Below are 228,888 nucleotides of genomic sequence, written 5' to 3' on the forward strand. Positions count from 1 at the left end.
AAAGGCGCGAGCGAGAGTGCTCAGCGAAGAGTTGGGCAGCGACTTGATCGAGGCGTTGGCCGCCCAATTCGGACGGCACCTCTGCGCGAAGTTCAATTTTATCGGACATGCTCTGACTGTGCGTCGGCACAGCTTTTGGTTTCGGCTGCGCGCTTGTGGTTAAATACGGCGTCTTTTGCCCCGAGGCTTTTCAACGGGGCGCTCATCATAACAGGACGGCCCCGCCCAAGACAGCGGCCGTCATAGGGACGCAAGCCGCCATGCAAGTGAAACACCTGCTGCTGATCGCCATCCTCGCATTGACCGCTGCTTGCTCATCGAAGGAAGTCGTAGACGAAAACCTCAGCGAAGCCGAGCTGTATCAGCAGGCTCAGACTGACCTGGACAACAACAGCTACACCAGCGCCACAGCCAAGCTGAAGGCTCTGGAGTCGCGCTATCCGTTCGGTCGCTACGCCGATCAGGCACAGCTGGAGCTGATCTACGCCAACTACAAGAACGCCGAGCCGGAAGCTGCAAAGTCCGCTGCCGAGCGTTTCATTCGTTTGCATCCGCAGCATCCGAACGTGGATTACGCGTACTACTTGAAAGGTCTGACTTCTTTCGACCAGGACGTCGGCCTGTTGGCGCGCTTCCTGCCGCTGGACATGACCAAGCGTGACCCGGGCGCTGCCCGCGACTCGTACAACGAGTTCGCCCAGCTGACCAGCCGCTACCCGAACAGCCGCTACGCGCCGGACGCCAAGCAGCGCATGATTTATCTGCGCAACCTGCTGGCAGCCTACGAAATCCACGTGGCCGACTACTACCTGACCCGTCAGGCGTATGTAGCCGCTGCCAACCGTGGCCGGTACGTCGTGGAAAACTTCCAGGAAACCCCATCGGTCGGCGACGGCCTGGCGGTGATGACCGAGGCTTACCAGCGTCTGCACCTGGACGAACTGGCCAACACCAGCCTGGAAACCCTGAAGCTGAACTACCCGAACCACCCGAGCCTGCAAGACGGCCAGTTCGTGCCACGGGTTGCTGAAGCCGATAACCGTTCGTTCCTGAGCAAGGCAACACTCGGTCTGATCGAGTCGCGTCCGCCGCTGCCGCCGGGCGAAACCCGCGCCAACCAGGACGTGCAGAAACAGTACCAGGACGCGAAAGACGCGATCCCGAACGATCTGAAGCCTAAAGACGAAAACGGCGACGTGATCGAAGAACCAGAGCCTGAGTCGAGCAACACCGACCGCTCGTGGTTCAGCTACATGACCTTCGGCGTGTTCGACTGATCACACCGGATGGACAAGAAAGGGAGATCTGCGGATCTCCCTTTTTTATTGCCGCGCGTTAATAGGCTGTGCGCTTGTCGGGAGCTTGGCTAAACTGCCGGATCATCAGTCGAAAAGCCGCTCATCATGCTTCGTTTATTGTTCTGGATTGTCCTGATTTTTGCTGCGGTATGGCTGTGGCGAAAATTCAAGGCACCCGCTGCCAATCAGTCCGATCGCGCCCCCCGCGAGCAGGACGCCCCACCCATGGTCCGTTGCGCCCATTGCGGCGTGCACTTGCCGCGTGATCGCGCATTGAGCGTGCAACAACAGTGGTATTGCAGCCAGGCACACCTTGAGCAAGGCCCGGGTGCCAGTGATCGCTGAGGCCGCCAACGCCGACAGCAAACAGGCTCAGCGCCTGCTGCGCCTTTATCATCTCTACCGTTTAAGCGTCGGCATCACTTTGGTGCTGCTGATCTCCAGCAACATGGACAACCGCCTGCTGACGTCGGCCAACGACGATCTGCTGCGCGGCGGCAGCTGGTTATATCTGGTCATCAACATTTTGCTGGTGGTGTTTCTCGAGAACACCCGGCGACCGGCGCAACTGTTCAGCCTGGCCCTCGTCGATGTGCTGTTGCTGTGCGGCCTGTTCTATGCGGCGGGCGGCGTGGCCAGCGCCCTCGGCAATCTGCTGATTGTCTCGGTGGCGATCAGCAACACCCTGCTGCGCCGACGCATCGGCCTGCTGATCGCCGCCATCGGCGCTCTCGGCATCGTCGGCCTGAGTTTCCTGCTCAGTTTCAGCCATCCCCTGAGCGCCAACGAATACCTGCAAGCCGGCACGCTCGGCGCACTGTGCTTTGCCGCATCGCTGCTGGTGCAAGGGCTGATCCGCCGTCTTGAAGTCAGCGAAACACTGGCCGAGCAACGGGCCAGCGAGGTGGTCGGCCTGGAGGCGTTGAACGCACTGATTCTGCAGCGCATGCGCACCGGGATTCTCGTGCTCGACGAGGAACGTCGTGTGCAACTGGCCAACCAGAGTGCGCAGAACCTGCTCGCGCGCTCACACCTGCAAGGCCATCTGATCGACGCCTACTCGCCCGCACTGGTCGAACGCCTGCAACTGTGGATGAACAATCCGAGCCTGCGCCCGCAAAGCCTGAAGATTCCCGGCAATGGCCTTGAATTGCAGCCGAGCTTCATTGCTCTCGAACAAAGCCCGAATCAGCAAACCCTGGTATTTCTCGAAGACCTGGCGCAAATATCCCAGCAGGCCCAGCAACTGAAACTTGCCGCACTCGGGCGCCTGACCGCCGGCATCTCTCACGAAATTCGCAATCCACTCGGCGCCATCAGTCATGCCGCACAGCTATTGGGCGAATCCGAGGAACTCGACAGCGCCGATCGGCGTCTGACGCAGATCATTCAAGATCACTCCCAGCGCATGAACCGAGTCATCGAAAACGTCCTGCAACTTTCACGACGCCAGCAAAGTGCCCCGCAACGGCTGGATCTCAAGCCGTGGCTGGAAAACTTCGTCGCCGAGAGCCGCGAACAGGCCAGCGAGCGCCAGCACATTCATCTGCGGATCAACTCGGGTGACTTCGCCACACTGATGGATCCCAATCAGCTCACGCAAATTCTCGACAATCTGTTACGCAACGGCTGGCGCCACAGCGCGTTACTGCACGATCAGGCCGAGGTCTGGCTGGCATTGTTCGTCGACCCGGACAGCCAATTGGCGGTGCTTGAGGTGCAGGACAACGGCCCCGGCGTGCCAGTCGACGAACAGACGCATCTGTTCGAACCGTTCTTTACCACCAGCAGCCAGGGCACCGGCCTTGGGCTTTATCTGTCCCGTGAGCTGTGCGAAAGCAACCAAGCGCGCCTAGACTTCAAACCACGCCAAGGCGGCGGCTGCTTTCGCATCACCTTTGCTCACGGACGGAAACAAAGTTGACTAACAGCCCACGGCAAAAAATCCTCATCGTCGACGACGAGCCCGACATCCGCGAACTCCTGGAAATCACCCTGGGACGGATGAAGCTCGACACCTACAGCGCGCGTAATCTCGGCGAAGCCCAAGCGTTGTTGCACCGCGAGCGCTTTGACCTATGCCTGACCGACATGCGTCTACCCGACGGCACGGGGCTGGATCTGGTGCTGCACATCCAGCAGCGTTATCCACAACTGCCCGTGGCGATGATCACCGCCTATGGCAGCCTGGAAACCGCAATCAACGCACTGAAGGCCGGCGCCTTTGACTTTCTGACTAAACCGGTTGACCTCACCCGCCTGCGTGAACTGGTTGGCACGGCCCTGCGCATGCCGGCCGCGAGCGCTGCGAGCACTTCAATCGATCGACGCCTGCTCGGTGATTCGTTACCGATGCGCGACCTGCGCAAGCAGATCGACAAGCTCGCCCGCAGCCAGGCGCCGGTGTACATCAGTGGTGAATCCGGCAGCGGCAAGGAGCGGGTCGCGCGCCTGATTCATGAGCAAGGGCCGCGCGCCAGCCAGCCGTTCGTACCGGTGAACTGCGGGGCGATTCCGTCCGAGCTGATGGAAAGCGAATTCTTTGGCCATCGCAAAGGCAGTTTCACCGGCGCCGTCGAGGACAAGCCGGGGCTGTTCCAGGCGGCGAACGGCGGCACCTTGTTTCTCGACGAAGTGGCGGACTTGCCGCTGTCGATGCAGGTAAAACTGCTGCGGGCGATTCAGGAAAAAGCCGTGCGCAGCGTCGGTGGTCAGCAGGAAACCGTGGTCGATGTGCGCATTCTCTGCGCCACCCACAAGGATCTTGATGCCGAGGTGGCTGCCGAGCGTTTCCGCCAGGACCTTTATTACCGGCTCAACGTCATCGAACTGCGCGTGCCATCACTGCGCGAGCGGCGTGACGACATTGAAGTGCTCGCGGCGCACATGCTCAAGCGTTTGGCCAAAGACACCGGCCAACCGGTGGCGCGGTTGCATCCGCAGGCGCTGGAAGCACTGAAGAGCTACCGTTTTCCGGGCAATGTGCGGGAGCTGGAGAACGTGCTCGAACGCGCGCACACCTTGTGTGAGAACCGCGTGATCGAGTCTGCAGACTTGCGCTTGAGCGAAGGCAATTGCGCGGCTGAAGGAGGGATTGCCGACCTGACACAGATCGACAATCTGGAAGATTATCTGGAGAACGTCGAGCGCAAACTGATCTTGCAGGCGCTGGAGGAAACGCGCTGGAATCGTACGGCGGCGGCGCAGCGCTTGAGCCTGTCGTTTCGGTCGATGCGCTATCGGCTGAAGAAACTGGGCCTGGATTAGATCGCCAAAGATCGCAGCCTGCGGCAGCTCCTACATTGGAATACGTTCCCTGTAGGAGCTGCCGCAGGCTGCGATCTTTTGATTTTGCTTCAGATCCGACCAGCCGGTGCATACGGCGCCGGATCAATAATCGGCGCACGTCCGAGCATCACATCGGCAAACAACTGGCACGACGCCGGCGCCAGCACCAGCCCATTGCGGTAATGCCCGCAGTTCAGCCACAACCCCTCAAACCCCGGCACCCGGCCAATGTACGGAATCCCTTCCGGCGACCCCGGACGCAATCCCGCCCAGTGGCCCACCACCTCGGCATGCGCCAGCGCCGGCAGCAACTCCACTGCCGAAGCCTTGAGGCTTTCCAGCGCCACATCGGTCGGCGTCTTGTCGTAGCCTTCGTGCTCCAGCGTGCTGCCAATCAGGATATGGCCGTCGCGACGCGGAATCGCATAACGACCTTTGGCCAATACCATGCTCGGCAAAAAGTCCGCTGCACATTTGTAGAGAATCATCTGGCCTTTGACCGGTTCGACCGGCAACGTCAGGCTCAGGGTCTTGAGCAGGTCGCCGCTCCACGCACCCGCCGTCAGCACGATCTGATCGCCGTTGATCACGCCTTGAGACGTCTCGACGCCGACAATCCGCTCGTCCTCGCGAACAAATCCGCTGACTTCGCACTGTTCGTGAATCGTCACGTTCGGCAGTGCCTGCAACGCCGCTTTCAGCGATTTCACCAGACGCGGATTGCGCACGTTGGCCACATCAGCCATGTAGATCGCCCGTGAAAATCCACCACCTAGCACCGGCACCGCATCGTGCGCCGCCGAGATATCCACAGCCCGCAGCGGACGGCCTTCGCGCTCAGCCCAGGCCAACGCTTCGGCTTCATCATCCAGATCCAGCCAATACAGGCCAGTGGTGTGCACTTCAGGATCGACGCCGGTATCGGCGAACAGACGCTCGCCGAGCTGTGGATAAAAATCCTGCGACCAGTGCGCCAGTGCGGTGACCGCCGGGCTATAGCGCCACGGATACAACGGCGAAACGATACCGCCGCCCGCCCAGGAGGATTCCTGGCCGAGGTTCGCGCGATCCAGCAGCACCACGCTGCGCACTTCGGAGGCGAGGTTGTAAGCGGTCAGCAGGCCAATCACCCCGCCACCGACAATCACCACTTGCTGTTGCCTGGTCATGTTTGATCCAACCGTAAAAAAGACAGTGGGCGCAAAAGGCGCCCGAAGATATGCGCCTCAGCGGCCCCAGCAATCCTTGGTGGCAAGCCCGGTGGTCGCGTTGTTCATGCTCCTGACACCGGTATTGGTCAGGGTGAAATCCCCGCACTTGTCGGTGGCCATGGACGTACCCGCCTTGCGGGTGGCGGTCAGCAGGAAGGTCTGATCAGCGATGGTCGGAGTAATGGTGTAGAAATCATTGCCCGTACTCAGACCGGTGACGCCGGTGTAGACACTGTTCTTGGTATAGAAACGTTCAAGGGTCTGCGCCTGCTCGGACAGCAGCGACACCACTTCGGCACGGCGGCCCTTTTTCAGGTATTCGGTAAAGCTCGGGGCGGCGATGGTCATGACAATGCCGATGATCGCAATCACGATCATGATTTCGATCAGGGTAAAACCGCGGTTGCTTCTACGCATGCCTCAAACTCTCGCTTACTGTATTTGTCGCCACATGATACGACGGCTACCGCCGCCGCCCTTTTCCACCAAGGTGGTGATGTTGCCGCTGGAATCGTTGAAAATCTTGCGCGTCGCGCCGTTGACGACAGCGTTCAGGGTCGGGATGCCACCCGTGAATATCACACCACTGGAAATCGTGTCGTTGCTGTCGACCACGCCATCGCCGTTGGTATCGAGCACTGCATAGTTGAGCATCTTACCGCTGAATGCATCGGTTTCGACCAGTTTGCCCGTGCCAAAACTCGAACAGGGATCGGTGGTATCCACACTCGCCGTGGTGAAGAGGATACGTCCCAGAACCAGGCTGGCCTGATTGATCACCCGCTCACCGATCAACGCGTTGTTATACACCAACGGCAGGTACCAGCCCTTTTCTGCAGGGTACGTTGTGTCGTTTTGCGTGGTAGTGACGAACTGACCACCAGTCCCCGAGAACACGCCCGTGACCGCCTGCGCCTGCAAACTGCTGACGGTGAGTTGCCCCGAACCACCATCGGCATCCCACACCGAATAGAACGCCTGCAAATCCTTGTTGGTCTTGTCGGCCGTTTCGTTGAACTTGCCGGTTCCGACAAAGATCTGTTTGCCGCCCAATGAGTTATCCGCCAGCAACGGCTGCGTGGTGATCGGCTGAGTTGCGCCGCCCGCCGCGGTGAACAACGGCTTCCCGGAAAACGCTACGCCCCAGCTATCGGTGGACGTCGCGCTCAGATCGAACTTCCACAGCCGCCCTTTCAAGTCGCCGCCATAGGCGGCCTGGACCACGTTCGAGGAGTTGACCTTGAGCTTTACCGAGGACAAGCCGTTGGTGGTTTCCGTGCTGTCGATAACGATTTTCTTGATCAGCGAACCGTCGCGTACATCCAGGACATACAGCGCTGCCACTCCGGAGTTGCTGCCGTAACCGTTGGAAATGAACGCCGCCCAGCGACCATCGGCCAAGCGTGCCACTTCCGGGCGGGCATAGGCATAACCCAGATCATTAAACACATTGGCAGTGTTGGCGGTCGTGGGTGCACTGACCTCCCACAACGCGCGCAAAACGTTGCCCGCCGAGGCGTCGAACAATTGCAGTGCATAGAACGTCCTGCCCCCTGCCCCCGTACCGCCGATAGCAAGGGTTTTCCATGCGCTGTTGAGTTGGGCGTCATACACGGCGACCTGCCCATCTACCAGAAACTTGTGGCTGACACCGTTGATGTAAGTTGGATCGGCGATAAAACGCAACGACGGCAACACACTGGAAGGCATGTAGGCATAACGCCGGGTGCCGTTGGCCGAGTTGATGACGTTGACGAAGCCGTCGTTGGCGTTCGCCACCAGACTGGCATTCATGTTTGCCGCTTTGGTGCTCAGGTAGGAGGTGTAAGTCGTATCGCCCGACAGGTCAGAGGCGGTCTTGTCAGAAGGCGACGCCAGTACCAACGGCGAGTTGATGATGTCGCCGAGCAGCACGCTGCGCACCTTGAGCCCGGTCTTGTTGGTGCCTTTGCTCCACTCCACCAGATCATTGCCGCTGATGCCGGTGGGCAGACTCTGACCGAGCGTGGTCTGCTGAGTGGCGGAAAAGTTGCCGTAGGCCAGGGTTACTGCAGCGTTGCTGGTGGTGTTCCACGATTGATAGGTCGGTGCGGTGGCGCCCGGAACGATGGTCGTATCAGTGGTCCAGAGTGTCGTCGACGTATTCACCGCACCGGCCGCAGTGAAGCCGAATGACTTGATCGTGCCGCGCCAGTCCTTGGGGTCGTAGCTGGTCTGAAAATAGCTGGTGCCGCTGGCGAGCGTGGTGCCGCTGGTGACGCCACTGCCGCCGGAACCGGCCTTGGAGGTGATATCACTCAAGGCGGACGACAACGCGGCGTTGAGTCCAGTGCTGTCGGTCGCCTGGTAATACTTGCCCTGTCCGTAACTGGCGGCATCCGAGAGCATGTCATTGGCAGCGGTGAAGCCCACGGTGTAGGTGTTCATGTTCTGCTTGGGAAAATCCACTGCGTTCCAGCTCTTGCCGGCGGCATCGGTGCCGGTCCAACGCATGTCGATGTCGAACGCGAACTTGGCGATGTCGTCCAGATACAGCGTGTCGCCTTCGTTGTCGCCATTGAGGTTGTTGCCGTCATTGTTGATGCCATCCCAGTTCGGTAGACGACTGCCGCCCAGCGGATCGTTGGTCGGGAAGGTTCGGTCGAAGGTGGGTAAGCCGTCGGTGATCACCACGCCGTAGTTTTTCTGGCAGCGATACTGGATCGGGCTGGTGTAGGTTGTTGGCGTGCTGTTGTAGTACGGCGCCATGCCGCGCATGTAGCGGGTGATCTCGTAATAGGTTTCCGCCAACGGCGTGTTGGCCACGGCGCTCAACGCGTTGATCGATGAGATCAGCGCGTTGTAGTTGGTATCCGCCTGGGCCTGAGTGACGCTGCCGGATACCGGTGACAGATCGCTGATCGCCCGGGCGATGTAACCGCCATTGCCGGAGTTGTTGCTGGTGACCGGGTTGAACGTCGACAGGCCCATGCGCAATGTGCGGTTGCTGGTGACCAGTGCGGTGGAAACGTTACGCGCAACGTTGATCCGGTAATCGTTGGGGATCGCCCCCGTGGTGAAATCGCGCGTGCCATTGTTGATGGCGAGGCTGACCACATAGGAGATGTAATCGCCGGTATAGCGGGTGTTACCGCTGCCCACCGGGTCTGGCAGTTTCAGGCACAGGGGCGCGAGGCTGTTGTTGTAGAAGGCATAGGCGCCGCCGGAGCAGCCGGCAGTCGGCAGGCTGGAAAGGAATATCGGGTCGCCGGTAATCGTTGTCGAACTCAGGCATAACCCGAGCAACGCGTTGCATTGCCGGGCCGGCGTGCGATCGACCGTCGGATCAAAACCGGCCGCGTAGATAATGCTGTTCATGCTCCCTGAATCGTCGATCAGCAACATCACGTTCGGTGGTACCGCTGCTGCACTCAGCAACGGCGAATCGGACGGCGTGAACGCATAGGCCGGCGCTGCCAGATAAAAACTCAGCAGCATGCCGATCAGCAGTGACCGGCAGCGTTTAATACTTCGCATAAACACTCTCCACAACGCTACGCGAAGTGCCGGCGATGCCGACAGCGGTCACTCGATACAAGGTCGCCGAGGTATTGCTCGGCACGTTCACGGCGGTAAGGGTCGTGCCGATGTTCTGTACCCCGTAAAAGCCGTTGCCGGCAGCGATCCAGGTGACGCCGGACGTCGAGTTGAGCCCCGCAGCGCTGACCACTGACGATTCCGCCGGTGGCGCACATTGCGTGGTGCCGCTGCACACCGCCAGCGTGTAGTTGTCCAGTTGCACCGCACTTTCACCTACGCGCAACGCCGCCTCGGCGGTCTGGAACGATTGATTGCGCAGGCTCACGCTACCAGCCATCTTTTCCTGCAGATTGGCGCTTTGCATCGACGACAGGCCGATCACCGTGAGCAACAACAGGAACACCAGCGTGACCAGCAATATCATCCCGCGCTGCGCCTGACGCCTGTGCAGAGAGCGCCTCATCGTTACGCCCCTCATTGCAGACGGTTGCGCAAAGCGGCAACCACGTTGAAGGTTTGCGCGGCGACCCGGCTGTTGGGGTCGGTGAGGGTCAGGCTCAGGCGCACACTGCGAATGCGCGCCGGATCACTGGGGTTGGCGCTGTAGGTCGAAGCTGCCACATCGGTCGCCGAACTGGCCAGGCCGAAGGTCACGGTGAAAGCGCTGACGTTGTTGATCAGTACCTGCTGGGTCGGCGTGCCGCTGCCAGTGCCCATCAGGATCTGGTTGTTGCTGAAACTGTAGAGCAGACGCCGGATCGGGAAGGCGATTTGCCCGGTCGCCGGGCTGCGCAAACCGGTGTAAGCGGTCGAGGTGTTACGGCAATCGGAAACCACCGTCCAGGTCGGCGTGCCGCCGCTGCCACCGACATCCGCCGTCACCAGCGTCAGTTTAAGGTTGGCATTGTCCCAACTGATCGGGGTGATTTGCGCGGCGTTGAAATCCCCCGCCGTACTCGAATCGGTGATAGTGCCAAGGCAACCGAACATCCCCACCATGCGAATTTCCTGGATCATTTTACTCAGCAGGAAACGCGCGTCTTCCTGCATCGCAGCGGCGCTGTTCTGGCTGACATAGGTGTTTTTTGCAGCGATGAACGTCTGCACCACGCCGAGCACCACAATCAGCCCCAGCGCCAAAGCAATCAGCAACTCGATCAGGCCGAAACCACGCGCATGACGGTTCATGGCGTCGCCACCGGATCAACCGCGGCACGGCTGCTCAGCACGAAACTGCGCGGGGCACTGGCGGTGTTGGCTGCGCGCGCATCACTCCAGGTAATGGTGATGGTGTACACGCGTTGATTGAGGGTGATGCTGCCCGTGGCGGTCGGGCCACCGAAGTTGACGATGTTGCTGGTGAAGTCGTAGAGGTCCTGATCCCGCGCAACACTGAGGTTGCCCGAGGTCGGTGGCGTGACGGTGTAGTCGGCACCGGAGTTGGCACGGATGCGGTCCATCATGTCGTAGGCGATGAAACTGGCCTGACTGGTCATGCGCGAACTGTCGGTGTACTTCAGCGCATTCAGTTGCACCGCCGCCGCGCCCAACAGCCCTACCGTCAGGATCAACAACGCGACCAGCACCTCGATCAGCGTCATGCCCTCCTGTGCGTGCTTGCTCCCTGCCCTCATCCGCAACTTCCACCCAATTGAATTCGTCCGTTCAGACACACGTTCAGCGTCCTGCTTTGCGTTCCCAGCATGTAACTGATGACCACCGCCGTCGAAGGTGCCGCCAGACCGCCGAGGTTATTGAAATCCAGCGCAGTCACCCCAGAGGTTAGCGTCAGAGTGGCGCCGCTGCTCATCGCTGGAACAACCCGCAATACATTGGCCGGCGTGCCAGTACTGTCGTAGACCGACAATTCACCGGTCCAGACGCTGCCCCCCGCCGTCGGGCGCAGGCGCAAGGTGGTGCCGCGATCAATCGCTTCGAGCCTGGTGAAACTGATTGCGCGTTGCAGGTCGCCCACCTCGGTATCGGCCTTGCTGCGCTGAATGGAACTGGTGAACGCCGGCACCGCCAGGGTGACAAGGATCACGAAGATAGCAATCGCGGCCAGCAACTCGACCAGCGTGAAACCTTTTGTACGAAGATCCATCGATGCCCTCCGTTGCCGTCGGCTATACCTGCTTCTACACGCTAGAACATTCGACCGACCTGTGTCGGTTGATTTGTCCTGCCTGGCGCACGGATCGCGCCTTTCATCACGCTCCAGGGAGGGAGTTTTCATGTCGCAACAGGGTTTCAGCCTGATCGAACTGCTTATGGGACTGGCGATTGGCGCAATTGTTCTGCTGCTGGTCAGTCCGGCATTTGCCACGCTCAAGGCATCCAGCCATCGGGAGGTGGCTGCGCAGTCGTTGCTCGACGGTATTCGCAACGCCCGATCGATGGCGATCACACACAATCAGAGCGTGGTGATCCATGGCATCAACGGCGACTGGAGCCAAGGCTGGCGGATCATTCTGGATATCAGCGGCAAGGGGCCGCAAGACGCGAGCAATCCGTTATTGCGCGAGCACGCCAGTGATGCGCAGGTGCCAGTGGTGGGCAATTGGGCAGTGAGCCGATATGTGCGGTTCAGCAGTCTGGGGCAACCACTGATGCCCGAGCGGGCATTTCAGGCAGGGACGCTACATATTTGCTCGGCTCACGAGCCGGTCAGCCAGCTCCAGGTGGTGCTGGCTGCGACCGGTCGTGTGCGCCTGAGCAGTGTGAAAACCGTGCAGGCGCTGTGTCAGAAAGCCGAAAGGGTCAAATCGAACGGACGCGCAGCTCTTTAGGCATCGAGAAGGTGATGTTCTCTTCGCGACCCGCCAGCTCGTCGGCACCGGTCGCCCCCCAGGCTTGCAGTTGCTGGATCACGCCACGCACCAGTACTTCCGGCGCAGATGCACCCGCAGTGATGCCAATCCGTTCAACGCCATCGAACCAGCTTTTCTGCAGGTCTTCGGCACCGTCGATCAGATAGGCCGGCGTAGCCATGCGTTCGGCCAGTTCACGCAAGCGGTTGGAGTTGGAGCTGTTCGGACTGCCGACCACCAGCACTACGTCGCACTCGTCGGCCAATTGCTTGACCGCGTCCTGACGGTTTTGTGTGGCGTAGCAGATGTCGTCCTTGCGCGGGCCACCGATGGCCGGGAAGCGCGTGCGCAAGGCATCGATGACGCGACTGGTGTCGTCCATCGACAGCGTGGTCTGGGTCACGAAAGCCAGTTTTTCCGGGTTGTGCACCTGCAACGCGGCAACGTCTTTCTCGTCTTCGACGAGGTAGATCGCGCCGCCATTGCTGGCGTCGTATTGGCCCATGGTGCCTTCGACTTCCGGGTGACCGGCGTGGCCGATCAGGATGCACTCGCGACCGTCGCGGCTGTATTTCGCCACTTCGATGTGCACCTTGGTCACCAGCGGGCACGTTGCGTCGAACACTTTCAGGCCACGACCGGCGGCTTCGGTGCGTACGGCTTGGGAGACGCCATGGGCACTGAAGATGACGATGACGTCGTCCGGCACCTGATCCAGCTCTTCGACGAAGATCGCCCCGCGACTGCGCAGGTCTTCAACGACGAACTTGTTGTGCACCACTTCATGACGCACGTAGATCGGCGGCCCGAAGACTTCCAGGGCGCGGTTGACGATTTCGATCGCCCGGTCCACGCCGGCGCAGAAGCCACGGGGGTTGGCGAGTTTGATTTGCATGCTGTGCCTCGTGTCTTGCGCGCGAAAACAATGAAAAACCATTGTAGGGATCAGCTCTCTGTGGCGAGGGGATTTATCCCCGTTCGGCTGCGTAGCAGTCGTCGACCTTTCAGCGCATTCATTCAGAATTGCGGTGCCTGGTTAGGGGGCGCTTCGCACCCCAACGGGGATAAATCCCCTCGCCACAAAGGCTCATTCCTACATTTTTATAGCGCTTTGACGGAAATGATTTCCACGTCAAAGGTCAGCGTCTTGCCGGCCAGCGGGTGGTTGAAGTCGATGGTCACTTGCGTGTCATCGAATTCCTTCACCACACCCGGCAGCTCAGTATTGGCCGCATCGTTGAAGATCACCAGCAAACCCGCTGACAACTCCATATCGACGAACTGCGAGCGCGGGATGATCTGCACGTTTTGCGGGTTCGGCTGGCCGAAGGCGTTTTCCGGCTCGACGGTCAGCGTGCGCTTGTCGCCGGCCTTGAAGCCGAACAGCGCCGCCTCAAAACCCGGCAACAGGTTGCCGTCGCCGACCCTGAAGGTCGCCGGGGCTTTGTCGAACGTGCTGTCGACGGTGTCGCCGTTCTCCAGGCGCAATGCAAAGTGCAAGGTGACTTCCGTGTTCTGGCCAATGCGTTGCTCAGCCAATACCTGTTCAGTCATGAACGGCCTCTTCGGTTTTCTTGGTTTTGAACATATCCAGTGCCAGCATCACCGCGCCAACGGTAATCGCGCTGTCGGCGAAGTTGAACGCCGGGAAGTACCAACGGTTCTGCCAGTGCACCAGAATGAAATCGATCACATGGCCGAGGGCAATGCGGTCATACAGATTACCCAACGCGCCGCCCAGCACCAGCGCCAAAGCGACGGCCAGCCAGGTTTCGTTGCGGCCCAGACGCTTGAGCCAGACCACCAGCACCGCGCTGACCACGATCGCGATCAGGGCGAACAGCCAGCGCTGCCAGCCGGAGCTGTCAGCCAGGAAGCTGAACGCAGCGCCAGTGTTGTAGGCCAGGGTCCAGCTGAAGTAATCGGGAATGATCACGATCTGCTGGAACATTTCGAGCTTGCCTTCGAAGTAGAACTTGCTGGCCTGGTCAATGACCAGAACCAGCAAACTCAACCAGAGCCAGCTCAACCGTCCAAAACGGCCAACGGCATTAGGCATAGTGACGAACCTCGCCAGCGCCGCTGATGTTGTCGACGCAACGGCCGCAGATTTCCGGATGCTCCGGGTTCACGCCGACGTCTTCGCGGCAGTGCCAGCAACGGGCGCATTTCGGGAAGGCCGATTTGACGATCTTCAGTTTCAGGCCGCTGACTTCGGTGGTTACCGCATCTTCAGGTGCGCTAACAAAAGGCGCCACGCTGGCCGTCGAGGTGATCAAGACAAAGCGCAGCTCGTTGCTCAGCTTGGCCAGGTCAGCGCTCAGCGCGTCTTCGGCGTACAGCGTCACTTCGGCTTGCAGGTTGCCACCGACGGCTTTCGCCGCGCGCTGGATTTCCATCTCTTTGTTGACCGCTACTTTGACCGCCATCACGCGTTCCCAGTAGTCGCGGCCCAGCTCAACGTCGGCCGGCAGTTCGGTCAGACCTTCGTACCAGGTGTTGAGCATCACCGATTCGTTGCGCTCGCCCGGCAGGTATTCCCACAGTTCGTCGGCGGTGAAGGCGAGGATCGGCGCGATCCAGCGCACCAGCGCTTCGGAGATGTGGAACAGCGCGGTTTGCGCCGAACGGCGGGCCTTGCTGTTGGCGCCAGTGGTGTACTGACGGTCCTTGATGATGTCGAGGTAGAAACCGCCCAGCTCCTGCACGCAGAAGTTGTGGATCTTCGAGTAGACGTTCCAGAAACGGTATTCGCCGTAGTGCTCTTGCAGCTCGCGTTGCAGCAGCAAGGTGCGGTCGACCGCCCAACGATCCAGCGCGAGCATTTCTTCCGCCGGCAGGATGTCGCTGGCCGGGTTGAAACCGCTCAGGTTCGAGAGCAGGAATCGCGCGGTGTTGCGGATACGACGATAGGCGTCCGCACTGCGTTGCAGGATCTGGTCGGAAACCGCCATTTCACCTGAGTAGTCGGTCGAAGCAACCCACAGACGCATGATGTCGGCGCCCAGGGTGTCGTTGACTTTCTGCGGCGCGATCACGTTGCCCAGCGATTTGGACATCTTGCGGCCGGCTTCGTCGACGGTAAAACCGTGGGTCAGCAGTTCGCGGTACGGCGCGTGGTTGTCGATGGCGCAACCAGTCAGCAGCGACGAGTGGAACCAGCCACGGTGTTGGTCGGAACCTTCCAGGTACAGGTCGGCGCGCGGGCCGCTCTCGTGACCCATCGGGTGCGAACCGCGCAGGACGTGCCAGTGCGTGGTGCCCGAATCGAACCAGACGTCGAGGGTGTCGCTGATCTTGTCGTACAGCGGCGCTTCGTCGCCGAGCAGCTCGGCAGCGTCCATCTTGAACCAGGCTTCGATGCCTTCCACTTCAACGCGTTTGGCGACTTCTTCCATCAGTTCAACGGTACGTGGGTGCAGTTCGCCGCTTTCCTTGTTCAGGAAGAACGGGATCGGCACGCCCCAGTTACGTTGACGCGAGATGCACCAGTCAGGACGGTTGGCGATCATCGAGTGCAGACGCGCCTGGCCCCAGGTCGGGACGAACTTGGTGTCTTCGATGGCTTTGAGCGAGCGCACACGCAGGGTGTCGCCGCTGGTTGGCTCTTTGTCCATGCCGATGAACCACTGCGCGGTGGCGCGATAGATCAGCGGAGTCTTGTGGCGCCAGCAGTGCATGTAGCTGTGTTCGATGACGGTGGTGTGCATCAGCGCACCGACTTCGGTCAGCTTGTCGACGATGGCCGGGTTGGCCTTCCAGATGAACTGGCCGCCGAAGTATTCCAGCGATGGCACGTACACGCCGTTGCTCTGCACTGGATTGAGGATGTCATCGTTGACCATGCCGTACTTCTTGCAGGTCACGAAGTCGTCCACGCCGTAGGCCGGAGCGGAGTGAACCACGCCAGTGCCAGCGCCCAGTTCGACGTAGTCAGCCAGGTACACCGGCGACAGACGATCGTAGAACGGGTGACGGAAGTTGATCAGTTCCAGCTCTTTACCGGTGGTGGTGGCGATCACCGAACCTTCAACGCCGTAGCGCGCCAGGCAGGCTTCAACCAGCTCTTCAGCCAGCACCAGCAGCTTGTCGCCGATGTCGACGAGGGCGTAGTTGAACTCCGGGTGAACGTTCAGCGCCTGGTTGGCCGGAATGGTCCACGGGGTGGTGGTCCAGATCACGATCGACGCCGGTTTGCTCAACGATGGCAGACCGAACGCGGCAGCCAGTCTGGCTTCGTCAGCGATCGGGAACGCAACGTCGATGGTCGAGGACTTTTTGTTCTCGTACTCGACTTCCGCTTCAGCCAGGGCCGAACCGCAGTCGAAGCACCAGTTCACAGGCTTGAGGCCCTTGAACACGAAACCGCCCTTGACGATTTCGGCGAGGGCGCGGATTTCACCGGCCTCGTTCTTGAAATCCATGGTCTTGTACGGGTTGGCCCAGTCGCCCAGCACGCCGAGGCGGATGAATTCGGACTTCTGCCCTTCGATCTGCTCGGAGGCGTAGGCACGGCAAAGCTCGCGGGTCTTGTCCGCGCCGAGGTTCTTGCCGTGGGTCACTTCAACCTTGTGCTCGATCGGCAGGCCGTGGCAGTCCCAACCCGGAACATACGGCGCGTCGAAGCCCGACAGGGTCTTCGAGCGGATGATCATGTCCTTGAGAATCTTGTTCAGTGCGTGACCGATGTGGATCGTGCCGTTGGCATACGGAGGGCCGTCATGCAGAACGAACTTCGGACGATCCTTGCCAATCTCGCGCAACTTTCCGTACAGGCCAATACTGTCCCAGCGCTGCAGAATCTGCGGTTCGCGCTGTGGCAGGCCGGCCTTCATTGGGAAGGCGGTGTCCGGAAGGTTAAGCGTGGCTTTATAGTCGGTCATTTAAGGCTCTTCATTAGCGATGGGCGCTAGGTGCGGCTAGTGCACGGGCGGTGGCGACATCCGCATTGATCGCCGTTTTCAATGCCTCCAGAGAGGCGAAGCGCTGCTCTTCACGCAGCTTTTGGTGGAAAACCACCGTCAAACGCCGGTCATACAGATCGCCGGCAAAATCTAGAAGATGAACTTCAAGGTGGGCCTTGCCATCACCTTGTACCGTGGGCCGCACGCCGATATTGGCGACGCCGGGCCAGGTCTTGCCGTCGATATCGACATCCACCAGATACACCCCGGTGAACGGCACGCGACGACGCTTGAGTTGAATGTTGGCAGTGGGCGTACCCAGTTGCCGGGCCAGTTTCTGGCCGTGCAGCACGCGACCGGCGATCCGGTACGGGCGGCCGAGCAAGCGTTCGGCCAAGGCAAAATCGGCAGCGGCCAACGCGTTACGCACCTGCGTGCTGCTGACACGAATGCCGTCCAGCTCGACGGTTTGCGCGGCTTCGACGGTAAAACCGTGAACCTGCCCGGCCTGCATCAGGAAATCGAAATCGCCGAGGCGGTCGCAACCGAAACGGAAATCGTCACCGACCTCCAGGTGTTGCACACCGAGGCCATCCACCAGGATGGTATCGACGAACTCACTGGCGCTGAGCTTGCTCAAGCGCTGGTTGAAGGCCAGGCACAACACCCGGTCGACACCTTCGGCGGCCAGCAGTTGCAGCTTGTCGCGCAACCGCGCCAGACGCGCCGGGGCGGTCTCGGGGGCAAAGAATTCCCGTGGCTGCGGCTCGAAAATCACCACGCAGCTGGGTACGCCCAACTCGAGCGCACGCTCACGCAGTCGGGCCAGGATAGCCTGGTGACCACGGTGAACACCGTCAAAGTTGCCAATAGTGGCGACGCAGCCCCGATGCTGGGGGCGCAAGTTGTGGAGGCCTCGAACCAGCTGCATAACGCGCTTCTTGCTCATAAAGTGGTCGATTATAACCACACCCGACGGTCGACGACAGGCAACACCGTAACGCAAAGTGATCGAGCCGACAAAACTGCCGGCCCGCGCCCATCCATAAAGGGTAAAACCTCAGCTCAAGGCCTTGCGATTGAAGTCGCGCAAGCGGAAACCGAGCAGCAGCAACATACCGAAATAAGCGACTACGCCCGCCGCAACCAATGCGCCCAGACGCAGGAAGCGCTCAAGCATGTGCCCTTGATCCCATGGCGGCATGAAATGCATACCGATCAAAAGCACCACGGACATCACCGCCACCGCCACCACCAGTTTGAAACCAAACTTGGCCCAGCCCGGCTGCGGCTGGTACATCTGCTGCTTGCGCAGTTGATAGAACAGCAGTCCGGCGTTCAGACACGCACCCGCACTGATCGCCAAGGCCAGACCGGCATGCGCCAGCGGACCGATCAGCACCAGGTTGAACAACTGGGTAACCACCAGAGTGAATATTGCGATTTTCACCGGGGTACGGATGTTCTGTTGCGCGTAAAAGCCCGGCGCCAGCACTTTGATCACGATAATGCCGAGCAGACCGACAGAATAGGCAATCAGTGCGCGCTGCGTCATTTCGGCGTCGAAGCCACTGAACTGACCGTACTGGAACAGCGAAACGGTCAGCGGTTCGGCGAGAATCCCCAGCGCCAGCGAACACGGCAGCACCAGCACGAAGCACAGGCGCAGGCCCCAATCGAGAATCCGCGAATACTCGTGGCGATCCTTGCTGGCGTAAGTTTTGGCCAGTGTCGGCAGCAGAATCGTACCCAATGCCACCCCCAGCACACCGGATGGCAACTCCATCAGGCGATCGGCGTAATACATCCACGACACCGAGCCCGCCACCAGAAACGAGGCGAAGATGGTGTTGATGATCAGCGAAATCTGGCTGACCGACACGCCAAGAATCGCCGGCAGCATCTGTTTCATCACCCGCCATACGCCGGTATCGCGCAGATTCAGACGCGGCAGTACCAGCATGCCGATCTTTTTCAGGTGCGGCAGTTGATAGAGCAACTGCGCCAGACCACCGACCAACACCGCCCAGCCAAGGGCCATGACCGGTGGATCGAAGTACGGTGTAAGGAACAACGCAAAGACGATCATGCTGACGTTAAGCAGGGTCGGCACAAACGCCGGCACCGAGAAGCGGTTCCAGGTATTGAGAATCGCACCGGCCAGCGATGACAGCGAGATCAGCAATATATAGGGGAACGTCACCCGCAGCAGATCGGAGGTGAGCTGGAATTTTTCCGGCGTGTCGGTGAAACCGGGAGCCGTGGCCCAGATCACCCAGGGCGCGGCGATCATGCCCAGCGCAGTGACGATCGCCAGTACCAGTGTCAGCAAACCTGAAACGTAAGCAATGAACGTACGCGTCGCCTCTTCGCCCTGCTGGCTTTTGTATTCGGCCAGAATCGGCACGAATGCCTGCGAGAAAGCGCCCTCGGCAAAGATCCGCCGCAGCAGATTGGGCAATTTGAAGGCAATAAAGAAGGCGTCCGTCGCCATCCCGGCGCCGAATGTACGGGCAATGAGCGTGTCACGAACAAACCCTAAAACCCGGGAAAGCATCGTGATAGAGCTGACGGCGGCCAACGATTTGAGCAGATTCATTGAGGGAATTTGTGCCTGTCGATAAACAGCAGGCGAACAAAGCGCCTACTTGTGCGATACTCCGCGCCGCAGCAGCACAGAGCCAAAGCTCGCGAGTTTACAGGTCAAGCGCCGGAAATAAATATCCCGCCTCTTTATACCTACCACTTAGCGGAACGTTTCAAGTGCCCTTGACAAGACTTCAACTCATCGGCATGATTCGCGGCCTATTTTGTTTGCTATTTCCTAAAAAGTCTTTCGAGGAGCTCGACGGTGGCCAACTCACCTTCCGCCAAAAAACGTGCAAAACAGGCTGAGAAGCGTCGCAGCCACAACGCCAGCCTGCGTTCCATGGTTCGCACCTACATCAAGAATGTAGTTAAAGCCATCGACGCAAAAGACGCTGAAAAAGCTCAAGCTGCATACGTTCTGGCTGTGCCAGTAATCGACCGCATGGCCGATAAAGGCATCATCCACAAGAACAAGGCTGCTCGTCATAAGAGCCGTCTGAATGGCCACGTTAAAGCGCTGAAAGAAGCTGCTTAATCGACGTAGTCATTAAAAAACCGACCTTAGGGTCGGTTTTTTATTGCCTGTGATTTAACAAAATCCAGCGCAAAAAAATGTAGGAGTGTGCCCGGATCAGGCTCACTCCTACAGTTGGTTTCGCGAGGTTATTGCTGGACCGGCACCCATGGCAGGATCGGGATTGCAGTCACGGCATTCTGCGGACTGCCTTCGATCAAGCGGTCGCTGTAGACCAGATACACCAGCGTATTGCGCTTCTTGTCGAGAAAACGCACCACTTGCATGGTCTTGAACACCAGCGAGGTGCGCTCCTTGAACACCTCATCACCGTCCTTCAGATCACCCTTGAACCTGATCGGCCCAACCTGACGGCAAGCGATCGAAGCCTCTGCGCGATCTTCAGCCAGACCCAAACCACCCTTCACGCCGCCAGTCTTGGCGCGCGACAGGTAGCAGGTCACCCCTTCAACCTTCGGATCATCGAACGCTTCGACGACGATCCGGTCGTTCGGGCCGACAAACTTGAACACCGTCGACACCTGACCGATTTCTTCGGCCGAGGCCAGCAATGGCAGCGCCATCAGCAAGCCCAACAATCCTTTTGCTAAACGCATGGAGTTTTCCTTAGACCAGAATCAGGTTGTCACGGTGAACCAGTTCCGGCTCCGCCATGTAACCGAGCAAACCGACAATCGTATCCGACGACTGACCGATGATTTTTTGCGCTTCCAGCGCGCTGTAGTTGGCCAGGCCACGGGCAATCTCACGACCGTCCGGCGCCACGCAGACCACCATCTCACCGCGACGAAAGCTGCCCTGAACCAGTTTGACGCCCACCGGCAGCAGGCTTTTGTTGCCCTTGGACAACGCCGCCACCGCACCATCATCCAACACCAGGGTGCCGCGAGTCTGCAGATGCCCGGCCAGCCATTGCTTGCGCGCCGCGAGCATGCCGCGCTCAGGCGACAGCAACGTACCAATGCGCTCGCCTGCTTTCAGGCGGTCAAGCACGCGCTCAAGACGCCCGCCGACAATAATGGTGTGCGCACCGGAACGTGCCGCCAGTCGCGCCGCCCGCAGCTTGGTCTGCATGCCGCCGCGCCCCAGCGCCCCACCGGTACCGCCCGCCACCGCGTCCAGGCTCGGATCATCGGCGCGCGCTTCGTAAATCAGCTGCGCATCAGGGTTGTTGCGCGGATCGGCGTCGAACATGCCGTCGCGATCGGTAAGGATCACCAGCAGATCCGCCTCGACCAGGTTGGCCACCAGCGCGGCCAGCGTATCGTTATCGCCAAAGCGGATTTCGTCAGTGACCACGGTGTCGTTTTCGTTGATCACCGGGATCACTTTCAGTTCGACCAGCGCGCGCAAGGTGCTGCGGGCATTCAGGTAGCGCTTGCGATCAGACAGGTCGTCGTGAGTCAGGAGAATCTGCGCGGTGTGCCGGCCATGCTCGGCGAAGCTCGATTCCCATGCCTGCACCAGACCCATCTGGCCAATCGCTGCAGCCGCCTGGAGCTCGTGCATCGCACTGGGTCGTGCGGTCCAGCCCAAACGGCTCATGCCGGCTGCTACTGCCCCGGAGGACACCAACACCAGCTCGACGCCCGCTTCATGCAGCGCCACCATCTGCTCGACCCAGACACTCATTGCCGCGCGATCCAGCCCTTTGCCATCAGCTGTCAGCAAAGCGCTGCCGATCTTCACGACCCAACGCTGCGCACCTGTCACCTTGCTCCGCATCATCTTCAACCTTAGCTTGAGGGCAGCGCGACCCAGCGCCGCCCGTGACGTTATTCTTGGCCATTACCGACCAACAACCGATTTCCAGATACTAAAACGCCGCTCGATTGAGCGGCGTTCAAGTTTATCGCAACGAATCAGTCACGCACGTAAATGATTTCCGGACCGTCTTCGTCATCCACATCTTCTTCGTCCCAGTCATCGTCGCCGATGTCATGGACCGACTTCACGCCACTGCGACGCAGGGCACGCTTGTCGTCCAGCGCTTGCAGTTGCGCGCGCGCTTCGTCTTCGATGCGCTGATCGAGATCGGCCAGCTCTTCCTTGTAAGCCGGGTCGGCAGCAAGGCGATCGGCACGGTCTTCCATGTAACGCATGATGTCGTGGCACAGACGCTCGGTACCGATCTTGGCGATGGCCGAGATCACGTAGACCGGACCGGTCCACTCGAGGCGATCAACGATTTCCTTGACACGCTCATCGTGATCTTCTTCAAGGATCTGGTCGCACTTGTTCAGCACCAGCCAACGATCGCGCTCAGCCAGGGACGGGCTGAACTTGATCAACTCGTTGACGATGACTTCAGCAGCGTCCGGCGCACTGGTGTCATCCAGCGGCGCCATGTCGACGAGGTGCAGCAACAGACGCGTACGCGCCAGGTGCTTGAGGAAACGAATACCCAGGCCGGCACCGTCGGAAGCGCCTTCGATCAGACCCGGGATGTCGGCAATGACGAAGCTCTTCCAGCGATCGACGCTGACCACACCGAGGTTCGGCACCAGCGTGGTGAACGGATAGTCGGCAACTTTCGGCTTCGCGGCCGAAACCGAACGAATGAAGGTACTTTTACCGGCATTCGGCAAGCCCAGCAGACCGACGTCGGCCAGTACTTTCATTTCCAGTTTCAGGTCGCGCTGCTCACCCGGCTTGCCCGGAGTGGTCTGACGCGGAGCACGGTTGGTACTCGATTTGAAACGGGTGTTACCCAGACCGTGCCAGCCGCCCTGCACAACCATCAGTTTCTGACCAGCCTTGGTCAGGTCACCGATGACTTCCTGGGTGGCGGAGTCGATCACCGTGGTGCCGACCGGCACGCGCAGGATCAGGTCCTCGCCCTTCTTGCCGGTGCAGTCGGTGCTGCCACCGTTGGAACCACGCTCGGCATCGAAGTGCCGGGTGTAACGGTAGTCAACCAGGGTGTTGAGGTTTTCGTCAGCCATCATGTAGATGGAACCGCCGTCACCGCCATCACCACCGTTCGGGCCACCATTTTCGATGAATTTTTCCCGACGGAAACTCATGGCGCCATTGCCGCCATCACCAGCCTTTACGCGAATCGATACTTCATCAACAAACTTCATAACCAACGCCTCTCGCCGTACGGACGAGCCGAAAAACAATCAAGACATAAGACTCTTGCAAAAATGAGCGCAGCGACCCCAATCCACGACCTACATCGTACGCCGACAGCCCATACAAACAGTTTTGCAAGAGACTCACCCCACAAACGAAAAAGCCCCGTCGCGAGACAGGGCTTTTCCAGCGATTGCGCAATTAAGCTGCGACAACGCTCACGTAACGGCGGTTGAACGCGCCTTTTACTTCAAACTTGATCACGCCTTCGATTTTAGCGAAGAGGGTGTGATCTTTACCCATGCCTACACCGTAACCGGCGTGGAATTGGGTGCCGCGCTGACGCACGATGATGTTGCCCGGAATGATTTTCTGGCCGCCATACATCTTAACGCCAAGGCGTTTGGCTTCTGAGTCGCGACCGTTACGGGTACTACCACCAGCTTTTTTGTGTGCCATGAGTCAATTCTCCTAGTGAGGAATTAGGCTGAAATTAAGCCTGAATACCGGTGATTTTGATCTCGGTGTACCACTGGCGGTGGCCCATACGCTTCATGTGGTGCTTACGACGACGGAACTTGATGATGCGGACTTTATCGTGACGACCTTGGGAGATCACTTCAGCCACAACGGTAGCGCCAGCAACAACTGGAGCGCCGATGTTCACGTCGTCGCCATTGGCAACCAACAGAACGCGATCAAAGGTAACGGATTCGCCGGTAGCGATTTCCAGTTTTTCGATCTTCAGGTATTCACCTGGGGCGACTTTGTACTGCTTGCCGCCAGTAACGATTACTGCATAAGACATGGTATTTCTCCGATAATCCTGCTCACCCAGCTCTTTATAAGAAGAGGTATTGGCTGGCATGGCTGCATTGGGCTGGAAGGCCTGTTGCAATTGCGTAAGGCAGGTGCTGCCCAGGAAGTTCAGGGTGCGCGATTGTACGCAAGGCGCGACCGTCACGCAAGTAGCCTTCAGGCGCTGTGAAAGCGTCGCGAGCGAAGGGAAGACAAGGAAAAAACAGGCGAGGAAGCGGAGTTTACGGTTTGTAAATGAGCATTCCGAGCCTGTTTTTGACGCAGGATTACCGAGCGCAGCAGCTTTCACAGTGCCCGACCGCGCCTTGACAGGTCTGGACTGGGGTCCTAGCATGCCGCGCAACCCTTCTGGAGCGACTCTCGCTGATGCAACCCCAAGCTTTCTACCGCGCGGTGGCGGACGATTTTAGCGCCGTCGACGGCATCATCAAGAAGCAGCTGACTTCCCGAGTGCCGCTGGTATCGAAAATCGGCGATTACATCACGTCGGCCGGCGGCAAACGCCTGCGTCCTTTATTAGTGTTGCTGTGTGGCAAGGCACTGGGCCGTGAAGGCGACGATCTGCGCCTGCTCGCCGCCACCATCGAATTCCTGCACACCGCAACCCTGCTGCATGACGATGTCGTCGACATGTCCGGCATGCGCCGTGGCCGCTCGACCGCCAATGCCATGTGGGGCAACGCGCCAAGCGTGCTGGTCGGCGACTTCCTCTATTCGCGCTCATTCGAAATGATGGTCGAACTGGGTTCGATGCCGGTGATGAAGATCCTGTCCCAGGCCACGCGCATCATCGCCGAAGGCGAAGTGTTGCAGCTGTCCAAGGTACGTGACGCCAGCACCACCGAAGAAACCTACATGGAAGTCATCCGCGGCAAGACCGCAATGCTCTTCGAAGCGTCGACCCACAGCGCCGCGGCCCTGTGCGAAGCAACGCCTGAACAGTCTGAAGCGCTGCGCACCTTTGGTGATCACCTCGGCGTGGCGTTCCAGTTGGTAGACGACCTGCTCGACTACAAGGGCGACGCGGAAACCCTGGGCAAGAACGTCGGTGACGATCTGGCCGAAGGCAAGCCGACCCTGCCGCTGATCTACACCATGCGCGAAGGCACGCCGGAACAGGCTGCGCTGGTGCGTCAGGCGATCCAGAAAGGCGGGATCGAAGATCTCGAGAGCATTCGCATTGCCGTGGAAGCCTCTGGTTCGCTGGAGTACACCGCACAACTGGCGCGTGATTACGTGGCCCGTGCGATCAAGTGCCTTGAGGCGCTGCCGGCCAGCGAATACCGGGATGCGCTGGTTGAACTGAGCGAGTTTGCGGTCGCGCGTACGCACTGAAATCGCTGAAGCAAGATCAAGAGATCGCAGCCTTCGGCAGCTCCTACACGGGCTGTCGGGCTGCGTTTTTTTGCTTTTGGCGCCACGAACAGATAAACCCTATATAATGTGCGACTTTTAGCGATCCCTACCCAAGGAGCCTTAGTGAGCACGTTGCCACCCTGCCCGAAATGCAATTCCGAATTCACCTACGAAGACGGTACCCAACTGGTGTGCCCTGAGTGCGCCCACGAGTGGTCCGCCAGTGGCGAAGCCGAAGTGGCATCCGATGATGCCGTGAAGAAAGATTCGGTCGGTAATGTCCTGCAGGACGGCGACACCATCACCGTGATCAAGGATCTCAAGGTCAAGGGCACCTCGCTGGTGGTCAAGGTCGGCACCAAGGTCAAGAACATCCGCCTGTGCGATGGCGACCACGACATCGACTGCAAGATCGACGGCATCGGCCCGATGAAACTGAAATCCGAGTTCGTCAGAAAAGTCTGATTCTGCTGTGATCCATCCCGCGCCAGCCGTGGGATGGCGCTTCACCCTCCCCCCGTTTCAACCCGATAAAACCGTGCAATAGCCAAACGCCAGCCGTTTTGACCTTACGCAATCTTTACCCGGAAAAATTCACAATCTGCCAATAGGCGCTTGCTATTTAGATAATAAGAATTATTCTCATCAAACACCTTCAATGGAGATGAGAACCATGACTTATCTGATCGACGCCTGGCTGGATCGCCCACACCCTTACCTCAGAATCCTCCATCGGGAGACCGGTGAAGTCTGCGCGGTGCTTGAAGAAGAAGCCTTACATGAACTGCAGGATCAAGGGGATCTGGACGTCAGCAGCCTGAATTCCAGCGAACCGTTGGTGCTCAAGGAGCTGGTGCGCAATCTGTTCCTGTTCTGCTATGCCCGGGCCTTGCGCCCGACCAGTGAGCTACACCACAAGATCGAATTATGAAACCCGGTAAAAACTGCAGGAGTGAGCCTGCTCGCGAAGACTGATCAACATCCAACACATAGGTTGTCTGTCACACCGCCTTCGCGAGCAAGCCCGCTCCCACATTAGCCCGCCATCAAGGCAGGCCCGGGATTACAGAACGTCCAGCAGCTCGACGTCGAATACCAGAACGCTGTGCGGCGGAATGCTGCCAACGCCTTGTTCGCCGTAAGCCAGTTCGCTCGGCACGTACAGACGCCATTTGCTGCCGGCATTCATCAGTTGCAGGGCTTCGGTCCAGCCAGCGATCACGCCGCCAACCGGGAATTCTGCAGGCTGGCCGCGCTCGTAGGAGCTGTCGAACACAGTGCCGTCGATCAGTGTGCCGTGGTAGTGAGTACGCACTTGATCTTCACGGGTCGGCTTAGCACCTTCACCCTGAGTCAGCACTTCGAACTGCAGGCCGGAAGCCAGAGTGGTGATGCCATCACGCTTGGCGTTTTCAGCCAGGAAGGCCAGGCCTTCGCCAGCAGCGGCTTCAGCTTTGGCAGCTGCTTCGGCTTGCATGATTTCGCGGATAACCTTGAAGCTGGCGGACATCTCTTCCTGGCCAACACGGCTTTCCTTACCGGCGAAAGCGTCGGTCAGACCCGCCAGGATCGCGTCCAGGTTAACGCCAGGTGGCGGGTTGTCGCGCAGCTGATCACCCAGCTGACGGCCGATGCCGTAGCTGACGCGGGTTTCGTGGGTGGACAGATTTACTTCGGACATGACACTGCTCCGCTGTGCGGACGGCCACAAGACTTGCCGTGCGTGCACAGCGCGTCCCGGCGCGCCCGGAACCAAAAGGGCGAGCAGACTAGCACAGATGTTCCGGCGATGGCGCGCAAGGCCTATAGGGCCGAACGCCAGGCCAGCGGCACTTTCAGGCTTTCCTCGCTGCTAGGGCCCATGCCGCACATTTCATCATGTACCGAGGTGTGTACGAGGTTGAACGGCAGCACCGGAAAGGCATGCAGCAAATCCCGCGCATGCTCCACCGAACGCAGCGTCAGCATGTTGCCCTTGGGATCACTCAATGGATACGCGGCGCCATGCATGCGCGCTTCGAGCAGATAAATCCCGCCCTCCATGGAGATCAGGTTCAGCTCATCGACCTTCCTGGCAATGGCAAACGCATTCAACTCTTGCAGGTTCATCAGCGCACCTCACGCGGTGGCGAATCAGGACGTCTACAGGGATATGCCCGCGCGCCCCAAAGCACAAGCCACAAACGACACCGCCCGTCTGTTTCACAACAGACGGGCGGTGTTCATTGCCGTGATCAGAGGTTGATCAGTGCTTGGTGAGCTTGTCCAGGTAACCCATGGCAAATGCCGAGATCACGAAAGTCATGTGGATGATCACGTACCACATCAGATGCTCGGGATCGACGTTCTTGGCGTCCATGAAGATGCGCAGCAAGTGAATCGAGGAAATCGCCACGATCGAGGCGGCGACTTTCATCTTCAGCGATGAAGAGTCCATGGTGCCCAGCCAGCTGAGCTTTTCCTTGCCTTCATCGATGTTCAGTTCAGAGACGAAGTTCTCGTAGCCGGAAATCATCACCATGACCAGCAGGCCGCCGACCAGCGCCATATCGATCAGCGACAGCAGCACCAGAATCAGTTCCGACTCGGCCATCGAGAAGACGTTGGGCAGGATGTGAAAAACTTCCTGGAAAAATTTCAGTGCCAGCGCCAGCAGCCCGAGGGACAGCCCGATATAGATCGGCGCCAGCAGCCAGCGCGAGGCGTACATTGCGTTTTCGATAAAGCGTTCCATTGAATCTCACACAGGGGGCTGGAAATGGCGGCGAGTATACCAGCCACCGATGACAGCCAGAAACCGCCCGCAAATCCGTCACCTGCGTGTGTGTGTCATTTTTTTTCTGCTAGTGTCCAAACCATTGACAGCCCAGCGACAGTGGACAGGACGTGTGGAAATGGATGTGCGATTGCCGTTAACGACCGCCGGAATTTGCTTCGCCCTGCTGCTCGGCGGTTGCTCGCCGGGTGAAGAGAAGCACGCGCTGAGCCTTGAAGAAAAGACCGCACAGTTTGAACAGTCGCTCGACGCCATTACCGATCCGAAGCTCAAGGACGCCGTCAGCGAACTCGGCGGCTCGCTGCTGCTGCTCGAACGTGCACAGCAGAAACTCGACGGCATTCCAATGCGTATCGAGTACGGCGAAGACGCCCTTGGCGTACTCAAGCACTACCCTACCCCGCAGGCGCTGGTCGACACCTTTATCAACGGCCTGTTCGTCCTGCACAAGGACGCCAGCTCCGACTACCTCACCGATCTGCAACCGGTATTCCCGTTCATTCTCAACACCCCCGGCGGCTTCCTGTTCCCGCATGGCGTGGAATGGCAATCGGTGACCCTGAGCAACAAACGCGTGATTGCCTGGCAGCCGGAATGGTCGGAAACCGATCCCGGCATTCAGCTCAGCCCGTCCAGTTCCAACGTCACCAACCCCGATGACCTGACTGTGACGTACCCGTTCATCGAGGGCCTGGATGTCGACAAGAAGACCCAGCCGCAACCGGTGAGCCTGCAAGGCCAGGTCGAAGTCATCGCACCGCGTCGCCTGTACACTTTCGATCTGACGAAAAAAGACCTCGGCCAGACCCGCACCAATGACAATCTCAGCGTCAAACTGCTCAAGCTTGAAAAGAACTACGCCGAAGTCGAAGTCAGCAACAGCCTGCCCCTCGCCGCGCAAGTCGCTGGCACCCCGCTCAATCCACTGATCGTGCAGGCGCGCGACAACACCGGGCAATACCTGGTGCGCGCCGGTTCGATCAACGAGAGCCCGGAACAAGTGGCCTTCTACGAGAAACAACTGGTGCACCTGCAACAGCAGAAGAGCTGGAGCGATAGCCTGGAAACACAGCTGACCAACGATCAGCAAACTTTCGAACAGCAACACCCGCGACGCTACAACAAGGTCTACTTCAACGGCCCGATCGAGACTCTGGAAGTCAGCGTGCTGGATTTCTCGTCTGCCACGGTGACCCGCAAGGCGCTGGATCTGCCGATCCGCGCGTTCAGCCAGCACACCACGGAAAAAGCCATACAGCCGCTGGATCTGCCGGTGGTGGTTTACGACGACCAGGCCGTGAGCTGGCTCAAAGGCGCGAGCCTGACGGAAGAACAGCTGAAAGCCGGGATCCGTATTCATCAGTCGGTCGAAGACCCGAGCGCTGCCCGTATCGAGTTTTCCCATCGCCGCACGTTCAACGATGAATTGCTCGGCGATGACTTCAGCCCCGGTGAAAGCCCGGTGACGTTCTTCACGGAAAAACACAACGGCAAACTCGACGAGCCCATCGAATTACCGCCCGAGGCGTATCAGGTCGATCCGCTGCAAGCGACGATTACCTACGATTTGAATCTGTTTCCGGAAACCCCGGCGATCGCGGTCGGTTCGATGCCGCTGTTTCTCGCCACCGTGGCCCAGCAAGCATACGACGCCAATTCCCTGCCCAAAGGCCTGGAGATCAAGAACAACACACTGGTGGTGGATCTGAAATTGTTTCCGGCCAACGAATGGCGTTTCTTCGTCAAGGACGACAGCGGCAATTACCTGAAGCAGATTCTTTCGGTCAGCCACGATGCGAAGGCAGAAGGCCCGGCACTGTTCGGCGTGCACTATTTCTACGGCCATCCGACACGCGTGGAAACCTATCAGCGGACCGACCTCGCCACCGTGCAATACGGCTTTGAGGTCAAACTCGACAAGGCGCAGGCGGGCAACTCGGCGCCGTAAAAAACAAGATCAACAGATCGCAGCCTGCGGCAGCTCCTACAGGGTAGGTGTTAATTGAGGCTGCGGCTGCGGCCACCGTTGATCTGCCGCAGCTGGGCTTGCAGGTGCAGGCTCCAGATCTGCGGATCATCGGCCAGTTCGTAGCCGTGCAGGGTCAGACTTTCAACGATGGTGTCGAGAATCGACTCGGCGGCGATCGGTCCGTGAAACGGGCCCTGGGCTTTGATCGCGGATGGTTGTTCGCCGGCCATGCCGGCCGCGAAGAGCAGCGTCCACATGCCGTTATCGCCGGCCAACGGCTTGATGGCGCATTCGATTCGGGTCACCAGACCCAGGCACTGACGGGTGAGACAGAGGTTGCGCGACATGGCGGCGACCCTCGGTGAAGCCGGTATTCAGCCCCCACGGGAGGACTGGCTCGATCCAGTGATACTGTCGATATCCTTGAGCTGAGAATAGAAGAAAAGCGCGCCGCACAAACCGAATCAGACCAGAAGGCGCCGAATGGTCATTGTGTGAAGTTTGACGTCAGAGTAGTGACGAATTTCCGATGGATTAACACCAAACAAATGTGGGAGCGAGCCTGCTCGCGAATGCGGAGTGCCAGGCAACTTATTCGTCGTCTGATGCACCGCTTTCGCGAGCAGGCTCGCTCCCACAGTTTTGACCGCGTTAAGGCTTAAGCCGGTTTGGCTTCGGCCAGAGCCTCCTGGGCCAGTTCCTTTTCCGCTTCCTTGAGGTCTTCCTCGCTGATCATCTCGGCGATGTCGCGCAAGCGCTCCACTACCCGCGCGTTGATGCTGCCTTCCGGGAATTCACCGTCGGCATTCGGCTCACCCGCCGGCTCGCCAACCAGCAAGCTCAACGCCTCATCAGCCTGACGCACCGCGTAAACGTGGAACTGCCCGGCACGCACCGCCGCCAGGACCTTCTCATCCAGCATCAACGTGGCAACGTTGGCCTGCGGAATGATCGCGCCCTGCTCACCGGTCAGTCCGCGCGCTTCACAGAGACGGAAGAAGCCTTCGATCTTCTCGTTGACCCCGCCCACCGCCTGCACTTCGCCGAACTGGTTGATCGAACCGGTGATCGCAAAGCACTGCTTCAATGGCGTTTTCGACAGCGCCGAAATCAGCGTGCACGCCTCACCCAGCGACGCACTGTCGCCATCGACGTAACCGTAGGATTGCTCCAGCGCAATGCTCGCGGAAATCGCCAGCGGGAATTCCTGAGCGTAACGGCTGCCCAGATACCCGGTGAGGATCATCACGCCTTTGGAGTGGATCGGCTGGCCGAGGTTGACCTCACGCTCGATGTCGACGATACCGCTGCCGCCCGGGTACACCGTGGCGGAAATCCGCGCCGGCACACCGAACGCCGAGTCGCCGACTTCGAGCACGGTCAGGCCGTTGCACTTGCCGACTGCGGCGCCATCGGTATCGATCAGGATGATCCCGGCGAGCATGTCGTCGAGAATCCGCGCCGAGACACGCCCGGTGCGGGTGGCTTTGGCTTTCAATGCACGTTCAATGTGCCCGGCGTCGGTTCTTTCATCGCCGGCCAGATGCCGGATGAAGTCCGCTTCGCTGACCAACTGGAACAGATCGCCGATACGCGCCGACAGACGTCCCTGATGCTCGGCCAGTCGTGCACTGTAAGTGGCCAGACGCGCCACCGCATCGGCGGTCAGCGGTGCCATGCCTTCTTCCGAGGTACGGGTTTTCAGCAATTGGGCGAACTGCTCGAGACTCTCGTCGACCATCGGGATGTCTTCGTCGAAGTCGACCAGCACGCGGAACATTTCCTGGAAGTCCGGATCGAGGTCTTGCAGCGTGTAATACAGCTGCCGCGCACCGATGATGATGACTTTGACCTGCAACGGAATGTGCTGCGGGTTGAGCGTTACAGTGGCGAAACGGCCCATCTCGCCCAGCGGCGATTCCATTTTCAGCTTGCGCGATTGCAGGGCGCGCTTGAGCGCATCCCACACGAACGGCTCGCTGAGCATTTTTTCCGCTTCAAGAATCAGGAAACCGCCGTTGGCGCGGTGCAAGGCGCCCGGACGCAACTGACGATAAGTGGTGTAGAGCGCGCCCTGATCGGTGGTGTATTCGATACGGCCGAAGAGGTTTTCGTAAGTCGGGTGCGGTTCGAACACCACCGGCGCACCACCGCTGGCCGGATGACCGACGACCAGGCTTGGCGCGTATTGCTCTTCGAGCAGTTTGCGCGCGACAGCGTCGGTCTTGCTGTCGTCGACCAGTTGCTCGACCACGGTTTTCAGCAGGTACACCTGCATCGCTTGCAGATAACCGCAGACCGCAGCGTTTTCCGCGTACTTCTCGGATAACGGCGACAGCAGCGGCTGCAGGGCCAGCGTAATGGTTTCTTCGTTGAGCGAACGCAGCTGATTGTTCGATTCGCGCTTCCACTGCGGCAGGCTGGCGAGTTCTTCGTTCAAGCGCTCTTCGAGACCGGAGATGTCCTCGTGGAAACGCTCACGATCGGCTTCCGGCAGTTGGGCGAATTCGGCTTCGTCCAGCGCCTTGCCATCGAGCATCGGCGTGAAGGCAATGTTGCTGCTGTCGCGGTACAGGGCGACGTCTTTTTCCAGCGCCAGGCGTTCGATGATGTCGAGGGCCTTGTCGTAGCGCTGGTTGAAGGCGCGGTCGATGGCGCTTTTCTTCTGCTGGTAGGACGGATGCTCGAACACCGCCGGAAACGTCGCCAGCAGGTTGTCGATCAAGCCGTTGATGTCAGCCGTGAACGAGGTGGCCGTGCCCGAAGGCAGTTCCAGCGCACGCGGCTCGCGCGGTTCATCGAAATTGTTGACGTAGACCCAGTCCGCCGGGGTCTGCAGGCGTTTGCCTTCGGCCTTCAGGTAGCGTTTGACGAACGAGAAGCGGCCGGTGCCGGGCTCGCCCATGACGAAGACGTTGTAACCGGGGCGTGGCATCGCCACACCGAACTGCAAGGCTTCGACCGCGCGTTCCTGGCCGAGCACACCGCGAAAGGGCTCCAGATCATTGGTGGTAGTGAAGCTGAACTGTTCAGCGGAAAACGGACGGGTCAGCGCTTCGGGCGCGAGACGCAAGCTGGCAGCAACAGGATCAGGCATCGGGCTTCCTTAACAATCAGGCGGGGCAGATAGCGGCATTCTGGCGCTGCCCGTGCCCCACTGGCAAGGCGCGCCATGTGACAAAGCATAGACAACCGCCCCGCTACGCAGCAGGCCCCCGGAAACCGGGGTCATGAGCGAATCTTTTGTAAAAAATCACGGAACCCCGGGAACGTGCCTAAACTCCAAACTGCGCGGCTGGAACTAATACCGGCCCACTGGCTTCGTTTGGGTCTGTCTCGTACAGAGCTTGGGGGGCCAGAACCCTGTCCATTGGTATGCACATAAAGAGAACAAAGCTATGAAACGGATTCTTCTCGGTACTCTCTTCACCGCTGTATCCATCAACGCAATGGCGCAAGCTCCAGGCGGCCCGGATTGCGGTTGGGGCAACATGCTGTTCGAAGGTCAGCGTGGCACCCCGGCGCACTTCCTCGCTTCCACCACCAACGGCACTTCCGGTAACGCTACGTTTGGTATGACTTCCGGCACCAACGGTTGCTCGACCAACGCGTCGCTGACCTACGGCGGCAAATCCTGGTTTGCCATGAATGGCATGATGAACGAGCTGTCCGAAGACATGGCCAAAGGCAACGGCGAAGCGCTGACGACTTATGCCGTGGTACTGGGCGTGGCGCCGGAAGATCGCGCGCATTTCGCTGCTGTGACTCACGAGCACTTCCAGCAAATCTTCAGCAAGGCTGACGTGACCGCTGAAGACGTGCATACCAACACCCTGGCCGTACTGAAATCGGATCCTCGTCTGGCCAAGTACGCTACTCAGGCTTAAGCTCGACTCCACCCGTTTCCTTCGGGAAGCGGGTTTTGTTTTGAATACCGTCAGTCCATCGTGACGCAGAACCTTGTGGCGAGGGGATTTATCCCCGTTCGGCTGCGAAGCAGTCGTGAACCTGTGCATACGGAGTATCTGATGCATTGGGGATACAGGTTTTGGGGCCGCTTCGCAGCCCAACGGGGATAAATCCCCTCGCCACAGGGTGGAGTGTTGACCCCCGATTCGGGTTTTATTTTCTTTCGACTTAAGTTGCCACTTATGCTCAAACGCCTTGCCTGGCTGGCGCTCTGTGTCTGCGCCCCGCTGTCCGCCGCGCCACATATCGACCCTCAACGTTTGCAGCAACTGGCCAACGACCGCTTCTGGATGTCCCTCGGTCACTACGAAACCGCCAAGCTCGGCGGCTGGCGCAGCTATGTCAGCGACAAGAAATTCTTTCTCGCCCCCGATGGCAATGAACATCCCGACCATGAACTGGCAGCCACCGTGCAAGCGCTGTACGCCCCGGCCAGTCTTGGCGAGCAACATGCACAGTGCGTTTATCCTGCACGCACCCGCTGGCTGAAAGCGCAGCTCAAGCTCAGCGATCTGCCGACACCCGAGTGCGCCGAGTACAAAAAGTGGTTCAAGGACGTCTCGCCGCACAGCGCGGTGATGATCTTCCCGGCAGCTTATTTGAACAGCCCGTCATCGATGTTCGGCCACACCCTGCTGCGCATCGATCAGGCCGACGTGCAGGCCGACAAGACTTCGCTGCTCAGTTACGCAATCAACTTCGGCGCCTACATCGAAGGTTCCGACAACAGCATTCTTTACGCCTGGAAAGGCTTGATGGGCGGCTATCCCGGCCTGTTCGCACTGGTGCCGTACCAAGAGAAACTCTCTGAGTACCGCAGCCTGGAAAACCGCGACCTTTGGGAATACCGACTCAATCTGACCCAGGAAGAAACCGCACGCATGGTCGAACATGTGTGGGAGCTGAAGCAGATCCAGTTCGACTATTTCTTCTTTGATGAAAACTGCTCTTACCGTTTGCTCGAGTTGCTGCAAGTGGCTCGGCCGAGCCTGCGCCTGACCGAACAATTCCCGCTGACCGCGATTCCCACCGACACCGTCAAAGCAGTGAAAGAAGCCGGGCTGGTGGAAAGTATCGAATACCGCCCGTCCCGCGAGCGTGAGCTGCTCAGCCGCGCCGAGCCGCTCAGCGATGAAGAACAACAATGGGTGCTGAAAGTCAGCGCCGATCAACAGCAATTGCAGGACCCGGCGTTCAAAGCCCTGCCGCGCGATCGCCAGGCGTTGATCATCGACGCTGCGTATCGTCTGGAGCGCTACCGCGCCAATGGTCAGGAGCGTGATCCGCAGCGGGCGCAGCGCAGTTTCGAACTGTTGCGGGCGATCAACAAGAACCCGGCACCCGAGCTGGCAATTCCGCAACCGGGCCTGCCCGAAGATGGCCACGAATCACGCACCTGGCAGGCCGGACTCGGCACCCGTGGCGATCGTGCGTTCGGTGAGTATGGTTTGCGCATGGCTTATCACGATCTCAACGACAACGCCGAAAGCTTCCCGCTCGGCGCGCAGATCGAAATCCTGCAGATGAAATTGCGTCAGTACGAAGGCAATCACTGGCAGTTCCAGCAACTGGACCTGGCGACGATTCGTTCGCTGACACCGCGCAATGAGCTGCTGCAGCCGTTGTCATGGCAGGTCACCGGTGGCCTGGAGCGGGTACCGGGCAAGCATGATGACGAAACACTGGTCAGCCACGTCAACGGTGGCGGCGGTGGTACGTGGGCGTTGGGCGACGATGTGCTGGGTTTTGCCCTCGGCACGGTGCGGGTCGAGCACAACAATGACTTCGCCGCGTTTGTGTCCCCGGCCGGCGGCTTCAATACCGGGGTGCTGTGGAAAAACCCGCTGGGCAATCTCAGCCTGGAAGCCAAGGGTGATTATTTCTTCAACGGCGAAGTGCGCCGTAGCCTGAGCCTGAATCAGCAGTGGGAATTGTCGCGCAATCTTGGCCTGCGCCTGAGTGCACAACGCGAGTTCAGCCACATCGCCACGCCGGAAACGGAAGTCATGCTCGAAGTGAAGTGGTATCACTATTAAAAGATCGCAGCCTGCGGCAGCTCCTACAGGGATCGCGCGCTCATGCAGGAGCTGCCGCAGGCTGCGATCTTTTGATCTTTCTTTCACACCCCACCAACGAATCCCCTTCTAGACTTTCCCCATAAGCCGAGAACCGGCGCGGGAGAGTGCGATGTGGCGGTGTGCGGGATTGCTGGGTGTTTTGTTGTTGCTGGGCGGTTGCCAGTCGACTCACGAAGACTTGATCGCCAAAGGTTATCCACCGGCGTTCGCCGACGGTTTCGATGATGGTTGCGTCAGCGGTCGTCAGGCCGCCGGGGCAATCAGCGGCGAGTTCCGCAAGAACGTGCCGCGTTATATCAAGGACAAGCAATACGCCGAAGGCTGGACCGACGGCTTTCGCCAGTGTCAGGCGATGCTCGAAAACAAGGATCGCGACGACTATCGCAACGAACACTGGGACGAACGCGAGCGCGCCTGGCAGCAACAGAAAGATCAGGACGCCGGGCGGGCTTATCGCTCGCCATAGGTCGCTTGCAGACATCCAGTGAAACCAAATGCCTGCGAACATGGCCCAAACCTCATACGAGGAGGACAGCATGAGCCGCGCATTCGTCAACGAAGACAACGCCGCCGCGCAAGCCGATCAGCCGGTCGAACGGCAGGTCAGCGCGCAGCCCAATTACGTCACGCCACAGGGGCTTGCGCAGTTGCAGGCGAAAGTCGCCGAACTGCAAACCCTGCATGCCGAGCAAACGGCCAAAGGTGAGCAGGCCGACAAGCAACGCCTGGCTGATCTGGAAAGGGATCTGCGTTATTTCAATCAGCGCCTGAGCAGTGCACAAGTGGCGGTGCCGGCAACGTCCACCGACAAAGTGCAGATCGGCAGCTGGGTCACCTACGCCGACGAACACGACACCGAGCGCCGCGTGCAACTGGTCGGCGAAGATCAGGCCGATGCGGGCAAGGGCCTGATCAATTGGGGCTCACCACTGGGCCGCGCCCTGCTCGGTGCCCAGCTCAATGATGAAGTGCTGTGGCAACGCCCCGCCGGTGATCAAGTCATCGAAGTGATCCGCATCCAGCCGGCTTAAACCACGCCTTGCGCCAACATGGCATCGGCGACTTTGACAAAGCCGGCGATGTTCGCGCCTTTGACGTAGTTGATCCGGCCGTTCTCTTCGCCGTAATGCACGCAAGCATGGTGGATCGACTGCATGATCGCGTGCAGCTTGCTGTCGACCTCGCCCGCGGTCCACAGCAGACGCATGGCGTTCTGCGACATTTCCAGACCGCTCACCGCGACGCCACCAGCGTTGGACGCTTTGCCCGGCGCGAAAAGAATGCCGGCCTCGATAAAGATATCCACAGCCGCCAGCGTGGTCGGCATGTTTGCGCCTTCAGCCACGCACACGCAGCCATTGCGCAGCAGCGCGTGCGCGGCTTCGGCGTCGAGTTCGTTCTGCGTGGCGCACGGCAGCGCGATGTCGCACGGCAGCGACCACGGCAACTGACCGGCGCGGAATTCCAGACCGAATGCGCTTGCCAGTTCACTGATGCGTCCACGCTTGACGTTTTTCAGCTCCAGCAGCGCCAGCCATTGCGCCTCGGTCAAACCCGCTTCGCAATACAAAGTGCCTTCGGAGTCGGACAGCGAGATCACCTTGCCGCCCAGATCCATGACCTTGCGCGCAGCGTATTGCGCAACGTTGCCGGAGCCGGAGATCGCTACGCGTTTGCCTTCAACAGTCTGCTCGCGACGCTTGAGCATTTCTTCAGCGAAATACACGCAGCCGAAACCGGTGGCTTCCGGGCGAATCAGGCTGCCGCCGTAGGTCATGCTTTTGCCGGTCAGCACGCTAGTGAACTGGTTGCTCAGGCGTTTGTACTGGCCGAAGAGGAAACCGATCTCGCGCGCACCGACGCCGATATCTCCGGCCGGGACGTCAACGTCCGCACCGATGTGGCGATACAACTCGCTCATGAACGCCTGGCAGAAACGCATGACTTCGGCGTCGCTCTTGCCCTTCGGATCGAAGTCCGAACCGCCCTTGCCACCGCCCATGGGCAACGAAGTCAGGGAGTTTTTGAAGGTCTGTTCGAAGGCGAGGAATTTCAGCACGCCCATGTTCACCGACGGATGGAAACGCAAGCCGCCCTTGTACGGGCCGATGGCGCTGTTCATCTGGATGCGGAAACCGCGATTGACCTGGACTTTGCCCTGATCGTCGACCCACGACACGCGAAACACCACCGCGCGTTCTGGTTCGCAAATGCGCTCCAGAATCCCCGAGGTCAGGTAGTGCGGATTGGCTTCGAGAAACGGCCACAGGCTGCGCAGGACTTCTTCGACGGCCTGATGAAATTCAGGCTGATCCGGGTCGCGTGTTTTCAGTCGGGCAAGGAAGGATTCGACGGATTCGATCATGGCAAAAGTCTCGGCAAATTTTTTGTCGTTGGAGGAGATTTGGCCGGACTGTAACAAACGAATTGCGCACAGGAACAGAGCAAAATGTCGCAGATATGAAATTAAATGGTGCACAAGATATAAATCCTGCCGGTTTTTGGCGCTGATTTGCACCTGAATGGGGAGATCAAATCTGATTGATGCACCAACAGTTATACCGCTATCGCGAGCAGGCTCACTCCTACAAGGGAACGCATTTCAAATGTAGGAGTGAGCCTGCTCGCGATGGTCATTCCACGGTCTCTCTGAAAAAACCCGGGCAAAAAAAACGGAGCCCGAAGGCTCCGCTCTTTCATGCAACCAACCCGATATCAGGCCAGTTTCTTGTGACGTACCCGGTGTGGCTGGGCAGCCGCTTCGCCGAGACGCTTTTTGCGATCCGCTTCGTACTCGGTGTAGTTACCTTCGAAGAAGATCGCTTGCGAGTCGTCTTCGTACGCGAGGATGTGTGTCGCCACGCGGTCAAGGAACCACCGATCGTGAGAGATCACAATCGCGGCGCCCGGGAAGTCCAGCAGGGCTTCTTCCAGCGAACGCAGGGTTTCAACGTCGAGGTCGTTGGACGGTTCGTCGAGCAGCAGGACGTTACCGCCCTCCTTCAGGGTCAGCGCGAGGTGCAGACGACCGCGCTCACCACCGGACAGATCCTTGACGAACTTCTGCTGATCGCCGCCCTTGAAGTTGAAGCGACCGACGTAGGTGCGCGACGGGATCTCGTAGTTGCCGATGCGGATCTGGTCGGAACCGTCGGAGATCTGCTGGAACACAGTCTTGCTGCCATCGAGGTCATCGCGGCTCTGATCGACGCAGGCCAGTTGCACGGTTTCGCCGACTTCGATGCTGCCCGAGTCCGGTTGTTCCTTGCCCATCAGCATGCGGAACAGGGTCGACTTACCGGCACCGTTACCGCCAATCACGCCGACGATGGCGCCCTTCGGCATCGAGAACGACAGGTTGTCGATCAGCACGCGATCGCCGTAGCCCTTGGTGACGTTCTTGAATTCGATGACCTTGTCGCCCAGACGTGGACCGGCCGGGATGTAGATCTCGTTGGTTTCGCTGCGCTTCTGGAATTCCTGCGATTGCATTTCTTCGAAGCGTTGCAGACGTGCCTTGGATTTCGACTGGCGGGCTTTCGCGCCTTTGCGCACCCACTCCAGTTCTTCCTTCATGGCTTTTTCGTGCGCCGACTGCTGCTTGGATTCAGCGGCCAGACGATCGGACTTGGCTTCGAGCCAACCCGAGTAGTTGCCTTCGTACGGAATGCCCGCGCCGCGGTCGAGTTCGAGAATCCAGCCGGCGACGTTGTCGAGGAAGTAACGGTCGTGCGTGATCGCTACCACAGTGCCCGGGAAGTCGTGCAGGAAGTGCTCCAGCCACGCAACGGAATCGGCGTCCAAGTGGTTGGTTGGTTCGTCGAGCAGCAGCATGTCCGGCGCGGACAGCAGCAGGCGGCACAGGGCCACACGACGCTTCTCACCACCGGAGAGGAATTCGACCTTGGCGTCCCACGCCGGCAGACGCAGGGCGTCGGCGGCGACTTCCAGTTGACGATCGAGGTTGTGACCGTCGCTGGCTTGCAGGATCGCTTCGAGCTTGGCCTGTTCAGCAGCCAGTTTGTCGAAGTCGGCATCTTCTTCAGCGTAAGCCGCGTAGACCTCGTCCAGGCGCGCCTGGGCGTTCTTGATCACGCTGACCGCTTCCTCGACCACTTCACGCACGGTCTTGGTCGGATCAAGTTGTGGCTCTTGCGGCAGATAACCGATGTTCAGTTCCGGCATCGGACGGGCTTCGCCCTCGAACTCGGTGTCGACGCCAGCCATGATTTTCAGCAGCGTGGACTTACCCGAACCGTTGAGGCCGAGTACGCCGATCTTGGCGCCGGGGAAGAAGGACAGCGAAATGTTTTTGAGAATTTCCCGCTTCGGCGGAACAACTTTGCCCAGCCGATGCATGGTGAAGACGTATTGAGCCATGGAGAACCTTGGGTCAGTGACAGATGAATGATTGCAGCGCGGGCGATGCCCGGCCAGACCATGCGCGTCGTTCACTTGATGGTTATCAATGCGTGCGCGCTGAAAAAGTCTGAGTCTAGGAGCTGGAACGCTCCCGCGTAACCGGCAAAGCTACCTTAATGACGGAAGGCAGTCCAGCCGAGCGGGGCTGGCACTTCGCCACAACTCAAGGCATGCTAGCCGCCCTTTGGGCGTCCGGCTTATAGTGCACGTCGCGCCAGTCCAGCCAGACCGCAGGATTACAGCTTGTCCAATGTCACTCCGCCAGCTTCTGTGAGCGCGTCCAATCCGGCGACCGGCTCGCCCCTGCGCGGAACATTAAAGGGTGCGCTGGCGACATTGGTGCTGTTGCTGCTGGCATTGCTGTTCTGGCAACTGCTCGATCAACTGCGCGAAACCCAGAAGAACCAGCGCCAGTACACCATCGACTACACCGCCGACCTCGCTTCGCAGGTCAGCCTGAACATGGCGCTGAACGCGCAAATCGCCCTCAATCTGCTACCGATCGTCGAGCAACCGCAAACCGCCGACGAACAGCAGGCGCTTCTGCGCAAACTTCAGCAGTCGCTGCCGGATCTGCGCAGCATGGCATTGCTCAGCCCTTCCGGGCGGATCCTCAGCGACAGCGCGGCCGACAGTGCCGACGCCGACTACCTGACCGAACTGGTCCGGCGCAGCCGCGCCCAAGCGCACTATTTCAGTAACGCCGACGATGGCTCGGTGGTGCATTTGCTGCTGCATCAGGCCAGCGGCAGCACGCGCGGTTATTGGGCCTTGCGCCTGACGCCAACGTTTTTCAACTCGCTGACCAAGCAGGGTGAAACCGGCGCCCGCCCGCTGTGGCTGGTGGAAAACCGCAACAATCACCAGATCATCAGCCGCGATGAGGCACTGCCTTCGGCCAAACCAGGCGTGCTCACCCCCGACGATCTCGCCAACACGGTGCTGACCGTGCCGCTGAGCAGCAGCGACTGGCAGTTGCGTGGCCTGTTCGACCGTCAACGCGTGCTCGAAGAGTTGCTCCCGGCGTTCATCGGCAAATGCCTGCTCGGCCTGGCGTTCTCGATGCTGCCGGTGATTGCCTTGCTGAACATGCGCCGCCGCCAGCGCCAGTTGCATGAAGGTCGTCGACGTTATCAGGATATTTTCGAAGGCACTGGCGTCGCCCTCTGCGTACTCGATCTTTCCGGTCTCAAGCAGGTTTTCGACAAGGCCCAGATCCAGACCAGCGATCAGCTCAAGGCCTGGCTAGACCAGCCGCAGCAGCGCCAGCAATTGCTCCAGGAACTGCGCGTCACCGAGGTCAATCAGGTGGCGTTGCAACTGCTCAACGTCAATTCCTGCGAGCATGCCTGGCAACTGCTGATCGACGGCCATCCACACCGCCAGTGCGCCATCGGCAATCAGGTCCTCGATGCCGTGTTGCAGCAACAGGATCAACTGGAACTGGAAATCAAACTGCCGGACATCAATGGCCGCGACCAGCACCTGTGGATGGTGCTGCGCCTGCCGACCGAGCAGCACGACTATAAAGCGGTGATCCTCAGCATCAACGACATCACCAGCCGCAAGCTGATCGAGTTGTCGCTGCTGGAGCGCGAAGGTTTCTGGTCGGACGTGGTGCGCACCGTGCCGGATCACCTCTACGTACAGGACGTGATCAGCCAGCGGATGATTTTCAGCAACCACCACCTCGGCCAGACGCTCGGTTACAACCGCACTGAACTGCATCAGATGGGCGAGTACTTCTGGGAAATCCTCCTGCACCCCGAAGACGCCGATTACTACCATCGCTCGCGGCAGATGCAGCGTCACGCCGGGTACAGTCAGTTGCTGCAATGCCAGCTGCGCTTCCGTCATCGCGACGGCAAGTGGCGGCGTTTCGATATCCGCGAACAGGCGCTGGCGCGGGACAAGCATGATCAGGTCACGCGGATTATCGGCGTGGCCAAGGACATCACCGAGCAGATCGAGGCCAGCGAATCCCTGCGTGACAGCGAGCAGCGCTACCGCATGCTCGCCGAAAGCATCAGCGACGTGATTTTCTCCACCGACAGCAAGCTTTCGCTGAACTACGTCAGCCCGTCGGTGCAAGCCGTGCTGGGTTACGACGCCGAGTGGATTTTCCAGAACGGCTGGCAGTCGACCATCGCCAACCCGCAGCAACTGAGCGGCATCTACACGCTGATGGATCGCGTCAGTAAAGCCCTCGATAAACCCGAACAACTGGCGCTGTTGCGCAGTCAGGTGCAGACGCAATTGTTCCTGTTCGACTGCCTGCGCGCCGACGGCCGCAAGATCCCGATCGAGCTGCGTCTGGTGCTGGTGTGGGACGAGCATGGCGGCTTTGAAGGCGTGCTCGGTGTCGGTCGCGATATCAGTCAGCAGCGCCGCGCCGAGAAAGACCTGCGCATGGCAGCGACAGTATTCGAACACTCGACCTCGGCGATCCTGATCACCGATCCGGCGGGTTACATCGTTCAGGCCAACGAAGCGTTCAGCCGGGTCAGCGGTTACGCCGTGGCCGAAGTACTCGACCAGTTGCCAAACATGCTCACCGTCGACGAGCAACAGGATGCGCACCTGCGTTACGTGCTCAAGCAACTGCACCAGCACAACACCTGGGAAGGCGAAGTCTGGCTCAAGCGCCGTAACGGCGAGCATTACCCGGCGTGGGTCGGCATCACCGCGGTGCTCGATGACGAGGGCGACCTGGCCAGCTACGTGTGCTTTTTCAGCGACATCAGCGAGCGCAAGGCCAGCGAGCAACGCATTCACCGCCTCGCCTACTACGACGCCCTGACGCACCTGCCGAACCGCACGCTGTTCCAGGATCGCCTGCACACCGCGCTGCAATCGGCCGAGCGGCAGAAGTCGTGGGTAGTGCTGATGTTCCTTGACCTCGACCGCTTCAAACCGATCAACGACTCCCTCGGCCACGCTGCCGGCGACCGCATGTTGAAAGACATGGCCACGCGCCTGCTGGCCTGCGTCGACGATGACGACACCGTGGCGCGCATGGGCGGCGACGAATTCACCCTGCTGCTGCAACACCGTTCCAGCCGCGAGCTGGCGCTGAACCGGGCGATTCATGTCGCCGAGCAGATCCTCGCCAGTCTGGTGCGACCGTTCGTGCTCGAAGGCCGCGAGTTTTTCGTCACCGCGAGTATCGGCATTGCCCTGAGCCCGCAGGACGGCAACGAACTCAGCCAGTTGATGAAGAACGCCGACACCGCGATGTACCACGCCAAAGAGCGCGGCAAGAACAATTTCCAGTTCTATCAGGCCGACATGAACGCCAGTGCGCTGGAACGCCTGGAGCTGGAAAGCGATTTGCGCCACGCCTTGGAACAAGACGAATTCGTCTTGTATTACCAACCGCAATTCAGTGGCGACGGCAAACGCCTGACCGGTGCCGAAGCGCTGTTGCGCTGGCGTCATCCGCGTCGCGGGCTGGTGCCGCCGGGGGATTTCATTCCGGTACTGGAAGAACTCGGGCTGGTGGTCGACGTCGGCGACTGGGTAATCAGCGAGGCGTGTCGCCAGTTGAAGACCTGGCACCAGAACCGCGTGCGCGTGCCGAAGGTGTCGGTGAACATTTCCGCCCGGCAGTTCTCCGATGGCCAGCTCGGCACGCGGATCGCCACGATCCTGCGCGAAACCGGCCTGCCGCCGGCGTGCCTGGAATTGGAGCTGACCGAAAGTATCCTGATGCGTGAAGTCAGCGAGGCGATGCAGATTCTCGCCGGCTTGAAAAACCTTGGCCTGAGCATTGCGGTCGATGACTTCGGCACCGGTTATTCATCGCTGAACTACCTCAAGCAATTCCCGATCGACGTGCTGAAGATCGACCGCACGTTTGTTGACGGTTTGCCGTCGGGTGAACAGGACGCGCAGATCGCCCGAGCGATCATCGCCATGGCGCACAGCCTGAATCTGGCGGTGATCGCCGAAGGTGTGGAAACCCATGAACAACTGGACTTCTTGCGTGAGCATGGGTGCGATGAGGTTCAGGGGTATCTGTTCGGGCGGCCGATGCCGGCGAGCCGGTTTGAGGCGCAGTTCAGCAATGACGCGCTGTTCATGTTCGACTGAAGAAAAGATCGCAGCCTTCGGCAGCTCCTACCGGGATTGATGTCGGTCACGGTATTTGTGTGCGCCTCGGATAATGTAGGAGCTGCCGAAGGCTGCGATCTTTTCAGGCCAGCAAAAGCACCGCACATCTGTCATGAACGCCACTTGTCTGCGACATGATGTCGTTTCATATGCCATCCAAAACCCGTTGGGTTAGAATGCCCCCCTTTTCTGCCCCCGATCCTTGAGGACCGCCATGTTCAGCCGTGATTTGACTATTGCCAAGTACGACGCCGACCTTTTTGCCGCCATGGAGCAAGAAGCTCAGCGCCAGGAAGAACACATTGAGCTGATCGCTTCGGAAAACTACACCAGCCCAGCGGTGATGGAAGCTCAAGGCTCGGTCCTGACCAACAAGTACGCTGAAGGCTACCCAGGCAAGCGTTACTACGGTGGTTGCGAGTACGTCGACATCGTTGAGCAACTGGCCATCGACCGCGCCAAAGAGCTGTTCGGCGCCGATTACGCCAACGTTCAGCCGCACGCCGGTTCGCAAGCCAACGCCGCTGTCTACCTGGCCCTGCTGCAAGGTGGCGACACCATTCTGGGCATGAGCCTGGCCCACGGCGGTCACCTGACCCACGGCGCCAGCGTTTCCTCCTCGGGCAAGCTGTACAACGCCGTGCAGTACGGTATCGACGCCAATGGCCTGATCGACTACGACGAAGTCGAGCGTCTGGCGGTTGAGCACAAGCCGAAAATGATCGTGGCCGGTTTCTCTGCCTACTCGCAGATTCTGGACTTCCCGCGTTTCCGCGAAATCGCTGACAAGGTTGGCGCTTACCTGTTCGTCGACATGGCTCACGTGGCCGGTCTGGTCGCCGCTGGCGTCTACCCGAACCCGGTGCCTTTCGCTGACGTCGTGACCACCACCACGCACAAGACCCTGCGCGGTCCACGTGGGGGCCTGATCCTGGCTCGCGCCAACGCCGACATCGAGAAGAAGCTCAACTCCGCAGTATTCCCGGGCGCCCAGGGTGGCCCGCTGGAGCACGTAATCGCCGCCAAGGCGATCTGCTTCAAGGAAGCGCTGCAGCCAGAGTTCAAGGCCTACCAGGAACAAGTGGTGCTGAACGCCCAGGCCATGGCCGAAGTGTTCATCGAACGCGGTTTCGACGTGGTCTCCGGCGGTACCAAGAACCACTTGTTCCTGCTGTCGCTGATCAAGCAGGACATCTCCGGTAAAGACGCCGACGCCGCTCTGGGCAAAGCTTTCATCACCGTGAACAAGAACTCCGTGCCAAACGATCCACGCTCGCCGTTCGTCACTTCCGGCCTGCGCTTCGGTACTCCGGCTGTGACCACTCGTGGTTTCAAGCAAGCCGAGTGCAAAGAGCTGGCCGGCTGGATCTGCGACATCCTGGCTGACCTGAACAACGAAGCGGTGATCGACGCCGTTCGTGAGAAAGTCAAAGCCATCTGCAAGAAACTGCCGGTGTACGGCGCTTAATAGCGACGTTTAATCCGCAGCATGAAAAACCGGCCAAGTGATTGGCCGGTTTTTTTTCGTCTGCAGGAAAGCGATATTGATCCCATCTTCTGGGCTGATCATTTTCTGCGTTTGAAAATTGAAACAATAACTTAAATAAAAACACCCCCACCCACAAAACTTAGCTGCTAGTGTTTGGCCGGTACAAACATACACCCCAACAACAACTAAAAATTCATAGACAAGACTTTTAACAAACTCTAAAAACCCTATCATTCAGAATTCAAGGAAGAGTTCATGAGCACCAACAGGCAGAAATCCTTTATAGCAACACTGGAACTTGACCGCCATTACCTTGATATTCTCGGGGAGCTATATGAAACACCGATCCTGCGCATTGATAGATCCTTTTCGGGGGGCTTTTTTACCGAAGCATCCATCAAAACAGCTACCTGGCCGGGACTGATAACGACGGCATCCCGTTCACACTGCGAATCATTGAGCGCAACGCATCGTTCCTCAGTGATCCAGATAAAATCTGACCACACAAGCATTTGAATGCTTGCGCCCACTTGTGGCCGAGCGATTTATCTATTCTCATTAAAAAAGAAAACACTCATGAGCACCGACCAGGAAAAATCCTTTACTGCAACCATGAGCACTCGCTTTGGTTATCCACACTTTCCAAAGTTGACCTATGGCAGAGCAATCAGCACACCACGTCCGGACTACGAGGCCTTTAACTTTTCGCATCAGATAGATGTTTCAAACTATCTTTTTCTAAAGCCCAATGTCGCTCCCGATGCCTTGACCTTTTATTTCCGGTGCCTCGACGACTATTACACCCTCTACATTTTCACGCCTGGCGAGTATTACTACAGAACCATCAGTCGTGAAGAAAAAGACTTCCTGAATTCTTATTCAACCGAAGATGGAGATCAGACCACGTTCAACTTGCTGAACGCCAAAGGCAACATCATCACCCTCGATGAGATCGACACGGATAACCCCACCGTCAGAATACAGACCCGAGGCGGTGCTCTGCTCTGTGCAGGGCAAAGTCGCAGTAAATACGATCCGAAAGTGGGCACGTTCGTGCGCACCAACTCGAATCGCAGTGCAGGTGTTCTGGACTTCAAGCTGAATATCCTGCAGCGCAACGTGCCCTACTGAGCAGATTCACACAAGGAGCCTCAGCACCAAAACAGCCCGGCGAGCATGGCCGGGCTTCTCTATTTGCGGACGTCGTTCCCGCAATCACTGAGCGCAGCACCACTGGTCTGACCGGTCATGCCAATTTTGTGTTTTCCTCTTGTATTCCGGAAAAACCCGAGCGTAGACTGCGCCTGCACTGGACATACCGGTAAGACCACAATAATTAAGTCCTGAATCTGATGCGCCACGCGCACGGCAGTCAGGACACCGACCAGGATTCCTCCCATGCTCAGATGGTGCTCGCGTTCAATCTTCCTCCAAGTGGTTCTCGGACTGATGCTCGGCATCGTCTGCGGGCTGACCCTTCCTGAATACTCCGCCCAGCTGAAACCGCTCGGCGACGGCTTCATCAAACTGATCAAGATGCTCATCGGCCTCATCGTGTTCTGCGTGGTGGTCAGCGGCATCAGCGGCGCGGGCGACCTGAAGAAGGTCGGGCGCATCGGCCTTAAATCAGTCATCTACTTTGAAGTGCTGACCACCATCGCCTTGGTCATCGGCCTCGTTTTTGCTTTCAGCACCGGCATCGGCAGCGGCGCGAATATTCATCTGGAGCAGCTGTCCACCGCCGACATGGGCGATCTCGCCGAACGCGGCCAGCACATGCACACCACCACGCAATTCCTCATGGACCTGATCCCGACCTCGGTGATCGGCGCCTTCGCCGACAACAACATCCTGCAAGTGCTGTTGTTCTCGGTGCTGTTCGGCAGCGCGTTGAATCTGGTCGGTGAAGCGGCTTCCGGGATCTCCCGACTGATCAACGAACTGAGCCACGTGATCTTCCGCATCATGGGCATGATCGTCCGCCTGGCGCCGATCGGCGTGTTCGGCGCCATCGCCTTCACCACCAGCAAATATGGCCTCGATTCGCTGCAGCACCTGGGCAGTCTGGTCGGTTTGTTCTACCTGACCTGTATGGCTTTCGTCGGCGTGATTCTCGGTCTGGTGATGCGTGCGTCCGGCCTGCGCCTATGGCCTCTGCTCAAGTACCTGCGGGAAGAATTGCTGATCGTCATGGGCACGGCATCGTCCGACGCGGTACTGCCGCAGATCATGCGCAAGCTTGAACACCTCGGTATCGGCAGCTCGACCGTGGGCCTGGTGATCCCCACCGGTTACTCGTTCAACCTCGACGGCTTTTCGATCTACCTGACCCTCGCCATCGTGTTCATCGCCAACGCCACCGGCACGCCGCTGGCGATGACCGATTTGCTGACGATTCTGCTGGTGTCGCTGATCACCTCCAAAGGCGCCCACGGCATTCCCGGCTCAGCGCTGGTGATCCTCGCGGCGACGCTGACCGCCATTCCGGCGATTCCGGTGGTCGGTCTGGTGTTGGTGCTGGCCGTGGACTGGTTCATGGGGATCGGTCGGGCACTGACCAACCTCATCGGCAACTGCGTCGCCACCGTCGCCATCGCCCGTTGGGAAAAAGACATCGACGTACAACGCGCCAACAAAGTACTCAGCGGTCAGCAGGGCTACACCTTTCAACCGCGTAAACCAGCAACTCCGGCGCACCAGCAGGAGTTCTGATTTCAACCCCGTAGGAGCTGCCGCAGGCTGCGATCTTTTGATCTTGCTTGCGGCGCACCCAACGGGCTCACGGAGCAAGACCAGTGATCACCACATCAACCGTCGTCAACTCAGTCGTAGAAAAACTCCGCGCCGCCCTCGCCCGTGGCCAATGGCGCTCCGGCGACATGTTACCGGGCCAGCGCGAGCTCGCCGAACAACTGGGCATCAGCCGCCCGAGCCTGCGTGAAGCCGTGATCGTCCTGGAAACCCTCGGCCTCGTCCGTTCGATGCCGGGCAAAGGCGTAGTCGTCCTCGATGCACAACTCAGCGACAGCCAAAGCCACGACAGCGCAGTCGCCGGTGCCAGCCTCGAGGACGTGCTGCAACTGCGTTACACCCTGGAGCCATTCATCGTCGGTCTGGTCGCGCAGTCGATCAGCAGCAAGGAAGTCGGCCAGTTGCGCCTGACCCTGATGGACATGCGCGAGGCCCTCGAAGCCGGCGACAGCGAAGCCGGGGTCAGTGCCTACATCGCGTTTCACGAGGAGCTGTTCACCCTCACCTCGAACCCGATCTTCCAGAGCGTCGTGCAGCAGACCAGCAACGCCCTCAAGCAAAGTGCCGAAGTATTGCGCAACTCGCCTGAGCACCTAGCCGAACGCCTCGAAGAAAACGAAGCCGTGGTGCGTGCAATTCGCAGCAAGAACAGCGCCCAGGCCAGCGCCGAAATGCGTCGACACATTTTGCGCGAAGGTCAGCGTATGGGCATCGAGCTGAATATTCCGGATGACAACCTGAGTCACTGATTCCTATTGGAGACAGGCCATGAACAGTTTTGCCGCAGCGTCGCACACTCGCCAGACCACGACGCCTCTGCCCTTCTCCCGTCCGCGCGCAGCGGTGGAGGATCTGTATCCGCGACTGTTCGATGCCATTCTCGAACAGCGCATCGATGCCGACAGCCGCTTCACCGAAGACAGTCTGAAAGACATGTTCAACGTCAGCCGCGCCGATGTGCGGCGGGTGCTGACGCAGTTATCCCATGAGCAAGTCATTGTGCTGCGCGCAAATCATCGTCCGCGCGTGGCGGCGCCGGATCGCGAGCAGACCCGGCAGACCTTGCATGCGCGGCGACTGACTGAAAGCACGTTGGTGCGCCTGGCTTGTCAGCGTCCGCAGGCTGATGGCTTGCAACGCTTGCGTGGGTTGATTGAGCGTGAGCGGCTGGCGGTTGAGCAGGATCGACGTGGGGCGGCGATTCGCTTGTCCGGGGAATTTCATCTGACGTTGGCGCAGATGGCGGGGAATTCACCGTTGGCGCATTTTCTCGGCAGTCTGGTCCCACTCACGTCGTTGGCGATTGCGCGGTGTGAGGGTTCTACGCACAGCTGTTGCGCTTGGCGGGAGCATTTGGCGTTGGTTGAAGCGGTGGAACAAGGCGATGCTTCCAGGGCCGGGATGCTGATGAATCGGCATTTGGATCATCTTGAGCAGACACTGCTGGGTTCAGACGTTGGGCATTGTGCTGTCGGTTAGATTGCTATCGCGAGCAGGCTCACTCCTACAGGGGGACGCATTTCAAATGTAGGAGTGAGCCTGCTCGCCATGGCGTCATCATTGACGCTACGGAAACGTCAACCCGCCGTCACCCGCGCAAACCCCGCCCGAATTTTCTCTTCCGGCAAATCATCGGCGATAAACACAATCACGCTTTCCCGCGCTTCACCCTCGGCCCATGCGGTGTCCCAGTCGAAACCATAGAGTTTCAGCACGCCCTGAAACACCAACCGCCGATCTTCGCCGGCAATGCTCAGCACGCCTTTGTAGCGCAGCAATTGTTTGCCGTGCTCTTCCAGCAGCTCGTTCATGAATTCACTGAGCTGATCGATATCCAGCGGCTGATCGGTGCGCAGCACCAGGCTGGAAATGCGATCAATCGATGGCGCCTTGGTCACCGGACGCAGACTCAAACCGCCGCCAAGATCCGCATTGAGATTGAAGCCGCGCACATCCAGCAGTTCAGCCAGATCGATGTTGCCGTGATCAACCACACGAATCGGCGCACGACGGTTGATTCGCGTCAGGCGTTCGCTCAGTGCATTGAAGGTGGCTTCGTCGACCAGATCGGTCTTGCTCACCAGCAAACGGTCGGCGAACCCGATCTGCGCCTGTGCGATAGTCTGGGTCAGATGCACATCCGCGTGCGCGGCATCGACCAGCGTGATGATGCCGTCGAGCAAGTAACGCTCGCGCAGCTCTTCGTCGATGAAAAAAGTCTGGGCAACAGGCGCAGGATCGGCCAGCCCGGTGCATTCGATCACCAGGCGATCGAAGGCGATTTCGCCGCTGTCCAAACGCTCGAGCAGCAGGTACAGGGCTTTGGTCAGATCGGTGTGAATGGTGCAGCAGACGCAGCCGTTGGCCAGCGTCATGACTTGCACGGGTTCGTCGCCGAGCAACTGAGTGTCGATGCCGGCATCGCTGAATTCGTTTTCGATCACGGCGATTTTCAGGCCGTGCTCGGCTTTCAGAATGTGGCGCAGCAAGGTGGTCTTGCCGGCACCGAGGAAACCGCTGAGTACCGTTACAGGTATGGGAGAAGACAAAACAGATCCCCTTCACAAAATGAATGAACAACACAAAAACAACTGTGGGAGCGAGCCTGCTCGCGAAGGGTCGTGTCAGTCGACATCATTGCTCGATGACACAGCGCTTTCGCGAGCAAGCCCGCTCCCACAGGGGGATTACCTCAACCTTTGCGCTGTCAGCTCAACAGCACTTCGGCCCACCCTTGCCACCGTAACGCGCTTCCTGACGTTCGCGGAAGAACATCTCGTAGCTCATCACCGGTTTGTCCGGGTGCTTGGTTTGCATATGCTCGACGTAGGTGTCGTAGTCGGGCATGCCGACCATCAGGCGCGCAGCCTGACCGAGGTATTTACCGAGGCGACTCAGGTCATTGAACATGGTGCAATCCTCTGGTTACGCGTCCGGCAGGGCCTGGAATGGCGATTCTTTATCCGTACGCTCTTTTTTGCCCCAGGCGGCGATGCCGACCTTGAGCGCATAGAACAGGATACTGAAGACCACGAACAGGAACAGCGCGGTGAGCGTTGCGTTGGTATAGGCGTTGAAGATCACGTGCTGCATCTGATCGATACTCTTCGCCGGGGCGAGAATCTGACCGTTGGCCAGCGCGTCGCTGTATTTCTTCGCCAGCGACAGGAAACCGATCGCCGGGTTGGCATCGAACAGCTTGATGAAGCCTGCAGTCGTGGTGCAGATCAGCAGCCAGGCCGCTGGCAACAGGGTGACCCAAATGTAGCGCTGGCGCTTCATTTTGATCAGGACCACAGTGCCGAGCATCAACGCGATACCAGCCAGCATCTGGTTGGAGATACCGAACAGTGGCCACAGGGTGTTGATGCCGCCCAGTGGATCGATCACGCCTTGGTAGAGCAACCAGCCCCACATCGCCACACAACCGGCTGTGGCGATCAGGTTGGCGGTCCACGATTCGGTACGTCGCAGTGCCGGGACGAAAGAGCCGAGCAGATCCTGCAGCATGAAACGACCGGCACGGGTACCGGCGTCGACTGCGGTCAGAATGAACAGCGCTTCGAACAGGATCGCGAAGTGGTACCAGAACGCCATGGTGTTTTCACCCGGCAGGACACTGTGCAGGATCTGCGCGATACCGACTGCCAGGGTCGGCGCACCGCCGGCACGGGCCAGGATGGTGGTTTCACCGATGTCGTGCGCGACGGCTTGCAGCGCTTCCGGCGTAATCGCAAAGCCCCAGCTGGAGACCACTTGCGCAACCGAAGCAACATCACTGCCGACCACGGCGGCCGGGCTATTCATGGCGAAGTACACGCCAGGCTCGATCACCGACGCGGCGACCATGGCCATGATGGCGACGAACGACTCCATCAGCATGCCGCCGTAACCGATGTAACGGGCGTTGGTTTCGTTATCCAGCAGCTTCGGCGTGGTGCCCGAAGAAATCAGCGCGTGGAAGCCGGACACCGCACCGCAAGCGATGGTGATGAACAGGAACGGGAACAGACCGCCTTTCCACACAGGGCCAGTGCCGTCGACGAACTGGGTCAGCGCGGGCATTTTCAGCTCGGGCATGGTCACCAGAATGCCGATCGCCAGAGCGATGATGGTGCCGATCTTGAGGAACGTGGAGAGGTAGTCACGCGGTGCGAGAATCAGCCAGACCGGCAACGATGCCGCGACGAAGCCGTAACCGACCAGCATCCAGGTAATCTGCACGCCGGTGAAGGTGAACGCTTTGGCCCATACCGGATCAGCGGCAATCTGCCCACCGAGCCAGATCGAACCGAGCAGCAGCAACACGCCGACCACGGAGATCTCGCCGATGCGGCCCGGGCGGATGTAGCGCATGTAGATGCCCATGAACATCGCGATCGGGATGGTCGCCATCACGGTGAAGATGCCCCACGGGCTCTCCGCCAGCGCCTTGACCACGATCAGCGCCAGCACCGCGAGGATGATGATCATGATCAGGAAGCAGCCGAACAGGGCGATGGTGCCGGGAATACGGCCCATTTCTTCTCGCACCATGTCACCCAGGGAACGGCCGTTGCGCCGGGTCGACATGAACAGCACCATGAAGTCCTGCACCGCGCCCGCCAGCACCACCCCGGCAATCAGCCACAGCGTGCCGGGCAAGTAGCCCATCTGCGCCGCCAGCACCGGGCCGACCAGAGGTCCTGCGCCGGCAATCGCTGCAAAGTGGTGACCGAAAAGAATGTGTTTGTTGGTCGGCACGTAGTCCAGACCATCGTTGTTGATCACGGCGGGGGTGGCCCGACGCGCATCGAGTTGCATCACATTGTTAGCGATGAACAGACTGTAGTAACGGTACGCAACCAGATAGATGGCCACAGCAGCGACCACGATCCACAAGGCGTTGATCGCCTCGCCGCGGCGCAATGCCACTACGCCCAGGGCGCACGCTCCTACGATTGCCAGCAATAGCCAGGGTAAGTGGCGTAGCAGGCTATTATTATTTTTCATTTTATTATTCCAGCCAGGGTGGACAAGAAAGACAGCCACCCCGAGTTTAGCGCTACTGGCGGCAAAGACCATACCCCGACATTGGTCTGAGTGGCCCGTCTGCGCTGGCACGCTTGAACAATGCGGGTCTATAGTCAGCGAACCTTCGGAGGATTGCGCCATGAGCGAGCACCCAGCCAATCGTCGTCGCTTCAAACGTATTGCGTTCGATGCCAGAACCGAGCTGAGTCAGGGCGAGTACATCTGGCCGGTCAAGCTGATCGACCTGTCACTCAAAGGGTTGCTGATCGAACGGCCGGAACCGTGGCTGGGCGATGCGCAGAAGGATTTTTTCGTCGACATTCATCTGAGCGATGACGTCGATATCGAGATGGATGTGCATCTGGCACATGAGGAGAACGGCCAGTTGGGGTTTGTCTGCCGACACATCAGCCTGGAATCGATCCAGCGCTTGCGGCGGTTGATTGAGCTGAATCTGGCTGACGAAGCCGAATTGGAACGCGAACTGGGCGCCCTGATCGAAATCTGAACGTTGCCCCTGTAGGAGCTGCCGCAGGCTGCGATCTTTTGACTTTGGTTTGAAGATCAAAAAATCGCAGCCTGCGGCAGCTCCTACAGGGAATCTCTGGTTATTCGAAGAGGGCGTCGAGGGCCTGTTCGAGGCGGGTCACGGCGATAATCTGCAAGCCTGGCGGTGACTCCTTTGGCGCATTGCCCTTGGGCACGATCGCGCGCTTGAAGCCGTGCTTGGCGGCTTCCTTCAGGCGCTCCTGGCCACTTGGCACCGGACGCACTTCACCAGACAAACCGACCTCACCAAACACCAGCAGGTCATGTGGCAATGGCCGGTTGCGCAAGCTCGACATGACGGCGGCCATCAGCGCCAGGTCAGATGCCGTTTCCAGCACCTTCACCCCACCGACCACGTTGAGGAACACGTCCTGATCGTGGGTCGGAATCCCGCCATGGCGATGCAACACCGCGAGCAACATCGCCAAGCGGTTCTGATCCAGGCCCAAGGTGACCCGACGTGGATTGGCCAAATGGCTGTCATCGACCAACGCCTGCACTTCAACCAGCATCGGCCGCGTACCTTCCCAGGTTGCCATGACCACACTGCCCGGGACTTCTTCCTGCGCGCGGGTGAGGAAAATCGCCGAAGGGTTGGAGACTTCCTTAAGGCCCTTGTCGGTCATGCCGAACACACCCAGCTCGTTGACCGCGCCAAAACGGTTTTTCACCGCGCGCAACAGACGCAGACGCCCATCGGATTCGCCTTCGAAATACAGCACGGTGTCGACCATGTGTTCGAGCACCCGGGGACCGGCGAGCGCGCCTTCCTTGGTCACATGACCGACGAGGAAAATCGCCGTGCCGCTCTGCTTGGCGTAACGCACCAGCAGCGCCGCACTTTCACGCACCTGAGAGACGCCGCCGGGCGCCGATTGCAGTTGTTCGGTGAAGATCGTCTGGATCGAATCGATCACCATCACCTTGGGCTTTTCCTGCCGGGCGGTGGCGATGATGGTTTCGATGCAGGTTTCGGTCATCACTCGCAGTTGATCCTGCGGCAAGCCGAGACGGCGGGCGCGCATGGCCACTTGTTGCTGCGATTCTTCGCCGGTGACGTACAGCGCCGGCATGCTCTTGGCGAGGTTGCACAGAGTTTGCAGCAGGATTGTCGACTTGCCGATACCTGGATCGCCGCCGATCAACACCACCGAACCGTCGACCAGACCGCCGCCGAGCACGCGATCCAGTTCACTGGAAGCGGTGGAGAAGCGCGGAATCTCTTCGATGCTGACTTCGGCCAGGGTCTTGATCTGCGCCTGTTGCCCGGTCCAGCCGGTACGACCGGTCGGGGCTGTAGCGCCGCCGCTTTCGATCATGGTTTCGGTCAGGGTGTTCCAGGCGCCACATTCACCACACTGGCCGGCCCACTTGGGAAACGTTGCGCCACACTCGGTGCAGCCGTACATGCGCTTGGCCTTGGCCATCTCGATCCCCCGGCAAAAACCGCGATGATAACGCAGCTGCCGTCGATCAGCGCGGCGCAGCGGTACGGATTTCCCCGCTGGCCAGACGTGTGGCGCTGTTGCCCAGCGGATCCTCGGCATGCAGGTCCGCGCCCTTGGCTTGCAGCGCATCGAGCAATTCCAGGCGCTGGAACAACCCGGCGTACATGGCGGCCGTCTGTCCGGCACCATTACGTTGATCAGGGCTGCAATCGGTGGCCATCAGGCGTCGGGCGATTTGCAACTCACCTTTGAAGATCGCCCCCATCAGCGCGGTATTGCCGTGTTGATCCTGCGCACAGGCATCGGCGCCGGCCGCGAGCAAACGCTCCACCGCCGGCGCCTGGCCGTGATAAGCCGCCAGAATCAATGCGGTGTAACCCTTAGCGTCACGTGTATCGAGGTAGTAACCAGCGTCGATGAAAGTCTCGAGCATCGGCACGTCGCCGCGCCGGGCGGCGTCGAAATAGTAGTCCTGCAACTGGGCCTTGATCGCCTCGGGGTTCTGTTCGGCCAGCGCCACAATGGACAGGCAGCCGAGCAGCAAGAAAACAACAACACGCATAAATCACCTCCTGGAACAGAACGGGGCCTGATTCAGGCCCCGCATGGCATAGCGTCGGGATCAGTCGACCAATTTCGCCGCCAACGCCTTGACCCGGCTCAGGTCACCCTTGGCCACCGCTGTCACACCGCTGCCGTATTCCGGATCAGCCTTATAAAGGAAGGACAGGATGATGTGCTTGCTCTCCTCGTCAGTGGTCGCCAGCGAACCGCCGAAGCTGTCGATCAGGTCACGACGTTCCTTCTGGCTGAATGAGCGATACAGATCACCGGCCTGCCTGAAGTTTTGCTCCCGCGTAATTTTCGCCTGCTGAGTATTGCCAGACAGCGCCGATTGACTGTAAAGCGCACTGTTTGTTTCTTCACGCGGCTGTAAACGGCTCGGCTGATAATTGACCCCGGAGTTGCTCGCGCCGATGTTCATTGCGCCATCCTGGTTGCCGTTATTCACCGCCACCTTCGGTGCATTGATCGGCAGTTGCAGCGCGTTGGCGCCCAAGCGATACATTTGCGTGTCGGCGTAAGAGAACACTCGGCCTTGCAACAAACGATCTTCCGAAGGCTCGATCCCCGGCACCACATTAGCCGGCGCCATGGCCACTTGTTCGGTTTCCTGGAATACGTTTGCCGGGTTTCGGTTCAAGACCATTTGTCCAACTTTTCGCTCAGGGATACCTGGCCAGATCTTGGTGGCGTCCAATGGATCGAAATCAAACTTGGACAAATCTTGTGGTTTCAGCACTTGAATGTACAAGTCCCATTTCGGGAAATCACCTTTATTGATATGCGTAACAAGGTCATTGGTCATGTGACTGTAGTCTTGACCCTGCACTTTGCTTACTTCTTCAGGCGTGAGGTTTTTGATGCCCTGCAAACTTTTCCAGTGAAACTTCACGTAGTGAACTTCACCTTTGGCGTTAACCAACTTATAGGCGTGTACGCCATTACCATCCATTTCTCGATAACTTGCAGGCGTTCCAGAGTTGGAATACAACTCGGTGAGCGTTCGCGTGGCTTCCGGCACATGGGAAAAGAAATCGAAGCGACGTGAATCGTCGTCAAGGTTAGTCCGCGGATCTGGTTTAAAGGCATGCACCATATCCGGAAACTTTATTGCATCACGGATGAAAAAGGTCGGAAAGTTATTCCCAACCAGATCCCAATTGCCATCGGCGGTGTAGAACTTGGTGGCAAAGCCACGGGGATCACGCAGGGTTTCCGGGGAATGGTTGCCATGCACCACGGCGGAAAACCGTACGAAGACCGGCGTCGCCTGGCCGGCGGCAAATACCTTGGCCTTGCTCAAGTCGCTGAGATCGTTGGTCACGGTGAAGGTGCCATGCGCACCGGTACCGCGGGCATGCACCACGCGCTCGGGGATGCGTTCACGATCGAAACGCTGCAGCTTCTGGATCAGTTGCACATCCTGCAGCAGCACCGGGCCATTGGCGCCGGCGGTTTGCGAGTTCTGGTTGTCACCGACCGCTGCGCCGTTATCGCGCGTCAGCGGCGCGGCATTCACGGACAACGTCAGCAGGCTGGCGGTGAGTACCCCGAGGGTACGGCGATGGGGAAAAGCCCCTAAGCCAAGCGATGAAGTCATATCAGGTTCCTCTGGTTTTTTTGGGCGCATCCAGGTGCGCCAACCAGAGGCTAGAGGGCGTGGCGCTGGAACATAAATAGAATCTTCACAACTTCACCATTAAGAAAAATAGCTTCCTGATCAGCGAGTTAAGGCGTATTTCGCGCGCGATTAGTGGCACTTTGCAAACTATTTACCGATTAATGTGTCGATAAAAACGGGCATTGTAAGAAGGTGTTTCGCGCAGGACGCGTTTTGCTGATTTACACTGCGTACACCAACCTCATCTGTAACAAGGAAATAACCTATGGGCGTGCTAAGTGAGTTCAAGGCCTTCGCGGTCAAAGGCAATGTGGTCGACATGGCCGTCGGTATCATCATCGGTGCGGCCTTCGGCAAGATTGTTTCGTCGTTTGTCGGCGACGTCATCATGCCGCCAATCGGCCTGCTGATCGGAGGTGTGGACTTCAGTGACCTGGCGATTACGCTGAAAGCTGCCGAGGGCAGCACCCCAGCGGTCGTCATGGCGTACGGCAAGTTTCTCCAGACGATTCTGGACTTCGTGATCGTCGCCTTCGCGATTTTCATGGGTGTCAAAGCCATCAACCGCCTGAAGCGTGAAGAGGCTGTGGCCCCTACTCTGCCGCCGGTTCCGACCAAAGAAGAGGAACTGCTGGGCGAGATCCGCGACTTGCTCAAGGCGCAGAACAACCGCCCCTGAACAGGCGGCGCAAAACAAAACGGCACCTGCGAGGTGCCGTTTTTTCTACCAGTAGTTTTCCACCGCTACCTGGCCGGGCCTGCGGGTCAGGCTCAGGCTCATACCGCGCTGTTTGAGCAAGGCGCGGGTGTCGTCGATCATCTGCGGGTTGCCGCACAGCATGACCCGTGAATGCTCGGGCGAAAGCTCTACACCGGCCTTGCGCTCCAGCTCACCGCTTTCGATCAGTTGGGTGATACGCCCATTCAGCGCACCGGGATGCTCCTCACGCGTGACCGTCGCGATGAACTGCAGTTTGTGCGCGTGCTCTTGCAGATAATCGCGTTGCGTCAGTTCGGCAATCAACGATTGATAGGCCAGCTCCCGCGCCTCGCGCACGCTGTAGACGAGAATGATGCGCTCGAATTTTTCCCAGACCTCGAAGTCCTGCAGAATCGATAGAAACGGCGCCACCCCGGTGCCCGTCGACAACAACCACAGGTCGCGGCCATCAATGAAACGATCAAGGGTCAGATAACCAAAGGCCTGACGCTCCACCAGCAAGGTGTCGCCCACCTGCATACGGCTGAGCTCGCTGGTGAATTCGCCTCCGGGGACTACGATGGAAAAGAACTCGATAAACTCATCGAACGGCGACGACACCATCGAATAGGCCCGCCACACCGTGCTGCCATCTGCCTTGGTCACCCCGAGTCGGGCGAACTGGCCGGCACGAAACCTGAACCCGGCATCCCGGGTGGTACGCAGGGTGAACAGATTGGCCGTAACCGGCTGGACATCGAGCAAGGTCTGTCGGGTGAACTTCTCAGTGCTGGCAGTCATGAGGCACTCCATCGAACGGATAGCCGCAGTTTCGCGCAATCCTCTGCGATAAAACACCGGTGGTTTGTAATGGCATTAGCACTAAGCTCGCGCAAACAAGATCTCAACGCATTCTCAAACATGTAAGGCCTGAGTATCACTTTTCGTTTAGATGCTATCCCCAATATAAAAACCGCGAGCACTCATATCTTTTTTTGAAAATAACACCATGTTCCAAGAGCGAAATATTCCAGAACATTTTGTAAGAAACGTCCTACACTTCGTTTTCGTGCTGATCCATTGGATCCAAAAAGCACCCCCGTGAAGGACACATGGAGAGTTTGTGATGGAAATGTGGAAGGAGTCGCAGTTAAAGCAACTGACTTTCGCAAGGGAAATAGACGTCGCTTATCCAATCCTGCTGAGATTTGCCGAGAATATTGGATTCAGTTTTTGCGCTATCTATTTGACATCAAACAATCGGAATGCCGATTTTAATGCCTTGCAAATCAATAACTATCCCAAGCAGTTCAGTCAGCAATATGAAAAGGAGCGTTACAGTAAAGTTGATCCGGCAATAGCACATTGCAACCACTCAATGTTGCCGATCGTCTGGAGCGAGAACCTGTTTTCGTCTACCCCGAAATTATGGCAAGCCCAGCAGGAATATGGCTTGCGCCATGGCTGGTCGCAGTCATTCCTGCATGAGGAGAGCGGCTTGTGCAGCATTATCAGCCTGGCCAGAGAACATGGCCCGTTGAGCCCGCTTGAGCTGTACGAGCATTTTGGCTACATGTTTTACGCGACCACTCATTTGAGCGAACTGTTCGCCAAAACTCTGCCCAAAGCGGCGCTCAAGTCCGCGCAACCACACCTGTCACCGCGAGAGCTCGAGGTGTTGAAACTCTCATCTGTCGGCAAGACCGCTTATGAAATCTCCAGGATCCTGTTCCTGAGCGAGCGAACCGTGAATTATCACGTGCAAAACGTGATTCTGAAGCTCAACGTCTGCAATAAGATTTCTGCCGTCATTGCCGCCGCTCGAATCGGCATTATCTGACGAGAGATCCCCGCCACGACGAAAACCTGCGGGTATTCCAAAGGAAAAAAAAGTACCATTTGCGACCTTCCTGAGTGATGACGCCAGACTGCGCGTCGCATTGCACTCGGACGGTTCCGCCGCACGCTACCCTGGGCCGCGGGACACCCGTTGATTACCCAGAGTCCCGCCCCATGCCTTTGCTCGACACCCCCTTCGCCCAACTCGATCTGATCCGCCAGCCCGAGCAGCAGAATGAACCGCTGCAAGCCTTCGACGCGGCTGACGAATACCTGCTCAATCATCTTGCCGCGCAACAGCCAGCAGCGAACACGCGGGTGTTGGTGCTCAATGACAGCTTCGGCGCGCTGGCTGCGAGCCTCTTGGGCAAAGTCGAAGTGAGCAGCAGCGGTGACTCGTTTCTCGGCTTTCTAGGGCTGGAAAAGAATTTGCTGCGCAATGGCCAGGCATTCGACGCGATTCGCCCAATCCCGGCCAGCGAGCCGTTGGTCGGCCCGTTCGACCGTGTGTTGATCCGCGTACCGAAGACGCTGGCCCTGCTCGAAGAACAACTGATCCGCTTGCAAGGGCAACTGGCGCCGGGGGCTGAAGTCGTTGCCGCGGCGATGGTCAAACACCTGCCACGCGCTGCCGGTGATTTGCTGGAGCGTTACATCGGCCCGGTACATGCCTCGCTGGCCGTGAAGAAAGCTCGACTGTTGATAGCCACACCGGAGGCAAAAGCTCCGGCGGTCTCGCCCTACCCGTCGCGCTATCGTCTTGATGAACCAGCGATCGAACTGCTCAACCACGCCAATGTGTTTTGCCGTGAAGGCCTCGACATCGGTACTCGCGCCTTTCTGCCGCACCTGCCACAAAACCTCGGCAGTGCGCGGGTGGCCGACCTTGGCTGCGGTAATGGCGTGTTGGCGATTGCCAGCGCCCTGCGCAACCCGGACGCGCATTACACGCTGGTCGACGAGTCGTACATGGCGGTGCAATCGGCCGCTGAAAACTGGCGCGCGGCGTTGGGTGATCGCGAGGTCGTAGTGCGTGCAGGCGATGGTCTGGCCGGGCAGGAGGCACAATCACTGGACGTGGTGCTGTGCAATCCGCCGTTTCATCAGCAGCAAGTGGTTGGCGACTTCCTCGCCTGGCGCATGTTCCAGCAGGCTCGTGAAGCACTGGTCGTCGGCGGTGCGCTGTACATCGTCGGCAACCGTCATCTGGGCTATCACAGCAAACTCGCGCGGTTGTTCCGCGGCGTCGAGCAAGTGGCGGCAACACCGAAATTCGTGATTCTCAAAGCCCGCAAGTAAAGCACCAGGCAAAAAAAACCCTCCGTGAGGAGGGTTACAAACCGTACCCGAAGGCGCCGGGACGGGGATGATTCAGAATCAGTGCGTGGTCAGGCCTGCGGCATTCATGAACATGCGCATCAGGCTGGCGGCGATAAACAGCACGCCAACACTGCCGACCCAGATCAGGGCCAGCCAGCCGAGCCGCTGCCACAGCGGCTTTTTTTCGGCTTGTTCAATCTCGTGCAGGGAATGTTTGCCGGACATTGTTTCGATCCTCATCAGTCAGATCGATGGCGCCGTTGCCGACGCCATCGCGGGCAAGCCCGCTTCCACAGGTTTAGTGATAACCGTCTTCATGGGTGACCTTGCCGCGGAACACGTAGTAGCTCCAGAAGGTGTAACCCAGGATGAACGGGATGATGAAGAGCGTGCCCACCAGCATGAAGCCCTGGCTTTGCGGCGGGGCGGCAGCGTCCCAGATCGAGATCGACGGCGGCACGATGTTCGGCCACAGGCTGATGCCCAGACCGCTGTAGCCGAGGAAGATCAGCACCAGGGTCAACAGGAACGGCATGTAGTTGGCATTGCGTGCCACGGCGCGGATCAGGCCGTACATCGTCACCAGCACCAGAATCGGCACCGGCATGAACCAGAACAGGTTGGGCATGCTGAACCAGCGCGAGGCAATTTCCGGGTGCGCCAGTGGCGTCCACAGACTGACGACACCGATCACCGCCAGCAACACGAACGCCAGAGGCCGGGCCAGATTGTGCATCTGCTCTTGCAGCTTGCCTTCGGTCTTCATGATCAGCCAGGTGCAGCCGAGCAAGGCATACGCCACCACCAGCGCGGCGCCACAGAACAGGGTGAACGGTGTCAGCCAGTCGAGTGAACCGCCGGCGAACTGCCGATTGACCACTGGCAAACCGTCGATGAATGCACCCAGCGCCACCCCCTGAAAGAACGTCGCCGCCACCGAGCCACCGATAAAGGCCTTGTCCCACAGGTGACGCTTGTCATCCTTGGCCTTGAAGCGGAACTCGAACGCCACGCCACGGAAAATCAAACCGATCAGCATGAAGATCAGCGGCAGGTACAGCGCCGACAACACCACCGAATACGCCAGCGGGAACGCACCAAACAGCGCCGCGCCGCCCAGCACCAGCCAGGTCTCGTTGCCGTCCCAGACCGGGGCGACGGTGTTCATCATCACGTCACGATCGACCTTGCCCGGGATGAACGGGAAGAGAATCCCGATCCCCAGGTCGAAGCCGTCCATGACCACGTACATCATGATGCCGAAGATGATGATCACGGCCCAGATCAGCGGAAGATCAATACCCATGAGTCAAATCTCCTTGGTCAGGCGGACGTCGTCGTCGCCGTGGTCGGCATCCGCCGAATCGTCGGCAGCGGACAACGGACGAGCCGGTGTGCGTTTTTTGCCTGGACCACCCTCCGGCGTTTCTGCGCCTTCGCTGATCTTCGGCCCTTTACGGACCAGGCGCATCATGTAGCCGAGACCTGCACCGAACAGCGCGAAATACACCACCACAAACATGATCAGGGTGATGCTCATCTGCACGAAGCTATGGTTGGAAGAGGCATCCGCCGTGCGCATCAGTCCATAAACCACCCACGGCTGACGGCCGATTTCGGTGGTAAACCAGCCGGCCAGAATCGCGATCAGACCGGACGGCCCCATCCACAACGCCAGATAGAGGAACGGTCGCGAGGTGTAGAGCGTGTCGCGCTTACGCAGCCACAGACTCCACAGACCGGTGAAGATCATCAGGAAACCGAGGCCGACCATGACCCGGAACGACCAGAACACGATGGTCGAATTCGGCCGGTCTTCCGGTGGAAACTCCTTGAGCGCCGGCACCTGTTTGTCCAGCGAGTGCGTGAGGATCAGGCTGCCGAGGTACGGGATCTCCACGGCGAACTTGGTCTTCTCTTCTTTCATGTCCGGCCAGCCGAACAGGATCAACGGCGTCGCTTCGTCGCCTTTGTTTTCCCAGTGACCTTCGATCGCGGCGATCTTTGCCGGTTGGTGTTCAAGCGTGTTCAGGCCATGGAAGTCGCCAATGACTGCCTGGATCGGCGCGACGATCAACGCCATCCACATCGCCATCGACAGCATGGTACGAATGGCCGGGTTGTCCTTGCCGCGCAGCAAATGCCAGGCTGCCGATGAACCGACGAAGAACGCCGTGGCAACAAACGCAGCGGTCGCCATGTGCATCAGGCGATACGGGAACGAGGGGTTGAAGATGATCGCCAGCCAATCGGTCGGAATCACCTGGCCGTTGATGATTTCAAAACCCTGCGGGGTCTGCATCCAACTGTTGGATGCCAGAATCCAGAAAGTCGAGATCAGCGTACCGATGGCCACCATGATCGTGGCAAAGAAGTGCAGACCCCGCCCGACCTTGTTCCAGCCGAACAACATCACCCCAAGGAAACCGGCTTCGAGGAAGAACGCAGTGAGCACTTCATACGTCAGCAATGGCCCGGTGACGGCGCCGGCGAAGTCCGAGAAGCGACTCCAGTTGGTGCCGAACTGGTAGGCCATGACCAGCCCCGAGACCACGCCCATGCCGAAGTTGACGGCAAAGATCTTCGACCAGAAATGGTAGAGGTCACGGTAAGTGTCGTTGTGGGTTTTCAGCCACAGGCCTTCGAGTACCGCAAGGTAGCTCGCCAGACCGATGGTGATGGCCGGGAACAGGATGTGGAACGAGATGGTGAACGCGAACTGAATTCGGGCGAGATCTAGTGCCTCTAAACCGAACATATGGCTTCCTCTGTCAGGTAATACCGGCTGCGGACCCGGAGGCCTGCACCCACTGCCCCCACGGATATGGAGTGCGGCGAATTCTGATTCGTTCTTTTTAAACAACCATCGCAACGCAGGGAGTCTGGCCAACTGGCCGCTGGATCAATTCCGTTGGGGTCTTGATCTGGATCAAGCAACGTTGAAAGAGTAGTCCCATTTTTGCCGATGAACTGCGTGGTCGTTTGCCGCGTGACAAGTTGCCTCATTGCAGCTGCAACGCCCTGCAACAAATCCCCGGAGCCATGTGATGGTAAGGAAACAACACATAAACCCTGTGGCGAGGGGATTTATCCCCGCTGGGCTGCGAAGCGGCCCCGAATCCATCCAACGCGTTTTTTCAGATCAATCGTGGCGCCCAATTTGCGACTGCTGCGCAGCCGAACGGGGATAAATCCCCTCGCCACAGGGGTAATTTGTGATGGCGAGAATATCGATGTCTGGCTAACTAAATTTTTTGTCATAGCAACTTCCTGTTACAGACTGGTGATAACCTCGCGGTTCCCCTCGAACCAGACCTGCCTTCAGATGCCCAGCCAAGAGCCTTTGCTGTTACGTCACCACCGCCCCTTCCTGGCTTTCTGGATGGCGCGAATTTTTACCGCCAGCGGTTTCCAGATGCTCACCGTGGCGATTGGCTGGAACCTCTATCAACTGACCGGCAACGTTCTCGATCTGGGTCTGGTGGGCCTGGTCGAATTCGCTCCGCGCGTGCTGTTCATGTTGCACACCGGGCATGTCGCTGACCGCTACGACCGACGCAAAGTCGCAGCGATCTGCCAGTCGTTACAGGCGTTGATCGCCCTGGCGCTGGCCATCGGCAGTGCCACCGACCATGTCACCCGCGAGATGATCTTCATCCTCGCCTTCCTGCTCGGTGCGGCGCGCTCCTTTGAGATGCCGACCACCCAGGCTTTGCTGCCAAGCATCGTGCCCAGTGCGTTGTTCCCCCGCGCCGTTGCGGCGGCGCAGTCGGCGCAACAGTCAGCGACCATCGTGGCCCCGGCCCTTGGCGGTCTGCTCTATGCGTTCGGCAGCGTCTGGGTGTATGGCCCGACGGTACTGCTGTACGTGATTGCCTGCACGCTGATGCTCAACCTGCCCGCACGACAAACGCCATTGAACAAAGGCAAAGCCACACTGGATTCATTGCTCGCGGGGATCCGCTTCATTCGCAGCCGCCCGGACATCCTCGGGGCGATTTCACTGGACCTGTTTGCGGTGCTGCTCGGGGGTGCCACGGCGCTGCTGCCGGTATTCGCCAAGGATATTTTGCTGACCGGCCCGTGGGGGCTGGGCCTGCTGCGTTCGGCACCGGCGGTCGGCGCACTGGGAATGTCGCTGTTCCTCGCACGATTTGCCGTGGAGCGTCAGGTCGGCCGGGTGATGTTTACCGCAGTCGGTGTCTTCGGCGTCGCGACCATCGCCTTCGGCCTGTCGACCTCGTTCTGGCTCTCGCTGGCGGTGCTGGTGGTGCTCGGCGCGGCGGACATGATCAGCATGGTCATTCGCGCCTCCTTCGTGCAACTGGAAACCCCGGACGAAATGCGCGGCCGGGTCAGCGCGGTGAACGGCCTGTTCATCGGCGCTTCGAACCAGCTCGGCGAATTCGAATCCGGCGTCACCGCCCACTGGTTCGGCACCGTGCCAGCCGTGGTGATGGGCGGGATCGGCACGCTGGTGGTGACGGGCACATGGATCAAGCTGTTCCCGACACTGGCTAACCGCGATCGGATGCATGTGCCGGTGGAAGAGGCGAAGGTCTGAAGCCTTCAGACCAACAACGCCCCCGCCACTTTCGCCCGTAGCGCCTTGCCGCCAAGTTGCTCAACCAGCGTCAGCGCAAACTCCATCACCGCGCCGGAGCCCTGCGCGGTGATGCAGTTGCCATCAACCACTACCGGTCGATCAACAAACGTACAGCCGGACAGTTGATGGCTGGTGCTCGGCAGACAGGTCATGCGCCGCTGGCGCAATACGCCAAAGGCTTGCAGGGCGACGGCCGGGGACTCGGCGATGGCGGCGAACAGGCGGCCGGCGCTGGATTGATCCTTGAGCAGTTGTTGCAGGGGCTGGTGCGCGGCCAGGTGTTGCGAACCGACGGCGCCGCCGGGCAATACGATCAGGTCAAAATTCTGCGCCAATACATCGACCAGCATGCCGTCGGCGGTCAGGCGTGTGCCGCGCGCGCAGGTCAGCATGCGCCGGCCTTCGATGCTGGCCGCGACGACTTCGATCTCCGCGCGGCGCAGCACGTCGATCAGGCTCACGCATTGCAGATCATCGATGCCCTCGGCGAGGGTAATCAGGGCTCTAAAAGTCATGGGCGCCATCCGCTGGGTGATCCTTGAAGCGTAGTCAGCTTCCTCCGGATCGCGCAGCGCCAGGCGTTACTTGATGTAAAGCTGCGTCGAGACCTGGTTGCCCGGCGCATTGATCGAGGTGTTGCTGAAGGTGAACGTGCCTTCCTGCTTGCCCTCCAGATCATAGATGTACAACGCGCCGACGATCTTCGTCGCCGCGCCCGTGCACTCCGTCAGGTTGCCGTTACCGTAGGCGCAAACCTGGGTTTTCATCCCGTCGAGCCCGAAACCGTCCAGTGCGACACTGGGTACACGGCCGTAACCCATCTCCAGCACATAAACCTTGATGTTGGCACCGCCGTGGTCGCAAGCAGTCTTGTCCTGCCCTTCGGAAATATTTTCGATGCCACAAGCGGCCGACTGCACCTTGAGCACCTGGACGCTGGACAACGGCGGCGCCGATGCCGCCATCACGGCAGGCACACTGGCCATAAACGTGCAAAACAGCCCCAACGATCGAACGAAATTGCGCTTGACGCCCATCATGCCCCTCCCCCCAAAACAGGCGCGCAGTATGGCGCACTTCGCCTGACTGCAAAACATCGCCGACGATCGCAGCCAATCCCCCACGCTGCTGGTATGATGCGCGGCTTTTTCCGGCCCACCACAATTTTCCAGGCGCTTGCGACGGTCTGTGCTTTGCTGTTGAGGTCGATACATTCACGGCGCTACGCGCGCCACGGGGAGCAGACATGCTGGAAAGGCTGTTTCAACTCAAGGCACACAACACCAACGTGCGCACCGAGATTCTGGCGGGCATCACGACTTTCTTGGCCATGGCCTACATTCTGTTCGTCAACCCGAGCATCCTCGGCGAGACCGGCATGGACAAGGGCGCGGTGTTTGTCGCCACCTGTCTGGCCGCCGCGATCGGTTCGACGATCATGGGCCTGATCGCCAACTACCCGATCGCCCTGGCACCGGGCATGGGTCTGAACGCCTTCTTCACCTACACCGTCGTCCTGCACATGGGTCATACCTGGCAAGTGGCGCTGGGCGCGGTGTTCATCTCGGCCGTGTGCTTCTTCCTGCTGTCGATCTTCCGCATCCGTGAATGGATCATCAACAGTATTCCGCTGCCGCTGCGCTCGGCGATTGCTGCCGGTATCGGTCTGTTCCTGGCGCTGATCGCCCTGCACAACGCCGGCATCGTGGTCAGCAACCCTGCGACCATGGTCGGCCTTGGTGACCTGAAACAACCGGCACCGATCCTCGCCACCCTCGGTTTCGCCCTGATCGTTGCTCTCGAAGCGCTGAAAGTGCGCGGCGCGGTACTGATCGGCATTCTGGCAGTGACCATCACCTCCATCGCGATGGGCTTCACCCCGTTTGGCGGCGTGACTTCGATGCCACCGTCGCTGGCCCCGACCTTCATGCAGCTGGACATCAAAGGCGCACTGGACATCGGTCTGGTCAGCGTGATTTTCGCCTTCCTGTTCGTCGACCTGTTCGACAACTCCGGCACCCTGATCGGCGTCGCCAAGCGCGCCGGCCTGATGGGCAAGGACGGCCACATGCCGAAAATGGGGCGCGCGCTGATCGCCGACAGCACCGCGGCCATGGCCGGTTCGCTGCTGGGTACTTCGACCACCACCAGCTACATCGAATCCGCTGCCGGCGTCAGTGCTGGCGGGCGTACCGGTCTGACGGCCATCGTGGTGGCGATCCTGTTCCTGCTGGCGCTGTTCTTCTCGCCACTGGCAGCCAGCGTTCCGCCATTCGCCACGGCACCGGCACTGCTGTTCGTCGCCGTGTTGATGACATCCGGCCTGGCGGAAATAGACTGGGACGACATCACCGTTGCCGCGCCGGTAGTCGTGACCGCGCTGGCCATGCCGTTCACTTACTCGATCGCCAACGGCATCGCGTTCGGTTTCATTTCCTGGACCGTGATCAAATTGCTGTCGGGGCGTGCCCGTGAGCTGAACCCGGCGCTGGTGATTCTGTCGATTCTGTTCGTGATCAAGTTGGGTTGGTTCAACGCATGACATTTGATTCCCAGGCTTACGCCGAACAACTCGAAGCCAAGGTCACGCGTTTGCGTGATCTGCTGGCGCCGTTCGATGCCCCCGAGCCGACCGTGTTCGACTCGCCGCTGCAGAACTTCCGCCTGCGCGCCGAATTCCGCCTGTGGCGCGAGGGTGGCGATCGGCATTACGCGATGTTCGCTCAGGACGACAAACGCACGCCGATCCTGATTGAAGAGTTCCCGATTGCCAGCCTGCGCATCAATCAGTTGATGCCGCAGCTCAAGGCTGCGTGGCAGGCCAGTTCGGCACTGAGCCACAAGTTGTTTCAGGTCGAGTTTCTGACCACGCTGTCCGGCGACGCGATGATCACCCTGTGCTATCACCGTCCGCTGGACGAACACTGGCATGCAGCAGCCACCAAGCTGGCGGCGGATCTCGGCGTCAGCATCATCGGGCGCTCGAAGGGCAAACGCGAAGTGCTTGGCCTCGATTACGTGGTCGAGAAACTAGAAGTCGGCGGTCGTACCTTCAGCTATCGCCAACCGGAAGGCGCGTTCACCCAGCCTAACGGCACAGTGAACCAGAAGATGCTGAACTGGGCGTACGAAGCGCTCGGCGATCGCCCTGACGATCTGCTGGAGCTGTATTGCGGCAACGGCAACTTCACCCTGCCGCTCGCCACCCGCGTGCGCAAAGTGCTGGCCACGGAAATCAGCAAGACCTCGGTCAACGCGGCACTGAGCAACCTTAGCGAAAACGCTGTGGATAACGTCACTCTCGTGCGTTTGTCCGCCGAAGAGTTGACCGAAGCGCTCAACGAAGTGCGCCCGTTCCGTCGCCTGCAAGGCATCGACCTGAAGAGCTACGAGTTCGGCAGCGTCTTCGTCGACCCGCCACGTGCCGGCATGGACCCGGACACCTGCGAGCTGACCCGGCGTTTCGACAACATCCTGTACATCTCCTGCAACCCGGAAACCCTCGCGGCGAACATCGCCCAGTTGCACGACACGCACCGCATTACCAAATGCGCATTGTTCGACCAGTTCCCGTGGACGCATCACATGGAATCGGGTGTGTTGCTGACCCGGCGCTGAGTGCTGGCAGCGAATACGAGAAAGCCGTCGTGATTGACGGCTTTTTTGTGGGTGCTTACAAAGCAGGATCGACCTTGCGTGGGCGCCCGCCCTTTTTGCCGTTCGCCCGCGCGGCTGCAGACTTTGCCGCGCTGCTCTGACGGCCGTTGCGCGAAGCCACTACCGAAGCGGCCATCAGCATCAATGACGGGCTCGCTGAAATCATTCCGGCGATGGACACATCGAGATCCTTGCCTTCGTGGCAAAGCACAGTGCCCGCGAATCCGACTGTCAGGTGCTTGTAATCGTCGGCATTGAATCCGCTGAACTCCGGATAACGATCCGCCGGGAGCAACACACCGCTGCCGTCTTCAAAATGGATGATCAGCGATGGATCTTCAAATGTCACAGAGACAGCCTGCAGGCTGCTTGAGCGGCGCTCCTCTCCACGCTTGATGGCTGCATCGATCATTTCTTCCGTCAGCGAATTGCGCGCGGGAGGCTTCGCCTTGATGATTTTCATAAATCGATTTCCACTCCTTCCAATGCGCCTACCAATGTCAGAAGGGTCTTGCCCTCGTCTGGCAGATAACGCGCCGATCCCACTCTATAGGTCGTGTCAGTGACGAGTTTCATCCCCAGCACTTCGTTTGATTTGCTGTCCCACAACTGATTGTCGAGACAGACAGTTTGCAATTTCGACCACCAGATCCCGCGTGCTCGTCGCAGATGAGCAGGCTGCTCAAGGGACCGACACAAGCCTTCCAGCACGGCCAAGGGTGGTCGACGAGAAAGCGGCACGACGTCCCAAAGCTCAATATCGTTGCACCAGAAACTGAACTGCAATCGAGCACTCCAACTGCCCGCGTTCACGTGAACGTGAGGTGGGCAATGTTCATCTCGCAGCATGATGACAATCGACAATCCCTTGTAGCTGCACACCTTCATGCTAACCCATCCGTTAGGTTAATAAGTTTCAGGATTCGATATTCCTTTCAAATCCGACAACTGGTGATCAAGCACGCGACGTGCCTCACTGCTTTGAGGCTAGCGTCGGCGTAGGCGAATAGCTGACCAATTTTCAGGAAAAAACGTAAGCAAAGCTGTCGTTACATCTAGATCAGGACCGAACCTGGAACTTGCTTCTGTGCGATAACCGAACATAAAACGCCAAGGCTATTTTTGTTCAATTGACCATGGTAACCATCTAGTACATTTTATCTCCACAGGCCGAAACCTCTGGCCAAAGCCAAAAACAATAAGTGGAGTTACCCCTCATGCCCCCTATCGTTCTGGTGCTCAACGGCCCGAACCTGAACCTGCTCGGCACCCGTGAACCGGCGACTTACGGTCACGAAACCCTGGCCGACATTTCCGCCCTGTGTGGTCGCGCCGCGGAAGAATTCGGCCTGGCCGTGGAGTTTCGCCAGACCAATCACGAAGGCGAACTGCTCGACTGGATTCACGCTGCCCGTGGCCGTTGCGCCGGGATCGTGATCAATCCGGCCGCGTGGACGCACACTTCCGTCGCCATTCGCGACGCGCTGGTGGCCAGTGAATTGCCGGTGATTGAAGTGCACCTGTCCAACGTGCATGCGCGCGAACCGTTTCGTCATCACTCGTTTGTCTCGGCGATTGCCACAGCGGTGATGGCCGGGTTCGGCAGCCATGGTTATCGCCTGGCACTGGAACATTTCAGTCAGCGGCTGAAGGGGTGAATCACATGTCTCGCTATAACGTGATACTCGCCGGGCTGATCGGCGCCGGCATTCAGGCCTCGCGCACGCCGGCCCTGCATGAACACGAAGGTGATGCGCAGGGCATGCGTTACCTGTATCGATTGATCGATCTGGATCAGTTGCACATGGACAGCACTGCCCTGCCCGACCTGCTGCTGGCGGCCGAGCGGATGAATTACACCGGGTTGAACATCACGTTCCCGTGCAAGCAGGCGATCATTCCTTTGCTCGATGAATTGTCACCGGAAGCGCGAGGTATCGGTGCGGTCAACACGGTGGTGCTCAAGGACGGCAAACGTATCGGCCATAACACCGATTGCCTGGGATTCGCCGAGGGTTTTCGCCGTGGCCTGAAAGACGCTGCCCGTGATCGCGTGGTCCAGATGGGGGCCGGTGGTGCTGGCGCGGCAGTGGCCCACGCGTTGTTGAGCGAAGGCGTACAGCAACTGAGCATTTTCGACGTCGACAGTGAGCGCGCTGAAAGTCTGGCGAACAACCTGAATCAGCATTTCGGTTTTGGTCGCGCGGTGGCCGGTCGGGATCTGCCGAGCACGCTGAATCTAGCGGATGGTCTGGTCAACACCACGCCAATGGGCATGGCCAAACTGCCGGGCATGCCGGTGCCGGTCGAGCTGTTACGCAAGGAGTTGTGGGTGGCGGAGATTGTGTATTTCCCGCTGGAGACCGAACTGCTGCGCAACGCCCGCGCACTCGGTTGCCGGACGCTGGATGGCGGCAACATGGCGGTGTTTCAGGCGGTGAAGGCGTTTGAGCTGTTCAGCGGCGTGGTGCCGGATGCGCAGCGGATGCTCGCGCATTTTCAAAGCATGAAGGGTTGAAGATCAAAAGATCGCAGCCTTCGGCAGCTCCTACAGTTATTGGTGTAGGCGTTGCCGAAGGCTGCGATCTTTTGATTGTCAGGCTTGCAGGTAGCGCAGCACTGATTCGCAAATCATCTCGCGATGCCGCTGTTTGATGCCTTCATCCGGCAGATCGATCTGGAAGATCTCGCCAAATGTGTGCCGGTTCGACACGCGATAGAAGCAGAACGAGCTGATCAGCAGATGCACATCCAGCGCATCCAGCCCGGCGCGGAATACACCTTCTTCAGCGCCACGCCGCAGAATTTCGCTCAGCGAATCAAGGATGGTGTTGTTCATCGCCTTGATCGCATCGGAACGCTTCACGAATTCGGCGTTGTGGATATTTTCGATGCTGACGATGCGCACGAAATCGACGTTGCGATCGTGGTGATCGAAGGTGAATTCGACCAATCGGCGAATCGCGTCCACTGGTGCCAACTCGGCCAGGTGCAGACGGTTTTCGGTGCTGCGGATTTCCCCGTAGAGCTTTTCCAGCACCTCGACGTACAACTGCTCCTTACTGCCGAAGTAGTAATAGATCATGCGCTTGGAGGTGTGGATACGCTCGGCGATCGCGTCGACGCGGGCACCGGACAAACCCTGCTGAACGAACTCGACGATCGCCTCCTGCAGGATGTTCTCGCGGGTCTTCTCCGGATTGTTCTTGCGACTCTTGCGCGGCTCTACGGCGGACACTTCAGTAGCTGCGGTAAGTTCTGTATTCATCGTCATTGCGGGCTCACGGCCATCACTGCACAGGCGGCGATTATGGGCCGCGCAGCACAGTGAAGGAAGCCGCACGGCCCGTGTTTAATCCCGCGTTTACGAATTTCCTACAACTTCGCCTGGCGAACGGCGCCACTGCGTGATTTGGCCATCGCCGCCAGACGCACCGCCACATTCGCCGCACCGTAACCGGCATAGCCATTCTTGCGCTGGATGATCTCGAAGAAAAAACGCCCTTCGAACGGCTCGGTGTAGACGTGGAACAGCTCGCCGCCCTGCGCGTCGCGGTCGTACAAGACGTTGTAATACGCCAGTTCGCTGAGGAATTCATCATCGAAATCGAAGCGCGCTGCGAGGTCGTCGTAATAGTTCAGCGGGATATCCAGCAGCGGCACGCCGGCTTCTTTGGCACGACTGACTTCGGCGAAGATGTCATCACAATCGAAGGCGATGTGATGCACCCCCGAGCCGCGATAACTCGAGAGCGCGTGAGAAATCGCGGTGTTGCGGTTCTCGGAAATGTTCAGCGGCAAACGGATCGAGCTGTCGCGGCTACGTAGCGCACGACTCTTCACCAGCCCGTATGGATCCGGCAGTACCACTTCATCGTCGGCTTCGAAATCCAGCAGGCTCTTGTAGAACAGCACCCAACTGTCGAGGCTGTCGGCGGGCAGCGCCATGGCCATGTGGTCGATGCGTTTGAGGCCGCCGCGGGCCGGCGCATCCGTCAGCAGATTGAAATCGGTGCCATAGACGTCGGCCTGTTCATCGACCAGATAAATCAGGCTACCGTCGGGTGCGCGCACCGCCGCCAGTTCCAGCTCGTTGGGGCCGACCAGTCCGCGATAGGGCTGACCTTTGTAAGCCACGGCGCGGGCCAAGGCACTGGCGCTGTCGTTGACCCGCACAGCGGTGGCGCAGAGCGACGGGCCGTGCGCTTCGAAAAAGCTGTGCGCGAAAGAATAAGGCTCGGAGTTGAGGATCAGGTTGATATCGCCCTGACGCAGCAGGCTCACGCTCTTGGAACGATGCTGCCCGGCCTTGACGAAACCAAGGCGCTCCAGCCAATGACTGAGTTTGGCACCGAGCGCTTCGTCGACGGCGAATTCGAGAAACTCGATGCCGTTGTACTCGCTGGCCTTCGGCGTTTCGAAAAGGATTTCGCGATTGACCACAGGCGGCGCTTCCTGCTCCAGACGCTGGCGAGTCTTCTCTTCCAGATACAGCAGCGAACGCAAACCGTCGGCAGCATTCGCCCGTGGCGGCGCAGCGCGGAAGCCGTCATTGAAGATTTCCAGCGACAGCGGCCCGGTGTAGCCGCTCTGGATGATCGGCGCAAGGAAGCCTGGCAGATCGAATTCACCCTGCCCCGGGAAGCAGCGGAAATGCCGGCTCCACTCCAGCACATCCATCTGCAGAATCGGCGCGTCGGCCATTTGCACGAAGAAAATCTTCTCGCCAGGAATGTCGGCGATGGCGCGGGGATCGCCCTTCAACGACAAGGTATGAAAGCTGTCGAGCAACACGCCGAGGCTCGGGTGATCGGCTTGACGCACGATGTCCCAGACCTGTTGATAAGTATTCACGTGACGGCCCCACGCCAGCGCTTCATAACCAATGCGCAAGCCGCGTGCGCCGGCATGCTCAGCCAGCAGGCGCAGGTCATCGACTAGAATTTGTTGATCGCCGACGCTGTCGGCCGAAGCGTTGCTGCAGACCAGCACCAGGTCGGTGCCCAACTCCTGCATCAGGTCGAATTTGCGTTCGGCGCGCTCCAGATTGCGCGCCAGCCGATCGCGGCGGCAGCCTTCGAAGTCGCGGAACGGCTGGAACAGCGTGATGGCGATGCCGAGATCGGCGCACATCTGTTTAATTTCCCGTGGACTGCCGTCGTAGTACAGGAGGTCGTTTTCGAAAATCTCCACCCCGTCGAACCCGGCGGCGGCGATGGCTTCGAGTTTTTCCGGCAGGGTGCCGCTCAAGGAAACGGTGGCAATGGAACGCTGCATGCTTCAACTCCCGGACTGCGCCGCTTTAATGTAGGAGCTGCCGCAGGCTGCGATCTTTTGATCTTGAAAAAGCAAAGATCGCAGCCTTCGGCAGCTCCTGCATGGGGTGGTTTTTATAGTGGGGAAATTATTGGCTGCATCGAGCGTGGCAGCAATTTAAAGTGTACTACCCGGTTAGTTTTGCGTGCGATTATCGAACACAATGGCCGTTTGGCGAATTGACGATTTTTCGTCCACTGCCCAACATCGGCTGCACATTGAGTCCGGATCTGAACCACCGGTCGCAGCGTGCACAGAAAAAAGCACACCAAATAACAAATCCAAAAACGGGTGGAACACATGATTCCTTCACAGACTTCCCGCATGGCCCCGGCCATGAGCACTGCCACGGGTGGCATCGGCGACAAGATCCGCGGCGCCATGGCGGTCGGCAAAACCCGTTGGGGCATGCTGGCGCTGGTGTTTTTCGCCACTACTCTGAACTACATCGACCGCGCCGCCCTCGGCGTCATGCAGCCGATCCTCGCCAAGGAAATGAGCTGGACGGCGATGGATTACGCCAACATCAATTTCTGGTTTCAGGTCGGCTACGCGATCGGTTTCGTCCTTCAAGGCCGCTTGATCGACCGGGTCGGCGTCAAACGCGTGTTCTTCTGCGCCGTGCTGCTCTGGAGCCTGGCCACCGGTGCTCACGGCCTGGCAACGTCAGCCGTTGGCTTCATGGTCTGCCGGTTCATCCTCGGTCTGACGGAAGCGGCGAACTACCCGGCCTGCGTGAAAACCACGCGCCTGTGGTTCCCCGCCGGCGAACGTGCGGTCGCCACCGGCATCTTCAACGCCGGCACCAACGTTGGCGCAATGTTCACGCCGATGCTGTTGCCGCTGATCCTCCACGTCTGGGGCTGGCAGGCGGCGTTCCTGTGCATGTCGGCACTGGGCGGCATCTGGTTGCTGTTCTGGGGCTTGAAGTATTTCAACCCGGAAGATCATCCGAGCGTTAAACAGTCCGAACTGGACTACATCCAGAAAGAAGTCGAACCGGAACAGGCCCGCGTGCCGTTCACGAGGATCCTGCGCATGCGTGGCACCTGGGCGTTCGCCATCGCCTACGCGCTGACCGCGCCGGTATTCTGGTTCTACCTGTACTGGCTGCCACCGTTCCTCAATCAGCAATACAACCTGGGCATCAACGTCACCCAGATGGGTATTCCGCTGATCATCATCTACGTGACGGCTGACTTCGGTAGCGTCGGTGGCGGGATTCTGTCTTCGTTCCTGATCGGTCGCGGGATGAACTCGATCAAGGCGCGGCTGCTGTCGATGTTCCTGTTTGCCTGCTGCATCATCGGCGTGATCATGGCGGCTGGCTCGGCCAATCTGTGGGTCGCAGTGGCGGCGATTTCCCTGGCCATTGGTGCGCATCAGGCCTGGACGGCGAACATCTGGAGCCTGGTGATGGACTACACGCCCAAGCACATGATGAGCACGGTGTTCGGTTTCGGCGGCATGTGCGCAGCGATCGGCGGGATGTTCATGACCCAGATCGTCGGCCATATCCTTACCGTTACCAGTAACAACTACACCGTGTTGTTCACCCTGATCCCGGCGATGTACTTCATTGCGCTGACGTGGATGTACTTCATGGCCCCGCGCAAGATCCCGACCATCACCGAATAAACCCATGTAGGAGCTGCGGCACGCTGCGATCTTTTGATCTTGATGTTGAAGATCAAAAGATCGCAGCCTCGTTTCACTCGTCAGCTCCTACACAGGGGTTTGTGTGCCCTCTCAGCGGCGGCTTTGCTGCCACGCTGCTGCCAATCCGCTGCAACAGATCACTGCGATACCGATGATCGTCAACAGACTCGGCGTGTGATTGAACAGCAGCCAGCCCAACAACCCCGCAAACACGATCTGGCAATAACCGAACGGTGCCAGCAGCGCCGGCGCGGCATGGCGGAACGCCTGGGTCAGAAACAAATGCGCGGTCATCCCGCAACTGCCCAGCGCCAGCATCAACCCGGCATGGGTCAACGTCGGCACCTGCCAGAAGAACGGCACCAGCGCACTCATCACCAACGTGTTGCAAAGCCCGGCGAAAAAGTTACTGGTGGTCGGGCTGTCGATCTCGGCAAGCTTGCGCGTGAGCAACTGATAGAAGCAGAAAAACAGCGCCGAGCAGAATGGCAACAACACCGCCGGGGTGAACAAATCACCACCCGGATGAACGATGATCAACACACCGATGAAGCCGCAGATCACCGCGACCCATTGACCTCGGGTGACTCTTTCCTTAAGCAACGGCACCGACAATGCGGTGACCAATACCGGCGCAAGAAAGTTGACCGCCGTGGCTTCTGCCAGCGGGATGTACAACAACGCCGTGGTGAAAAACAGGCTGGTGCCAAGCAGGCACAGTGCTCGGGTCAACTGCCATAAAGGCTTCTTGGTACGTAGGGCGCGCAACCCAGACTGCGGCAGAAAAATTCCCGCCATCAATAACGTATGCACCAGATAACGCGCCCAGACGACCATTACGATCGGGTAGAAACCGGAGAGGTATTTCGACAGTGCGTCGTGACTGGAGAACAGGAAAGTTGCCACGACAATCAGCAAGATCCCTTTGAAGGGCTGGTTGACACCGGAGAGCGGGGTGCTGACGGTCATGGGTTATCTCAAATTGAAAAACAATACTGTGGCGAGGGAGCTTGCTCCCGCTGAGGCCGCGTAGCGGTCGCCGATTTTGGAAGCGCTGTGCAGTCCCAGCGGGAGCAAGCTCCCTCGCCGGGAAACCGCCGCTCGTTGCGCGCCTGACGCAAGATCTCGGCCATGTCTGACGGTCTCGGCCCCGCCACATCACATAACTGCGCATAACGCGAGGTTGCGGGCATCGGTCCACGGCATGAAGCACAACGTCGCTTCAGTGAGGGTTTGCAGATGCCGATAATGTTGCTGGCCCATATTGCCGGCACCGATCAGGGCGATTCGAAGGGGCGAATTCAAGGCGCGATCCTCTGGTGATTGTTGTTGGAATATCACTTCATCAACAATTTAGAACCGAGTTCCAGAATCTAAAACCCAACAATCGCAAAACCGTGCGAACACCGCACAACTTCATCCGGCGGATTAGATGAACAGTTCGGAGGCCAGGCTGGCTGCGGATAATTCTTCGCTGAATGTCAGCAACAACGGCGCCAGCTCATGCAGACGTGCGCCAGGCATGCGCGCACTGGGGCCGGCGATACTGAGCACGCCAATCACTCGGCCATTCCCGGGATGCCTGACCACCGCCGCAATCGCCGAAGTGCCGACCGCCGAGCTCTCCTCGACACAGGCGTAACCCTGTTCGCGGGCGAGACGCAGACGTTCGAGCAATTCGATATTGGAGCGCGGCGCATTCGGCCCGACGCCTACCGGGACTTCAGCGGCCTGAGGCTCAACCATCGACAGCGCCTCGGCGTCGCTCATGCACGCCAGCCAAGCATGCCCGGAGGCGGTGTAGAACAGCGGCGCGTCGCGGCCCATGTCCGGGTCATAACGCAGACCGGTGCGCGCGCCCTGCGCCTTGGCAATCCAGGTCTGGCGCTCGCCGTCGATTACGCCCAGGCGCACCAGTTCGCCGGTTTCCTGCGCCAGTCGATCAAGCACTGGCTGGACGATGTCGGCGCCGCTGCTCGACAGATATTGAAAGCCCATCGCGACCAGTTTTGTCGACAGGTGATAGCGCAGGGTTTCCGGATTCTGCCGGACATAACCCAGGCGCATCAGTTCGGCGAGCAAGCGGTGCGTGGCACTTTTGGGGATATCCAGTCGCTCGGCCAGGGTCTGCATCGGCAGCCCGCGCGGATCACTGGTGAGGCTTTCCAGCACACTGAAAACCCGTTCGATTTGACTACCGGCCATGGGGAGATCCGAATGAAATTTCAGCGATTCTAGAAGACATCGGCGGCAAAGCGAAATCTGGAACCGCCTGCGCGATAACCGCCCGCTTTGTTGGAACAAGGCTTGTCGAGCAGTGCCGACGCTGGGTATTTTCTGGAATCAAATTCCGAAAACACCCCATCGCTAAAGCGTTGTAGATGTCTGCCGAACTTCAAGGTCACCCCGCACGCGCAAGTGCTCGACGCCAACGAGCAAGCCATCGCCGGCCTCTACGCAGCGGGTGGCGACATGGCCAGCATCATGGGTGGCCATTACCCGGCGGGCGGCATCAACCTCGGCCCGGCACTGACATTCGGTTACATCGCCGCCCGGCATATCGCCGGCATTACTGCTTTCGAACAGGAGATCGACCATGCAGCACATCGTTAACGCCCAGGGTTTGAACATGCCGAAACTCGGTCTCGGCACCTGGCCGATGCTCGGCGACGAATGCACCCGTGCCGTGGAGCAGGCGCTGGAACTGGGTTACCGACACATCGATACGGCAGCGGCCTACAACAATGAAGACGCGGTCGGACAAGCACTGGCGAATACGCCGACACCGCGCGAGCAGATTCACCTGACTACCAAAGTCTGGTGGGATCAGTTGCAACCCGACGCGATGCGCCACTCCATGGAACGCAGCCTCAAGGCCTTGCGCAGCGACTACGTCGATCTGTTCATGATTCACTGGCCAACCACCGATTGGGACCTGCCGCGCACACTCGACACCTTGGCCTGGTTCAAGGAACAAGGTCTGACGCGCAACATCGGCGTGGCGAATTTTCCTCTGCCGTTATTGCGCAAAGTTGTCGAGGAATACGGCATCGGTCTGTCGGCCATTCAGGTCGAGTACCACGTTCTGCTCGGACAAAACGCCCTGCTCGATTACGCCCGGCAACACAATATGGCGCTGACGGCCTATACACCGCTGGCGCGCAACAAGGTTTCACACATCGCCGAAATCCAGCAGATTGCCGCCAAGCATGGCGTACTGCCGACCCAGGTCGCACTGAAATGGCTGCTTGATCAAAGCAATGTTGCTGCGATCCCCAAGGCGAGCAGCGCCAGCAACCAAAGCGCCAATCTGGCGGCACTTGAGGTCAATCTGGATGATCAGGACCGCGCGCTGATTGCCAGTCTGTCCAAGCGTGAGCGACAGGTCAGCCCGGACTTCGCGCCAGTGTGGGATGCATTCGACCAGTGAGTGGGAAAAGGCTGATGACTCACATCGAAACGGCAGATTCGAGAAGGGTCTTACGCGCCCTTACATTTATGCCCAGCAGATTCTGACGCGCGCGGTTATTCATAGGCGAGGTGACTTACACCCCCAACCTATGAAGGAACGCCAACATGCTATGGAACAGAGCGAGACGCAGCGACAACGTCAATGACACGCGAGAGGGCAAGGATGCCCGTAAACAAACAGGAAAAACGATCGCTGCCGGCCTGGCAGCTGTCACCCTCACGGGCGCGGCACTCTACGCGTCATACGACACCGGGCCAAAACCGATCCTGATGGATGACGCGAGCCAATACGCTTCGTCCGCCGACGCTGCGCAACTCGGCTTTATCGAGTCGATACTCGGTGACACCGAAGACACCTGGACGCTGCTGTTTGCCCAAACCGCACGCCATTACCCCTCCCCGACACTGACGCTGTTCAGTGATAGCGTGGTCTCCGCTTGCGGTGCCGCCGACAGTTCGATCGGCCCTTTCTATTGCCCGGCCAACCAACAAATCTATCTCGACCCGCAGTTCTTCGAGCTGATGGCCGAGCGCTTTTCCGCAGTCGGCGACTTCGCCCAGGCTTATATCATCGCGCACGAAGTCGGCCATCATGTGCAGGTTGAACTGGGCATGTCCGCGCCGTTTGAAACCGCCCTCTCGGCCCGACAACCGGTGATTGGCGATTCGGGCCTCGGAGTGCGCAGCGAATTGCAGGCCGATTGCCTCGCCGGGGTCTGGGCGTACCATGCGCAACAGCGCCTGGCCTGGCTGGAACCGGGCGACATCGAAGAAGCCTTGAATGCCGCCACCGTGTTCGGTGACGACCATCTGCAGCGTGCACAAAACCGCGCGGTTCGGCCGGAGACCTTCAGCCACGGCACCTCACAGCAACGCACACAATGGTTCACAGCCGGATTCGATAGCGGCCGGATTGATGCGTGCGATACCTTCAACGCTGCGCCGCTGTAAGCTGTCGAACAGGCAATGTTGCTCAGAACCGTCGTCAATAACGATGGTCTGACGACCGGACTGGCGCCACTCCCACGCACCAGCAACACTCATCACCAGATTCATTCAGAGGATTCCCACATGCTATGGAAAAAAGGCCGACGCAGTGACAACGTCGTCGATGCCCGTGGTGATGATGCCGGCGGTGGCGGCGGCATGCGCTTCGGTGGTGGCAAAGGCCTGAGCCTGGGGGCCATCCTGCTGATCGTCGGTATCGGCTGGATCACCGGGCAGGACCCGTTGCAGATCCTCGGCCAGCTCACCGGGCAAACGTCTCAACAAGCGGCACCGACTTCGCAAACCCGTCAGGCGCCACCGGCCAACGATGAACAGGCAGAATTCGTCCGTTCGATCCTCGGCGATACCGAAGACACCTGGGGCGCGATTTTCCAGCAGGCCGGTCGCCAATATAAGGATCCGACCCTCGTGCTGTTCAGCAACCGGGTCAATTCCGCCTGCGGCCTGGCGACGTCTGCCACCGGCCCGTTCTACTGCCCGGCCGACCAGAAGGTCTATCTGGACATGGCGTTCTTCCAGGAAATGTCGCAACGCTTCAAGGCCGCCGGTGATTTCGCCCAGGCCTACGTGATCGCTCACGAAGTCGGACACCATGTGCAGACGCTGCTCGGTGTCTCGGCGAAAATTCAGACAGCTCGCCAGCAAGGCCGGCAGATGGAAGGCGCCGGCGGTTTGCTCGTGCGTCAGGAACTGCAAGCCGATTGCCTCGCCGGTGTCTGGGCGTATAACGCGCAGAAGCGTTTGAACTGGCTGGAACCAGGCGACATCGAAGAAGCCTTGAACGCGGCCAACGCCATCGGTGATGATCGCCTGCAACAACAGGGTCAGGGGCGTGTGGTGCCGGACTCGTTTACCCACGGTACGTCGGCGCAAAGGGTGCGCTGGTTCAAAACCGGATTCGCGCAGGGCCAGGTCGGCCAGTGCGACACCTTTGCGGCGAAAAACCTGTAAATGCATAAATGGCTTCTGGCTTTACTGATCGTTGGCAGCACCGCACAGGCTGCCGGTGTCGACGCAATCAGCCCCGGGCGTTTGCAATTCAAGGCCGGGGAGATGGCGGTGGGCATTGGTCCTGCGCCGGAGAAAATCGAGCGGGTGCTGATCGTCATTCATGGCCGTTTGCGCAACTCGGAAACCTATCGCAAAAGCGCCGAGAGCGCGGCTGAACTGGCCGGGCAAAGTGCGCACACGCTGGTGATCGCGCCGCAATTTCTCAATGAAAGCGATGTCGCCCTGTACTCGCTACCGGCGACATTGCTGCGCTGGCAAGGCAACGCATGGATGGGCGGTGGATTATCCACAGGGCCGAATCCGTTGAGTTCCTATGCGGCACTGGACGAAATCGTTGCGCGGATCAGCGATCGCAAACAGTTTCCCGACGTGAAGCAGATCGTGATTTTCGGGCATTCCGGTGGCGGCCAAGTGGTCCAGCGCTACGCCCTGCTCGCCAAGGACCAGCCGGCGCTGAAGGCCAACGGCATTCGTTTGCGCTACGTGGTGGCCAATCCGTCCTCCTATGCGTACTTCAATGAACAGCGACCGGTGGCGTTCGATCACGCCAAATGTGCAGGTTTCAATCGCTGGAAGTACGGTCTGTCAGACATGCCGGTGTATGCCGGCGGGCAAACGCCGTTGCAGCTTGAGAGCAGCTACGTCAAACGCGAGGTGATTTATCTGCTTGGGCAGCAGGATATTGACCCCAATCATCCAGCGCTGGACAAGCGTTGTGAAGCCGAAACGCAGGGCGCGTATCGCCTGGAGCGTGGGAAATTTTACTTCGGCTATTTGCTGCGCCGACATCCGGAAGGGGTCAATCAGCGCCTGGTGGAAGTGCCCGGGGTTGGGCATAACGGCGATGGCATGCTGACCTCTCCGGAGGGGCAGAAGGCGTTGTTTGAATAGTTAGAAGCAAAAGATCGCAGCCTGCGGCAGCTCCTACATTTGTCCCGTGTAGGAGCTGCCGCAGGCTGCGATCTTTTGATCTTAATCCAGCAACAGCCGCCGCAACTCGACACAATCCTTCGCATGCCAATCGGTCAACTCAGGCCACGGGTTATCCGGCAGATTCACCAACACCGTCCGCGCCCCCGCCGCTCGCCCGCAATCCAGATCAAAGCGGTAATCACCGACCATCACCATCTCGCTGGTCGGCACATCCCACGCATCTGCCAACTTCAGCAAACCACCCGGATGGGGTTTCGGCGGTGCTTCATCTCGGCCCAACACAGCGTCCACCGCAAAGCAGTCGGCCAGGCCAATCGCTTGCAGCGTCACATGCGCCAATTCCCGTGCATTGCGGGTGAGGATGCCGAGGCGATAACCGCGCGCATGCAGGTCACGCACCAATTCCACGGCACCGATCGCCGGGGTCGAACCCAGCGCCAGATCGCGCTCATGTTCCAGCAGCCACGCATGCTTGGCCGCTGCTTCAGCGGGCGGCAACGCAGCGAGATGCGTAAGGATGTCGTCCTCAGGCCGGATCGCCAGCGCCACGCGAATCGCCGCAAAATCGTGCACGGCGACGGTCAGCGTACCGTCCATGTCGAACACCCAATGGCGAACGTCGCTCAGGCTCATGCCCAATCCTTGCGATGACGAATCAAGCCTTCCTGCGTGACCGACGCCACCAGTTGCCCGGCGCGGTTGTACACACTGCCCCGGGAGAAACCACGGGAGTTGCCGGCCCACGGGCTGTCCATCGCGTAGAGCAACCAGTCATCGGCGCGCAGATCGTTGTGGAACCACAGCGCGTGATCGAGGCTGGCGACCTGCATGTCTTTCTGCCAGACCGATTTGCCGTGGGGCAGCATCGACGTGGTCAACAGACCAAAGTCCGAAGCGTAGGCCAGCAGGTATTTGTGCAGCGCCGGGATGTCGGCCAAGGCCCCGTCGGCACGGAACCACACGTACTTCACCGGATCGGCCGGTTGCGGGTTGTACGGGTCTTTCTCAGTGACCGGGCGCACTTCGATCGGCTTCGGGCACAGCAGCTTTTCACGCATGTGCTCGGGGATCAGGTGCGCGCGTTGCTGGGTCAACTCCAGCTCCGACGGCAGGTTTTCCGGGCCAACCACCACAGGCATCTGGCTTTGGTGCTCGAAGCCGGCTTCGTCGTACTGGAACGAAGCGCTGCACGTGAAAATCGGGTGGCCCTTCTGGATCGCCGTGACGCGGCGAGTGCTGAAGCTGCCGCCATCGCGCACGCGATCAACCGAATAGACCACCGGCAACTTGGCGTCGCCCGGACGCAGGAAATAGCCGTGCATCGAATGCACATGGCGCGCCTCTTCAACCGTCTGACTGGCCGCCGACAGCGACTGGCCGAGCACCTGACCACCGAACAACTGACGGAAACCCAAGTCCTGGCTGCGGCCACGGAACAGGTTTTCTTCGATCGGTTCCAGGGTCAGCAAGTCGACCAGATCTTCCAACACTTGGCTCATTCAGACTCTCCTCACACAAAGCAATGCCGCGCAGTCTTGGCTGCGGCGGCCGATTCAGATTCTGGCGCGGGCCAATGATATGGCGGCCATTGTAAACGTCCGTGTCGGCTTATCCATGCAAGGTTTGCAGCCATTGTTCGCGGCTGATGCGGTACAGCACATGCCTGCGCAAGGGGTGATCGACGGCGAGCTTCGGATGATCGAAATCGTCCTCCGGCGCGTGATGCATGCCGATCGCCTGCATGACTTTCTCTGAAGGCAGATTGGTCTGCGCAGTGAAGGAGACGATTTCCTTCAAGGCCAACCGGTCAAAGCCGCAACGCAGAGCGGTCCACGCCGCTTCACTGGCATAGCCCAACCCCCAATGTTCCTTGGCCAGGCGCCAGCCGATTTCCACCGCCGGGGTGAACGGCGCATCGAAGCCCACCACACCGAGGCCGGTAAAACCGATGAATTCGCCGCTGTCCTTGCGCTCCAGCGCCCACAAACCGAAACCGTGCTCGGCAAAATGCCCGCGCACCCGCCCGATCATCGACGCACTCTCCAATCGGCTCAAGGGTGACGGAAAGTAACGCATCACCTGTGGATCGGCACACATCGCCGCAAATGCCGGCAAATCCTCGTCCTGCCACTGACGCATCAACAGCCGCGCGCTTTGCAGTTCCAGTATCGGCTCCATCGTGCCCCTCCGTTTCCATGCCGCAAGTCTACATCGCTGGTAGGATCCTTCACTCTTTCCTACGTTCCTACATGAAATCGCCATGCCACTGCCGCTGATCTACCACGAAGACTACAGCCCCGAGTTTCCCGCGGATCACCGCTTCCCGATGGACAAGTTCCGTTTGTTGCGCGATCACTTGGTCGACAGCGGTCTGACCCGCGACGCTGACCTGCTGCGTCCGGAAATCTGCCCGAATGACATCCTCGCGCTCGCCCATGACCGTGCGTATATCGAACGCTACATGAGCGGCGAGTTGTCCCGCGAAGACCAGCGGCGCCTCGGCCTGCCATGGAATGAAGCCTTGGCGCGGCGTACGGTGCGCGCAGTCGGCGGGTCGATTCTGGCGGCGGAAAAAGCCCTGGAGCATGGTTTGGCCTGTCACTTGGCCGGCGGTACCCATCACGCGCATTACGATTACCCGGCGGGTTTCTGCATCTTCAATGACCTGGCGATCATCAGCCATTACCTGCTGCAAAGCGGTCGGGTCAATCGCGTGCTGATCTTCGATTGCGATGTGCATCAGGGCGACGGTACGGCGCGGATTCTTCATGACACGCCGGAGGCGATTACCGTTTCCCTGCACTGCGAGAAGAATTTTCCTGCACGCAAAGCCGAAAGTGACTGGGACATCCCGCTGCCCAAAGGCATGGGCGATGCCGATTATTTGAACGTCGTCGATGACACACTCAACTACCTGTTGCCGCTGTATCAACCGGATCTGGTGCTGTATGACGCCGGCGTCGACGTGCACAAGGACGATGCCCTCGGTTATCTGCAACTGACCGACGAAGGCGTCGCCGCCCGTGATGAAAGCGTCATGCGCCATTGCCTGGGCCGCGACATACCAGTGATGGGAGTGATCGGCGGTGGCTACAGCAAGGACCGCCACGCCCTCGCCCGCCGCCACGGCATCCTGCATCACAGCGCACAGCGGGTCTGGCAGTCACACGGTTGTCATTGAGCAGTGCTGCGTTACCCACAATCGCTGTGGAACTGCCTGTGGATAACCTGCGTGAAAGGGCCTACAGCCCACACCGCTTATGGCCTGCAGCGCACTGATCATTTTTCAACCAACATTCTGAGCCAACACTATCCTGTAGGAGTGAGCCTGCTCGCGATAGCGTCAGCACCTTCAACATTAACTTGGCTGACACACCGCTATCGCGAGCAGGCTCACTCCTACAAAAGATCTGCGCTGTTAGAATGCGCGGCTTATCCCGCCATACCGCAGCGCATGCCCATGACCCAGAATTCCGCCCGCTCCCCCGCTCACGTCGCCCTCATCGGCGGTGGCCCAGCCGGCCTGATGGCCGCCGAAGTGCTGAGCCAGGCTGGAATCCGTGTCGATCTGTACGACGGCATGCCTTCGGTGGGACGTAAATTCCTCCTCGCCGGTGTCGGTGGAATGAACATCACCCACTCCGAAGCCTATCCGGCATTCCTTTCGCGATATGCCGAACGCGCACCGCAGATCGCCCCGCTGCTGCGCGGTTTCGATGCCGATGCGCTGTGTAAATGGATTCACGACCTGGGTATCGAAACCTTCATCGGCAGCTCCGGCAGGGTTTTTCCTACTGATATGAAAGCCGCCCCCCTGCTGCGCGCCTGGCTGAAACGCCTGCGCGACAGCGGCGTAGTTATCCACACCCGCCATCGCTGGCTCGGCTGGGATGAACACGGTGCGCTGCGCATCGACAGCCCGGAAGGTGAAATCACCGTCAAACCCGACGCCACCCTGCTCGCCCTCGGCGGCGGCAGCTGGTCGCGCCTCGGATCCGACGGTGCGTGGATGCTGCCGCTGGAGCAACGCGGTGTAGGACTGGCGCCGTTGCAGCCGAGTAATTGTGGTTTTGAGGTGCAGGCCTGGAGCGAATTGATGGTCAGCAAATTCGCCGGCGCGCCGCTGAAAAATATTGCCATCGGTTTGAACGACGACGTTCCGCGCTTGGGCGAATGTGTGATCACCGCGACCGGGATTGAAGGCAGTCTGATTTACGCGCTGTCGGCGCCGATTCGGGAGGCGATCAATCAATATGGCGCGGCAGTTGTCCACATCGATCTGCTGCCCGGCCGACCTGTCGATAAATTGCAGGCGGCGTTGAGCAAGCCACGCGGTTCACGTTCGATGGCCAAACATCTGCACAGTCAGGTCGGCATTGATGGGGTGAAAGCGGCGTTGTTGCGTGAGCTGACCGATGCTGCAACTTTCGCCGACCCAGCGCTGTTGGCCCGGGCGATCAAGGCGTTGCCGCTGACACTGATCAAAACCCGTCCGCTGGACGAAGCGATCAGCAGTGCCGGTGGCGTGACGTTCGAAGCGATGGATGAGCGCTTGATGCTCAAGGCGTTGCCGGGGGTGTTTTGCGCGGGGGAGATGCTCGATTGGGAAGCGCCGACGGGCGGCTATTTGCTGACGGGGTGTTTTGCCAGTGGCCGCGCGGCAGGGTTGGGTATTGTGCAGTGGCTCGAAAGCTAAACCCTCACCCCAGCCCTCTCCCAGAGGGAGAGGGGGCCGACCGAGGTGTCTGACGCTATACCTCGACCTGAATGACCGAGTCGATTATGGACTTGGTCAGCCAGCCTAGGTGTCAGGCGAAAGCTTTGTCGATTATGGATTCACAGCCATAGGATCAGGTCGGCGTACTTCGCGAGCATCCTCCAATCAGTCCCCTCTCCCTCCGGGAGAGGGTTAGGGTGAGGGGCTTTCGACCTTAAGGCTTACGCTTGCGTGGTCCGGTGTTGAACACCGGCACTTTGCGCACAGGCTTGACTGATGGCTCCGGCGCCTGAGTCTCGCCGCTGTCGACCCACTTGCCCAGATTGCGCTTGCCGCCACCACCGGAGGTTTTCGGCTTCTTTGGTTTTTTCGGCTTCTTGATCACCTGACCGCTGGCATCGGTGTCCGGCACGCGGTGCTCAGGCTCGAAGTCCGGCTCGTTCTGCCGCGTCAAGGTCTGACGCGTGAGCATCTCGATCGCCGACAACATGTTCACTTCATCCGCGCACACCAGCGAGATCGCCTCACCGGTCGCGCCCGCACGACCCGTACGGCCGATGCGGTGGATGTAGTCTTCAGCCACGATCGGCAGATCGAAGTTGATCACCAGCGGCAAATCTTCGATGTCCAGACCACGGGCAGCCACGTCAGTCGCGACCAGAATCTGCACTTCACTGAGCTTGAAACGATCCAGCGCACGCTGACGGGTTGCCTGCGGTTTGTCGCCATGGATACCGTCGGCGTTCACGCCCAGACCCTGGAGTTTTTCCACCAGTGCATCGACGCCGTTGCGGGTCTTGGCGAACACCAGCACTTGCTTCCACTTGTTCTTGCGCATCAGGTGCACGAACAGTTCGGCCTTGCGCTTCTTGTCCACCGTCACGATCCACTGCTTGACGGTGTTGGCCGCGACGTTGCGCGGGCTGACTTCGACGGTCAGCGGATCGTCGAGCATCTGCCCGGCGAGCAGGCGGATGTCGTCGGAGAAGGTCGCGGAAAACAGCAGCGTCTGACGTTTCTTCGGCAGCACGCGGTAGATGTTCGACAGCTCCTCGGAGAAACCGAGGTCGAGCATGCGATCAGCTTCGTCGAGCACCAGGGTTTGCAGCTGATTGAATTTCAGCGCCTTCTGGCGAAACAGGTCAAGCAGACGGCCCGGGGTCGCCACCAGCAGATCAACGCCACCGCGCAGCTTCATCATTTGCGGGTTGATGCTGACGCCGCCGTAAACCGCGTAGGTGCGCAGCGGCAGGTTTTCAGCGTACTGGCGCACGGCCTCGTGAACCTGCTCGGCCAGTTCGCGGGTCGGCACCAGAATCAGTGCGCGCACCGAGTTGGCGGCGACTTTCGGCCCTTCCATGGCCAGCAACTGCAGCAGCGGCAGGGCGAAACCGGCGGTTTTGCCGGTGCCGGTCTGGGCCGCTGCCATCAGGTCGCGACCGGCCAGAACGGCCGGAATGGCTTGCGCCTGAACCGGCGTCGGGGTCTGGTAGCCGAGCTTCTCGAGGGAGCGCAGCAAGGGTTCGATCAGGCCAAGAGAGGCGAAAGTCATGGGAGTACCGTAGGAAAAAATAACGCAGGCATGCAATGCCGCGCAGTTTACCCTAATTCGTACGCGTTTCTGTGGGAACGGCTGTTGGCGCTACGACTGGCGGCTGTGCGGGCCGGCGCCACTGCGGCAGGCCGATCAACACCACGGCGCTGATGATCACCAGCATCGCCAGCGCTTCTTCGATGCCGATGGTCTCGCCAACGAACACAATCCCGAGCAACACCGCCACCGCTGGGTTGACGTAGGCATAACTGGTCGCCGCCGCCGGACGCACGTGCTTGAGCAGGTACATATAAGAGTTGAACGCGATGATCGAGCCGAAGAAGATCAGGTACGCCAACGCCAGCCAGCCTTCAATCGGCGGCAGCGCTTGCAGGTGCTCACCGCTTGCGGCGCTGCCAATCAGCAGCACCACACCGCCAATTAGCATTTCCACCGCACTGGCCATCGCGCCCTGTGGCAATGGCAGATGCTTGCTCCATACCGAACCGAACGCCCAGGTCGCCGCCGCGAAAATCAGCAACGCCGCGCCCATCGGACTCGATTGCAGGTTGGAGCCCATGTTGAGCATGGCGATGCCGATAATCCCCAACGCCACGCCGGCCCACTCCAGACGGGTATTGCGCGCGCCCCAGAAATAACCAAACAGCAAAGTAAACAGCGGCACCGTCGCCACCGCCAATGCCGCCACGCCGGAAGCCACGCCCGTGTGCTCGGCCACACTCACCGCGCCGTTACCGAAACTGAGCAGCAAAATCCCGATGATCCCCGCCGCCTTCCACTGCGCCCAGGTCGGCGCCGGTGCCCCGCGCCAGCGCAAAAACGCATACATCAACGTGCCCGCGATCACGAAGCGTACACCACCGAGCATCAGCGGTGGCCAGTACTCGACGCCGATACGGATCACCAGATAAGTCGATCCCCAAATCACATACAGCGCAAAAAACGCGGCGATCAGCGGTAAGGAAAAACGGCGCAGGGCGGACATGAGCAGCTCGACAGTCAGAGTCTTGGGATTGGATATTCTAGAAAGGCTAATGGCTAAAAATAAGTTACAAAACCTGTTAATCGCGCCGGTACACTTTTGAGCAATCAACACAGAACCAATGTGGGAGCCAGCCCTGCTGGTGATGGCGGTGAGTCAGTTGATCGTTCCCACGCTCCGCGTGGTAACGCAGCCCGGGACGCTCCGCGTGCCATCCCAAGCCGAACGCGGAGCGTCCGCTGAGGCATTCCCACGCAGAGCGTGGGAACGATCAAGTGGTGGGGATCAGCGGTAGCGTTGCAGGTGTTCGCTGACTTTCGCGGCGGGGACTTTCTGTAATTTGCACAGCAGGTCGTGCGACAGCTCGCGCACGCCGTGCTTGCCGCGCAACTCCTCTGCCAGATGCGCCATCAGGTTGGCGGCCATCTCGGCATCGGCCATGGCCCGGTGAGCCTGGCCGGTATGCGGCAGGCGCGCGAACGTGGTGAGGGTGCCGAGCTTGTGATTCGGCGCCGCCGGCATCAAGCGTCGGGCCAGCAGCAACGAACAGGCAAAGTTCTGTAGACGCGTGCGTTTGATGCGGCCCAGCTCAAAGTCCCAGAACTTCTGGTCGAACGAGGCGTTGTGCGCCACCAGCGGCGTGCAGCCGACAAACTCGTTGACCTCGTTCATCACCTGCTCGGCTGGCGGTGCGGTGCGCAGCATGGCGTTGCTGATGCCGGTCAGTTGTTCGATGAACGCGGGGACGCGCACGCCGGCGTTCATCAGGCTCTGGTAACGCTCGACGATGCGGCCGTTTTCCAGCATGACCACGGCGATTTCCGTGGCGCGACAGCTGCTGTTCGGCGAGAGGCCGGTGGTTTCAAAGTCGATGACTGCAATGCGTTCCAAACCGGGTTCAACTCCGTACAAATCAATTCTTGAGCAACAGTGCGCCTTCGATCGGCACGTAACGACTGGCAGCGCGGATCAGCGAATTGGCGGTCAGGCCGGGCACGCCATAGGCGACCGCTTGCACGCCGTGCTTGCTGATGATGCGTTCGAGCAGCATGTCGAAATCACCGTCACCGGAAGCCAGGACGATTTCGTCGACGTGGTCGGCAGCGTCCATGATGTCGAGGGTGATGCCGACGTCCCAATCACCCTTGGCCGAGCCATCGCTGCGCTGGATGTACGGCTTGAGCTTCACGGTGAAACCGAGGTTGCGCAGGATCTGCTGGAACTGCTGCTGCTTGCTGTCGCCACGGTCGATCGCGTAGGCGTAGGCCTCGACGATCTGCCCGTCCTTGCTGATGTCCGCCCACAGCGCGGCATAGTTGAAGTGGCAACCATAGGCCTGACGCACGGTGTAGTAGAGGTTCTGCACGTCGGCGAACACTGCGATTTTTTTCACCGGAGTTCCTGTGGGCGCGCAAGCGCACGAAGCGGGATCAGGCGCGTGGCCCGAAAAAGGCGCTCAGTATGCCAGTAAAAACCATTGTGGCGAGGGGGCTTGCCCCCGTTGGGTTGCGTAGCGACCCCATCTTTTCCAAGAAAGGCCTGCTGCGCAGTCCAACGGGGGCAAGCCCCCTCGCCACAGAGATTGTGTTGCTTGGTGATTGACCGTTGGTCAGACGAAGGAATCGTCGTCATCGAAGAACGATGAGTTGTCGTCGCTGTAATCGGTGTCGGTGAATCCGCCCTGGTCATTGCCAGCGAAACCGTTGTCCGCCACCCGCTGATCATCGTTCCAGCCGTTGTTGCTCTGGTCGGCGACCTGGGCCGGTTCTTCCTTGATTACCTCAACGATTTCTTCCGGCTGCTGGTTGTGATGGAACAGGCTGCTGATGCCTTGCGCCAGCATCACGCCACCGGCCACACCCGCCGCGGTTTTCAAGGCGCCGCCGAGGAAGCTGCTGCCCGCTGCGGGCGCCGCCTGTTGTGCATAGCCAGGCGGTGCTGCAGCGAAATTCTGTTGCGGTGCGGGCGCCGCGTAATTCTGCTGCGGCGCCGGTTCACGCCAGCCGCCAGTGGAGGCCGGGGCCGCGCTCGGGGTCGGCGCCGGACGTGGGCTGCCGCCGAAGATGCTCGACAGGAAACCACCACCGCCGCTCGGCGCTGGCGCGGCAGCCTGGGACTTGGCCGACTGCAACTCAGCCTGCAACTGCTGAACCTGCCGGGTCAATTGCTTGTTCTGCTCATCGAGACTTTTCAGCGCAGCCTCTTGCACCAGAATCGCCTGGGTCATGAAATAACCTGCCGCTGGCTGGCGTGTCAGGTGTTCCTTGATCCGCGTCTCGGCCTGGGCGTCGCGCGGGGCTGCCTCCGTTTCGGCCTGTTGCAGCCGGGAAAACAGTCCATCGATCAGGGTTTGCTCTTCGCTGTTCATGGCGACCTCGTAGATTGCCGGGGATAACGTTGCCCTCGTCCACGGTGGACAAGGTGCTCTCCTGTAATGGAGACGGTGACAGGATGTTTCAACGACCTTTACCGAATGTTTACGTTTGTGCCGGCGTCGGCGTCATCGGTTAAAGTGAGCCACTGTTTTCGACCTGCGATACCGACTGATGAATGCCTTCGAAGTACTGCGCGACTCCTTGTATTTTTTCAAACGCCATTTGGTCAGCATCGTGCAGTTGTGCCTGCCGCTGGTGATCTTCGAAGCGGTTTTGCTGCAACTGGTCGATCAGAACAGCGACCCGGACAGCTTTTCCTCCGTCAGCGTGGTCGTCGGCCTGCTGGTTTATCCGTTGTACACCGCGGCACTGATCCTCTTTCTCGACGCGCGTACCCGTGGCGAATCCCCGCGCACCCTTGACCTGCTGGCAATGTCTGCACGCCTGTGGCCGCGTTTCGCCCTGCTCACGGCGCTCAACACCTTGCTGATCCTGCTCGGTCTGTCGCTGTATTTCCTCCCGGGCCTGATGCTGATGGTGATGCTCGCGTTCGGCGAATACCTGTTGGTGCTGCGCGGCCTCGGCCCGTTGCAGGCAATGAAGGAAAGCCTGCGCCTGACCCGTGGCCACTTCTGGCGGATCCTGCTGTGCATTCTGTGCGTGATGACGCCGTTGTGGCTGCTCAAGGGCGCAACGCTGGCGGTGTATCCGGAGCCGCAAAACCCGGTGCTCGCCGTACTGATCGACAGCGCCCACAGCTTCCTGCAACTGTTCACCAGCGTGGTGTTGTTTCGTTTGTTCATGCTGATCAGCGAATCGCCTGACAAACGTGACGGAGCGGTCTGACAGCGCTGCACTTGGGCTTGGCGACCGCGCTCAGGTATGCTCGGGGCCACTTTCTGTAACGCTATAAGCCGAGCCATGACCCGTCTACTGCGCTACACCCTGTTGCTTGTCGTGCTCGCCATCGTCCTGATCGGCGGGCTGATCTTCAGCCTGACCTGGCGCCCCGATGCCCGCGAGACCCTGCCGGTCAGCTGCACCGTGACGCCACCGACGCTGGTGCCGGGGCAGGCGCTGAAAGTCATGACCTGGAACGTGCAGTTTCTCGCCGGCAAGCGCTACGTGTTCTGGAATGACCTGGCCCAGGGCGATGATGAATCGCCGACACAAGAAGACATGGCCTTCAGCCTCGACGAAGTGGCGCGGGTGATCCGCGATGAGCAGCCTGATGTGCTGCTGTTGCAGGAACTGGATGACGGCGCCAAGGCCAGCGATTATCAGGATCAACTGAAGCTGTTGCAGGAACGCGTTGCCGACCTGTATCCGTGCAGCGTCAGCGCCTTTGACTGGAAAGCTGACTTCGTCCCCGACCGGCATATCTTCGGCAGCGTCGGTCGGCAATTGGCAACCCTCAGCCGCTATCGCATCGAACACGCCGAACGCCTGCAATTGCCGGTGGCCTCGGCGAATGTCATCAGCCGTCAGTTCCAGCCCAAAGATGCCTTGCTCGCGACCAAGCTGCCGCTCAGCGATGGCGGGCAATTGACCGTGTTCAACACGCACCTCGAACGCGCCAGTCAGCCGAATGACACGCCGCAAGCTCAAGTGGCGGCGGTGGCCAAGGTCCTCGACAAGTATGAAAGCCAGGGCCTGCCGTGGTTGATCGGCGGCGACTTCAATCTGTTGCCGCTGGGCCAGTACCGCCGCTTGCCGGCCGAGCAGCGCACGCCCTACTCCGCCGACAGTGAATTGCATCTGCTGTGGGACAAGTACCCGATGATCCCGACCAACAACGAAGCCAGCGGCATCGACCGCGCACAATGGCTGACCCACTACCCCAACGACCCCGGTCTGAATGGCCCGGATCGCACGGTGGATTACCTGTTCTACAGCCCGAAAATCAAACGCGTGGAAGCGATGGTTCGCCAGGACGATACCCTGCGCATCTCCGATCACTTGCCAGTAATCGCCCGCTTCCTTCTCCCCGCCACTCCCTAATCCACACACCTCCTGTAGGAGCTGCCGCAGGCTGCGATCTCTTGATCTTCAAAACAACATCAAAAGATCGCAGCCTGCGGCAGCTCCTACAGGGGGATATCGGGATCAGTGGACTTCTTCGAGGTCGTCGTGCAGCAGGCCGAAGATCTGCCGTTTCATGTCGATGAACGAGCGCTCCATGACCATGTCCAGCGAGCGCGGGCGTTCGATCGGCACGTCGAGAATCTGTTTGATCCGCCCAGGTTTCGCGCCCATCACATAGACCCGGTCGCCGAGCAGAATGGCTTCGTCGATGTCGTGGGTCACGAACAATACGGTTTTCTTGCTGTTGCCCCACACCCGCAGCAACAGTTGCTGCATCTGCAATCGCGTCTGGCTGTCCAGCGCACCGAACGGTTCGTCCATCAACAGAATCTGCGGATCATTGGCCAACGCGCGAGCAATCGCCACGCGCTGCATCATCCCGCCTGACAGCTGTTTGGCGTAGTTATCGGCGAAACCGGCGAGGCCGACTTCGTTGACGTAGTAATCAACAATCTCCTTGCGCCGCGCCGCCGGCATGCCCCGGCGTTTGAGGCCGAACTCAACGTTCTGGCGCACCGTCAGCCACGGGAACAGCGTGTAACTCTGAAAGACCATGCCGCGATCCGCGCCCGGCCCTTGCACTTGCTGGCCGCCGACATAGATCTCGCCGGAGGTCGGCTCGGCCAGGCCAGCGGTCAGGTACAACAGGCTCGACTTACCGCAACCCGACGGCCCGACCAGCACCGCAAACTGCTGATCCGGCACCTCGAACGACACCTCTTCCAGCGCGGTAAACGTGCCGCCGTCAGGCTTCTTGTAACGCAGGCTGACCTTGTCTACCTGCAAGCGCGCCGCCGCTTGTGCGGGAGTCGCGACCGGTTCGATAAAACGATGATTGGCAGCAGTCACTGAGCCCATGCGGCAACCCTCAGGCGGAGAAAACGGAACAATTGATCGGTGACCAGACCCAACAGGCCGATGATCGCGATGGCGAGGAAAATCACGTCGACCTGAAACCCGCGCATGGCCTTCAGGCTGAGGTAACCCAAACCGCTGGAAGCGGCGACCAGTTCCGCCACCACCAGATACGTCCAGGCCCAGCCCATGGTCACCCGCAAGGTGTCGAGCACGCCCGGCACCGAGGCCGGTGCGATCACATGCAACACGGCGTCGCGGCGACTGGAACCCAAGGTGTAAGAGGCGTTGATCAGATCTTTGGAAATGCCTTTCGAGACGTCAGCAATCATCACCAGTTGCTGGAAGAACACGCCGAAGATAATCACCGAAACCCGCTGCTCGAGACCGATGCCAATCCACAGGATGAACAGCGGCACGAACGAGGTCACCGGCAGGTAACGGATGAAGTTCACCAGCGGCTCAAGGAAGGCCTGGACGATGCGGAAGCTGCCCATCAGCAACCCCAACGGCACCGCCACCAGCGATGACACAATGAAGCCGACCATCACTACTTCGACACTGGCCCAGACATGCGTGCCGAGCGTGCCGTCGCGACCCAGGCGCACGGCAGCTTCGACCACCGCACCCGGCGTCGGCAAAAACATCCCCGGGACGATGCCACCGTAAGAAAGCCCGGCCCAGAGACCGACCAATAACACCCAGGCCAGAGCGCTGGCGCTCCACACCACTTGCACCGGCAACGCGGTTTTCGGTGTGAGGCTGCGGCTCAGCCACGAATTGCGCTTGAACATTGCAGACCTCCTAGAGCGGGCTGACGAAACGGTTGTCGACCAGGTCGTCGTTGCTGACGTTGTACGGTTTGCCCTGCAATTCGCTGGCGGTTTCATTGGCCAGTTTAATCAGCGGTGCGCTGTCGCCCGGCTTGCCCGGTGCGCCAAGGAGTTTCTCGCTCATGGCTTGATCGTAGAAACGCACGCCTTGTGCGGCGGCGGCCAGTTCCTTCGGATCGGACAGGTAACCGCCGACGCCTTTCGCCATGATCTTGTAAGCGTCTTCCGGATGATCCTTGGTGTATTGCACGGCTTTGTACAAACCGCTGACCAGCGCCTTGACGTCTTCCGGCTGCTTGTCGATGACGCTGCAATTGAGTGCGACCACATCGACGATCACACCGGGGGTGCTGCTGCTGTCGATCAGCACTTTGCCTTGCTGCTTGTCGCGGACCATCGACAGGTGCGGTTCCCAAGTGACAGCAGCGGGCACGCGACCGGCGATGAATGCGGTGGCGGCATCGTCAGCGGTCATGTTCTGCACGGTGATGTCGCTCATCTTCATGCCGTTCTTTTTCAGCAGGTAGGAGAGCCAGAACTGCGAGGTTGAACCCTCGTTGACCGCGACGGATTTGCCCTTGAGTTCTTGCAGGCTCTTCACATCTTTACCGACCAGCACACCGTCGCCGCCATGGCTGTCATCCAGCGCCGCGACCGCTTTGAAGCAGAACTGCGGGCGATACTTGAGCACCTCATCGATGGTCGACGCCGAGCCGGACAATTGCCCGGACGCCTGCGCGGCCATGTACATCGACGCCTCTTCGACCACTGGCAATTCGACGGTCAGGCCGTTTTCCTTGAAGTAGCCAAGGTCTTGCGCCAGATAGAGCGTGCCGTAGCCGACCCAGGTGGTGTGGCCGATGGACAAGGTGCCGGCCTGGGCGCTGGTCGCGACCGTGGCGGCCAGAGCGGTGATTGCCAGAGGATGAGTGAGACGAATACACAAGGACTTGATCATGGAGCACTCCCGACGCTGTTGATTTAGTTTTGTCATGGGCAGTACGGTCGCCGGCCGTTGTGCAGTTGCTGCCGTTGGTCTCTCGCGGACGCTTGGGCAGACAACATTCGGCTGGCGGGCAAGATCGATGGTGGCCCATGTGCGCGGTGAGGAAAATCAGGAAATTGTTGGCTGCAAATGATGAAAAAACTGGGTAGTGCGCACCGCTGAAGAGCGGGGTTGGCGGGGATGCTCGACTAGGGTGCAGATCGGGGATTAATGGTGAATTGGAGAATGTCATCGCTGGCAAGCCAGCTCCCACAGTGATATCCGGTGTACTTCGGATTTTTGGGCAACACTGAACCTGTAGGAGTGAGCCTGCTCGCGATAGCGTCAGGTAAGTCGATAATTTGTTGACAGACCCACCGCTATCGCGAGCAGGCTCACTCCTGCAATGATCTCGGATGTGCCCCGTATTTTGTGAACACCGCAGAAACCTGTGGGAGCTGGCTTGCCAGCGATGGGGGCGACTCGGTCTCAGCGCAGTTGGAACCAGGTGGTTTTCAGTTGGGTGTATTTATCGAACGAATGCAGCGATAGATCCCGGCCAAAACCCGATTGTTTGCCGCCGCCGAAAGGCACGCTGACATCCAGTGCATCCACCGTATTGACCGACACCGTACCAGCGCGCAACTGCCGCGCCACTCGATGGGCGCGGTTAAGGTCATCCGTCCACAACGAAGCAGCCAATCCGTAAACACTGTCATTGGCCAGCCGCAGCGCCTCTGCCTCATCATCGAACGGCATCACCGCCAGCACTGGCCCAAACACCTCTTCACGAAACAACTGCATATCCGCAGTCACACCGGTAAAAATCGTCGGTTCAATAAAATTATCCGAGCCGTTAAAACGCCGCTGCTGCCCACCACAAACCCGCGTCGCCCCCGACTGCTCGGCATTGCGAATAAAACCCATGATGCTCGCCGTCTGTTTGTGATCGACGATGGCCCCAGCACTGCTCTGCGGATCCAGCGGATCGCCTGGCAACCAACGCTCGGCCTGCGCTTTCAGACGCTCGACGAACTCATCATGAATCGAACGCTGCACCAACAAACGCGAATTGGCCGAGCAGACTTCACCCTGATTGAAGAAGATCCCGAACGCGGCTTTTTCCGCCGCCAGATCGAGATCCTGACAGTCGGCGAACACCAGATTGGCACTCTTGCCGCCGCACTCCAGCCAAACCTGCTTGAGGTTCGATTGCGCGGAGTACTGCATGAAATATTTGCCGACCTGGGTCGAGCCGGTGAACACCAGACAATCGACGTCCGCGTGCAAACCCAGCGCCCTGCCAGTCTGCTCGCCAAGCCCCGGCAACACGTTGAGCACACCCGGCGGCAGCCCCGCTTCCAGCGCCAACTCAGCCAGACGCAACGCTGAAAACGGTGACTGCTCGGCCGGTTTGAGGATCACCGAATTGCCTGCCGCCAGCGCCGGCGCGAGCTTCCATGCAGCCATGTCCAAGGGGAAATTCCACGGCACCACCGCCGCCACCACACCCAGCGCTTCACGGGTAATTGTCGCCAACACATTCGGCGCACTGGGCGCGACCTGATCGTAGAGTTTGTCGATCGCTTCGGCGTACCAGCGGAACACGCCCGCAGCGCCCGGCACATCGATGTTGTAGGCGTCCATCACCGGTTTGCCCATGTTCAGCGAATCGAGCAGCGCCAGTTCTTCACGATGCGTCATCAGCAAATCAGCCAGACGCAACAGCACTTGCTTGCGCTCAGCCGGGGAGCGTTGCGACCAGATACCGGCCTCGAATACTTGCCGCGCATTGCGCACGGCGAGGTCGACATCCTCCTCGCCACACGCCGCAACATTGGCCAGACACTCGCCAGTCGCGGGGTTGATCGCAGCAAACGTCTGCCCCGAACGCGCCGCGCAATGTATGCCGTCAATCACGGCCTGATCGGGAAACTTCAACGCAACGGCACGGCGCTGCCACTCTGCAAGCTCGAACACGACGGATGCTCCTTGGGCTTTATTGTGCCTCGATGGTCGCTCAGCCTCGCGCGGGCTAAAAATAGTAAAAATGTCTTCGCAGGCAATAAAAACACTGGGCAATGACTTCCCCCAAATGCTGCGCAGGTGGCTATGGTTGAGGGATAAGAACATCGTCGTGCAACGGACCTGGCGGCGCACAAATTGCTTGGAAGTCGAGTCCGCTCGTCCTGAGGTTTGCCGTGGCCGCCTACAATTTGCGTCAGCTGAAATACTTCATCACCACCGTCGAATGCGGCAGCGTTGCCGAGGCGTCACGCAAGCTGTATATCGCGCAGCCGGCGATCTCCACCGCGATCAAAGGCCTGGAAGACAGTTTCGGCGTGCAACTGCTGATCCGTCATCACGCCCAAGGTGTGTCGCTGACCCCAAGCGGTGCGCGGTTTTTTCGCAAGGCTCAAGAATTGTTGCGCATGGCCAAGGAGTTCGAGCAGAACGCGTTGGCCGACAACGACATCGTCGCCGGGCAGATCGATATCGGTTGCTTCGAAACGGTAGCGCCGTTGTACTTGCCGCAATTGATCGCCGGGTTCTCGGCGCTGTATCCGGGGGTGAAAATTCGTATCCGTGACGGCGAGCAACAGGAGTTGGTGCAAGGCCTGACGTCGGGCACGTTTGATCTGGTCATCCTGTATGAACATGAGCTCGACGCGACGATCCAGACCGAGCCGCTGATGCCCGCGCAACGGCCGTATGCGCTGCTACCCGCCGACCATCGTTTTGCCGAGTACAAGCAGGTTTCACTGCGCGACTTGTGCCTGGAACCGATGATCCTGCTCGACGTGCAGCCGAGCCGGACTTATTTCGTCAGCCTCTTCGAAGAGCTGGGCTTAACACCGCGTATCGAGTTCAGTTCACCCTCGATCGAGATGGTGCGCGGGATGGTTGGCCAGGGTTTCGGCTTCTCGATTCTGGTCACCCGCCCGCATTCGGAATGCACCTACGACGGCAAGAAAGTCGTGTGCGTGGACATCGTCGAAGACGTCACCGGTTCAGGCTTGGTCGCCGCGTGGCTCAAGCGTGGGCAGTTGACCAAACCGGCGCAGTTGTTCGCCGATTATTGCCGCGAACAACTGACGGCCAAGACGCACCACTAAAAATCGGATCATGCCGCAAAAACCTGTGGGAGCGAGCCTGCTCGCGAAGGCGTAGTATCAGGCAACAGATGCGTCGACTGAAACGACGCCTTCGCGAGCAGGCTCGCTCCCACAGTAGATCGGTGTCGGACCGTAATTCTGTGGCCGATTCAATCCTGTAGGAGCTGCCGAAGGCTGCGATCTTTTGACCTTCACGTACTGCGCGGCTTGGCCCGCGCAGTCGCCTCGGCCACCAACGGATCATCCGGCCAGTAATGCTTCGGATAGCGTCCCTTCAAATCCTTCTTCACCTCGGCATAGGTACTGCGCCAGAAGTTCGCCAGATCCTGCGTCACCTGCACCGGTCGCCGCGCCGGCGACAGCAGATGCAACTTGACCACCTGCCGCCCGCCGGCAATCCGTGGCGTATCCGCCAGCCCGAACAACTCCTGCAAACGCACCGCAAGAATCGGTGGAAACTCGCTGTAGTCCAGACGAATCGACGACCCCGACGGCACGCTCAGATGATGCGGCGCCAGCTCATCGAGCTTTTGCGGCAACGGCCACGGCAGCAGGTTGCGAACGATGCTCGACAGATCGAGATTGGCAAAATGACTGAGCCGCGAGACCTTGCCCAGATACGGCATCAGCCAATCTTCGAGGGTGTCCAGCAGCGTCGCATCACTGACATCCGGCCATTGGCTTTCAGCTTGCGAACCCAATTCAAGCTGCCGCAACAACGCCACCCGCGCCTGCCACTGACGCAGTTCGGGCGTCCACGGCAGCAACTCCAGACCTTTGCGCCGCACCAGATTGACCAGTGCCTGACTGCGCGCATTTTCATCGAGACCGGTCAGCGGTTCACGGCTGAGAATCAGCTCGCCAACCTTGCGCTGACGCTCGGCGCGCAGCACGCCTTCGCGCTCGTCCCAGTCGAGTTGATCGACATTGCGTACCTGTTCGGCGAGCACGGAATCGAGCAGCGCCGGATCGAAATCCGCCGCCAGATAAATCCGTTCTTCGCGCTGGCCCTGACGGCTGCCGAGGTCGGCGATGACGATCCACGGCTCTTTCATCAGGCTGTCGGCTTCGGCGAACAGCGCCGCACGACCGTTGGCCAGCCGATATTCCGCGCCACCGGCACGCCGCTGTTGCGCGACGCGATCCGGATACGCCAGCGCCAGCAAGGCACCGAGCCAGCGCGGATGATTGGGATCGCTGACCGGCTCGCTGGCCTTGCCGCGCAGGTAACCGCGATATTGCCGCGCCAGTTGCCGGGCACGCTGCACACCGCCCTGCGCACCACGGGCGGCGCGTGCTTCGCCGGACAGCAGCACCAGGCGGCTGTGCAAATCCGCGCCGGCGCCACGCAAGATATCGCGCTCGCCGAGCAACGCGGCGACATCGCACGCCATGTTGGCCAGACCCAACGCCTGACCGCGAAGGAGCAAATGACCGATGCGCGGATGCGCCGGCAGCTCAGCCATGGCCTGACCGTGAGTGGTCAGCGCTTCGCCTTCCAGTGCACCGAGTCGTTGCAGCAAATCCTGCGCCTGTGCATAAGCGGCGGCTGGCGGAACATCGAGCCACACCAGTTCGCCCGGCGTCACCCCCCAACGTCCGAGTTGCAGCGCGAGACTGGCGAGATCCGCCGAGAGAATTTCCGCACTGCCATAAGCGGCGAGTTGTTCGTGTTGATCCTGCGACCACAAGCGATAACAAACACCCGGTTCCAGTCGCCCTGCCCGACCGGCACGCTGAGTGGCGCTGGCCTTGGAAATCCGTTGGGTATCGAGGCGCGTCATGCCGCTGCCGGGATCGAAACGCGGCACCCGCGCCAGCCCGGCGTCGATCACCACGCGCACGCCGTTGATGGTCAGGCTGGTCTCGGCGATGTTGGTCGCCAGCACCACTTTGCGCTGACCGGCCGGCGCCGGATCGATCGCCGCGCGCTGCGCATTGAGGTCGAGTTCACCGTGCAACGGACAGAGCAAAACGTCACTGCGCTCACCGATCGCGTCGGCCAATTGTTGATGCACACGACGAATTTCCGCCTGCCCCGGCAGAAACACCAACACGCTGCCGGTTTCATCGTGCAGCGCTTCAAGCACGGTTTGCGTGACCCGCTGATCAATGTATTCGCCAGGCTGAAACGGCCGGCCCCAGCGCATCGTCACCGGATACATGCGACCTTCGCTGCGCAGGATCGGCGCGTCGTCGAGCAATCCGGCCAGACGTTCACCTTCCAGCGTGGCCGACATCAGCAGAATCTTCAGCGGCTGTTCAGCTCGAAACAACTCGCGACCGTTCAGACTTAAGGCCAGCGCCAGATCGGCGTCGAGGCTGCGTTCGTGAAATTCGTCGAAGATCAGCAGGCCCACGCCTTCCAGCGCCGGGTCGTCCTGCAAGCGCCGGGTGAGAATGCCTTCGGTGACCACTTCGATACGTGTGTTGGGGCCGACCTTGCTGTCGAGGCGAATGCGATAACCGACGGTTTCACCGACCTTCTCGCCCAGCTCACTGGCCAGACGCTCTGCAGCTGCACGCGCGGCGAGACGGCGCGGTTCAAGCATCAGAATGGTCTGCCCGGCCAGCCACGCTTCATTGAGCAGGGCCAAGGGCACACGGGTGGTTTTACCGGCGCCGGGCGGAGCTTCGAGCACGGCTTCGTGGCGTGTCGCGAGGGCTTCACGCAGGGCGGGTAAAACATCGTCGATCGGCAAAGAATTCATGCTGGCTCCCAAACAGAGGGCCGAGTATAACGGCGAACTGCAAGGCGTTCGTCAGGGTCTTAACTTCACTCGACAACGCTTCGTTCTTAGATCAATCAGGAGATTTCCCCATGCGCTTACCTTTTCGCCTGATCGGCGGTGTACTGGTCGCCACCCTGCTCACGCAAATCACCGCGTGCGGTTCGATTTTCTACCCGGACCGTCGCGGTCAGATCGACGGCAAAGTCGACCCGGCGATTGCCGTGCTGGATGCCGTGGGCCTGCTGTTCTATATCATTCCCGGCCTGATCGCGTTTGCCGTCGATTTCGCCACTGGCGCGATCTACTTCGAACCGGGCCACACCGCGCAGATCGATCCGGCCAAGCTCAAACAAGCCATCGGCCCGGACGGTCAGGTCGATAATCACAAGCTACAGGCTATTCTCGAAAGCGAACTTGGACGGGACTTTCCTCTGGACGACCCGCGCCTGATTCAGCACAAGGGCAGTACTCAACAACTGGCCATGTTCGGCCTGCAACCCGCCGCTTAAAAGGACGTTCAATGACCACCAGCCCCGAACACGCCCGCCTCCTGCGGCTGGCGACCCGCGCCTCGGTGGCGGTCGCCTGCACGCTGATCGTCGCCAAAGCCATCGCCTGGTGGCTGAGCGGTTCAGTCAGCATGCTCGCCGGCCTCACCGACTCGGCGCTGGATGGCATCACCTCGATGCTCAATCTGCTGGCGGTGCATTACGCGTTGCGTCCGGCCGATGACGATCACCGTTATGGCCACGGCAAGGCGGAATCGCTGGCGGGCATGGCGCAGGCGTTGTTCATTGGCGGCAGTGCGGTGCTGATCGCGTTCCAGGCGTACGAACGATTGCATGATCCGCAACCGCTTGGCGCGCCATGGCTGAGCATCGGTGTGATCGTGTTTTCGCTGCTGCTGACGGCGGCGCTGCTGGTGTTGCAGCATCGGGTGATCAAGCAGACCGGTTCCAACGCCGTACGCGCCGATTCGCTGCACTATCGTTCGGACATGTTGCTCAACGGCAGCATTCTGATCGCGCTGATCCTCGCCGGGTTCGGCTTTGATCAACTGGATGCGTGGTTCGGTCTGGGCATTGCTGCGTACATTCTGTGGAGCGCGATCCAGATCGCCCGGGAAAGTTTTTCGGTGCTGATGGATGAGGAACTGCCGGCGGACGTCAGTCAGCACATGCTCGAACTGGCCTGCAGTGTGCCGGGGGTGTTGGGCGCGCATGACTTGCGCACGCGGATCTCCGGCAACCACTGGTTCGTGCAGTTGCACCTGGAATTGCCGGGAGAATTGACCCTGTCAGTGGCGCACGGCATCAGCGATCAAGCCGCCGATGCCATCCACAAAGCCTACCCGCGAGCCGAAGTGCTGGTGCACGCCGACCCGATAAAAGCAGCTACAAGTCGCGAGCCGCAAGCTTCAAGCTTGTAGCTCGAAACTTGCTGCTCGCAGCTGCTTCTATCTGACCTGATAACCGCGACTGCTCAGGCAATTGCCCTGCGCCTGACGGTACGCCTGAACCACTTCGGGCGCCGGTTGATACGTCGCGGTGCGCGGGTCGAAGCCGCTTTGCTGCACGGCGTACTGATAACACTGGTAACCGTCCTGCTGCACTTGCTCCGGCGACTGGCCGTTGGCCGGATAGGCTTCGACGTCATAACCCTGGGATTGCGGCTGCGGTTGCGGCTGTTGCTGCACAGGCGGCTCGACGACCACGTAATCCTGCGTCGCTTCCTGATAGGCGTAATAGGAACCGGCGGCGAGGAACAGCAGCGATCCACCGATCCACACTTCGCGGGCATAATCCGGCAGATACTGCGTGCGGATCCCGCGCGGCGGCTGCACGACGATGTAGCGTGGGCCTTGCGGGCGATACCAGTAACCGCCGGAATAGAAGTAATCCTGACCACGATACGGCACGCGGTAATCGCGGTCCGGGAAGCGGTCGATCACATGCCCCGGCCGATATTGCGGGCCTGGCCCCCACCCATTGCCATGCCCGTCCGGACGCCCCGGCCAGCGATTGTCATCGGGCGGCCGGTTATTGGTCTGCCAATGCTGATTGTTGTAACCGTTCAGCGGACGCTCGTCGCGGTAGTAACCCTGGCGTGGCTCCTGCGTCTGGCGCACGGCGTCGGGGCGCGGCTGGATCGGCAGGCTGTTGGCCGGCAGTTGTGGCGGCGGTGGCGGCTGGCGTACCGGATTGGGGTTGTACGCGGGACGGTTCTGATCGTGGTTCTGCCACTGGCCATTATTGTTGTGCTGCTGGCCGTTGTGCTCGAACTGGCGGCTGTTGTCGCCACGAATGATCTCGTTGTTCTGTGGCCGCGGTTGATTCTGCGGCGGCTGATTTTGAGATGGATTGTTCTGCGGGCGCGGCTGGTTGTTGCCGCCATGGCCCTGATTGTTGCCCTGATGATCCTGGCCATGGCCACCGCCATCCGGTCCACGATTCTGCGGTTCATCGGCAAGCGTTTGCACACTGACACTCACACACAGCAAACCAACACCGGCCAGACGCCAGATGCGCGAATTCATGCTTTTCCTCACTGCGGGACCTGCAAAGGTAAGAGGGCTTGTAGCTAAGACCGGGAATACCCACGGCGGGTTCTGCAACAGGTTATCAGTCGCGCAACTTATTTATTGAGCGCGACCGCATGAAATCGCAGGCAAGAAAAAAGGGAGACCCGTCGGCCTCCCTTCTAGAGAACTTCGTCCTGGCTCGACGCTTTTGACGTCGGCTCACCTCACGCCGTCTTCTGGACAGTGTGCAGCTCGGGGGCCGGCACAACCCCGGTGGGGGTGGCGGCCGCGGCGGGCCTGATAGGGCGGGCCGCGTGGACTGTGTTACCGAGCAGTGATTCTGGTGATAAGAATAGGCCCGAGGCGGCGACAGATGATTGCGAAGATTGCTGAAATAAACACCACTTGCGCAATTTTTAACCCTGGATAGATAATCCGCCGCAATAGTTACAACCAAGGACAGATTGATGAGCAAACTCGACCGTTACGACCTGAGCATTTTGGCGGAATTGCAGCGCGATGCCCGCATCTCCAACCAGGAATTGGCCGAGCGCATCGGTCTGTCGCCTTCGCCATGCTCGCGACGGGTCAAGCAGTTGGAAGACGACGGCTACATCTCACGCCAGGTGGCGTTGCTCGATCGCAAAATGCTCGGGCTGAGCCTGACTGCGTACGTGCTGATCGGCATGGACCGCCATACCCCTGAGCGTTTCGAGAATTTTGAGGCGGCGATTCGCACGTTGCCGCAGGTGTTGGAGTGCAGCCTGGTGACGGGCGTGGATGCCGATTACCAGTTGAAAGTAGTGGTGCCGGACATGGATCACTATCAGAAACTGTTGCTGGGGCATCTCACCCGGATTGAGGGCGTGACCAGCGTGCGCTCGAGTTTTGTGCTGAATCAGGTGTTGAACAGCACGGAACTACCCTTGACCCACCTGCGCAACTGATCAAAAGCCCCTCACCCCAGCCCTCTCTCAGGGGGTGAGGGGGCCGACCGAGAGATGCTGAAGAAGTACGCCGACCTGAGCGTTCTGCTGTGAATCCATAATCGACTCGATCTTTCAGGTCGATGTATCACGCCAGACACTTCGGTCAGTCCCGTCTCCCTCTGGGAGAGGGCTAGGGTGAGGGCAACAGTTCCGGATCAGCCCCAGATCAATGCCTCCCCGCACACCTTGGCGTATACTCGCCGCGCCCTTTTAGCCGCGTGAGTGCCGGAGATAGCCAATGGATCCTGCAGTATTGGAAGAGTGGATGATGACCGGCCTGGTCAGCATCCTGATCATTTTCATGGGTTTCATCGTCTGGGATCTGGCGAAGAAGTCCAAGGCCGGGCGCTTTGGCTCGTTCATTCTGTTCTTCGTGCTGGGCCTGGGCGTGGCCGCATTCATCATCAAGAGTGTGGTGATCGGCCTGATCGAATCCGGCGCTCTATAGGCGCGCCGGCACTTCTTTCCACTGGCCCTGATCAAGCCCTTCGATCGACCAGTCACCAATCTTCACCCGCACCAGGCGCAACGTCGGCAGGCCGACCGCCGCCGTCATGCGTCGCACCTGACGGTTGCGCCCTTCGCGAATCACCAATTCCAGCCATGAGGTCGGTACGGTCATGCGAAAGCGCACCGGAGGGTTGCGCGGCCACAACTGCGGTTCTTCCAGCTGCCGTGCTTCGGCGGGTAACGTCATACCGTCGTTCAGTTCGACGCCGTCACGCAAACGCTGCAACTGCTCGGCTGTCGGCACGCCTTCGACCTGCACCCAATAAGTCTTGGCCAGCTTGTGTTTAGGATCGGCAATCCGCGCCTGCAACTGGCCGTCGTTGGTCAATAGCAGCAAACCTTCGCTGTCACGATCAAGTCGCCCGGCCGGATAGATGCCGGGCACATCGATGAAATCCTTGAGCGTCGCCCGCCCCTCACCGTCGCTGAATTGTGTCAGCACATCGAACGGTTTGTTGAACAGGATCAGTTTCGGCTCGGCCGGTGGTGCCTTGGCAACACGGCGCGGTGAAGAAGACTGAGGCTTCGCGCCGGGGCGGCGGGAAGGTGGACGCTGCGGACTGGACATGGCGAAAAAGAACATCTAACGGTCGGGACTGACAATGCTAGTGCCCCGACCGCCAAATGACCACGACTAACCGTTAACGGAACGGCGGTTCGTCGAAGCTGCGCAGTTTGCGCGAGTGCAGCGAGTTGAGTTCGGTGCGCAGCAGGTCCACCGCTTCGATGCCGATCTTCAAGTGCTGGCTGACCGCGCGTTCATAGAAAGCGTTGGCCGAGCCGGGCAGCTTGATTTCACTGTGCAGCGGTTTGTCCGAAACGCACAGCAACGTGCCGTACGGCACCCGCAGGCGATAACCCTGCGCGGCAATCGTGCCGCTTTCCATGTCCACCGCGACAGCGCGGGACAGGTTGATCAATGGCCGCTCCTGCGCCCAACGCAATTCCCAGTTACGGTCGTCGTAAGTCAGCACGGTGCCGGTACGCAAGCGTTTTTTCAGGTCGTCGCCCTTCTCGCCGGTGACATTCGCCGCTGCTTGTTGCAGCGCCATTTGCACTTCGGCCAGTGCCGGGATCGGAATATTCGGCGGAACCACGCGGTCGAGAATGCCGTCCCGACGCATGTAGGCGTGGGCCAGCACGTAGTCGCCGATGGTTTGCGACTGACGCAGACCGCCACAGTGGCCGATCATCAGCCAGCAATGCGGACGCAGCACGGCCAAGTGGTCGGTGATGTTCTTGGCGTTGGACGGACCGACGCCGATGTTCACCAATGTCACGCCGTGGCCATCGCTGGCCATCAGGTGATACGCCGGCATCTGGTAACGGTGCCAGACCACACCGGCAGCAATCGCCGACGCTTCGCCGTGATCCATGCCCTTCTCGATGATCACGTTGCCCGGCAAGACCATGCGCACGAAACGCGGGTCGCTGCGCAGTTGCTCCAGGCCATGAACGATGAACTGGTCGACGTAGCGGTGATAGTTGGTCAGCAGAATCCATGGCTGCACATGGCGCCAGTCGCTGCCGGTGTAATGCACCAGACGGCGCAGCGAGAAATCCACGCGCGCGGCGTCGAACAGCGCCAGCGGCAGCGGATCGGTGTTTTCCCAATCGTAGAGGCCGTCGGCGATGCCATCGGTGGCGGCGGACAGGTCGGTACTCGGGAACACCCGCGCCAGCACCGCAGCGGTGACACCGGAACCGGCCAGTTCATCGCCCTGCTCGACCACATACGGATACGGAATGTTTTGCTGACTGACGCCGACTTCGACGGTCACGGTGAAGTCGTGCATCAGCGGCACAAGTTGTTCGAGCAGGTATTTGCGGAACGCCGCCGGGTGGGTGACGGTGACGCTGTAGGTGCCCGGCAATTGCACTTTGGCGTAAGCGCGGGTGGTCTGCGGCACTTCGCCCTGGCAATGATAGGTCAGACGCAGTTCGGGATAACGAAACAGGGCACGCTGCGCCGCGTCGGGTTCGACGCGATCCTTGAGGTAACGCTTGAGCGCCGAGTTCAGCGCACTGGTGGCCCGCTCATGCAGCTCGGCCAGACGATCCACGGCTTGTTCGGCGGTTTGAACAACAATAAACGCTTCGGTCACGATCAGCTTCCTGTGTTCTGACTTGCAGAGCTTCATCTTGCCTGCATCGCGGCGTCACGGGAACAGTGGCATGTTGGCAACCGCACAATATAAGCGCCACCACGATCCCTGTAGGAGCTGCCGCAGGCTGCGATCTTTTGATCTTGTTTTTAAAAGATCAGATCAAAAGATCGCAGCCTGCGGCAGCTCCTACAGGGGAATTGTGTGATTAGTCACCTTGGGGGGTTGCGCGGGTGACGAGGGCTTCGACGTCCACACCGCGTGGCAAGGCGCCGTAGACCCGGCCGCCAGCGCTCAGGCGGCTGGCAATGAAGGCGTCGCTGACCGTTGAATTTCCGGCCTCCAACAGGAGCTTGGCCTGCAAACCGAGCGCGATGTCTTCGGTCAGTTGCCGCGCCCGGTATTGAATGTCGCTGGTGTCCTTGAACTGCGCCTGCAACTGCTGAATATGCGCGGCCAGGCGTTTGTCGCCATGGCCGTCGCCGAGTTCGCTGAACAACACATCGAGCACACCCGGTTCTTTCGACAGCGCCCTCAGCACATCCAGGCATTGCACATTCCCCGAGCCTTCCCACGTCGAGTTCACCGGCGCCTCGCGATACAGGCGCGGCAGGATGCTCTCCTCGACATACCCGGCGCCGCCCATGCATTCCGCCGCTTCGTTGATCATCGCCGGCGCACGCTTGCAGATCCAGTACTTGCCTACCGCTGTTACCAACCGGGCGAATTGCGCTTCGTGACGATCATCCAGATGATCCAGCGCTTTGCCCATGCGCAAACTGAGGGCCAGCGCGGCTTCGCTTTCCAGCGCCAGATCGGCGAGGACGTTCTGCATCAACGGCTGTTCACTGAGCAGCTTGCCGCCGACCTTGCGGTGCGCGCAGTGGTGACTGGCCTGGGTCAGCGCCTGACGCATCAGCGCGCTGGAGCCGACCATGCAATCGAAACGGGTCATCGCGACCATTTCGATAATGGTCGGCACGCCGCGCCCTTCTTCGCCGACCATCCACGCCAGCGCGCCACGGAATTCCACTTCGCTGGAGGCGTTGGACTGGTTGCCGAGTTTGTTTTTCAGACGCTGGATGTAGAACTGATTGCGCGTGTCGTCCGGGCGATGGCGCGGCAGCAGGAAACAACTCAAACCCTTGTCGGTCTGCGCCAGCGTCAGGAAGGCATCGCACATTGGTGCCGAGCAAAACCACTTGTGGCCGACCAGTTCATAGGCCTGGCCCGGACCGCTGGCACCGACCGGATACGCCTTGGTGGTGTTGGCGCGCACGTCGGTGCCGCCCTGTTTTTCGGTCATGGCCATGCCGATGGTCACACCGGCCTTGTGGGCCATGCCGACGTTGCGCGGGTCGTATTGGGTGGCGAGGACTTTCGGTAGCCATTGCTCAGCGAGGTTCGGCTGCAAGCGCAAGGCCGGCACGCTGGCAAAGGTCATGGTCAATGGGCAGCCGCTACCGGCCTCGGCCTGGCTGTGCAGATAACTCATCGAGGCGCGGGCGACGTGAGCGCCGTCCTGCGGATGGGTCCATGGCAGCGAGGTCAGGCCATGCTCGATCGCCGTGCGCATCAGCTCGTGATAGGCCGGATGAAATTCCACCAGATCGATGCGATGACCGTAACGGTCATGGCTGGCAAACGTTGGTTTGTTCTGATTGGCGAGGAACCCGGCCTCCATCAGCGGCCCGCCCGCGAGCGCGCCGTAGGCATCGATCCGTGACTCGGCCCAACCGGCACCAAAGCGCCGCGACCATTCCTGCAACGGTAAGTCGATGCGGTACAGGTTGGTGCCGTCCAGCGACGGTGGCTGGTTGGTGACTTCGTGGGTTTCGGCAAACTGATGCAGGTTCATGACGGGCTCCTTTGCTCAACCAAGGAACTCAGTTAAGCACCGCGCCGAGACCTGACAAAGTGTCATACCCGCCGAATTTGCGGCGCTTTTACCCTATCAACAACACAGCACACGGCGCTCCAGCGCGGACTGCAAGTCTTCGAATTTCACCGGTTTGTTCAGGTAGTCGATCGCCGCACCGGTTGTGCAAAGCTCGCGATCAGCGTTCAACGCCAGCATGAACACCGGCAAGTGGGCGCATCCCGGCAACGCATGAATCTGGCAGCACAAGGACGCGCCTTCGTGGCTTGGCAACTGACAATCGATCAGCACCGCATCCACCGTTTCACGCTGCAGGCATTCGAGCGCCGCCGCACCGTTGTCGGCCGTGCGCACGCGAAAGCCAAGCTTGAGCAACATGCCGCGCATCACCAGTTGGTTGACGCTGCTGTCGTCCACCAGCAGCACCGTGCAATCCTGCGGCGCGCGCACGCAATCGCGGGAAGTCTGGGCAATTTGCACAGCCTCGACCACCGGCAAGGCGAACTCGACATCAAGCTGGAAACGACTACCGCGCCCGGGTTCCGAGCGATGGGTTAGCTTGCCGCCGAGTAACTCCACCAACTGCCGACAGATCGCCAGACCGACGCCCAACCCGCCGTACTCGCGAGTCATCGAACCGTCGAGCTGAAAGAAGCGCTGGTACATCGTCGCCTCGCCCAGATCGGTGAAACCGATGCCGGTGTCGATCACCGCAAAGGACAGCGCCAGACGATTGTCCGTCGACGGTTTGCCGGTGACGCGCAATGCCAGACCACCGACGCGGGTGAACTTGATCGCGTTATCCAGCAGGCATTCCAGGCATTGTGCGAGTTTGGCGCTGTCGCCGTGCAGGCGATCCGGCAGAGTCGGCAGCACATCGACCTTGAAGTCCAGCGACTTGCTCGAGGCATTGCCATCGAACTGCACGCGCAGCGCCTCGACAACGGCGCGCAGGCTGAAGCTGCCCGGCGCGGCCTTGAGCTTGCCGGCCTGCAATTCGGTGAGGGTGAGGATGCCGTTGACCATGCGCATCATGTCGCGGGCGGAACCGGCGGCGGTCTGTTGGTATTGCTCAAGCTCCGGATCCATCTCGACGGTCTGCATCAGCTCCAGCGAACCGATCACACCGTTCATCGGCGTGCGCAGTTCGTGGGTCAGGGTCGCCAGAAACTCGTCCTTGAGCTTGTTGCTGTGGGCCAGTTGCTGGTTGAGCACTTCGAGTTTCTGCCCGGCGTCGTATAGCGTCTGCGCTTGCTGTTCGCGCATCGCGTTGATGCGGTCGGCCAGCGCCAGCGACAGCAACGCCACTTCGATGGCCGAACCGATCTGGCTGGCGTACATGGTCAGGAACACGTTCGGCAGCAGGCCGAGCACCATCAGCGTGTTGACGATGCCGCCGAGCAGAAACGCCGACCAGGCAATGATGAAGTACCGCGCCACGCGCAAACCGCGCCACCAGGCCAGAATCCCTGCGGCAAAAATCACCACGGTGAAGGTCAGGGCCAGCGTCGTCGCCAGGCGCAGGGCCAGCGCGTAACTGGTCATCAGCGACAGGCCGATGACCAGCGCACCGAATGCAATCAGGCCGATCAGCAAACGGTCGAGCCAGCGGCTGTGGGTTTTGGTCTGCAGGAAGCTGCGGGCGAACTGGCTGCCGAACAGGCCGGCGCAACCAATGAAAAACGGTGTGGCGGCGTTGGCCCACCACGGATTGTCTGGCCAGAAATACTCGACCGCCGCGCCATTCACCGACAGTTGATAGAGGCCGAACGAGGCAATGTAGAAGATGTAATAGAGGTAACTGGTGTCGCGCACGCTCAGATAGATGAACAGGTTGTAGACCACCATCCCGAGCAGTACGCCATAAATAATGCCCAGCACGTACAGGCGCACCGGCTGGTCTTCGAGGTAGGCAGTGCTCGACCACAACGTCACCGGCGCCTGGATCGAACCTTCGCTGGCCAGTCGCAAGTACACGGTTTGCTGTTGATCCGGTTCGAAAGCCAGGTCGAACAGGTAGTTGTTCTGGCGAATTTCGCGGCTGGCGAACGGCCAGGCGTCACCGGTCTGGCGGACGAGGCGATAGTTGCCAGCGGCATCGGCGAGGTACAGGTCGAGATGATCGAGCGGTGGATACGCCAGTTCCAGCAACCAGGTGCGTTGGGCGGCAGGATTGCTCGGGCGATAGTGCAGGTCGATTTTCAGCCAGAACGCCGAGCGCGAGTAACCGGCGTTGAGCGTGGCTTTATCGTGAGGTTTGAAATTGCCCGCGGCAGCTTGCGCGCGAACATCGGCAATGTTCGCCTGACCGCTCGGGTCTTCGAACACTTGCAGCGACCGGCCCAGAGGGAGGCTCTGGGTAAATTCGTCGAATTCGACGGCGCTCGCCATGAGGGGCAAGCAGAACAGCAACATCAGCAAATAGCGCATTGAAGCCCCAGCGTGGCTCGTCCGGTTGTGTCAGGAAGCCCCCCATTCCTTTTGAGTAGACGTAAAACCGGTATTACCTGTTATTGGTTTGGATCCAGACTAGCATAGCCGTTGATGGCCATTGAGCACCATTGAAATTTTTCCTACAAAGGCTCTAGAACGGGCGTTCCAGAGCAAAGTAGCGAGCTAGAGCTGTTGGGTTGGTCAGGTAGATCAAAAGATCGCAGCCTGCGGCAGCTCCTACTGGGAAAACCCAGATCCATGCAGGAGCTGCCGCAGGCTGCGATCTTTTGATCTTGCTCCGCCAGCCACACCCGAAAATCAGCTTTGGTGGTAAGCTCGCGCACCATGAATATCTACAGCTCCCGCCCCGTTGTCCTCTGTCTCTCCGGCCACGACCCAAGTGGTGGCGCCGGCTTGCAGGCAGATATCGAAGCCCTGCTCGCGCAGGGATGCCATGCGGCTCCGGCCGTCACCGCCCTGACCGTGCAAGACACCGTCAACGTCACTGACTTCCGCGTCCTCGACCGTGAGTGGGTATTGGCTCAAGCCAATGCCGTGCTCAACGACTCCGAAGTCGCAGCGGTCAAACTGGGCATGCTCGGTTCGCTGGAAATGGTCGACACCGTTGTCGAACTGCTCTCGGCGCACCCGCATTTGCCAGTGGTCTGCGACCCGGTGCTGCGCGCCGGTGGCGGCGGACGCCTGGGCAAGGACGAGGTCGGCTATGCGATGCGTGAGCGTCTGCTGCCGCTGTCGATCATTGCTACGCCTAACCTTCCTGAAGCCCGCATCCTCGCCGAACTGCCCGAAGGCACGGCGGATGAGTGCGCTGAAAAACTCCTGCCGTTCGTCAAAAACCTGCTGATCACCGGCGGCCACGGCGACGAAACTGAAATCCATAATCGCGTGTACAGCCGCGATGGCCTGCGTGAAACCTTTGTCTGCCAGCGTCTGCCGGGCAGCTATCACGGTTCCGGCTGCACCTTGGCCAGCGCCCTCGCCGGCCGGCTGGCCCAAGGCGAACACCTGGCCAGCGCCGTACGCAGCGCACTGGATTACACCTGGCGCACCCTTCGCGATGCCGAACAACTGGGCAAAGGCCAGTTCGTCCCGCGTCGCTTGCCGCTGGATTTCTGCTCGTAACGTCGTGAGGTCTGCCCGATGAAACTACGTGGCCTGTATGCCATTACCGACAGCGAATTGCTGGCCGGCAAGTTTCTGTCCTATGTGGAGGCGGCGCTGGAAGGCGGCGTCACCCTGCTGCAATACCGCGACAAGAGCAACGACGAGGCCCGCCGTCTGCGCGAGGCCGAAGCGTTGCGCGATCTGTGCGAGCGCTACAAAACGCAACTGATCATCAACGATGACGCTGAACTGGCGGCGCGCCTCAACGTCGGTGTGCACCTCGGTCAGACCGACGGCCCGTTGTCGCCGACCCGCGCCCTGCTCGGTTCGAAAGCGATCATCGGTTCGACCTGCCACGCGCAAATCGCGCTGGCCGAACAAGCCGCCAAAGAAGGCGCGAGCTACGTCGCCTTCGGTCGCTTCTTCAATTCCAATACCAAGCCCGGCGCGCCGTCCTGCAGCCTCGATCTGCTCGACGACGCCAAGCGCACGCTGCACCTGCCGATCTGCGCGATTGGCGGCATCAGCCTCGACAACGCTGCGCCACTGGTGGCCCACGGGGTCGATCTGCTTGCCGTGGTTCACGGTTTGTTCGGTGCCGAGAGCACCGCCGAAGTGACCCGCCGCGCCCGCGCATTCAACGAATTGTTCAAATCCTGAAGATTGAGAGCCCGATCATGTCTCGTTCCGAAACCCTGTTTGCCAACGCCCAGAAACACATTCCCGGTGGCGTCAATTCGCCAGTTCGCGCGTTCAAGAGCGTTGGCGGCACGCCGCTGTTCTTCAAACACGCTGAAGGCGCTTACGTTACTGACGAAGACGACAAGCGTTATGTCGATTACGTCGGCTCGTGGGGCCCGATGATCCTCGGCCACAGCCATCCGGACGTGCTCGACGCGGTGCGCAATCAGCTGCAACACGGCTTGTCGTACGGCGCGCCGACCGCGATGGAAACCGAGATGGCCGATCTGGTCTGCTCGCTGGTGCCATCGATGGACATGGTGCGCATGGTCAGCTCCGGCACCGAAGCGACCATGAGCGCAATCCGTCTGGCCCGTGGCTACACCGGTCGCGACAGCATCATCAAGTTCGAAGGTTGCTACCACGGTCACTCCGACAGCCTGCTGGTCAAGGCCGGTTCCGGCGCACTGACCCAAGGCGTACCGAGCTCGGCCGGTGTGCCGGCAGCGTTCGCCAAACACACCCTGACCCTGCCGTTCAACGACATCGACGCGGTTGAGCAGATGCTCGCCGAAGTTGGCGAGGAAGTGGCGTGCATCATCGTCGAGCCGGTGGCCGGCAACATGAACTGCGTACCACCAGCACCAGGTTTCCTCGAAGGCCTGCGCTCGCTGTGCGACAAACATGGCGTGGTGCTGATTTTCGACGAAGTGATGACCGGTTTCCGCGTCGCCCTCGGCGGTGCTCAGGCGTACTACGGGGTCAATCCTGACCTGACCACCTTCGGTAAGATCATCGGCGGCGGCATGCCGGTCGGCTGCTTCGGCGGCAAGCGTGAAATCATGGAGCGCATCGCGCCGCTGGGCCCGGTGTATCAGGCCGGCACGCTGTCGGGCAATCCGTTGGCCATGGCCGCCGGCTTGACCACGCTGCGTTTGATCAGCCGTCCGGGTTTCCACGCCGAGCTGACCGACTACACCACGCGTCTGCTCGATGGCCTGCAACAACGTGCCGATGCCGCAGGCATTCCGTTCGTGACCACTCAGGCCGGCGGCATGTTCGGTCTGTACTTCAGCGGCGCTGACGACATCGTCACCTTTGAAGACGTGATGGCCAGCGACGCGGCACTGTTCGGTCGTTTCTTCCACTTGATGCTGGAAGGTGGCGTGTACCTGGCGCCGAGCGCGTTCGAAGCCGGTTTCACCTCGATCGCTCACGGCGAAGCCGAGTTGCAACTGACGCTGGATGCCGCCGAGCGCGCTTTCGCTGCATTGAAGTAATCGCCGTACCGCTGACGTTGGCTATTGCCAGCGTCAGCTTTCACCTACAACCGCACGGTTTTTCCGACGCTCTGCCAAAAATCCCTCATAAAGTGGGCGATATATTCCCCGCGCAGCAGAAAAACGAGTAAAGACTTTGTAAGGTTGGCCCTGCTTATTTCATAATGCGCGCTTATTGGATCCCTCGATGGGTCCGCGTGCCCTTCAGAGGTAAGTCGATTCCCATGAACCGCACCGGCCGCACCCTTGCCTTGGGCTGCCTGTTGCTCCTTCAGCCCCTGCTCGCGCATGCACAAGCAGGCGGCAACTCGTTGTTGATCCCGGCGATGGGTCGTTGCACCCTCAATACTCAGCCGCAAGACGTCACGCAGGCACTGGCCGCCTGCCAGAAAGCGGCGGACGAAGGGGATGCGCAAGCGCAATACGAGTTGGGTGAGTTCTACTACGACGGCAAGAATGCGCCGCGCGACCTCAATCAAGCCCTGAGCTATTTCGAAAAAGCCTCGTTGCAAGGCCACGCTCAGGCGCAATTCAAACTGGGCACCATGTTCTTCCACGGTGAAGGCGTGCAGGCCAACAATATTCAGGCGTACATCGTTTTGAAAATGGCTGCGGTCAACGGCGCTGAAGATGCGCTGGACACGGCCGACGAAGTTTCCGAAAAGATGTCCCGCGAAGACCTCGAGACCGCCACGCAGGTGCTCGGGCAAATTTTCCGTAAATACCTGATGGAATTGCAGAGCGCCGATGGGCGTACACCGTTCTCGCCTCTTCCCTGATCAGCGATAGTTCCCACGCTCTGCGTGGGAATTCATCCCGTGACGCTCCGCGTCACCGACGCAGAGCGTCGAAGGCGGCATTCCCACGCAGAGCGTGGGAACGATCATCTGAACGGCTTACTTCTCAGGCATCGGCATCGGAAACGGCATCACATTGCCGACCGCACCACGGGCTTCGCTGATTTTCGGGGTGCCCAGACGTTCCACTTCGTCGATGCGCACGATCGAATGCATCGGCACAAAGCTGCGTACCACGCCTTCGAACTGCGCCTTGAGCTTTTCTTCGCTCGGGTCGACGACCACTTGCGTGCGCTCGCCAAAGACGAACTCTTCCACTTCCAGAAAGCCCCACAGATCACTTTGATAGATCTGCTTGGCGTACATTTCGAACACCTGGCCCTGGTTGAGGAAAATCACCTTATAGATTGGAGCTTCGCGTTTGGTCATGGCGGGGGGATAACATCGGGGATAAAAATGAGGGCGCAAACTATAGCATAGCCTCCGGACGCACAGCGGTAGGAACCTGAGGGCTTGTTCCCTATAATGCCGGGTTCTTTGAATCACGTGACGACACTAATCCATGGCCAAGAAGCTTTACATCGAAACCCACGGTTGCCAGATGAACGAGTACGACAGCTCGCGCATGGTCGATCTGCTGGGTGAACATCAGGCCCTGGAAGTCACCGCACGCGCGGAAGACGCCGACGTGATTCTGCTCAACACCTGCTCGATTCGCGAGCGCGCGCAAGATCGCGTGTATTCGCAGCTGGGTCGCTGGCGCGAACTGAAACTGGCCAACCCGGACATGGTGATCGCCGTCGGCGGTTGCGTGGCCAGCCAGGAAGGCGCGGCAATCCGCGATCGCGCCCCTTACGTCGACGTAGTCTTCGGCCCGCAGACCCTGCACCGCCTGCCGGAAATGATCGACGCTGCGCGCATCACCAAACTGCCGCAAGTCGACGTGTCGTTCCCGGAAATCGAAAAATTCGACCACCTGCCCGAGCCGCGCATTGATGGCCCGAGCGCTTACGTGTCGGTGATGGAAGGTTGCAGCAAATACTGCACGTTCTGCGTGGTGCCTTACACCCGTGGTGAAGAAGTCAGCCGGCCGTTCGACGACGTGATCGCCGAAGTCATCCACCTTGCCGAAAACGGCGTGCGTGAAGTGACCTTGCTCGGGCAGAACGTCAACGGCTATCGCGGTACCACCCATGACGGTCGCCTGGCTGATCTTGCCGAACTGATTCGCGTTGTCGCCGCCATCGATGGCATCGACCGCATTCGCTACACCACTTCGCACCCGTTGGAGTTCTCCGACAGCCTGATCCAGGCCCACGCCGACGTGCCGGAACTGGTCAAGCATCTGCATTTACCGGTGCAATCGGGTTCCGACCGGATTCTCGCGGCGATGAAACGCAACCACACCGCGCTGGAGTACAAATCCAAGCTGCGCAAACTGCGTGCCGCCGTGCCGGGGATCTGCATCAGCTCGGACTTCATCGTCGGTTTCCCCGGCGAGACCGAGAAAGATTTCGAACAGACCATGAAGCTGATTGCCGACGTCGGTTTCGACTTCTCTTACTCTTTCGTTTATAGCCAGCGTCCGGGCACACCGGCTGCCGATCTGGCCGACGAGACCCCGGAAGAGTTGAAGAAGGAGCGCCTGAACGCGCTGCAACATCGCCTGAATCAGCAAGGCTTCGAGATCAGCCGACAAATGGTCGGTTCCGTTCAGCGCATTCTGGTGACCGATTATTCGAAGAAAGACCCGGGCGAGCTGCAAGGGCGTACCGAGAATAATCGTATCGTCAACTTCCGCTGCGACAATCCAACCCTGATTGGCCAGTTCGCCGACGTGCACATCGACGCGGCACAACCGCACTCGCTGCGTGGCTCGCTGATTCAGTAACAGCAAAAGATCGCAGCCTTCGGCAGCTCCTACATGGATCGCATTCTCCTGTAGGAGCTGCCGAAGGCTGCGATCTTGACGGTCTCGACGCCAAGAATATTTAAGAGCTTTCGCACCCAGGCCTCTGGCGTTATCCTTGATTTCATCTTAATTGCCCCAGGGCGGCTAAATACGACCTTGAACGCACCCATAGAACCACATCGTTTTATTCTCGAGCCCTTTGAGGCACGCCGCTTCGCCAATCTGTGCGGGCAATTCGACGAGCATTTGCGCTTGATCGAACAGCGCCTGACCATCGAGATCCGCAACCGCGGAAACCAGTTCGAGCTGATCGGCGACCCCAAGCACACCACGTCTGCGGAAAACCTGCTGCGCCGCCTGTACCGGGAAACCAAGGGTACCGAGCTGTCGCCGGACCTCGTGCACCTGTTCCTGCAGGAATCAGCCGTCGTCGAGCTGGACAACCACGCCCCCGCCGAAGCCTCCGTCGCCCTGCGCACCAAGAAAGGCATGATTCGCCCACGCGGCTTGAATCAGTTGCGCTATGTGAAGGAAGTCCTCGGCAACGACATCAACTTCGGCATCGGTCCGGCCGGTACCGGCAAGACCTATCTGGCCGTGGCGTGCGCCGTCGATGCACTGGAACGCGAGCAGATCCGCCGCATCCTGCTGGTGCGCCCGGCGGTTGAAGCCGGTGAAAAACTCGGCTTCCTGCCCGGCGACCTGTCGCAGAAGATCGACCCGTACCTGCGCCCGCTCTACGACGCGCTCTACGAGATGCTCGGTTTTGAATACGTGGCCAAGCTGATCGAGCGCCAGGTGATCGAAGTCGCGCCGCTGGCCTACATGCGCGGTCGCACGCTGAACAACAGCTTCATCATCCTCGACGAGAGCCAGAACACCACCGTCGAACAGATGAAGATGTTCCTCACCCGTATCGGCTTTGGCTCTACGGCCGTCATCACCGGTGACATTACCCAGGTCGACTTGCCGAAAGGCACCAAGTCAGGCCTGCACCATGTGATCGAAGTGCTGAAAGACGTGCCAGGCATCAGCTTCACCCACTTCCAGCCTAAAGACGTCGTGCGCCATCCTTTGGTCCAGCGGATCGTCGAAGCCTATGAGCGCTTCGAAAACCGTGACGAAGCACCCAAGGAAACCTCGCGAAATGCTTGAGCTAGACCTGCAAATCGCGACCGAAGCGCACGCGCCGAGTGAGGCCGACTTTCGTCTGTGGTGCGAACTGGCCCTGCGCCAGCGCACCGCCGACTCGGAAATGACCATTCGTCTGGTCGACGAGGAAGAAGGCCGCGAGCTCAATCACACCTGGCGCCATAAGGATTACGCGACCAACGTCCTGTCGTTCCCTGCCGAAGTGCCCGACGAGTTTCTCGATATCCCGCTGCTCGGCGATCTGGTGATCTGCGTGGCCGTGGTCGAGCGTGAAGCTGCCGAGCAAGGCAAGGAACTAAAGGCCCATTGGGCACATCTGGTCATTCACGGTTGCTTGCATCTGCTCGGTTACGACCATATAGATGACGAGGAAGCCGAAGAAATGGAAGCACTGGAACGCGAGTTGCTTGCCGAATTGGGTTATCCCGATCCGTACGCGGACGACGAAACCGAAACATCCCCTATCGTTACAACAAAGGATTCAGAGTAATCGCTATGAGCGAAGATCGATCGAGCAACGGGCAGAAGTCATGGCTGGGTAAACTGACCCAGGCTTTTGCCCACGAGCCGAAGAACCGTCAGGAGCTCCTCGAGCTGCTGCGTGATGCACATCAGAACAAACTGCTGGACAGCGAAGCGCTGGCCATCGTCGAAGGCGCCATTCAGGTAGCTGACCTGCAAGTACGCGACATCATGGTGCCGCGCTCGCAGATGATCAGCATCAAGGCGACCCAGACACCGCGTGAATTCCTCCCGGCCGTGGTCGACTCGGCCCACTCGCGCTATCCGGTCATCGGCGAAAGCCATGACGATGTGATGGGCGTGCTGCTGGCCAAGGATCTGCTGCCGCTGATCCTCAAGGAAAACGGCGACAGCTTCAACATCAAGGATCTGCTGCGCCCGGCCACGTTCGTGCCGGAGTCCAAGCGCTTGAACGTGTTGCTGCGTGAATTCCGCGCCAACCACAACCACATGGCCATCGTCATCGACGAATACGGCGGTGTGGCAGGTCTGGTGACCATCGAAGACGTGCTGGAACAGATCGTCGGCGACATCGAAGACGAGCACGACGTCGAAGAGGACAGCTACATCAAACCGCTGCCCAGTGGCGACTTCCTGATCAAGGCGTTGACGCCGATCGAGAACTTCAACGAGTTCTTCGACAGCGAGTTCTCCGACGACGAGTTCGACACCGTCGGCGGTCTGGTGATGAGCGCGTTCGGGCACTTGCCAAAACGCAACGAAATCACTGAAATCGGCGCCTATCGTTTCCGCATCCTGAACGCCGACAGCCGTCGGATTCACTTGCTGCGACTGACCCCAATCGCCCGGTAAAAAATCTAAGGACTGAAATGCGCTGGACAACCCGCCCCGGCTGGCCCGGTAATCTGCTGGCCGTGGCGGCCGGTGCAATCACCACCTTCGCTCTGGCACCGTTCAATATCTGGCCGCTGGCTTTGCTCGCGGTCGGTCTGTTCTATGCCGGTTTGCGCGAGCTGAGTCCGCGTCAGGCACTGGGCCGTGGCTGGTGCTTCGGTTTTGGCCTGTTCGGCGCCGGCACCAGCTGGATCTATTACAGCATTCACCATTTCGGCGGCGCTTCGGTGCTGCTGGCCGGGTTCCTGATGCTGCTGTTTACCGCCGCGATTGCCTGGTTCTTCGCCCTGCCCGCCTGGATTTGGGCGCGCTGGTTGCGCCGTAACGAGGCTCCGGTGGCCGATGCCTTGGCATTTGCCGCGCTGTGGGTGGCTCAGGAAATGTTTCGTGGCTGGTTTCTTACCGGTTTCCCGTGGCTGTACTCGGGTTACAGCCAGCTCGACGGCCCGCTGTCGGGGCTCGCGCCAGTCGGCGGTATGTGGCTGGTAGGGTTCGTTCTGGCATTGACGGCGGCGCTGATCTACAACGCGCCGCGCTTGCTGCAAAGCGGTCGTAAAGGGTTCGTCGTTGCCGGCCTGCTGCTGTTGATCGGGCCGTGGATCGCCGGTATTGCGCTCAAGGGCCACGCCTGGACCAGCCCGTCCGGCGCACCATTAAGCGTTGCGGCGATTCAGGGCAACGTTGCACAAAGCATGAAATGGGATCCGGCCGAGCTCAATGCGCAATTGGCGCTGTACCGCGATTTGAGCTTTCGTTCAAAACCGGTCGACTTGCTGATCTGGCCAGAAACCGCCGTGCCGGTGCTCAAGGAGTCCGCCGAGGGCTACCTGAGCATGATGGGTAACTTTGCCGCCGAGCGTAAATCGGCGCTGATCACCGGCGTGCCGATTCGCGAAACGGTTCGTCACGAACGACGCTTCTTCAACGGCATCACTGTGGTGGGCGAAGGCGATGGCACTTACCTGAAGCAGAAATTGGTGCCGTTCGGTGAATACGTGCCGTTGCAGGACATCCTGCGTGGCTTGATCGCGTTCTTTGATTTGCCGATGTCCGACTTCGCTCGCGGCCCGGCCGATCAGGCGCTGCTGCAAGCGAAGGGTTATCAGATTGCGCCGTTCATCTGTTACGAAGTGGTGTACCCGGATTTCGCCGCCGGTCTGTCGGCACGCAGCGATCTGTTGCTGACGATCAGTAACGACACCTGGTTCGGCACCTCGATTGGCCCCCTGCAACATTTGCAGATGGCGCAGATGCGTGCGCTTGAGGCCGGTCGCTGGATGATCCGTGCGACCAACAACGGCGTTACCGGATTGATCAACCCGTTCGGGCAGATCACCGAGCAGATTCCGCAGTTCGAACAGGGCATTTTGTATGGTGAAGTGGTGCCGATGCACAACCTGACACCGTATCTGCAATATCGCTCGTGGCCGCTGATGATTGTCTGCTTGCTGCTGTTTGGCTGGGCACTGATGGCGAGCCGGATGTCGAAAACCCTTTAAAGCAAAAGATCGCAGCCTGCGGCAGCTCCTACAGGGAAAAATACAAATCTCATGTAGGAGCTGCCGCAGGCTGCGATCTTTTGCTCTTCAGCGGTAAAACAGCGAATACCCCACCTGCCCCACCGCTTCATTCAACAACTGCCCGCTCTGCCAGATCGATTTGAATTCCGGCAACCAGCCACCAAACGGTCGGGCGTTATCAGTGCCCAAAAAACCCACCGGCGCCGGCACCACTTCAAATCCTGCCTGCTGAAAACTCCACACCGAACGCGGCATGTGCCAGGCCTGCGTGACCACGACCACACGCTTGATCCCCTGCGGCAACAAAATATCGGCGCTGAACTTGGCGTTTTCCCACGTGGTACGGCTTTCACCTTCCTGCCAGCGCACCGTTACACCGAAATCGTCGAGTAACGAATCCGCCATCAACTTCGCCTCGGTCGGCGGCGTGCCGTAATGCAAACCACCGCTGGTCAGGATCGGCAAGCCCGACGCCTTGGCCAGCCGCGCCGCATAACGCTGACGCTCAAGCCCGACACCGGTGGGTTGATCCTCGCCCCAGGCGAGATCACCCCGTTCGCGCCCGGAACCCAACACCACAATCGCATCGGCGCGTTGTGCCAGCGTCGCCCACTCTGCGCGGGCCAACGGCGGTTCACGCTCCAGCGCCTTGGCGCTCCACTGCACGACGACTGGCAGGCTCATCAGCCAGAACCCGCCCAAACCCATGGCAAAACACACACCGGCCAGGCGCGGGCGTGAGCGACGCAGCCACCATGCGACCAACAGCAGCAATAAAAAAATGCCGGGAGGCAATAAAAGTTGTTTGATGAAATAACGAAAGGTCATCGGGCATCTCCAGAGATGCCCGAAGCCTAAGTGGGTTAATAAAACGCGACAACCGATAGGTTGGGATCCTGTTGAAAAAGATCCGTTTTTTGACCTGCCATGCGCTTACTTGGCCTGCAGAGAGCGAACCTTCATGGTGTCTCTGCCGGGCGCCTTGTCCTTGAGCCAGATGACCTTGGCCGAATGTGCTGCATCGAGCTGCTTCACTGCTTGCGAGAGGCATCCATGCGTTTCACGTTCACTGCGATCCAGATAGGCCTTGACCAGTTTGAACTCGGCGGGGCTCAAGCCACGCAATTCCAGTTCCAGGGGGCGCTCATCGCGCAGCCGGTCAGCGGTTTTTACGGCGTCCAGGGCCATACCCAGACGATCGATCAATCTTTCGTACAGCTCGGGTTTCGTTACGTTTTTTTTCCGTTGCTCCACCATCCCTCACCTCATTGAAGATAAGACTCACTCCCCAGTTAGAGCTTAGCTTCGCTGTACAAACCGGCGGTACGCCGCGACCAACGGCCCCCGGTACATGTATTGCGGCGTATGTAGCTGTAATCAGGGTTTCCCTAGGCCAAGCGCGGTCATGTATGCTACGGCGCTTCCTGTAATTCCACTTCCAGCTCGTCCGGGCCAACCCCGGAACCTGCGTTGAAGAGGATTAGGCCACCCCTATCCAGTACAAAAGTAGCCATGCACGAACAATATCAGCCCCGTGAAATTGAAGCCGCCGCCCAGTCGTTCTGGGACGAGCAAAAGTCCTTTGAAGTCAGTGAACAGCCAGGCAAGGAAACTTTCTACTGCCTGTCGATGTTCCCTTACCCCAGCGGCAAGCTACACATGGGGCACGTGCGCAACTACACCATCGGCGACGTGATCTCCCGCTATCAGCGCATGCAAGGCAAGAACGTTCTGCAACCGATGGGTTGGGACGCCTTCGGCATGCCGGCAGAAAACGCCGCGATGAAAAACAACGTAGCGCCCGCCAAGTGGACCTACGAAAACATCGCTTACATGAAGTCGCAACTGCGCAGCCTTGGCCTCGCGGTCGACTGGTCGCGCGAAGTGACCACCTGCAAGCCGGATTACTACCGCTGGGAACAATGGCTGTTCACTCGCCTGTTCGAAAAAGGTGTGATCTACCGTAAAAACGGCACCGTGAACTGGGACCCGGTCGACCAGACCGTTCTGGCCAACGAACAGGTCATCGACGGTCGCGGCTGGCGTTCCGGCGCGCTGATCGAAAAGCGCGAAATCCCGATGTACTACTTCAAGATCACCGCCTATGCGGATGAACTGCTGGAGAGCCTCGACGAACTGACTGGCTGGCCGGAACAGGTCAAGACCATGCAGCGCAACTGGATCGGCAAATCCCACGGCATGGAAGTGCAGTTCCCGTACAACGTCGACTCGATCGGCGAAGCCGGCACTCTCAAAGTCTTCACTACCCGTCCCGACACCCTGATGGGCGCGACCTATGTCGCCGTCGCTGCCGAGCACCCGCTGGCCACCCTGGCCGCGAAAAACAACCCTGAACTGCAAGCGTTCATCGCTGAATGCAAGGGCGGCAGCGTTGCCGAAGCCGACGTCGCCACGCAAGAGAAAAAAGGCCTGCCGACCGGCCTGTTCGTCGAGCATCCGCTGACGGGTGAAAAGCTGCCGGTGTGGGTCGCCAACTATGTACTGATGCACTACGGCGATGGCGCTGTAATGGCGGTACCGGCGCACGACGAGCGCGATTTCGAATTCGCCCACAAGTACAGCCTGCCGGTGAAATCGGTGGTGCGTACCAGCTCTGGCGAGACCAACCCGGCCCCGTGGCAAGATGCCTACGGCGAGCACGGCACGCTGATCAACTCCGGCGAATTCGACGGTCTGGACTTCGCTGGCGCGTTCGATGCCATGGAAGTCGCGCTGATCAAGAAAGAACTCGGCGCCTCGCGCACCCAGTTCCGCCTGCGCGACTGGGGTATCAGCCGCCAGCGTTACTGGGGCTGCCCGATCCCGATCATCCACTGCGACACTTGCGGTGACGTGCCGGTGCCGGAAGATCAACTGCCTGTCGTCCTGCCGGAAGACGTGGTGCCGGACGGCGCCGGTTCGCCGCTGGCGCGCATGCCTGAGTTTTACGAGTGCACCTGCCCGAAATGCGGCCAGCCTGCCAAGCGTGAAACCGACACCATGGACACCTTCGTCGAGTCGTCGTGGTACTACGCCCGTTACGCCTCGCCGCACTTTGAAGGTGGCCTGGTGGAAAAATCCGCAGCCGATCACTGGCTGCCGGTCGACCAGTACATCGGCGGTATCGAACACGCGATTCTGCACCTGCTCTACGCGCGCTTCTTCCACAAGCTGATGCGCGATGAAGGTCTGGTGAGTTCCAACGAACCGTTCAAGAACCTGCTGACCCAAGGCATGGTGATCGCCGAAACCTACTATCGTCGCGAAGCCAACGGTGCCTACACCTGGTTCAACCCGGCGGACGTGGAACTCGAGCGTGACAGCAAAGCCAAGGTCATCAGCGCCAAGCTGAAATCCGACGGTCTGCCGGTGGAAATCGGCGGCACCGAGAAGATGGCCAAGTCGAAGAACAACGGCGTCGACCCACAGTCGATGATCGATCAGTTCGGCGCCGACACTTGCCGCCTGTTCATGATGTTCGCTTCGCCGCCTGACATGAGCGCGGAATGGTCCGACTCCGGCGTCGAAGGTTCGCACCGTTTCCTCAAGCGCGTCTGGCGTCTGGCGCAAGCCCACGTGACCCTGGGCTTGCCAGGCAAACTGGATGTCGCCGGCCTGAACGACGAGCAGAAAACCGTACGCCGTTCGATCCACCTGGCCATCAAGCAGGCTAGCCACGACGTCGGCCAGAACCACAAATTCAACACCGCCATCGCCCAGGTGATGACGCTGATGAACGTGCTGGAAAAAGCCGCGCAAGGCACCGAACAGGATCGCGCACTGCTGCAGGAAGGCCTGGAAGCGGTAACGCTGCTGCTGGCACCGATCACTCCGCACATCAGCCATGAGCTGTGGAATCAATTGGGTCATGCTGAACCGGTGATCGACGCAGGCTGGCCGGCGGTGGACGAAAGTGCACTGGTACAGGACAGCCTGACCCTGGTTATCCAGGTCAACGGCAAGTTGCGTGGCCAGATCGAAATGCCGGCCAGCGCCACCCGCGAAGAAGTCGAAGCCGCCGCGCGCACCAACGAAAACGTGCTGCGTTTCGTCGACGGACTGACCATTCGCAAGGTGATCGTGGTTCCGGGCAAACTGGTCAACATCGTCGCCAGCTAAATTGGATTGGGCGTCAGGTCCGCCTGACGCACTGTAAAACCTTTCGGGCCGCAAGGTCGGCCCACATGGTTTCAAGGGGAGCAACACAATGATCAAACGCAATCTGCTGGTGATGGGCCTCGCTGTTCTGCTGAGCGCCTGCGGTTTCCAGCTGCGTGGCACTGGCACCACCGAACTGACGATCAAGGAGCTCGACCTGAGCGCACGCAACGCCTACGGCGAGACCGTCACCGAGCTGCGTCAGGTGCTCGAGTCCAGCGGCGTCAAGGTATACAGCGGTGCACCGTACAAGCTGTACCTGGCTGACGAGCAGGAAAACCAGCGTATTCTCAGCTACGCCGGTGCCGGCCGTACTGGCGAATATCAGGTCAATACCGTCCTGAACTACGACATCATTGGCGAACACAACCTGAACCTGCTGAGCAGCAAGCTCGAAGTGCAGAAGGTGTTCATCCACGACGGCAACAACCTGGTCGGCTCCGATCAGGAAGCCAACGACGCCCGTCGTGAAACCCGTCGCGAACTGGTTCAACGCATGATGCTGCGCCTGCAACAGCTGACTCCGGCGCAACTGGAGCAACTGCAGCAAGCGGCCAACGACCGCGCCAAGGCTGAAGCCGACGCGCTGCAAGCGGCACAGAAGGCTGAAGCGGAAACCCCGCGCCAGTCGCCGCTCGAAATACCCAAGCAGTAAGACGTTCGGGGCGCTCAGGCGCCCCGTTCGGTATTTCTTATGAAGCTCGCTCCCGCTCAACTCGGTAAACACCTGCAAGGCGCCCTCGCGCCGGTCTACATCATCAGCGGCGATGACCCGCTGTTGTGCCAGGAGGCTGCCGACGCCATCCGCAGTGCTGCTCGCCAGCAAGGTTTCGACGAACGCCAGGTCTTTGCTGCCGACGCCAATTTCGATTGGGGCACGTTGCTGCAGGCCGGCGCGAGCATGTCGTTGTTCGCGGAAAAACGCCTGCTGGAACTGCGCCTGCCTTCGGGCAAACCCGGTGACAAAGGCGCCGCGGCCTTCATCGAATATTGCTCACGCCCTGCCGAAGACACGGTGCTGCTGATCAGCCTGCCCAAGCTCGATGGCAGCGCGCAGAAAACCAAGTGGGGCAAGGCACTGGTTGAAGGTCAGCAGACCCAGTTCATCCAGATCTGGCCGGTGGACGCCAATCAGTTGCCGAGCTGGATTCGGCAGCGCCTGTCGCAGGCCGGTTTGTCGGCCAGCCAGGACGCGGTCGAATTGATTGCTGCACGCGTCGAGGGCAATTTGCTCGCGGCCGCGCAGGAAATCGAAAAGCTCAAGTTGATGGCCGAAGGTGGCCAGATCACCGTCGAAACCGTGCAGGCCGCAGTGGCCGACAGTGCCCGTTTCGACGTCTTCGGACTGACCGATGCCGTACTCAACGGCGAACCGACCCATGCACTGCGCATGCTCGAAGGGCTACGCGGTGAAGGCGTCGAGCCACCGGTGATTCTCTGGGCGCTGGCGCGGGAGTTGCGCCTGCTGGCCAATATCTCGTTGCAGTACAGCCAGGGCACGCCGCTGGACAAGTGCTTTAGCCAGGCAAAACCACCGGTCTGGGACAAGCGCAAACCGCTGATGAGCAAAGCCTTGCAACGCTATACGGCGCAACGCTGGGCACAGCTGTTGCTCGAAGCGCAGCGCATCGATGCGCAGATCAAAGGCCAGGCTACCGGCTCGCCGTGGATGAGCCTGAGTCGCTTGGCGTTGTTGATGGCTGGCCAGCGACTTTCACTGCCTGCCGAATAAGATCAAAAGATCGCAGCGTGCCGCAGCTCCTACATAGATTGGTGTAGGAACTGCGGCACGCTGCGATCTTTTGACTTTTGTTTAGCATGAGCAGATTATTTGCCGCGCAAAACCCACTCACACGAGAGAACCCTCATGAGCAAAAAGCCATCGAAACATGGCCCCAACAAGGCCAAATCCATCATCGCCCAACCGCTGTTCCGCAGCCGCCAGGAACAACCGAACAAGGGCAAAGGCAGCTACCGCCGCGAAGCCTTCCAGTCTAAAAGCTGGGAGGCTTCTTACTTTCTGGCTGCCTGAAGCGCAGTACCCCCCGGTCATGTTAAGGTCTGCATCTGATTCGTTTCCCCTGGAACTGTGCATGCCCCTAAGTCTTTCCCGTCGTTGGCCTGTTCGCCATTCGATCGCTGCAGCAAGCTTCGTTCTGCTTGTCGCCTGTGCGGAAAAACCCACCGCCGCCGACGCGCAACCTCTTCAAGCCGCTCCAGTCGCCACGGCCCCAGCGATCATTCCGCCGGTAGTGCCGTCCGCCGACCCTCTCGATCTTCAGCCGACCCAGACCTTTGCCGAGTGGCAGGCAGGTTTCCGCAAGGACGCACTGGCCGCCGGGATTCGTCCTGAGCTGTTTGATCGCGCCTTCGCCAATGTCAGTTTCGACGCCAGCGTGATTCGCGCCGACCGCAGCCAGCCAGAATTTTCTCGCCCGGTGTGGGAATACCTCGACGGCGCGCTATCGCCACTGCGCGTGCGTAAAGGCCAGGCCTTGATCGACCAGTACGCCGATATTCTGCAAAGCATCGAACAGCGTTATGGCGTCGACCGTCAGGCGCTCGTTTCGGTATGGGGCATGGAAAGCAATTTCGGCCAGTTCCAGGGCAGCAAATCGGTGATCAACTCGCTGGCCACCCTGGCCTACGAAGGTCGCCGTCCGGGCTTTGCCCATGCGCAATTGATCGCGGCGCTGCAGATCCTGCAACAGGGCGATATCACACCGGAGAAGATGCTCGGCTCCTGGGCCGGCGCGATGGGCCAGACCCAGTTCATTCCGACCACCTACAACACCCACGCCGTGGACTTCGACGGTGACGGTCGGCGCGACATCTGGGGCAGCCCGGCCGACGCGCTGGCGTCCACTGCGCATTACTTGCAAAGCTCTGGCTGGCAACGCGGTCAGCCTTGGGGCTTCGAAGTGCAACTGCCGAGCAGTTTCAACTACACACTGGCTGACGGTGCGATTCGCAAGAGCGTTGCCGAATGGCGTCAACTCGGCGTGACTCTGCCCAATGGCGGTCAGGTGCCAGCAGGCTCTGAGCAACTGTCTGCCGCCCTGCTGCTGCCGGCGGGTTATCGTGGGCCGGCATTCCTGATCCTCGACAACTTCCGGGCGATCCTCAAGTACAACAATTCGTCGTCGTACGCGTTGGCAGTAAGCTTGTTGTCCGAGCGCTTCAATGGCGGCGGCTTGATCAGTGGCAACTGGCCGAAAGATGATCTGCCGCTGAGCCGCAGCGAGCGCATTGAGCTGCAGAACCTGCTGAGCGCGCGCAATTACGATGCGGGCACGGCGGACGGGATTATCGGCGCCAATACGCGCAAGGCGATTCGCAGTGCGCAGCAGTCGTTTGGCTGGCCGGCGGACGGCTATCCGACGCATAAGTTGCTGGAAAGCCTGCGCACGCAGTAAAGCCAGATCAAAAGATCGCAGCCTGCGGCAGCTCCTACATTGGAATGCGTTACTTGTAGGAGCTGCCGCAGGCTGCGATCTTTTGCTTTACCGGGTCACGACATCCTGCTCGAGCATCAATTCCTTCTTGCCGGCGTCCAGCCGCACCAGCGCGCCCATCGGCAGCGTCAGGTTCGGATCGCAATGCCCGCTGCGCCAGCCCGACAGCACCGGAATCCGCAGCGGCGCAAAAGTCTGCTTGAGCAACCGATTCAGTGCCGCGACGTCCACTCCCGCCACGTCGCCGACCAGCACACCGCGCAGCTTCGCCAGCTTGCCGGCCAGGCGCATCTGCGTCAGCAAGCGGTCGATGCGATACAGCGGCTCGTTGATATCTTCGATCAGCAGAATCACCCCTTCGACATCAATCTCGTAAGGCGTCCCTAACGTAGCGGCAATCATCGCCAGGTTGCCGCCGAGCAAGCGTCCATGGGCGATACCGGACTCCACCGTGGTCAACGGATAAGCCACCGGATGACTGAGCACACTCCCCGCCTTCAACTGGCCGCGCAGCATGGCGAAGAACGAAGTGACGGTCGGCGGCTGCTTGTCACCGAGCAGATCGGCGTTGAGCAAAGGCCCGTGAAAGGTCACAAACCCTGCGTAGCGGCTGATGGCCAGGTGCAGCGCGGTGATGTCGCTGTAGCCGACAAATGGCTTGGCGTTGCGACTCAGCAGATCGTAGTCGATGCGGTCCAGCAGCCGTGGCGTACCGTAGCCACCGCGCAGGCAGATGATCGCGTCCACTTCGGGGTCGGCGAACGCGGCGTGCAGATCGTTGAGGCGCACGTCATCGCTGCCAGCCAGATAGCCGTCCTTCTCGTAGACGCCAGGAAATACTTTCAGCCCATAACCGCGGGCGCGCATCCATTGCACTGCCTTGTCGGTATCCAGCGCACCGGGACCGGCCGGCGCGATCACGCCGATCAGCCCTTCTGACGGCAGCGCCGGCACAGGCTTATGCGGAAAAAGGGTATGGGTCGGTCGAACGGTCATCCATGGATCTCCCTGTGTGAAGTCATGCACACACAGTAGTCAGGAACGGGGACAAACAGAAGAGGCTGCGTCGCCCCGCAAGTTGCAGGAAAAGTCGGCGTCTGGCGTAGGACAGGCAAAAAAATGCCCGCCGGGCTGCAAAGCCTCGGCGGGCATCTTTCATTCAGCGCTGAATCAGGAACCCATCAACTCAGCCTTGACCAGCTTCGCCTGCTCGTCGGCATGGTACGAAGAACGTACCAGAGGGCCGGAAGCGACGTTCTTGAAGCCCATCTTGTAACCTTCCTCGGCGAACCAGGCGAAGGTGTCTGGGTGCACGAAACGCTGTACCGGCAAGTGGCTGCGCGACGGTTGCAGGTACTGACCGAGGGTCAGCATGTCGATGTCGTGTTCGCGCATGCGCTTCATCACTTCGATGACTTCTTCGTCGGTCTCGCCCAGACCCAGCATCAAGCCGGACTTGGTCGGAATGTGCGGCATCATCTGCTTGAAGCGTTGCAGCAAGGTCAGCGACCACTGGTAATCCGAACCCGGACGCGCAGCCTTGTACAGGCGCGGCACGGTTTCCAGGTTGTGGTTGAACACATCCGGCGGCTCGGCGGCGGTGATTTCCAGGGCAACGTCCATGCGGCCACGGTAATCCGGGACCAGCGTCTCCAGCTGCACGTTCGGCGACAGCTTGCGGATTTCGCGGATGCAGTCGGCAAAGTGCTGGGCACCGCCGTCACGCAGGTCGTCGCGGTCAACCGAGGTGATCACCACGTACTTGAGCTTGAGGTCGGCGATGGCGATGGCCAGGCTTTCCGGCTCGTTGACGTCCAGTGGCTTCGGACGACCGTGGCCGACGTCGCAGAACGGGCAGCGACGGGTGCAGATGTCACCCATGATCATGAAGGTCGCGGTGCCGCCGGAGAAGCACTCACCCAGGTTCGGGCAGGACGCTTCTTCGCAGACGCTGTGCAGCTTGTGTTTGCGCAGCAGGCTCTTGATCCGGTCGACTTCCGGCGAAACCGGGATGCGTACACGAATCCAGTCAGGCTTCTTCGGCAGTTCGGTGGTCGGAATGATCTTTACCGGGATGCGTGCAACCTTCTCGGCGCCGCGCAGCTTGACGCCGGCTTCTACCTTGGGACGCGGGGCCGGGCGCTCGGTCACGTCGAGCGTCGGGATCATGGTTTGCACTGCATCAGTAGTCATATCAGTCGATTCCGCCCGTCAGGGTCGTCTGCTCAGCATAGTCGAGGTGTTTGACGAGCTGCGCGCGCAGCCGGGCACTTACCTCGGCAAATTCAATCGATCCTGCATGGTCGCTCAGCTGGGTCATCGCCAGCCCGGCATAGCCGCAGGGATTAATCCGTCGAAACGGTTCCAGGTTCATATCCACGTTCAGGGCCAGGCCATGAAAGGAGCAACCGTGGCGAATCCGCAAACCCAGAGAAGCGATTTTCGCTCCATCGACATAGACGCCGGGAGCATCTGGCTTGGCTGCGGCGGTCACGCCGTAGCTGGCCAGCAGTTCGATCAGGCACTGTTCCATGCGACTGACCAGATCACGTACGCCGAAACCCAGCTTGCGCACGTCCAGCAACAGGTAAGCCACCAATTGGCCGGGGCCATGATATGTCACCTGCCCGCCGCGATCGACCTGTACCACCGGGATATCGCCCGGCAGCAGCAAATGTTCGGCCTTGCCGGCCTGGCCCTGCGTGAACACCGGCGGGTGTTCGACGAGCCAGATTTCGTCAGCGGCATCGCTGCCGCGTTCGTTGGTAAAGCGTTGCATGGCATGCCAGACCGGCTCGTAAGCCATCTGGCCGAGCTCACGAAAGCCCAGCGTGCCCGGCATCACAGCACCATGTGCACAAAACCGGTCGCCCGCAGTTCGCTGTTGATGTTGTACAGCTGATCCTGATCGGTCGCGACGATGTGCAACTGGATAGTGGTGTACTTGCCGTTGGTGCTTTGACGCTCGTCGATGCGCTCATCATTGATGGCCGCGTGTTTCTTGACGATGTCGATGATCTTGTCTTTGTTGCCAACGCCCGTATCGCTGATCACCTTAATCGGATAATCAGTCTGGGGGAATTCGATCTTTGGCGCCTTTACTTCGGTATCGGTCATGGCGTAACGGCCTCTTGAGCGCAAGCCGTGATAACGCGCATGGCCCCGCTCCGGATCGGGGCGGGGCCATGCAGGTCAACACAAATCAGTTGAACAAGCCGTAGAAGAATAGACGGATGCTATCCCACATGCGGCGGAAGATACCACCCTCCTCGACGCCATCCAGAGCGATCAGGTCAGCGCTGTGCACGACCTTGTCTTCCAGTTTGACTTCGACTTTACCGATCACGTCGCCCTTGGCGATTGGCGCAACCAGTTGCGGGTTCATGGTCATGCTCGCAGCGAGCTTCTTCAGCTGGCCTTTTGGCAGGGTCATGGTCAGGTCTTCAGCCAGGCCGGCCTTGACTTGATTGGTGGTGCCTTTCCACACCGGGGCCTGAGCCAGTTCGGTGCCCTTCTGATAGAAGGTCTGGGTTTCGAAGAAGCGGAAGCCATAAGTCAGCAGCTTCTGGGTTTCAGCGGCGCGGGCCACTTCGCTGTTGGTGCCGAACACCACGGCGATCAGGCGCTGGCCGTCACGTACAGCCGAGGACACCATGCAGTAGCCGGCTTCGTCGGTGTGACCGGTTTTCAGGCCGTCGACGGTCTTGTCGCGCCACAGCAGCAGGTTGCGGTTAGGCTGCTTGATGCCGTTCCAGAAGAACTCTTTCTGCGAGTAGATCGCGTAGTGAGCCGGGTCTTCGTGGATGATCGCGCGCGCCAGGATCGCCATGTCGTGAGCCGACGAGTAGTGCTCAGGGTTTGGCAGACCGGTCGGGTTCATGAAGTGGGAATTGGTCATGCCCAGATCAGCCACAGTCTTGTTCATCAGGTCGGCGAACGCATCTTCGCTACCGGCGATGTGCTCGGACAGCGCAACGCTGGCGTCGTTGCCGGACTGAATGATGATGCCGTGCAGCAAGTCGCTGACAGTGACCTGCGAGCCGACTTTGATGAACATCCGCGAACCGCCGGTGCGCCAGGCGTTTTCGCTGACGGTCACTGGATCGTTTTCACCGATCTGGCCACGACGGATTTCCAGCGTAGCAATGTACGCGGTCATCAGTTTGGTCAGGCTGGCCGGTGGCAGACGCTGGTCGCCATTGTTCTCGACCAGCACGTTGCCGCTGCTGGCGTCCATCAGAACGTAGGCTTTGGCGGCCAGTTGTGGTGGCGACGGCATCATCTCGGCCGCGAAGGCGGCTGGCGAGAGGAGCAGCGGGACTAGCAGACACAGGCGTTTGGCAAAGGTGGTGATGTTCATCCGTCTCTCGAAATCGCTAATGGAAACTGTCCTTGCGGACAAAATTTAATCAGATGACTTTCTAACGAGCCATCGCGTGTTCAGTTGCTCACTCCAGTCACCCTTGCCGGGCTTTTGTTCTTCGACGAGCCAACAACCTGATTCACCCCCCAATCGCTGGTGAATCGTCAATCAAGTTCTACGTTTTACTTACTCGGTGACCACGCTTGGCGAACCAAGGTTGGCCAGGCGCACGCTGTTCTGCACCTGGGCAATTTCACCCGGCGAGCCGATCGGCCCCAGGCGTACCCGGTGCAGAGTCTGTTGATTGCGCACGATCGAGCTGATGAACACCGGAGCGCTCACCATCCCGCTGAGCTTCGACCTCAGGAGTTCTGCAGCGTCCGGGTTGGCGAACGCGCCCACCTGCAGATACTGGCCAGTTGCTGTTGCAGAAGCGTTTTTTTTTGCACTCATCGGCACGGGGACGGTGTCAGAGGCATGTTGTTGCGGTGGCGGCGTCCATTGCTCGACGGTGCCGGCCGACGCCGTGATCACCGGAGCGCTGTTCTGCGCGACCTGCGGCTCGTTGAGCATCAACGGTGCCGGACGGCCCTTGGCGGCCCAATATTGCTGCGGATCGATGCCTTCGACCTTGACCCGCGCGGTGCCGGTTTCGGCGTAACCGAGTTTCTTCGCGGCGGCGTAGGACAAGTCGATGATGCGATCGGAATAGAACGGCCCACGGTCGTTGACCCGCAGGATCACTGTGCGGTTGTTGTCCAGGTTGGTCACCCGAACGTAACTTGGCAATGGCAAAGTCTTGTGGGCGGCGCTCATGCCGTAGAGGTCGTAGACCTCGCCGTTGGCGGTGTTCTGACCATGAAACTTGGTGCCGTACCAGGAAGCTGTGCCGGAAGCGACGTAGGTCTTCGATTCCTGCAGCGGAAAGTAGGTTTTGCCCAGCACGGTGTACGGGTTGGCCTTGTACGGGCCGGTGTGCAGGGTCGGGGTGGCATCGGGGATGCGCGATACGTCGACGTCCCACCACGGTGCGCCGTCTTTGTGCGCACGGTTGATGTCCAGACCCGGCTGCGCACGCACAGCGGTATTCGAGGTTTTCGGCGTTGGCGAACGGCTGGTCGAACAACTGGCGACCAATACTGCCAACGCAGCGAATGCCACCAGCTTCAGGGGTTTATTGTTAGGCAATGCCTGCATTACTTGACGCCCCGTGCTTGTACCAGCTGTTCAGACAGTTGATGTACGGCCATGGCGTACATCACGCTGCGGTTATAACGCGTGATCGCGTAGAAATTCTTCAGGCCCATCCAGTATTCAGGGCCGTTCTCGCCTTCGAGGCGAAATGCAGTCACCGGCATATCATCGCGCAGCGCATCATGACTTGACCAGCCCAGCGCCCGCAACTCTCCGACCGTCTTCGTCGGCTCGATGCCGGTGGTCAGGCCTTCGTCAACCTGATCGCCACGCACATCGGCGCGGCTGACCACTGGCTCACCGGCGACCCAGCCGTGACGCTTGAAGTAGCTCGCGACGCTGCCGATCGCATCGTCCGGGTTGTTCCATATATTGATGTGGCCGTCACCGTCGAAATCCACCGCATAGGCGCGAAAGCTGCTCGGCATGAACTGCGGCAAACCCATGGCCCCGGCGTACGAGCCTTTGAGGGTCAATGGATCGACCTGCTCTTCACGCGCCAGCAGCAGGAACTCACGCAGTTCCTTGCGGAAAAATTCGGCACGGGGAGGATAGTCGAAACCGAGCGTGGACAACGCATCGATCACCCGGTAATTACCGGTATTACGTCCGAAAAAGGTTTCAACGCCAATGATCGACACGATGACTTGTGCCGGTACGCCGTATTCCTGTTCGGCGCGAGCCAGCGTCGCCTCGTGCTGACGCCAGAAATCCACACCACGGGCAATGCGCGCATCGGTAATGAACATCGGGCGGTATTCTTTCCATTGCTTGACGCGCTCGGCGGGCCTGGAAATGGCGTCGAGAATCGCCTGCTTGCGCTGAGCCTCGCGGAACACCGCCATCAGTTGCTCACCGGCGAAACCATAGTCGCGGGTCATTTCACCGACGAACTCGGCCACCTGAGGCGAGCCTTCGTATTCGCCGGCCAGCGCCTCCTGCATGCTGCCCAGGAGGCCCATCAGGCCTACCACTGGCGCGCATCGAGTCGCCCAGCCACGCATTACTTGCATTGAACTCTTCACCTTATTCAAACCTGTGCGATCCACTTGCGATGGGTATGGATCGACATCAAAACCCCAAACGCTGACAGCAGCGTCACCAGCGAAGTTCCTCCGTAGCTAATGAACGGCAACGGCACCCCTACGACCGGCAACAGGCCACTGACCATACCGATGTTGACGAAAACGTAAACAAAAAACGTCATGGTCAACGAACCGGCGAGCAATTTGCCGAACAGCGTTTGTGCCTGGGCGGTAATCACCAGCCCCCGGCCAATCAACAACAGATAGATCAATAGCAGCGCGCAGATGCCCACCAGGCCGAACTCTTCGCCGAGTACGGCAATGATGAAGTCGGTGTGGCTTTCCGGCAGGAAGTCCAGGTGCGACTGGGTGCCGAGCAGCCAGCCCTTGCCGAAGACACCGCCGGAACCGATCGCCGCTTTCGACTGGATGATGTTCCAGCCGGTGCCCAGCGGATCGCTCTCAGGATCAAGGAATGTGAGGATTCGCTGCTTCTGGTAGTCGTGCATGATGAAAAACCACATCGCCACCGACACCGGGATCGCCGCCGCCAGCACGCTGAGAATCCAGCGCCAGCGCAGCCCGCCCATGAACAGCACGAACGCACCGCCCGCGAGGATCAGCAGCGAAGTGCCGAGGTCCGGCTGACGCACGATCAGCACGAACGGCACGCCGATCAGCATCAGGCTGATGCCGACGTGCTTGAGCTGCGGCGGCAAGGTGCGTTTGGACAGATACCAGGCGATGGTCGCCGGCATCAGGATCTTCATGAACTCCGAGGGCTGGAAACGAATCACCCCGGGAATGTTGATCCAGCGTGTGGCGCCCATGGCGTTGTGGCCCATGATGTCCACCACCATCAGCAACACCACACCGACCACATAACCGAGCGGCACCCAGCGCGCCATGAAACGCGGTTCGAGCTGGGCGATAACGATCATCGAGACCAGGCCGATACCAAACGATGTGGCCTGTTTGCCGAGCAGATCCCAGCTTTTGCCGCTCGCCGAATACAGCACGAACAGGCTGCCGGCGGCGAGGATCAGCAGCAGGATCAGCAACGGGCCATCGATATGCAGTCTTTGCAGCAACGTCGCACGGCGACGCATCACATCCTCACTGGAGAGCATGCGATCAAAGTTATTCATCACGGGCCGTAGCCTCCGCACTGATTGGGCTGGCGTATTCGGCCTTCAAACGTCCGTCCTGATCGAGCAGCCAGGCGTCCATGACCTGACGCACGACGGGCGCAGCGACGCCGGAACCGGACTCACCGTTCTCGACCATCACCGAGACCACGATTCGCGGGTCATCGGCCGGGGCAAATCCAACGAACAAGGCGTGGTCGCGGTGGCGTTCCTGAACCTTGGAGCGGTCGTACTTCTCACCTTGCTTGATCGCGACGACCTGGGCGGTACCCGACTTGCCGGCGATGCGGTATTGCGCACCGATGGCGGCTTTGCGCGCGGTACCGCGAGCACCGTGCATCACCTGCTGCATGCCGTGGTTGACCTTGTTCCAGTCCGACGGATCGCGCAGGACAATGTCCGGCATCGGGTTTTCGTCAACCGGCTTCACCCCTTCGAGGGATTTCGCCAGGTGCGGACGGTTCCACACGCCTTTGTTGGCCACCAGTGCCGTGGCCTGGGCCAGTTGCAGCGGGGTCGATTGCATGTAGCCCTGGCCGATCCCGAGAATCAGCGTTTCACCCGGGAACCACGCCTGTTTGCGCGTCGCCCGCTTCCATTCGCGCGACGGCATCAGGCCTGGAGATTCTTCGAACATGTCCAGCGAGACCTTCTGGCCGATGCCGAACTTGTTCATGTACGTCGACAACCGATCAATGCCGAGCTTGTGCGCCAGGTCATAGAAGTAGGTGTCGTTGGAACGCATGATCGCCGTGTCGAGGTCGACAAAGCCGTCACCGGTGCGGTTCCAGTTGCGGTATTTGTGATCGTAGTTGGGCAGCATGTAGTAGCCCGGGTCGAACACCCGGCTCGAAGCCGTGACTACGCCGGAATCAAGACCGGCAATCGCCACCGCCGGTTTGATCGTCGAACCCGGCGGATACAGACCGCGCAATACGCGGTTGAACAGCGGTCGGTCGATCGAGTCGCGCAACTCGGCGTACGCCTTGAAGCTGATGCCGGTAACGAACAGGTTCGGGTCGAAGCTCGGCTGACTGACCATCGCCAGCACTTCACCGGTCTTCGGATCGAGCGCAACCACGGCGCCACGACGCCCGCCCAGTGCAGCCTCGGCGGCTTCCTGCAACTTGATGTCGAGGCTGAGGACGATGTCCTTGCCGGGAATCGGATCGGTGCGCTTGAGCACGCGCAAGACGCGGCCACGGGCGTTGGTCTCGACTTCTTCGTAACCGACCTGACCGTGCAATTCCGGCTCGTAGAAACGCTCGATACCGGTTTTGCCAATGTGATGGGTGCCGCTGTAGTTGACCGGATCGAGGCTCTTCAGCTCTTTCTCGTTGATCCGCCCCATGTAACCCACCGAGTGCGCAAAATGCGCGCCCTGCGGGTAGTGACGGACCAGCTGCGCGACCACTTCCACGCCGGGCAGGCGGAACTGGTTCACGGCGATGCGGGCGATCTGCTCTTCAGTCAGCTCGAACAGGATCGGCACCGGCTCGAACGGCCGGCGGCCCTGACGCATGCGCTTCTCGAAAATCACCCGGTCCTCGGGCGTCAGCTCCAGCACTTCGACGATGACGTCGAGCACTTGCTGCCAGTCGCCGGAGCGCTCGCGGGTCATGCTCAGGCTGAAGCTTGGACGGTTGTCCGCCACCACCACGCCGTTGCGGTCGAAAATCAGCCCGCGCGTCGGCGGAATCGGCTGCACGTGGACGCGGTTGTTTTCCGACAGCGTCGAGTGGTACTCGTACTGGATCACCTGCAAGTAATACAGCCGCGCAATCAACACGCCGATCAGCATCACGATCGCAATGGCCCCGAACACGACGCGGCTACGCACCAGGCGTGCGTCCTTTTCGTGGTCCTTGATGCGGATCGGCTGAGACATGAGGGCAGGATTACTTGTGGTAAGGGTGACCGGACAACACGGTCCAGGCACGATACAACTGTTCGCCGATGAGGATCCGCACCAACGGGTGCGGCAACGTCAGCGGCGACAACGACCAGCGCTGATCGGCGCGGGCGCAGACTTCCGGCGCCAGCCCTTCCGGGCCACCGACCATGAAATTGACCGTGCGCGAATCCAGCCGCCAACGGTCGAGTTCGACCGCCAGTTGCTCGGTGCTCCAGGGCTTGCCGTGGACTTCCAGCGTGACGATCCGCTCGTTCGGCCCGACCTTGGCCAGCATGGCTTCGCCTTCCTGGCGGATGAAACGGGCCACGTCGGCATTCTTGCCACGGGTATTGAGCGGAATTTCCACCAGTTCCAGCGCCAGCTCGGACGGAAGACGCTTGGCATATTCATGCCAGCCTTCTTCCACCCACTTGGGCATGCGTGAACCGACGGCGATCAGGCGCAGTCGCACAGCAATCCCTTACAGCTGGTCTTTGTTGAGCTTGGTGAAATGCTCGTGGGTGTTTTCCGGGCTGTGGTGCTTGGCGTCGGCCGCACGGCTTTGCTCGGCACCGGCCCACAGGCGTTCCAGGTCATAGAACTGACGTGCCGAGGCAGTCATCATGTGCACGATCACCAGGTCCAGGTCCAACAGCACCCAGTCGCTGTCGCCCTTGCCTTCTTCGCCCAGCGGCTTGGCGCCCTGCTTTTTGACTTCTTCGCGAACCTTGTCGAGCATCGCGTTGATCTGGCGGTTGGAAGTACCGGTGGCGATGATCATGTAGTCCGTGATGCTCTGCTTGTCGCGAACATCGATGATCTGGATGTCTTGTGCCTTGACGTCTTCCAGGGCAGCTACGGCCAGCTTGACCAGTTCGTCGCCCTTCAGCGGCTCATTGGTATTGACCGGCTCTGGCAGCGGAGCGCTCTTGAATGTGCCTTTGCGTTTTACTTTCGGTAGGTCTTTGTCAGTCATATAAAACTCGTTTTGCTCATATATTCGGCGGCTTGGCGACACGTGGATTCGTATCAGTGAAGCACGCCTTGTTCAGTTCGACGCACGGTAAAGACCGTGCGCATCGATGTAGGCCAGGACCGCGTCGGGCACCAGGAAACGTACCGACTTACCGCTGGCCAGCAGTTGACGGATCTGGGTGGCGGAAACCGCGAGCGGTGTCTGCCAGACGAATGCAATCTGTCCGCTCGGCCCTTTCAGGGCCAGCGGGTCGCTCACCGAACGCGCTGCCAGCAGGTTGCGCAAGGCATCCGGCGGTTCGCTGTCGGCGTCCGGGCGCTGTAGCACCAGGATGTGGCAATGCTGGAGCAACTCTTCCCAGCGATGCCAAGTGGGCAGGCCGCAAAATGCGTCCCAGCCCAAAAGCAGAAAAACCTGGGTCTCGGCGGCCATTTCGGCACGCATCAACTCCAGGGTATCAATGGTGTAGGACGGTTTGTCCCGCTGCAATTCGCGGGCGTCCACCACCAGCGGCGGCACTCCGGCCACCGCGCACTCGACCATCGCCAGGCGGTCCTGCGCCGACACTTGCGGCGTGTTGCGATGCGGCGGCCGCGCGCTTGGCGTCAGGCGTAACTCATCGAGCGCCAGCGCTTCGGCAACTTCCAGGCCACCGCGCAAATGGCCGATGTGCACAGGGTCGAACGTGCCGCCCAGCACGCCAATGCGGCGTGGACGGGACTCGCTGCCGGCTTGCGGCGCTGTCAGGTCGAGGTCGGTCAAGTCAGACCGTCGCCTGGCCGCGCAACTGACCATCACCGACCACGATGTACTTCTCGCAGGTCAGTCCTTCGAGGCCCACCGGGCCACGGGCGTGCAGCTTATCAGTAGAAATGCCGATCTCGGCACCCAATCCGTATTCAAATCCATCGGCAAAGCACGTCGGGGTGTTGATCATCACCGACGCCGAGTCGACTTCCGCGACAAAACGACGGGTGTCGGCGAGGTTTTCGCTGACGATCGAGTCGGTGTGATGGGAGCCGTAATGGTTGATGTGTTCGATGGCCTGATCCAGACCGTCGACCACACGGATCGACAGGACCGGCGCCAGATACTCGGTGTTCCAGTCGTCTTCGCTGGCGGCAACCGCGTCGATGATCGCCCGGGTGCGCTCGCAGCCACGCAGCTCGACGCCTTTTTCGCGGAACTGGGCCGCCATCGACGGCAGGAAATCCTTGGCAACAGTCTGGTCAACCAGCAGCGTTTCCATCGCACCGCAGATACCGTAGCGATAGGTCTTGGCATTGAAGGCGATGCGCTGGGCTTTCGGCAGATCGGCATGGGCACTGACGTAAACGTGGCAGATGCCGTCCAGATGCTTGATCACCGGCACGCGGGCATCACGGCTGATACGTTCGATCAGGCCACGGCCACCGCGCGGCACGATCACGTCGACGTACTCGGGCATGGTGATCATCGCGCCGACAGCCGCACGATCGGTGGTTTCGACCACTTGCACCACGGCGGCGGGCAATTCGGCCTCGGCCAGACCGCGCTGAATGCACGTGGCAATGGCACGGTTGGAGTGAATCGCCTCGGAGCCACCGCGCAGGATGGTCGCGTTGCCGGACTTCAGGCACAGGCTGGCGGCATCGATGGTCACGTTGGGACGGGATTCGTAGATGATCCCGATCACGCCCAGCGGCACCCGCATCTTGCCGACCTGAATGCCCGACGGACGGAAACTCATGTCACGGATCGCGCCGACCGGGTCCGGCAGCGCAGCCACCTGACGCAGACCGACGATCATGCCGTCGATGCGCGCCGGGGTCAGTTCCAGACGTTCCAGCAAAGCGGGCTCGAGACCATTGGCGCGGCCGGCGGCCAGATCCTGTTCATTGGCTGCAGCAAGCTCGGCGCGCGCGGCGTCCAGGGCATTGGCAGCAGCCTGCAAGGCGCGGTTTTTCTGCGCGGTGCTGGCACGGCCGATGACCCGGGAGGCTTCGCGGGCGGCGCGACCCAATCGGGTCATGTAGTCAAGAACGGACTCAGTCATGGTCTGCTGGGGTCTTGGCAAAGAGGAAAGCGGCAGATTATAGCTGTCGCGTCCCGGGACTAACAGCGGTGACGGGCGGATGGTCAAAATGAACCGCGAATCGCCGACGTTCAGGCGTAATTAAGCTGCGGATTGTTATCATCACGATCTCTTCAGCCTGGATAAACCTTGCCTGCCATGTCCAACCTGACCGTTCGCTCCCACGCCGAGCGCCTGCCGCTGGGGCTCCCGGACGCTTTTTTTGACCGTGACGCCCAAGTGCTGGCCAAGGAATTGCTCGGCAAAGTCATCCGTCATCGCGTCGGCGACCTCTGGCTCAGCGCGCGGATCATCGAAACCGAAGCGTATTACTGCGCGGAAAAAGGCAGCCACGCGTCTCTTGGCTACACAGAAAAGCGTAAGGCTTTGTTTCTTGATGGCGGCCACATCTATATGTATTACGCCCGTGGCGGCGATTCGCTGAACTTCAGCGCGCAGGGCCCGGGCAACGCGGTATTGATCAAATCCGCCTATCCATGGGTCGATGAAATCAGTGGCCCGGCGAGTCTGGCGCAGATGCTGCTGAACAATCCCGATGCGCAGGGCCGTGCGCGACCGTCGCAAAAGCTCTGCGGTGGGCAGACTTTGTTGTGCAAGGCGCTGGGGTTGAAAGTACCGGTGTGGGATGCCAAGCGTTTCGATCATGAAGTGCTTCTGGTAGAAGATACCGGGCCTGCGCCTGCACACATTATCCAGACCACCCGTTTGGGCATTCCCCACGGCCGTGACGAACACTTGATGTACCGCTTCGTCGACGCAGCCTATGCGCAATGGTGCACACGGAACCCGCTGCGACGCGGCCAGGTCGAAGGCCGCGACTATTTCCTGCTGTAAACACAAACCCATGTAGGAGCTGCCGAAGGCTGCGATCTTTTGATCTTGTTTTAAGTATCAGGATCAAAAGATCGCAGCCTTCGGCAGCTCCTACACGGGGGCCATTAATGATTTGGAGTTTTTTGGTATGGGCCCATGGCTCGATAGCGTGACCGGCTGGCTGGCAGCCAACCCGCAGTGGCTTGCCGCAGCGGTATTCATTGTCGCCTGCGTGGAATGCCTGGCGATTGCCGGTTTGATCGTGCCCGGCACGGTGTTGTTGTTTGCCATCGCGGTGCTCGCCGGCAGCGGCGCACTGTCGCTGAGTGAAACCTTGCTGCTGGGTTTCCTTGGCGGGATTCTCGGCGATCTGATCTCGTATTTCCTCGGTCGCCACTTCCACCAGAACATCCGCCGTCTGCCGGGGCTGCGTCATCATCCGGAATGGATGGCCGGTGCCGAGAGCTACTTCCAGCGTTATGGCATCGCCAGTCTGCTGGTCGGGCGGTTTATTGGCCCGTTGCGGCCGATGCTGCCGATGGTCGCCGGCATGTGCGACATGCCCTTCCCGCGTTTCGCCGCCGTCAGCCTGCTGGCCGCTGCTGGCTGGAGCGTCGCGTACCTGTTGCCGGGCTGGGCCACTGGCGCGGCGATTCGCCTGCCATTGCCGGAAGGTTTCTGGCTGCAAGCCGGGATTGTCGCGGCCAGTATTGCCGTGATGGTCGGCCTCAGCGTCAACAGCAGCCTGCGCCGCCACCGTCGCGCGACAATCTGGATCAGCAGCATGAGCCTGTTGATCCTGATCGGCCTGTTCATCGGCTATCCATACCTGACAGCACTCGACCAAGGCGTGATGACGCTGGTGCAGGAACATCGCCAACCGATGCTCGATGAGATCGCGGTGACGTTCACCCTGATCGGCGAATTCCGCAACATGCTGATGTTCAGCGCCCTGCTCACTGGCCTGTTGTTGCTGTGCCGGCAATGGCGCCAGGCAATTTTCGCCGGTGGCGTGTTGCTGTGCACAGCATTGCTCAACACCGGCACAAAGATGTTTTTCGCCCGGGTGCGCCCGGAAGTGCTGAGTGACCCACTGACCAGTTACAGCATGCCGAGTGGTCACGCTTCGGGTTCGTTTGCGCTGTTTCTGGTACTCGCGGTACTCGCCGGCCGTGGGCAACCGCCGCGCATGCGCCTGACCTGGCTGCTGCTCGGGTGCATTCCGGCGCTGTCGATTGCCTTGTCGCGGGTTTATCTCGGGGCGCACTGGCCGACGGATGTTCTGGCGGGGGCGATGCTGGCGACGTGCGTGTGTGCGGCGGGCTTGTGGCTGAGCCAGCGCAAGGCGCCGCTGAATGCGATGCCGGTCAGGGTCTGGTGGCTGGTTTTGCCGGCGTTGGTGGTGTTGTTCAGTTTGTTTGTGTTTAGGCATTTGCCGGGGACGATGTTGCGTTACGCCTATTGAAGATCAACAGATCGCAGCCTGCGGCAGCTCCTACATGGGATTCCATTTCACGCCCGACACATCGCGCGCATGTGGAATCAAATCGTGTAGGAGCTGCCGCAGGCTGCGATCTTTTACGATGTTTCAGGCAAACAGTTCGCCCTGCAACTCATCAAGCAGCGCCTGGATCGCATCCAGTCGCTGCTGCGGATCGTCGAGTTGCAGCAGGTCGATCTTGTCTTCCTCGGCGAACGGCAACAGATACGCCAGCTGATTGGCCAGCGACTGCTGACCGAGCGCTTCGGTGCCCATGTTCAAAGCTTCGACCATCGGGTGTTCCGCCAGCGCCCTGAGCAGCGCCACCAGATCGGCGTCTTCATCCTGCAACGGTTGCTCGGGATCGTCATCCAGCCACTCGACCTCGGCGAGGATCAGCTGATCGCGCTGCACTTCAGTGCGCAACACACTGAAGCGGCGACCGCCCTGCACGCGAATCCCCAGCAACCCGTTGTCCTGCTGCTGGAAGTCGGTGATGCGTGCTTCGCAACCGACCAGCGCATAGCCTTCCGGCGCGAGGCCGACTTCGCTGCCTTCCAGGATGCACACCACGCCAAAACCGCCGCCCTGCTTCATGCAGCGGCCGATCATGTCGAGGTAGCGCGCCTCGAAGATCTGCAAGTCGAGGTTGCAGCCGGGAAACAGCACTGTGTTCAGCGGGAAAAGCGGCAGACTCATAGACATTTCCTTACACCACCATCGACACCGCCAGCGGCAGGAACACTGCCGTGGCCACGCCCATCAGACTCATCGCCAGCGCCGCGAAGGCGCCGCACTCATCACTTTCCTGCAATGCCACCGAGGTGCCGACCGCATGCGCGGTCATGCCCAGCGCCATGCCGCGCGCCTCGGGGCTGTGCACGCCGAGACGGGTCAACAGCGCCGGGCCGAAGATCGCGCCGATCACCCCGGTGATCAACACGAACACCGCTGCCAGCGCCGCGACGCCACCGATCTGTTCAGCCACCAGCATCGCAATCGGTGAGGTCACCGACTTCGGCGCCATGGTCATCAGGATCATGTGCTCGGCGCCGAACCACCAGCCCAACAGCACGCCCATGCCCGTCGCCACCACTCCACCTATCACCAGCGTAGTAAAAATCGGCCAGAACAATTGGCGAATACGCCGCAGGTTGAGGTACAGCGGCACCGCGAGCGCCACGGTGGCCGGGCCGAGCAGAATGCTGAGGATCTCGGTGCTCTTGCGGTACTCGGCGTAGGTCAGGCCACAGCCGACCAGCACACCGATCACCAACAACATGGAGACCAACACCGGTTGCAGAAAGATCCAACGGGTTTTTTCGAACGCCGCCAAGACCAATTGATAGGCACCGAGGGTGATGCCGATACCGAACAGCGGATGATGGATGACCGACGCCCAGGCGCCTTGCCAGTCGAAGAGCATCAGGAGTCCTCCGAACGGTGCGCGTGACGCTTGACCATGCGCTGCATCAGCACGCCGGCAAAAGCCATCGACAGAATCAGCGACACCACCAGCGCGCCGACAATCGCCCAGAAATCGGCAGCAATCGCCGTTGCGTAAACCATCACGCCGACGGCTGGCGGCACCAGCAACAGCGGCAGATAACGCAGCAGGCTGCCGGCCGCGAGATTCAGCGGCTCGCCGACTTCACCGCGAACAATCAGGAAGATCAGTAACAACAGCAGACCGATGATCGGCCCCGGCAGCACCGGCAACAACAAGTGATTGAGCGCCGTGCCGAGCAATTGAAACAGCACCAGCAGGGTCAGGCCACGTAGCAACATCCGACATCTCCGTCTTACTTTTCACCCAGCAGGGGCTGGGCATTATAAGCACGCCTGCGCTATGGATCGGCATTCGCCAAAAGCATGGTCGGTTGACCGGAGCAAATCGCCATGATGATCTACAGTGGTTCGCAGGGCGGTCAAATCCCCCACCGAAAAAACTATAAAACCGATGAACCCAAGGAGAGTCTCAATGCCCTATGTTCCAGTTGCAGAGCTCAAAGATTATGTCGGCAAGGAACTCGGACGTTCCGAATGGCTCACCATCGATCAGGAACGCATCAACCTGTTCGCCGAAGCCACCGGTGATTATCAGTTCATTCACGTCGACCCGGTCAAAGCCGCGCAAACGCCATTTGGCAGCACCATTGCCCACGGTTTCCTGTCGTTGTCGCTGATCCCGAAATTGATGGAAGACATCCTCATCCTGCCGCAAGGCGTGAAGATGGTGGTCAACTATGGTCTGGACAGCGTGCGTTTCATCCAGCCAGTGAAGGTCAATTCGAAAGTTCGCCTGAAGGTCGATCTGGGCGAAGTGACCGAGAAAAAGCCTGGCCAATGGCTGCTCAAAGCGACCGCAACGCTTGAGATAGAAGGTTCGGACAAACCGGCCTACATCGCCGAGCCATTGTCGCTCTGCTTCGTCTAAACGTTCCGGATGCGAAGCAGCGCACGCTGTTTCGCGTCACCTCTCTATTTATGCGACGCATAGCTGCGGCATACTCGGTCGCCTAATTGCCCGGATCCCGCTATGCGCTCACTCGCTTCTCTTGCACCCATTGCCCTGACCTTGATGCTCACCGCTTGCGGCGACGGCGAATCACTGTTGCCGCCAGATGCGCGCCTGCCGGACGGCGGTCGCTATCGCGGTGAACTGGTCAACGGCTTGCTGCAAGGCCAGGGGCGCGTCGACTACCCCAACGGCAGCTGGTACGCCGGCCAGTTCGACAAGGGTCAATGGCACGGTCAGGGCGAATGGCATGGCAGCAATGGCGAAGTCTATCGCGGGCAATTTCAGCAAGGCTTGTTCGATGGCCAGGGCAGTCTGACCACCAACGCCAGCAGTTACACCGGGGGCTTCAAGCAAGGCCGGCGCGAAGGCGAAGGCACCCTGAAAGAAAACGCCATGACCTACCGTGGCGAGTTCAAGGCTGACCAGTATTCCGGCCTCGGCCGTCTCGAGATGGACGACGGCAGTTCCTATCAAGGCCAGTTCGCCCACGGCAAACCCAACGGCGAAGGCCAGCGTGGCGACGCCAGCGGCAACACGTTCAGCGGGCATTTCGTCAATGGTCAGCTGGAAGGCAACGGCACGTTCAACAGCGCCGACGGCGACATCTACGTCGGCGGTTTCAAGAACAATCAATTGCACGGCAAGGGCCGCTACGAAAATGCTGACGGCGATGTCTGGCTCGGCCAGTTCAAGGAAGGCGCACTGACTGGCAAGGGTGAGTTGATCGGTGCCGACGGCAGCCATTACATCGGCGCCTTCAACGACTGGCGCTTCAGCGGCCAGGGGCGCTTGAACCTGTCCGATGGCAGCTTCTACATCGGTGGCTTCGACAACGACAGTTACTCCGGGCGCGGCACCTTGGTGCTGACCGATGGCAGCGTCATGAGCGGCACCTGGATCAACGGCCAGCGCGTGCGCGATGCCGACGGCAAGTTGTTGCCCGACACCCTTGAACTCGGCTTGCTCGCTCAGGGCCGCCTGCTCGATGACGCCTTGGCCGCCATCCCCGCGTCGACGCCAGCGGTTGAGCTGTACACCCTGACCCTCGGCGGCGACGGCAAGCAGAGCGTGTTCCTGCGTGAATCCGATTACGTCGCCAACATGCTCAACACACGCTTCGGCGCCTATGGCCAGATCCGTCTGGTCAACCACCGCGATCACCTGGCCGACCGGCCGATGGCCACCCGCGAGAACCTGCGCCGCGCTGCGCAAACCCTTGCTGAACGCAGCGGCCCGGAAGATTTGCTGTTCATCTACCTGACCAGCCATGGCACCGCCGAACATGAACTGGTGCTCGACCAGCCGCGCATGGAGCTGGCCGACCTGCCCGCCGATGAACTCGCCGCCGTGTTGGCGCCGCTGAAAAACCGCGACAAGATCGTCGTGATCTCTTCGTGTTACTCCGGTGGTTTTATCCCGGCGCTGAAAGACGAACGTACCTTGATCATGACCGCCTCGCGCGCCGATCGGGTGTCCTTCGGTTGCTCGGAAGAAGCCAACTTCACCTACTTCGGCGACGCGCTGTTCGCCCAGGCGCTGAACCAGACCGATGACCTGGAGCAAGCCTTCAAATTGGCCAAAGCCACCGTCGCCGAGCGTGAACTGGCGGACAATTTCGAAGCCTCGGAGCCACAGATCTGGGCGCCGAAAACCGTACTCGCGCACTGGCAACTGCTGCGCAAACAGCAAGCAAGAAAAGCTTTGCAAAGTGCTGCGTTGAACGACGGAGCGGTAAAGAGCAACTAAGCTGAACAGTATCAAGGGAGAGACACTATGTACTTGACGCCTCAGCACGTATTGCTTGCCGGAGCTACCGGTTTGACCGGTGAACATCTACTCGACCGTTTGCTCAACGAGCCAACGATTTCTCGCGTGCTCGCCCCTTCCCGCCGGCCATTGGCCGAGCATCCGCACCTGGAAAACCCGGTCGGTGATCCGCAGGCGTTTCTGCCGCAGCTCAGCGGCCGCGTCGATATCGCCTACTGCTGCCTCGGCACCACGATCAAACAGGCCGGCTCGGAAGCGGCGTTTCGTGCGGTGGATCTGGACATGGTCGTGGCGTTTGCCAAACGCGCGCGGGAGATGGGCGCGCGGCACCTGATCGTGATCAGTGCGATTGGCGCCGATCCGAAGTCGTCGGTTTTCTACAATCGGGTCAAAGGCGAAATGGAGCAGGCTTTACGTGCGCAGGACTGGCCGCAACTGACCATTTGCCGACCTTCGCTGTTGTTGGGTGAACGCACGGAGCCGCGTCTGGCCGAACAGTTAGCCGGGCCGTTGTCGAAGCTGATTCCGGGTAAATATCGCGGTATTGAAGCGTGCCAACTGGCACGGGCGATGTGGCGTTTGGCACTGGAAGAGCAGGACGGGGTGCGGGTGATCGAGTCGGATGATTTGCGCAAGCTCGGCAAATAATCTTCCGCCGCATGATCGTTCCCACGCTCTGCGTGGGAATGCAGCCACGGACGCTCTGCGTCCCAAAGCGTGACGCAGAGCGTCACCGGAGGCGTTACCACGCGGAGCGTGGGAACGATCTGTCTAACTACAATCCGCCTGTTGCCTGAAAACTCACGCCGATCACCGTCAGCAATGACAACGGCAACAACAGCGTATCGAGCAACGCACTCCCCGGCAGATCCACACCCGGATAGCTCGGCGCTTCAGCCCCAAACCGATCCATCGCGCAGCACCCGCCATTCATCGCGTACAAATCCAGCCGCGTCCCGGAGTACACCACCGGCGCGCCCGGTTTCGCCGCATCCAAGGTGCGCGCCGTGGCGCACCCGGTCAGCAACACCACCAGCCCGATCAGCAGCAGCTTATTCATCACTGCTCAGATGATGCTCACCCCAACGCGGCAGCATGTCTTGGGGAATGCCCAGCAGATTGAGAATCCGCGCCACGACGAAATCGATCAGGTCATCGATGGTCTGCGGCTGGTGATAGAAACCCGGCGAGGCCGGCAGAATGGTCACGCCCATGTTCGACAGTTTGAGCATGTGCTCCAGATGAATGCTCGAATACGGCGCCTCGCGCGGCACCAGAATCAACTGGCGACGCTCCTTCAAAGTGACATCGGCGGCGCGCTCGATCAGGTTGTTGCAGGCGCCGGTGGCAATGGCTGACAACGTGCCCGTCGAACATGGCACCACCACCATCGCCGCTGGCGCGCCAGAACCCGAGGCCACCGGCGACATCCAGTCTTCCTTGCCGTACACGCGGATCTGCCCGGCGGCAGCCCCGGTGTATTCAGTGAGGAACGCCTGCATCATCTGCGGCTTGGGCGGCAGCGTCACGTCGGTCTCGGTGGCCATCACCAGTTGCGCAGCCTTGGAAATCAGGAAATGCACTTCGCGATCTTCGCGCACCAGACAATCGAGCAGGCGCAGACCGTATTGCGCACCCGAGGCGCCGGTCATCGCCAGCGTGATGCGTTCGGGACCATTGCTCTCAAAACGAGTGTTCATTGCAGCGCCTCGGCGAGTTTGCCGTGCAGGCCGCCGAAGCCGCCATTGCTCATGATCACCACGTGAGTACCGGGCTGAGCCTGACTCTTCACGCGCTCAATGATGCCTTCCAGTGAATCGCTGACAATCGACGGCACCGTGCACAGCGCGGCGGTGGCGGCGAGGTCCCAGCCGAGGTTGGCAGGGGCGTACCAGATCACTTGATCGGCATCGACCACGCTGGCCGGCAAACCGTCGCGGTGCGCGCCGAGTTTCATCGAGTTGGAGCGCGGCTCGATGATCGCAATCAGCGGTGCGTCACCAATGCGCTTGCGCAAGCCGTCGAGAGTGGTGGCGATGGCGGTCGGGTGATGCGCGAAGTCGTCGTAGATGGTGATGCCGCGTACTTCGGCGACTTTCTCCATGCGGCGTTTGACGTTCTTGAATGCGCTCAATCCAGCGATGCCCATCGATGGCACCACGCCAACATGCCGCGCCGCCGCCAAGGCAGCCAAGGCGTTGGCAACGTTGTGCTGGCCGGTCAGTTCCCATTCGACGGTGCCTTGCGACACGCCTTCGAACATCACTTCGAACGCCGAGCCGTCTTCACTGAGCAGTTTGACCTGCCACTGACCACCGGCACCGGTGGTTTGCACCGGGGTCCAGCAGCCCATTTCGATCACGCGCTGCAAGGCCGGCTCGGTGGTCGGATGGATGACCAGGCCTTCACTCGGAATGGTTCGCACCAGGTGATGGAATTGCCGCTCGATCGCCGGCAGATCCGGGAAGATGTCGGCGTGATCGAACTCAAGGTTATTGAGGATCGCCGTGCGCGGACGGTAGTGCACGAATTTCGAGCGCTTGTCGAAGAACGCGCTGTCGTACTCGTCGGCCTCGATCACGAAGAACGGCGTGCCGCCCAATCGTGCCGATACGGAGAAGTTTTGCGGCACGCCGCCGATGAGGAAACCTGGGCTCATGCCGGCGTGTTCCAGCACCCAGGCGAGCATGCTGCTGGTGGTGGTTTTGCCGTGAGTGCCGGCAACCGCCAGCACCCAGCGACCTTGCAGCACGTGATCGGCCAGCCACTGCGGGCCGGAGACGTAAGGCAGGCCTTTGTTCAGTACATATTCCACCGCCGGATTGCCGCGCGACATGGCGTTGCCAATGACGACCAGATCCGGCGCCGGATCGAGCTGCGCCGGGTCGTAACCCTGCGTCAGTTGAATGCCTTGGGCTTCAAGCTGCGTGCTCATCGGTGGATAGACGTTGGCGTCGGAGCCGGTCACGTGATGGCCCAGCTCTTTGGCCAGAACCGCCATCGAGCCCATGAAAGTCCCGCAGATACCCAGAATATGAATGTGCATAGTCGACCTCGTAAAACATGGCCGCAGGTTAGCGTAGGGAGGGGGAAATCGCACTCTTTAGGTGATTGAGCGGGGATGGTTGGGCTTGGGGTTCAGGCTCGGCTGTAGATTGCGGCCCCTCACCCCAGCCCTCTCCCGAGGGAGAGGGAGCCGATCTACGTTGCTTTCAAATCCGCAGTTCGGCTCGATAAATCAGGTCGACGTAAATTGCCGCATCAACTCGATCAGTCCCCTCTCCCTCTGGGAGAGGGAGCCGGTCTCGGTGCTTTCAAATCCTGAGTTCGGCTCAATATTTCAGGTCGACGTGGATCTGTAGACCGACTCGGTCAGTCCCCTCTCCTTTTGGGAGAGGGAGCCGGTCTCGGTGCTTTCAAATCCTGAGTTCGGCTCAATATTTCAGGTCGACGTAGATCTGTAGACCGACTCGGTCAGTCTCCTCTCCTTTTGGGAGAGGGAGCCGGTCTCGGTGCTTTCAAATCCTGAGTTCGGCTCAATATTTCAGGTCGACGTAGATCTGTAGACCGACTCCGTCAGTCCCCTCTCCCTTTGGGAGAGGGCTAGGGTGAGGGCCTTCTAACTGGCTCGCCGCTCAATCCCATGCTTACGCAGCTTCCTGTAAAGAGTATTGCGGCTGACACCCAGTTGCTGCGCCGTATGGGTCATATGCCAGCGAGTTTGCTCCAGCACATTGAGCAAAGCCGACCGTTCGGCATCTTCCAGCGGATGATCGGACTCCTTAACCGCAAATACTGCCGGACTCCCCTGCCGAATCATCACCGGCAAATCCTCAATCCCGATCCGCCCCTCATCACACAACGCCGCCAGCGTGCGCAGGACATTGCGCAACTGCCGCACATTCCCCGGCCAGTTGAACGCCAGCAATGCCTGACGTGCCGGCTCTTCGATGAGGATCGTCTCACCGCCCGCCTCTTCAGCCAGCAGGAAATCCAGCAGCTGCGATTTATCACTGCGCTCGCGCAATGCCGGCAGCGCCACTTCCAGGCCATTCAAGCGGTAATACAAATCCTCACGGAAGCTGCCGTCGGCGACCCGCTCCAGCAGATTGCGGTGCGTGGCACTGATGATCCGCACGTTGACCGACTCCGGCTCGCCGCCGATCGGTACCACTTGCCGATCCTCCAGCACTCGCAACAATCTGGTCTGCAAGGCCAGTGGCATATCGCCGATTTCATCGAGGAACAACGTGCCGCCATCGGCCTGCTGCAACTTGCCGCGCATGCCGTCCTTTCTTGCGCCGGTGAAACTGCCGCCGCGATAGCCGAACAGTTCACTCTCGATCAGGCTCTCCGGGATGGCCGCGCAATTGAGGGCGACGAAGGCGTTGCTTGAGCGCTGACTGGCTTGATGCACAGCCTTGGCGAAGGCCTCCTTGCCGGAGCCGGTTTCGCCGTTGATCAGCAGCGGTACATCGCGTTCGAACACACGCAGCGACTTGCGGAAGTCGGCCTGCAACGCCTCATCACCAAGGCAAATGCCCGACAGGCGCGGAGTCTCAACCATAACTGGCGCAGGCATGCTCGGCGCCGGTTTACGCGACTCTCCTCTCAGCACGGCAAACAAATGCCGGCCGTCGCGCGTGCGCAGCGGCCAACTGGCGCTGGCATTGGCGCTGGCGCGGCCAAGCAGCTCATCCAGCGAACAATCGAAAAACGCCTCGACCGGTTTCCCAAGCAAACCACCGCGAATATGCCCGAGCAGGTTCAGCGCACTCTGATTGACCGCACTGATCCGCCCTTCCCCGTCAAACGCCAGCAGCCCCTCGCTGAACAGGCCGACGGACTCGGCCTGCAAGTGAAAACGCAGCAACCATTGGTTATCGAAGCAACGCAGGAAATAGCAGCTCTCGATCATCTTCGCCGACAGATTGACCAGCGCCATGGTGTGGAACTGGCTCTGCCGCGAAACGTCGTGCCGCGCGGAGGACACGTCGAGTACCGCCAGCAGTTCGCCATGAGGATCGAATACCGGGCTGGCCGAGCAGGTCAGGCCGGTGTGGCGCCCGCGAAAGTGTTCGTCCTGATGGATGGTCAGCGCCTGGCGCTCGACCAGGCAGGTGCCGATGCCGTTGGTGCCTTCGCAGGCCTCGCTCCAGTCCGCCCCGAGCCAGAGGCCGGCGCGTTCGAATATCTTGCGTTCGGCAGGCGCGGTGACGCAGTTGAGGATCACCCCGCGCGCGTCGGTCAGCAGCACCGCATGGCCGGCGCCGGAGAGTTGTTGATGCAGGCTGCTCATTTCATTGCCGGCGATCTGCAGGACTTGTTGCAGACGTTCGCGACTTTCCAGTACGCGACCGTGTTCGAGCACGGTCGGCGCCATGGTCAGCGCCGGGTCGAGGTGATAGTCCTCAAGACAGCGCAGCCACGAGCGGGCAATCGACGGATCGGCACCCGGCCCGTGCATGTGCGGCTTGCCCTGGGTCGCGGTGAGAACCTGTTGGGCATGGCGACTCAAATGGTTGTCGTGCATTTCTTATTGTTCTCCATATTCCCCGTGTAGGAGCTGCCGAAGGCTGCGATCTTTTGATCTTGATCTGCAAAAAAGCAAAATCAAAAGATCGCAGCCTTCGGCAGCTCCTACAGGGGTTGCTGTGGGTTGAGGATCCTCCAGGTAAATGTGGATTGCAATGCTGGCGGGACCGGTCGGTCACTGGCTGTGCCGGAAGCGGTACAGACTGTCACCCCGTCTGTACCGAAACCATCACAGGCACAATCCGCTCGTCCGACAAAAACCCGCCAAGCCCTTGATTTACCTGAGCTGCACGGCGGTGGCCCGGCCTTTGCTCTACGCTTATAGCAAGCGCACTTGCGCGTTTCTCTAATAAGTACAAAGCCAAGGAGAACAACATCATGCGTTACGCTCACCCCGGTACTGAAGGCGCCAAAGTCTCGTTCAAGAGCAAGTACGGTAACTACATCGGCGGCGAGTTCGTCGCGCCTGTCAAAGGTCAGTACTTCACCAACACCTCGCCAGTGAATGGCCAACCGATTGCCGAATTCCCGCGTTCCACAGCCGAAGACATCGACAAGGCACTGGACGCCGCTCACGCCGCAGCCGATGCATGGGGTTCGACCTCCGTGCAGGCACGCTCGCTGATCCTGCTGAAAATCGCCGACCGCATCGAACAGAACCTCGAACTGCTGGCGATCACCGAAACCTGGGACAACGGCAAAGCCATCCGCGAAACCCTCAACGCCGACATCCCGCTGGCGGCCGACCACTTCCGTTACTTCGCCGGTTGCCTGCGCGCCCAGGAAGGCAGCGCTGCCGAAATCGACGGCAACACCGTGGCTTATCACATTCATGAACCGCTGGGCGTGGTCGGTCAGATCATCCCGTGGAACTTCCCGATCCTGATGGCCGCGTGGAAACTCGCGCCAGCACTGGCCGCTGGCAACTGCGTGGTGCTCAAGCCTGCCGAGCAAACCCCGCTGGGCATTACCGTGTTGCTGGAACTGATCGGCGACCTGCTGCCACCCGGCGTGCTGAACATTGTTCAGGGCTATGGCAAAGAAGCCGGCGAAGCGCTGGCCACCAGCAAACGCATCGCCAAGATCGCCTTCACCGGCTCGACTCCGGTCGGCTCGCACATCATGAAATGCGCGGCCGAGAACATCATTCCGTCGACCGTGGAACTGGGCGGAAAATCGCCGAACATCTTCTTCGAAGACATCATGCAGGCCGAACCGACTTTCATTGAGAAAGCTGCTGAGGGTCTGGTGCTGGCCTTCTTCAACCAAGGCGAAGTCTGCACCTGCCCATCGCGTGCACTGGTGCAGGAATCGATCTACGACGAGTTCATGGCCGTCGTCATGAAGAAAGTCCTGCAAATCAAACGCGGCGATCCGCTGGACACCGACACCATGGTCGGCGCGCAGGCATCCGAACAGCAATTCGACAAGATTCTTTCCTACCTGGAAATTGCCAAGGGCGAAGGCGCCGAACTGCTGACTGGCGGCAAGGTGGAAAAACTCGAGGGCAACCTGTCGACCGGCTATTACATCCAGCCGACCCTCCTCAAGGGCACCAACAAGATGCGCGTGTTCCAGGAAGAAATCTTCGGGCCGGTGGTGAGCATCACCACGTTCAAGGACGAAGCCGAAGCCCTGGCGATTGCCAACGACACCGAGTTCGGCCTCGGCGCCGGTCTGTGGACCCGCGACATCAACCGCGCTTATCGCATGGGCCGCGCGATCAAGGCCGGTCGCGTGTGGACCAACTGCTACCACCTGTACCCGGCGCATGCCGCGTTTGGCGGGTACAAGAAGTCTGGCGTTGGCCGTGAAACCCATAAAATGATGCTCGATCATTATCAGCAGACCAAAAACCTGCTGGTGAGCTACGACATCAATCCGTTGGGCTTCTTCTAAAACCCTTGGGCGACTCAGATATTTCTGAGTCGCCCGTTCAACCGCTTTCGCGAGCAGGCTCGCTCCCACAAGGGAGTTGTGCCGCACCACATACACAGGCTCGCCACAAATCCACTGTGGGAGCGAGCCTGCTCGCGAAGGCGTCCTGACTGACACACCACAAAAGGCCTGGCCGCTCTGGCACGGCCCTTGCGTACCCGTCATCCAGCATTTGCACCGAAACTGCCGCTGCGTGAACAGCACCCATCCACCTCAACCGCCACACCCGAAAGTCCAACAAATCGAACAATAAAAAAGACAGCGAGGACTTATGACTTCCACCACACAGCTCAAACCCACACTCGGCACCCTGCATCTATGGGGCATAGCCGTCGGCCTGGTGATTTCCGGCGAATACTTCGGCTGGAGTTACGGCTGGGGCACCGCAGGCACCCTGGGTTTTCTGGTCACGGCGCTGATGGTCGCGACCATGTACACCTGCTTTATCTTCAGTTTCACCGAATTGACTACCGCGATTCCTCACGCCGGCGGGCCGTTTGCCTACAGCCGGCGGGCGTTCGGCGAGAAAGGCGGATTGATCGCCGGCATCGCCACGCTGATCGAGTTCGTCTTTGCGCCACCGGCCATCGCCATGGCCATCGGCGCCTACCTGAATGTGCAATATCCGGAACTTGATCCGAAGATCGCCGCCGTCGGCGCGTACTTCGTCTTCATGACACTGAACATCCTCGGTGTGAGCATTGCGGCGACCTTCGAATTGGTGGTCACCGTGCTGGCCGTCGCCGAGTTGCTGGTGTTCATGGGCGTGGTCGCACCGGGTTTCAGCTTCAGTAATTTCGTGCTCAACGGCTGGTCGGGCTCGAATGAATTCAGCATGGCCTCGATCCCCGGGATCTTCGCGGCGATACCATTCGCGATCTGGTTCTTCCTCGCCATCGAGGGCGCGGCGATGGCGGCCGAAGAGGCGAAAGACCCGAAACGGACGATTCCCAAAGCCTATGTCAGCGGCATTCTGACCTTGGTATTTCTGGCGATCGGCGTGATGGTCATGGCCGGCGGCGTCGGCGACTGGCGTCAACTGTCGAACATCAACGATCCGCTGCCGCAGGCGATGAAAGCCGTGGTCGGCAACAATTCATCGTGGATGCACATGCTGGTATGGATCGGCCTGTTCGGGCTGGTGGCGAGTTTCCACGGGATCATCCTCGGTTATTCGCGGCAGTTCTTCGCCCTCGCCCGCGCCGGTTATCTGCCCAAAGGTTTGGCCAAACTCTCGCGCTTCCAGACCCCGCACCGGGCGATTCTGGCCGGTGGCGTGATCGGCATCGCGGCGATCTACAGCGACGGTCTGGTCAATCTGCAAGGCATGACCCTGACCGCAGCGATGATCACCATGTCAGTGTTCGGCGCGATCGTGATGTACATCATCAGCATGCTCAGCCTGTTCAAACTGCGCAAAACCGAGCCGAACCTGGAGCGCACCTTCCGTGCGCCGGGCTATCCGGTGGTGCCGGCGATCGCGCTGTTCCTGGCGGTGGTGTGCCTGATCGCGATGGCGTGGTTCAACACGCTGATCGGCTGCGTGTTCCTCGGTTTCATGGCCGCCGGTTACCTGTATTTCCAGCTGACCGCCAAGCAACGCGCCGATGCACCGGCAGACGCTATGCTCGAAGGTATCTAACTGCCATATAAAAGTGCACAGCGCCCCTTCAGGCACTGTGCTGGAACCCTGTAGGAACTGCCGCAGGCTGCGATCTTTTGATCTTGTTTTTAGAAAATCAACGTCAAAAGATCGCAACCTTCGGCAGCTCCTACAGGGGGTTATTGTTTAGAGGAGGATATTGTGGCCGCATTCGCCCATTCCGTCGGCGCCCAGACCTATCGCTTCGACAGCCTCAAAGAGGTCATGGCCAAGGCCAGCCCCGCCCGTTCGGGGGATTTTCTCGCCGGCGTCGCCGCGCTCAACGACGGCGAGCGCGTCGCCGCGCAAATGGCGCTGGCCGACATCCCGCTTACGCATTTCCTGCAGGAAGCGCTGATTCCCTATGAGTCCGATGAAGTCACCCGACTGATCATCGACACCCACGATAAACAGGCGTTTGCCGTGGTCAGCCACCTCACCGTCGGCGGTTTTCGCGACTGGCTGCTCAGCGACGCTGCCGATGAAACCAGCCTGCGTAATCTCGCCCCCGGCCTGACCCCGGAAATGGTCGCCGCCGTATCGAAGATCATGCGCGTGCAGGATCTGGTGTTGGTGGCGCAGAAGATTCGCGTGGTGACGAAATTTCGCGGCACCCTCGGCCTGCGCGGGCGCCTGTCGACCCGCCTGCAACCGAACCACCCGACCGACGAGCCTTCCGGCATCGCCGCGAGCATTCTCGACGGCCTGCTCTACGGTAATGGCGACGCGATGATCGGCATCAACCCGGCCACCGACAGCATCGCTTCGATCTGCGCGATGCTGGAGATGCTCGACGCGATCATCCAGCGCTACGACATCCCGACCCAAGCCTGCGTGCTGACCCACGTCACCACCTCCATTGAGGCGATCAATCGTGGCGTGCCGCTGGATCTGGTGTTTCAGTCCATCGCCGGCACCGAGGCGGCCAACGCCAGTTTCGGCATCAACCTCAACGTGTTGCAGGAAGGCTATGACGCCGGCCTGAGCCTGAATCGCGGCACGCTCGGGCAGAACCTGATGTATTTCGAAACCGGTCAGGGCAGCGCCTTGTCAGCCAACGCCCACCATGGCGTCGATCAACAGACCTGCGAGACGCGAGCCTACGCGGTGGCGCGACATTTCAAGCCGTTCCTGGTGAACACCGTCGTAGGATTTATCGGCCCGGAGTACCTCTACAACGGCAAACAAATCATCCGCGCCGGCCTCGAAGACCATTTCTGCGGCAAGTTGCTCGGCGTGCCGATGGGCTGCGACATCTGCTACACCAACCACGCCGAAGCCGATCAGGACGACATGGACACCCTGCTGACACTCCTCGGGGTCGCCGGGATCAACTTCATCATGGGCATCCCCGGCTCCGACGACATCATGCTCAACTACCAGACCACTTCGTTTCATGACGCGCTCTATGCGCGCCAGACCCTCGGCCTGAAACCAGCGCCGGAGTTTGAACAGTGGCTGGCCAACATGGGCATCTTCACGCAGGCCGACGGCAAGGTTCGTTTCGGCAACAATCTGCCACCGGCCTTCCGCCAGGCGCTGGCGCAACTGGGATGAGTGACATGGAAAAACCGCCCATCGACCCGCAAAACCCCTGGCTGGAGCTGCGCCGCCTGACCCCGGCGCGGATCGCCCTCGGCCGCACCGGCACCAGCCTGCCAACCCGCGCGCAACTGGATTTCCAGTTTGCCCATGCGCAAGCACGCGATGCGGTGCACCTGCCGTTCGACCATGCAGCACTTGCTACGCAACTGAACGAACGCGGGCGCGAGAGCCTGCTGCTGCACAGTGCGGCGCTGGATCGCAACAGCTACCTGCAACGCCCTGATCTGGGACGCAAACTGAGCGATGACTCGGCGCAAAGCCTGCGTGATTACACGGCGGCGCATCCCGGCGGCGTAGATCTGGCCATTGTCGTCGCGGACGGTTTGTCGGCGCTGGCGGTGCATCGGCATACCTTGCCGTTTCTTACCCGACTGGAAGAACAGATGAGCAGCGATGGCTGGTCGATCGCGCCCGTCGTGCTGGTGGAACAGGGGCGCGTCGCCGTCGGTGACGAAATTGGCCAATTGCTCGGCGCGAAAATGCTGGTGATGCTGATCGGCGAACGCCCCGGCCTCAGCTCGCCAGACAGCCTGGGTTTATATTTCACCTACAATCCAAAGGTCGGACTGACCGATGCCTACCGCAATTGCATCTCCAACGTGCGGCTCGAAGGCTTGAGCTACGGCATGGCGGCGCATCGCTTGCTGTACCTGATGCGGGAAGCCTGTCGGCGCCAGTTGTCGGGGGTCAATCTGAAGGACGAAGCACAGGTTCACACACTGGAGTCGGAAACCGGTGTCGACATGAAAGGAAACTTCCTACTCGGTCCGCCCGCAACCTGAACCGTTTCCGCATTGCGTTTCTGCGCTGGTTTCAGGCAGGATCGATGCACGGCCGCCAGGGTTTCCCAATCGCCGTCAGAGCAGTTGAAGACAGCCACTTGAAGACGAGACCTATCATGCGGATTATTCAAGCGACCCTCGAACATCTGGATTTGTTGACCCCGTTGTTCGTCAGATATCGCGAGTTCTACGGTTCCCTGCCTTATCCGGACTCCTCCCGCGCGTTTCTCGAAAAACGCCTGCGGCGCAAGGAATCGGTGATTTATCTGGCCCTGGCCGATGATGACGACAAGAAGCTGATGGGCTTCTGTCAGTTGTATCCAAGCTTTTCCTCGTTGTCGCTCAAGCGCGTGTGGATCCTCAACGACATCTATGTCGCCGAAGATGCCCGCCGCCAACTGGTCGCCGACAACCTGATCCGCACCGCGAAGAAAATGGCCAAGGAAACCCAGGCCGTGCGCATGCGCGTCTCCACCAGCAGCAATAACGAAGTCGCGCAGAAAACCTATGAATCCATCGGATTCAAGGAAGACACCGAGTTCAAGAACTACGTGCTGCCGATCAGCGACGAGCTCTGAAAATCAGAAGATCGCAGCCTGTAAGAGCTGCCGAAGGCTGCGATCTCTTCGCCCCACCCATCCCTGCTGTGTCCCTGACAAATTTTCACGCCCGACATCCCCCGCTACAAAACCAACACGCTTTTCATCTCTCAAACCGTATAATCCCGAGCTTTCCGGCTTGTAAGAAAAACTACACCTGGCTGTAGGCTTACACCCGATCCACCCGCACAGACCCGCTGAGTCGGGCCGTCACCACAGGTGCCCCCATGGATTTCAACCCGCTCGACCTTATCCTGCATCTCGACGTCTACCTCGATCTGCTGGTGAACAACTACGGGCCATGGATCTACGCCATCCTGTTTCTGGTGATTTTCTGCGAAACCGGTCTGGTGGTGATGCCGTTCCTGCCGGGTGACTCGCTGTTGTTCATTGCCGGTGCCGTGGCAGCGGGCGGCGGAATGGACCCGGTATTGCTCGGTGGTTTGCTGATGCTCGCGGCGATACTCGGTGACAGCACCAACTACGTGATCGGACGAACGGCGGGCGAACGCTTGTTCAGCAACCCGAACTCGAAAATCTTCCGCCGCGACTATCTGCAGAAAACCCACGACTTCTATGACAAGCACGGTGGCAAGACCGTGACCCTGGCGCGTTTCCTGCCGATCATTCGTACCTTTGCCCCATTCGTCGCCGGCGTGGCGAAGATGCCGTACCCGCGTTTCTTCGGTTTCAGCGTACTTGGCACGATCCTCTGGGTCGGCGGTCTGGTGACACTGGGCTACTTCTTCGGCAACGTACCGTTCATCAAGAAAAACCTGTCGTTGCTGGTCGTGGCAATCATCCTGCTGTCGCTGGTGCCGATGATCCTCGGCGTGGTTCGCAGCCGTTTCGGCGGCACCAAAGCGCAATCGCACTAAGCCCGTGTGGTCGCTGAGCGCCTGGCGTCGCCGGCGCATCCTCGCGAAGCACCCGATTGCCGACGACCTGTGGCAACGGGTGCGCCATCACCTGAGTTTTCTCGACGGCATCAGCAGCGCTGAAGACCAGTGGCTGCGCGAGGCCTGCGTATTATTTCTCGAAGAAAAACACCTGACCGCCCTGCCCGGCGTCGAACTGCACCAGGAACAACGCCTGTTGCTCGCGGCCCAGGCACAATTGCCGCTGCTCAATCTGGGCGATTTGAACTGGTATCAGGGCTTTCACGAGATCGTCCTCTATCCCGATGACTTCCTCAGCCCGCAGCGCCATCGCGATGCCAGCGGCGTCGAACACGAGTGGGACGGCGAGCACAGCGGCGAGGCTTGGCAGCAGGGGCCGATCATTCTCGCGTGGCCCGGTGTGATGGCCAGTGGTGGCTGGGAAGGTTACAACCTGGTGATCCACGAACTGGCGCACAAACTCGACATGCTCAACGGTGACGCCAACGGCCTGCCGCCGCTGCACACTGACATGCGCGTCAGCGACTGGGCCGAAGTCATGCAAAACGCCTACGACGACCTCAACCGCCAGCTCGACCGCAATCCCGACGCCGAAACCGCCATCGACCCCTACGCCGCCGAAAACCCCGCCGAGTTCTTCGCTGTCACCAGCGAATACTTCTTCAGCGCCCCGGATCTGCTCGAAGAGGCTTATCCACAGGTCTATGCGCAGCTCAGGCTTTTCTACCGTCAGGATCCGTTGGGCAGATTGCGGCAACTTCAGGCCACAGACCCGGTCTATCAGGCTCACGACTGAGCGCTGCACGACTTTCGCTGCATGGCGTCGACGGCAGAATATGCCTATAATCGCCGCCACTTTTTGGTCAATCCGGCCAAGTGTTTTTGGTCAACTACGGGGGCAACGCCCAATGAGCTACAGCAAGATTCCGGCTGGCAAAGACCTGCCGAACGACATCTACGTCGCGATCGAGATCCCGGCCAACCACGCGCCGATCAAATACGAAATCGACAAAGACAGCGATTGCCTGTTCGTTGACCGTTTCATGGCCACCCCAATGTTCTACCCGGCCAACTACGGTTACATCCCGAACACCCTGGCTGACGACGGTGATCCCCTCGACGTGCTGGTTGTGACCCCTTACCCGGTTGCTCCAGGCTCGGTGATCCGCGCGCGTCCAGTCGGCATCCTGAACATGACCGACGACGGCGGCGGCGACGCCAAGGTCATCGCAGTCCCACACGACAAGCTGTCCCAGCTGTACGTCGATGTGAAGGAATACACCGACCTGCCGCCACTGCTGATCCAGCAGATCGAGCACTTCTTCGCGAACTACAAAGATCTCGAAAAAGGCAAATGGGTCAAGATCGAAGGCTGGGCCGGTGCAGACGCCGCCCGCGACGCGATCACCAAGTCGGTTGCTGCCTACAAAGGCTGATAACCTGCGACCTGCGTGATGCTTGAAGAAAACCCCGGTTACACGGGGTTTTTTGTGCGCGAGAACCTGCGCATTAAACGGATCGTTTAAATTCTGCACGACGCAGTTTTAACCTGTTTAATTTCCTACAAGAACGTCTTACATCCCGTCGCAAAATTCAGCCCGTTTTTGAACGCCCGGTTTATTCAAACCGCTCTGGCACGGCCGTAGACTCTGTGTTTATGAGAACGAACACTAGCGGTCCAAGATTCAAGGCACTCCTGGAAGCAGCGAACATCACCACCACGGGTTTCGCAAAGTTCTGGGGCACGGAAGCCCAAAATGTCCACAACTGGTACACCCGGGGCGTCCCGGCGTATCGCATGGAAGAAGTCTCACGCCTGCTGTCCGTCAACAGCGAATGGCTGAAAACCGGCGAAGGCAGCAAAGAATCGCCCAGCCTCAACGCACCCGCCAGCAACGGCGACACCTTCGACGCCCAGGCCATTCGCGGCGTCTACACGGTCATCGATCCCAACGACATCAATCTGACGTTCTTCAAGGAAACCCCGCTCAGCAACGGCTCGGGCAAAACCCACGTCATCCAGGACCCTGAGCAGTCGATCCGCCTGCTGCGCAGCCACCTGGATCAACTCGAAGTCAGACACGCCGACGCCATCTGCGCCCACATGATCGGCAACAGCATGGCCGAACGCATCGAAGACGGCTCCGTCGTCGCCATCGACCGAGGCCTGACACAAGTCGTCGACGGCGAAATCTACGCCATCGAACACGACGGCATGTTGCGCATCAAATACCTGCACCGCATGCCCGGCAACGGCTTGCGACTGCGCAGCCACAACAGCGCCGAATACCCGGACGAAGTCTTCCGCTCAGCACAGATCGAGGAACAAAGGATTCACATACTGGGCTGGGTATTCTGGTGGTCGACCGTGGGCAAGCGCCGGCCGGTGGTGCCGTTTCTTTGACCTGATGCGTTTTTTTCGAGTCTGCACTGAACCCTGTGGGAGCGAGCCTGCTCGCGAAGAGGCCCGGACAAACGGTACAAATTCCGGATTTGTGGCGCAGAAGTCGCTCTAACCCGCACTTCAGGCTGGGAATCCTAAGCAAAACTCAGTATCCTGCGCCCCACATTTGCGCATCGACCCGCCCCGCGGCTCAGAGAGCGCCCGACGCGGCAGACCAACGTCTGACCAAGTCCCACAGCCGGACGCAGATCCGGATGTACGTTTTGAAGGCTGGCAAGGCTTACCAAAAATAGGCCAAGCCAGTCCCCGAGAAGCCGGCCACAAGCCGGCTTTTTAATGCCTTAAGGCTTTGAAAATAAAGGCATTTGTAAACAAATTTAAAAATGACCCACACCTTGACCCACACCCAGGCACTGGGTTGTCGCTGCGCTAACGGTTCGGTTCGGTTCGTTTTGCCGGCCTGACTGAAGTCAAAGACTAAAGCGTACAGGGGACACAAAGACGCGACCGCGATGCAATAGCACAGACTTGCCGCCTATATGCGATGACATTTGACAAGCACGCTCGTGGTCACGCAGGGGGAGTATCGACTCAATGGAGCCGGTCAGCGTCAGCAGAAATCGACGAATACACACGCTGAAAAATGCTTTGGAGATGGCTAGACCTCTGGTTGAAGACTCTAGGGTCGCAATGTGGCGCCAAAAGGCTATCGTTGTCGCTTAGGTATAGCGTTCATCAACGGAGTTTTCCATGGCAGCAGGATCGCAGGCGTTCTCTAGGCTGGAACAACTGAGCCGGGATTCAGGAAAGGATTGCTATCTCTACCTCGGGTCAATGAGCCGCGCTGGCTATGACCAGATGACTGAGTGGTTTACTAAGCAGCAGACGACCGAGGCTTATCTTTTTCTAGCTACTTATGGAGGCGATCCTGATGCGGGCTATAGGATCGCGAGAGCCTTAAGACATCACTACAACCATCTCACCTTGGTGATACCCACTTTTTGCAAGAGTGCTGGAACGCTTCTTGCTATAGGTGCTGATCAGTTGGTGATTTCTGACAAGGGCGAGCTAGGCCCTTTGGATATGCAACTCAAAAAGCCGGATGAACTGTTTGATATGTCATCAGGTCTAGATATCACACAGGCCATGGCATTTCTGCGTACCCAATCAGCGGATATACTGAAGTCGACCTTGGTTGAACTGAAGGTTGATCTAGAGGTAACGACCAAGACTGCCGCTGAAATCGCCACCAAATTGGCACAAGGGTTGGTTTCTCCAATATATGCACAAATTGACCCTTATAAGATCGGAGAATCACAAAGGGCGATTTCCATAGCGTTTTCCTATGGAAAGCGATTGGACGAAAAAATCAAGAATTTGAAGGGTGAGGCAGCGTTGAAGTCCTTGGTTTTGGACTACCCTTCTCATGGGTTTGTGATTGACCGAAAGGAAGCCACAAGCCTGTTCAAGAACGTGCGTGCGCCAGATGAGCGGGAGCAGGCCGTAGTCGAAAGCCTCTATGAATTGTGCAACAATCCTGCTCAGCGACCTCCTTTCACGTTCTTAATTCAAGCGCAAGCACCTAATGAAGGTAATGAAGATGTTCCAGTCGAGCCAGGACAAGAAGGTCGGAACGAGCAAGCAGCCGGCGACACCTACCCCGCCGACGATGGACCTGCTGAGCCTGATGAACGAGCTATCCAAGGGGCAGGTGAAGTCCGCGAGCCAATTCCCAATCCCGAGGGCAACTGATTTCAGCCGGCCTTAAAGTTTTGTTTTCAATGAAGCCCGGTTGATGCCGGGCTTTTTTGTGAGCACTCAAAAGCGAAGAGAATTCTCAGCACTTTTAGTTGCGCTTTAGCTTCGACCTCTGAGTAATTAACAAATGGCTGCTATCACCGAATACTGTCCGTCGCGATTGGGAGTGACCAATAACTGCCAGTGAGCAACGGCAGAGGTCCGCCGAGGGTGGACAATCAATATGTATAGACTCCTCCCCCTTAATGCTGAAGCTTAAGACTGGCGCTCCAGCCAAATAAAGATTTCATGAGCGCGTTATGAAAAACTCCACGATCGATATTTGATGCGGAGAACTCGCTGCCCCTTATCGGCACCATGCAGAGACTGGTAACTACCTTTTCGTCGGTGATGCTAGTACGTCCTTGAAGCAATGGTCTTCACACGGCTATCCATCCGCCCTAGTCGTGAGCATATTCGGAACCATAAGAGTCGCATTTCGATGGTTCGTACTCGCCGTGGTAGCTGAAGGCCTCTTTTAAAACTTTTTGCATCAGCTGTTTGGCATAAACTTGGTTCCGGCTTAATAGGGTCTCCAGTTGATCGCAAAGTTTTAGGAGCTTTTCTACTTTTGCGACTATGGCTTGTTGTTCACGAAATGGGGGTAGCTGGGTCAACAGCGGATAAACTCTTTTCCCACTAATTACAGGCTGAGCTCCTTTATACGAAGACCTCCCTAAGTCCATTTGCTTCAAATGAAGCAATATATACTCTGTATCGATGTTTTTTTTGCTGAAATAAACCCTGAAACAGTTATCCGTTACCCAGGAGTATTCTGGAGTTAAGTGAACTGCACCGCAATATGCTCCAACTCTCCCGATAGTGACTGTTGCCTCATTAGTGTTATAAGCGTCGTGATACCCATTGATGCCATTACCACCAAATACGGGAATATCACCACCATTCATTTGTGAAGATATCAAACCGTCTCCGGAGCTAATGCTGATTAAATCACCCAGCCTACACCAAGCCCACCCACTCGGCAGTTCAAACGGCTTTTCCTCGCCATCCATGGGAGGCAGCTGTTTCTGTGCATTGGTTCTCCTCCCTTTGTCTCGTTCCGCATGTTCAGCGCCGATGCGTTCAAGCAATTCGCTAGCTGGTTCCACGCACGGATTTTGAGCACGCCATTCAACCGTAAGCTTGCCTTCAATGGCTTCATGCAAAATCTGTTGGCGCAGTTTTTTCAAAAGGAATTGTTGATGGGTGAGTTCTGCTTTTAGTTCACATTCTTCAATAACAATCGACTTAAATTTCTCAACAATTTCAAGCTGCCTCCCGATAGATGGCAAAGGAATTTCAATACCCTGTATTTTTTTGACAGATAACGCCACATTAGCAGCACCACTCATCAGTGGAACCAGAACACGGTCTTTCAATTGTGACAAATACAAATGAAGGAACTGAATATCCAACTTGCTTTCATCTTTGCTGGTCAGTGCTACCAAAATGGAACCCAGTGCGAATTTCCCTTCTTGATAATGCACATTCTTTAGGCTTGCATGGCCGTGACCCGTTGAAGATACAAGAGGAATACAGACGGCCTTAGTATCAAACTGATAGGTGTTGCTGGTTTTTCGTTCCGCGCCGGTAGTTACCAGAGGGTATTCGCCTGGTTCCGCCTTGGCCAATCCTGTCGAACCTTTTTCAAAATCGCACAGGGCATTGAGCTTTACAAGCTTCACTACACGAGCTCCCTACGGAGTTGATCCAGCAATTGATCACCATTGGCAAAAGATTGATGCAGGAGGTCGAGCAATTCAGTGCTGCTATATTGCTTATCTTCTTTAGCGCGGTGCGGGTTATTAATGTCGAGGTTGTAGCCGTCTGCCTTGATGGTGTCGATATTCACCTGCCAAGCCTGCTCGTTCACTTCCCGGTTGATCCACCAAGCCTTCAGGGCATCGAACTCGGCCAGCTCGATCGGCTTGGTTTTGGAGTAAGCCTTGTAGCCTTCTGGTAACTTGTGTTCATAAAACCAAATGTTTTTTGTCGGCTCGCCTTTGGTAAAAAACAGTAGGTTGGTGGCCACAGAGGCGTAGGGCTGAAACACGGAGTTGGGCAGGCGCACGATGGTGTGCAGATTGCAGTCTTCCAGCAACTTCTGGCGAATTCGCTGCTTCACGCCATCGCCGGTAAGGGAACCATCAGGAAGCACAATAGCGGCACGGCCTCCGTTGTTGAGAAGGTGAATCATCAGGATCAAAAACAGATCCGCCGATTCCTTGGTGCGGTAGGTCTGCGGGAAGTTGTTTTCGTTATTGTTGGAAACCACGCCACCAAAAGGCGGGTTGGCGATAATCACCTCCACCCGATCCTTACGGGTGTACTCGCTCAAAGGCCTTTGCAGGGAGTCGCCAAACTGAATATTGGGCGTAACAATGTCATGCAAAATCAGGTTGGTATTGGCCAAAATATAGGGTAACGGTTTGTACTCCCAACCACGGACGTTGTTACCAATGGCTTCGCTCTCAGCAACATTGCTGGCAGTGGCTTTTAGATGCTCGATCACGGCGGTCAAAAAGCCGCCGGTGCCGCATGCAGGGTCGAGTACGGTATCGCCGTGCGCGGGATTCACCATCTCGGTCATAAACTGGGTAATAGCTCGGGGGGTGTAGAACTCCCCCAACGTACCGGCGCTTTGAAGCTCGCTCAAAAATGTCTCGTAAATTTGGCCGAATAGATGCAGATCTTTGCTGTTGTTGAAGTCGATTTCGTTCAGCTTGTTGATGACTTGGCGTAAGTGAATGCCGGATTTCATATAGTTGTAGTTGTTGGCGAAGACTTCATGCACCAGTACCGCGCGGCGCTTAGCGTTGGATAGGTCAATTTCCGACAGTGTAGGGAAGAGTTTGCGGTCGACAAACTTTAACAACTCGTCGCCGGTCATGCCTTCGTCATTGCCTGCCCATTGGTCCCAGTGCAAGTCGGCGGGAATGGGTGATATATAGTTATCGTCCATCAGCTCAAGCTCTTTGTCTTTATCGCTGAAGATTTTCAGAAACAACATCCAGCCCAGTTGCAAAATACGCAGCTCATCGCTGCCGGTGCCGGTATCTTGCCGCATGATTTTACGGGCAGACTTTACTATGCCTGATACATTTGCCATTGTTTTACTGCTCTCGTGTTAGCGATTCAAGCCACTTGATAAAGGGCTTGTTCGAGCTGAGTTAATGCTTGTAAGTAATTCTGCTTGCCGCCAAATAAATTTATGATTTCGGTTGGGGTGCCGAACCGGTCGAATGGATTGATCTTTAGCACCTTGATGTCCTCAATATTCTCTATGCCTTCATCGGCATATTTATCAAGCAAGGCGTCCAGTACCTTGCGCGCCTGTTCGCCGTACTGGCTGAATACATCACGCTTTCTGACCTGTTTGGCGCGCTCGGCACGAGTGAGTGGTGGCTGGTCAAAGGCCGTGTGGCAGATCATGTCGAAGATGTCCATTTCCTTACCGATGGCATCTTTGAGGTTTTCCAGCACGATTCCCTGCTCGGTAAGCTCGTCGATGATCGCCTGCTTTTTGTCTGCGCTACGCCATTTGCTAAGAAAATCATTCAGTGACTGGTATTGTTCACGAACCTTTTGACGGGTGTAGTCTTTCAGACTGCCGGTAATTAACTTGCCATTACCATCCATGTACTGAATACGTTCGTTGAGAATGGAAACATTGACGCCGTTAACGTAAAGCTTGCGCCGTGGTTCGCTAATGATGTCGCCGCCATCGATGATTTCTGGTGGTTCGGTTGGCGGCTCAAAGATGATCTCTTTACCTTCTTCATCGGTGATGGTATCTCCTTCGCTCGCCTCGTCTTCCGGGGTTTCAAATTCCTCATCCTCTCCCAGCTCTTTGACTCGCACCGGATCACCATCGAAGTCCGGGTCGGCAAACAAGTCGGTGACATTACGGAAATCAAGAATGGTGAAAAAGGTTTTGCCAAACTCTTCATTGATGCGGGTGCCACGCCCGATGATCTGCTTGAATTCGGTCATGGAACCGATGTTGCTATCGAGCACGATCAACTTGCAGGTTTGCGCATCGACTCCGGTGGTCATCAATTTGGATGTGGTGGCAATAACCGGGTAGCGCTCTTCGGGACTGATGAAGTTATCCAGTTCGCGCTTGCCTTCGTCATTATCACCGGTGATCTGCATTATGTACTTGGGGTTCTGCGCCATCAGGTCACTGTTTGCATTAGCCAGGGCTGAGCGCATGCGCTGAGCGTGGTCAATATCCACACAGAATACGATGGCTTTGTCGAAGCGGTTAGTTTTTTTCAGATACTCACTGATTTTTTGGGCCACTGCTTCCGTGCGTTCGTCGATCACCAGGTTTTTGTCGAAATCCTTACGGTTGTATATGCGGTCATCCACCAACTGGCCGCTTTTATCTGTTTTGCCCGCCTCAGGCCGCCACCCTTCAAGATCGACATTGAGGCCTACGCGTAACACCTTGTAAGGGGCCAGAAAGCCATCCTGTATGCCTTGCTTGAGTGAATAGATATAGATTGGATCGCCAAAGTATTCAGTGCTTGAAACGGTTTCGGTTTCCCTGGGCGTTGCTGTCAGGCCAATGTGAGTTGCAGTTTTGAAATAATCGAGGATTTCGCGCCATGCGCTATCTTCCGACGCACTTCCACGGTGGCACTCGTCGATGACAATCAGATCAAAAAAATCGGGGCTGAATTCCCGGAAAGCATCCTTGTCCTCATTGTAACTGGTGAGCCCTTGATACAACGCCAAATAGATTTCGTAGGATTTATCGATTTTCTTATTTTTAATAACCGTCATTTTGTCTTTGAAATGCCGGAAGTCGCCACGGCGCGTTTGGTCAATCAAGGCGTTGCGGTCCGCCAGAAACAGGATGCGTTTTTTAGCGCCAGCTTTCCAGAGGCGGTGAATGATCTGGAAGGCGGTGTAGGTTTTGCCGGTGCCGGTGGCCATAGTCAGCAAGACACGCTCCTGGCCATTGGCAACGGCCTCCACTGTGCGGTTTATGGCGATTTGCTGGTAGTAACGCGGGCTCCGGCTTGTGCCGTCAAAGAAGTAATCCTGTGCGCTGATACGCTCAGCCTCTGGTGTGGCGATGCCCTTATAGCGCTTATAGCGCTCCCAGAGTTGTTCCGGAGTTGGAAATTCACTCAACGAGATTTCACGCTCAATGCTGCCGCTGAGGGCAGTGCGGTCATGCTCGTAGAAACCATCGCCGTTACTGCTGTACACCGTGGGAATATCAAGAATGGTGGCGTAATCCAACCCCTGCTGAATGCCCGCCATCACCGTTTGCCCATTGTCTTTGGCCTCGATGATGGCGACTGGAATGTTTGGCTTGTAATAAAGAACGTAGTCCGCCCGCTTGCGCTTGCCCCGGGTTGTCAGGTTGCCCTTCACATAGATACGGCCATCGGTGAAGCTCACTTCTTCGCGAACCTGCTTCTGCATGTCCCAGCCCGCCTGTTCCAGCGCCGGTGTAATGAACTTGGTGCAGATGTCACGCTCTGATAAGTCCTTTTTATTCGTCATCTGATGGTCGAGTCCTTGGGTTTATTCGGCCATGGGTGGGCGTAAAGGCACAATAACCATGTTCAGGGGCTTAAGAGAGATCTTAAAAGCCTACGGTCACGTAGTCACTCACCTACAACTTTTATGGTGGCGGGGATAGGTTGTGTCGGTTCAGGGGATTGACGTCAATTAGAAATTGCCAGCATAGCGGGCTTTATATAGGAATTCAGGTTGCGTTGGCAGTGTCAATCCAGAACCGTAAGGTCATACCAAGCCATCCGATACCTAATCCGCGTTGCCACCACCAACCACACCACCAGCATCCGATTTACCGAGCTCTGCTAGGGGATTGACTTCGTGCAGGTTTGCATTCGAGTTGTCTGTTTGGCCGGAGCTTTTATCTCGATTGAGGCACTCAACGCAAACCTCAGCAATTGTCGGATTGAACGCCCGCCTATAGCCGCTTATCCAAGTAATGAATCGGCCGGTAATTCTGAGACGCCTATGACCGCCCACCTTTGGCTCGCTGCCTGTCGCGAAACCCTTTTGAAGGGGCCGTCCAACGCCGCGAGCCGAAAGCCGAGTTCGTACTGATCTCGGTGTACAGGTCAACGGCCAAGCAAAACGGTTGGAAAACCGTCCCCCGCCACCCTTTGGCTGGCGACTCTATTCAGTTACTCGATTACGAACAGGGATTTGAAGCTATCGAGTGGGGCGTGATGAATAGTCGCGAATACCAAGACCCACACTGCAAGAGCATCTGCATGGCGGAATGTCTCGCGCCCGGAATTGTTAAAACCGCTGAGTTCTTCAAAATCTTCACACCAAATGAAGAAGTAGATGCGCTTTGCTTGGCAAAGATGCAGGCGGCCGGTGTTAAGGTGCTCACGGGCGTGAACCAGAGAATGTTTTATCAATGAACTACACCAACCTGAATCCAGAGAAGGCTCTGATTTGGCGTATCGTCCATCGCGATAACCTGCCCTGGATTCTGGATAACGGTCTGCGTTGCGCGAACTCGGAAGTACAGGCACCTCAGTACGTGAACATCGGCAACGTCGACTTGATCGACAAACGCCGTTCACGCCAGGTGCCTATCGCACCCGAAGGCGTTCTGGCCGACTACGTGCCCTTCTACTTCACGCCCTTCTCGGTAATGATGCAGAACATTCATTCAGGCTGGAGCGTTCAGCAACGCACCAACGACGAGATCGTCATTCTCGTCTCCAGCCTTTATCGCGTTTTAGAGCTGGGCCTACCGTTTGTCTTCACAAACGCACATGCCTACCCAAATTGGACAGACTATTACAGCGATCTGGCGGATCTCGACCGGATCGACTGGTGTATCCTTCAACGACGCGACTTCAAGCGCGATCCTGATGATCCTCGCAAAATGGAGCGTTATCAGGCTGAGGCACTGATTCACCATCACTTACCGATTACGGGACTACTGGGCATCGTGTGCCACAACGATGCAATGAAAGTACGCATAGAAGCAGACGTTGCCGCTAGAGGCCTGACGTTGCCAGTCCATGCGCGCCCCAAATGGTATTTCCAATGATCAGATTTACCCAAGGCAACCTTCTGGAAGCCAAGACCGAAGCCCTCGTTAACACGGTGAACACCGTGGGTGTGATGGGAAAAGGCATCGCTTTGATGTTCAAAGAACGCTTTGCGCAGAATTACCGACTGTATGCAGCCGCGTGCAAGGCTGGTGAAGTGGAAACCGGCAAGATGCATGTGACGGCCACCAATGAACTCGATGGCCCACGCTGGATCGTGAACTTCCCTACCAAGCGTCATTGGCGCTCTCCGTCGCAAATGGCGTGGATAATCGAGGGACTGCATGATCTGCGTCGCTTCTTGATAGAAAACGATGTGAAGTCCGTTGCCGTCCCGCCGCTAGGTGCTGGTAATGGTGGGTTGAAGTGGCCTGAAGTGCGTGAGCAAATCGTTGAGGTGCTGGACGATCTGGATGTGGATGTATTGGTGTTCGAACCCTCCAATCAGTACCTGAATGTCGCTAAACGCAACGGAGTTGAGCAACTCACTCCGGCACGGGCGCTGATTGCAGAACTGGTTCGACGCTATTGGGTTCTGGGCATGGAATGCAGCCTGCTCGAGATTCAGAAACTGGCCTGGTTTCTTGAGCGCGCAATCGTGAAACTTCCCAATACTGAGAACCCGCTGGATCTCAAATTCGTTGCTGGTAAATTCGGCCCGTACGCCAATCGATTAGAACATCTGCTCAACAATCTGGACGGAAGCTATCTACATTGCGACAAGCGCATCAGTGATGCCGGAATCACCGATGTAATTTGGTTTGATCAAGATCGCAAAGCCTTCTTGCAGACCTACCTCAAGACTGAAGCCAAGGAATACTCCCAAGCTTTAGAGCGCACGGCTGAATTGATTGATGGCTTTGAATCACCTTTTGGCATGGAGTTGCTCGCGACTGTCGACTGGTTGCTGATTCATGATGGTGTTGCGCCAACCCTTCCAGCTTTACGCGAAGCGCTGATGAATTGGGAGGGTGGCTCCAGTGCTGCGGCGCGGAAAAACAAACTATTTGACGATCAAGCTCTGGGGATTGCAATCGAACGCCTGACTTCCAGCAGCTTCAGTCCAAACATAGCGGCCTGACGCTAGAGCGAGACAGGGCAATTGCTGCTTCACAATTGCTCTGCTGCCCATTGCATGGTTTAGACAATCCTCAAGTCCACGCGCCAACACTTGCCAAACCCAACCCCCACAGTGCTAAATCCCGCCTCATAACCACCCCTTTTTACCCGCATCCCCGACCCCGGCCGGATTCCGGTATTGAGCCTCACGGGAATCCATGGAATGGCCCTGCATATCCCGACCCTGCTGGTCGTTTCCGTCTTCGTCTTCTTTTTGATGGGGCTGTTGACGCTGCACGCCTGGTATCGCGAAACCCGCGAGCCGCCGCTGGCCTACCTTGGCAGCATGATGCTGTTGGGCGCGCTGGGCGTGGTGCTGGTGAGTTGGCGGGATCGCGGGGTGGATTTCGTTCCGATCATCTTCGGCAACATTGTTCTGTTGCTCAGCGCCGCGATGAACTGGACGGCCATGCGCACGCTGATGGGTCGCAAACCTTACCTGCCGGGCATTTTGGCGGGTTCTGTGGTCTGGCTGCTGTTGTGCCTGATGCCCGCCTTTTACGACTCGATGGCGAATCGAGTGCTGATCTACTCTCTGCTGGCATTCGGGTATGGCGTGCTGACGACATTGGAACTCTGGCGCAACCGTCACAGCCTGGACATTGCGTTCATGCCGGCGTTGGTGCTGACTGTTTTGCACACCATTTTTTATGCGGTGCGCAGCGCGACCGATGACGGGCTGCCGGTGACCAAAGCCTTGCTGGGCAGTGGCGAAGGCGTGCCGTTTTTCTCGTTCATGCTGTTCGAGTCGATGTTGTATGTCATCGGCATTGCTTACATCACCTTGGCGATGGTCAAGGAACGCGCCGAACTCAAGCTCAAGGCCGCGGCGTTCAGCGATCCGTTGACCGGCATAGGCAATCGTCGCGCGTTCATGCAGCACGCCAGTCACTTGCTGGACGGCTGTCAGCAGCGGGCCGAACCGGCGGCGTTGCTCCTTTGCGATCTGGATCACTTCAAGCGTTTGAACGACACCTACGGCCATCCTGTCGGCGATCAAGCGTTGATTGCGTTCAGCGAAGTCCTGATGAAAAGCGTGCGCAAAGAGGATGTGTTCGGCCGCATCGGTGGCGAGGAGTTTGCCTGTCTGCTCTGCGCATGCGATGAGCAGACTGCACTGGAGATTGCCGAGCGAATCCGTCTCTCCTTCGCCCGGCTCTCCATCCTGGAACCGGGGCTGCTCAGCGTCAGTATCGGCGTGGTCACCACCCGTGAGTCGGGTTACGACCTGTCGCGCCTGCTGTCGGAGGCGGATCAGGCGCTGTACGGTGCCAAGCATCAGGGGCGCAACCGTGTTCAGACGTTGCGCTCGTTGTATCTGGGTCTAGCGTAAAAACCCTTTTAACTAGCCGTCCAACGCAGCTGGCCGGGTTATAAATCAGAGAAACGCTCCACAAGGAAGTTAGCAATTGATCCCCCACACTCCGAGCTCACAACTGAAATCCGTTGCCGCAACCACCCTGTACCTTTGCTTGACCGGATGTGTCGGGGTAGGCATCTCCCTGCCAGAAAAAGTCACACTGAAAACCGACGCTTACAGAGCGCAAAGCTACCGCTCAATCACCCCGCAAATCACCCGGACAGCAACATCGGCACCCACCCGCGAATGGTGCGGAATCACTGTCTGGGCGCTGGTGATTCCGGTGCCGTTGAAGCTGCCGGTTTGCCACTCGTACTCCGAGCAATCCTTCGGCAGTGACGAGTTCGGGAGGGAGACTGTTTTGCTCAACACCCGACAATCAGTGCCATCCCCGCTCTACGCCTGTGGCCCACTGATGGTGCTGGGGCCGATCGTTCACGGTTACGAAGGTAATGCGCTGTGCGGTGTTTTTCCTGACTGATCCGTTGATTCACGGATAACTGAACGACTTCACCAGCGTCAGCTCCCCCACCGCGCGCATCGGTACGAGGAAAGTCTCCATCTTCTCGCTCGGCGTGCCTTCCTCGGTAATCACCGTGACCTGCGCGGTGGTCAGCGGTTGCACCGCCTCATCACCGCCATCCTCGTCGCCGCGATAGCCGCCGCCGTAGTAATTCACATACACCAGATACTGGCCCTTGATCGGCGCTGGCATGGCGAAGATTTCCGGGCCGTAACCGGTGGTGACGTCGACGTCGAGCGCGGCACCGTTAGGCGCGACGCGGTTGCCGTACCAGATGTGTGCGCCGTCGGGGGTGACGAGGTGCAGATCGAGGTCGGTGCCGTCGCTGTCCCATGACAGCAGCACGCGCAGTTTCGCCGGGGTGGCGCCGCCGCTGGTGTTGAGGAACTGCGTGCGATGGCGTTGCTGGCCGTCGGGGCTGCGCACTTCGACGCTGTTGCTGCCGTTGGGGAAGGAGAACGGGCGATCAAAGCGGCCGCTGTCATCGATTTTCAGCGGCATGCTGACGCCGTTGACGATCAATCGCCCGGGCTCATTGCTCTTCGGTGTGGCTTTGATCTGGCCGCTGATGCGTGCGGTGTTGGCCTGGCCGACCGGGGTGTTGACCGAGGAGGCCGGGTAGTTGACGGTCTGGCGAAAGCTTTCGCCCTCGCCTTCCGGTGCGCCACTGCGCCAGCCGCCGACCGGGGTGTCGAGTTTGACGCTGTCGGCGGCCATCGCCGGCGCTAGCGCGGTCAACGTGCAGAGCAGCAGCAAGACCTGTGGATAACGAAGTGTCATGGTCTATTCCAGCAAAAGGTGACGGGCAAGCCCTTCGATGTAGGTTTCATCCTGGCCGTTGGGGTGTGCTTCAAAGGCCAGGTGCAGATATTCGTGGGTCAGGTCGAGGCGATCCTGCAGGCTCAGTACGCCGCGCACGTAGATGCGTTGGCGTTCGCGGTCGACGAAGGGCCGGCCGAAGGCGAGTTTGCACACGGCGAATGTGCTGACTTCGTTGTAGCCGGTTTCGCTTTCCAGCTTCGGGCGCCAGCCGCGACGTTGTTTTTGCAGCCAGTCTTGCGCGGCGGGCAGCGCTTCGCAGGAAGCCACCGGGTTGTCCCAACGGCTGAGGCTGGCGCGCGGATAGGCGTGCAGCAGAATCGCGTCGTAGCGCTGGCCGGCATTGGCTTGCTCGACGGCGTGCTGCCAGGCGAGTTTGTCCGGGCCGGGTTGATCGGAGTGATAGGTGACGGCGCTGCCGGCCAATACCAGGTCTGCCGTCCATGCAGCGATGTCGCGAGATGCGGCAGAGGCCGGGCGCGGTGCGACGCGTTGCCGAGTGCTGCTGTCGTCGATGCTCAGGCAATCGCCGTTGCGCGTGGCGTTTTGCAGCAAATACGTGCGAATCGCTACGGCGAGGGCTTTGGCCGCTTCGGCGGGTTCAGGTTTGGCTTCGCGCTCCAGCACTCGGGCGACGTACTCTTCGCGATCCAGCCTTGCGACGAGTTTGTCGTTGAGCAGAAAAAGTTCGCCGTCGCTGTGGATATCCAGCGCATTACCGTTGGCGAATTCGACGCGATAGTCGCCCTGCAACGGGCCGGAAGTAGCCACCCGCTCGCCAGTCAAAACCCGCGTAACCGGATAGCGCGAGAACAACCCGACTTCAACACAACGCCCCGCTTCCGCCGGCCATGCCGCTGGCAATACAGTCGCCAGTGCCTGACCGTAATGGCGCAAAACCATCTGACTGGTGCCACGCCCGCCTGCCCAGACCGGCGAGCCATCCGCCGTCCAACCGGCAAATCCACCTTGCCGCGATTGCGCATCCTGATCGCCGAGCCAACTCCAGGTTTTCACCCGCAGACGCCCGCCCAGTTCACCGACAACATTGCCGTCAGCCGCGTTCAGCACCACATCGAGCAGCACTCGACGCGCCTGATCCTGCGCCGGCAAAGTGGCCAAGACTTTCAGCAACTCGACCACGGAGACGCGTTGCGCCGGTTGCACCGAAGGCAAATCCAGCAGCCACAACGGCGCCTGTCGCGCCTGCCAATACGTTCGCCAATCCGCCGCCGCAATGCCCAACCGCGCGGGTTCGAAATACAAACCGCAGGATTTCACCAGCGCCTGATCACGCTCGATCCTGCCGCCCGCCGCGCAGCAATAAACCTCTTCCTTCGATTGCCCGCGACATTCATACGCCGGTTCCCGCGCGCCGGTATCCATCAGCCATGCGTAAACGAACAACTTCCACAGGCTGCCCAGCGGCGTATCCAGCGAAGACGGTAACGGTTCACGGGCGATCAGTTGTGTCTGATTCAGCGACAACAACTCGCCCTTATAGGCCACGCGCAACGGCTCATCCTGCGCCGTCGCCAGCGCAGGAATCACACACATCAGCAGCCACAGCAGCGGCCGGCTCATGTCAGTTGACCGTGACCTGACCAAGGGCGGCTTTCGCTTCCTGGGCCTGATGCTGCGGCGCGTACACCTGGGTGAAGCGCACCGGCGGCAGGTTGAACTGGCCTTTCTGCGAGAAGCGCACCAGATGGCGCAAGCGCAATTCGCCGCTCAGGGCATCGACCGGCACGGCGTAGGCCAACTGGCCCGGTTCGAAACGCGCCTTCTCCAGCGCCGTCGGCTCGGTGCCGTCCTTGCCCTGCAACTTGATGCCCCACGTTGTGCGCTCGACATCGGCGCCCGGTGGCAGCGGCACTTCAAGCATGCCGTAGCGCAGCGGTTTCGGCGCTTTGCTGGTGAGGATCACTTCGTCCAGATACAGGCTGTCGCTGGACAGCGGTTTGCTCCCGACCGGCTCCAGTTTGAACGTGAATGCTTCATCGCCCGGCACCAGTCGCGACAGGCGACGGGTGATGGTCACGGCCATCGGATCGACCGGTGGTTGCTGAGTCTGGAAGCTCAGCGCCGCACGCAGCGGACGTTCTTGCGTGCCCGACACGGTCAGCACACTCGGCACTGGCGTGACGCCTTGCCAGGTCCAGTACATCTCGCCGCTGGCACCGTAGTTTTTCTTCCAGCCTTCACCCGGCGTCAGGGCGATGGTCGGCGAAGCCTGGGCGATGCTGCGTTGCAGCCAGGTCAGCGCCAGCGCACGTTCCAAGGTCGATTGCTGCGGCAACAGTCGTTGCAGCAGCGCTTGCGCACGTGCCTGATCGAACGGTTGCAGCGACAGGTTCAGCGCTTCGGCAAACGGCTGCGAACTGACCGACAGACGCTGTTGCGCAGCAGTCACCTGACGATTGAACGCTTCCGGCAAGGCCACTTTCGACTGCGTGGCCAACGAAGCGGTCAGCACCCGCGCCGCTGCCAGACCGAGCGCCGAATCCGGATCGCTCATTACCAGACTGTCCTGACCATCGTCCATCAGTGTCTCGGCGTTGCCTTCACCAGCCTTGGCCAGATCGTCCATCAAACCACTGAGCAGCGTGTTCACCGGCAGATGCATCTGCTTGGCGAACGACAGAATCAACGCCCGTTGCAGCAACGGTGTGTTCGGCGCTTGCTTGGCGTAAACCTCCAGCACGCGCTGCCAGTGTTCCGGCGGCAAGCTCAGCTCCAGCACTTGGCTGGCATTGAAGTCGGCGTAGTAGGCGTAAGCGGTGAGGAACGCATCTGGCTCACCGTCGTAACCCCACCAGGTGAAGCTCGCCGATGGCCCGGCCATTTGCACCAGGCGCAAACGGCTGTTCTGCATGATCAGGCGCAAGCGATCGCGGATCTGCGGGTTCGACGCCAGCGATGGATAAGCAATGCTCAACGGCAACAGACGGCTGGCCGTCTGCTCGACGCCGCCATATGGATAGCTGAGCAGATCATCGAGTGCCGAGCGGAACAACGCTTGCGGACTGTCATCCAGGCGCAGGCGAATATCCGTAGCATCTGCCGGCAGACTCAGCGCGATATCGCCGCTGGCGACATCGAGGTTTTGCGTCTGCGTCACTTGCCAACCATCACCGGTCGCACTCAGGCGCACGGCGAGGGAGTCGGCGGTTTTACCGTCCTGTACCAGTTCGGCCGTCCACTCGCCAGAAGCCAAGGCGAATGCCGGCAGCGGCAGGTAATTGATGCGGTTGTTCAGGGTCACCGGCAGTCGCTGCTCGGCGCCAGCGTAGTGGGTGACCAGTTCAGCTTTCACCGGTTTCTCGGCCTGACTGAAGGCGAACACACCGAGTTGCGGCTGATCGCCTTTGCGGAATTTGCTTGGGCCGCTCCACTTCAGGTACAGCGGTTTTTCCGAACGCACGAACTGCTTCTTCTGCCCGACCTGACCGTCATCGGCGATGGCGCGGGCGGTGATGCGCCAGCGGGTCAGCGAGTCCGGCATCTTGAAGGTGAAGCGGGTTTTGCCGTCGGCACCGGTCAACAACTCCGGCTGCCACGCGGCGGTGTCGACGTCTTCACGACGCGGACGCTCCAGCACTTTTACCCCACGTTCGCTGCGGTTGGCTTTGCCCGGTGCGCCGGGGCTGCCCGGCAACGCGACGTCGTAACTGATGAACGACAGACTGGCGCTGGTGCGCACGTTGTTACGGCGCGGGTGATAGAAGAACTGGTCGATGGTCGGCGCCACTTCCGGTTGCAGCGCATAGACCATTTCGTCGACGACGCTGACGGTCAGGTGCGCCGGGACTGCTTTGCCGGCGAACTGCGTGGTCAGGTCAACCGTGACCGTGTCGCCCGGCAGATACACCGCTTTGTCAGTGCTGATTGCTACGTCGATTTGCGGCGCGACAACCTTGATCCCGGCGTTCTGGAAGCTGTACTGCCCGCCCTTGGTGTACAGCACCGAGAAGGTCAGGTTCGGTGCGAAGTTGTCTTTCACCGGGATGCGCACGCGGTATTGAGTGTCGCTGAGTTTTTCCAGTTTCAGCCAGTCGCCGCCTTTGGCCAGCAGCGCGGTGGCTTCGACCTTGTCGCGCTCCAGCGACAGCAGAGCATCACTGACCGGTTCCGGGAAAGTGATCAGCGCCAGCGCTTCATCGCCTGCCTTGTACTCAGGCTTGTCGAGGATGATTTCCACGGTGCCCGGCACCGCTTTCACACCGTCGCCAGTGACCGAGTGCCCGGTGGCGCCAAGGACGCGACCGTGCTGGTCTTTCAAGGTCAGGTTGTAAGTGCCCGGACGTTCGAAAGCGAGACTGAAGCCCTTATCCGTCGCTGCGAGTTTGCCTTCGCCGGTGCTCTGGTCTTCCAAGCGCACCCAGCCATACGTGCTCGGCGTCACCGCTTTGCTTTGCTCGGTGCCGCCCTCGTTGGCGTAGCTGAACGCAACCTTGTCGCCGACCGCACTGAAGCGTTGCGGCGCGCTCAAGCGGAAGCTTGCGGCGCCACGGTCGATGAGGATTTCCTTGGTGGTCTTGACCCGATACGCCGCGCCATCGCTGGCAAACACGGTGAGCATGTAACGGCTCGGTTTGTCGGCGGCCGGCAGATCGAGGGTCGCGTTGCCTTTGCTGTCGGTGGTCAGTTCGGTGCTGGTCAGCTCCACCGGAAATTGCCCGAGGTATTGCAGTTCATTGTCGACCATCGACAATTGCTGGGCGCGCAAACTCAGGGTCAGCTTGGCGTTGGCCACCGGTTTGCCGTCCGGGTAGAGCAACAGCAGACTGCCCTTCACCGGCTCGCCGGTGCGGTAATCCTGTTTGGCCAGATTCAGCGAAATCTCGAAGTGCGGCTTGATGTATTCCGCCACGCGGAACGCGCTGCTGTAGGCCTGATCCTTATAGTTGAAACGAATCTCGTAACCGCCCGCCACCGCGTTGTCCGGCAACTGGAAGCGGCCCTGAGTGCCGGCCTTCGAATCCAGTTTCAGATCAAGGTGTTGCAACTCGGTACCCGTCGCATCCAGCACGCTGACGTTAACGTCCGCCGCCCCCGGCAACACTGAATCCCGCGCATTCTTGAACTCGCGGCCAACGATTTTCAGCGACACCCAATCACCCGGGCGATACAGCGGCCGGTCGGTGAAGGCATACAGTTTGGTGTCGTAGATTTCGCTGTCGTAGTAGAAATTTTCCGAGACGAACACGCCGCCCTCTTCGTCCTCGCCGATCACAAACGAACGTTCAGGGCTGACGTGTTTCAGCCGCAGCAAACCGTCGGCATCAGTCGCGCCGCTGCTCATCACGCCGAGACCATCGGTCCACAGCACATTGACCTTCGGCACCGAACTGCCTTCGTGTTTGCGCGCAGCCCAGACCAGCAATTCATCGCCGGCAATCTTGCTCACCGCGACTGTGTTGGAGACGAACACCATGGTGGTCGCGCGGTACTTGCCGATCAGCGCTTCGACCAGATACAGACCCGGTTTCAGATTGCCCAGCGGAATGTAAACGTTGCCCGGCGCAACGCTGACGAAGTCGCTGGAAGAACCGGCCAGATTGACCCCGGCCGGAGGCTCAATCGGCTTGGCCTGCCACAACGGATAACGGAACTGGCTGACCACCGGCAGACCCGGAATCAGCGCAAATTGCGGCTGCGCGTCGTACGGTGTCGGTGCGGCGATGGCGTTGCCCATCTTCAGTTCCGGCACTTCCTCGGTGACTTGTTTGCGCGACTCATAAGAGAACGCGCGCTGCATCACCCGACGGGATTTGCGGTACCAGTTGTCCCACAGGTACGCGAGGGTGTTGGACAGACCTTCGCCCTTGAACTGGCCGTCGCTGACCACGCGGTGCAGGTTCTTCTGGCGCTTGAGGAAATCCAGCGGCTTGTCGATGCGGTACACACGAATGTCGGCGCCGCCATACGGTTCCATACGGAAACGACGGTAATCACGGCCCGGCGCTTCGAGGCGCACCATTGCCTGTTCGTCGCTGGCGAAACTGCTGTCGGCCAGGAGGAAAAAGCTTTCACCAGACACCGGCGTATAGCCGCTCGGCTCGACCGAATCTTCGGCGCTGACGGTGGCCATTGGCAGCAACAGCGCCAGCAGCAAAGGAATTCGGGAACAGAGTCGCAACATGCGGGCACCGGTCATTGGGAGAGAAAGTTCAGTCGATAGACGCCGATGAAGTTGGGGTTGGCTGCGTCGGGTATCCATCGGGTGTCCTTCCATGTCATGAGTTGCTGCAGGCTTGCCGAACGCATGCCGTTGTCAGTCGGGGTGGTGGTGCCGGTGTGATAGGCGATGTAGCGGCCCATCCAGATCATCAGGTGCTGGTCGTCGCCCTGATCGAAAAACATCAAGTCACCGGGCCGCGCCTGCGACACGTCGCGGCTGACCAGATGGCTGTTGAACTGAATCAGTTTGATCGCATTGACGTACGGCCCAACCTTGCCGCCGCCCTGCTGCCATTGCTGGGCGAGCTTGCGTTGGTCATCGCTGAGCGACAATTCCGGCGGCAAATAGCGGTTGGACAGACCATTGCTGCGCAGCCATTTGTCGTCGTGGACTTTCAATGCTTCGTTGGCGGCAAAGCGCACCAGCCCGGCACAATCCTGCTGATACCAGCGCGGGCTCGGACCCTGGCTCAGTTGCTCCTGGGCGATGCGCACGAACCAGGCGCGAAACACCTGGGATTGCGCAGGGTCCAGCGCCGGTGCTTCGACGGCGCGGGCACCCGCACTGAGCAACAGCGCGAGCAGGCCGAGGCTGCGGATCAGTGCGGTCACAGCGCTTTCCATTCCAGCGGCAACCACTGCCAGTGGCCGTCGGGCTCGCTGCCTTCAGGCAGGGTCAGCGCGTATTTGCCGTAGCCGCTGAGAGTGTGCAGTTTCGGGATCAGGTAGGTTTGCGCGGCGTTGTAGAACACCGGTTCCATGTCCTGCGGCAGGCTGTCGAGGGTTTCCTGCTGCATCAACTGCGCCATCGAATCCGGGCCGAAGTAGATTGGCATCAGCACATCTTTGGGCAGCACGTCGGCCATTGGCGGGAAGCGCTTGTCGAGGGTGCCGAGGGCTTTGTCGACGAGTTTGTCGTCGAGGGAAAACAGCAGCGTCGAGCCGTGACGGGCGAGGCTGACTTTCATGAACGCCTTGCCGGAAATCGCGTCCGGGTTCTCGGCAGTCTTCGCCGCATACGGGCCGAAGTTGGAGCTGACCTGACGCTGCCAGACGTGGTTCTGGCCTTCTTGTTTCTCGACCACCGGGAAGACGTTTTCGTCGACATTGGCTTCGAACGCTCCGACCATCGAGCCGAACAATTTACCGAGGTCGCCGTCGAGTTTGCTGCTGTCCTCATCTTTAAGGCTAGCCACCAATAGCGGCGTGTACAAACGCGAATCGGCGTACCAGCACAGGCCCGCCGCGCCGGCCACGTGTTCGGTGAGGGTTTGCGCCACGGCTTCTTCGGCGCCGAGTTTCACCAGCAATGGCTTTTGCGGCTCGGCAGCCACGGGCAGGGTTACGCAAGCACTGGCGCCGAGCGGCATGGCTTGCCAGACCGGTTTGAAATCGAAGTCGGGTTGGTTTTCCAGTTCGTCCATGGCGAGATAGCTGTGCCAGCCCTTGTCGTCCATGTCAAAACGCAGCCCGGCGAAGTTCGGGATGAAGCGCTGATAACCCATGGCGAGGACGCTGGAATTCACCGACAGACGCTGTTTGGTTTCCGGTGTTTTCGCCGGCAGACCGAACGCTTCAGGAAAGAGTTTTTCGCCGTTGAGCAGCGCCGCCAGCGCTTGCGGGGAGACATGACCGGACTCTTCGGAGGCGCCACTTTCAGGGTCGTAATATTTGGCGGGATTGGACAGCACCACCAACTTGTCACCATGAGAGGCGAACAACAGGGCTTTGCTGGCGTTGTAGGTCAGCTGGTACAACGGCACCGTGTCGCCACCGACCTTGAGTTCCGCCATTTGGCTAAGCTGCGTGTCATCCAGCGCAACCTTCGCCAATGGCTCAAGCAATTTGGCCAACCCGCCGCGATCCATCACCAACAGAAAATCCTTCAAGCGACCGTCAGCCCCGCGCCACAGTGCGACATCGGCCGGTTGGTCGAAAAGCTGTTCGATCAGGCTGTCCTGCAGTTTCAGGTCATGCTCGTAGATGATCCGGCGCAGGCTGCCGATCAAGCCGAGACGATCGGCATGGGTCTCGTAATAGAAGACGAAATCTTCGGTAAGCGTGGCTTTGAGGAACGGCACCGTCAGCAGATCCTTGGGCAACTGGCTCAAGGAGCGGGTTTCCAGCAAGGCATCCGGTCGGCTCAAGCCAAGCTTGTCACTGGCCAGTTCCGCCGGCGGCGCTTTGGGCTTGTGCAAAAACCAGCCAAGACCGCCCGCCACCCCGGCCACCAGGCACAGCCCGACCAGCAGCAACGGCCATTTGCGGGAAGGTGGAGTCGCTGGCGTTTCGGCAGCTGGAGTCACAGTGTTATCACTCATCGTTAACAAAACCCGATTTCATCCGTGGCGGGATGCTTAATAGTTGAAAGTCTTGACCAGCAGCAGATCACCGATCGCCCGCAGGGGCACGATGAACGTTTCGCGTTTTTCGTTGACGGTGTTTTCGTTGAGCACCAGCGTGATTTGCGAGGTGATCACCTCGTTCTGATTGCTGGTCTCCTCGAAGTTATAGCCGCCGTTGCCGAAGTTGCCCCAATAGTTGACGTAAACCAGATAGGTGCCATGCAGCGGCGCGGTCATGGTGAACATTTCCGGGCCGGGGCCATCGACACCATCCGGGTCGAGACCACCGCCATTGCTCAGCGCCGGCTGCGCCCAAAAGGCATGCTGACCGTCGGGCGTGACAATGTGCAGATCGAGTTCGGCCTTCGGATCGTCCCATCCCAAGACAAGACGAATCCGCGCCGGCGTGCGCAAGTTATTTGCTTCATAAAATTGCACGCGTTTCAGCGACTGGCCTTCGGCGCTGATCACCTCGACACTGTTGGAGCCGGCGCCGAACGCGTACGGCCGGGCGAAACGGCCTTGGTCGTCGGTGTACAGATTCAGTGGATTGCCATTCACGGCGAGGCTGTGCGGCGGGCGCATATGGCCGATGGCTTTGAGCTGGCCCTGGATCATCGTGCGATTGCGCTGGATGCCGCGATCGATCGGCGGCGTCGGGTAGGCGACTTGCGGATTTTCCGTGCGATCGAGCAGGCCGTGATAACGCCAGCCGCCCACCGGTTCCGACAGTTCAGCGCTCGGCGCGGCCGAAAGCGCGGGCGCGCAGGCCAAGCCGATCAGCAGCCAAAAAAATGAACGCATGTAATGCCTCCTGCCATGCCTGAACGAAACCTTGCACCCGATCCTCGGTACTTCACAGCGGTGAAACTGCGTTTCGTCTGAAAGACCCGTGACTATCGGGTCGTAGAAGGCGCGAAGATTAGCCATTCGGTGGTTTTTTAACAATCGGATACATGTGCTTTTGCTGTAGGAATCCAGCCAACCCGGTGGACGGTGAGCCGAATAGGCGTCATATTCGGCTCACAAAATGAGCCGAATAGCTTTTCTATTCGGCTCACGGACTCACGGCAGGTATAAATGGCAGCTCACTGGATCTGGCAACAGCCCGACTGGCCCGACTTCAACTGGCAGGCAGAACGCCTGGCACCGTTGTTGCGCGAGTGTGTACAGGCACAAGGTCAGTTGATGGGTATGGCCGGTTCAGTAGGCGATTCTTTGGGGGCTCAGACCGAACTGGATGCCCTTTTGCAGAATATCGTGACGTCTTCGGCCATCGAAGGTGAGCAACTGAATGTTGGCTCCGTACGGTCGTCCTTGGCGCGACGTTTGGGCCTGGAGTTGATCGACGGCTATAAAGTCAGTCAACGCAGTGAAGGTCTGGCGCAGCTCATGCTTGATGCCACCCGTCGATTTGCCGAACCGTTGACGCTGGAACGCCTGCTGGAATGGCACCAATGGCTGTTTCCCGATCAAGAAGCCGGCCTTACTGCGCGCTCAATGCATGTGGGTGCGCTGCGCGGTGATGAGCCAATGCAGGTGGTATCGGGTCGCATTGATCGTCCAACGGTTCATTTCGAGGCGCCACCTCGCCAAGGTCTTGAGCAGCAGCTCGACCCATTTCTCCAATGGTTCGAGGCCAGCCAGCATCAGACAGCACTGGACCCGATGCTACGCGCGGGCATCGCCCATTTCTGGTTTGTCACTTTGCATCCGTTTGACGATGGCAACGGTCGCCTGACCCGCACCATCACTGATCTGGCGCTGGCACAGGGCGAAGCGCAAGCCATCCGTTTCTACGCCATGTCGGCGAGCATTCTGGATGATCGTTCCGGCTACTATCGGATTCTGGAGTCAAGCCAGAAAGCCACACTGGATATCACAGAGTGGCTCACATGGTTTTTGCAAACGTTGCTACGTAGTCTGCAAGAAGCCATCACCCGGATTGAAAGCGTGCTGGGCAAGACGCGTTTCTGGCAGGCACACCGCGAGTCCGAACTTTCGGCGGAGCAGGTCAAAGTGCTCAATCGCCTGCTCGACGGCGGCGAGCGGGGCTTTGAGCACGGCATCAGTGCCGGGCAATATCAAGCAGTGGCGAAAGTGTCGAAGGCCACAGCGACCCGCCACCTCGCGGAGTTGCTGGAGAAAGGCTGCCTGCAACGCTTACCGGGAGGTGGTCGGAGCACGCGCTATCAAATTCGTTATCCGGATTAGCACTGACAATGCCCACCTGTGGCGAGGGGATTTATCCCCGTTGGGCTGCGCAGCAGCCCCAAAAGCTACGAGCACCTATTTTCAGGTCTACCGAGTCAGCATTGATTACGACTGCTGCGCAGCCGAACGGGGATAAATCCCCTCGCCACATTGGATCTTTGTTTTCACATTGGATCTTTGTTTTCACATGGGATTTGTTCTCTCAAGGGATCTTTGTATTCAGCCCAGATCTTTGCTCTGCACAAGGGATCTTTTCATTCATAGGGGATCTTTATCCTGCACAAAGGATCATTTGTTCTGGCGCGCATCGCCCTGCTCATTTGCCCACAACCCCCCTATCTGCTAGTGTCGCGCCGGTTTAACGTCAACCGGAAATCGCCGCCATGGCCCGCAAAAAAGCTGCACTGGATTTCGAACAGTCCCTCGCCGACCTGCAAACATTGGTCGAGCGTCTGGAGAACGGTGAATTGTCGCTGGAAGACTCGCTGACCGCTTTCGAGCAGGGCATCGGTCTGACCCGTGACTGCCAGGCAGCGCTGGCGCAAGCCGAGCAGAAGGTGCAAGTGCTGCTGGAGCGCGATGGCGAACTCGCCGAGGAACCCTTCGACGCGGAACAGCCAGAATGATTGCGGCGTATACGGCGAGCAGCCAGACCCGGGTCAACGCAGCGCTGGAAACCCTGTTCAATGCGCCGCTGCCGGAGCTGGCGCGGCTTTACGAAGCCATGCGCTACAGCGTGATGAACGGCGGCAAACGCGTGCGACCGCTGCTGGCCTACGCGGCGTGCGAAGCGCTCGGTGGCAAGGCTGAGCAAGCCAACGGCGCCGCCTGCGCAGTCGAGTTGATCCACGCTTATTCGCTGGTGCACGACGATTTGCCGGCGATGGACGACGACGATCTGCGCCGCGGCCAGCCGACCACCCACAAAAAATTCGACGAAGCTTGCGCGATTCTTGCCGGCGACGGGTTGCAGAGTCTGGCGTTCAGCGCCCTGCTCGATCCGCGCCTGAGCGATTGCAGCAGCGACATCCGCCTGCAAATGGTCACCGCGCTGGCTCACGCCGCAGGCCCGGCGGGCATGGTCGGCGGTCAGGCCATCGACCTCGGTTCGGTCGGCCTCAAGCTCGATCAACGAGCCCTCGAACAGATGCACCGGCACAAGACCGGCGCGCTGATCGAAGTCAGCGTCAAACTCGGCGCTCTGGCCAGCGGCCGTGTCGAGCAGGATGAACTCCGCGCCCTGCAGACTTATGCACAGGCCATCGGTCTGGCCTTTCAGGTGCAGGACGACATCCTCGACGTCGAAAGCGATACCGAAACCCTCGGTAAACGCCAGGGCGCCGACATTGCCCGGGACAAGCCGACCTACCCGGCCCTGCTTGGTCTCGACGCCGCCAAAGCCTACGCGCTGGAACTGCGCGATCAGGCCCTGCATGCCCTGCGACCGTTTGACGCGGCAGCCGAGCCCTTGCGCGAGCTGGCACGGTATATCGTCGAGCGCCGCAGCTGACGGCGAATCCGCCAAAAAAGACCAACGCGTGGGCAGGGGGCGATGCATCAGGTAAACTGCCGCATCTTCTATACCTATAACGATTCGCCTGATGCCCACGACGTTTCATGAGATTCCCCGCAAGCGCCCGACCACGCCCCTGCTCGACCGCGCGAATACGCCGGACGGCCTGCGCCGGTTAGGCGAAGCCGAGCTGGAAACCCTGGCCGATGAGTTGCGCCTGGAATTGCTCTACACGGTCGGTCAGACCGGTGGGCATTTCGGTGCCGGCCTGGGCGTGATCGAGCTGACCATCGCGCTGCATTACGTCTTCGACACGCCGGACGACCGTCTGCTGTGGGACGTCGGGCATCAGGCGTATCCGCACAAGATCCTCACCGGTCGCCGCGAGCGCATGGGCACGCTGCGCCAGAAGGACGGCATTGCCGCTTTCCCGCGTCGCGCCGAGAGCGAGTACGACACCTTTGGCGTCGGCCACTCCAGCACCTCGATCAGCGCCGCGCTGGGCATGGCCATTGCCGCCCGCCTGCAGAACAGTGATCGCAAGGCAATCGCCGTGATCGGCGACGGTGCGTTGACCGCCGGCATGGCTTTCGAGGCGCTGAACCACGCGCCGGAAGTGAACGCCAACATGCTGGTGATCCTCAACGACAACGACATGTCGATCTCGCGCAATGTCGGCGGCCTGTCCAATTATCTGGCGAAGATCCTTTCCAGCCGCACCTACGCGAGCATGCGTGAAGGCAGCAAAAAGGTCCTGTCGCGCCTGCCCGGCGCCTGGGAAATCGCCCGTCGTACCGAAGAATACGCAAAGGGCATGCTGGTTCCCGGCACGCTGTTCGAAGAGCTGGGCTGGAACTACATCGGCCCGATCGACGGCCATGACCTGCCGACCCTGATCGCGACGCTGCGCAACATGCGTGACCTCAAAGGCCCGCAGTTCCTGCACATCGTCACCAAGAAAGGCAAGGGTTTCGCCCCGGCGGAAGTCGACCCGATCGGTTACCACGCCATCACCAAACTGGAACCACTGGACGCTCCGGCCGCTGCGCCGAAGAAAGCTGGCGGGCCGAAGTATTCGGCAGTGTTCGGTGAATGGCTGTGCGACATGGCCGCTGCTGACCCACGCTTGGTCGGGATCACCCCGGCGATGAAGGAAGGCTCGGATCTGGTCGCATTCAGCGAACGTTTCCCGCTGCGCTACTTCGACGTGGCGATCGCCGAGCAACACGCGGTGACGTTCGCTGCCGGCATGGCTTGCGAAGGCGCGAAACCAGTAGTGGCGATCTATTCGACGTTCCTGCAGCGTGGTTACGACCAACTGGTGCATGACGTCGCGGTGCAGAACCTCGACGTGCTGTTCGCTATCGACCGTGCCGGTCTGGTCGGCGAAGACGGCCCGACCCACGCTGGCAGCTTCGATCTGTCGTACCTGCGTTGCATCCCGGGCATGGTCATCATGACCCCGAGCGATGAAAACGAACTGCGCAAAATGCTCACCACCGGCCACCTCTACAACGGCCCGGCGGCAGTGCGTTATCCACGCGGCAACGGCCCGAACGCAACCATCGAGAAAGACTTGCAGCCAATCGAAATCGGCAAGGGCATCGTCCGTCGCCAAGGCAGCAAAGTCGCTCTGCTGGTGTTCGGTGTGCAACTGGCCGAAGCGCTGAAAGTCGCCGAGAAGCTCGATGCCACTGTGGTCGACATGCGTTTCGTCAAACCACTGGATGAAGCGCTGGTGCGCGAGATTGCCGGCAGCCATGAGTTGCTGGTGACCATCGAAGAGAACGCGATCATGGGCGGCGCCGGTGGCGCGGTCAGCGAGTTCCTCGCGCGCGAGAACATCCTCAAGTCGATGCTGCATCTGGGCTTGCCGGACGTCTACGTCGAGCACGCCAAGCCTGCGCAGATGCTGGCCGAGTGCGGGCTGGACGAGGCCGGGATCGAAGCATCGATTCGCGAGCGTCTGGCCGTACTCGACCGCTAAGCGTTCCCCCCTGTAGGAGCTGCCGAAGGCTGCGATCTTTTGATCCTGCTTCTCGGCGGCTCCAGACCTTCCAAAAAAGCAAAATCAAAAGATCGCAGCCTTCGGCAGCTCCTACAGGGTTTTGCACAGACCATGGATTGCCATGAATTTTTCGCGCCTTGCCCTGCCCTTTCTGCTGCTGCCAACTGCCAACGCTTTAGCCGACACGTTTGAACGTGATCAGGCGCTGAAGCTGCCGGATGTGCTGATCTCCGCCAACCGTCAGGTTGAAGCGCGCAACGACAGCAGCGCCGCCAACACCGTGTTCACCCGCGAAGACATCGACCGTCTGCAACCGAGCGACGTGCCGGACCTGCTGCGGCGCGTGCCCGGCGTGCAAGTGGCGCAGACCGGTGGGCGCGGCAGCCTGCCCGGCGTGTACATTCGCGGTACGCAGTCAGCGCAGAGCCTGGTGTTGGTCGACGGTCAGCGCATCGGCAGCTCGACCTCCGGCGACAGCAATCTGCAGCACCTGAACATCGAGCAGATCGAACGCGTGGAAGTGCTGCGCGGTTCGCGTTCGGTGATTTATGGCAGCGACGCCATTGGCGGGGTGATTCAGATTTTCACCCGGCGCGGCGTCGAGCAGGGTTTGCAGCCACGGCTGCACGTCGGCTTCGGCAGCAACCAGACCTGGGAGCGCAGCCTCGGCGTGTCCGGTGGCGATGAAAAAACCCGTTTCAATCTTGGCGCCAGCCTCGATGAAACCGCCGGGATCGATCGCACCCACGAGTCGTATCCGAGCGACAGCGACCACGACGCCTACCGCAACAAGTCCGTCAGCCTGAGCCTCAGCCACGCGCTGACCGATGACATCGAAGTCGGCGCCAATCTGCTGGATAACCGTGGCAAGAGCGAGTTCGACAACCCGTTCGGCCGCTTTGACACCAACACTTTCGAGTCAGTGCAACAGCAGCCCTACAGCGATTTCGACGTCAGCAGCGTCAGCAGTTACGTCGATGCGCGGGTCAACGATATCTGGAAAACCCGCGTCGAATTCGGCCACACCGAGAACCGCGAAAAGACCCTCGACAAGCTCAGCGACGAACGCACGGTGTTCAACACCTACCGCGATTCGCTGAACTGGCAAAACGATCTGACCCTGGATGCACGTAACAGCCTGATCCTTGGCGGCGACTGGTACGAAGACCGGGTCAACAGCAGCACCGCGTTTGACGAAGACAGCCGCTGGAACCGCGCTGCCTTCATTCAGCATCGTTATCAGGCCGACAGTTTCTCCACGGAACTGGGTCTGCGCCATGACGACAATCAGCAGTTCGGCAGCCAGAACACCTGGAGCGGCACGTTCACCCTGCCGCTGAATCCGGACAACGATCTGTTGCTGAGCTACAGCGAAGGTTTCCGCGCCCCGACTTTCAATGACCTCTACTACCCGGATTTCAGCAACCCGGACCTGAAACCGGAAACCTCGAAAAGCTATGAGCTGCAATGGCGCAGCCAGTTGACCGACAGCAGCCGTCTGGAAGCCTCGATTTACCGCACAGATCTGGAAGACGCGATCATCTTCGGCAGCAATTCACGTCCGGAGAACGTCGCTTCCGCACGAATCAACGGCTTTGAAGCGGCGCTGAAGCAGGAGCTGTTCGGCTGGCAGAGCAACCTCGGCGTGGCGATTATCGACCCACGCGATCGAGACACCGGACATACGCTGGCCCGACGTGCACGGCGCACGTTGAGCTGGGATCTCGATCGCCAGTTTGACCAGCTCAACCTCGGCGCCAGTTGGCAGGCGGTGAGCAGCAGCTATGACGACCTCAACAACCAGCAGCCATTGGGCGGTTATGCGCTGTTCGGCTTGCGCAGCAGTTGGGCGCTGAACCGTGAGATCAAGCTGGATCTGAAAGTGGACAACCTCTTGGACAAGGCTTACAGCCGCGCGAACTACAGCTACGACGGCAGCCAGTATGGTTATCGCGAGGAAGGCCGGACGTGGATGTTCGGCGTCACCTGGACCCCCGACACCCTGTAGGAGCTGCCGCAGGCTGCGATCTTTTGATCTTCGGCAATCCCGACTCAGCCACAAAGAAAAGTCAAAAGATCGCAGCCTTCGCCAGCTCCTACAGGAGTTATCGGTGGGGCTGGATGAGTTGGCAGAGTTTGGCGGTGGCATCGATCATTTGGCCGCTTGGGCGTTCGAGGCCTTTGTCGGTGATCAGTAGCAAGTTTTCCCGCTTTACAGCGGCGACCTGCGGCCAGTTTTTCCAGGCGTTGAGCTGGGACTGGTCGCTGGCCAGAATGACTTCGGGATCACGTTGCAACACTGATTCGATGCTGACTTGCGGTGCAGGCAAGGTCAGGTCGCCAAACACATTCCGCGCCCCGCACACCTCAAGTGCATCACTGATGATCTGCCCGCCACCGACGGTGTACAGCGGCTTGTCCCATACCTGATAAAACACCCGCAACGGCGCATCGCGGTGATAGCGCTGGCGCAGCTCGGCGAGTTTTTGTCGCAGGTCAGCCGCCAGTTTCAGCCCTCGCTCGGGCCGGCCCAATTGCGTGGCAATGGCTTCAATCTGTGCAGAGAGTTGTTCAAAGGAGTGCGGTTCAGCGACAAAGGTCGGGATGCCCAGGCGCTTGAGCTGATCACGCTGCGCCGGGCCGACGCTACCGGGCCAGAGCAACAACAAATCGGGCTTGAGACTCAGCAGTTGCTCCATGTCGAGCTGGCCGTAGCGGCCGACTGACGCCACGTTGGCGATTTCAGCAGGCCGCTCCCCGGCATCCAGCACACCGACCAGCAGGTCGGCCGAATCCAGCTCAACGACGATTTCGGAAAGGGACGGTGCGAGGCTGACCACGCGCAATGCAGCCAGCGCCGGCGCGCTGACGGCCAGCAGCAGAAGCGCCAGCCACAGACGGCGCATCAGCCGAGTTGACGCGGAATACGATAGAGGTAGAACAGCACCGCCGTGGACAGTGCCAGCAGCATCAGCGGCACGGCTTCGAGACCGACAAACACCGCCAGTGCGCCGATCCATGCCGGCAATGCAGCCGCGAGAAAAGCTGTGCGGCGACGTGCTGCGAGAGCAATCCACGCTGCCGGTTCATCCGGGGTATCGAGGGCTTTTTGTGTGGCGATCAACGCATGTTTGTAGCGGCCGAAAAACTTCAGGCTGACAAACATCGACGCCACACCGGCAATGAATAACGGCATCGCCAGAACCGGCAGAAGCCCTTCGCCCTGACCGAACAAGGCGTTGAGCACGAACAGCGGCAGCAGCGCCAGTGCGAGGTATTTCCACCAATCAACTGACAACCGGCGCCGCACCTGACCGCGAGTCACGCGCGATCTACCTCGCCCTGGTGCTCGTTGCCCATCATGTGGTCGAGCTTGCTGGCCTTGGTTGCCAGGTAGAGTTTGTTGTGCGGATTGTGGCCAGTGTGCAGCGGCACACGCTCGGCGACCGTAATGCCCATGTCGGTCAAGGCTTTGACCTTGCGCGGGTTGTTGGTCATCAGGCGCAGGGATTTCACGCCCAGATGCTCAAGCATCGGCAGGCACATGGCGTAGTCACGCTGGTCGGCGGCGAAGCCCAGACGTTCGTTGGCTTCAACGGTGTCGGCACCGCCGTCTTGCAGCTCGTAAGCACGGATCTTGTTCAACAGACCGATGCCGCGACCTTCCTGACGCAGGTACAGCAACACGCCTCGGCCTTCACGAGCGATCGCCTTGAGTGCGCCTTCCAGTTGCGAGCCGCAGTCGCAGCGCTGGCTGAACAGGGCATCGCCGGTCAGGCATTCGGAGTGCAATCGGCCGAGAACCGGGGCGCCGTCGGCGAATTCACCCAAGCTCAGCACCACGTGCTCGCGGCCGGTGGCTTCATCGAGAAAACCGTGCATGGTGAATTGCGCAAAAGGTGTTGGCAGCTTGGAAGCGGCGACAAAGACGACAGGCACCGGTGTGCTCCTGATCTAAAGAGTCTGAAAATTCGCAGGCGGGCATTGTAACAGCAGGTTCCTACAGACGCTTAGGCTGAATTATCGGGCATAACGATCAAAAAGTTTGATAACTGCCCGGACAACATGGATTCCTGTAGGAGCTGACGAGTGAAACGAGGCTGCGATCTTTTGATCTGGTTTTTACAATCAAGATCAAAAGATCGCAGCGTGCCGCAGCTCCTACAGGGGATTGGTGGTGAAGGGATACGGCTGTTTCCACTTCTCGAAGATCGGCTTCAGCTCACCGCTTTTCACCAGTTGCTCCATGCGCTGGTCATACAGTGCCATCAGCGCACGCGCCTGCGGGGTATCAGCGAAACCGAGGAACAACGGCAGCTCGGCCAGATGCGAATAGCGATACTGGGCCGGATCGCCCGCGGTTTTCATCACCGCTTCAATCTCGGTCAACGCATCGATGTAGTAATCCGCGCGCCCCTGCTTGAGCATCAACAGAATGCCGGTACGCCGCTCGATCTGGTTGTAGCGCTTGATGTTCGGCAGGTAGTTTTCGTAGCGATAGCCACGCACCCAGGCCAGTCGGTATTTGCCCAGCGTTGCCTGGCTGGGTGCAGGATTGCTCGCCAGGCCCAGCGCGTAGATGTGATCGGAATCGAAATTCCAGTGCGGGTACAGCACTTGCTCGGCTTCATCGCGGTAGGAACCGACCAGCGCGTCGACTTCCTTCAATTGCACCAGCCCGACCGAACGGGTGTACGGCACCGTGCGGATTTCCAGCTTCACCCCGGCAGGTTCGAACACCTTGCGCAGCACATCCCAACCGAGGCCATGGCCGTCGGCAGCGGTGTAGTCTTCCCAGTCTTCGCTGGCCAGATGGATGACCGCAGGCGTCGGCGCAGCGTCCTGCGCACTGGCAACAGTGCTCAGCAACACAAAAACTACCAGCGCCAACCAGCGTCCAGCCATCCCTAGTCCCCTTGCTTGAACCTGATCACCCCTTGGATCAGGCGAAAACCCACACCAGCCCTTGCATGGCCAGCCAGGCAAATACGCCGGCCAGCACGTCGTCGAGCATGATCCCGACGCCGCCGTGGACATGCCGGTCGATCCAGCGGATCGGCCACGGCTTGAGAATGTCGAAGAAGCGGAACATCAGGAAACCCGCGAGCAACCAGTACCAGCCTTCCGGCACCAGCCACAGGGTGATCCACATCCCGACCATTTCGTCCCAGACGATGCCTTCGTGGTCGTGTACCCGCAGATCGTCGGCGACTTTGCCGCACAGCCAGAAGCCGAACAGCATGGTGATCCCGAGCATCAGCCAGTAACCCCAGTCGGGCAACATCTGCCACAACGGAATAAAGGGTAGCGCAACTAACGAGCCCCACGTGCCCGGCGCTTTCGGCAAGGTGCCGGAACCAAAGCCGAACGCGAGGAAATGCCAGGGATTGCGCCAGACCGACGGCGGAACGAATTCGGCCGGAACCTGTTTCGGGTGATCTGTCACGGTGTCTCCTGAAAATGTTGATAGCCCCGGATTTGCGGGGTGATGTCGTGCCCTTCTCGATCCAGCAAGACTACGCCCAGCCCTTCTGCGACGCGACCGATCACATGGATCGGCCAGCCATTGGCCAGCAGCGTCGGCAACTCGACGGACGGTAGCGAGAACGCCAGTACGTAATCATCGCCACCGCTCAACGCCGCGCGCTCGGCACCACGCTGGCCGAGAAACGCCACTAAAGCATCCGACAGCGGTACGCGCTCGCGTTCAATCTCGAGCCGCACCTTCGACGCCAGTGCGATGTGGCCACAGTCGGCGAGCAGGCCATCGGAGATGTCCAGCGCCGAGGTTGCTTTGCCACGCAGGGCCTGACCGAGAGCGAGTTGCGGTTGTGGCGACCAGTAATGATCGAGCAGCGGTTGCGCGATATGCGCTTCAGCATCACGTTGACCGAGCACCAGCGGCAGCGCGCCGGCAGCATTGCCCAGCTCACCGCCGACACACAGCAAGTCACCCGGTTGTGCGCCGCTGCGGGTCAACGCCTGACCGGCAGGCACGCGACCGAACACGGTGACCGTCAGGCTCAACGGTCCGCGCGTGGTATCGCCGCCGACCAAGGCAACGCCGCAACTCTGCGCCATACGGTTCAAACCGCGGGCATAGGCTTGCAACCAATCGGCGGTCACCGTCGGTACAGTCAGGGCAAGGGTAAAGGCAACGGGCGTGGCGCCCATGGCGGCCAGATCGCTGACCGCGACGGCCAGCGAGCGCTGACCGAGCAGAAACGGATCGCAGGGGTCGGCGAAATGCACACCGGCCACCAGCGTATCGGTAGAAATCGCCAACTGTTCCCCGGAGGGAACAGCGAGCAAGGCGCAGTCGTCGCCGATTCCCAGAGCAACGCCTTCGCCGCCCTGCGCACAAGGCGCGGCGGCGAAGAAATTGCGGATCAGCTCAAACTCGCCCATGGCTGAGACAAAAGACTCAAGCGCCGGTTAGCGCTTGAACGCCTTCACTTCAGCTTCACGCAGACGCGGGGCCAGCTTGTCGAGCACACCGTTGACGAACTTGTGACCGTCGGTGGAACCATAGACTTTCGCCAGTTCGATCCCTTCGTTGATCACCACGCGGTACGGCACGTCGACGCGCTTGAGCAGCTCCCAGGTGGACAGGCGCAGTACGCACAGTTCAACCGGGTCCAGCTCTTCGATGGTCAGGTCCAGGCACGGCGCCAGCGCAGTGTCGATCTCAGTCAGACTGGCCGGAACACCGTGCAGGATGTCGTGAAAGTAGCTGGCATCGGCGAAGGTGAAATCGTTGTCGACGCGAAACTGCGCTTCGATTTCGTTCAGCGAAGTCTTGGCCATGTGGCGCTGATACAACGCTTGCGTCGCCAACTGACGGGCAGCGCGGCGCTTTTCACTTTTCGAAGGCTTGCCGGCGTCGGTTGGACGCGGTTCGCGCGGATTGAAACGATCGCTTTCGTCGCTAATCACTTGGCCTCCAACTGTGCCAGCAGGCTGACCATTTCCAGAGCGGACAGGGCAGCTTCGGCACCTTTGTTACCGGCCTTGGTGCCGGAACGTTCGATGGCTTGCTCGATGGAATCAACGGTCAGGACGCCGAAAGCGACCGGCACGCCGAACTCCATGGACACTTGGGCCAGACCCTTGGTGCACTCGCCAGCGACGTATTCGAAATGCGGAGTACCGCCACGAATGACCGCGCCGAGGGCGATGATGGCTGCGAACTCGCCTTTCTGGGCGACTTTCTGCGCAACCAGCGGGATTTCGAAGGCGCCAGGTGCGCGGATGATGGTGATGTCGCTTTCGCTCACGCCGTGGCGAACCAGGGCATCAACTGCACCGCTGACCAGGCTTTCAACCACGAAGCTGTTGAAACGGCCTACTACCAAAGCGTAGCGGCCTTTTGGGGCGATGAAGGTACCTTCGATGGTCTTCAGGGTCATTCGTCAGTTCTCTTAAAGAGCCGGGACGCGTCTCGTACGCGTCCCTCAGTGATATTAGCCACGAACACATGATCGCAGACACCGCATTGCCGTTCGATTACATCCTGTGGCGAGGGGATTTATCCCCGTTGGGCTGCGCAGCGGCCCCTATTTTGGGACTGCTACGCAGTCCAACGGGGATAAATCCCCTCGCCACAATGGGTGTACAACAGCAATACGAATCTGCGGGTCATTATTCGGAGGGCACGTATTCTACAACTTCCAGATCGAAACCGGATATCGCATTAAATTTCATTGGTGCAGACATCAAGCGCATTTTGCGTACACCGAGGTCACGCAGGATCTGCGAACCGGCACCGACGATGCTGTAGGTGGTCGGTTTTTTCGGCGCTGGCTGATCGCCGGTTTCACGGATATGCGCCAGCAGTACGTCGCCATCGAGCGGATGACCAAGCAGCAGCACCACGCCGCTGCCGGCCTCGGCAACCGCAGCCATCGCGGCGCGCAGGCTCCAGCGCCCCGGTTGCTTGACCATCAGCAAGTCGCGCAGCGGGTCCATGTTGTGCACGCGAACCAGCGTTGGCTCTTCGGCGCAAACAGTGCCCAGGGTCAGTGCCATGTGCACGTCGCCTTCCACCGAATCACGATAGGTCACCAGGTTGAATTGGCCCAGTTCGCTGTCCAGTGGCTGCTCGGCAATCCGCTGAACGGTACGTTCGTGGATCATCCGGTAGTGAATCAGGTCGGCGATGGTGCCGATCTTGATGTTGTGCTCAGCAGCGAACTCTTCGAGTTCAGCGCGACGGGACATGGTGCCGTCGTCGTTCATCACTTCGCAGATCACGCCGCTCGGCTCGAAACCGGCCATGCGCGCGAGGTCGCAAGCGGCTTCGGTGTGGCCCGCGCGAGCAAGGGTGCCGCCGGCCTGCGCCATCAGCGGGAAGATATGGCCCGGGCTGACGATGTCTTCAGCCTTGGCATCCTTGGCAGCAGCCGCTTGCACGGTGCGCGCACGGTCAGCGGCGGAGATGCCGGTGGTCACGCCTTCGGCAGCTTCGATCGAGACGGTGAACTTGGTGCCGAAGCCGGAACCGTTGCGCGGTGCCATCAGTGGCAACTTCAGGGTTTCGCAGCGCTCGCGGCTCATCGGCATGCAGATCAGGCCACGGGCGTGCTTGGCCATGAAGTTGATGTGCTCGGCCTTGCAGCACTCGGCGGCCATGATCAGGTCGCCTTCGTTCTCGCGGTCTTCGTCATCCATGAGGATGACCATCTTGCCTTGGCGGATGTCTTCAACCAGTTCTTCGATGCTATTGAGCGCCACAAGGCACCCCCCTTCTTTCGAATTTAGAGCTTCAGGATTTGAGGTAGCCGTTTTGGGCCAGAAAGCTTTCGGTGATCGTGCCGCCGGACGCCGGCTCTGCAGCCTTGTCACCCAAGAGCAGACGCTCCAGATAACGCGCCAGCAAGTCGACTTCCAGGTTCACCCGGCGACCTGGCGTGTACGACGCCATGATGGTTTCGCTCAGGGTGTGCGGAATGATCGTCAGCATGAATTCAGCGCCATCGACTGCGTTCACGGTCAGGCTGGTCCCGTCGACAGTGATCGAACCTTTATGGGCGATGTACTTGGCCAGTTCTTTTGGCGCGCGGATGCGAAATTCCACGGCGCGGGCATTGTCGCTGCGCGAAACGATTTCGCCGACACCGTCGACGTGGCCGCTGACCAGATGCCCACCGAGACGGGTGGTCGGGGTCAGGGCTTTTTCCAGATTGACCGGGCTGCCGCTTTTCAGGTCGTTCATGGCGGTGCAGTCGAGGGTTTCGCGGCTGACGTCAGCTGCGAAACCGTCGCCCGGCAGCTCGACGGCGGTCAGGCAGACGCCGTTGACCGCGATGCTGTCGCCGAGTTTGACGTCGCTCAGGTCGAGCTTGCCGGTTGCGACGTGTACCCGCACATCACCGCCCTTTGGGGTCAGTGCGCGGATACTGCCGATGGATTCGATGATGCCGGTAAACATGGGGTTCTCCTTGAGAACTAGGCCAGCGCTAACGCGATGGCCGGGAATTATACGCTCGCCGAAAGGACAGGGATGGCAGTGACTCGCCAGTCATCGCCAACGGCGCGAATTTCAGTGATTTTCAGCTCCGGGGCATCCTTCATATGGACCAGCGGCCAATCGAGCAAAGGCCGCGCCGTGGAGCCGAGAAACTTGCCGGCAATGAAAATCACGAACTCATCGACCAGACCGAGCTGAGCAAACGCGCCGGCCAGACGCGGACCAGCCTCGACCAGCACCTCGTTGACGCCGCGATTGGCCAGTTCGATCAACAATTGACGCAGATCGACCTGACCGTCATCACCCGGCACGATCAGGCATTCAGGGCCGTGAGCGTATTGCTCTTCGATCGCGACACACGTGGCGACCAACGCCGGACCAGCCTTGAAGAACGGTGCCTCCAGCGGCACGCGCAGACGCCCGTCGATCAGCACGCGCAGCGGCGGCCGGCTCATGGCCAGCGCGGTTTGCTCGCTATCCAGCCCCAACTCGTCAGCACGCACAGTCAAACGCGCGCCATCGGCCAGCACCGTGTCGGCGCCGGTCAGCACTACGCTGGCCTGCGCACGCAAACGCTGAACCGCCGAGCGTGCGGCCGGGCCGGTGATCCATTGGCTCTCGCCGTTTTCCATCGCCGTACGACCGTCGAGACTCATCGCCAACTTGACCCGCACGAACGGCAAACCGTGTTCCATGCGTTTCAGGAAGCCTTGATTGAGCTGGCGCGCCTGCGCTTCGAGCACGCCGCTTTCAGTGGCGATGCCGGCATCGGCCAAGCGCTGCAAACCACGTCCGGCAACTTGCGGATTCGGATCACGCATCGCTGCCACCACACGACTGACGCCGGCATTCACCAGCGCATCGGCGCACGGCGGCGTGCGGCCATGGTGGCTGCACGGTTCGAGGGTCACGTAAGCGGTGGCGCCACGGGCCAGCTCACCGGCGGCGCGCAGGGCGTGGACTTCGGCGTGCGGTTCGCCGGCGCGCTCATGCCAGCCTTCGCCGACAATCTGCCCATCACGCACCACCACGCAGCCGACCCGAGGATTGGGATGAGTGGTGTAGTGACCTTTGCGCGCCAGTTCCAGCGCACGCGCCATGAAGTGGGCGTCGAGGATGGCCTGCTCGGCGGTGGTGGTCATTCTTTCACCGGTTCGCGGGCGAGGCGGTCGATTTCTTCGCGAAATTCATTGAGATCCTGGAAGCGCTTGTACACCGAAGCGAAGCGGATGTAGGCGACTTCATCAAGCTTCTGCAATTCGGCCATGACCAGTTCGCCGACCACGAGGGATTTGACCTCGCGCTCGCCGGTGGCGCGCAGCTTGTGCTTGATGTGAACCAGAGAGGATTCGAGGCGCTCGACGCTCACCGGACGTTTCTCCAGGGCGCGTTGCATACCGGCGCGGAGTTTTTCTTCGTCGAACGGTTGGCGGCTGCCGTCGGTTTTGATCAGGCGCGGCAACACCAGTTCGGCCGTCTCGAACGTCGTGAAACGTTCGCCGCAGGCCAGGCATTCACGCCGGCGGCGCACCTGTTCGCCCTCGGCGACCAGACGCGAGTCGATGACCTTGGTGTCGTTGGCACCGCAGAAGGGACAGTGCATGGTGGCTGGCAACAAAAAAAGGGAGGGCCATGGTAGCGCATCCCGGTGGCAAGACAAGCCATAGGGTTTGCGGTATACAGAACGGCATGATCGTTTGATCCATGGATTTCATTTTGCTGGAGCATCCAATGCCGTTACGTCCGCTCGTTTTGCTCAGTCTTTTCAGCCTGCTGGTGGCCTGTGGCAGCGATGCACCCAAGCCCCAGCCGCCAACGCCTGGCCCTGCACCGCAACAGGCGCAGAAAAAAGCCAAGGAAGCCGCCGACCTCGGGCCGCTGCCGGCTTATCAGCGCGAACTGAGCGGCACCCTGCAAGGCGTGCCGGCCGGTGCCGAAGTCGAACTGGCGTTGCTGGTGATCGATGAAAAGGATCGCCCGCAACAATTGCTCGCCAGTTCCAGCCTGATCGGCAACAACCAGGTTCTGCCATTTCGTCTGCGCTTCAACCCGGACGCCTTCCCGGCCGGAGCACGGGTTGAATTGCGTGGCCGCGCCAGCCAATCCGGCCAGTTGATCCTGCATCTGCCGTCGCAGACCATCACTCAGCCGACCACTCAGGCGTTGGGCCAGCTGCAATTTGTCAAAGCACCATGAATGCACCGCACGACCTGCAACAGGCGTTAGGTGAATTGCTCGGCGACGCCAGACTCAAGGTCTGTGCGTTGCCAGACACTGATTTGCAGCTGTGGCTGATTGATGGCGACAACATGGGTCGCGAATTCAGCCAGGAAGAAATTCAGCGAATCCTGCACGAACCACCCTATTGGGGTTTCTGCTGGGCCAGTGGTCTGGCGGTGGCCCGCTATCTGGCGGAGTTCCCCGAGTGGGTGCGCGGCAAGCGCGTGCTGGATTTCGGTGCCGGTTCCGGGATTGCCGGGATCGCGGCGGTGAAAGCCGGAGCGCTGGAGGTGGTGGCCTGCGATCTTGATCCGCTGGCGATTGCCGCGTGCCGGGCGAATGCTGCGTTGAATAATGTAGAGATGAGTTATTCGACGGATTTCTTTGCCGAGGCCGATCGGTTCGATCTGATTCTGGTGGCGGACGTGTTGTATGACCGGGCCAATCTGCCGTTGCTCGATGCGTTTTTAAGCCGTGGCCGCGAGGCGCTGGTGGCGGATTCGCGGGTTCGGGATTTTCGCCATCCGTTGTATCAGCGCATTGAAATACATGAGGCGATGACCTTGCCGGATCTGGCGGAGCCTGAGGAATTTCGGCATGTCAGCCTGTACCACGCGCGGCGCTAATTAAAAGCTTCGCGAGCAGGCTCGCTCCCACAGGGGAACGCATTCCAAATGTGGGAGCGAGCCTGCTCGCGAAGGCGTCCTGCCAGACAACACATCTCTGCCTTCCGGCCACCCCCCGCCAAGCCGTATAGTTGCCCCATCCACGCTTTGACGAGATCCCCCCATGAGTGAGCAAACGCCGTACATCTTCGACGCCACGACGGCCGATTTCGACCAGTCGGTGATCGAGGCTTCTTTCAGCAAACCGGTGCTGGTGGATTTCTGGGCCGAATGGTGTGCGCCGTGCAAGGCGTTGATGCCGATGCTGCAAACCATTGCCGAGAGCTATCAAGGCGAGTTGCTGCTGGCCAAGGTCAACTGTGACATCGAGCAGGACATCGTCGCCCGCTTCGGCATTCGCAGCCTGCCGACCGTGGTGCTGTTCAAGGACGGCCAACCGGTCGATGGCTTTGCCGGTGCGCAACCGGAATCCGCCGTCCGTGCGCTGCTCGAACCGCATGTGCAAATGCCGCCGCCGGCTGCGGCCGATCCGTTTGAGCAGGCTCAGGCCTTGTTCGATGACGGGCGTTACGCCGATGCCGAAGCAGCGCTGGTGGTGATGCTCAATGAAGACAACACCAACGCGAAAGCACTGATTCTCTATGCACGCTGCCTGACCGAGCGCGGCGAACTGGGCGAAGCGCAAACCGTGCTGGATGCGGTCAAAAGCGATGAACACAAAGCCGCGCTGGCCGGGGCCAAGGCGCAGATCAAGTTCCTCGGTCTGGCGCGTGATCTGCCGGATGCCGCCGATTTGAAAGCGCGCCTGGCGAAAGACCCGCAGGATGATGAAGCGGTGTATCAACTGGCGATCCAGCAACTGGCGCGTCAGCAATACGAAGCGGCGCTTGAGGCGATGCTCAAGCTGTTTATCCGCAATCGCAATTATGCCGAGGGCTTGCCGCACAAGACCTTGCTGCAGGTGTTTGAGTTGTTGGGCAACGATCATCCGCTGGTCAGCGTTTACCGCCGCAAGATGTTTGCTGCGCTTTATTAGGATCAACAGATCGCAGCCTGCGGCAGCTCCTACATGGGGATCGTATGCACCCTTGTAGGAGCTGCCGCAGGCTGCGATCTTTTGCGGTTTACTCGATCCAGCTGTAAAGCGGTGTATCCCCAGCGCTCACCACTTTCACCTCCGAGCTATGGCGCAAACGCACCAGCAAGCGTTTGCCCGCCGCCGCACTGCCGGTCAATCCTTCAAGCTGTTCCAGCAGATCCGGCCCGCTGAGCTGCCCGGCCTTGCGCAACAGATCCTTGGCCACCTGCCACACCGCATCGTCCTGATTCAACGGTTTCGCCGCTGGCGCCGACGCCGCTTCGGGCTGGCCGATTGGCGCCTGCGTATTCAGCGCCGAACCGAGCCTGGCCCAATCACTGTCATCCAGTTCAACAGTCAAATCCACCGGCACGTCGCCGACGGTTCCACGTATCCGCAACATTGCGTTCGCTCCTGCACATTTCTGACCTGCATGCTCCCACGGGACTTGTGCAACGCCAAGCGCACGGGCAAACTCTGCGGACTTTCGTTATAAGATTACATAACAAACTCTTCACTTTACTTCCCGGAGACCACCATGCGTCGTCTGCTGCTCGCTTTGCCGTTTGCCCTGTTGCCGCTGGCCATCGCCCACGCTGCCGATGAGCACGATCACGACCATGAACACGGCAGCCTCGGCGCGCATGAACACGGCGTCGGTCGCCTGAATGCGGCGCTGGATGGCCAGACCCTGGAGCTGGAGCTGGAAAGCCCGGCGATGAACCTGGTCGGCTTCGAACACCTCGCCACCAGCGATGCCGACAAGGCCAAGGTCGCCGCCGCTCGTGCGCAACTGGAAAACCCGCTGGCCCTGTTCAGCCTGCCAGCGGCCGCCGGTTGCAAAGTCGCAAGCCAGGAACTGCAAAGCCCGCTGTTCGGCGACAAGCCGGATGCCGAGGATCACGACGACGATGAAGCGGACAAGGATGGTCACGAGCATCACCACGACCACAGCGAAATCCACGCGCACTATCAATTCACCTGCGCCACACCGGGTGCACTGAAGACCCTGGATCTGGCGAACATCTTCAATACCTTCCCGGCGACGCAGAAAATTCAGGTACAACTGATCAGCGCGAACGGCCAGCAAGGCACCGAAGTGACGGCCAAGGCTGCCTCGCTGAAATTCTGATCACACCGAAACACCGTAATCCAATGTAGGAGCTGCCGCAGGCTGCGATCTTTTGATCTTGCTTTCAAAAAGATCAAAAGATCGCAGCCTGCGGCAGCTCCTACAGGGGCTATGAAAACTCATGAAACTGGTGTCATGACCCAAGCACTCATCGAACTGTCCGACCTGGGCTTCAACTGGCCCGGTCACCCGCCGCTGCTGGACATCCCGGCGTTTCGTCTGGAAGCCGGCGAAACCCTGTTCCTCAAAGGCCCCAGCGGCAGTGGCAAGACCACCCTGCTCGGCCTGCTCGGCGGCGTGCAGAAGCCCGGTCGCGGCAGCATTCGTCTGCTGGGCCAGGAGCTGACCGAACTCTCCGCCGGCGCCCGCGACACCTTTCGCGTCGATCACACCGGCTACATTTTCCAGCAGTTCAACCTGCTGCCGTTTCTCTCGGTGCGCGAGAACGTCGAGCTGCCGTGTCACTTTTCCAAGCTGCGCGCGCAACGGGCGAAACAGCGTCACGGCAGTGTCGACCAGGCCGCCGCCACCCTGCTCGCACACTTGGGTTTGAAGGATGAAAGCATCCTCAGCCGTCGCGCCGATTCGCTGTCGATTGGTCAGCAGCAACGGGTCGCCGCCGCGCGCGCGTTGATCGGCCAGCCAGAGTTGGTGATCGCTGATGAGCCAACCTCGGCGCTGGATTACGACGCCCGGGAAAACTTCATTCGCTTGTTGTTTGCCGAATGCCGCGAGGCCGGCTCGAGTCTGCTGTTCGTCAGCCACGACCAGAGTCTGGCGCCGCTGTTCGACCGTCACCTGTCCCTGGCCGAACTCAATCGCGCCGCCACGTCTGACGAGGTCTGAGATGTATCTGTTTCGTCTGGCCATGGCCAGCCTGGCCAACCGCCGCTTTACCGCGCTACTGACCGCCTTCGCCATCGCCCTGTCGGTGTGCCTGTTGCTCGCCGTTGAACGGGTGCGCACCGAAGCCAAAGCCAGTTTCGCCAGCACCATCAGCGGCACCGACCTGATCGTCGGCGCCCGATCCGGTTCGGTCAATCTGCTGCTGTACTCGGTGTTCCGCATCGGCAACGCCACCAACAACATTCGCTGGGACAGCTTCGAGCACTTCGCCAACAACCCGAAAGTGAAATGGGCGATCCCGATGTCCCTCGGCGACTCCCATCGCGGTTACCGGGTGATGGGCACCACGCAAGCCTATTTCGAACACTACCAATACGGGCGCCAGCAGCATCTGCAACTGGCCGATGGTCGCGCGTTTGCCACTGATCCGTTTGAAGTGGTGCTCGGTGCCGAAGTCGCTGACGCGCTGCATTACAAGCTCGGCGACCAACTGGTGCTGGCCCACGGCGTGGCGGCGATCAGTCTGGTCAAGCACGACGACAAACCGTTCACCGTGGTCGGTATTCTCAAGCGCACCGGCACTCCGGTCGATCGCACGTTGCACATCAGTCTCGGTGGCATGGAAGCGATTCACATCGACTGGCACAACGGCGTGCCGGCCCGAGGCAATGGGCGGATCAGCGCTGATCAGGCGCGCAACATGGATCTGACGCCGCAAGCGATTACCGCGTTCATGCTCGGCCTCAACAGCAAGATTTCCACCTTTGCGCTGCAACGCGAGATCAACGAGTTCCGTGGTGAGCCGATGCTGGCGATCCTGCCAGGCGTGGCGTTGCAGGAGTTGTGGAGCTTGATGAGCACCGCGGAAAAAGCGTTGTTCGTGGTTTCACTGTTCGTGGTGCTGACCGGGTTGATCGGCATGCTCACGGCGATTCTCACCAGCCTCAACGAACGTCGTCGCGAGATGGCGATTCTGCGTTCGGTTGGCGCGCGACCGTGGCACATCGCGAGTCTGTTGGTGCTGGAAGCGTTTGCTTTGGCGCTGACCGGGGTGATCGCCGGCGTTGCGTTGCTGTACATCGGCATCGCTGCAGCGCAGGGTTACGTGCAGGCCAATTACGGTTTGTTCCTGCCGCTGGCGTGGCCGAGCGAGTATGAATGGACGCTGCTCGGTGGCATTCTGGCAGCCGCGCTGCTGATGGGCAGCGTGCCGGCCTGGCGGGCGTATCGCCAATCCCTGGCCGATGGCCTGTCGATCCGTTTATGAGGATGTTCACCATGCCCCGCGCCTTGCTTGCGCTGCTGTTGCTGGTCGCCCTGCCCGTGTGGGCAGCGGCGCCGAAAGATCTGACGTGGTCGGAGATGATCCCGCCGGATGCTGCGCCGGAAGTGCCGAACATGACCCCGCTGCATGACATGTCGAAGATGAGCGATGCGCTGTCTGCCGAGTCGGCGCCAGCGGCGAAGCAGGACCTGCCGAATGCGCCAGTGGTGCAAGCGCTCGACGGGCAGAACATTCGCTTGCCGGGCTACATCGTGCCGCTGGAAGTGAATGAAGAAGGACGCACCACCGACTTCCTGCTGGTGCCGTATTTCGGCGCTTGCATCCATGTGCCGCCACCGCCGTCGAACCAGATCGTGCATGTGAAAAGCGAGTTGGGCGTGAAGCTTGATGAGTTGTATCAGCCGTACTGGGTCGAGGGGCCGTTGCAGGTCAAGGCGTCGAGCAGTGAGCTGGCGGATGCCGGGTATCAGATGGATGCCGACAAGATTTATGTGTATGAGCTGCCGGAGTAAACCCCGGTAGTTTCAAGATCAAAGGATCGCAGCCTTCGGCAGCTCCTACAGGGGATCATGTTTCTCTGTAGGAGCTGCCCAAGGCTGCGATCCTTTGCGGACTTCACTGTTTCATTGAGCTGAGTCAAAAGACCGTATCAGTTGGCTTCGTACCATAGGACATCAGAAACTTTTAACGTCCTTTTGGAGCCCCCATGAACAAGTCCTTGCTCAGCGCTTCGTTGTTTGCCCTCGCGCTCGCAGCCCCGCTCGCCCATGCCCACGATGCCGGTGACATCATCGTTCGCGCCGGTGCGATCACCGTCAACCCGAAGGCCGACAGCTCCAGCGTCAAGGTCGATCAGGGTCCGCTGAGCGGCACCAATCTGGGCGGCAAGGCGACCATGAGCAGTGACACCCAACTGGGCCTGAACTTCGCCTACATGGTCACCAACAACATCGGTATCGAGTTGCTGGCGGCCTCGCCGTTCGAACACGACGTGAAGCTCAAGGGCACCGCCCTGCCAGCGGCGAACGGTAAACTCGGCACCCTGAAGCACTTGCCGCCGACCCTCAGCGTCGTCTACTACCCACTGGATTCGAAGTCGGCCTTCCAGCCGTACGTCGGCGGCGGTATCAACTACACCTGGATCTACGACGAACACGTCGGCAGCGAAGCCCAATCCAACGGCTTCAGCAACTTCAAGGCGAAAAACTCCTGGGGTCTGGCCTGGCAGGTCGGCGCCGATTACATGCTGACCGACAACATCATGCTCAACGCCCAGGTGCGTTACATCGACATCGATACCCGCGCGACTGTCGAGAACAACGCGGTGGCACCGGGCACTCGGGCCAAAGTGAATGTTGATGTCGATCCATTTGTGTACATGGTGGGTCTGGGCTACAAGTTCTAAGCTGATTTTTACCGAACGTTCACGTGGTGGTGGATGAGGCTTGGTGGTGGGCAGGCATAGAACTGACGGCAACCGTATGCAGTTGATCGGGGGATAACATCCCCTCGCCACAGGGATCGCGATAAATTCCGGCCGTGAAAAAGGCGCCTGTCAAAGGGCGCCTTTTTCATGTCTGCCACAAATATTTGGCGTGAGTTGGATCTCCCCCTCACCCCAGCCCTCTCCCTCAGGGAGAGGGGAAAGGGAGCCGATTTGTGTGCTTTTCAAATCCGAGTTCGACTCGGTATCTCACGTCGGTGTAACTCGAAAGAACACCTCGGTCAGTCCCCTCTCCCCCGGGAGAGGGTTAGGGTTAGGGGGCTTTTCAGGAACGCCCCAACAACCGCGCCAGGCCAACACTCATCGGCGTTTGCTGTGGCAGCTTGAAACGCTCCAGCAAACGAGCGTTGTTGGCCCGTGAATGGCGGATGTCACCGGAACGCGCCGGCCCATAGCTAACCGCTGGCAACTCACCCACCACCGTCTGCAACGCCGCGAGCATCTGCTTGAGGTTCATCGACTGATTCCAGCCGACATTGACTGCGCCCTCTTCGACGTGCGGCTTTTCAATCGCCTGCACCAGCACGTCGACCAGATCCTCGACGTAGAGGAAATCGCGCGTCTGCTCGCCGTCGCCAAACACGGTGATCGGCAAACCTTTCTGTGCGCGTTCGCTGAAGATGCTGATGACCCCGGAGTACGGCGAGGACGGATCCTGACGCGGGCCGAAGATATTGAAGAAACGGAAAATCGCCGGTTCCAGACCGTGCTGCCGGCGATAGAAATCGAAGTAATGCTCGCCCGCCAGTTTGTCCGAGGCATACGGTGTCAGCGGCGCTTTCGGCGTGTCTTCGTCAATCGACTCGCCCTCGCCATTGTTGCCGTACACCGCCGCGCTGGAGGCGAACAGCACACGTTTGACCCCGGCCTGACGCATGGCTTCGCAAACATTCAGCGTACCGATGAAATTGCTCTGGTGCGTCTTCACCGGATCATCCACCGAGGCCTGCACCGAAGCCACGGCAGCCAAATGAGCCACGGCGCTGCAACCTTGCATCGCCTGAGCGACCAGCGCCGCATCGGCGACATCGCCAACAATCAGTTCGACCTTGGGATTGTCCAGCGGCAGATTGGCGCGTTTGCCGGTCGACAGATCATCGAGAATGCGCACCGAATGGCCCTTGGCGAGCAAGGCATCGGTCAGGTGCGAGCCGATGAAACCGGCGCCGCCGGTGATTAAAACAGGGCCTTCAGCCATGACGATAAAACCTATCCAGTAAAGCCGGGAGCGCGGCACGCCAGGCGCGCGGTTTGATCCCGAAAGTGTGCAGAATTTTCTTGCAGGCAAGCACCGCGTGTTGCGGCTCTTCGGCTGCGTCCGGACGCGCGGCGTGGGCTTGCGCGGTCGGCGCTTCGATGGCCAGAGCGTGCAGGCTGCGGGCTTCGGTCAGAATCGCCTGACCCAACGCCAGCGGTGTGGTCGCCTCGTGGCCAGCGTAGTGGTAAGTGCCCCACAGCGGCGCGGCGCAATCGAGTTGCTTGAGCACCGAGATGATCACCCGCGCAGCGTCGTCGACCGGGGTCGGATTGCCGCGGCGATCATCGGCCAGGAGTAATTCTTCCGGTTGCTCGGCGCGGGCGAGGAAACGCCCGAGGGTGCCGTCCGGGCTGTCATCGAGCAGCCAGCCAAAACGCAGCAACACATGCTGCGGACAGGTGGCGCGAACGCTCTGCTCGATGCGCCACAACGCCTGACCGCGCAGGCCCAACGGCACTGGCTCGTCTTTTTCGCTGTAAGCGGTGGCACGCGAGCCGTCGAACACGCGATAACTGGAGGGCTGCACGAGGACGATGTTGTGGTGCTGGCACAGTTCGGCCAGGCGCTCGATCGCACGCTCTTGTCCGGTCATCCGGGTTTCGCTGACGGCCTCGGCCTGGAACCAGTCGAAATAGTAGGCGAGGTTGATCAACGCGTCGGGACGGGTGTCGTCGAGCAATTGGGTCAGGCTCGCGGCATCCCAGCCGTTTTCGGGCGGGCGGGGGGCGAGGAAACCGATGTCTTCCTCCGCACCGAGGCGAATCAGCGCCTGCCCAAGGGCATTTCCGCCGCCCAGTAACATAAGGCGCATTCGCATAGAGTCAGCAGGCCCAGTCTGATTGGAACGATGGCTTTAGCGACGGATCTTGTGGATCCGTCGCCGATAATTGCCGGAATCGTTGCATTTTGCGGGTTTAGTGCGCAACCGTCATCCGTAAAGTGTTCATCCCGGATATTTGTAGTGCCACGACTGGCGCCATCGCGAGCAGGCTCACTCCTACAGGGGAACGCATTTCAAATGTAGGAGTGAGCCTGCTCGCGATGAGGCCCGAACGGTACTTGCATCTTCCCCCCTGCGACCGCATAACTTATGCCATGAATCTGCCCCTCCCCGCCGACAGCGCCCTGGCAGGCTTTCACCCCGCCGTCAGCGCCTGGTTCAGCAACACATTCGCGACGGTCACCGCCGCCCAGGCCCGTGCATGGCCGTTGATCCGCCAGCGCCGCTCGACACTGATCGCGGCGCCCACCGGCTCGGGCAAAACCCTGACCGCGTTCCTTGCCGTGCTCGACGATCTTGTCCACCGTGGCCTGGAAAACCCCGACGGTCTGCCCGACGAAACCCTGGTGGTCTACGTCTCGCCATTGAAAGCGCTGTCCAACGACATCCGCATCAACCTGCAAAATCCATTGGCCGGGATCACCGAACAGCTGCAGCAGATGAACCTGCCAGAAATACACATCACCACCGCTGTGCGCACCGGCGACACCCCGCAGAGAGAACGCGCCGCCATGCGCAAGACCGCGCCGCACATTCTGGTGACCACGCCGGAATCGCTTTACGTGCTGCTCGGCTCGGAATCCGGACGAAAAATGCTCGGCACCACGCGCACGGTGATCATCGACGAAATCCACGCCATGGCCGCCGGCAAACGCGGCAGCCACTTGGCTTTGAGCCTTGAGCGCCTGCAAGCACTGTGCGCCGAACCGCTGACCCGCATCGGCCTCTCCGCCACACAAAAACCGGTCGAAGCCGTGGCGCAATTCCTCGTCGGTCATGACCGTCCCTGCGAAATCATCGACATCGGTCACGCTCGCCCACGGGATCTCGGCATAGAGGTGCCGCCCGTGCCGTTGTCAGCCGTCATGGCCAACGATGTCTGGGAATTGGTTTACGACCGCCTCGCCGAACTTGCCCGCGAGCACCGCACCACACTGATTTTCGTCAACACCCGGCGTCTGGCCGAACGCCTGAGCCGGCACCTCAGCGAGCGCCTCGGCAAGCACGCGGTGGCGGCGCATCACGGCAGTCTGGCCAAGGAGTTTCGCCTCGACGCCGAACAACGCCTCAAGCGTGGTGAGTTACAAGTGTTGATCGCCACCGCGTCGTTGGAGCTTGGCATCGATATCGGTGAAGTCGATCTGGTCTGTCAGATCGCCTCGCCGCGTTCAATCGCCGGATTTCTACAACGCGTCGGCCGTTCCGGACACCAGGTGGGCGGCACGCCCAAGGGTCGGTTGTTCGCCACCACCCGCGATGACTTGATTGAATGCGCCGCCCTGCTCGACTGCGTGCGCCGTGGCGAACTCGACACGCTGCACATTCCCGAAGCGCCGCTGGATGTGTTGGCGCAGCAAATCATCGCCGAAGTCAGCTGCCAGGAATGGCCGGAAGACGCCTTGCTGGCGATGTTCCGCAAAGCTTCGCCGTATCGCGACCTCGACGAAAAACACTATCAAGCTCTGCTGACGATGCTCGCCGAAGGCTACAACGGTCGCCAGGGCATCCGCAGCGCGTACCTGCACCGCGACGCCGTCAGCCGCACCTTGCGTGGCCGCCGTGGCTCGCAACTGACCGCCGTGACCAGCGGCGGCACCATTCCCGACAACGCCGATTACAGCGTGATGCTCGAGCCGCAAGGCCTGAACATCGGCAGCGTCAACGAAGACTTCGCCGTGGAAAGCATTGCCGGCGATGTGTTCCAGCTCGGCAATACCTCCTACCGGATCCTGCGCGTGGAAACCGGCAAGGTGCGCGTCGAGGATGCCCACGGCCAACCGCCGACCATTCCGTTCTGGCTCGGCGAAGCGCCGGGGCGCAGCGATGAACTGTCGTTCGCCGTGGCGCGCCTGCAAGCGCAGCTCGACGCGTTGCTTGGCGCCAGCCCCGGCGATCTGCAACCGGCGCTCGACTGGCTGACGCAGACCCTCGGCCTCGACCTCGCCAGCGCCGAACAACTGGTCGAATACCTCGCCCGCGCCAGCCAGACCCTCGGCGCCCTGCCCTCGCAGGACACGCTGCTCATGGAGCGGTTTTTCGACGAGTCCGGTGGCACCCAACTGATCATCCATTCACCGTTCGGCAGCCGTATAAACCGCGCTTGGGGCCTGGCCCTGCGCAAGCGTTTCTGCCGCACCTTCAACTTTGAATTGCAGGCGGCCGCCAGCGAAGATGCGATCGTGCTGTCGCTGTCCACCAGCCACAGCTTTGAGCTGGATGAGATCTGGCGCTACCTGCACAGCAACAGTGCCGAGCACATCCTTATTCAAGCGGTGCTCGACGCGCCGCTGTTCGGCGTGCGCTGGCGCTGGAATGCCGGCGTGGCGCTGGCGTTGCCGCGGTTTACCGGCGGGCGCAAAGTGGCGCCGCAGTTGCAGCGGATGAAAAGCGAAGACCTGATTGCCAGCGTGTTTCCCGATCAGATTGCCTGCCTGGAAAACCTCGCCGGCGAACGGGAAATTCCCGAGCATCCCTTGATTGAGCAAACCCTTGACGATTGTCTGCACGAAGCAATGGACAGCGAAGGCTGGCTCAATCTGCTGCGACGCATGGAGCGTGGCGAGGTGCGCTTGATCAGTCGCGACCTGCCAGCGCCCTCACCGCTCGCGGCAGAAATTCTCAGTGCGCGGCCGTACACCTTTCTCGACGATGCACCGCTGGAAGAACGTCGCACGCAAGCGGTGATCAACCGGCGCTGGAGCGATCCGCAATCGACTGATGATCTCGGTGCTTTAGATGCCGACGCGATTGCTGCCGTGCGCGAAGAAGCCTGGCCGACGCCGAACGCTGTGGATGAAATGCATGAGGCGCTGATGAGTCTGGCGTGTATCAGCGAGGCTGAAGTGCAAGCGAACGCCGGTTGGCGTGGATGGCTGGAGACCTTGGCCAGCAGCGGTCGCGCCTGCCAATTGCAGGTCGATCCCGAGCATTGTTTATGGCTGGCCCGCGAACGCCTGACGTGTCTGCAAGCAGTTTATCCACAGGCCAAATTGCAACCCGAGCTGGAGGCGTTGCCGGGATTCGATGAAGCCTGGACGTTCGATGAGGCATTGGTCGAAGTGATCCGCGCGCGCCTCGGTGCGTTCGGCCCACTGCCGTTATCCGCCATAGCCGAACCTCTGTCGCTGCCGACGGCTCCAGTCAATCAAGCACTCGCTCAACTGGAGCGCGAAGGTTATGTGCTGCGCGGCCAATTCACGCCGAAACTGCACCTCGAGGAATGGTGCGAACGGCATCTGCTCGCACGCATTCATCGCTACACGGTCAAGCGTCTACGCCGGGAAATCGAACCGGTGGCGTTGCAGGATTTCATGCGTTTTTTGTTTGACTGGCAGCATCTTTCGCCGTCGACTCGTGGCCAAGGCAGCGCGGTGTTGCCGGCGATTGTCGGCCAGTTCGAAGGCTACGCGGCGGCGGCCTCAGCGTGGGACAGCGACATCCTTCCGGCGCGCCTGAAAGACTATTCGCCGAGCTGGCTGGATGATCTGTGCCGCAACGGCAAACTGGTGTGGACACGCTTGAGTGCCCGGCAAAAAGTCAGCGGCACGGCGTTGCGCAGTACGCCGATTGTGTTGCTGCCGCGCAGTCAGGTGGGTTTGTGGAGCGCGTTGGCCGAACAGACGCCCGTGAACGAACTCTCACCGAAAACTCAAAAGGTTTTTGAAGCCTTGAGTCAGCACGGTGCGCTGTTTTTTGATGAGCTGATTCATGAAGCGCATCTGCTGCGCACAGAGCTGGAAATCGCCTTGCAGGAACTGGTCGGCGCGGGCCTGGTGAACGCTGACAGCTTCGCCGGTTTACGCGCGTTGATCACCCCGGCGAGCAAGCGCCAGCAGCGCAGCAGTCGGCGCGGACGCGGGGCTTTTGTTGGCGGGATGGACGATGCCGGGCGCTGGGCGTTGCTGCGGCGCGGGGCAGTTGTGGATAACAGCGAGACGCTGGAGCACGTCGCCATGACCTTGCTGCGCCGTTACGGCGTGGTGTTCTGGCGCTTGCTGGAGCGTGAGGCAGACTGGTTACCGAGTTGGCGGGAATTGCTGCGCACGTTTCATCGGCTGGAAGCGCGCGGCGAGATTCGTGGTGGACGGTTTGTCAGTGGTTTGGCCGGTGAGCAGTTCGCCTTGCCGGAGGCGATTCCGTTGCTGCGCGAAGTCCGTCGGCGGCCGCATGACGGCAGTCTGGTGGCGGTGTGCGGGGTTGATCCGCTGAACCTGGCCGGGACGTTGTTGCCGGGGGTGAAAGTGCCGGCGCTGGTGAGTAATCGTTTGGTGTATCGGGATGGGTTGCCGGCGGCGGCGGAGATTGCCGGCAAGCAGCAGTTTTGGCTGGAGCTGGACCAGATTGCCATGGAGCAGGTGCGCGGCAAGCTGATCCGGCATTGAGGGTGGCAGTTCTGACCTCATCGCGAGCAGGCTCACTCCTACATTTTGGAATGCGTTCCCCTGTAGGAGTGAGCCTGCTCGCGATAAGGCCAGTATTACCAACACGAGACCTGCGTTAAGTCTTCGATCCCTGCGGCACCTCGGCCGCAACCACCTCGCCCTCGTGCACCTGCCGCTTCGGCAACAATACCTGCTGTGGATAAGTCTGCGCGAAATGCACCGTCTCGGTGTTATCCACAAGCTTCTTCAACCGCTGATTGAACGCCCGGCTCACCGCATATTGCCCACCCGACACCGTCCTGAACTGCGCCGTCAGCACCACGCCATTCAAATCCATCCTGTCCACGCCAAACACATCCAGCGGCCCTTGCAGGTTGTACTTGAGGAACGGGTCTTCTCGGATCGAATCGCCCGTCTCACGGATCAGCTCGATGGCCTTGTCCACGTCCGTGTCATAGGTGAATTGCACCGAGAAAAACGCATAGGCGAATTGCCGCGATTGGTTGGTCACCGCTTTGATCTGGCCGAACGGCACCGAGTGCACAAAGCCTTTACCGTCACGCAACCGCAGCGTGCGAATGGTCAGTCCCTCAACCGTACCGGCATGCCCGGAATCGAGCACCACCCAATCGCCAATCGACAGGGTATCTTCGATGATGATGAACAACCCGGTGATCACGTCCTGCACCAGTTGCTGCGAACCGAAACCGATGGCCAGGCCGACCACCCCGGCACCGGCCAGCAACGGCGCGACATTGATTCCCAGGTTGGCCATGGTGGTGATTGCGCAGATCACCACGAGGATGATTTTGATCGCGTTGCGCAGCAGCGGCAGGATGGTTTTCACCCGCGTGCTCGGCTGGCGTGCCGCGCGTTTGCTGACCGGTGGTTTCAGGGCTTCCTGAATCGCCGTGTCGAGCACCACCCACAGCAGCCACGTGACCAGAAAGATCAGGCCGATGCGGCTCAACGCGTCACTGATCGCGCGCCCGACTGTGCTGCTCTGAGCGAAATCGAGCAGCGACACGCCCCAAATCCGCCCGAGGATATCGATGAAAGCAATCGCGATGACGATCCGCAGCAAGGCATGCAACAGGCTGAGAAAGCGCTCCTTGTAAGCGCTGCTGCGCTGGATCGCTCCGGCTTTTCGCGACTTGAACAGGTGCTGCAGGATCGTGCTGAGAAACACCGTGCCGATCAGTAATACGGTGGTGAACAACGCGCAGCGCAGGGCCTTTTGATTGTCCTCGCCGATACCGATCAAACTCACCACTGAGACCAGCACCATCAACACAATCGGCCAGTACCACAGCCCGGAAAAAATCCGCAGCGACTCCTGCAACGAAGGTTGTTTCAGGCGTTGGCTCAGCGAGCGATTGCGGATCAGATGCGCCACCGGACGGCGCAGTCTAATCACCAGTAATCCGAAAATCACCGAGGCGATCAGGCCGGTAAATACCGCAACGCTGCTGGTGATATTGCCGCCCAGTTGCCGGGCGATCTGCGGGCTGGTCAGCGCATCGCTGAGGGCGGCGAGGAAGCCGATCAGGAACAAGGGTTTTGGACAGTAATCACGAATAATCTTCGCCGCCGGACGTTTGTGCCCGGTATTGAACATCACCACCACACACAAAAATATCGAGGTGGAGAAGATGCCACTGCTGGTGGCGTAGGCCAGACACAGCGCCAGCGCGCGCCCCACCGATGCTTGCAGAAAATGGCTGACGTAGAGCGTCAATGGCAGGCAGATCAGTGCGGGCAGCGTGTAGGGCAACAAATAACCCATCAGATCCTGACTGCGTTGGCGGGTGCGTAACCAGCGGCCTCCACGCATACGGTTGGCCAACAAACTGCCGAGTACGGTGAGCAGCGCAAAACTGCCGAGCCAAGTGCCTGAGAGCGTAAGGAAATCCCCGGCGACGCTCCAGCCCGAACGGTTCGAGGGTTGGTTGACCAGTTTGTCGACTTCATCGGCCGCACGGTCCGCGCGCAGGCGCCAGGCGTCGACCAGATGTTCGTTGATGTCGAGTTTGTCCTGTACGTCGTCGATGCTCGAACTGATCGCACCGAGCAGACCGCCCTGCACCAGCGGCTCGGGTTCAGCGGCTTTTTCAGCGGTGGCCGGAACGCCCGGCAGCGCGGCGGCGTCGATTTCACTGGCACCGAGAAACAGCAATGCTCCCAGCAGAATGGCGATCCTGAACTTGATCAAAACTCCGATCTCCCGTGGCTGAACCTGTAAGGAACTGATCGATATTTGTGCGGCAAGTTCAAGAGCCCCCTCACCCTAGCCCTCTCCCAGAGGGAGAGGGAACTGACCGAGTTGACTGGTCTTGATGCATCGACCTGAAGGTCTACAGTCGAACTCAGGCCTTCAAAACCACGCAGATCTGCTCCCTTCCCCCTCGCCCCCTTGGGGGAGAGGGTTGGGGTGAGGGGGAGGGCTTTTGATCTTCGCCTTGGACGTAACCGTCCGTAACGCCATCGAAACTTTCCCCAACCGCGCGCAGTCATCAAAAGACAGCGGCAAAACGAGGGCTTTTTCAACGGGAGGGTGGCATGGCGACGATTCACATCGGTATTTCCGGCTGGCGCTACGCACCGTGGCGCGGGGACTTCTACCCCAAGGGACTGGGGCAAAAGCGCGAACTGCAATTCGCGTCGCGGGCGGTCAACAGCATCGAAATCAATGGATCGTTCTACGCCCTGCAACGCCCTGAGCGCTATGCCCAGTGGTACGCCGAAACGCCCGACGACTTCGTCTTCAGCGTCAAGGCGCCACGGTTCATCACCCACATCCGCCGCTTGCGCGAGATCGAAAAACCGCTGGCGAACTTCTTCGCCTCCGGGGTGCTGGAACTGAAGGAAAAACTCGGGCCGATCCTTTGGCAATTTCCGCCGAACTTCAAATTCGAACCCGAACGCTTCGAACACTTCCTCGCCCAACTGCCCCGCAACACCGAAACCGCAGCCGCCCTCGCCCATCAGCACGATGCCCACCTGCACGGCCATGCGAGCATGAAGGCTTACGGCAAAAAACCGTTGCGCCACGCCGTGGAAATTCGCAACGACAGCTTCATTGATCCCGACTTCGTGCGCCTGTTGAAACGCCACAACACCGCGCTGGTGATCGCCGACACCGGCGGTAAATGGCCGTACCGCGAAGACCTCACCAGCGACTTTGTCTACCTGCGCCTGCACGGTGCCGAAGAGCTCTACGCCAGCGGATACACCGCGCCAGCCCTCAAGCGCTGGGCCGAGCGCATCGACGCCTGGCATCACGGCGAGCAACCTAAAGATGCCCATCTGATCGCGCCACGCCTGAAGCCACGCGCACGCAAATCCCGCGAAGTGTTCTGCTATTTCGATAACGACATCAAAGTCCGCGCGCCCTACGACGCCCGTGATCTGTTGCAGCGTTTCGAGCTGGATAAAGACCTCGCCACCACCCCCGGCGAACCCGCTGGCGAAGGAGTGCTGGCATGAGTATTCCAGAACCGGTCGGCTTCACCGATGAAGGCTCGGACGTCGCGCCTTCGGTACGCACGTTCACCGTGTTGACGGTCAATACCCACAAGGGCTTCACCGCACTCAACCGACGTTTCATCCTTCCGGAATTGCGCGAAGCCGTGCGCAGCGTGGCAGCCGACGTGGTGTTCCTGCAGGAAGTCCACGGCACCCACGAGCATCATCACAAGCGCTACAGCAATTGGCCGACGATGCCGCAGTACGAATTCCTCGCCGACAGTCTCTGGCCGCAGTTCGCCTATGGGCGCAACGCGGTGTACCCGGACGGCGATCACGGCAATGCGTTGCTGTCGAAATTCCAGATCATCCGCCACGACAACCTCGACGTGTCGATCAGCGGCCACGAGAACCGAGGCTTGCTGCATTGCGTGCTGCGCCTGCCCGGCGACGGCGCCGAAATCCATGCGATCTGCGTGCATCTGGGCTTGCGCGAAAGTCATCGCAACGCACAGTTGAAACTGCTCGGCGAACGACTTGCCGAATTGCCCGACGACGCACCAGTGATCGTCGCCGGCGACTTCAATGACTGGCGCCAGCGTGCCGATGCACTGCTCAAACCTTGCGGCCTGCGTGAAGTGTTCGCCGAGCACCACGGCAAGCCTGCACGCAGTTTCCCCGCACGCCTGCCGACCCTGCGGCTCGATCGCATCTACGTGCGCAACCTCAAGGCCAGCCAGCCGAAAGTCCTCGCCAACCGCCCTTGGTCACACCTTTCCGACCACGCACCGTTATCGGTGGAGATCGAACTATGAACAGCGCGCCGCTGGAGAAATCCGCCGTGGAACCCATCAGCATCAACCCGCCGATACGCGAGCCCGGCCAGGTCGACGTCGAGTACCGCTGGCAGGGCGGCAACCATGTGCAATTGCTGGAAAACGGCGAGGAGTATTTCCCTCGCGTATTCGCGGCGATGCGCGCGGCGAAAAGTGAAATCCTCCTGGAGACATTCATCGTCTTCGAAGACAAGGTCGGCGCCGAACTGCAGGAGGTTCTGATTGATGCGGCGAAGCGCGGCGTGCGCACCACCGTCAGCCTCGACGGCTTCGGCTGCGGTGAGTTGAGCACCGCCTATCTCGCCGCGCTGAGCGAGGCCGGGGTGCATTTGCAGATCTTCGACCCGGCGCCCAAGCACTTGGGCATTCGCACCAATTGGTTTCGCCGCCTGCACCGCAAGATCGTCGTGGTCGACGGCCTGATTGCATTCATCGGCGGAATCAACTTTTCCGGTGATCACCTCGCCGATTTCGGCCCCGAGGCCAAGCAGGACTATTCGGTGGAAGTACAAGGGCCGGCGGTCGCCGACATCCACCATTTTGCCCTGCTGCAAAGTGGCAGACCAGGCCGCGCGCGGTTCTGGTGGCAACGTCGGCGCCAGCGTCGCGCCGAGATGGCTTTCGACGACCACGACGGCCAGGTGCGCCTGGTGTTCCGCGACAACGATCAGCACCACACCGATATCGAAGATGTCTATTTGCAGGTATTGCGCCGCGCCAAACGTCGGGTGGTCATCGCCAATGCGTATTTCTTTCCCGGTTATCGTCTGCTGCGCGAAATGCGCAATGCCGCGCGCCGAGGCGTCGATGTCCGACTGATCCTGCAAGGCCAGCCGGACATGCTGGTGGCCAAGCTCGCCGCGCGCATGACCTACGATTATTTGCTCAAGGCCGGGGTGCAGATTCACGAATATTGCCAGCGCCCGCTGCACGGCAAAGTCGCGCTGGTCGATGACGAATGGAGCACCGTGGGTTCGAGTAATCTCGACCCGTTGAGCCTGTCACTGAATCTGGAAGCCAACGTGCTGATCCGTGATCGCGCGTTCAATCAGCACTTGTTCGAGCGCCTCGAAGATCTCAGCCAGAACCACTGCAAAGCCATGGACGCCAGCAAGTCCCCGCGCGGCCGCATCTGGCACATGACCATTGGTTTTCTGGTGTTCCACTTTCTGCGGCATTTCCCGGCGATGGCCGGTTGGCTGCCGGCGCACAAACCGCGGCTCAAGCCGTTTCGAGGTAATCGCTCATGAGCCATTCCGAGGTGCATCCGAATGCTCATGCCGTGCCAGCGACTCACTCGAAATGGAGTCGCTGGAAACGTCCGCTGACGTTGCTGTTTTTCCTCGCGCTGATTGTCTTGCTGACGTTGTTTGCCACACGCATCGAATGGGCCGAAGTGTTGCAAACCCTCGCCGACTTCAAGGTGCGCACGCTGATCATTGCCGCCAGCCTGACGCTGCTGAGTTTTCTCGTGTACGCCAGTTTCGACCTGATCGGCCGCACCTATATTCGTCAGGATCTGACCTGGAAACAGATCCTGCCGGTGGGGATCATCAGCTACGCGTTCAACCTCAATCTCAGTGCCTGGGTCGGCGGCATCGCCATGCGTTATCGGCTGTATTCGCGACTGGGCGTGAGCAAGGGGAATATTGCCAAGATTCTTGGCCTGAGCCTGGCGACCAACTGGTTTGGCTACATGACCATTGCCGGTGTGGTGTTCAGCAGTGGTCTGGTGAGCATGCCGCCAGGCTGGAAAGTCAGCAGCGGTGCGTTGCAGGGCATCGGGGTTTTGTTGCTGCTGGTCAGCGCCGGTTACCTCGCGGCGTGTCAGTTTTCCAAGCGACGCGAGTGGTCGATTCGCGGCGTGGAAATCAATCTGCCGTCGCTGCGCATGGCGGTCCTGCAATTGCTCCTTGGGGCGTTGAACTGGTCGTTGATGGCAGCGGTGATTTTCACTTTGTTGCCGAGCAAGCTCGACTATCCGTTGGTGCTGGGGGTGTTGTTGATCAGTGCGATTGCCGGGGTCATCACGCATATTCCGGCGGGGCTTGGGGTGTTGGAGGCAGTGTTTGTCGCGCTGCTGCAGCACGAGGCTTCGCGTGGGAGTCTGGTGGCGGGATTGCTGGCGTATCGGGCGATTTATTTTCTGTTGCCGTTGTTGATTACGCTGGTGATGTATCTGGTGGTGGAGGCAAAAGCCAAGGCGTTGCGGATCGAAAAGACGCCGAGGCATTAAGAGCAAAAGATCCCAGCCTGCGGCAGCTCCTACAGAGATCTCTGTAGGAGCTGCCGCAGGCTGCGATCTTTTGATTTCAGGATTGAATAATGCTCAACCGTTCGCCAACGACCATCTCGGTAATCCAGTCCACCAATATCGAGGTATATGCCTGCTGCGACACCGGTTCGCTCAACGCATGGTCGGCGCCATCGATAATCCGGTGCGTCAGTGAGTGCGTCTGCTGACACGCCGCGCGGTAACTCATGATCGCCGCATGTGGGACGTAATCATCGGTTTCCGATTCGACCAGCAATACATCGCCAGTGAATTGCGAACACGCGTGCAATGCCCGATTAGTGTCAGCGCGCACCAGCGTGCTGCGATAATCACGCAAATCCGCCTTGTCCAGATCACGCTTGGGGGTGTGCCATTGCTCGTCGCGATACAGTGCCGGCACGCGCAACGCCAGCCAGCGCACCGGGCGCAATGACGTGAGGATGGAGGCGAGATAGCCGCCATAACTGGTGCCCACCACGGCGATGGCCGAGGTGTCGAGCGCCGGATGCGCCAGCAATCGATCATAGGCCGCGAGCAAATCGCGCAGATTGTCTTCGCGGGTAATTCGGGTCAGTGGTATCCCGGTGCCGCCAGTGTGCCCGCGCAAGTCGAATGTCAGACACACACAACCGAGACCGGCGATGCCTTTCGCGCGCTCAAGATCGCGCTCCTGGCTACCGCCCCAACCGTGGACAAACAACACCCCCGGGACTTTCGATTTGGGACTGAGAAACGTCCCGCTCATCTGTTCATCATCAATGTCGATTTGAATGCTTTCGCTTCTAGCCGTCATAGGATTTGACCGTTACGTATTTGAGAAGAAACTCGCTGTTCTCAGCCGGGCCGCGATACACCTCGATGGCATCCGCCGGCAACGGCTGATCGATGTAGGTTTCCACCGAAGACACGCGGATCGCGCGCATTCCCGGATCGTTGACGAAACTTTGCAGCGCCGCGACTTCGGCGCTGCTGGCACCGCCCATGCGCCAGGATTGTTCGAGCACGCCGCTGCGTGTCTTGCCGTTGCTGTCCAGGCCTTGGGCGATGTCGTAGTTGCGGCGCGAGGCGTAGAAGCGTGGGTAGGCTTCGTCGGCGGCGCTGTCGAAAATCTGCGCCTGCTCGATGGCCAGACGTACATCATCGGGCAATTCCAGCGCCAGCAGTTCTTCGTATCCGCCCTGCACCACCAGCAGGTTCGAACCGCCGTAGACATCTTCGTCGTGAGCGTCTTTGGTCAAGTATTGATCACCGCAGTAGCTCAGCACTTTGTCGCCGATGAATGACTGGCCGACGCTGTGGGTGATGACGTCGCGCAAGTCCTGCTCCAGCACTACACCTTCGCTGAACTGTTTGGCAACGTCGGTGCGGGCGAGCATTTCATCGAAGGCGTCCAGACTCTTGATCACCTCCTGACCGCGCCCGGCACAGGCGTGGATCGGCTTCAGGCGGATCGGCCCGCTGTACAACAAGTGTTCGGCGGCGGCCCGCGCATCTTCGAGGGCAAACACACTCAAACCATCGAGCACCACGTTACGCGTGCGTTCGCTGAACAGCGGCGACCAGCCTTGCGGCGCATGCGCGAGATGACTGCGCAGGCCGTGGCTGATGGCTTTGGTGCAGATGAAATCGTGTTCGACAAACCCGCCCCATAGATCATCCGGACCGTTGATCCCCAGCGCCTGAGCGTGCCCGGCGCCGACGATGGTTTGCGTTGGCAACAGATACAGATCACGACCACGGTGTTTTTCCGGGTCGTAGCTGCCACCGAACTTCAATCCGAGAATTTGCGCCAGCCAGCGGGCCAGCGCCTTGTTGGTTTGCACTTCATGTTGCGGCGCGTCGGCGCGTACCGAATGGGCGACGACGGTTTTTCTGCGGGGTGTCGGGGTCATGCGTCCCCCTTCCATCGGTTCGATGACTGTAGCGGTGAGAGGTGCAGAGATCAGGCCAACCGCTGCTCTATGGAAATCCTTGGTTAATCAGAAACTTGCCGGAATCGTGCTGGCATCACGCCTGTTTCAATCTGCACGACCATGCGCTAAACCCCGGCAAATTGCACGATCCCGGACGGCGCACCGTGCCTTGTAGGAGTGAGCCTGCTCGCGATTGCGGTGTGTCAGTCAGCAATTTTTTTCTGACAGATTGCCATCGCGAGCAGGCTCACTCCTACATTAAAACGTTGTGGCTTTCGGGTTCGGGGTTACGCCGAACCGTGCCCGATAATCACTCGGCGCCAGCCCGGTGATTTTTCTGAAGATCGCGCGAAACGCCCCGGGATCCTGATAACCCACCGTCCACGCGATGTGATCGATGGTGCCGTTGCTGAACTCAAGCATCTCGCGAGCTTTGCCCACCCGCAGATGCTGGCAATACTCCGTTGGCTTCAACCCGGTCGCCGCACGAAAGCGGCGCAGGAAGGTGCGTTCCTCAAGCCCCGCACGCTCGGCCATGGTCGTGAGCGAAACCTCGGTGGCGCCGGTACTTTGCAACCAATGCTGAACCTTGAGAATCGCGGCGTCGCCGTGACTGAGGATCGGCGCAAAATTACTGCCGCATTCACTGGCACTGTCGCTGTGTTCGACCACCAGAAATCGTGCCGTACTTGAAGCGATACTCGGCCCGAGCAGACGATCAACCAGGCGCAGCCCCAACTCCGACCAGGCCATTAACCCGGCCGTGGTTATCAGGTCGCCGTCATCGACAATCGGTGTATCTGCCTTGAGTTTGATTTTCGGATAACGCTCGGCGAAAGCCTTGGCCGACGTCCAGTGGGTGGTAGCGCTGCGGCCATCAAGCAGACCGCTTTCCGCCAGCAGCAGCGAACCCACGCAGACGCCGCCCAGCGTGGCGCCGCGAGCGTGCTGATCGCGCAGCCATTGCGCCAGGGCGGGGGACATTTGCCCCGCGCTAAAACCACCGATGGACGGCGGAATCAGCACCGCCAGCAAAGCACTGTTAGCCTGCGGATAACTGTCGTGAACCCGCTGCGGCGGCTGGTCACCTTCGACCTGCCAATGACTGACCCGCAGCAGCGGCAGTTGCGCAGCCTGATGCTCGTCAGCAATCCGGTTGGCCACCGCAAACAGATCCGTCAGGCCATGCACCGCCGCCATCTGCGCACCGGGGTAAATCAAGATGCCCAGTTCAGCGACAGCGGCCCTTTCTGCGCCCATTGTCAGTTTTCCCCTGTCTATTGTCGGTGCGGCCAATCCCCGAATCGTCGGCCGTCGCCAATACTGAAGCCACTTCCAGCCAATCCATCGAGGACACACCCATGGCCAAGCAAGCGCTCATCGTAGTCGATATCCAGAACGACTACTTCCCCCAAGGCAAGTGGCCGTTGGCCGGTGCCGACGCCGCTGCTGACAACGCCGCGCGACTGCTTGCAGCGTTCCGCGAGACGGGTGATTCAGTGGTGCACATCCGTCACGAGTTCACATCGAACGATGCGCCGTTTTTCATTCCCGGATCGGAGGGCGCCAAGCTGCATCCGAAAGTGCTCAACCGCGCCGACGAGCCCGTCGTGCTCAAGCACTTCGTCAATTCGTTTCGCGAAACCGAACTGCAAGCGATCCTCGATGAACAAGGCATCAAGGAGCTGGTGGTGGTTGGCAGCATGAGCCACATGTGCGTCGACGGCATCACCCGTGCGGCGGCTGACCTCGGCTACACCGTCACGGTAATTCACGATGCCTGCGCCAGCCGCGACCTGGAGTTCAACGGCATGACCGTGCCTGCCGCGCAGGTACACGCCGCTTTCATGTCGGCGCTGGGTTTTGCCTATGCCAGTGTGGTCTCGACTGATGAGTTTCTGGCCTCCAGCCATTAAGACACACTTTGTTAAATGTCTCGGCCCGCCAGGTTGCGGGCCTTTTTTCGCTTGCCTTAAAAATCTCACGCGTGAGCCATTGATGGCGCTTTGATTTGGTTGTAGTGTGGCTCACGCGTGAGATATTCATAACCGAGTCAATGCCATGAAAAGCCGTTCTCCCACATCGAAATCGGAAAGCCCCAAGGGAGAGCGCGCAAAAGTGTCCGCGAAGAAACCATCGAGCTTCTATATGAAGCAGATGCGCGCGGGCCTGGCCGC

Annotated in this window: 210 protein-coding genes and 3 pseudogenes (2 of these 213 running past the window's edge); 98 read left to right on the forward strand and 115 right to left on the reverse strand. The window is 59.7% G+C overall.

Translation table 11 applies throughout. The annotated features are described in order from the left end of the window. On the reverse strand, positions 1–109 hold the 5' end (the start) of the coding sequence (rluD, locus tag QOL84_RS22900; protein ID WP_122592797.1) for a 23S rRNA pseudouridine(1911/1915/1917) synthase RluD. It extends 854 nt beyond the left edge of the window; only the first 109 of its 963 coding nucleotides appear in the window; it begins with the start codon at positions 107–109; its stop codon lies off the left edge, out of view. Positions 110–260: 151 nt separating this feature from the next. Here rluD and QOL84_RS22905 point away from each other — a divergent pair, with 151 nt between their 5' ends. The 4 genes from QOL84_RS22905 (at position 261) to QOL84_RS22920 (ending at position 4,565) form a co-directional block, all read left to right on the forward strand. After that, positions 261–1,277: an outer membrane protein assembly factor BamD gene (locus tag QOL84_RS22905; protein WP_283438712.1), complete on the forward strand. Its 1,017-nt coding sequence runs from the start codon at positions 261–263 to the stop codon at positions 1,275–1,277. Positions 1,278–1,403: 126 nt separating this feature from the next. Beyond that, positions 1,404–1,643: a PP0621 family protein gene (locus QOL84_RS22910; RefSeq protein ID WP_129395565.1), complete on the forward strand. Its 240-nt coding sequence runs from the start codon at positions 1,404–1,406 to the stop codon at positions 1,641–1,643. After that, positions 1,633–3,222 (forward strand): sensor histidine kinase, encoded by a 1,590-nt coding sequence (locus tag QOL84_RS22915; protein WP_283439468.1) that lies wholly within the window; start codon positions 1,633–1,635, stop codon positions 3,220–3,222. Before QOL84_RS22910 ends, QOL84_RS22915 begins: the two co-directional genes overlap by 11 nt. Beyond that, positions 3,219–4,565: a sigma-54-dependent transcriptional regulator gene (locus tag QOL84_RS22920; RefSeq protein WP_283438713.1), complete on the forward strand. Its 1,347-nt coding sequence runs from the start codon at positions 3,219–3,221 to the stop codon at positions 4,563–4,565. Before QOL84_RS22915 ends, QOL84_RS22920 begins: the two co-directional genes overlap by 4 nt. 89 nt (positions 4,566–4,654) lie before the next feature. Here the strand turns inward: QOL84_RS22920 and thiO are convergent, their stop codons facing one another. The 7 genes from thiO to QOL84_RS22955 are packed head-to-tail and all read right to left on the reverse strand — an operon-like array spanning position 4,655 to position 11,420. After that, the gene (gene thiO / locus QOL84_RS22925) at positions 4,655–5,755 is read right to left on the reverse strand and encodes a glycine oxidase ThiO (RefSeq protein ID WP_283438714.1); all 1,101 of its coding nucleotides are present in this window, start codon (positions 5,753–5,755) and stop codon (positions 4,655–4,657) included. Between the two features lie 57 nt (positions 5,756–5,812). Next, on the reverse strand, positions 5,813–6,214 hold the full coding sequence (locus tag QOL84_RS22930; protein WP_283438715.1) for a type IV pilin protein: 402 nt from the start codon (positions 6,212–6,214) through the stop codon (positions 5,813–5,815). 15 nt (positions 6,215–6,229) lie between these two features. Next, complete coding sequence (locus tag QOL84_RS22935) at positions 6,230–9,313, reverse strand: pilus assembly protein (RefSeq protein ID WP_283438716.1); 3,084 nt, start codon at positions 9,311–9,313, stop codon at positions 6,230–6,232. Further along, positions 9,300–9,779 carry a pilus assembly PilX family protein gene (locus QOL84_RS22940; protein WP_283438717.1) on the reverse strand — a complete coding sequence of 160 codons (480 nt, stop codon included), beginning with the start codon at positions 9,777–9,779 and terminating at the stop codon, positions 9,300–9,302. Before QOL84_RS22940 ends, QOL84_RS22935 begins: the two co-directional genes overlap by 14 nt. An 11-nt stretch (positions 9,780–9,790) precedes the next feature. After that, positions 9,791–10,504 carry a PilW family protein gene (locus QOL84_RS22945; protein ID WP_283438718.1) on the reverse strand — a complete coding sequence of 238 codons (714 nt, stop codon included), beginning with the start codon at positions 10,502–10,504 and terminating at the stop codon, positions 9,791–9,793. After that, a complete protein-coding gene (pilV, locus tag QOL84_RS22950; protein ID WP_283438719.1) occupies positions 10,501–10,950 on the reverse strand; it encodes a type IV pilus modification protein PilV in 450 nt (149 codons plus the stop codon). The genes QOL84_RS22945 and pilV overlap by 4 nt, the downstream gene beginning before the upstream one ends. After that, entirely contained in the window at positions 10,947–11,420 is a 474-nt protein-coding gene (locus tag QOL84_RS22955) for a GspH/FimT family pseudopilin (protein WP_283438720.1), read from the reverse strand. The genes pilV and QOL84_RS22955 overlap by 4 nt, the downstream gene beginning before the upstream one ends. Before the next feature lie 130 nt (positions 11,421–11,550). Between QOL84_RS22955 and QOL84_RS22960 the strand changes: the two genes are divergently transcribed. Continuing rightward, positions 11,551–12,105: a GspH/FimT family pseudopilin gene (locus tag QOL84_RS22960; RefSeq protein WP_283438721.1), complete on the forward strand. Its 555-nt coding sequence runs from the start codon at positions 11,551–11,553 to the stop codon at positions 12,103–12,105. On the opposite strand, the gene ispH is transcribed toward QOL84_RS22960, so the two are convergent. From ispH to murJ, 6 genes are all read right to left on the reverse strand, one after another. Continuing rightward, on the reverse strand, positions 12,077–13,021 hold the full coding sequence (gene ispH, locus QOL84_RS22965) for a 4-hydroxy-3-methylbut-2-enyl diphosphate reductase (protein WP_129395575.1): 945 nt from the start codon (positions 13,019–13,021) through the stop codon (positions 12,077–12,079). The two genes, QOL84_RS22960 and ispH, sit on opposite strands and share 29 nt — an antisense overlap. 206 nt (positions 13,022–13,227) lie before the next feature. Beyond that, complete coding sequence (fkpB, locus tag QOL84_RS22970; RefSeq protein ID WP_283439469.1) at positions 13,228–13,665, reverse strand: FKBP-type peptidyl-prolyl cis-trans isomerase; 438 nt, start codon at positions 13,663–13,665, stop codon at positions 13,228–13,230. Positions 13,666–13,672: 7 nt separating this feature from the next. Then, the gene (lspA, locus tag QOL84_RS22975; RefSeq protein WP_053123968.1) at positions 13,673–14,185 is read right to left on the reverse strand and encodes a signal peptidase II; all 513 of its coding nucleotides are present in this window, start codon (positions 14,183–14,185) and stop codon (positions 13,673–13,675) included. Beyond that, the gene (gene ileS, locus QOL84_RS22980) at positions 14,178–17,009 is read right to left on the reverse strand and encodes an isoleucine--tRNA ligase (protein WP_283438722.1); all 2,832 of its coding nucleotides are present in this window, start codon (positions 17,007–17,009) and stop codon (positions 14,178–14,180) included. The genes lspA and ileS overlap by 8 nt, the downstream gene beginning before the upstream one ends. A gap of 13 nt (positions 17,010–17,022) precedes the next feature. Further along, positions 17,023–17,961, reverse strand: a complete 939-nt coding sequence (gene ribF, locus QOL84_RS22985) for a bifunctional riboflavin kinase/FAD synthetase (RefSeq protein ID WP_038361708.1) — start codon at positions 17,959–17,961, stop codon at positions 17,023–17,025. Between the two features lie 129 nt (positions 17,962–18,090). Continuing rightward, on the reverse strand, positions 18,091–19,629 hold the full coding sequence (gene murJ / locus QOL84_RS22990; protein WP_283438723.1) for a murein biosynthesis integral membrane protein MurJ: 1,539 nt from the start codon (positions 19,627–19,629) through the stop codon (positions 18,091–18,093). 252 nt (positions 19,630–19,881) lie between these two features. Here murJ and rpsT point away from each other — a divergent pair, with 252 nt between their 5' ends. Continuing rightward, positions 19,882–20,154 (forward strand): 30S ribosomal protein S20, encoded by a 273-nt coding sequence (rpsT, locus tag QOL84_RS22995; RefSeq protein WP_003228351.1) that lies wholly within the window; start codon positions 19,882–19,884, stop codon positions 20,152–20,154. A 128-nt stretch (positions 20,155–20,282) separates the two neighbouring features. On the opposite strand, the gene QOL84_RS23000 is transcribed toward rpsT, so the two are convergent. The 5 genes from QOL84_RS23000 to rplU form a co-directional block, all read right to left on the reverse strand. Beyond that, on the reverse strand, positions 20,283–20,750 hold the full coding sequence (locus QOL84_RS23000; RefSeq protein ID WP_016986204.1) for a CreA family protein: 468 nt from the start codon (positions 20,748–20,750) through the stop codon (positions 20,283–20,285). Between the two features lie 10 nt (positions 20,751–20,760). After that, the gene (gene proB, locus QOL84_RS23005; RefSeq protein ID WP_283438724.1) at positions 20,761–21,879 is read right to left on the reverse strand and encodes a glutamate 5-kinase; all 1,119 of its coding nucleotides are present in this window, start codon (positions 21,877–21,879) and stop codon (positions 20,761–20,763) included. A 137-nt stretch (positions 21,880–22,016) separates the two neighbouring features. After that, positions 22,017–23,240: an Obg family GTPase CgtA gene (gene cgtA, locus QOL84_RS23010; RefSeq protein ID WP_129395581.1), complete on the reverse strand. Its 1,224-nt coding sequence runs from the start codon at positions 23,238–23,240 to the stop codon at positions 22,017–22,019. 193 nt (positions 23,241–23,433) lie between these two features. Further along, positions 23,434–23,691, reverse strand: a complete 258-nt coding sequence (rpmA, locus tag QOL84_RS23015) for a 50S ribosomal protein L27 (RefSeq protein WP_003176049.1) — start codon at positions 23,689–23,691, stop codon at positions 23,434–23,436. 34 nt (positions 23,692–23,725) lie between these two features. Further along, positions 23,726–24,040 (reverse strand): 50S ribosomal protein L21, encoded by a 315-nt coding sequence (rplU, locus tag QOL84_RS23020; protein WP_003176051.1) that lies wholly within the window; start codon positions 24,038–24,040, stop codon positions 23,726–23,728. 377 nt (positions 24,041–24,417) lie between these two features. Here rplU and QOL84_RS23025 point away from each other — a divergent pair, with 377 nt between their 5' ends. The 3 genes from QOL84_RS23025 (at position 24,418) to QOL84_RS23035 (ending at position 26,338) form a co-directional block, all read left to right on the forward strand. Next, positions 24,418–25,386 carry a polyprenyl synthetase family protein gene (locus QOL84_RS23025; RefSeq protein ID WP_129395582.1) on the forward strand — a complete coding sequence of 323 codons (969 nt, stop codon included), beginning with the start codon at positions 24,418–24,420 and terminating at the stop codon, positions 25,384–25,386. Positions 25,387–25,530: 144 nt separating this feature from the next. Beyond that, positions 25,531–25,872 (forward strand): zinc ribbon domain-containing protein YjdM, encoded by a 342-nt coding sequence (locus QOL84_RS23030; protein WP_129395583.1) that lies wholly within the window; start codon positions 25,531–25,533, stop codon positions 25,870–25,872. Between the two features lie 208 nt (positions 25,873–26,080). Then, positions 26,081–26,338 (forward strand): PA4570 family protein, encoded by a 258-nt coding sequence (locus tag QOL84_RS23035; protein ID WP_034153845.1) that lies wholly within the window; start codon positions 26,081–26,083, stop codon positions 26,336–26,338. A 132-nt stretch (positions 26,339–26,470) separates the two neighbouring features. On the opposite strand, the gene bamJ is transcribed toward QOL84_RS23035, so the two are convergent. From bamJ to QOL84_RS23050, 3 genes are all read right to left on the reverse strand, one after another. Further along, a complete protein-coding gene (bamJ, locus tag QOL84_RS23040) occupies positions 26,471–27,088 on the reverse strand; it encodes a BamJ family beta-barrel-assembly machinery protein (RefSeq protein WP_283438725.1) in 618 nt (205 codons plus the stop codon). A gap of 122 nt (positions 27,089–27,210) precedes the next feature. Beyond that, the gene (locus tag QOL84_RS23045; RefSeq protein WP_129395585.1) at positions 27,211–27,516 is read right to left on the reverse strand and encodes a DUF6482 family protein; all 306 of its coding nucleotides are present in this window, start codon (positions 27,514–27,516) and stop codon (positions 27,211–27,213) included. A 136-nt stretch (positions 27,517–27,652) separates the two neighbouring features. Continuing rightward, entirely contained in the window at positions 27,653–28,141 is a 489-nt protein-coding gene (locus tag QOL84_RS23050; protein ID WP_129395586.1) for a TIGR00645 family protein, read from the reverse strand. A 160-nt stretch (positions 28,142–28,301) separates the two neighbouring features. Here QOL84_RS23050 and QOL84_RS23055 point away from each other — a divergent pair, with 160 nt between their 5' ends. Next, the gene (locus QOL84_RS23055) at positions 28,302–30,131 is read left to right on the forward strand and encodes a hypothetical protein (RefSeq protein ID WP_283438726.1); all 1,830 of its coding nucleotides are present in this window, start codon (positions 28,302–28,304) and stop codon (positions 30,129–30,131) included. Between the two features lie 50 nt (positions 30,132–30,181). On the opposite strand, the gene QOL84_RS23060 is transcribed toward QOL84_RS23055, so the two are convergent. Both QOL84_RS23060 and QOL84_RS23065 read right to left on the reverse strand, forming a co-directional pair. Further along, complete coding sequence (locus QOL84_RS23060; protein WP_064392388.1) at positions 30,182–30,499, reverse strand: PA4575 family protein; 318 nt, start codon at positions 30,497–30,499, stop codon at positions 30,182–30,184. 311 nt (positions 30,500–30,810) lie between these two features. Next, positions 30,811–33,249, reverse strand: a complete 2,439-nt coding sequence (locus tag QOL84_RS23065) for a Lon protease family protein (RefSeq protein ID WP_129395588.1) — start codon at positions 33,247–33,249, stop codon at positions 30,811–30,813. A 301-nt stretch (positions 33,250–33,550) separates the two neighbouring features. Between QOL84_RS23065 and QOL84_RS23070 the strand changes: the two genes are divergently transcribed. The 4 genes from QOL84_RS23070 to QOL84_RS23085 all read left to right on the forward strand — a co-directional run bounded on the left by QOL84_RS23070 (position 33,551) and on the right by QOL84_RS23085 (position 37,230). Further along, positions 33,551–34,039: a DUF3015 domain-containing protein gene (locus QOL84_RS23070; RefSeq protein WP_007909797.1), complete on the forward strand. Its 489-nt coding sequence runs from the start codon at positions 33,551–33,553 to the stop codon at positions 34,037–34,039. A gap of 264 nt (positions 34,040–34,303) precedes the next feature. Next, on the forward strand, positions 34,304–36,157 hold the full coding sequence (locus tag QOL84_RS23075) for an Lnb N-terminal periplasmic domain-containing protein (protein WP_283438727.1): 1,854 nt from the start codon (positions 34,304–34,306) through the stop codon (positions 36,155–36,157). Between the two features lie 151 nt (positions 36,158–36,308). Continuing rightward, positions 36,309–36,665, forward strand: a complete 357-nt coding sequence (locus tag QOL84_RS23080; RefSeq protein ID WP_283438728.1) for a hypothetical protein — start codon at positions 36,309–36,311, stop codon at positions 36,663–36,665. Positions 36,666–36,735: 70 nt separating this feature from the next. Beyond that, complete coding sequence (locus QOL84_RS23085; protein WP_129395592.1) at positions 36,736–37,230, forward strand: GreA/GreB family elongation factor; 495 nt, start codon at positions 36,736–36,738, stop codon at positions 37,228–37,230. On the opposite strand, the gene gdhA is transcribed toward QOL84_RS23085, so the two are convergent. Together gdhA and ettA are read right to left on the reverse strand one after the other, a co-directional pair. Further along, a complete protein-coding gene (gene gdhA, locus QOL84_RS23090) occupies positions 37,227–38,564 on the reverse strand; it encodes an NADP-specific glutamate dehydrogenase (RefSeq protein ID WP_283438729.1) in 1,338 nt (445 codons plus the stop codon). The genes QOL84_RS23085 and gdhA overlap by 4 nt on opposite strands. 350 nt (positions 38,565–38,914) lie before the next feature. Further along, positions 38,915–40,579 carry an energy-dependent translational throttle protein EttA gene (gene ettA, locus QOL84_RS23095; protein ID WP_008078577.1) on the reverse strand — a complete coding sequence of 555 codons (1,665 nt, stop codon included), beginning with the start codon at positions 40,577–40,579 and terminating at the stop codon, positions 38,915–38,917. 285 nt (positions 40,580–40,864) lie between these two features. Between ettA and morA the strand changes: the two genes are divergently transcribed. The 7 genes from morA to QOL84_RS23130 all read left to right on the forward strand — a co-directional run bounded on the left by morA (position 40,865) and on the right by QOL84_RS23130 (position 50,453). Next, positions 40,865–44,713 (forward strand): cyclic di-GMP receptor MorA, encoded by a 3,849-nt coding sequence (gene morA / locus QOL84_RS23100; protein ID WP_283438730.1) that lies wholly within the window; start codon positions 40,865–40,867, stop codon positions 44,711–44,713. A gap of 235 nt (positions 44,714–44,948) precedes the next feature. Next, positions 44,949–46,202 (forward strand): serine hydroxymethyltransferase, encoded by a 1,254-nt coding sequence (gene glyA / locus QOL84_RS23105; protein WP_129395595.1) that lies wholly within the window; start codon positions 44,949–44,951, stop codon positions 46,200–46,202. A 276-nt stretch (positions 46,203–46,478) separates the two neighbouring features. Continuing rightward, the gene (locus QOL84_RS23110) at positions 46,479–46,739 is read left to right on the forward strand and encodes a hypothetical protein (protein WP_283438731.1); all 261 of its coding nucleotides are present in this window, start codon (positions 46,479–46,481) and stop codon (positions 46,737–46,739) included. 60 nt (positions 46,740–46,799) lie between these two features. After that, on the forward strand, positions 46,800–47,354 hold the full coding sequence (locus QOL84_RS23115) for a hypothetical protein (protein ID WP_283438732.1): 555 nt from the start codon (positions 46,800–46,802) through the stop codon (positions 47,352–47,354). 267 nt (positions 47,355–47,621) lie between these two features. After that, the gene (locus QOL84_RS23120) at positions 47,622–48,935 is read left to right on the forward strand and encodes a C4-dicarboxylate transporter DctA (RefSeq protein ID WP_283438733.1); all 1,314 of its coding nucleotides are present in this window, start codon (positions 47,622–47,624) and stop codon (positions 48,933–48,935) included. Positions 48,936–49,018: 83 nt separating this feature from the next. Further along, the gene (locus QOL84_RS23125) at positions 49,019–49,723 is read left to right on the forward strand and encodes a FadR/GntR family transcriptional regulator (protein WP_008078581.1); all 705 of its coding nucleotides are present in this window, start codon (positions 49,019–49,021) and stop codon (positions 49,721–49,723) included. Positions 49,724–49,742: 19 nt separating this feature from the next. Next, positions 49,743–50,453 (forward strand): GntR family transcriptional regulator, encoded by a 711-nt coding sequence (locus QOL84_RS23130; protein ID WP_283438734.1) that lies wholly within the window; start codon positions 49,743–49,745, stop codon positions 50,451–50,453. 98 nt (positions 50,454–50,551) lie between these two features. Here QOL84_RS23130 and yjiA read toward each other — a convergent pair whose 3' ends face one another. The 3 genes from yjiA to QOL84_RS23145 all read right to left on the reverse strand — a co-directional run bounded on the left by yjiA (position 50,552) and on the right by QOL84_RS23145 (position 53,966). Next, entirely contained in the window at positions 50,552–51,523 is a 972-nt protein-coding gene (gene yjiA / locus QOL84_RS23135) for a GTPase (RefSeq protein WP_283438735.1), read from the reverse strand. Positions 51,524–51,686: 163 nt separating this feature from the next. Next, positions 51,687–51,884 (reverse strand): YbdD/YjiX family protein, encoded by a 198-nt coding sequence (locus QOL84_RS23140; RefSeq protein WP_003228401.1) that lies wholly within the window; start codon positions 51,882–51,884, stop codon positions 51,687–51,689. A gap of 15 nt (positions 51,885–51,899) precedes the next feature. Then, positions 51,900–53,966 (reverse strand): carbon starvation CstA family protein, encoded by a 2,067-nt coding sequence (locus QOL84_RS23145; protein ID WP_283438736.1) that lies wholly within the window; start codon positions 53,964–53,966, stop codon positions 51,900–51,902. 160 nt (positions 53,967–54,126) lie between these two features. On the opposite strand from QOL84_RS23145, the gene QOL84_RS23150 reads away from it, so the two are divergent. Then, positions 54,127–54,495, forward strand: coding sequence for a PilZ domain-containing protein (locus tag QOL84_RS23150; protein WP_236428353.1), 369 nt, complete (start codon positions 54,127–54,129; stop codon positions 54,493–54,495). A gap of 100 nt (positions 54,496–54,595) precedes the next feature. Here the strand turns inward: QOL84_RS23150 and radA are convergent, their stop codons facing one another. The 3 genes from radA to QOL84_RS23165 are packed head-to-tail and all read right to left on the reverse strand — an operon-like array spanning position 54,596 to position 58,148. Continuing rightward, the gene (radA, locus tag QOL84_RS23155) at positions 54,596–55,963 is read right to left on the reverse strand and encodes a DNA repair protein RadA (RefSeq protein WP_283438737.1); all 1,368 of its coding nucleotides are present in this window, start codon (positions 55,961–55,963) and stop codon (positions 54,596–54,598) included. 46 nt (positions 55,964–56,009) lie between these two features. Beyond that, entirely contained in the window at positions 56,010–56,546 is a 537-nt protein-coding gene (locus QOL84_RS23160) for an ankyrin repeat domain-containing protein (protein WP_283438738.1), read from the reverse strand. 60 nt (positions 56,547–56,606) lie between these two features. Beyond that, positions 56,607–58,148 carry a catalase gene (locus QOL84_RS23165; RefSeq protein WP_283439470.1) on the reverse strand — a complete coding sequence of 514 codons (1,542 nt, stop codon included), beginning with the start codon at positions 58,146–58,148 and terminating at the stop codon, positions 56,607–56,609. Between the two features lie 286 nt (positions 58,149–58,434). On the opposite strand from QOL84_RS23165, the gene mscL reads away from it, so the two are divergent. Next, positions 58,435–58,848 (forward strand): large-conductance mechanosensitive channel protein MscL, encoded by a 414-nt coding sequence (gene mscL, locus QOL84_RS23170; RefSeq protein WP_129395607.1) that lies wholly within the window; start codon positions 58,435–58,437, stop codon positions 58,846–58,848. Positions 58,849–58,893: 45 nt separating this feature from the next. Here mscL and QOL84_RS23175 read toward each other — a convergent pair whose 3' ends face one another. Then, positions 58,894–59,670 (reverse strand): ferredoxin--NADP reductase, encoded by a 777-nt coding sequence (locus QOL84_RS23175; RefSeq protein WP_283438739.1) that lies wholly within the window; start codon positions 59,668–59,670, stop codon positions 58,894–58,896. A gap of 325 nt (positions 59,671–59,995) precedes the next feature. Here QOL84_RS23175 and QOL84_RS23180 point away from each other — a divergent pair, with 325 nt between their 5' ends. Both QOL84_RS23180 and QOL84_RS23185 read left to right on the forward strand, forming a co-directional pair. Beyond that, a complete protein-coding gene (locus QOL84_RS23180) occupies positions 59,996–60,709 on the forward strand; it encodes an autoinducer binding domain-containing protein (RefSeq protein ID WP_283438740.1) in 714 nt (237 codons plus the stop codon). A 173-nt stretch (positions 60,710–60,882) separates the two neighbouring features. Beyond that, positions 60,883–62,007 carry a methyltransferase gene (locus tag QOL84_RS23185; RefSeq protein WP_283438741.1) on the forward strand — a complete coding sequence of 375 codons (1,125 nt, stop codon included), beginning with the start codon at positions 60,883–60,885 and terminating at the stop codon, positions 62,005–62,007. Between the two features lie 78 nt (positions 62,008–62,085). On the opposite strand, the gene QOL84_RS23190 is transcribed toward QOL84_RS23185, so the two are convergent. The 3 genes from QOL84_RS23190 to QOL84_RS23200 all read right to left on the reverse strand — a co-directional run bounded on the left by QOL84_RS23190 (position 62,086) and on the right by QOL84_RS23200 (position 64,786). Continuing rightward, positions 62,086–62,253, reverse strand: a complete 168-nt coding sequence (locus QOL84_RS23190) for a DUF2474 domain-containing protein (RefSeq protein ID WP_283438742.1) — start codon at positions 62,251–62,253, stop codon at positions 62,086–62,088. A gap of 73 nt (positions 62,254–62,326) precedes the next feature. Further along, positions 62,327–63,334, reverse strand: a complete 1,008-nt coding sequence (gene cydB / locus QOL84_RS23195) for a cytochrome d ubiquinol oxidase subunit II (RefSeq protein WP_093434736.1) — start codon at positions 63,332–63,334, stop codon at positions 62,327–62,329. Positions 63,335–63,337: 3 nt separating this feature from the next. Next, positions 63,338–64,786, reverse strand: coding sequence for a cytochrome ubiquinol oxidase subunit I (locus QOL84_RS23200; protein WP_129395612.1), 1,449 nt, complete (start codon positions 64,784–64,786; stop codon positions 63,338–63,340). Positions 64,787–65,353: 567 nt separating this feature from the next. Between QOL84_RS23200 and QOL84_RS23205 the strand changes: the two genes are divergently transcribed. Then, a complete protein-coding gene (locus tag QOL84_RS23205) occupies positions 65,354–66,592 on the forward strand; it encodes an MFS transporter (RefSeq protein WP_283438743.1) in 1,239 nt (412 codons plus the stop codon). 5 nt (positions 66,593–66,597) lie between these two features. On the opposite strand, the gene QOL84_RS23210 is transcribed toward QOL84_RS23205, so the two are convergent. Together QOL84_RS23210 and QOL84_RS23215 are read right to left on the reverse strand one after the other, a co-directional pair. Continuing rightward, positions 66,598–67,149 carry a DJ-1 family glyoxalase III gene (locus QOL84_RS23210; RefSeq protein ID WP_283438744.1) on the reverse strand — a complete coding sequence of 184 codons (552 nt, stop codon included), beginning with the start codon at positions 67,147–67,149 and terminating at the stop codon, positions 66,598–66,600. A gap of 66 nt (positions 67,150–67,215) precedes the next feature. Beyond that, on the reverse strand, positions 67,216–67,620 hold the full coding sequence (locus tag QOL84_RS23215) for a DUF4879 domain-containing protein (protein ID WP_283439471.1): 405 nt from the start codon (positions 67,618–67,620) through the stop codon (positions 67,216–67,218). 260 nt (positions 67,621–67,880) lie between these two features. Between QOL84_RS23215 and QOL84_RS23220 the strand changes: the two genes are divergently transcribed. Together QOL84_RS23220 and trmA are read left to right on the forward strand one after the other, a co-directional pair. Then, positions 67,881–69,176 (forward strand): NCS2 family permease, encoded by a 1,296-nt coding sequence (locus QOL84_RS23220; protein WP_129395616.1) that lies wholly within the window; start codon positions 67,881–67,883, stop codon positions 69,174–69,176. Beyond that, positions 69,173–70,252, forward strand: a complete 1,080-nt coding sequence (gene trmA / locus QOL84_RS23225) for a tRNA (uridine(54)-C5)-methyltransferase TrmA (protein ID WP_283438745.1) — start codon at positions 69,173–69,175, stop codon at positions 70,250–70,252. Before QOL84_RS23220 ends, trmA begins: the two co-directional genes overlap by 4 nt. A 55-nt stretch (positions 70,253–70,307) precedes the next feature. On the opposite strand, the gene QOL84_RS23230 is transcribed toward trmA, so the two are convergent. Together QOL84_RS23230 and QOL84_RS23235 are read right to left on the reverse strand one after the other, a co-directional pair. Continuing rightward, a complete protein-coding gene (locus QOL84_RS23230) occupies positions 70,308–70,754 on the reverse strand; it encodes a DUF2442 domain-containing protein (RefSeq protein ID WP_283438746.1) in 447 nt (148 codons plus the stop codon). Beyond that, positions 70,751–71,179 (reverse strand): DUF4160 domain-containing protein, encoded by a 429-nt coding sequence (locus QOL84_RS23235; RefSeq protein WP_283438747.1) that lies wholly within the window; start codon positions 71,177–71,179, stop codon positions 70,751–70,753. The genes QOL84_RS23230 and QOL84_RS23235 overlap by 4 nt, the downstream gene beginning before the upstream one ends. A 329-nt stretch (positions 71,180–71,508) precedes the next feature. On the opposite strand from QOL84_RS23235, the gene aroQ reads away from it, so the two are divergent. Beyond that, on the forward strand, positions 71,509–71,949 hold the full coding sequence (gene aroQ, locus QOL84_RS23240; protein WP_008084592.1) for a type II 3-dehydroquinate dehydratase: 441 nt from the start codon (positions 71,509–71,511) through the stop codon (positions 71,947–71,949). Positions 71,950–71,954: 5 nt separating this feature from the next. Continuing rightward, the gene (locus tag QOL84_RS23245; RefSeq protein ID WP_283438748.1) at positions 71,955–72,809 is read left to right on the forward strand and encodes a shikimate dehydrogenase; all 855 of its coding nucleotides are present in this window, start codon (positions 71,955–71,957) and stop codon (positions 72,807–72,809) included. A 78-nt stretch (positions 72,810–72,887) separates the two neighbouring features. Here the strand turns inward: QOL84_RS23245 and QOL84_RS23250 are convergent, their stop codons facing one another. Further along, positions 72,888–73,565 (reverse strand): TetR/AcrR family transcriptional regulator, encoded by a 678-nt coding sequence (locus QOL84_RS23250; protein WP_283438749.1) that lies wholly within the window; start codon positions 73,563–73,565, stop codon positions 72,888–72,890. 101 nt (positions 73,566–73,666) lie between these two features. After that, entirely contained in the window at positions 73,667–75,568 is a 1,902-nt protein-coding gene (gene quiC, locus QOL84_RS23255) for a 3-dehydroshikimate dehydratase QuiC (protein ID WP_283438750.1), read from the reverse strand. 339 nt (positions 75,569–75,907) lie between these two features. On the opposite strand from quiC, the gene QOL84_RS23260 reads away from it, so the two are divergent. Continuing rightward, complete coding sequence (locus QOL84_RS23260) at positions 75,908–77,245, forward strand: MFS transporter (RefSeq protein ID WP_283438751.1); 1,338 nt, start codon at positions 75,908–75,910, stop codon at positions 77,243–77,245. A 111-nt stretch (positions 77,246–77,356) separates the two neighbouring features. Here the strand turns inward: QOL84_RS23260 and QOL84_RS23265 are convergent, their stop codons facing one another. From QOL84_RS23265 to QOL84_RS23280, 4 genes and pseudogenes are all read right to left on the reverse strand, one after another. Further along, positions 77,357–78,235: a DMT family transporter gene (locus QOL84_RS23265; protein WP_283438752.1), complete on the reverse strand. Its 879-nt coding sequence runs from the start codon at positions 78,233–78,235 to the stop codon at positions 77,357–77,359. 109 nt (positions 78,236–78,344) lie between these two features. Further along, a pseudogene (locus QOL84_RS23270) lies at positions 78,345–78,456 on the reverse strand (sugar phosphate isomerase/epimerase); the annotation flags it as partial. 19 nt (positions 78,457–78,475) lie between these two features. After that, positions 78,476–78,571, reverse strand: a pseudogene (locus QOL84_RS23275) (hypothetical protein); the annotation flags it as partial. 123 nt (positions 78,572–78,694) lie between these two features. Then, positions 78,695–79,471, reverse strand: coding sequence for an IclR family transcriptional regulator (locus QOL84_RS23280; protein WP_283438753.1), 777 nt, complete (start codon positions 79,469–79,471; stop codon positions 78,695–78,697). A 192-nt stretch (positions 79,472–79,663) separates the two neighbouring features. Here QOL84_RS23280 and QOL84_RS23285 point away from each other — a divergent pair. The 5 genes and pseudogenes from QOL84_RS23285 to QOL84_RS23305 all read left to right on the forward strand — a co-directional run. Beyond that, a pseudogene (locus QOL84_RS23285) lies at positions 79,664–79,879 on the forward strand (FAD-binding protein); the annotation flags it as partial. Beyond that, positions 79,863–80,696 (forward strand): aldo/keto reductase, encoded by an 834-nt coding sequence (locus QOL84_RS23290; protein ID WP_283438754.1) that lies wholly within the window; start codon positions 79,863–79,865, stop codon positions 80,694–80,696. The pseudogene QOL84_RS23285 and the gene QOL84_RS23290, both read left to right, overlap by 17 nt. Before the next feature lie 146 nt (positions 80,697–80,842). Then, positions 80,843–81,688 carry a KPN_02809 family neutral zinc metallopeptidase gene (gene ypfJ / locus QOL84_RS23295; protein WP_283438755.1) on the forward strand — a complete coding sequence of 282 codons (846 nt, stop codon included), beginning with the start codon at positions 80,843–80,845 and terminating at the stop codon, positions 81,686–81,688. 120 nt (positions 81,689–81,808) lie between these two features. Next, a complete protein-coding gene (ypfJ, locus tag QOL84_RS23300) occupies positions 81,809–82,696 on the forward strand; it encodes a KPN_02809 family neutral zinc metallopeptidase (protein ID WP_129395626.1) in 888 nt (295 codons plus the stop codon). Further along, positions 82,697–83,647 (forward strand): alpha/beta fold hydrolase, encoded by a 951-nt coding sequence (locus QOL84_RS23305; protein ID WP_283438756.1) that lies wholly within the window; start codon positions 82,697–82,699, stop codon positions 83,645–83,647. Between the two features lie 81 nt (positions 83,648–83,728). On the opposite strand, the gene QOL84_RS23310 is transcribed toward QOL84_RS23305, so the two are convergent. From QOL84_RS23310 to QOL84_RS23320, 3 genes are all read right to left on the reverse strand, one after another. After that, positions 83,729–84,322, reverse strand: a complete 594-nt coding sequence (locus tag QOL84_RS23310; RefSeq protein WP_283438757.1) for an HAD family hydrolase — start codon at positions 84,320–84,322, stop codon at positions 83,729–83,731. Next, positions 84,319–85,188 (reverse strand): acyl-CoA thioesterase II, encoded by an 870-nt coding sequence (gene tesB, locus QOL84_RS23315; RefSeq protein WP_003228466.1) that lies wholly within the window; start codon positions 85,186–85,188, stop codon positions 84,319–84,321. The genes QOL84_RS23310 and tesB overlap by 4 nt, the downstream gene beginning before the upstream one ends. Positions 85,189–85,297: 109 nt before the next feature. Next, positions 85,298–85,867, reverse strand: a complete 570-nt coding sequence (locus QOL84_RS23320; RefSeq protein WP_283438758.1) for a GNAT family N-acetyltransferase — start codon at positions 85,865–85,867, stop codon at positions 85,298–85,300. A gap of 82 nt (positions 85,868–85,949) precedes the next feature. Between QOL84_RS23320 and QOL84_RS23325 the strand changes: the two genes are divergently transcribed. Continuing rightward, positions 85,950–86,870 carry a histone deacetylase family protein gene (locus tag QOL84_RS23325; RefSeq protein WP_283438759.1) on the forward strand — a complete coding sequence of 307 codons (921 nt, stop codon included), beginning with the start codon at positions 85,950–85,952 and terminating at the stop codon, positions 86,868–86,870. A gap of 279 nt (positions 86,871–87,149) precedes the next feature. After that, positions 87,150–88,385, forward strand: coding sequence for a TIGR03862 family flavoprotein (locus QOL84_RS23330; protein WP_283438760.1), 1,236 nt, complete (start codon positions 87,150–87,152; stop codon positions 88,383–88,385). Between the two features lie 235 nt (positions 88,386–88,620). Here QOL84_RS23330 and rhlE1 read toward each other — a convergent pair whose 3' ends face one another. The 5 genes from rhlE1 to QOL84_RS23355 form a co-directional block, all read right to left on the reverse strand. Next, positions 88,621–89,958 (reverse strand): RNA helicase RhlE1, encoded by a 1,338-nt coding sequence (rhlE1, locus tag QOL84_RS23335; protein ID WP_283438761.1) that lies wholly within the window; start codon positions 89,956–89,958, stop codon positions 88,621–88,623. A 52-nt stretch (positions 89,959–90,010) separates the two neighbouring features. Then, positions 90,011–90,946 carry a drug/metabolite exporter YedA gene (yedA, locus tag QOL84_RS23340; RefSeq protein WP_283438762.1) on the reverse strand — a complete coding sequence of 312 codons (936 nt, stop codon included), beginning with the start codon at positions 90,944–90,946 and terminating at the stop codon, positions 90,011–90,013. Positions 90,947–91,228: 282 nt separating this feature from the next. Then, positions 91,229–91,834 carry a 3'-5' exonuclease gene (locus tag QOL84_RS23345; RefSeq protein WP_053124223.1) on the reverse strand — a complete coding sequence of 202 codons (606 nt, stop codon included), beginning with the start codon at positions 91,832–91,834 and terminating at the stop codon, positions 91,229–91,231. A gap of 22 nt (positions 91,835–91,856) precedes the next feature. Beyond that, entirely contained in the window at positions 91,857–92,336 is a 480-nt protein-coding gene (locus tag QOL84_RS23350) for a LabA-like NYN domain-containing protein (protein ID WP_007949802.1), read from the reverse strand. Positions 92,337–92,552: 216 nt separating this feature from the next. After that, entirely contained in the window at positions 92,553–93,311 is a 759-nt protein-coding gene (locus QOL84_RS23355) for a DUF2076 domain-containing protein (RefSeq protein WP_283438763.1), read from the reverse strand. 178 nt (positions 93,312–93,489) lie between these two features. On the opposite strand from QOL84_RS23355, the gene QOL84_RS23360 reads away from it, so the two are divergent. Together QOL84_RS23360 and QOL84_RS23365 are read left to right on the forward strand one after the other, a co-directional pair. Further along, positions 93,490–94,164 (forward strand): YciC family protein, encoded by a 675-nt coding sequence (locus QOL84_RS23360; RefSeq protein WP_283438764.1) that lies wholly within the window; start codon positions 93,490–93,492, stop codon positions 94,162–94,164. A 75-nt stretch (positions 94,165–94,239) separates the two neighbouring features. Further along, positions 94,240–95,319 (forward strand): endonuclease/exonuclease/phosphatase family protein, encoded by a 1,080-nt coding sequence (locus tag QOL84_RS23365; protein ID WP_283438765.1) that lies wholly within the window; start codon positions 94,240–94,242, stop codon positions 95,317–95,319. A gap of 105 nt (positions 95,320–95,424) precedes the next feature. Here the strand turns inward: QOL84_RS23365 and QOL84_RS23370 are convergent, their stop codons facing one another. The 4 genes from QOL84_RS23370 to QOL84_RS23385 form a co-directional block, all read right to left on the reverse strand. Then, positions 95,425–96,261 (reverse strand): ABC transporter ATP-binding protein, encoded by an 837-nt coding sequence (locus QOL84_RS23370; protein WP_283438766.1) that lies wholly within the window; start codon positions 96,259–96,261, stop codon positions 95,425–95,427. Next, complete coding sequence (locus QOL84_RS23375; RefSeq protein ID WP_123375883.1) at positions 96,249–97,052, reverse strand: ABC transporter permease; 804 nt, start codon at positions 97,050–97,052, stop codon at positions 96,249–96,251. Before QOL84_RS23375 ends, QOL84_RS23370 begins: the two co-directional genes overlap by 13 nt. A 10-nt stretch (positions 97,053–97,062) precedes the next feature. Next, on the reverse strand, positions 97,063–98,049 hold the full coding sequence (locus QOL84_RS23380; protein ID WP_283438767.1) for an ABC transporter substrate-binding protein: 987 nt from the start codon (positions 98,047–98,049) through the stop codon (positions 97,063–97,065). A gap of 516 nt (positions 98,050–98,565) precedes the next feature. Then, complete coding sequence (locus tag QOL84_RS23385) at positions 98,566–100,056, reverse strand: aldehyde dehydrogenase (RefSeq protein ID WP_283438768.1); 1,491 nt, start codon at positions 100,054–100,056, stop codon at positions 98,566–98,568. Positions 100,057–100,277: 221 nt separating this feature from the next. Here QOL84_RS23385 and QOL84_RS23390 point away from each other — a divergent pair, with 221 nt between their 5' ends. Next, positions 100,278–101,192 (forward strand): LysR family transcriptional regulator, encoded by a 915-nt coding sequence (locus QOL84_RS23390; protein WP_129395642.1) that lies wholly within the window; start codon positions 100,278–100,280, stop codon positions 101,190–101,192. A 191-nt stretch (positions 101,193–101,383) separates the two neighbouring features. On the opposite strand, the gene hrpB is transcribed toward QOL84_RS23390, so the two are convergent. Then, complete coding sequence (hrpB, locus tag QOL84_RS23395; RefSeq protein WP_283438769.1) at positions 101,384–103,903, reverse strand: ATP-dependent helicase HrpB; 2,520 nt, start codon at positions 103,901–103,903, stop codon at positions 101,384–101,386. A 110-nt stretch (positions 103,904–104,013) separates the two neighbouring features. Between hrpB and QOL84_RS23400 the strand changes: the two genes are divergently transcribed. Together QOL84_RS23400 and QOL84_RS23405 are read left to right on the forward strand one after the other, a co-directional pair. Beyond that, positions 104,014–104,433: a hypothetical protein gene (locus QOL84_RS23400; protein ID WP_034153788.1), complete on the forward strand. Its 420-nt coding sequence runs from the start codon at positions 104,014–104,016 to the stop codon at positions 104,431–104,433. An 11-nt stretch (positions 104,434–104,444) separates the two neighbouring features. After that, positions 104,445–105,353: a cation diffusion facilitator family transporter gene (locus QOL84_RS23405; RefSeq protein WP_283438770.1), complete on the forward strand. Its 909-nt coding sequence runs from the start codon at positions 104,445–104,447 to the stop codon at positions 105,351–105,353. Between the two features lie 27 nt (positions 105,354–105,380). Here QOL84_RS23405 and QOL84_RS23410 read toward each other — a convergent pair whose 3' ends face one another. Next, positions 105,381–106,460: a DUF6515 family protein gene (locus QOL84_RS23410; RefSeq protein ID WP_283438771.1), complete on the reverse strand. Its 1,080-nt coding sequence runs from the start codon at positions 106,458–106,460 to the stop codon at positions 105,381–105,383. A gap of 452 nt (positions 106,461–106,912) precedes the next feature. Here QOL84_RS23410 and QOL84_RS23415 point away from each other — a divergent pair, with 452 nt between their 5' ends. Both QOL84_RS23415 and QOL84_RS23420 read left to right on the forward strand, forming a co-directional pair. Then, positions 106,913–107,392, forward strand: coding sequence for an Lrp/AsnC family transcriptional regulator (locus QOL84_RS23415; RefSeq protein WP_008081091.1), 480 nt, complete (start codon positions 106,913–106,915; stop codon positions 107,390–107,392). Between the two features lie 280 nt (positions 107,393–107,672). Beyond that, positions 107,673–107,882 (forward strand): DUF2788 domain-containing protein, encoded by a 210-nt coding sequence (locus QOL84_RS23420; RefSeq protein ID WP_129395647.1) that lies wholly within the window; start codon positions 107,673–107,675, stop codon positions 107,880–107,882. Here the strand turns inward: QOL84_RS23420 and QOL84_RS23425 are convergent. The 4 genes from QOL84_RS23425 to QOL84_RS23440 all read right to left on the reverse strand — a co-directional run bounded on the left by QOL84_RS23425 (position 107,877) and on the right by QOL84_RS23440 (position 114,358). Further along, positions 107,877–108,512, reverse strand: a complete 636-nt coding sequence (locus QOL84_RS23425) for a pseudouridine synthase (protein ID WP_129396180.1) — start codon at positions 108,510–108,512, stop codon at positions 107,877–107,879. The two genes, QOL84_RS23420 and QOL84_RS23425, sit on opposite strands and share 6 nt — an antisense overlap. A 73-nt stretch (positions 108,513–108,585) precedes the next feature. Beyond that, a complete protein-coding gene (amn, locus tag QOL84_RS23430) occupies positions 108,586–110,085 on the reverse strand; it encodes an AMP nucleosidase (RefSeq protein WP_283438772.1) in 1,500 nt (499 codons plus the stop codon). Positions 110,086–110,257: 172 nt separating this feature from the next. Further along, complete coding sequence (locus QOL84_RS23435) at positions 110,258–111,907, reverse strand: acyl-CoA dehydrogenase family protein (RefSeq protein WP_283438773.1); 1,650 nt, start codon at positions 111,905–111,907, stop codon at positions 110,258–110,260. A 96-nt stretch (positions 111,908–112,003) separates the two neighbouring features. After that, positions 112,004–114,358 (reverse strand): hybrid sensor histidine kinase/response regulator, encoded by a 2,355-nt coding sequence (locus QOL84_RS23440; RefSeq protein ID WP_283438774.1) that lies wholly within the window; start codon positions 114,356–114,358, stop codon positions 112,004–112,006. 348 nt (positions 114,359–114,706) lie between these two features. Here QOL84_RS23440 and QOL84_RS23445 point away from each other — a divergent pair, with 348 nt between their 5' ends. From QOL84_RS23445 to QOL84_RS23460, 4 genes are all read left to right on the forward strand, one after another. After that, a complete protein-coding gene (locus QOL84_RS23445; protein ID WP_016986138.1) occupies positions 114,707–115,504 on the forward strand; it encodes a hydroxymethylpyrimidine/phosphomethylpyrimidine kinase in 798 nt (265 codons plus the stop codon). An 18-nt stretch (positions 115,505–115,522) separates the two neighbouring features. Next, positions 115,523–116,146 carry a thiamine phosphate synthase gene (gene thiE, locus QOL84_RS23450; RefSeq protein ID WP_283438775.1) on the forward strand — a complete coding sequence of 208 codons (624 nt, stop codon included), beginning with the start codon at positions 115,523–115,525 and terminating at the stop codon, positions 116,144–116,146. Positions 116,147–116,163: 17 nt separating this feature from the next. Continuing rightward, positions 116,164–117,447 carry a glutamate-1-semialdehyde 2,1-aminomutase gene (gene hemL / locus QOL84_RS23455; protein WP_283438776.1) on the forward strand — a complete coding sequence of 428 codons (1,284 nt, stop codon included), beginning with the start codon at positions 116,164–116,166 and terminating at the stop codon, positions 117,445–117,447. 224 nt (positions 117,448–117,671) lie between these two features. Then, a complete protein-coding gene (locus QOL84_RS23460; RefSeq protein ID WP_003228518.1) occupies positions 117,672–118,226 on the forward strand; it encodes a tetratricopeptide repeat protein in 555 nt (184 codons plus the stop codon). Positions 118,227–118,343: 117 nt separating this feature from the next. Here the strand turns inward: QOL84_RS23460 and QOL84_RS23465 are convergent, their stop codons facing one another. Then, a complete protein-coding gene (locus QOL84_RS23465; RefSeq protein ID WP_003185742.1) occupies positions 118,344–118,673 on the reverse strand; it encodes a DUF1820 family protein in 330 nt (109 codons plus the stop codon). Positions 118,674–118,806: 133 nt separating this feature from the next. Between QOL84_RS23465 and miaB the strand changes: the two genes are divergently transcribed. From miaB to lnt, 5 genes are all read left to right on the forward strand, one after another. Next, positions 118,807–120,135 carry a tRNA (N6-isopentenyl adenosine(37)-C2)-methylthiotransferase MiaB gene (gene miaB / locus QOL84_RS23470; protein WP_122592708.1) on the forward strand — a complete coding sequence of 443 codons (1,329 nt, stop codon included), beginning with the start codon at positions 118,807–118,809 and terminating at the stop codon, positions 120,133–120,135. Positions 120,136–120,312: 177 nt separating this feature from the next. Beyond that, the gene (locus QOL84_RS23475; protein ID WP_129395653.1) at positions 120,313–121,311 is read left to right on the forward strand and encodes a PhoH family protein; all 999 of its coding nucleotides are present in this window, start codon (positions 120,313–120,315) and stop codon (positions 121,309–121,311) included. Then, positions 121,304–121,798, forward strand: coding sequence for an rRNA maturation RNase YbeY (gene ybeY / locus QOL84_RS23480; RefSeq protein WP_283438777.1), 495 nt, complete (start codon positions 121,304–121,306; stop codon positions 121,796–121,798). Before QOL84_RS23475 ends, ybeY begins: the two co-directional genes overlap by 8 nt. 5 nt (positions 121,799–121,803) lie before the next feature. Then, positions 121,804–122,643 (forward strand): CorC family transporter, encoded by an 840-nt coding sequence (locus tag QOL84_RS23485; protein WP_007909641.1) that lies wholly within the window; start codon positions 121,804–121,806, stop codon positions 122,641–122,643. A gap of 17 nt (positions 122,644–122,660) precedes the next feature. Further along, positions 122,661–124,184 (forward strand): apolipoprotein N-acyltransferase, encoded by a 1,524-nt coding sequence (gene lnt, locus QOL84_RS23490; protein ID WP_283438778.1) that lies wholly within the window; start codon positions 122,661–122,663, stop codon positions 124,182–124,184. An 87-nt stretch (positions 124,185–124,271) separates the two neighbouring features. Here the strand turns inward: lnt and QOL84_RS23495 are convergent, their stop codons facing one another. After that, entirely contained in the window at positions 124,272–125,033 is a 762-nt protein-coding gene (locus QOL84_RS23495) for a YdcF family protein (RefSeq protein ID WP_283438779.1), read from the reverse strand. 105 nt (positions 125,034–125,138) lie between these two features. Beyond that, on the reverse strand, positions 125,139–125,462 hold the full coding sequence (locus tag QOL84_RS23500) for a hypothetical protein (protein WP_283438780.1): 324 nt from the start codon (positions 125,460–125,462) through the stop codon (positions 125,139–125,141). 255 nt (positions 125,463–125,717) lie between these two features. Here QOL84_RS23500 and leuS point away from each other — a divergent pair, with 255 nt between their 5' ends. From leuS to QOL84_RS23525, 5 genes are all read left to right on the forward strand, one after another. Then, entirely contained in the window at positions 125,718–128,324 is a 2,607-nt protein-coding gene (gene leuS / locus QOL84_RS23505) for a leucine--tRNA ligase (RefSeq protein WP_283438781.1), read from the forward strand. Positions 128,325–128,412: 88 nt separating this feature from the next. Beyond that, the gene (locus tag QOL84_RS23510; RefSeq protein ID WP_283438782.1) at positions 128,413–129,018 is read left to right on the forward strand and encodes an LPS-assembly lipoprotein LptE; all 606 of its coding nucleotides are present in this window, start codon (positions 128,413–128,415) and stop codon (positions 129,016–129,018) included. 39 nt (positions 129,019–129,057) lie between these two features. After that, on the forward strand, positions 129,058–130,095 hold the full coding sequence (holA, locus tag QOL84_RS23515; protein WP_283438783.1) for a DNA polymerase III subunit delta: 1,038 nt from the start codon (positions 129,058–129,060) through the stop codon (positions 130,093–130,095). Between the two features lie 135 nt (positions 130,096–130,230). Further along, positions 130,231–130,395: an alternative ribosome rescue factor ArfA gene (arfA, locus tag QOL84_RS23520; RefSeq protein WP_283438784.1), complete on the forward strand. Its 165-nt coding sequence runs from the start codon at positions 130,231–130,233 to the stop codon at positions 130,393–130,395. A 61-nt stretch (positions 130,396–130,456) separates the two neighbouring features. Beyond that, on the forward strand, positions 130,457–131,779 hold the full coding sequence (locus tag QOL84_RS23525) for a lytic murein transglycosylase (RefSeq protein ID WP_283438785.1): 1,323 nt from the start codon (positions 130,457–130,459) through the stop codon (positions 131,777–131,779). An 87-nt stretch (positions 131,780–131,866) separates the two neighbouring features. Here QOL84_RS23525 and QOL84_RS23530 read toward each other — a convergent pair whose 3' ends face one another. The 13 genes from QOL84_RS23530 to QOL84_RS23590 form a co-directional block, all read right to left on the reverse strand. Beyond that, entirely contained in the window at positions 131,867–132,814 is a 948-nt protein-coding gene (locus tag QOL84_RS23530) for a S66 peptidase family protein (RefSeq protein WP_283438786.1), read from the reverse strand. A gap of 174 nt (positions 132,815–132,988) precedes the next feature. Continuing rightward, entirely contained in the window at positions 132,989–133,987 is a 999-nt protein-coding gene (gene lipA / locus QOL84_RS23535) for a lipoyl synthase (protein WP_161806657.1), read from the reverse strand. A gap of 25 nt (positions 133,988–134,012) precedes the next feature. Beyond that, entirely contained in the window at positions 134,013–134,660 is a 648-nt protein-coding gene (gene lipB / locus QOL84_RS23540) for a lipoyl(octanoyl) transferase LipB (protein ID WP_127929905.1), read from the reverse strand. Then, positions 134,660–134,935 (reverse strand): DUF493 domain-containing protein, encoded by a 276-nt coding sequence (locus QOL84_RS23545; RefSeq protein WP_129395664.1) that lies wholly within the window; start codon positions 134,933–134,935, stop codon positions 134,660–134,662. Before QOL84_RS23545 ends, lipB begins: the two co-directional genes overlap by 1 nt. An 85-nt stretch (positions 134,936–135,020) precedes the next feature. Further along, on the reverse strand, positions 135,021–136,178 hold the full coding sequence (locus QOL84_RS23550; RefSeq protein ID WP_129395665.1) for a D-alanyl-D-alanine carboxypeptidase family protein: 1,158 nt from the start codon (positions 136,176–136,178) through the stop codon (positions 135,021–135,023). Between the two features lie 189 nt (positions 136,179–136,367). Next, positions 136,368–137,378, reverse strand: coding sequence for a septal ring lytic transglycosylase RlpA family protein (locus QOL84_RS23555; protein ID WP_129395666.1), 1,011 nt, complete (start codon positions 137,376–137,378; stop codon positions 136,368–136,370). Next, positions 137,378–138,388, reverse strand: a complete 1,011-nt coding sequence (gene mltB / locus QOL84_RS23560) for a lytic murein transglycosylase B (RefSeq protein WP_283438787.1) — start codon at positions 138,386–138,388, stop codon at positions 137,378–137,380. The genes QOL84_RS23555 and mltB overlap by 1 nt, the downstream gene beginning before the upstream one ends. A 17-nt stretch (positions 138,389–138,405) precedes the next feature. Continuing rightward, a complete protein-coding gene (gene rodA, locus QOL84_RS23565) occupies positions 138,406–139,509 on the reverse strand; it encodes a rod shape-determining protein RodA (RefSeq protein WP_164979482.1) in 1,104 nt (367 codons plus the stop codon). 31 nt (positions 139,510–139,540) lie between these two features. Further along, on the reverse strand, positions 139,541–141,436 hold the full coding sequence (gene mrdA / locus QOL84_RS23570) for a penicillin-binding protein 2 (RefSeq protein WP_283438788.1): 1,896 nt from the start codon (positions 141,434–141,436) through the stop codon (positions 139,541–139,543). Between the two features lie 10 nt (positions 141,437–141,446). Continuing rightward, positions 141,447–141,914 (reverse strand): 23S rRNA (pseudouridine(1915)-N(3))-methyltransferase RlmH, encoded by a 468-nt coding sequence (gene rlmH, locus QOL84_RS23575; protein WP_003185785.1) that lies wholly within the window; start codon positions 141,912–141,914, stop codon positions 141,447–141,449. Between the two features lie 9 nt (positions 141,915–141,923). After that, positions 141,924–142,418: a ribosome silencing factor gene (rsfS, locus tag QOL84_RS23580; protein WP_129395670.1), complete on the reverse strand. Its 495-nt coding sequence runs from the start codon at positions 142,416–142,418 to the stop codon at positions 141,924–141,926. A 72-nt stretch (positions 142,419–142,490) separates the two neighbouring features. Beyond that, on the reverse strand, positions 142,491–143,213 hold the full coding sequence (gene nadD / locus QOL84_RS23585) for a nicotinate-nucleotide adenylyltransferase (RefSeq protein ID WP_283438789.1): 723 nt from the start codon (positions 143,211–143,213) through the stop codon (positions 142,491–142,493). Next, positions 143,182–144,453, reverse strand: coding sequence for a glutamate-5-semialdehyde dehydrogenase (locus QOL84_RS23590; RefSeq protein ID WP_283438790.1), 1,272 nt, complete (start codon positions 144,451–144,453; stop codon positions 143,182–143,184). Before QOL84_RS23590 ends, nadD begins: the two co-directional genes overlap by 32 nt. A 177-nt stretch (positions 144,454–144,630) precedes the next feature. Here QOL84_RS23590 and QOL84_RS23595 point away from each other — a divergent pair, with 177 nt between their 5' ends. Together QOL84_RS23595 and QOL84_RS23600 are read left to right on the forward strand one after the other, a co-directional pair. Further along, a complete protein-coding gene (locus tag QOL84_RS23595) occupies positions 144,631–145,326 on the forward strand; it encodes a DNA-3-methyladenine glycosylase (protein ID WP_283439472.1) in 696 nt (231 codons plus the stop codon). A 127-nt stretch (positions 145,327–145,453) separates the two neighbouring features. Then, on the forward strand, positions 145,454–146,770 hold the full coding sequence (locus tag QOL84_RS23600) for a bifunctional DedA family/phosphatase PAP2 family protein (protein ID WP_283438791.1): 1,317 nt from the start codon (positions 145,454–145,456) through the stop codon (positions 146,768–146,770). 123 nt (positions 146,771–146,893) lie between these two features. On the opposite strand, the gene QOL84_RS23605 is transcribed toward QOL84_RS23600, so the two are convergent. Genes QOL84_RS23605 through QOL84_RS23615 form a run of 3 tightly spaced genes read right to left on the reverse strand, consistent with a single transcriptional unit; the run spans position 146,894 to position 148,573 of the window. Then, positions 146,894–147,484, reverse strand: a complete 591-nt coding sequence (locus QOL84_RS23605) for an LON peptidase substrate-binding domain-containing protein (RefSeq protein ID WP_283438792.1) — start codon at positions 147,482–147,484, stop codon at positions 146,894–146,896. Positions 147,485–147,494: 10 nt separating this feature from the next. Continuing rightward, positions 147,495–148,211 carry an LrgB family protein gene (locus tag QOL84_RS23610; RefSeq protein ID WP_053124192.1) on the reverse strand — a complete coding sequence of 239 codons (717 nt, stop codon included), beginning with the start codon at positions 148,209–148,211 and terminating at the stop codon, positions 147,495–147,497. Next, positions 148,211–148,573: a CidA/LrgA family protein gene (locus tag QOL84_RS23615; protein ID WP_283438793.1), complete on the reverse strand. Its 363-nt coding sequence runs from the start codon at positions 148,571–148,573 to the stop codon at positions 148,211–148,213. Before QOL84_RS23615 ends, QOL84_RS23610 begins: the two co-directional genes overlap by 1 nt. Positions 148,574–148,766: 193 nt before the next feature. On the opposite strand from QOL84_RS23615, the gene QOL84_RS23620 reads away from it, so the two are divergent. The 3 genes from QOL84_RS23620 (at position 148,767) to QOL84_RS23630 (ending at position 151,721) form a co-directional block, all read left to right on the forward strand. Then, positions 148,767–149,222 (forward strand): MaoC family dehydratase, encoded by a 456-nt coding sequence (locus QOL84_RS23620; RefSeq protein WP_007909575.1) that lies wholly within the window; start codon positions 148,767–148,769, stop codon positions 149,220–149,222. A gap of 102 nt (positions 149,223–149,324) precedes the next feature. Then, complete coding sequence (locus tag QOL84_RS23625; RefSeq protein WP_283438794.1) at positions 149,325–151,052, forward strand: C13 family peptidase; 1,728 nt, start codon at positions 149,325–149,327, stop codon at positions 151,050–151,052. Between the two features lie 27 nt (positions 151,053–151,079). After that, complete coding sequence (locus QOL84_RS23630) at positions 151,080–151,721, forward strand: oxidoreductase (RefSeq protein ID WP_053124198.1); 642 nt, start codon at positions 151,080–151,082, stop codon at positions 151,719–151,721. A gap of 127 nt (positions 151,722–151,848) precedes the next feature. On the opposite strand, the gene QOL84_RS23635 is transcribed toward QOL84_RS23630, so the two are convergent. The 4 genes from QOL84_RS23635 to QOL84_RS23650 form a co-directional block, all read right to left on the reverse strand. Beyond that, entirely contained in the window at positions 151,849–152,133 is a 285-nt protein-coding gene (locus tag QOL84_RS23635; RefSeq protein ID WP_053124200.1) for a YceK/YidQ family lipoprotein, read from the reverse strand. Further along, positions 152,126–152,773 carry a flavin prenyltransferase UbiX gene (gene ubiX / locus QOL84_RS23640; protein WP_007909567.1) on the reverse strand — a complete coding sequence of 216 codons (648 nt, stop codon included), beginning with the start codon at positions 152,771–152,773 and terminating at the stop codon, positions 152,126–152,128. Before ubiX ends, QOL84_RS23635 begins: the two co-directional genes overlap by 8 nt. Beyond that, a complete protein-coding gene (mpl, locus tag QOL84_RS23645) occupies positions 152,770–154,119 on the reverse strand; it encodes a UDP-N-acetylmuramate:L-alanyl-gamma-D-glutamyl-meso-diaminopimelate ligase (protein WP_129395679.1) in 1,350 nt (449 codons plus the stop codon). Before mpl ends, ubiX begins: the two co-directional genes overlap by 4 nt. Positions 154,120–154,692: 573 nt before the next feature. Next, a complete protein-coding gene (locus tag QOL84_RS23650; RefSeq protein WP_283438795.1) occupies positions 154,693–156,606 on the reverse strand; it encodes a sigma-54-dependent Fis family transcriptional regulator in 1,914 nt (637 codons plus the stop codon). A 380-nt stretch (positions 156,607–156,986) separates the two neighbouring features. Here QOL84_RS23650 and exaC point away from each other — a divergent pair, with 380 nt between their 5' ends. From exaC to QOL84_RS23700, 10 genes are all read left to right on the forward strand, one after another. Beyond that, a complete protein-coding gene (gene exaC / locus QOL84_RS23655) occupies positions 156,987–158,507 on the forward strand; it encodes an acetaldehyde dehydrogenase ExaC (RefSeq protein WP_008083670.1) in 1,521 nt (506 codons plus the stop codon). 310 nt (positions 158,508–158,817) lie between these two features. Further along, a complete protein-coding gene (gene eat, locus QOL84_RS23660; RefSeq protein WP_129395681.1) occupies positions 158,818–160,188 on the forward strand; it encodes an ethanolamine permease in 1,371 nt (456 codons plus the stop codon). Positions 160,189–160,350: 162 nt separating this feature from the next. Continuing rightward, entirely contained in the window at positions 160,351–161,745 is a 1,395-nt protein-coding gene (locus QOL84_RS23665; RefSeq protein ID WP_045123145.1) for an ethanolamine ammonia-lyase subunit EutB, read from the forward strand. Further along, positions 161,742–162,575 carry an ethanolamine ammonia-lyase subunit EutC gene (gene eutC, locus QOL84_RS23670; protein ID WP_430458738.1) on the forward strand — a complete coding sequence of 278 codons (834 nt, stop codon included), beginning with the start codon at positions 161,742–161,744 and terminating at the stop codon, positions 162,573–162,575. Before QOL84_RS23665 ends, eutC begins: the two co-directional genes overlap by 4 nt. Before the next feature lie 116 nt (positions 162,576–162,691). Then, positions 162,692–163,153, forward strand: a complete 462-nt coding sequence (locus QOL84_RS23675) for a GNAT family N-acetyltransferase (protein WP_129395684.1) — start codon at positions 162,692–162,694, stop codon at positions 163,151–163,153. 248 nt (positions 163,154–163,401) lie between these two features. Next, entirely contained in the window at positions 163,402–164,052 is a 651-nt protein-coding gene (locus QOL84_RS23680) for a DedA family protein (RefSeq protein WP_127929924.1), read from the forward strand. Positions 164,053–164,056: 4 nt separating this feature from the next. Continuing rightward, complete coding sequence (locus QOL84_RS23685; protein ID WP_283438797.1) at positions 164,057–164,869, forward strand: M90 family metallopeptidase; 813 nt, start codon at positions 164,057–164,059, stop codon at positions 164,867–164,869. 112 nt (positions 164,870–164,981) lie between these two features. Then, on the forward strand, positions 164,982–165,509 hold the full coding sequence (gene ppa / locus QOL84_RS23690; protein WP_008052339.1) for an inorganic diphosphatase: 528 nt from the start codon (positions 164,982–164,984) through the stop codon (positions 165,507–165,509). 221 nt (positions 165,510–165,730) lie between these two features. Continuing rightward, on the forward strand, positions 165,731–166,477 hold the full coding sequence (locus QOL84_RS23695) for a S24 family peptidase (RefSeq protein WP_283438798.1): 747 nt from the start codon (positions 165,731–165,733) through the stop codon (positions 166,475–166,477). 750 nt (positions 166,478–167,227) lie between these two features. Continuing rightward, positions 167,228–168,229 carry an SDH family Clp fold serine proteinase gene (locus tag QOL84_RS23700; protein ID WP_283438799.1) on the forward strand — a complete coding sequence of 334 codons (1,002 nt, stop codon included), beginning with the start codon at positions 167,228–167,230 and terminating at the stop codon, positions 168,227–168,229. A gap of 446 nt (positions 168,230–168,675) precedes the next feature. Here QOL84_RS23700 and QOL84_RS23705 read toward each other — a convergent pair whose 3' ends face one another. Genes QOL84_RS23705 through hsdR form a run of 3 tightly spaced genes read right to left on the reverse strand, consistent with a single transcriptional unit; the run spans position 168,676 to position 173,797 of the window. Next, complete coding sequence (locus tag QOL84_RS23705; RefSeq protein WP_283438800.1) at positions 168,676–169,959, reverse strand: restriction endonuclease subunit S; 1,284 nt, start codon at positions 169,957–169,959, stop codon at positions 168,676–168,678. Further along, entirely contained in the window at positions 169,959–171,383 is a 1,425-nt protein-coding gene (locus QOL84_RS23710; protein ID WP_283438801.1) for a class I SAM-dependent DNA methyltransferase, read from the reverse strand. Before QOL84_RS23710 ends, QOL84_RS23705 begins: the two co-directional genes overlap by 1 nt. Positions 171,384–171,409: 26 nt before the next feature. Further along, positions 171,410–173,797 (reverse strand): EcoAI/FtnUII family type I restriction enzme subunit R, encoded by a 2,388-nt coding sequence (gene hsdR / locus QOL84_RS23715; protein WP_283438802.1) that lies wholly within the window; start codon positions 173,795–173,797, stop codon positions 171,410–171,412. A gap of 497 nt (positions 173,798–174,294) precedes the next feature. Here hsdR and QOL84_RS23720 point away from each other — a divergent pair, with 497 nt between their 5' ends. The 4 genes from QOL84_RS23720 to QOL84_RS23735 all read left to right on the forward strand — a co-directional run bounded on the left by QOL84_RS23720 (position 174,295) and on the right by QOL84_RS23735 (position 177,790). Next, the gene (locus tag QOL84_RS23720; protein ID WP_283438803.1) at positions 174,295–174,696 is read left to right on the forward strand and encodes a DarT ssDNA thymidine ADP-ribosyltransferase family protein; all 402 of its coding nucleotides are present in this window, start codon (positions 174,295–174,297) and stop codon (positions 174,694–174,696) included. Continuing rightward, positions 174,693–175,337 (forward strand): type II toxin-antitoxin system toxin DNA ADP-ribosyl transferase DarT, encoded by a 645-nt coding sequence (darT, locus tag QOL84_RS23725; protein WP_283438804.1) that lies wholly within the window; start codon positions 174,693–174,695, stop codon positions 175,335–175,337. Before QOL84_RS23720 ends, darT begins: the two co-directional genes overlap by 4 nt. After that, positions 175,334–176,419: a type II toxin-antitoxin system antitoxin DNA ADP-ribosyl glycohydrolase DarG gene (darG, locus tag QOL84_RS23730; RefSeq protein ID WP_283438805.1), complete on the forward strand. Its 1,086-nt coding sequence runs from the start codon at positions 175,334–175,336 to the stop codon at positions 176,417–176,419. The genes darT and darG overlap by 4 nt, the downstream gene beginning before the upstream one ends. A gap of 201 nt (positions 176,420–176,620) precedes the next feature. Continuing rightward, a complete protein-coding gene (locus tag QOL84_RS23735; protein ID WP_283438806.1) occupies positions 176,621–177,790 on the forward strand; it encodes a GGDEF domain-containing protein in 1,170 nt (389 codons plus the stop codon). Positions 177,791–178,307: 517 nt separating this feature from the next. Here QOL84_RS23735 and QOL84_RS23740 read toward each other — a convergent pair. The 6 genes from QOL84_RS23740 to QOL84_RS23765 are packed head-to-tail and all read right to left on the reverse strand — an operon-like array spanning position 178,308 to position 188,491. Beyond that, positions 178,308–179,120 carry a YfaP family protein gene (locus tag QOL84_RS23740; protein WP_283438807.1) on the reverse strand — a complete coding sequence of 271 codons (813 nt, stop codon included), beginning with the start codon at positions 179,118–179,120 and terminating at the stop codon, positions 178,308–178,310. A 3-nt stretch (positions 179,121–179,123) separates the two neighbouring features. Then, the gene (locus QOL84_RS23745; RefSeq protein WP_283438808.1) at positions 179,124–180,743 is read right to left on the reverse strand and encodes a DUF2300 domain-containing protein; all 1,620 of its coding nucleotides are present in this window, start codon (positions 180,741–180,743) and stop codon (positions 179,124–179,126) included. Position 180,744: 1 nt separating this feature from the next. Beyond that, positions 180,745–185,319, reverse strand: coding sequence for an alpha-2-macroglobulin family protein (locus QOL84_RS23750; protein ID WP_283438809.1), 4,575 nt, complete (start codon positions 185,317–185,319; stop codon positions 180,745–180,747). Beyond that, positions 185,316–185,966 carry a DUF1175 domain-containing protein gene (locus QOL84_RS23755; protein WP_129395691.1) on the reverse strand — a complete coding sequence of 217 codons (651 nt, stop codon included), beginning with the start codon at positions 185,964–185,966 and terminating at the stop codon, positions 185,316–185,318. The genes QOL84_RS23750 and QOL84_RS23755 overlap by 4 nt, the downstream gene beginning before the upstream one ends. Beyond that, on the reverse strand, positions 185,951–187,663 hold the full coding sequence (locus QOL84_RS23760) for a DUF2138 domain-containing protein (protein ID WP_283438810.1): 1,713 nt from the start codon (positions 187,661–187,663) through the stop codon (positions 185,951–185,953). Before QOL84_RS23760 ends, QOL84_RS23755 begins: the two co-directional genes overlap by 16 nt. Before the next feature lie 36 nt (positions 187,664–187,699). Continuing rightward, a complete protein-coding gene (locus QOL84_RS23765; protein WP_283438811.1) occupies positions 187,700–188,491 on the reverse strand; it encodes a YfaP family protein in 792 nt (263 codons plus the stop codon). A gap of 276 nt (positions 188,492–188,767) precedes the next feature. Between QOL84_RS23765 and QOL84_RS23770 the strand changes: the two genes are divergently transcribed. From QOL84_RS23770 to QOL84_RS23790, 5 genes are all read left to right on the forward strand, one after another. Then, positions 188,768–189,901, forward strand: a complete 1,134-nt coding sequence (locus QOL84_RS23770) for a Fic family protein (RefSeq protein ID WP_283438812.1) — start codon at positions 188,768–188,770, stop codon at positions 189,899–189,901. A 383-nt stretch (positions 189,902–190,284) separates the two neighbouring features. Next, positions 190,285–190,527 (forward strand): exodeoxyribonuclease VII small subunit, encoded by a 243-nt coding sequence (locus QOL84_RS23775; RefSeq protein ID WP_003228627.1) that lies wholly within the window; start codon positions 190,285–190,287, stop codon positions 190,525–190,527. Then, positions 190,524–191,411, forward strand: coding sequence for a (2E,6E)-farnesyl diphosphate synthase (ispA, locus tag QOL84_RS23780; RefSeq protein WP_283438813.1), 888 nt, complete (start codon positions 190,524–190,526; stop codon positions 191,409–191,411). Before QOL84_RS23775 ends, ispA begins: the two co-directional genes overlap by 4 nt. A 91-nt stretch (positions 191,412–191,502) precedes the next feature. Continuing rightward, positions 191,503–193,401 carry a 1-deoxy-D-xylulose-5-phosphate synthase gene (gene dxs / locus QOL84_RS23785; protein ID WP_283438814.1) on the forward strand — a complete coding sequence of 633 codons (1,899 nt, stop codon included), beginning with the start codon at positions 191,503–191,505 and terminating at the stop codon, positions 193,399–193,401. A 142-nt stretch (positions 193,402–193,543) separates the two neighbouring features. After that, the gene (locus QOL84_RS23790; protein WP_283438815.1) at positions 193,544–195,430 is read left to right on the forward strand and encodes a TonB-dependent receptor domain-containing protein; all 1,887 of its coding nucleotides are present in this window, start codon (positions 193,544–193,546) and stop codon (positions 195,428–195,430) included. 97 nt (positions 195,431–195,527) lie between these two features. Here the strand turns inward: QOL84_RS23790 and QOL84_RS23795 are convergent, their stop codons facing one another. The 12 genes from QOL84_RS23795 to nrdR all read right to left on the reverse strand — a co-directional run bounded on the left by QOL84_RS23795 (position 195,528) and on the right by nrdR (position 204,494). Beyond that, positions 195,528–196,328, reverse strand: coding sequence for a cobalamin-binding protein (locus QOL84_RS23795; protein ID WP_283438816.1), 801 nt, complete (start codon positions 196,326–196,328; stop codon positions 195,528–195,530). Then, positions 196,328–196,747: an MFS transporter gene (locus QOL84_RS23800; protein WP_283438817.1), complete on the reverse strand. Its 420-nt coding sequence runs from the start codon at positions 196,745–196,747 to the stop codon at positions 196,328–196,330. Before QOL84_RS23800 ends, QOL84_RS23795 begins: the two co-directional genes overlap by 1 nt. Continuing rightward, the gene (ribA, locus tag QOL84_RS23805; protein WP_008081835.1) at positions 196,744–197,361 is read right to left on the reverse strand and encodes a GTP cyclohydrolase II; all 618 of its coding nucleotides are present in this window, start codon (positions 197,359–197,361) and stop codon (positions 196,744–196,746) included. The genes QOL84_RS23800 and ribA overlap by 4 nt, the downstream gene beginning before the upstream one ends. 222 nt (positions 197,362–197,583) lie before the next feature. Then, positions 197,584–198,327, reverse strand: coding sequence for a substrate-binding periplasmic protein (locus QOL84_RS23810; protein WP_283438818.1), 744 nt, complete (start codon positions 198,325–198,327; stop codon positions 197,584–197,586). A gap of 37 nt (positions 198,328–198,364) precedes the next feature. After that, positions 198,365–198,868: a phosphatidylglycerophosphatase A family protein gene (locus QOL84_RS23815; RefSeq protein ID WP_127651238.1), complete on the reverse strand. Its 504-nt coding sequence runs from the start codon at positions 198,866–198,868 to the stop codon at positions 198,365–198,367. After that, on the reverse strand, positions 198,865–199,830 hold the full coding sequence (gene thiL / locus QOL84_RS23820; RefSeq protein WP_283438819.1) for a thiamine-phosphate kinase: 966 nt from the start codon (positions 199,828–199,830) through the stop codon (positions 198,865–198,867). The genes QOL84_RS23815 and thiL overlap by 4 nt, the downstream gene beginning before the upstream one ends. 27 nt (positions 199,831–199,857) lie before the next feature. Next, a complete protein-coding gene (gene nusB / locus QOL84_RS23825; RefSeq protein WP_016984114.1) occupies positions 199,858–200,358 on the reverse strand; it encodes a transcription antitermination factor NusB in 501 nt (166 codons plus the stop codon). Continuing rightward, a complete protein-coding gene (gene ribH, locus QOL84_RS23830) occupies positions 200,355–200,831 on the reverse strand; it encodes a 6,7-dimethyl-8-ribityllumazine synthase (protein ID WP_003228649.1) in 477 nt (158 codons plus the stop codon). Before ribH ends, nusB begins: the two co-directional genes overlap by 4 nt. Positions 200,832–201,063: 232 nt before the next feature. Next, positions 201,064–202,155: a bifunctional 3,4-dihydroxy-2-butanone-4-phosphate synthase/GTP cyclohydrolase II gene (gene ribBA / locus QOL84_RS23835; protein ID WP_129395702.1), complete on the reverse strand. Its 1,092-nt coding sequence runs from the start codon at positions 202,153–202,155 to the stop codon at positions 201,064–201,066. A gap of 31 nt (positions 202,156–202,186) precedes the next feature. Continuing rightward, a complete protein-coding gene (locus QOL84_RS23840) occupies positions 202,187–202,852 on the reverse strand; it encodes a riboflavin synthase (protein ID WP_283438820.1) in 666 nt (221 codons plus the stop codon). Positions 202,853–202,899: 47 nt separating this feature from the next. Then, positions 202,900–204,033, reverse strand: a complete 1,134-nt coding sequence (gene ribD, locus QOL84_RS23845; protein WP_283438821.1) for a bifunctional diaminohydroxyphosphoribosylaminopyrimidine deaminase/5-amino-6-(5-phosphoribosylamino)uracil reductase RibD — start codon at positions 204,031–204,033, stop codon at positions 202,900–202,902. Then, positions 204,030–204,494: a transcriptional regulator NrdR gene (nrdR, locus tag QOL84_RS23850; protein ID WP_007910946.1), complete on the reverse strand. Its 465-nt coding sequence runs from the start codon at positions 204,492–204,494 to the stop codon at positions 204,030–204,032. The genes ribD and nrdR overlap by 4 nt, the downstream gene beginning before the upstream one ends. 128 nt (positions 204,495–204,622) lie before the next feature. On the opposite strand from nrdR, the gene QOL84_RS23855 reads away from it, so the two are divergent. The 3 genes from QOL84_RS23855 (at position 204,623) to trxA (ending at position 206,773) form a co-directional block, all read left to right on the forward strand. After that, positions 204,623–205,087, forward strand: a complete 465-nt coding sequence (locus tag QOL84_RS23855; protein ID WP_122592817.1) for a YbaY family lipoprotein — start codon at positions 204,623–204,625, stop codon at positions 205,085–205,087. Beyond that, positions 205,084–205,737 carry a class I SAM-dependent methyltransferase gene (locus QOL84_RS23860; protein WP_283438822.1) on the forward strand — a complete coding sequence of 218 codons (654 nt, stop codon included), beginning with the start codon at positions 205,084–205,086 and terminating at the stop codon, positions 205,735–205,737. The genes QOL84_RS23855 and QOL84_RS23860 overlap by 4 nt, the downstream gene beginning before the upstream one ends. 163 nt (positions 205,738–205,900) lie before the next feature. Further along, entirely contained in the window at positions 205,901–206,773 is an 873-nt protein-coding gene (trxA, locus tag QOL84_RS23865) for a thioredoxin (RefSeq protein ID WP_283438823.1), read from the forward strand. 88 nt (positions 206,774–206,861) lie between these two features. Here the strand turns inward: trxA and QOL84_RS23870 are convergent, their stop codons facing one another. Further along, positions 206,862–207,218 carry a hypothetical protein gene (locus QOL84_RS23870; protein WP_283438824.1) on the reverse strand — a complete coding sequence of 119 codons (357 nt, stop codon included), beginning with the start codon at positions 207,216–207,218 and terminating at the stop codon, positions 206,862–206,864. 135 nt (positions 207,219–207,353) lie between these two features. On the opposite strand from QOL84_RS23870, the gene QOL84_RS23875 reads away from it, so the two are divergent. The 5 genes from QOL84_RS23875 to QOL84_RS23895 all read left to right on the forward strand — a co-directional run bounded on the left by QOL84_RS23875 (position 207,354) and on the right by QOL84_RS23895 (position 211,483). Continuing rightward, complete coding sequence (locus QOL84_RS23875) at positions 207,354–207,947, forward strand: DUF2796 domain-containing protein (protein WP_129395707.1); 594 nt, start codon at positions 207,354–207,356, stop codon at positions 207,945–207,947. Between the two features lie 135 nt (positions 207,948–208,082). Then, positions 208,083–208,793: an ABC transporter ATP-binding protein gene (locus QOL84_RS23880; RefSeq protein WP_283438825.1), complete on the forward strand. Its 711-nt coding sequence runs from the start codon at positions 208,083–208,085 to the stop codon at positions 208,791–208,793. Between the two features lies 1 nt (position 208,794). Next, positions 208,795–210,060 carry an ABC transporter permease gene (locus tag QOL84_RS23885; protein WP_283438826.1) on the forward strand — a complete coding sequence of 422 codons (1,266 nt, stop codon included), beginning with the start codon at positions 208,795–208,797 and terminating at the stop codon, positions 210,058–210,060. 11 nt (positions 210,061–210,071) lie between these two features. Beyond that, positions 210,072–210,590 (forward strand): DUF3299 domain-containing protein, encoded by a 519-nt coding sequence (locus QOL84_RS23890; RefSeq protein ID WP_129395710.1) that lies wholly within the window; start codon positions 210,072–210,074, stop codon positions 210,588–210,590. Between the two features lie 194 nt (positions 210,591–210,784). After that, on the forward strand, positions 210,785–211,483 hold the full coding sequence (locus tag QOL84_RS23895; RefSeq protein ID WP_008081866.1) for an OmpW/AlkL family protein: 699 nt from the start codon (positions 210,785–210,787) through the stop codon (positions 211,481–211,483). A 364-nt stretch (positions 211,484–211,847) separates the two neighbouring features. Here the strand turns inward: QOL84_RS23895 and QOL84_RS23900 are convergent, their stop codons facing one another. Together QOL84_RS23900 and QOL84_RS23905 are read right to left on the reverse strand one after the other, a co-directional pair. Further along, entirely contained in the window at positions 211,848–212,780 is a 933-nt protein-coding gene (locus tag QOL84_RS23900; protein ID WP_283438827.1) for an NAD-dependent epimerase/dehydratase family protein, read from the reverse strand. Further along, complete coding sequence (locus QOL84_RS23905) at positions 212,773–213,657, reverse strand: sugar nucleotide-binding protein (protein WP_283438828.1); 885 nt, start codon at positions 213,655–213,657, stop codon at positions 212,773–212,775. Before QOL84_RS23905 ends, QOL84_RS23900 begins: the two co-directional genes overlap by 8 nt. A gap of 278 nt (positions 213,658–213,935) precedes the next feature. Between QOL84_RS23905 and QOL84_RS23910 the strand changes: the two genes are divergently transcribed. Next, positions 213,936–218,222, forward strand: coding sequence for a DEAD/DEAH box helicase (locus QOL84_RS23910; RefSeq protein WP_283438829.1), 4,287 nt, complete (start codon positions 213,936–213,938; stop codon positions 218,220–218,222). Between the two features lie 115 nt (positions 218,223–218,337). On the opposite strand, the gene QOL84_RS23915 is transcribed toward QOL84_RS23910, so the two are convergent. Continuing rightward, positions 218,338–220,434 (reverse strand): mechanosensitive ion channel family protein, encoded by a 2,097-nt coding sequence (locus QOL84_RS23915; RefSeq protein ID WP_283438830.1) that lies wholly within the window; start codon positions 220,432–220,434, stop codon positions 218,338–218,340. 347 nt (positions 220,435–220,781) lie between these two features. Here QOL84_RS23915 and QOL84_RS23920 point away from each other — a divergent pair, with 347 nt between their 5' ends. The 4 genes from QOL84_RS23920 to QOL84_RS23935 are packed head-to-tail and all read left to right on the forward strand — an operon-like array spanning position 220,782 to position 224,759. Continuing rightward, positions 220,782–221,708, forward strand: a complete 927-nt coding sequence (locus QOL84_RS23920) for a DUF72 domain-containing protein (protein WP_283438831.1) — start codon at positions 220,782–220,784, stop codon at positions 221,706–221,708. Continuing rightward, positions 221,705–222,502: an endonuclease/exonuclease/phosphatase family protein gene (locus tag QOL84_RS23925; protein ID WP_283438832.1), complete on the forward strand. Its 798-nt coding sequence runs from the start codon at positions 221,705–221,707 to the stop codon at positions 222,500–222,502. Before QOL84_RS23920 ends, QOL84_RS23925 begins: the two co-directional genes overlap by 4 nt. Then, a complete protein-coding gene (clsB, locus tag QOL84_RS23930) occupies positions 222,499–223,773 on the forward strand; it encodes a cardiolipin synthase ClsB (protein WP_283438833.1) in 1,275 nt (424 codons plus the stop codon). Before QOL84_RS23925 ends, clsB begins: the two co-directional genes overlap by 4 nt. Next, a complete protein-coding gene (locus tag QOL84_RS23935) occupies positions 223,770–224,759 on the forward strand; it encodes a lysylphosphatidylglycerol synthase domain-containing protein (RefSeq protein ID WP_283438834.1) in 990 nt (329 codons plus the stop codon). Before clsB ends, QOL84_RS23935 begins: the two co-directional genes overlap by 4 nt. Before the next feature lie 76 nt (positions 224,760–224,835). Here the strand turns inward: QOL84_RS23935 and QOL84_RS23940 are convergent, their stop codons facing one another. From QOL84_RS23940 to QOL84_RS23950, 3 genes are all read right to left on the reverse strand, one after another. Continuing rightward, complete coding sequence (locus QOL84_RS23940) at positions 224,836–225,591, reverse strand: alpha/beta hydrolase family protein (RefSeq protein WP_283438835.1); 756 nt, start codon at positions 225,589–225,591, stop codon at positions 224,836–224,838. Further along, a complete protein-coding gene (locus QOL84_RS23945; protein WP_283438836.1) occupies positions 225,581–226,690 on the reverse strand; it encodes a DUF3182 family protein in 1,110 nt (369 codons plus the stop codon). Before QOL84_RS23945 ends, QOL84_RS23940 begins: the two co-directional genes overlap by 11 nt. Before the next feature lie 279 nt (positions 226,691–226,969). Continuing rightward, on the reverse strand, positions 226,970–227,971 hold the full coding sequence (locus QOL84_RS23950) for a GlxA family transcriptional regulator (RefSeq protein WP_283438837.1): 1,002 nt from the start codon (positions 227,969–227,971) through the stop codon (positions 226,970–226,972). Positions 227,972–228,072: 101 nt separating this feature from the next. On the opposite strand from QOL84_RS23950, the gene QOL84_RS23955 reads away from it, so the two are divergent. Beyond that, positions 228,073–228,627, forward strand: a complete 555-nt coding sequence (locus QOL84_RS23955) for a cysteine hydrolase family protein (RefSeq protein ID WP_129395722.1) — start codon at positions 228,073–228,075, stop codon at positions 228,625–228,627. Between the two features lie 232 nt (positions 228,628–228,859). Beyond that, on the forward strand, positions 228,860–228,888 hold the beginning of the coding sequence (locus QOL84_RS23960; RefSeq protein ID WP_227698851.1) for a YjfI family protein. 553 nt of this gene lie beyond the right edge of the window; 29 of the gene's 582 nt are visible here — the first part of the coding sequence; the start codon lies at positions 228,860–228,862; its stop codon lies off the right edge, out of view.

This window comes from Pseudomonas helmanticensis, from assembly GCF_900182985.1.
GTDB classification, from domain to species: Bacteria; Pseudomonadota; Gammaproteobacteria; order Pseudomonadales; family Pseudomonadaceae; genus Aquipseudomonas; species Aquipseudomonas helmanticensis.

What these genes read in the sequence shown, in the direction of transcription:
- QOL84_RS23045 (WP_129395585.1), bottom strand. Translation starts at nt 27,516, where the DNA reads ATGAACCTGCAAGAGTTGAATGCGTTTGCCATTGCCAGGAAGGTCGAT.
- QOL84_RS23180 (WP_283438740.1), top strand. Translation starts at nt 59,996, where the DNA reads ATGGAAATGTGGAAGGAGTCGCAGTTAAAGCAACTGACTTTCGCAAGG.
- QOL84_RS23050 (WP_129395586.1), bottom strand. Translation starts at nt 28,141, where the DNA reads ATGGAACGCTTTATCGAAAACGCAATGTACGCCTCGCGCTGGCTGCTG.
- QOL84_RS23790 (WP_283438815.1), top strand. Translation starts at nt 193,544, where the DNA reads ATGAATTTTTCGCGCCTTGCCCTGCCCTTTCTGCTGCTGCCAACTGCC.
- rodA (WP_164979482.1), bottom strand. Translation starts at nt 139,509, where the DNA reads ATGCGTCGCCGTGCGACGTTGCTGCAAAGACTGCATATCGATGGCCCG.
- QOL84_RS23630 (WP_053124198.1), top strand. Translation starts at nt 151,080, where the DNA reads ATGTACTTGACGCCTCAGCACGTATTGCTTGCCGGAGCTACCGGTTTG.
- QOL84_RS23735 (WP_283438806.1), top strand. Translation starts at nt 176,621, where the DNA reads ATGGCCCTGCATATCCCGACCCTGCTGGTCGTTTCCGTCTTCGTCTTC.
- QOL84_RS23190 (WP_283438742.1), bottom strand. Translation starts at nt 62,253, where the DNA reads ATGTCCGGCAAACATTCCCTGCACGAGATTGAACAAGCCGAAAAAAAG.
- QOL84_RS23935 (WP_283438834.1), top strand. Translation starts at nt 223,770, where the DNA reads ATGAGCCATTCCGAGGTGCATCCGAATGCTCATGCCGTGCCAGCGACT.
- leuS (WP_283438781.1), top strand. Translation starts at nt 125,718, where the DNA reads ATGCACGAACAATATCAGCCCCGTGAAATTGAAGCCGCCGCCCAGTCG.
- cydB (WP_093434736.1), bottom strand. Translation starts at nt 63,334, where the DNA reads ATGGGTATTGATCTTCCGCTGATCTGGGCCGTGATCATCATCTTCGGC.
- QOL84_RS23440 (WP_283438774.1), bottom strand. Translation starts at nt 114,358, where the DNA reads ATGCGCTATTTGCTGATGTTGCTGTTCTGCTTGCCCCTCATGGCGAGC.
- ypfJ (WP_129395626.1), top strand. Translation starts at nt 81,809, where the DNA reads ATGCTATGGAAAAAAGGCCGACGCAGTGACAACGTCGTCGATGCCCGT.
- QOL84_RS23775 (WP_003228627.1), top strand. Translation starts at nt 190,285, where the DNA reads ATGGCCCGCAAAAAAGCTGCACTGGATTTCGAACAGTCCCTCGCCGAC.
- rpmA (WP_003176049.1), bottom strand. Translation starts at nt 23,691, where the DNA reads ATGGCACACAAAAAAGCTGGTGGTAGTACCCGTAACGGTCGCGACTCA.
- amn (WP_283438772.1), bottom strand. Translation starts at nt 110,085, where the DNA reads ATGAAGCTCTGCAAGTCAGAACACAGGAAGCTGATCGTGACCGAAGCG.
- QOL84_RS23495 (WP_283438779.1), bottom strand. Translation starts at nt 125,033, where the DNA reads ATGACCTTTCGTTATTTCATCAAACAACTTTTATTGCCTCCCGGCATT.
- QOL84_RS22945 (WP_283438718.1), bottom strand. Translation starts at nt 10,504, where the DNA reads ATGAACCGTCATGCGCGTGGTTTCGGCCTGATCGAGTTGCTGATTGCT.
- QOL84_RS23210 (WP_283438744.1), bottom strand. Translation starts at nt 67,149, where the DNA reads ATGACTTTTAGAGCCCTGATTACCCTCGCCGAGGGCATCGATGATCTG.
- QOL84_RS23625 (WP_283438794.1), top strand. Translation starts at nt 149,325, where the DNA reads ATGCGCTCACTCGCTTCTCTTGCACCCATTGCCCTGACCTTGATGCTC.
- QOL84_RS23140 (WP_003228401.1), bottom strand. Translation starts at nt 51,884, where the DNA reads ATGTTCAATGACCTGAGTCGCCTCGGTAAATACCTCGGTCAGGCTGCG.
- QOL84_RS23185 (WP_283438741.1), top strand. Translation starts at nt 60,883, where the DNA reads ATGCCTTTGCTCGACACCCCCTTCGCCCAACTCGATCTGATCCGCCAG.
- QOL84_RS23355 (WP_283438763.1), bottom strand. Translation starts at nt 93,311, where the DNA reads ATGAACAGCGAAGAGCAAACCCTGATCGATGGACTGTTTTCCCGGCTG.
- QOL84_RS23325 (WP_283438759.1), top strand. Translation starts at nt 85,950, where the DNA reads ATGCCACTGCCGCTGATCTACCACGAAGACTACAGCCCCGAGTTTCCC.
- QOL84_RS23900 (WP_283438827.1), bottom strand. Translation starts at nt 212,780, where the DNA reads ATGGCTGAAGGCCCTGTTTTAATCACCGGCGGCGCCGGTTTCATCGGC.
- QOL84_RS23075 (WP_283438727.1), top strand. Translation starts at nt 34,304, where the DNA reads ATGCTCAAACGCCTTGCCTGGCTGGCGCTCTGTGTCTGCGCCCCGCTG.
- holA (WP_283438783.1), top strand. Translation starts at nt 129,058, where the DNA reads ATGAAGCTCGCTCCCGCTCAACTCGGTAAACACCTGCAAGGCGCCCTC.
- QOL84_RS23895 (WP_008081866.1), top strand. Translation starts at nt 210,785, where the DNA reads ATGAACAAGTCCTTGCTCAGCGCTTCGTTGTTTGCCCTCGCGCTCGCA.
- miaB (WP_122592708.1), top strand. Translation starts at nt 118,807, where the DNA reads ATGGCCAAGAAGCTTTACATCGAAACCCACGGTTGCCAGATGAACGAG.
- QOL84_RS23595 (WP_283439472.1), top strand. Translation starts at nt 144,631, where the DNA reads ATGTCCAACCTGACCGTTCGCTCCCACGCCGAGCGCCTGCCGCTGGGG.
- QOL84_RS23600 (WP_283438791.1), top strand. Translation starts at nt 145,454, where the DNA reads ATGGGCCCATGGCTCGATAGCGTGACCGGCTGGCTGGCAGCCAACCCG.
- tesB (WP_003228466.1), bottom strand. Translation starts at nt 85,188, where the DNA reads ATGAGCCAAGTGTTGGAAGATCTGGTCGACTTGCTGACCCTGGAACCG.
- lipB (WP_127929905.1), bottom strand. Translation starts at nt 134,660, where the DNA reads ATGCCGGGCACGCTGGGCTTTCGTGAGCTCGGCCAGATGGCTTACGAG.
- QOL84_RS23230 (WP_283438746.1), bottom strand. Translation starts at nt 70,754, where the DNA reads ATGAAAATCATCAAGGCGAAGCCTCCCGCGCGCAATTCGCTGACGGAA.
- QOL84_RS23740 (WP_283438807.1), bottom strand. Translation starts at nt 179,120, where the DNA reads ATGACACTTCGTTATCCACAGGTCTTGCTGCTGCTCTGCACGTTGACC.
- QOL84_RS23905 (WP_283438828.1), bottom strand. Translation starts at nt 213,657, where the DNA reads ATGCGAATGCGCCTTATGTTACTGGGCGGCGGAAATGCCCTTGGGCAG.
- QOL84_RS23265 (WP_283438752.1), bottom strand. Translation starts at nt 78,235, where the DNA reads ATGACCGTCAGCACCCCGCTCTCCGGTGTCAACCAGCCCTTCAAAGGG.
- QOL84_RS23000 (WP_016986204.1), bottom strand. Translation starts at nt 20,750, where the DNA reads ATGCGTTTAGCAAAAGGATTGTTGGGCTTGCTGATGGCGCTGCCATTG.
- QOL84_RS23750 (WP_283438809.1), bottom strand. Translation starts at nt 185,319, where the DNA reads ATGACCGGTGCCCGCATGTTGCGACTCTGTTCCCGAATTCCTTTGCTG.
- QOL84_RS23445 (WP_016986138.1), top strand. Translation starts at nt 114,707, where the DNA reads ATGAATATCTACAGCTCCCGCCCCGTTGTCCTCTGTCTCTCCGGCCAC.
- QOL84_RS23415 (WP_008081091.1), top strand. Translation starts at nt 106,913, where the DNA reads ATGAGCAAACTCGACCGTTACGACCTGAGCATTTTGGCGGAATTGCAG.
- gdhA (WP_283438729.1), bottom strand. Translation starts at nt 38,564, where the DNA reads ATGATCGAATCCGTCGAATCCTTCCTTGCCCGACTGAAAACACGCGAC.
- QOL84_RS23360 (WP_283438764.1), top strand. Translation starts at nt 93,490, where the DNA reads ATGAATGCCTTCGAAGTACTGCGCGACTCCTTGTATTTTTTCAAACGC.
- lnt (WP_283438778.1), top strand. Translation starts at nt 122,661, where the DNA reads ATGCGCTGGACAACCCGCCCCGGCTGGCCCGGTAATCTGCTGGCCGTG.
- QOL84_RS23060 (WP_064392388.1), bottom strand. Translation starts at nt 30,499, where the DNA reads ATGTCGCGCAACCTCTGTCTCACCCGTCAGTGCCTGGGTCTGGTGACC.
- lspA (WP_053123968.1), bottom strand. Translation starts at nt 14,185, where the DNA reads ATGCCTAATGCCGTTGGCCGTTTTGGACGGTTGAGCTGGCTCTGGTTG.
- QOL84_RS23330 (WP_283438760.1), top strand. Translation starts at nt 87,150, where the DNA reads ATGACCCAGAATTCCGCCCGCTCCCCCGCTCACGTCGCCCTCATCGGC.
- QOL84_RS23920 (WP_283438831.1), top strand. Translation starts at nt 220,782, where the DNA reads ATGGCGACGATTCACATCGGTATTTCCGGCTGGCGCTACGCACCGTGG.
- radA (WP_283438737.1), bottom strand. Translation starts at nt 55,963, where the DNA reads ATGGCCAAGGCCAAGCGCATGTACGGCTGCACCGAGTGTGGCGCAACG.
- ileS (WP_283438722.1), bottom strand. Translation starts at nt 17,009, where the DNA reads ATGACCGACTATAAAGCCACGCTTAACCTTCCGGACACCGCCTTCCCA.
- QOL84_RS23555 (WP_129395666.1), bottom strand. Translation starts at nt 137,378, where the DNA reads ATGCAGGCATTGCCTAACAATAAACCCCTGAAGCTGGTGGCATTCGCT.
- ispH (WP_129395575.1), bottom strand. Translation starts at nt 13,021, where the DNA reads ATGCAAATCAAACTCGCCAACCCCCGTGGCTTCTGCGCCGGCGTGGAC.
- QOL84_RS23710 (WP_283438801.1), bottom strand. Translation starts at nt 171,383, where the DNA reads ATGGCAAATGTATCAGGCATAGTAAAGTCTGCCCGTAAAATCATGCGG.
- eat (WP_129395681.1), top strand. Translation starts at nt 158,818, where the DNA reads ATGACTTCCACCACACAGCTCAAACCCACACTCGGCACCCTGCATCTA.
- QOL84_RS23365 (WP_283438765.1), top strand. Translation starts at nt 94,240, where the DNA reads ATGACCCGTCTACTGCGCTACACCCTGTTGCTTGTCGTGCTCGCCATC.
- QOL84_RS23035 (WP_034153845.1), top strand. Translation starts at nt 26,081, where the DNA reads ATGACTTATCTGATCGACGCCTGGCTGGATCGCCCACACCCTTACCTC.
- QOL84_RS23610 (WP_053124192.1), bottom strand. Translation starts at nt 148,211, where the DNA reads ATGCTCTTCGACTGGCAAGGCGCCTGGGCGTCGGTCATCCATCATCCG.
- QOL84_RS23160 (WP_283438738.1), bottom strand. Translation starts at nt 56,546, where the DNA reads ATGCGTGTTGTTGTTTTCTTGCTGCTCGGCTGCCTGTCCATTGTGGCG.
- mpl (WP_129395679.1), bottom strand. Translation starts at nt 154,119, where the DNA reads ATGCACATTCATATTCTGGGTATCTGCGGGACTTTCATGGGCTCGATG.
- QOL84_RS23220 (WP_129395616.1), top strand. Translation starts at nt 67,881, where the DNA reads ATGCTGGAAAGGCTGTTTCAACTCAAGGCACACAACACCAACGTGCGC.
- eutC (WP_430458738.1), top strand. Translation starts at nt 161,742, where the DNA reads ATGAGTGACATGGAAAAACCGCCCATCGACCCGCAAAACCCCTGGCTG.
- thiE (WP_283438775.1), top strand. Translation starts at nt 115,523, where the DNA reads ATGAAACTACGTGGCCTGTATGCCATTACCGACAGCGAATTGCTGGCC.
- QOL84_RS23165 (WP_283439470.1), bottom strand. Translation starts at nt 58,148, where the DNA reads ATGACTTCATCGCTTGGCTTAGGGGCTTTTCCCCATCGCCGTACCCTC.
- bamJ (WP_283438725.1), bottom strand. Translation starts at nt 27,088, where the DNA reads ATGTCCGAAGTAAATCTGTCCACCCACGAAACCCGCGTCAGCTACGGC.
- dxs (WP_283438814.1), top strand. Translation starts at nt 191,503, where the DNA reads ATGCCCACGACGTTTCATGAGATTCCCCGCAAGCGCCCGACCACGCCC.
- QOL84_RS23620 (WP_007909575.1), top strand. Translation starts at nt 148,767, where the DNA reads ATGCCCTATGTTCCAGTTGCAGAGCTCAAAGATTATGTCGGCAAGGAA.
- aroQ (WP_008084592.1), top strand. Translation starts at nt 71,509, where the DNA reads ATGCCCCCTATCGTTCTGGTGCTCAACGGCCCGAACCTGAACCTGCTC.
- QOL84_RS23380 (WP_283438767.1), bottom strand. Translation starts at nt 98,049, where the DNA reads ATGATCAAGTCCTTGTGTATTCGTCTCACTCATCCTCTGGCAATCACC.
- QOL84_RS23755 (WP_129395691.1), bottom strand. Translation starts at nt 185,966, where the DNA reads ATGGAAAGCGCTGTGACCGCACTGATCCGCAGCCTCGGCCTGCTCGCG.
- exaC (WP_008083670.1), top strand. Translation starts at nt 156,987, where the DNA reads ATGCGTTACGCTCACCCCGGTACTGAAGGCGCCAAAGTCTCGTTCAAG.
- QOL84_RS23745 (WP_283438808.1), bottom strand. Translation starts at nt 180,743, where the DNA reads ATGAGCCGGCCGCTGCTGTGGCTGCTGATGTGTGTGATTCCTGCGCTG.
- proB (WP_283438724.1), bottom strand. Translation starts at nt 21,879, where the DNA reads ATGCGGAGCAAGGTGACAGGTGCGCAGCGTTGGGTCGTGAAGATCGGC.
- QOL84_RS23950 (WP_283438837.1), bottom strand. Translation starts at nt 227,971, where the DNA reads ATGGGCGCAGAAAGGGCCGCTGTCGCTGAACTGGGCATCTTGATTTAC.
- QOL84_RS23175 (WP_283438739.1), bottom strand. Translation starts at nt 59,670, where the DNA reads ATGACTGCCAGCACTGAGAAGTTCACCCGACAGACCTTGCTCGATGTC.
- ribF (WP_038361708.1), bottom strand. Translation starts at nt 17,961, where the DNA reads ATGCAGCTGGTTCGAGGCCTCCACAACTTGCGCCCCCAGCATCGGGGC.
- QOL84_RS23400 (WP_034153788.1), top strand. Translation starts at nt 104,014, where the DNA reads ATGCGCTTACCTTTTCGCCTGATCGGCGGTGTACTGGTCGCCACCCTG.
- ispA (WP_283438813.1), top strand. Translation starts at nt 190,524, where the DNA reads ATGATTGCGGCGTATACGGCGAGCAGCCAGACCCGGGTCAACGCAGCG.
- QOL84_RS23205 (WP_283438743.1), top strand. Translation starts at nt 65,354, where the DNA reads ATGCCCAGCCAAGAGCCTTTGCTGTTACGTCACCACCGCCCCTTCCTG.
- QOL84_RS23235 (WP_283438747.1), bottom strand. Translation starts at nt 71,179, where the DNA reads ATGAAGGTGTGCAGCTACAAGGGATTGTCGATTGTCATCATGCTGCGA.
- QOL84_RS23215 (WP_283439471.1), bottom strand. Translation starts at nt 67,620, where the DNA reads ATGGCCAGTGTGCCTGCCGTGATGGCGGCATCGGCGCCGCCGTTGTCC.
- QOL84_RS23635 (WP_053124200.1), bottom strand. Translation starts at nt 152,133, where the DNA reads ATGAATAAGCTGCTGCTGATCGGGCTGGTGGTGTTGCTGACCGGGTGC.
- ubiX (WP_007909567.1), bottom strand. Translation starts at nt 152,773, where the DNA reads ATGAACACTCGTTTTGAGAGCAATGGTCCCGAACGCATCACGCTGGCG.
- QOL84_RS23885 (WP_283438826.1), top strand. Translation starts at nt 208,795, where the DNA reads ATGTATCTGTTTCGTCTGGCCATGGCCAGCCTGGCCAACCGCCGCTTT.
- QOL84_RS23460 (WP_003228518.1), top strand. Translation starts at nt 117,672, where the DNA reads ATGAACCGCACCGGCCGCACCCTTGCCTTGGGCTGCCTGTTGCTCCTT.
- QOL84_RS23410 (WP_283438771.1), bottom strand. Translation starts at nt 106,460, where the DNA reads ATGAATTCGCGCATCTGGCGTCTGGCCGGTGTTGGTTTGCTGTGTGTG.
- QOL84_RS23130 (WP_283438734.1), top strand. Translation starts at nt 49,743, where the DNA reads ATGAACAGTTTTGCCGCAGCGTCGCACACTCGCCAGACCACGACGCCT.
- QOL84_RS23590 (WP_283438790.1), bottom strand. Translation starts at nt 144,453, where the DNA reads ATGACTGAGTCCGTTCTTGACTACATGACCCGATTGGGTCGCGCCGCC.
- mrdA (WP_283438788.1), bottom strand. Translation starts at nt 141,436, where the DNA reads ATGTCTCAGCCGATCCGCATCAAGGACCACGAAAAGGACGCACGCCTG.
- QOL84_RS23940 (WP_283438835.1), bottom strand. Translation starts at nt 225,591, where the DNA reads ATGACGGCTAGAAGCGAAAGCATTCAAATCGACATTGATGATGAACAG.
- QOL84_RS23245 (WP_283438748.1), top strand. Translation starts at nt 71,955, where the DNA reads ATGTCTCGCTATAACGTGATACTCGCCGGGCTGATCGGCGCCGGCATT.
- QOL84_RS23615 (WP_283438793.1), bottom strand. Translation starts at nt 148,573, where the DNA reads ATGTTGCTACGTGGCCTGACCCTGCTGGTGCTGTTTCAATTGCTCGGC.
- QOL84_RS23405 (WP_283438770.1), top strand. Translation starts at nt 104,445, where the DNA reads ATGACCACCAGCCCCGAACACGCCCGCCTCCTGCGGCTGGCGACCCGC.
- QOL84_RS23860 (WP_283438822.1), top strand. Translation starts at nt 205,084, where the DNA reads ATGAATGCACCGCACGACCTGCAACAGGCGTTAGGTGAATTGCTCGGC.
- arfA (WP_283438784.1), top strand. Translation starts at nt 130,231, where the DNA reads ATGAGCAAAAAGCCATCGAAACATGGCCCCAACAAGGCCAAATCCATC.
- QOL84_RS23910 (WP_283438829.1), top strand. Translation starts at nt 213,936, where the DNA reads ATGAATCTGCCCCTCCCCGCCGACAGCGCCCTGGCAGGCTTTCACCCC.
- lipA (WP_161806657.1), bottom strand. Translation starts at nt 133,987, where the DNA reads ATGATCCCGACGCTCGACGTGACCGAGCGCCCGGCCCCGCGTCCCAAG.
- QOL84_RS23435 (WP_283438773.1), bottom strand. Translation starts at nt 111,907, where the DNA reads ATGAACCTGCATCAGTTTGCCGAAACCCACGAAGTCACCAACCAGCCA.
- QOL84_RS23320 (WP_283438758.1), bottom strand. Translation starts at nt 85,867, where the DNA reads ATGGAGCCGATACTGGAACTGCAAAGCGCGCGGCTGTTGATGCGTCAG.
- murJ (WP_283438723.1), bottom strand. Translation starts at nt 19,629, where the DNA reads ATGAATCTGCTCAAATCGTTGGCCGCCGTCAGCTCTATCACGATGCTT.
- QOL84_RS23680 (WP_127929924.1), top strand. Translation starts at nt 163,402, where the DNA reads ATGGATTTCAACCCGCTCGACCTTATCCTGCATCTCGACGTCTACCTC.
- QOL84_RS23550 (WP_129395665.1), bottom strand. Translation starts at nt 136,178, where the DNA reads ATGAACATCACCACCTTTGCCAAACGCCTGTGTCTGCTAGTCCCGCTG.
- trmA (WP_283438745.1), top strand. Translation starts at nt 69,173, where the DNA reads ATGACATTTGATTCCCAGGCTTACGCCGAACAACTCGAAGCCAAGGTC.
- QOL84_RS23770 (WP_283438812.1), top strand. Translation starts at nt 188,768, where the DNA reads ATGGCAGCTCACTGGATCTGGCAACAGCCCGACTGGCCCGACTTCAAC.
- mscL (WP_129395607.1), top strand. Translation starts at nt 58,435, where the DNA reads ATGGGCGTGCTAAGTGAGTTCAAGGCCTTCGCGGTCAAAGGCAATGTG.
- QOL84_RS23675 (WP_129395684.1), top strand. Translation starts at nt 162,692, where the DNA reads ATGCGGATTATTCAAGCGACCCTCGAACATCTGGATTTGTTGACCCCG.
- rhlE1 (WP_283438761.1), bottom strand. Translation starts at nt 89,958, where the DNA reads ATGACTTTCGCCTCTCTTGGCCTGATCGAACCCTTGCTGCGCTCCCTC.
- QOL84_RS23120 (WP_283438733.1), top strand. Translation starts at nt 47,622, where the DNA reads ATGCTCAGATGGTGCTCGCGTTCAATCTTCCTCCAAGTGGTTCTCGGA.
- QOL84_RS23510 (WP_283438782.1), top strand. Translation starts at nt 128,413, where the DNA reads ATGATCAAACGCAATCTGCTGGTGATGGGCCTCGCTGTTCTGCTGAGC.
- QOL84_RS23485 (WP_007909641.1), top strand. Translation starts at nt 121,804, where the DNA reads ATGAGCGAAGATCGATCGAGCAACGGGCAGAAGTCATGGCTGGGTAAA.
- QOL84_RS23545 (WP_129395664.1), bottom strand. Translation starts at nt 134,935, where the DNA reads ATGACCGATACCGAAGTAAAGGCGCCAAAGATCGAATTCCCCCAGACT.
- hsdR (WP_283438802.1), bottom strand. Translation starts at nt 173,797, where the DNA reads ATGACGAATAAAAAGGACTTATCAGAGCGTGACATCTGCACCAAGTTC.
- QOL84_RS23500 (WP_283438780.1), bottom strand. Translation starts at nt 125,462, where the DNA reads ATGGTGGAGCAACGGAAAAAAAACGTAACGAAACCCGAGCTGTACGAA.
- rplU (WP_003176051.1), bottom strand. Translation starts at nt 24,040, where the DNA reads ATGTCTTATGCAGTAATCGTTACTGGCGGCAAGCAGTACAAAGTCGCC.
- QOL84_RS23375 (WP_123375883.1), bottom strand. Translation starts at nt 97,052, where the DNA reads ATGTTCAAGCGCAATTCGTGGCTGAGCCGCAGCCTCACACCGAAAACC.
- QOL84_RS23310 (WP_283438757.1), bottom strand. Translation starts at nt 84,322, where the DNA reads ATGAGCCTGAGCGACGTTCGCCATTGGGTGTTCGACATGGACGGTACG.
- ribD (WP_283438821.1), bottom strand. Translation starts at nt 204,033, where the DNA reads ATGACCACCACCGCCGAGCAGGCCATCCTCGACGCCCACTTCATGGCG.
- QOL84_RS23425 (WP_129396180.1), bottom strand. Translation starts at nt 108,512, where the DNA reads ATGTCCAGTCCGCAGCGTCCACCTTCCCGCCGCCCCGGCGCGAAGCCT.
- QOL84_RS23650 (WP_283438795.1), bottom strand. Translation starts at nt 156,606, where the DNA reads ATGCACGACAACCATTTGAGTCGCCATGCCCAACAGGTTCTCACCGCG.
- QOL84_RS23875 (WP_129395707.1), top strand. Translation starts at nt 207,354, where the DNA reads ATGCGTCGTCTGCTGCTCGCTTTGCCGTTTGCCCTGTTGCCGCTGGCC.
- ribH (WP_003228649.1), bottom strand. Translation starts at nt 200,831, where the DNA reads ATGACCCTGAAGACCATCGAAGGTACCTTCATCGCCCCAAAAGGCCGC.
- darG (WP_283438805.1), top strand. Translation starts at nt 175,334, where the DNA reads ATGATCAGATTTACCCAAGGCAACCTTCTGGAAGCCAAGACCGAAGCC.
- QOL84_RS23260 (WP_283438751.1), top strand. Translation starts at nt 75,908, where the DNA reads ATGATTCCTTCACAGACTTCCCGCATGGCCCCGGCCATGAGCACTGCC.
- QOL84_RS23200 (WP_129395612.1), bottom strand. Translation starts at nt 64,786, where the DNA reads ATGTTCGGTTTAGAGGCACTAGATCTCGCCCGAATTCAGTTCGCGTTC.
- QOL84_RS23890 (WP_129395710.1), top strand. Translation starts at nt 210,072, where the DNA reads ATGCCCCGCGCCTTGCTTGCGCTGCTGTTGCTGGTCGCCCTGCCCGTG.
- yedA (WP_283438762.1), bottom strand. Translation starts at nt 90,946, where the DNA reads ATGTCCGCCCTGCGCCGTTTTTCCTTACCGCTGATCGCCGCGTTTTTT.
- QOL84_RS23250 (WP_283438749.1), bottom strand. Translation starts at nt 73,565, where the DNA reads ATGACGATGAATACAGAACTTACCGCAGCTACTGAAGTGTCCGCCGTA.
- QOL84_RS22960 (WP_283438721.1), top strand. Translation starts at nt 11,551, where the DNA reads ATGTCGCAACAGGGTTTCAGCCTGATCGAACTGCTTATGGGACTGGCG.
- QOL84_RS23945 (WP_283438836.1), bottom strand. Translation starts at nt 226,690, where the DNA reads ATGACCCCGACACCCCGCAGAAAAACCGTCGTCGCCCATTCGGTACGC.
- clsB (WP_283438833.1), top strand. Translation starts at nt 222,499, where the DNA reads ATGAACAGCGCGCCGCTGGAGAAATCCGCCGTGGAACCCATCAGCATC.
- QOL84_RS23530 (WP_283438786.1), bottom strand. Translation starts at nt 132,814, where the DNA reads ATGACCGTTCGACCGACCCATACCCTTTTTCCGCATAAGCCTGTGCCG.
- glyA (WP_129395595.1), top strand. Translation starts at nt 44,949, where the DNA reads ATGTTCAGCCGTGATTTGACTATTGCCAAGTACGACGCCGACCTTTTT.
- ettA (WP_008078577.1), bottom strand. Translation starts at nt 40,579, where the DNA reads ATGGCTCAATACGTCTTCACCATGCATCGGCTGGGCAAAGTTGTTCCG.
- ppa (WP_008052339.1), top strand. Translation starts at nt 164,982, where the DNA reads ATGAGCTACAGCAAGATTCCGGCTGGCAAAGACCTGCCGAACGACATC.
- QOL84_RS23840 (WP_283438820.1), bottom strand. Translation starts at nt 202,852, where the DNA reads ATGTTTACCGGCATCATCGAATCCATCGGCAGTATCCGCGCACTGACC.
- QOL84_RS23465 (WP_003185742.1), bottom strand. Translation starts at nt 118,673, where the DNA reads ATGACCAAACGCGAAGCTCCAATCTATAAGGTGATTTTCCTCAACCAG.
- QOL84_RS23760 (WP_283438810.1), bottom strand. Translation starts at nt 187,663, where the DNA reads ATGAGTGATAACACTGTGACTCCAGCTGCCGAAACGCCAGCGACTCCA.
- pilV (WP_283438719.1), bottom strand. Translation starts at nt 10,950, where the DNA reads ATGAGGGCAGGGAGCAAGCACGCACAGGAGGGCATGACGCTGATCGAG.
- QOL84_RS23925 (WP_283438832.1), top strand. Translation starts at nt 221,705, where the DNA reads ATGAGTATTCCAGAACCGGTCGGCTTCACCGATGAAGGCTCGGACGTC.
- hemL (WP_283438776.1), top strand. Translation starts at nt 116,164, where the DNA reads ATGTCTCGTTCCGAAACCCTGTTTGCCAACGCCCAGAAACACATTCCC.
- QOL84_RS23795 (WP_283438816.1), bottom strand. Translation starts at nt 196,328, where the DNA reads ATGCGCCGTCTGTGGCTGGCGCTTCTGCTGCTGGCCGTCAGCGCGCCG.
- darT (WP_283438804.1), top strand. Translation starts at nt 174,693, where the DNA reads ATGAACTACACCAACCTGAATCCAGAGAAGGCTCTGATTTGGCGTATC.
- QOL84_RS23085 (WP_129395592.1), top strand. Translation starts at nt 36,736, where the DNA reads ATGAGCCGCGCATTCGTCAACGAAGACAACGCCGCCGCGCAAGCCGAT.
- QOL84_RS23290 (WP_283438754.1), top strand. Translation starts at nt 79,863, where the DNA reads ATGCAGCACATCGTTAACGCCCAGGGTTTGAACATGCCGAAACTCGGT.
- QOL84_RS23110 (WP_283438731.1), top strand. Translation starts at nt 46,479, where the DNA reads ATGAGCACCAACAGGCAGAAATCCTTTATAGCAACACTGGAACTTGAC.
- QOL84_RS23150 (WP_236428353.1), top strand. Translation starts at nt 54,127, where the DNA reads ATGAGCGAGCACCCAGCCAATCGTCGTCGCTTCAAACGTATTGCGTTC.
- nadD (WP_283438789.1), bottom strand. Translation starts at nt 143,213, where the DNA reads ATGGTCAGTTGCGCGGCCAGGCGACGGTCTGACTTGACCGACCTCGAC.
- QOL84_RS23955 (WP_129395722.1), top strand. Translation starts at nt 228,073, where the DNA reads ATGGCCAAGCAAGCGCTCATCGTAGTCGATATCCAGAACGACTACTTC.
- QOL84_RS23280 (WP_283438753.1), bottom strand. Translation starts at nt 79,471, where the DNA reads ATGGCCGGTAGTCAAATCGAACGGGTTTTCAGTGTGCTGGAAAGCCTC.
- QOL84_RS23765 (WP_283438811.1), bottom strand. Translation starts at nt 188,491, where the DNA reads ATGCGTTCATTTTTTTGGCTGCTGATCGGCTTGGCCTGCGCGCCCGCG.
- QOL84_RS23525 (WP_283438785.1), top strand. Translation starts at nt 130,457, where the DNA reads ATGCCCCTAAGTCTTTCCCGTCGTTGGCCTGTTCGCCATTCGATCGCT.
- QOL84_RS23605 (WP_283438792.1), bottom strand. Translation starts at nt 147,484, where the DNA reads ATGAGTCTGCCGCTTTTCCCGCTGAACACAGTGCTGTTTCCCGGCTGC.
- QOL84_RS23420 (WP_129395647.1), top strand. Translation starts at nt 107,673, where the DNA reads ATGGATCCTGCAGTATTGGAAGAGTGGATGATGACCGGCCTGGTCAGC.
- QOL84_RS23810 (WP_283438818.1), bottom strand. Translation starts at nt 198,327, where the DNA reads ATGGCTGGACGCTGGTTGGCGCTGGTAGTTTTTGTGTTGCTGAGCACT.
- QOL84_RS22930 (WP_283438715.1), bottom strand. Translation starts at nt 6,214, where the DNA reads ATGCGTAGAAGCAACCGCGGTTTTACCCTGATCGAAATCATGATCGTG.
- QOL84_RS23055 (WP_283438726.1), top strand. Translation starts at nt 28,302, where the DNA reads ATGGATGTGCGATTGCCGTTAACGACCGCCGGAATTTGCTTCGCCCTG.
- trxA (WP_283438823.1), top strand. Translation starts at nt 205,901, where the DNA reads ATGAGTGAGCAAACGCCGTACATCTTCGACGCCACGACGGCCGATTTC.
- QOL84_RS23695 (WP_283438798.1), top strand. Translation starts at nt 165,731, where the DNA reads ATGAGAACGAACACTAGCGGTCCAAGATTCAAGGCACTCCTGGAAGCA.
- QOL84_RS23305 (WP_283438756.1), top strand. Translation starts at nt 82,697, where the DNA reads ATGCATAAATGGCTTCTGGCTTTACTGATCGTTGGCAGCACCGCACAG.
- nrdR (WP_007910946.1), bottom strand. Translation starts at nt 204,494, where the DNA reads ATGCACTGTCCCTTCTGCGGTGCCAACGACACCAAGGTCATCGACTCG.
- hrpB (WP_283438769.1), bottom strand. Translation starts at nt 103,903, where the DNA reads ATGAATTCTTTGCCGATCGACGATGTTTTACCCGCCCTGCGTGAAGCC.
- QOL84_RS23870 (WP_283438824.1), bottom strand. Translation starts at nt 207,218, where the DNA reads ATGTTGCGGATACGTGGAACCGTCGGCGACGTGCCGGTGGATTTGACT.
- cgtA (WP_129395581.1), bottom strand. Translation starts at nt 23,240, where the DNA reads ATGAAGTTTGTTGATGAAGTATCGATTCGCGTAAAGGCTGGTGATGGC.
- QOL84_RS23070 (WP_007909797.1), top strand. Translation starts at nt 33,551, where the DNA reads ATGAAACGGATTCTTCTCGGTACTCTCTTCACCGCTGTATCCATCAAC.
- ypfJ (WP_283438755.1), top strand. Translation starts at nt 80,843, where the DNA reads ATGCTATGGAACAGAGCGAGACGCAGCGACAACGTCAATGACACGCGA.
- QOL84_RS23065 (WP_129395588.1), bottom strand. Translation starts at nt 33,249, where the DNA reads ATGCCTGATCCTGTTGCTGCCAGCTTGCGTCTCGCGCCCGAAGCGCTG.
- QOL84_RS23880 (WP_283438825.1), top strand. Translation starts at nt 208,083, where the DNA reads ATGACCCAAGCACTCATCGAACTGTCCGACCTGGGCTTCAACTGGCCC.
- QOL84_RS23115 (WP_283438732.1), top strand. Translation starts at nt 46,800, where the DNA reads ATGAGCACCGACCAGGAAAAATCCTTTACTGCAACCATGAGCACTCGC.
- QOL84_RS22905 (WP_283438712.1), top strand. Translation starts at nt 261, where the DNA reads ATGCAAGTGAAACACCTGCTGCTGATCGCCATCCTCGCATTGACCGCT.
- quiC (WP_283438750.1), bottom strand. Translation starts at nt 75,568, where the DNA reads ATGCAGCGTTCCATTGCCACCGTTTCCTTGAGCGGCACCCTGCCGGAA.
- thiL (WP_283438819.1), bottom strand. Translation starts at nt 199,830, where the DNA reads ATGGGCGAGTTTGAGCTGATCCGCAATTTCTTCGCCGCCGCGCCTTGT.
- QOL84_RS22935 (WP_283438716.1), bottom strand. Translation starts at nt 9,313, where the DNA reads ATGCGAAGTATTAAACGCTGCCGGTCACTGCTGATCGGCATGCTGCTG.
- QOL84_RS23370 (WP_283438766.1), bottom strand. Translation starts at nt 96,261, where the DNA reads ATGGGCTCAGTGACTGCTGCCAATCATCGTTTTATCGAACCGGTCGCG.
- QOL84_RS23700 (WP_283438799.1), top strand. Translation starts at nt 167,228, where the DNA reads ATGGCAGCAGGATCGCAGGCGTTCTCTAGGCTGGAACAACTGAGCCGG.
- QOL84_RS22910 (WP_129395565.1), top strand. Translation starts at nt 1,404, where the DNA reads ATGCTTCGTTTATTGTTCTGGATTGTCCTGATTTTTGCTGCGGTATGG.
- QOL84_RS22955 (WP_283438720.1), bottom strand. Translation starts at nt 11,420, where the DNA reads ATGGATCTTCGTACAAAAGGTTTCACGCTGGTCGAGTTGCTGGCCGCG.
- thiO (WP_283438714.1), bottom strand. Translation starts at nt 5,755, where the DNA reads ATGACCAGGCAACAGCAAGTGGTGATTGTCGGTGGCGGGGTGATTGGC.
- rsfS (WP_129395670.1), bottom strand. Translation starts at nt 142,418, where the DNA reads ATGACTGACAAAGACCTACCGAAAGTAAAACGCAAAGGCACATTCAAG.
- QOL84_RS23145 (WP_283438736.1), bottom strand. Translation starts at nt 53,966, where the DNA reads ATGAAAAATAATAATAGCCTGCTACGCCACTTACCCTGGCTATTGCTG.
- QOL84_RS23855 (WP_122592817.1), top strand. Translation starts at nt 204,623, where the DNA reads ATGCCGTTACGTCCGCTCGTTTTGCTCAGTCTTTTCAGCCTGCTGGTG.
- QOL84_RS23025 (WP_129395582.1), top strand. Translation starts at nt 24,418, where the DNA reads ATGCAACCCCAAGCTTTCTACCGCGCGGTGGCGGACGATTTTAGCGCC.
- mltB (WP_283438787.1), bottom strand. Translation starts at nt 138,388, where the DNA reads ATGCAAGTAATGCGTGGCTGGGCGACTCGATGCGCGCCAGTGGTAGGC.
- QOL84_RS22940 (WP_283438717.1), bottom strand. Translation starts at nt 9,779, where the DNA reads ATGAGGCGCTCTCTGCACAGGCGTCAGGCGCAGCGCGGGATGATATTG.
- ybeY (WP_283438777.1), top strand. Translation starts at nt 121,304, where the DNA reads ATGCTTGAGCTAGACCTGCAAATCGCGACCGAAGCGCACGCGCCGAGT.
- QOL84_RS23080 (WP_283438728.1), top strand. Translation starts at nt 36,309, where the DNA reads ATGTGGCGGTGTGCGGGATTGCTGGGTGTTTTGTTGTTGCTGGGCGGT.